Raw genomic sequence first — 229,441 nt, 5'->3', positions numbered from 1 at the left:
GCTGATGATCTCGCTGGTCATCATCTCGCTGTTCGTCGGCGATGCGCTGAATATCGACCTGTCGAAATACATCGCCGCCTTCTTCGTACTGGCGATGGTCAGCCTGCTGGCGAGTTTCAGTTACCTGCTGCGCGAAATCTTCCTTGCCACGCAGACGATGCGCACCGTCGTGCGCCTGCCGAAATAGACTGTCTCTCCGGCAGTTTTCCCCCGATGCGGAGCGTCGCCTGACGCTTCGTGTTGTCAGGCTTTTCCGAGCGGTCTTTCCTTAAAAAAGCGATTTCACGAATGTTAAAAAAACATTAAAATTCGTCGCGCAAGAAATTGCATTTTTAATAATTTTTCAAAGAACAAGGAGAAAGTATGCAGTTTTCAGGTAAGGCGGCAGGCATGCGCAAGGCAAGCGCATTGGTAACGACAAGCGTCATGGCGTTGATGCTGGCGGCATGTGCCCAGCAACCGATGACACAGCAAGCGATGAAGCAGCAACAGGCGGCAGCGTCCTCGACTGTCCATCCGGCAGTGATGACGCAGCCGTTGCAGCAGCAGGTCACGGCGGATCAGGCGCTGCAATTACTGAAGGACGGCAATGCGCGCTATGTGTCCGGACAGGCGCTGCAATCCGATCATCGTGCGCAGATTGCGGCGACCGGCAAGAACGGCCAGTTCCCGTTCGTGCAGATCGTCAGCTGCATCGATTCGCGTTCTTCGCCGACGCAGGTTTTCGATCTGGGCGTGGGCGATGCCTTCAGCTCGCGCGTGGCGGGCAACATCGTCAATGAAGACGTTCTCGGCAGCCTGGAATACGGTGCAAAAGTGGCGGGTGCCAAACTGATCGTCATCCTCGGCCATACCTCATGCGGCGCGGTCAAAGGTGCTTGCGACGATGTGGCGCTGGGCAATCTGACCGGCCTGCTGAAGAAGATCCGTCCTGCCGTCGATGCGACGCCGGACGTGCACGGCAGCGACCGCAGTTCGCACAATCATGCCTTCGTCAATGCCGTATCGGAAAAGAACGTGCACCTGACCGTGCAGAACCTGCTGGATCAGAGTCCTGTGCTGCGTGAAATGGTGGCAAAGAACGAGATCAAGGTCGTCGGCGCGATGCTGGACGTGAAGAACGGCGAAGTGAAGTTCTACTGATGTACCTCCGCGCATCCATGAAAAAAGCCCGCTCGCTGCGGGCTTTTTCGTATGCCGATGCGGCGTATCCGATACGGCTTAATACGTCGGCGGCACGTAGCCGACAGCCTGATCCGCGCCTTCGCCGAAGAAGTGTTTTTCCATCTGTGCGGCCAGATATTTGCGGGCGCGCACGTCGGCCAGGTTCAGGCGGTTTTCGTTGACCAGCATCGTCTGGTGCTTGAGCCAGCCGGCCCAGGCTTCCTTCGAGACGCTTTCGTAGATGCGTTTGCCAAGTTCGCCCGGATACGGCGGGAAATCCAGTCCTTCGGCTTCCTTGTCGAGTTTGACGCAGTGGATCATGCGAGTCATTTTCTGTTTCCTTGAAAAGGCCGGCGCATATTCATATTGCGCGGCTTGTTGAACAAGGCCGCCACGCACATCGATGGCGGCGGCCGGAATTTTTAGAGTTTCTTGATGAAGACCAGCGACTTGCGCTGCCAGTTGTACATATGTTGCCTGTCCTTCGGCAGATCGTCCACGGTTGCCGGCACGAAACCGCGCTTCAGGAACCAGTGCGCGGTGCGCGTCGTCAGTGCAAACAGTTTCTTCATGCCGGCGGCGCGCGCGCGATTCTCGATGTGCTTCAGCAGACGCTCGCCATCGCCCTGCGTTTGCGCATCCTGATTGACGATCAGGCAGGCCATTTCGCCCATGGCGTCGTTCGGGAACGGGTAGAGCGCCGCACAGCCGAAGATCACGCCATCGTGTTCGATGACGGAGAAGTGATGAATCTCGCGCTCGATCAGTTCGCGGCCGCGCTTGACCAGCGTGCCGTCCGCTTCGTACGGTTCGATCAGCTTGATGATGCCGCCGACGTCCTCGATGGTCGCATCGCGCAGGCTTTCGACGTTTTCGAACGTGACCATGGTGCCGACGCCATCGTGCGTGAACAGCTCCAGCAGTGCCGAGCCGTCGGTCGAGAACGGCACGATGTGCGCGCGGCCAACGCCGGCGTTACAGGCCTTGACTGCATGCTGCAGATAGAAGGCGGAATCGGCCGGGATGCAGCTGTAGTCGAGCACGGCATTTGCCTGATGCGACGACAATTCGCGGACTTCAGTGCCGGCGTTGTCGGTGATCATCGGCGTTTCGGTGATGAAGATCAGCTTGTCGGCGCGCAGCGCGGTGGCGGCGGAAACGGCCACATCTTCCATCGTCAGGTTGAAGATTTCACCGGTCGGCGAAAAGCCCAGCGGCGACAGCAGCACCAGGCCGCCGGCGTTCAGGATCGGATGGATGGTTTCGTAGGCGATCTTGCGCGTGACGCCGGTCAGTTCGTGGTCGACGCCGTCGATCACGCCGAGCGGACGCGCGGTGACGAAGTTGCCGGAGATGATGCGGATCGCCGCATGCGCCATCGGCGTGTTCGGCAAGCCCTGGCTGAAGGCGGCCTCGATATCGAGGCGCAGTTCGCCGGCGGCTTCCTTCGCGCATTCGAGCGCGGCCGTATCGGTGATGCGCACGCCATTGTGAAAACGGCCTTCGACGTTACGCAGCCCTAGTTGTTCGGCCACCTGCGGGCGCGAGCCGTGCACCAGCACGATCTTGATGCCAAGCGCATGCAGCAGCGACAGATCGTGTGCCAGCACCGGCAGTGCGCCGGCGGTGACCAATTCGCCCGGAAAGGCGACCACGAAGGTCTTGCCGCGGAAGGCATGGATGTAGGGCGCGACCGAGCGCAGCCACTGGACGAATTGTTCGGCGTTTTCCATCCGCGCATTATAAACAGCCATGCGGAACAAAGGGCGGCCAGGGGCGGCGAAAGCGTGCGCTCTGTATAATTCCGTCCACATGTCCGCATCTGAAAACACCCCGCAAAAACCGTCTTCCGCACGTCATCGTCCCGCCGGCAGCAAACCGTCTCCTGCCGTGCCGCCGGTGCGCAATCCGCTGCCGCCCGTCACGTTTCCCGAAGAGTTGCCGGTTTCCGGCAAGCGCGACGACATCGCCAAGGCGATTCGCGACAGCCAAGTCGTCATCGTCAGCGGCGAGACCGGTTCCGGCAAGACCACGCAGCTGCCGAAAATCTGCCTCGAACTGGGGCGCGGCGAGAAGGGGCTGATCGGCCATACGCAGCCGCGCCGCATTGCCGCTTCCTCGACCGCCAAGCGCATTGCGCAGGAACTCGGCACGCCGCCAGGCGAGCACGTCGGCTTCAAGGTCCGCTTCAACGACACCCTGAGCAAGGGCGCGTGGATCAAGCTGATGACCGATGGCATCCTGCTGGCGGAGACGCAGACCGATCCCTTGCTGCGTCAATACGACACCATCATCATCGACGAGGCGCACGAGCGCAGCCTGAACATCGACTTCCTGCTCGGTTACCTGAAGCAGTTGCTGCCGAAGCGGCCGGACCTGAAAGTCATCATCACGTCGGCGACCATCGATGCCGAGCGCTTTGCGCGCCACTTCACGCAGGGCGACAGGGTGCCGCCGGTGATCGAGGTGTCGGGCCGGCTGTATCCGGTGGAAATCCGCTATCGCCCGGTCGAGCAGGATCGCGTGCCGAATGTGCAGAACAACCCGAACGCGAATCCGAACAAAAGCGCCGATGCCGCCGCTGGCCGCCGTTCCACACAGGCCGCGAAGGAACGCAGCCAGCGCGACCTGATGGACGCCGTGGTCGATGCCGTCGATGAACTGGCGCGCATCGGTTCCGGCGACGTGCTGGTGTTCCTGCCGGGCGAGCGCGAAATTCGCGATGCCGCCGAAGCGCTGCGCAAGCATCATCCGCCGCACGTGGAAATCCTGCCGCTGTTCGCGCGCCTGTCCGCGCAGGAGCAGGAACGCATCTTCAAACCAACCAACGCGCGCCGCATCGTGCTGGCGACCAACGTCGCTGAAACCTCGCTGACGGTGCCCGGCATCCGCTACGTGGTCGATGCCGGCCTCGCGCGCGTCAAGCGCTACAGCTACCGCAACAAGGTCGAGCAACTGCAGATCGAGCCGGTCGCGCAATCGGCCGCCAACCAGCGCGCCGGCCGTTGCGGCCGTGTCGCCGCGGGCGTCTGCATTCGCCTGTACGACGAGCAGGATTATCTGCAGCGGCCGAAATTCACCGATCCGGAAATCCTGCGTTCGTCGCTGGCGTCCGTCATCCTGCGGATGAAGTCGCTGCATTTGACCGATGTGGAAGAGTTTCCCTTCATCGAACCACCGCTGGGCCGCGCGATCGCCGATGGCTACCAGTTGTTGCAGGAACTCGGCGCCGTCGATGACGACAACCGCCTGACCAAGCTCGGCCGTGAACTGGCGCGCCTGCCGCTCGATCCGCGCGTCGGCCGCATGATCCTCGCCGCGCGGCAGAACGCCTGCCTCTCCGAAATGCTGATCATCGCATCGGCATTATCGGTGCAGGACCCGCGCGACCGGCCGATGGAAGCGCAGAACGCAGCCGATACCGCGCACAAGAAGTTCGCCGACGACAAATCCGAATTCCAGAGCTACCTGAAAATCTGGAAGTGGTTCCAGGAGGCGATCGAGCACAAGAAAACGAACCGGCAATTGCAGGAAGAATGCCGCGCCAATTTCCTGTCGCAACTGCGTCTGCGCGAATGGCGCGACGTGCATTCGCAACTGCTGACCATCGTGCGCGAGCAGGGCTGGCGGCTGAACGAACTGCCGGCGACCTACGAACAGCTGCATACGGCGCTGCTGACCGGCCTGCTCGGCAACATCGGCTTCAAGGCCGAGGACGAGCCTCACTATCTGGGGGCACGCGGCATCAAGTTCCACATCTGGCCCGGCTCGTCACTATCGAAAAAGGCAGGCAAGTGGATCATGGCCGCTGAACTGATCGATACGTCGCGGCTGTACGCGCGCTGCATCGCGCAGATCCAGCCCGAATGGCTGGAACGCGTGGCCGGCCATCTGCTGAAAAAATCCTACGGTGAGCCGCGTTGGGAAAAGCGCACGGCACAGGTCTCGGCCTACGAGCGCGCGACGCTGTACGGCCTCGTCGTCTATAGCCAGCGCCGCATCAACTACGGCCTCATCAATCCGACCGAAGCGCGCGAGATTTTCATTCGCGATGCGCTGGTCGGCGGCGATTTCGACACGCGCCTGCCGTTCTTCGCGCACAACCAGAAACTGGTGCGCGAGATCGAAAACCTCGAACACAAGTCGCGCCGCATCGACGTGCTGGTGGACGATCATCTGATTGCCGCCTTCTACGACAAGCAGATTCCGGCCGACGTGGTCAACGGCATCGGCTTCGAGAAATGGGTCAAGGACGCCTCGGCCAACGAACCGAAGCTGCTCTACCTGAACCGCGACGACCTGATGCGCCACGAGGCGGCCGGCGTGACGACCGAACTGTTCCCCAAGGCGATGAACGTCGCGGGCATCGAGATGGGCCTGACCTACCACTTCGAACCTGGCTCGCCGCGCGACGGCGTCACGCTGGCCGTGCCGCTGTACGCGCTGAACCAGGTCTCGGCCGAACGCAGCGAATGGCTGGTGCCCGGCATGCTGAAGGAGAAGGTGCATCTGCTGTTGAAATCGCTGCCGCAGAAGTTGCGCCGCCATTGCGTACCGCTGCCCGATTACGCAGCCGGCTTCTGCGACCGCGTGCAGGACAAGCACACCTTCGGCCGTGGCAGCCTGCTCGATGCCGTGATCGCCGACGTGCGCGAACAGACCACGGTGATGACCAGGACCACCGACTACAAGCTGGAAACGCTGCCCGCGCATCACTTCATGAACTTCAAGGTGACCGACGAGCACGGTAGGCAACTGGACATGGGGCGCAATCTCGGTGCGCTGCGGTCGGAACTTGGCGGGCAGGCGCGCGAGAGTTTCCAGCGTCTGGCTGAGAAAACCGCGCCGACCGTGGCCGAGCCGACGACGGCTTCGACAGGCAAGCCGGCCGCTGCGCCGGCAAAGGGTGGACAGCAGAATGCATCCGCTGCGGCCGAACACCAGAACCTGACCGGCTGGACCTTCGGCGAACTGCCGGAACTGCTGGAAATCCAGCGCGGCAAACAGACGTTGATCGGCTTTCCGGCATTGGTGGATCGCAAGACGCACTGCGACATCGAAGTCTTCGACGACCCGGACGAAGCCGCGCGCACGCACCGCATCGGCCTGCGCCGTCTGTTCGCACTGCAACTGAAGGAACAACTGAAGTTCCTCGACAAGAACATCCCCGGCCTGCAGCAGATGGGCATGCAGTTCATGGCGCTCGGCACGCAGGAAGAACTGCGCGACCAGATCATCGAAAAAGGACTGGAACGCGCCTGCCTGCAGGAACCGCTGCCGAAGAACGCGCAGGAATTCAACACGCGCCGCGACGAAGGCAAGTCCCGCCTTGGCCTGCTGGTCAACGAAATTGCGCGCCTGGCCGGCACCATCCTCGCCGAATACCACGCGCTGCCGAAAAAGCTGCAGACGGTGAAGGCGCACACGCAGGCGTTCAACGACATGCAGTCGCAATTGCAAGGCCTGGTCGGCAAGCGTCTCATTGCCGATACCGATTACACGCAGCTATCGCATTTCCCGCGCTACCTGAAAGCCATCGCCACGCGCATCGACAAGCTGCGTGCCGATCCCACACGCGATGCGAAGGCGATGGCCGAATGGCAGCAGGCCGCGCAGCCGTGGCAGCGTGCGTTGAAGGATAGGTACGGCGATCCGAAGATGACCGAATACCGCTGGATGCTAGAGGAACTGCGCGTGTCGTTGTTTGCGCAGGAATTGCGGACGCCGATGCCGGTGTCGGTCAAGCGGCTGCAGAAGGTATGGGAGTCGATGCAGAGATAGGAAAAGTTGTCGTTTTATCGTGCTTGGTTGGTAGACAGATTAGGTGACAAGTTAATCGGTAACCAAACTTCCGAGTAACGTGAACTCAAGACCGGAATTCACTAGAGAGGTTAAAACAATCGTCTCTACCATTTGTGGCGATATACCTGACAGCCATTCACTAGGTCTTCCCGTCAAACCGCGAATGCGGAAGGGGAGTAACTCTTTTGCGATCAAGGACTCCACTAAATGTGGTTCGGCTACTGCTGCAATGGGAAAGAACCGAACATATTGTTTCCCAAAGGTTTTGAAGTAATTTGCGCGTCGTGAGTTGAGATTAAGTGCTTTTCCGAATTTGCAATTGTCATGGGTTACTTTGATGCAGCGTTCTGCGATTGCCGGACGATCAGCATTGACGGAAATTGGATGCGTGTTTGTTAACGTGACGATGTAAAGACCTGGGCCTCTATGTATGGCTGATGTGCTCATATGTTACGTTGGAGGAAGGGGCGCGGAGTCTGCTTGCCGGCGGAGCGTCCCCTTAACCGAAAGGTTAGAGGTATTGTTCATTTGAACAGCTCTGGTGTCATTGATTTGCTTGGCTCTGACATCTTTGGACGAATAATCTTCTCTGCTTTTTCAAGGGTAGTCATACAAAGCGAAACTTGTGCGCCAATAGCATCTTTATCATCATTGCTTTGTGCTCTTGAAATTAACTCAGAAATTTTCCCCTTGGAAAGGATAAGCTCTTTATCTATTTCTTCCGGGCCTATGACTTCTGCTGCATATAGCGAGAATACAAATGCCATTGACTTGTATTGTGCAGTTCGATCCGTGTTGGATTGAGACACCAAGCCGAAGAATGTAGCGCAGTCTGTAAGATGTGGTCTGAATTCATTCTGACTTAGCTCGGCAAACGCACTTGTTGCAAACAATAATGGTAAAACAATGCAGTAGATGTTACGAAGAACCATCGAATAAGCTCCTAATGCCTGAATTAAGCCGCGCTGCGAAGAGGCGTCGGTTTGAATGGATTGTTAGAGTGCACCCGGCGCATCTTTAAGACGCTCAAACTTGCGCAGCTTTGAGATAAGCACTCTGGCGCCACTATCATCAATGAATTCATCGTAGAGGGTAGTGCTGTCTTTGAAGTGCAGATTTAGGCGGTTCATCACCTTGCCTATAGCTGCAAGCGTGGACTTTACGCGCTCTCGGCTGATGCCATTGAGAGCATGTGCCGCTCGATCGGTGGCATACCCGTGATCTTGATGAGCGATGCGCTTATTTCGGTGCTCTCTTGCGAAAGCCGCCTGTTCCAACGCTGCCTCGCATAGAGTCTCCAGCTCTTGCTTCAGCGCGGGATCCTTAATCAAAGCGGGCAGCGAGTGAATGGTTAAATTCTTCTTGCCGCGGGTCTCCGGCGGGTCAGTCATCCGAGATATGCCAAGCAAAACGCTATCCCATATTTCGTCTTGAGTGATCTTGAAAAATAGCCCAGCCGTGCGGTTTAAGAGCTCCACTGTCCCTTGATTCGTACCGAAGAGCTGCTGGTACTGTTGCCACACCATATGTAGTTCAATTAGCTTGCGATGAAGCGCTGCGAAAGCAGTGCCAAGATCGTCCCCCATCAGCGTTACGTAGTTGGCGTGTACTTCATCCATTGACTGCGTTGATGTCATGTAGTGAGTCCTAACGTTGGAGGTAAGGGGTCGTCTGGAGGCGGCACGCCGGAAGGCGGTCCCGCTTGACCGAAAGGTTATACAAGCGCCTTTTGCTCATGGGCGTCATACACGTGCATTAGCAAATGGCTAGAGAACGTAAAGTTTTCTTTTTGCCCGAGCATTGCAAAACTCCACTTCGAGCCATGGAATAAATTATTGCGTATGCGATACACGATGATTAGAAGTGCAGTGGCAATTTCAGAGAGTTCGACCGCTTCCTCTTTGAGCACAGAGAGCACAAACTCCTGTTTGTCGTTATCTCGAAAACGCAGCCGCTCAAAGTAATAGTTTGGTTGTCCGCCATCTAGATATCGGTCTTTCCAATAGCCTAGTGCGGGAACGAACTCATCTCGGCTTAGTAAGCCTTTTCCGCAAAGCTCATTAACGACATCAAATATTCCGCCAATGCTTGCTTTTGTGCGGAGAACCTCGGCTTCGAACAAAGTCCAAAGCATCACAAAATGAGTCATGGCTTCTTTTTCGCCATCTGAGAGATGGCGATATCCAAGGTTTCTGTCGAGGAGCCAATCGATAGGGTTCATTTTGTATAACGTTGGAGGTAAGGGACGCTCCGCCGGCTTGCCGGCGGAGCGTCCCTCTTGACCGAAAGGTTAGAAAGCATCATTTCTTACGCGCCTTGTCCATTCGAGTACCAGGGGGCCTAAGGGTTAGAAGTTTTTGTCATAGCGTGATTGGCCCAACTGGACAATCAGATGGGCGCGTAGCGTTCCAAGCGCTAACAAGGATTGGACGGCTTCTTTCGAACCACCATTCAATTAAGGCGCGCTCCCTGCCGCCAATTTTTCCTTCTTGTAGAGAGCAATCCGCAATCGAGAAGGTTGCATCTATTCCGCCGCCACTGACATGAAAATGTGGAGGTGGGTGTTCGCGGGAGAAGATTTCGATTCGCAAGCCTTTCACTTGAGCGACAAGCTGACGAATGTAGTAAATCTGGCCATCGGGCGTGACCGAATATCCACCCGACAGAAGATGTTCAAGGGCAGCCGTCGCCTCCTCAAGCGACTGGGTTTCCAGGATCTTTTGCTCAATGGGCGTAAGCATGGGCCAAACTTCTAACGTTGGAGGTAAGGGGCCGGCTGGAGGCGGAACGCCGGAAGACGGTCCCGCTTGACCGAAGGGTTAGGCAGCTTATGCTGATGGCCAAACATTCGAAAAATCCATCTTGACCCTAACTTGATTCTCGAAATCCATGATGCTTCTCGCACACTCAACCTTTCCCCACCAACGGTCGATGGGATAGTGGTTAATTGGATCGCGATAGTGGTATTGGTTGTTTCCAATTCTCTGATCCACATTCACTGGCGCAAGGACGCATGGCAAGCCAAGAGCATAGATAGCACTCTCTGGCAAAGTCATCGATTGGTGCTCGATATCGATCATGAATTGCTGAATGCCATCTGCCACCTTAACAGTAACGCCATACCCATCTGGCAGCTCGTCACCATGCGCTAAGTTGCAGCGAAATTTCTCATAGACGATGTCCTCGAACTTGATGCCGATCTTGCCCTTGTTATTTTTGAATGGAAAAACCGTTTCTTGAAGGTTTAAACCGCCATGCATCAATTCGATAATGTCGAGATGCTCAACAATGAACTTCCTGAATCTCTCTCCCACCTTCTCAATTTCCGGATACATTTTCTTTGCGGTGCCGTCGACCGCAAGGCATGCAAAGAGCATTGCCTTATCCAAGTCTTTGCTATCGCAGGCATCCAAAGAATGCTTGATATGGTCGGCGATCTTCATGGCTGCCTAACTATATTTAGATCGCCGCATCATATGATCGTGACATTGTCTAAGTCAATAAACGAAAAATGCATGTCATTGAAAAATAAGAATATTTGCCATAAACATGGGATTTAGACCGCCTAAATAGTTTGGTAAGGGCAGGGTGATACTTGTATCTGGTTAGACCAGATGAGCGTCTTTGTATGTATGCAGATGGGACGGGTTACCGCGAGTAAGGAAATCGCATCAGAGGTTGGTTCCGGCAGGCTGCTCCCTCGATTTCGCGTAGAATTGCCGGATTTCCTCAACCCTCGACGCAAAGCAGAGACTATGTCCATCAAATCCGACAAATGGATACGCCGCATGGCGGAGCAGCACGGCATGATCGAACCGTTCGAGCCGGGGCAGGTGCGCCAGTCGGACGGGCATAAGATCGTTTCCTATGGCACCTCGTCGTACGGCTACGATATTCGCTGCGCGGACGAATTCAAGATTTTCACCAACATTAATTCGACGATCGTCGATCCGAAGAATTTCGACGAGAAATCGTTCGTCGATTTCAAGGGCGACGTCTGCATCATTCCGCCGAACTCGTTCGCGCTGGCGCGCACCGTCGAATACTTCCGCATTCCGCGCAACGTGCTGACGATCTGCCTTGGCAAATCGACGTATGCGCGCTGCGGCATCATCGTCAACGTGACGCCGTTCGAGCCGGAATGGGAAGGCTATGTGACGCTGGAATTCTCGAACACGACGCCGCTGCCGGCGAAGATTTATGCGGGTGAGGGCTGTGCGCAGGTGCTGTTCTTCGAGAGCGATGAAGTCTGCGAAACCTCGTACAAGGATCGCGGCGGCAAGTACCAGGGCCAGCATGGCGTGACGCTGCCGAAGACCTGATTTCCTTTTCAGATTCCTTTCCGGCCGCGTCAGCCGTCTTCCGGCGCGGCAAACTTTCTCGCTTCGACAATCATCCTCTCTACCGCGCCCGACTGCGGCGCATCGCGATACGCCAGATGCAGCGGCGCGCGCAGGCCGGGCGCCTGTTCCAGCTGCAGATAGACGACGCCTTCCAGTTGCACATGCCGCATCGACGCCGGCACGATGGTGACGCCGAGACCGGCGGCGACCTGGCTCAGCGTCGATAGGTACTTGCGCGCTTCCTGCACCACGCGCGGACTGAAGCCGGCGGCGCGGCAGGCGGCGATCACGGTGTCGTACAGTCCGGGGCCGCTGGGACGGCGGTTCAGGATGAAGTCTTCCTTCGCCAAAGCCGTCAGCGGCAGGCTCTTGCGGCGCCGGCCTTGTCCGCGCAGCAGCGGATGCGTGGCCGGTAGCGCCGCGATCATTTCTTCCACCAGCATCGTTTCCATCTTCAGGCCGGCAGCATTGCCGACCGGTGAGCGGATGAAAGCCACGTCCAGCCGATTTCTCAATAGCGCTTCGACCAGTTCTGCCGTGTTGCTTTCCTCGATTGCCAGCGCGACATCGGGCGAGCTTTGACGGAAGGCGCGAATGACGGCGGGAATCAGCGGATTCAGCGAGGCGGTTTCGGTGAAGCCGATTGCGATGCGCCCGCGCTCGCCGCGCGCGATGCGGCGCACGCTGTCGATCGTCGTGCCGACCTGTTCGAGGATCAGGTGTGCATCGGCCAGCAGGGCATGACCGCTTTCGGTCAGTTCCATTCCGCGCGGCAGGCGGCGGAACAGGGCGACGCCTAACTCTTTTTCTAGCGCGCGAATTTGCTGGCTCAACGGCGGTTGCTGGATGCCGAGGCGCTGCGCGGCTTTGGTCAAATGGCCCTCTTCGGCGACGGCGACGAAGTAGCGCAGCAGGCGCAGGTCAATGGATGACATATTTAAAAAGTATGATTTTATGCTAAATCATATATTAGACAGTATGCCAGTGCGAGCGTAACCTTTACGCATGGAAACGCAACAGCAAATGCGAGATGAATCGCAACAGGAAATAATGCCTGCCACCATCGGGGCCGCATCAGCGGATACGGAACCTGCCATGCCGACGACGATGGAACTGTTCCTCGGCTTTCTCGGACTCGGCATGATGGCCTTCGGCGGTGCGCTGCCGCTGGCGCACCGGATGCTGGTCGAGCGCAGGCGCTGGCTCAGTGAGGAGGAATTCACCGAGATGCTGGGGCTGTGCCAGTTTCTCCCCGGCGGCAACATGATCAATATGTCGGTCGCGGTCGGCATGCGCTTTCGCGGCGTGCGCGGTGGCATCGCCGGACTGCTGGGGTTGATCGCGGTGCCGTCGATGGTGGTGGTGCTGCTCGGTATGCTGTATGAGCGCTATCAGAACGATCCGCTGGTCGCGCATCTGTTTGCCGGCCTCGCGGCGGCGGCGGCCGGGCTGCTGGTAGCGATGGCGATCAAGATCGTGCGTCAGCTTCGGGGCAGCCTGCCGATGCTGATAGTCGCTGCCATCTGCTTTTGTGCAATTGCCTTGCTGCGTCTGCCGTTGCTGTGGACGATGCTGGCGATGACACCGGTCAGCATCTTCATCGTGAAAATCGGTAAGAGGGTGCGCAAATGATCGCGACGCTGATTGCGCTGGCGCTGATCTTTTCGCAGCTGGCGCTGCTGGCCTTCGGCGGCGGCAACACGATCCTGCCGGAGATGCAGCGACAGGTGGTGGAAGTGCATCAGTGGATGACGGCGCGGGAATTCAGTGCATTGTTCGCATTGAGTCAGGCGGCGCCGGGGCCGAACATGATGATCGTGCCGCTGATCGGCTGGCATGTTGCCGGCTGGGCCGGCTTCATCGTGACGTCGGTCGCCAAGTTCGGCCCGTCGTCGATACTGACGATCGTGGCGCTGCATGCATGGACGCGTTTCAAGGACAACCCGTGGCGCCGCATCATCCAGGCCGGACTGGTGCCGGTGACGGCCGGCGTGGTCGCAGCCAGTGCGGCGGTGATCGCACATGCGGCAGATCGCAACGTATTGCTGACGGCGATCACGGTGGTGACTGCGCTATTGGCGTGGCGCACGCGCATTCATCCGTTGTGGCTGCTGCTGGGCGGCGGCCTGGTCTCGCTGGCCGCTGGCGGCTGGATGTAAATCGCTTGTCGGAAAAAGAAAAACAAAAGGCACGGGCGGCCTGCTCGTGCCGGCGGCAAATCAGCGGCGATTCCTGAATGCGGTTTTCAGCGCGGCGACCGGATCGGCACTGCCGTCCAGACCGGCGACCGACGACAGCAGCGTCAGTTTCTTGCCGTCGAAGCGGAAGGCATCGGCCGACAGGAAGCCGCCGCTGCCGGCTGCGCGTACGGTCACGACGATGTCTGGCTTGCTATCTCCATCCACATCGGCGAACAGCAGTTTCTCGATACCGCCGTCGCGCGGGCGCACCAGTCCGGTGACGAAACTGTCGTAGGGAAAGCCCGGCTCGCCTTTCGCATACAGGCGCACGCTGTAGCTGCCGATGCTGCGCGGTTCGAGATCGCCTTCGGCAATGACGACCGTCGCCTGCGTCGACGGGAAGACGGCGTGCCGGACGATGCGTTCGTCGTCGTTCGACGCGGCTTTCGCGGTGGATGCAAAAAGGGTGAGGCAGAGCAGCAATGCCGGCATTCTGTTCATCGATCTGGATCCTTTCCGTGAATGAGTATCTTTGATTACCTCTTCCATGCCATCTTCAGCCGGCAATGCGTGCCCCCTGGCGTGCGAGCAGTGAGCGCAATACGGAGCGATGACAATGTTTTTCATCCTCGCAGTAACAGCCGACCGAAAAATCTGTTTGATGCGATAACGCGGCCAGCAGGGCAATCGCATGCTGGTTTTCCGGGGTTGCCATCTCGATGCGATATTTGTTGAAGAAGGCACGCCAGTCTGCAGCGGTCTTTGCATGATGTGCAAGTTTGACCGCTTCGGGTGAGGGCGAGAGGTTGGGAAACCAGACGTCGTACCAGTTTTGTGCAGCGAATTCGGATTTGGGGACGCCGCGCGGCGGGCGTCGCACGGTGCCGATGCGCAGTCCTTCGTTGCTGCTGCGCGCGCTGCCCAGCCTGACGATGCGTACGGACATGATGCCTCCTCGGTGCCGATGCTTCCGGAAAGTAATCACGGGGCGATGGCCCCGTCGTCAAACCTTACCGCAATTCAATCGAAGGTGGGTGAACTGAGGTCGAATTGCGGATTCCAGACCACTTCCCACAAATGACGATCCGGGTCCTGGAAGTAGCCGGCATAGCCGCCCCAGAAGGTGGCGTGCGCGGGTTTGACGATGGTGGCACCGGCTGCCTGTGCCTGCGTCATCACGGTATCGACTTCATCTTGCGACGCGACATTGTGGCCTATCGTGCAGTCGGTCGGCGAGGAAGGAGAGCGCGTGAGTCCGCTGTCGTGCGCAATGCTGGCACGCGGCCACAGCGCCAGCTTGAGGCCTGCCTGCAGATCGAAGAAGGCGACGGCGCCATGCGGAAATTCTGCGCCGATGATGCCTTGCGTCTGCAGGCCTAGGCCGTCGCGGTAAAACGCAACGGCGCGCTCCAGATCGTCGACGCCGAGGGTGATGACGGTGATGCGTGGCTTCATGGCTGCGCCTTATTGCCTGTTATTACCGGTTTGGGCAAGCGCGAAGTAACCGCGCATTACCACCCTGGAAAACATGGCGTGCTGCCCGACTAATGTGCGGCACGCATGGGAAAAGTGAAGACGAAAATCCCGATCAGTCATCAGTATAGGGGAGAACCAGATTGCCGCCGGCACGCTTGGCCTTGTACAGCGCCTCGTCCGCGCGCTGCATGACTTCGGTGTAGGAGCTGTCGCCGGCAATCAGTTCGCTGAAGCCGCCGCTGATGGTGCCGGCACCTACGATTCCCAGGTCATGCATGTCCTCGGCGATGCGTTGATGCAGGCGTTCGATGATCTGCGATGCATCCTTGCAGTGTGTATGCGGCATCAGGATCACGAACTCGTCCCCGCCAAATCGGGCGGCATGATCCGTGGCGCGTAATTCGGTCTTGCAGAGGGCGGCGATGGCAAGCAAGGCGGCATCGCCCTTGAAATGCCCATGCTTGTCGTTGATGCTCTTGAAGGCGTCGACATCGAACATGAAGAGCGTCGCAGGCGTCTCGTAACGGCGAAAGACATCAAAGTTCGATGCCATCACGTCGAGCATTCTGCGGCGGTTCAGGAGGCCCGTCAGCGGATCCGTCTCGCATTGTGTGCGTAGCTGCGCTTCGAGTTCGTGGCGGCGCGTGACGTTGCTGGCGACCCAAAGGACAGCCTCTTCGCCGTCGACAAGAAAATCGAGTGCCTGCACGCGTCCTTCGAACCAGATCGTATGGTCGGGACCTGCCGATTCCAGTCCGCGGACATCGCTGCCGGCAAGAGCGTATTCCACGATATGCAGGCTTCGGGAAGAAAGGGCTTCGGCAATCTGTGCCGAAAACCAGTTGCTCTTTTCTTCATGCAGTACATCATGCATGTACTTGCCGACCAGGGCACTGCCGTCATGGTAATAACGGGAATCCGAGCCACCATGAATGGCGGCGTAGCGTCCGTTACGCGTCAGAATGAATACAGGATCAGGGAGCGCGGCAAGCAGCGCCATCAATTGCGATTGCGAGAACATTGTGCGTCGGGTTGTCGATTCGGGGTTGTCAGAACGCCCGAAAAACGATCGTGTTGCACACGACATGATCGTTTTTCTGACAAGCTTGCTGCACTGGGATTTTGCCCTAAAACGACTGGGGATATTCCCTTTTTTATTGTTGCGAACTTACTGTTTGACGCAATCGACGAAGTAGCCGCGCTTGCCGTCGACTTCACGCGTCACCAGACCGTGCACGTCGGTTTCGAAGCCGGGGAATTTCTCGTTGAAGTCGCGTGCGAAGCGCAGGTAATCGACGATCGTCTTGTTGAAGCGTTCGCCCGGGATCAGCAGCGGAATACCCGGTGGATACGGCGTCAGCAGGATGGACGTGACGCGGCCTTCCAGATCGTCGATCGCCACGCGTTCGATTTCGCGATGCGCCATCTTCGAGAATGCATCGGACGGTTTCATCGCCGGCTGCATGTCGGACAGGTACATCTCGGTCGTCAGGCGCGCGACGTCGTAGGCCTTGTAGAAATCGTGGATCATGTGGCACAGGTCGCGCAGGCCGACGCGCTCGTAACGCGGATTTGCCTGCGCGAATTCCGGCAGGATGCGCCACATCGGCTGGTTCTTGTCGTAATCGTCCTTGAACTGCTGCAGCGCGGTCAGCAGCGTGTTCCAGCGGCCCTTGGTGATGCCGATGGTGAACATGATGAAGAACGAGTACAGGCCGCACTTCTCGACGATGACGCCGTGCTCGGCCAGGTACTTGGTGACGATGGATGCCGGAATGCCGGTATCGCCGAACTTGCCGTCCAGCGACAGGCCTGGCGTGACGATGGTGGCCTTGATCGGGTCCAGCATGTTGAAGCCCGGCGCCAGATTGCCGAAGCCGTGCCATTCGTCCTCGGCGCGGATCATCCAGTCCTCGCGCGAGCCGATGCCGTTGTCGGAGAAATTGTCCGGACCCCAGACCTTGAACCACCAGTCCTTGTCGCCCCATTCGGCTTCGACCTTGCGCATCGCGCGGCGGAAGTCCAGCGCTTCGAGAATGCTTTCCTCGACCAGTGCGGTACCGCCCGGTGCTTCCATCATCGCGGCAGCGACGTCGCACGAGGCGATGATCGAGTACTGCGGCGAGGTCGACGTGTGCATCAGATAGGCTTCGTTGAAGGTGTCCTGATCCAGCTTCACCTTTTCGGATTCGCGCACCAGGATCTGCGACGCCTGCGACAGGCCGGCCAGCAGCTTGTGCGTCGATTGCGTGGAGAAGATCAGCGATTCCTTCGCGCGCGGGCGATCCTTGCCGATCGCGTGCATGTCCTTGTAGAAGTCATGGAAGGTGGCGTGCGGCAGCCACGCTTCGTCGAAGTGCAGCGTGTCGATCTTGCCGTCCAGCATGTCCTTCAGCACTTCGACGTTGTAGACGACGCCGTCGTAGGTCGATTGCGTGATGGTCAGAATGCGCGGTTTCTTGTTCTTCGCTTCGCGTGCGAACGGGTTGGCTTCGATCTTCTTCTGGATGTTCTCCATCGAGAATTCGGACAGCGGGATCGGGCCGATGATGCCGAGGTGATTACGCGTCGGCATCAGAAATACCGGAATCGCGCCGGTCATGATGATCGAGTGCAGGATGGACTTGTGGCAGTTGCGGTCGACCACGACGATGTCGCCCGGTGCAACCGTCGAATGCCAGACCATCTTGTTCGACGTCGACGTGCCGTTTGTCACGAAGTAGCAATGGTCGGCATTGAAGATGCGCGCGGCATTGCGTTCGGATGCGGCGACCGGGCCGGTGTGGTCCAGCAGTTGGCCGAGTTCTTCCACGGCGTTGCAGACGTCGGCACGCAGCATGTTCTCGCCGAAAAACTGGTGGAACATCTGGCCGATCGGCGATTTCAGGAAAGCCACACCGCCGGAGTGGCCGGGGCAGTGCCACGAATAGGAGCCGTCGTTGGCGTATTCGACCAGCGCGCGGAAGAACGGCGGCGACAGGCTGTCCATGTAGGACTTGGCTTCGCGGATGATGTGGCGCGCGACGAATTCCGGCGTGTCCTCGAACATGTGGATGAAGCCGTGCAGTTCGCGCAGGATGTCGTTCGGGATGTCGCGTGAGGTGCGCGTCTCACCATAAAGGTAGATCGGGATGTCGGCGTTCTTGTGACGGATTTCGCCGACGAAGGCGCGCAGCGATTTCAGCGCGTAGTCGGTGTCTTCATAAGAACCGGTGCCGAATTCCTCGTCGTCGATCGACAGGATGAAGGCCGACGCGCGCGACTGCTGCTGCGCGAACTGCGCCAGATCGCCGTAGCTGGTCACACCCAGCACTTCCATGCCTTCCTTCTCGATCGCGTCGGCCAGCGCGCGGATGCCGAGTCCGGACGTGTTCTCGGAACGGAAATCTTCGTCGATGATGACGATGGGGAAGCGAAATTTCATGAGGTCTCCAGCAGGAAAGGCGCGTGCCGGGCGATGGCCGCCCGAAAGAATGCGAATTTTCGCAGATATGCGGAAATTGTGGGGAGAAACCGGTAGTTTTGCCGCTGCAAATGCCGCCGGTGTTGTATATGACTGAATCGTGACGATTTCGCCCCGATGCCTTGCCCGCCCGCCGTCAGCGGATGCGGTCGTAGCTCACGTAGGAAAAGTCGAAACCGTTGGCATCCGAATGGTGGTTTTCGCGTGCCGTTTCCTTCCACCGCGCCGGATCGATGGCGGGGAAGAAGGCGTCGCAGTCGAAGGTCTTGTCGATGTGGGTGACGATCAGGCGGTCGGCATCGGCCAGCGTATCGGCGAAGATCTGGCCGCCGCCGATGATGAAGGCTGGCGCGTTGCCGACCAGCGTTTTTGCCGCAGCGATTGATGTCACGGCTTCCACGCCGTCATGCTGCCAGTCCTTGTTGCGCGTGATGACGATGTTGCGGCGGTTCGGCAGCGGACGGCCGATCGAGTCGAAGGTCTTGCGGCCCATGATGATCGGATGGCCGGAAGTGGTGCGCTTGAAGTGCGCCAGGTCTTCCGGCAGGTGCCACGGCAGTTGATTGTCGATGCCGATGCCGTTGTTGGCGTCGACGGCGACGACGAGGGTCAGTTGGGACATGCGGGTCTTTCGTTCAGACGGCCATCGGCGCAGTCAGCGGCGCGTGGTGCTGGTAATCCTCCAGCGAGAAATCGGAAGGCTCGATCTGGTCCAGCCATTCCGGTTCGTACTTGCCGGTGACGGCGTAGTCGGGGATGCGGTCCGAGATTTTCAATTGCGGCGCCGGGTACGGCTCGCGCTGCATCTGCTCGTTCAGCATGTCCAGATGGTTCTCGTAGATATGCGCGTCGCCGATAAAGTAGGTGAACCACTTCGGCTTGTAGCCGGTGAGGCGGCCGACCAGGTGCAGCAATGCCGCGCCTTCGGCCAGATTGAACGGTGTGCCGAGTCCGAGATCGTTGCTGCGGATGTACAGGCACAGCGAAATCTCTTTCGTCGTGACATTCGGCAGGAACTGGTACAGCAGATGGCAGGCCGGCAGCGCGATGGCATCCAGGTCTGCACAGTTCCAGCCGTGGAACAGGATGCGGCGGCTTTGCGGATTCTTGATGATGGTATCCAGGCAATCGCGCAATTGGTCGATCGCGCGGTACAGCAGCACCTTGTCGACGCCCTGATCCTTGACGACGCCGACCACGCGGAAGCCGCGTTCCTGCGCATGCACGATCTGCGATTTCTTGTCGGCCTCGATCAGCTTGTAGGCCGGCCATGCGCGCCATTGCACGCCGTACACCGGACCGAGATCGTCTTCTTCCAGACGGTATGGATTGGCCAGCCATTCGACGTTTTCATTGGCGTTCTGGTCCCAGACCTTGCAGCCGAGCGCGCGGAAGTCTGCAGCACTGCGCGATGCGCGCAGAAAACCGACCAGTTCGCCGATGACGGACTTGAACGCGAGGCGCTTGGTCGTGACGGCTGGAAAGCCGTCATTCTGCAGATCGAAGCGCAGCATCGCGCCGGGAATGCTGATGGTGCGAATGCCGGTGCGGTTGTCCTGCCATGTGCCGGTGTCGAGCACCGTGCGCACCAAGTCAAGATACTGTTTCATGCATCGTCCGTTCGAGAGGGCGGGCAGCCGGAAAGCTGCTCGCGGGCATTGAGGAAAACGCTATTTTAACGCGTGGGCAGATGGCATTAGGATCGGCGCTCAGGTCTGGCCGAACTGCAGCGCGGCCAGGCCCGCATACAGTCCGCCCTGTGCCACCAGCGATGCGTGCGTGCCGGTTTCGACGATGCGGCCGTGCTCCATCACGATGATGCGGTCGGCGCGCTGCACGGTCGCCAGGCGATGAGCGATGACCAGTGTCGTGCGACCGACCATCGCTGCTTCCAGCGCACCTTGCACCAGGCGTTCCGATTCGGCGTCGAGTGCACTGGTTGCTTCGTCCAGCAACAGCAGCGGCGGATTCTTCAGCAATGCGCGTGCGATCGCGATGCGCTGGCGCTGTCCGCCGGATAGCCGCACGCCGCGTTCGCCGAGGAAGGACAGATAGCCTTCCGGCAGGCGTTCGATGAATTCGTGCGCCGCGGCCAGCTTCGCAGCGATGACGACTTCCTCGTCGCTGGCATCCGGGCGGCCGTAGCGGATGTTTTCCATCGCATTGGCGGAAAAGATCACCGTATCCTGCGGCACGATGCCGATGGTGTCGCGCAAGTCGTGCAGGTCCAGCTCGCGGATGTCCACGCCGTCCAGCGCGATCGAACCTTGCTGCGGATCGTAGAAGCGCAGCAGCAGCTGGAACAGCGAGGTCTTGCCGGCACCGGACGGGCCGACGATGGCGACCGTTTCGCCGGCCGCGATGGTCAGCGACAGATCCGACAGCGATGGTGTACCGGGGCGCGACGGATAGCAGAAGGTTATGCTGTCGAGGATCAGCGAGGCGCCGTTGGCGCGACGCGGCGGCAGCGGCGTAGCCTGTGCCGGCGGCTCGATAGGGGATTGCGCCGCCAGCAATTCCAGCAGCCTTTCCGCTGCGCCGGCCGCACGTTGCGCATCGCCGCTCACCTCGGACAACGCACCGATCGAACCGGCCACCAGCGCCGAATACAGGATGAACTGACCAAGCTGCCCGCCGCTCATGGTGCCGTCGATCACCGCATGCGCACCCAGCCACAGCACGAACACGATGGCGCCGAATACCAGCAGGATGGCGACCATCGTCAGCAGCGCGCGCGCACGGATGCGGCGCACGGCGGTCAGGAAGGCTTCCTGTACTGACACGCCGAAGCGTTCGGCCTCGATACGCTCGTGCGTGAACGCCTGCACGGTCGGCATCGCGTTCAAAATTTCGCCGGCCAGCGCCGATGCATCGGCTACGCGATCCTGCGAATCGCGCGACAGCGAACGCACGCGGCGGCCGAACCAGACGATGGGCAGCACCACGGCAATCAGCATCAGCAGGATGATGGACGTCAGTTTGACGCTGGTAAAAAACAGCATCATGAGGCCGCCAAGGAACAGCAGGAAGTTGCGCAGTGCCATCGAGATGCTGGTGCCGACCAGCGTCTGGATCAGCGTGGTATCGGTAGTCAGGCGCGACAGCACTTCACCGCTTTGCGTCGTCTCGAAGAATTGCGGGCTTTGCGTGACGACGTGTGCGTAGACTGCATCGCGGATATCCGCCGTCACGCGTTCGCCCAGCCACGACACCATGTAATAGCGGCCCGCAGTCGCCACGCCCAGCACGCAAGCAGTGCCGAACAATGCGATGAAATAGGTGTTGATATGCGCCGTGCTCTGCGCGCCTGCTGCACCGAAGCCGAGATCGATCATCTGGCGAAAGGCATACGGAATCGCCAGCGTCGCCGCGGCGGCAACGACCAGCGCAATGCCGGCCAGTACAAACTGTTTGCGATACGGGATCAGGAAACGCGACAGGCCGCGCAGCGTGGCCAGACTGCTTTTGCGTGGAATACTTGTGGCGGTGGAACTCATGTAATTGATTGATTCTGTACGTAACCTAACGCAAAGCGCGCCGCCTTGCCGCTACCGTATCGGATAGAACGCCGGGGCGCGAAGCAGAGTAGAGTAGCATCAATTATGATTCGATGATTCTGCATCGGCTGTAACTTTCTGCGATTGCCGCGCGTATTAGTCAGACGGCTCTGCTGACGGTAATTGTCAGTAGCGGTCCGCAATAATGCGCAACCATGAATACCGGCCGAGTCCGGTGCCATTCAATACGGGAGAAATCATTGACTCGGTTCATCCAATGCCTGACCACACCTCAACACGATATCCGCGATGAATTGAAAGCGGGACTGAACGCGGAACACGCGCATGTCTCGCCCAAGTATCTGTACGACGCACTCGGCTCCAAGCTGTTCGAGGCGATCTGCGAACTCCCCGAGTACTATCCGACGCGCACCGAAGCCGGCATTTTCGCCGAGCGTGCCGAAGCGATCGCTGCTTCGGTCGGCCGCGGTGCCACGCTGATCGATCTGGGCGCCGGCAATTGCACGAAGGCGGCCAAACTCTTTCCCGCATTGCGGCCGTCGCAATATGCGCCGGTCGACATTTCGGTCGATTTCTTGCGCGATGCGGTGGGTCGTTTGCAGATGCAATTTCCGCAGATCGACATGATTGGCGTCGGCATGGATTTTTCATCCGGCCTGGCGCTGCCGGAGGCTGTCAACGATGACAATCGCCTGTTCTTCTATCCCGGTTCGTCGATCGGCAATTTCATGCCGGACGAAGCATTGGCTTTTCTGCGGCGCGTGCACGCGGCCTGCATGCACGGCGACAAGGCAAATGGCGGCATCCTGATCGGCGTGGATCTCGTCAAGGAAAAAGGCGTGCTCGATCTTGCCTACGACGATGCGCTGGGCGTGACAGCTGCATTCAACCTGAACATATTGCGCCACCTGAATCTGCTGCTCGATGCCGATTTCGAATTGCGCGCATGGCGGCATCGCGGCTTTTTCAATGTCGAACGCAGCCGTGTCGAAATGCATCTGGAATCGGAAATCGACCAGGTCGTTTCCTGGGCCGGCGGCGAACGCCAGTTTGCACGCGGCGAACGCATACATACCGAAAACAGTTATAAATACACACAGGACAATTTCATCGCCATGCTGCGGCAGGCGGGATTCGGCGATGTTGCCGCATGGACCGATCCTGCCGGCTGGTTCCTTGTCTGCCACGCGCGCGCCGCTTGATCGCAACGGCATTTCGGAACAACATTTACCGGAAACGGGTCGAATCCGTTTCCGCTATCGAACAAACTCAGGCAGGGCCGACCTGCCACATCAGGGGCTAACATGAATGCACAAGCCGACCGCCTTCCTCTCAACACGATAGATCCGCTCGCGTGCCGTTTTGCCCAGGTGCGCGCGCATTCGCTGGAACTGGCTGCGCCGTTATCCGAGGAAGATTGCTGTGCGCAATCGATGCCGGACGCCAGCCCGATCAAATGGCATCTGGCGCACACGACATGGTTTTTCGAAACCTTTCTGCTGGAAAGACGCGAACGCAATTTCAAGCCTTTCCATTCCGCTTTCCGCGTTTTATTCAATTCCTATTACAACGGCGTCGGCGATAAGCACGCGCGCCCGAAGCGCGGCCTGCTGACGCGCCCTGCGCTGAAGGAAGTCATTGCCTACCGCCGCAATGTCGATGCACGCATGCAGGCATTGCTGGCCTCGCATGCCGGTACCGACGCGTATGCGGAACTGGCGCAACTGGTGGAACTTGGCTTGCAGCATGAACAGCAGCATCAGGAACTGATGCTGACCGACGTGCTGCATCTGTTCTCCTGCAATCCGCTGTTTCCCGCTTATGCGAACGGAAAGCCTGCGGCACACGCGCCTGTCGAACCGCTGCAATGGCTGAAGTTCGATGCCGGCATTGTCGAGATCGGTCACGAAGGCGATGGTTTCTGCTTCGACAACGAGCTGCCGTGCCATCGCCAGTTCGTCGAACGTTTCCAGCTTGGATTGCGCCTCGTCACGAACGGCGAATATCTGGCTTTCATCGAAGCCGGCGGCTATCGCGATCCGGCGATGTGGCTGTCGGAAGGGTGGGATTGGGTGAACAGGGAAGGACTGGCGTGTCCGATCTACTGGCAGAAAGACGAGGGCGGTTGGAAAACATTCGGCCTGCATGGTTTGCAGACGCTGGATCCGCACGCGCCGGCTGTACATATCTCGTACTTCGAAGCCGATGCCTATGCACGCTGGGCTGGCGCACGCCTGCCGACCGAAGCGGAATGGGAACATGCGGCGCGTAGCAGCAAGGGATTGAAGCAGTTGTTCGGCGTGTGCTGGCAGTGGACGTCCAGCAGTTATGCCGCGTATCCGGGATTCAAAACGGCTGATGGTGCGCTCGGCGAATATAACGGCAAGTTCATGTCGAACCAGTATGTGCTGCGCGGTTCGTCAAGTGCGACGCCGGAAGGGCATGCGCGGATCAGTTATCGGAATTTTTTTCCGGCGACGGCGCGATGGCAGGTGATGGGAATCAGGCTGGCAAAATAAGAATTTATCTTTTATTTCTGAGAAGACCAGAATAAATATGTAAAAAATCTGAGAGCTCGAAGCGAGTACTTCTTTCTATGTCTAGGCGCATCTTTCTCACGGCATCGAATGCATCAATTTTAAACTTTTCCATTTCTGTATTCACTTCATGAATATTCAGTAGATGCCAAGATGTTCTATATATACGCTCGTTTAATGTATTGATTAGTGACGTTAGATTGTCATCCTCGCAAATTAATATTGTTTCACCGATAAGTTGTTGTGATTGCCCATACATCTGATCAAAATTTATGGAAATTTGAAGGGGGACAGAGTCTACTGGGTGTCCGGGATGATGAGCGAAAACGAAGTTCCTCATCTTTACCCACGTGCCAATAATAGAATCGAAGATTTTGATCTTGTTATCTATGGTTCGTTGTTTAAAGCTTACTTTCATCGTGACTGCATGAACTGTAAATCCACCAGCTATACCTAAAAGTAAAGTAAAAAAGAAATTGGTCATTTTTGATTGGTTAATATTTGGAAAACTGAATCCCCAACTTCTGCTGAATACTTTCCCCCAGTCGTGGCCCGATCCCCGGCAGCAATGACCGCAAAGTCTGCGGCATCTCCCGCAACTCTTTCCGTAATTCCTTTACCAGTTCCCATAGTGCGTCATTGCTCGCGCCATCCTTTATCTCATCACGGCAATGCACGACCAGCTTGACGAGATTGTCGGTCAGCGCGTGCAGGCTGTCGTCGTCGGTTTCGCGCAGTAGACCAATCAGTTGGTCGTAGACGGACAGCAGTTCGCGCAGTTCGGGAATGGCGCTTTCTTTTGGTGGAGCAGGCTTGGCGACGCGCTTGAACGGGAGGATGTTGCTGCCTTCGGGAGTTTTGTCGGACATGATGCCGCCTGCGGTTTCGTGGGTTGATTCATGGTAAGTCTGGCTAATGGTCCCGTCAACGCGATTGCACAGGTACTGTCGCCATTCAGGCATAAAAAAAGCCGCTGGATTCCAGCGGCTTTTTTGCATTGCCCGTTCTAATGTATCAGGCAGCTTTCATGTTCGACGCACTGTCGCGGTTGACGGCGCTCAGCACGGCGCGGAACGAGGCGGTGACGATGTTGCTGTCGATGCCCACGCCGAAACGGGTCGGGCCGTTGTTGACGCGCAGTTCGATGTAGCTGGCGGCGTTGGCGTTGGCACCGGAGCCGATCGCGTGCTCGTGGAAGTCCATGAACTTGATGTCCAGGCCGAGCGCATCGACGAAGGCATCGATCGGGCCGTTGCCTTTGCCGCTGACCGTCATCGGCTTGCCGTCTTTTTCCAGTTGCACTTCGATTTCGATGTTGCCGTTCGTATCGACCAGCTTGTGGCTGCGATAGAAGTAGGGCGTCATCGCATCCACGTATTCCTGCTTGAAGATATTGTGGATGTCGCCGGCGACGACTTCGCGGCCGGTTTCGTCGGTGACGCGCTGCACGACGCGGCTGAATTCGATCTGCAGGCGGCGCGGCAAGACGAGGCCGAATTCCTGTTCGAGCAGATAGGCCATGCCGCCCTTGCCGGACTGGCTGTTGACGCGGATGACGGCGTCGTAGCTGCGGCCGAGGTCGGCCGGATCGACTGGAAGATACGGCACTTCCCAGATTGCGTCGGCCTTCTGCTTGGCGAAGCCTTTCTTGATCGCGTCCTGGTGCGAACCGGAGAACGCGGTGAAGACGAGATCGCCGGCATACGGGTGGCGCGGGTGTACCGGAATCTGGTTGCATTCCTCGACGGTTTGGCGGATCACGTCGATGTCGGAGAAATCGAGTCCCGGATCGATGCCTTGCGTGTACAGGTTCAGCGCGAGCGTGACGAGGTCGACGTTGCCGGTGCGTTCGCCGTTGCCGAACAGGCAGCCTTCGACGCGATCGGCACCGGCCATCACGCCGAGTTCGGCGGCGGCGACGGCGCAGCCGCGGTCATTGTGCGGGTGCAGGCTGATGATGATGGAATCGCGGCGCTCGATATTGCGGTGCATCCATTCGACCTGGTCGGCGTAGACGTTCGGCGTGCTGGCTTCGACGGTGCCCGGCAGGTTGACGATCATCTTGCGTTCCGGCGTCGGGCCCCATGCTTCGGAGACGGCGTCGACGACTTCCTTCGCGAAATCCAGCTCGGTCATGCTGAAGGCTTCCGGCGAATACTGATAGACCCATTCGGTTTCCGGATGCGCGTCGGTCAGTTCGCGGATCAGTTTGGTGCCGTTGACGGCCAGCGCCTTCACTTCTTCCTTGCTCATGTTGAACATGATCTTGCGGAACGAAGGCGCGGTCGCGTTGTACATGTGGACGATCGCGCGGCGCGCGCCGACGACGGAATCCACCGTGCGGCGGATCAGGTCTTCACGCGCTTGCGTCAATACTTCGACGGTGACGTCGTCCGGGATGCGTTTTTCTTCGATCAGCTTGCGGCAGAAATCGAAGTCGGTCTGCGATGCGGACGGGAAGGCCACTTCGATTTCCTTGACGCCGATCTTCACCAGCATTTCGAAGAAACGCAGTTTCTTGGCCGAATCCATCGGATCGATCAGCGCCTGGTTGCCGTCGCGCAGGTCGGTGCTCATCCAGATCGGCGGTTTGCTGATGACATTGTTCGGCCACGTGCGGTCCTTGAGGCCGACGACGGGGAAGGCTTGATATTTGGTTGCCGGGTTCTTGAGCATCATGATGAATTTTCCTTTTGATTTCTTTGCTGCGAACGTCCTGTTTTGGTGACGTTCATCGATATTCGGGATTGCATGTCAGGCGTGGCGATGGGGCTGCCTGACTGCCACTTGCGCTAGGTCAGGCAACCGATCGGTAGCAGTAGCAGCGCAAAACGAACGCGGACGCGCGAGATCGCCGTTCCGGCGCTCGGATCGCGGTTGATGCGCATGACTGAAAAGGGCTTGACGGGCATGGCTGGAAAGAATCCGGTAAATCTGTCGGCAAACGGGCCGAAACGAAAACTATACAACAACGGGAGGAAACTGGTGGCTGAGGAGGCTTGGAGCGCGCAGCCGGGGAAACGCCTGATTAACGTAGGCGTAGTAGTCGCAGCGATAGCCCTGCCTGGCGGATGCCGGCGAGCTGGAGTGCGGAGAGGATATATGCGGAAAACATACAGCTAACTTTAGGGAATTGCGCCAGTCTTGTCAAGAAAAACGGCCGGATGATGCAGGCGCCGTGTGGTTTGTCCCACGTATTCGTAAGGATTGCGCAAGGATAGACGGCAGGTGTTGCACTGCTGTCAATCCTTGCGGAAAGCCGGCAAGTCAGGGCGACACCTGTTGCGATTGTGCCGACGGAAAATCGCCGAAGGCCAGCGCGGAGACGACCACATTCATCACCGTATCGCGATAGATGCGCCGACCTGGGTCGGCTCCGGCAGCGCCGGCTGCAACCATCAGTGGCAGCAGGTGATCGGGGTGCGGTTGGACGTCGCGTGCATGCGGTGCCTGTTGCCAGTTCTGCAGCAGGGCATTGCGTTCGATTGCGCCGGCATCGGCCACGTCGGCCAGCCAGTCGTCGAAACGTGCCGACGGTTCGCGAAAGGCAGGCGTGAAGCCGCGCATGTTGTGAAAGCTCATGCCGCTGCCGACGATCAGCACGCCTTCGTCGCGCAGCGCCTGCAATGCCTGGCCGGCACGCAGATGCATCTGCGGATCGAGACCGCGCAGCATCGATAGCTGGACGATTGGAATATCGGCATCCGGATACATGACTTTCAGCGGGATGAAGACGCCATGGTCCCAGCCGCGTTGCGTGTCGGCAGCCGTCGGCAGCCCGACATCGGTCAGCAGTTGCTGCACGCGCGCGGCCAGCGCCGGCGCACCGGGCGCAGGATAGGTCAGCGTGTAGGTTTCGGGCGGAAAGCCGTAGTAGTCATACAGCAACGATGGCTGCGGCTGCGCGTTGACGGTGAACGCCTCTTCTTCCCAGTGGCCGGAGATGATCAGGATGGCGCGTGGCCGCAGCGCTTCTCCTGTGCGGCGCAGGAAGGCGGCCATGCGATCCCACATGTGCGGATCGCCGGGCCAGTCCATGAAGAAGCATGGACCGCCGCCGTGCGGAATGAAAAGCGTGGGCAGGCGTGTGTCGGTCATGATGTGCATCCTCCGGTTTGCTCTATGGCGGTCTTACTGCAAGGGTTGGGGCTGGCCTTCGTTGCCGCTCTGCACGCGCTGCTTGAAGGCGCCGATGAATTCGCGAAATGCCGGCTGCAGCGGGGCGAACAGCGGATCCTTGCGATGCGCCAGCATGACTTCGCCGAACAGCTTCATGCCGAGGGCGAGGGCAGTCGCTTCGTCTGCATCAGCCAGGCCGGCCGCGCGCACGCGTTCGATGATGACGAACAGGTCGTCATGGTTGCCGGCTTCGAAGCTGAGCGGTTCGTGCGCTTCCGGGCCGGCATGCTTGCCGCCCAGGTAGTCGAGTGTGATGCGGTATTGATGTGCGCTCATGGCGATTCCTTATCGTTTCAGTTCATCGAATTTGTCGGCAACGGCAGCCCACTGTGCATGATCCGGCAGCGGCTCTTTGCGCGCGGTCAGCCTTTGCCAGCCAGGCTGCTCGACCAGTTCGCGATTCAGGGCCAGAAAATGTTGCTGCTCCGGCGGCAATTCGCGATCGCCGACGATGGCACCGACCGGGCATTCGGCCACGCACATCGAACAATCTATGCATTCGTCCGGATGGATGGCGATGAAGTTCGGCCCCTCGAAGAAGCAATCCATTGGGCAGACAACCACGCAATCGGTGTATTTGCAGGCGATACAGGGTTCGGTGACGACGAAGGTCATGCGTTTTTGCGTTTCCTTTTACTGTGTATTTGCAGCATAGGCGTCTCCAGTGCATTTATAAATAAGCTATATTGATAAAAATTGTTTCCATATTGTTGATAATGGACATTCTGAACTGTATGCGTGTCTTCGCCGCGGTGGTGGAGACCGAAAGTTTTACGGCAGCCGGTACGCGACTGGATTTGTCGAAGGCTGTCGTCTCGAAATACGTCGGGCATCTCGAGGATCATCTTGGTACGCGCCTCTTGAATCGCACCACGCGCAAGCTGAGCCTGACGGAATCGGGTAGCGCCTATTACGAGCGTTGCGTGCAGATTCTCGCGGACGTGGAAGAGGCCGAGCAGGTGGCAGGGCAGTTGACGGCGATGCCGCGCGGCACGCTGCGCGTGACGATGCCGGTTTCGTTCGGCAGGATTCGCATCGCACCGCTGCTGAACGATTACATGCAGCGTTATCCGGATGTGAAACTGGATGTGACCTTGTCGGATCGTCGCGTCGATCTGGTGGAGGATGGCTACGATCTGGCGATCCGTGTCGGCTATGTGCCGGAATCGGAATTGATTGCCCGCAAGCTGACAACCGAGCGCGTGGTGTTGTGTGCTGCTCCGTCTTATTTGGGGCGACGCGGCACGCCGGCAACGCCGGAAGCGCTACGCGAGCATGCCTGTCTCATTTACAGCTATGCCAGTACCGGCGAAGAATGGGTGCTGGAGGGCGGCGACGGCAAACGGCATGCAGTACGGATCGCTGGCCCGATGCGCGTGAACAATGGCGAGATGTTGCTGGCGGCAGCGCTGGACGGTGCAGGCATCATCCGTGAGCCGCATTTCATCGTCGGCGATGATTTGCATGCTGGAAGGCTGGTGGCATTGCTGCCCGATTTTCGGCCGCCGGAAATCGGGGTCTATGCGCTGTATCCCAGCCGTAAACACTTGTCGGCCAAGGTGCGTACCTTTGTCGATTACCTGGTCGTTCGGATGGCGGAAAAGACAACCGGCGCCTGAATGCGCCGGTTGTCGAGGCTAACCGTCAGCAATTGCCTTTCTTGGCTTGCCCCGGCGGACAGTGGTAGCCGTGCTTGCCCTGTTTCCATTTCCCTTTGCGCAGATACCACTGGCCGTTTTCCTGATACCAGGCGGCCGGTTCGTAGTCATATCCGGAGCGTGCCTGCACCCAGTGGCCTCCCGCCCACACGTGGGCATGGCCGTTCCAGTCCCAGTAACCGGGCGCCCACACATAGCCGCTTCGTGGTGATGGCACAGGTTCGTATCGTGGCGGTGGCGGCGCGGTGCCGATACTGATGCTGACACCAACCTGGGCAGCGGCAGGAAGCGGCAGGACGGCGGTGACGCCGATGGCGGTTGCAGCAGCAAGAGCGAGCAAGGTTTTCATGGGTTGCTTTTGGTCTGAATGAGACATCTGAAATATAGGCTTGCAAGGCGTTCTTTGCCAAGGAGGAAGCATTTCTTTACATCTGTTACCGACGGCTGAAATGAAAAACGGGCCCCGCAGGGCCCGTTTTTAGAGAAACGACGATCAGTATCGATCAACGCTCGTCGTAGGAGCGACGTGGTGCGCCGGTATTGCCATCCGGACGCGGGCCGTTGCGGAAACCGCCGCCACCGCCATTGCCACCGTTGCCGTCCCTGCGACCCTGATAACCATCGCCCTGACGCGGACCACCTTGACCTTGGCGCGGCGCGCCCGGTTTGGAGAACGTGCGCTGGCTGCCGTTGCCTTTGTAGCCGCCGCGGCCGTCGCCCGGTTTCCATCCCGGCTTGTTGCCGGAGCGTGGCGCCGAGGTGCGCTTCGGCTCGAAACCTTCGATGACTTCGACCGGGATCGTCTGCTTGATGAAGCGCTCGATGCGTTTCACATTCATGCCTTCCGCGTGGTTCACCAGCGAGACGGCGATGCCCTTGCGGCCGGCACGGCCGGTACGGCCGATACGGTGCACGTAGTCTTCCGGGAATTTCGGCAGATCGTAGTTGACGACGTGCGTGACGCCCGGCACGTCGATGCCGCGTGCAGCGACGTCGGTGGCGACCAGCACACGGATGTGGCCGCGGCGCAGACCGTTCAGCGTGCGGTTACGCGCACCCTGATGCATGTCGCCATGCAGCGCAGCGGCAGCGAAGCCGGCGATGTTCAGGCGATCGGCGATGGTGTCGGCATCGCGCTTGGTGGCGGTGAAGACCACTGCCTGGTCCAGCGTTTCGTCGCGCAGCAGATGATCGAGCATGCGGTTCTTGTGCGACAGGTCGTCGACGAAGTGCACGCGCTGCTGGATGTTCTCGTGCTTGGTGGCAGAGCTGGCAATCTGGATGATCAGCGCATCTTTCGTGATGCGCTTGGCCATATTGCCGACCATGCCGTCCAGCGTGGCGGAAAACAGCATCGTCTGACGTGTTTCCGGTGTGGCTGCGACAATCTTTTCGATGTCGTCGACAAAGCCCATATCCAGCATGCGGTCGGCTTCGTCGAGAACGAGAAACTCCAGTTCGGAGAAATCGATCTTGCCCGACTCCATGTGATCGATCAGACGGCCTGGCGTTGCAACCAGGATTTCCGGATTGCGCGACAACAGCTGCATCTGTTTCGGATAAGGCATGCCGCCGAGAATGGATACCGCTTTCACGCGGCGCATGTAGGTGCCGTATTTTTCGGTCGCAGTCGTCACCTGCAATGCCAGTTCGCGCGTTGGCGTCAGTACCAGCATTTTCGGTTGTGCAGCCTTGAAGCGCGGACGTTCGCCGCGCGAACGCGCTGCTTGCGCCTGCTGGTTCGGTGTCTTGCCGTTTTGCGGTTGCGTCTCGGTTTGAGCGGCGAACTTGTGCAAGGCCGGCAGCATGAATGCTGCAGTCTTGCCAGAGCCGGTCTGTGAGGACACCATCATGTCGCGGCCTTCGATGCCGGCTGGAACAGCCTGCGCCTGAACTGGCGTCGGCTCGGTATAGCCGGCTTCGGTCAATGCCTTGAGGACGGACGGATGGAGGCCTAGTGATTCAAAAGTCATATCTTCTTTCGTGAAATCAGCGCTGCGAACGTTCGTGACGAGGCCGGCGGTGCAGACCGTCATCATGAAAAATCGCGTACGCAAAAATGCAACGCCAACCAACGAAACAGCGTGAAAAAATCTGGGAGAGATTCCGGCACAAAAGCTTTGCGCCGGGACGGTGTCTGAATTCGACACCTGATAGGCGGGAGGGCTTTATCGTTACTGCTAAACGGTTCGCGATGCTGCAAAATGCGCTGCCTGTCGCAACGCAAGGTTTGCATTCTACACCGGGAGACCGTGCGCTGTCGAGGCGTGTTGCAGATACGACGATTCAATGCATGAAGAGAAACATTCTGCGTTGACGGGGAATACATAACAAAACGGCACCAACAGGTGCCGTTTTTGCCGTATCGGTGATGCTCTGGATCGATTATTCGCCGCCCATGCCCGGCACGACCTGCGAGAAGCCGGCGTCGACATAGGTGATTTCGCCGGTGATACCGCCCGCCAGGTCGGACAGCAGGAAGGCCGATGCGTTGCCGACGTCCTCGATCGTCACGTTGCGGCGCAGCGGCGCATTTTCCTTAACGAAGTTCAGGATCTTGCCGAAGTCCTTGATGCCGGATGCGGCCAGCGTCTTGATCGGGCCGGCGGAGACGCCGTTGACGCGGATGCCTTTCGGGCCCAGCGATTCGGCCATGTAGCGCACGCTGGCTTCCAGCGATGCCTTGGCAAGGCCCATCGTGTTGTAGTTCGGCAGGGCGCGAATCGAGCCGAGATAGCTCAGCGTCAGCAGTGCGGCATTCGAACTCAGCATCGGCAGCGCAGCCTTGGCCATTGCCGGGAAACTGTAAGCGGAAATGTCGTGTGCGATCTTGAAGCCCTCGCGCGACAGGCCGTCGAGGAAGTCGCCGGCAATCACTTCGCGCGGTGCGAAACCGATCGCATGTACGAGGCCATCCAGCTTGTCCCATTTCTTGCCGAGATCGATGAACAGTGCGGCGATCTGCTCGTCGCTGCCGACGTCGCATTCGAAGATCAGTTCGCTGTCGAATTCCTTGGCGAACTCGGTGATGCGATCCTTGAAGCGTTCGCCGACATAGGTGAACGCCAGTTCCGCGCCTTCGCGCTTGCAGGCGGCGGCGATGCCGTATGCGATGGACCGGTTCGACAGCACGCCGGTGATGAGGATTTTTTTACCTTGCAAGAACGCCATGAACGACTCCAGTTTGTCTCGGTTGCGCCGCAGTTGCGGTGGAATGGACAGGATTGTAGGGGCTGGCGCGCGCATCAGCAACCTTTGCCCGGCGGCCACTGGAGCGGGCGTTTCTGTAGAATAGCCGGCGATAACTTCATCGCGGCACCTCGGGCATTCCGAATAATCTGATCGATAGCGGCGCATGGCCCAGACTTTCTTCACTTTTCTGCTGGTCTTCCTGCTCGCCCACGGTGGCGATGCCTTCGCCGCTCCTGCCTTTTCGCTGTACGACACGCCGAAGTATCCGGCTAATTTCACGCATTTCGATTACGTCAATCCCGATGCACCCAAGGGCGGCGATCTGTATCTGGCCAATCCCGACCGGCGCACCAGTTTCGACAAGTTCAATCCCTTTTCGCTGAAAGGTGTGGCGGCGGCAGGCGTATCCAACCTGATGTTCGAGACACTGGCGACCGGCTCGGCCGACGAGGTCGCGACGATGTATGGCCTGCTGGCTGACGACATGACACTGGCGCCCGATCGGCTGTCGATGACCTTTCACCTGAATCCGAAGGCGCGTTTCAACAACGGCGATCCAGTGCTGGCTGCCGACGTCAAATATTCATTCGACACCTTGATGGCGAAGGGCGCGCCGCAATTCAAGGTGATCTACGCGGAGGTGAAGGGTTGCACGGTCGTCGACGAACGCACCGTGCGCTTCGACTTCAAATCGCGCAATCACGAATTGCCGCTGCTGGTCGGCGATGTGCCGGTGTTCTCGCGCAAGTGGGCGCAGGGCACCGATTTTGACAAGATTCAATTGACGCCGCCGATCGCCAGCGGCCCTTACCTGATCGATCGCTACGATACCGGCCGCGCGATTACATACAGGCTCAATCCGGATTACTGGGCCAGGGATCTGCCGGTGCGCCGCGGCATGTTCAATTTCGAACGCATCCACTATCGCTTCTACAAGGACGATCTGGCGCGGCTGGAAGCATTCAAGGCCGGCGAGTTCGATGTCGTCGTCGAATACAGCGCAAAGAACTGGACGCGCAGCTATCAGGGCAAGCCGTTCGAGCAGGGCCGTATCGTCAAGCGCGAATTTGTGCATGAAAACACTGCCGGTATGCAGGGTTTCATCATGAACCTGCGTCGCCCGCAGTTCCAGGACGTGCGGGTGCGCCGCGCACTGGGGCTGGCGCTAGATTTCGAATGGCTGAACCGGCAGCTGTTCTTCAACTCTTACACGCGCATCTATTCCTTCTTCAACAACAGTCCGATGGCGGCGACCGGCCTGCCGTCTGCCGATGAACTGGCGTTGCTGGAGCCGTTGCGCGCCAGGCTCGATCCGGCCGTGTTCGGTCCGGCACCGGTACCGCCGACGACAACGCCGCCGCATTCGCTGCGTTCCAATCTGCTGGAAGCAGTCGAACTGTTCCGGCAGGCCGGGTGGACGTATCGCGACGGCGCGTTGCGCAACGTGAAGGGCGAGCCATTCACGTTCGAAATCCTCGATGACCAGAGCGCGATGTCGCGCATCATCAGCGTCTACGCACGCAATCTGCAGAAGCTCGGCATCCAGGTCACGCAGCGTACTGCCGACTACGCGCTGATCCAGCAGCGGATGGACGATTTCGATTTCGACATGACCAGTCTGCGCTTCCCGGACATCAACAGTCCGGGCAACGAGATGTTCGACATGTTCGGCTCCAAGGCAGCCGACGAAAAAGGATCGAGCAATTACTGGGGGCTGAAGGATCCGGCGGTCGACAGCCTGGTCGCATCTTTGGTGAAGGCGGATACGCGCCGGCAATTGACGGCTGCAGCACGCGCGCTGGATCGCGTGCTGTTGAACAAGGCGATTGTCATTCCGCACTGGTATTCGTCGACGCATCGCATTGCTTACTGGAACCGCTTCGGCATGCCGGAACGGTTACCGCTGTATTACCGTGCCGATCCCTACGTGATCAGTACGTGGTGGCAGAGTGCGCCGCGCTGAGGTAGGGAAGATGAAGGAGACGCGATGAATATCTGGTCCTACATATTGAAGCGCGTGTTGCTGATGCTGCCAACGCTGTTCGGCGTGGTGGCAATCACGTTCGCGGTGATCCAGTTCGTACCGGGCGGGCCGGTCGAGCAGGCACTGACCGAATTGAAGCAAACGAGCATGGCCGGTGAAGCCAGCGGTGGCGGGGCGCAGTACCGCGGCCGGCAGGGTATCGATGCAGAACGTGTGGCCGAAATCAAGGCGTTGTACGGGTTCGACAAGCCGCCCGCAGAACGCTTCTGGCAGATGTTGAAGGGCTTCGCGACCTTCGATCTGGGGCAGAGCTTCTATCATCACATGGATGTCTGGCAACTGGTCGTTTCCAAACTGCCGGTGTCGATCACGATCGGCATGTGGACATTCTTCCTGACGTATTTCATTTCCTTGCCATTGGGGATCGCCAAGGCGGTACGTGAAGGCAGCCGTTTCGATGCGATCACCAGCATGATCGTGCTGATCGGTTATTCGATTCCGGGTTTCATCCTCGGCGTGTTCCTGCTGGTGATATTCGGCGGCGGCAGTTTCGTGCAATGGTTCCCGTTGCGCGGATTGACGTCGGACGATTGGGAACAGCTGTCGCTGGTGGGCAAGGTGCTGGATTACCTGTGGCATATCGCATTACCGGTTACGGCATCGGTTGCCGGTTCGTTCGCGGTGATGACGATGCTGACGAAAAACACTTTCCTCGAAGAGATCCGCAAGCAGTACGTGCTGACCGCGCGTGCGAAGGGATTAAGCGAGCGCACGGTGCTGTACAAGCACGTGTTCCGCAACGCGCTGATTCCGCTGGTGACGGGTTTTCCGGCCGCCTTCATCGGCGCCTTCTTTGCCGGCAGTCTGCTGATCGAGACGCTATTTTCGCTGGACGGGCTCGGCCTGCTGTCGTACGAATCGGTGATCCGCCGCGACTATCCGGTCGTGATGGGCACGCTGTACCTGTTCACGCTGATCGGCCTGGTGGTCAAGCTGATCGGCGATCTCTGTTACGTCTGGGCCGATCCGCGCCTGCAGTTCGAAAGCCTGAATCGATGAGCGACGTTTCTACTTCTGCGGTTCCGGCTTCGATCTCGGCTTCGATTCCGGCCTCGGGCACGGCGATCTCGCCGGGGCAGCGCGTCTGGCTGCGTTTTCGCCGTAGCCGACGCGGCTACTGGAGCCTGATCATTTTCTGCGTGCTGTTTTTCCTCAGCCTGTTCGCCGAACTTGTGTCGAACGACAAGCCACTGGTTGCGCGCTACGACGGCGAGATCGTGTTCCCCGTTTTCCACGATTATTCGGAGAAGAAATTCGGCGGCGATTTCGAAACGCCGGCCGACTATCTCGATCCTTTCATCGAGAAACAGTTCGAGAAGGATGGTAACTGGGCGATCTATCCGCCGAATCGCTATCACTACGACACGCTGAACTATTTCGCCAAATCGCCGAACCCCGCGCCGCCGTCGGCCGAGAACTGGTTGGGCACAGACGATCGAGGCCGCGACGTGGTGGCGCGCCTGCTGTACGGTTTTCGTGTGTCGGTGCTGTTCGGGCTGGCATTGACGGTGACCGGCGTGCTGCTCGGCATCCTGACCGGCGCGATACAAGGCTATTTCGCCGGACGTACCGATCTGTTCTTCCAGCGCTTCATGGAAATCTGGGGCTCGATGCCGGAGCTGTACCTGTTGATCATCTTCGCGTCGATCTTCCAGCCCAGCATCGGCCTGCTGCTGATCCTGCTGTCGCTGTTCGGCTGGATGGGTTTGTCCGATTACGTACGCGCCGATTTCCTGCGCAACCGGAATCTCGAATACGTGCAGGCAGCGCGCGCGCTGGGCCTGTCGAACCGGCAGATCATCTGGCGCCACGTGCTGCCGAACAGTTTGACGCCGGTCGTCACCTTCCTGCCGTTCCGCATGAGCGCGGCCATCCTGTCGCTGACCAGCCTCGATTTCCTGGGCCTCGGTGTGCCGCCGGGTACGGCAAGCCTTGGCGAACTGCTGGCACAGGGCAAGAACAATCTCGATGCATGGTGGATTGCAGTTTCCACGTTTGCCGTGCTGACGGTAATGCTGTTGCTGCTGACGAACATCGGCGATGCCTTGCGCAATGCGCTGGATGTGCGGAGGCGCGCATGAGTCTGCTTGACGTACGCAATCTGACGGTGGCCTTTGACGGCACGCGAGTCGTCGATGATGTGGGCTTTTCGATTGCTGCCGGCGAGAAGTTCGCGCTGGTCGGCGAATCCGGTTCCGGCAAGACGGTGACGGCACTGTCCATTCTGCGTTTGAATCAGGATGCAACTTATGGCGGCAGCATCCTGTTCGAGGACGACGACCTGCTGAAACGCAGCGAGGCGGCGATGCGCGCCGTGCGCGGCAAGGATGTCGCGATGATCTTCCAGGAACCGATGACGGCGCTCAATCCGCTGTTCACGATCGGCAACCAGATCGCCGAAGTGCTGATGCTGCACGAAGGTTTGAGCGCGAAAGCGGCAGCCTTGCGCGCCGTCGAACTGCTGGACAAGACCGGTATTCCGGAACCGCAGCGGCGCGCACTGTCGTACCCGCATCAATTGTCCGGGGGCCAGCGCCAGCGCGCGATGATTGCAATGGCACTGGCTTGCCGGCCCAAGCTGTTGATCGCCGACGAACCGACCACGGCGCTGGACGTGACGATCAAGGTGCAGATCATCGAACTGCTGAATCGATTGCAGCGCGAGGAAAACATGGCCGTGCTGATGATCACGCACGATCTGAATCTGGTGCGCCATTTCGCCGATCGTGTCGGCGTGATGGAAAAAGGGCGGATGGTGGAAGTCGCCCCGACTGCCGAACTGTTCGAGCAACCGCGCGAAGCTTATACGAAGAAACTGCTGGCAAGCCAGCCGCACCGTCTTGTCGACGAGACGTCTTCCGGAACGGTGCCATTGCTGCGAGGCGAACACCTGCGCTGCACCTTCGACATCAAAAAGGGTTGGCTCAAGCGCGAACCCTTCGTTGCCGTCGATGACGTGACGATCACGGTGAAGCGTGGCGAGACGCTAGGCATCGTCGGCGAATCCGGTTCCGGCAAATCGACGCTGGGTCTGGCCTTGCTGCGACTGTCGCAGGCGCGCGTGAACGGTGAAGTCGATTTCGATGGCCGCGATCTTGGCCGATTGTCGAGCCGTGAATTGCGGCCGTTGCGGGCACGCATGCAGATCGTATTCCAGGATCCGTTCGCTTCGCTGTCGCCGCGTCGCACGATCGAGCAGATCGTCGGCGAAGGCCTGGCGCTGCATCAGCCGCAATTGGGGCAGGACGGCGTGCGCCGTGCGGTGGCGGATGTCCTGACGGAAGTCGGCCTGTCACCGGCGATGATGTCGCGTTATCCGCATGAATTTTCCGGCGGCCAGCGTCAGCGTATTGCAATCGCACGCGTGCTGGTGTTGAAGCCGGAAATGGTGCTGCTGGACGAGCCGACGTCGGCATTGGACGTCTCGGTGCAGCAGCAGATTCTGGTGCTGCTGGCCGACCTGCAGCGCAAATACGGCATTGCCTATATATTCATCAGCCACGATCTGGCCGTGATGCGTGCGATGGCGCATCGCGTGATGGTGATGAAGGATGGCAAGGTGGTGGAAAGCGGCGCGGCGATGGAAGTGCTGTCGCATCCGCGCGAAGCCTACACGCAGCGCCTGCTGGCAGCGGCAGTCTATGCCGATGCGGGAAAAAGTATCGCCGCATAAAAGACAGCGAAAAGGCTGAAGGAAAAACTACCTGGCGGTCCGGCAACGCGGCATGCCACATGCGCCGCGCCAGGCGCTTATTTCTTTTACTTGATGGCGATCTTGTCGCTTGCGCGAGCGGAAACCAGTCTTGCCTTGGCATGCGATGTACTGCCGGATTTGGCAGCTGCGGTTCTGATCTTGCCAGCGGATGCATGGCGTGCCGTTTTTGCCTTGCGGCTCTTGGCATTGCGAACTGCGTGCACATACAGTTCCAGTTTTTGCCCAGCCGACAAATGATTGCCGCTCAGGTTGTTCCAGTCGCGAATTTGTGCGACGGAAACCTTGTAACGGCTCGCCAGCGACCACAAGGTATCGCGGCTCTTGACCGTCAACCGGATGCGCTTGCCTTCCGGCACCTCCGGTGCCATGGCCAGCATGGCGTTGTCGGCGACTTCCTGTGTAATGTCCTTCTGCATGTCGGCAGTACGCGGGACGAGAATCGTCGAGCCTGCCTTCAGCACCATTTTCGGCGGAATGTGATTCACCTCGCGGATTACCTGCGGGGTCGTATGAAACTTGGCGGCGATGGTTTCGATACGTTCGCGTGCGTTGGTGATCTTGTGTGCAGTCCACGATGACAGCGCATGCGTCCATTTCGCCAGATTGGTCTTGAACTTTTCGGCGTTACTTTGCGGCAGCAGGATTTCGGTCGTGCTGCTGCCGGTGATGACCGGGCGGTTGAATTGCGGATTCAGCGCCTTGAATTCATCCATCGGGATCTCGGCCAGTTGCGCGGCCAGCTTGACGTCGATGTCGCGCGTCTTGGCGATGCTGACGAAGTAGGGTTCGTTGTCTACCTTCTCCAGCACGATGTTGTAAGCCTCGGGGCTGGCGATGATGTTCTTGACGGCTTGCAGCTTGGGTACGTAGTTGCGTGTTTCTGCCGGCATGTAGGCCGACAGGCTGTTGAAATCGATCGGCTTGCCGGCACGCTCCGCTTTCTTGATGGCACGCTGCACCGAGCCTTCACCCCAGTTGTAGGCTGCCAACGCGAGTTGCCAGTCGCCGAACATGTCGTACAGATTCTGCAGATAGGTCAGCGCGGCATCGGTCGATGCGATGACGCTGCGGCGCTCGTCCTTGAACAGGTTCTGTTTGAGGTTGTAGCTGCGGCCGGTCGACGGAATGAATTGCCACATACCGGCAGCCTTGGCCGACGAATAGGCTTGCGGATTGAAGGCCGATTCGATGAAGGGCAGCAGCGCGAGTTCGGTCGGCATGTTGCGCTTTTCCAGTTCCTCGACGACGTGATACAGATAGAGCGAAGCGCGCTTCGTCGTGCGGGCGATGTAATCCGGGCGGGAGGCGTACCACGTGGTCTGAGTGTTGACCAGCGGGTTGTCGACCAGATCGGGAATCGCGAAACCGTGACGGATGCGCATCCAGATATCGGTGTCGCTGTCGACGGTGAACTGGCTGAGCGGATCGTTGGCGAGCTCCGGGTTGTTCTGCAGGGCGGCATTCTTGGCCCAGTCATAAGGCGGTAGCGACAGATCGCTCGCGTGGGAAATGCCGGAGAACAGGAAGGAAAATGCGGCGATGCAAAGAGTCTTGAACAGTCGGCTGGGTGTGGACGGATGCATGGGGTCTCGCAGAATGACCGACCCATGATTAGCCGGCTGAAAAAATAATCACCGAGTGTAAGGAAAGCTGCTTTCCTGCGTCAAGCGGATTTGTAGAGCTGGCAAGGCTTTGCAGCCGGGAAAGATAGCAAAAGATCAAGGCGGATGCGCAGACGGGGAGGTCGACGGCGCATCGCCAGACGGCTTTACGATATGCCTCTGCGTTGTGTCAGCGGAAATTGTTCTTCCACTCGCGCAACGCAGCGAAGACGGCGACCGGATCGTTGCCGGCCGCACGTCCGGCCGACGCCAGCTGCGTGACGATACCGGCTTCGCGCGTGCGCAGGAAAGGATTGGTCGCCTTTTCCAGCCCGATCGTCGACGGCACGGTCGGCACGTTGTTGTCGCGTTTGTGCTGTTCGTCTTGCAGGCGCATGTCGATGGCGTCATTGCCAGGTTCTGCGGCCTGTGCGAAGCGCAGATTGGACAAAGTGTATTCGTGCGCGCAATAGACTTTCGTATCGTCCGGCAGGGCAGCCAGCTTGTCGAGCGAGGCGAGAAACTGCTTCGGCGTGCCTTCGAACATGCGGCCGCAGCCGCCGGCGAACAGCGTGTCGCCGCAGAACAGCCAGTGCTGCTCCGGCGCGAAGTAGGCGATGTGGCCCAGCGTGTGGCCGGGCACATCGAGCACCGACAGCGTCAGATCGAGTTCTGGAACGCGGACCGTGTCGCCTTCTCCCAGCGATTGCGTGACATTGGCAATGCGGTCGTTGCGCGGCGCGTAGACCGGCACCTTTGCGTGCTGCAACAAGGTGGGGACGCCGCCGACATGGTCAGCGTGATGATGTGTCAGTAGAATAGCAACCAGCGACAGCTTGTGCGCATTCAATGCGGCCAGGATAGGCGCGGCATCGCCCGGATCGACAACTGCGGCATGATTGCCATCGTGGATGATCCACAGATAGTTGTCATTGAACGCAGGGACGGTCAGTACATTCAGCATGGCATGGACAATATTTCGTCTGAAAAATCGATTATATCGCTCGGCGCCTGGCTGCAGAGTCCGGCGGGCAGCTATGTGCGCAACTGGGAACAGGCTTGCCTGGAAAAATTGACTGCCGACATCTTCGGTTTTCATGCGACGCAGATCGGCCTGCCGGAAATCGAAACCTTGCGTGGCAGCCGCATGCCGCATACCTGGTTGACCGATGTGCAACTTCCTGCCGCCGACTACGATAATGCGGCGCGTCCGCTGGTGGCGATCCAGGAATTCGAGGAACTGCCGTACGCATCAGCCAGCATCGATCTGGTCGTGCTGCCGCATGTGCTGGAATTCGTTGCCGAACCGCATCAGGTGTTGCGCGAAGTGGAGCGCGTGCTGATTCCCGAGGGACAGGTCATCATCTGTGGTTTCAATCCGTGGAGCCTGTGGGGCGCGCGCCAGATGCTGGGGCGCGTCAGTGACGATTATTTTCTGCCGCAGGATGGTGATTTCATCGGTTTGCCGCGCATCAAGGATTGGCTGAAGCTGCTGAACATGGAAACGGCGAGCGGCTGCTTCGGCTGTTATGCACCGCCGTGCGAAACGGAGAAATGGCTGAACCGCTTCGCCTTCATGGAAAATGCCGGCGAACGCTGGTGGCCGGTATTGGGCGCCGTCTACGTCGTGCAGGCGATCAAGCGTGTGAAGGGCATGCGCCTGATCGGCCCGGCATGGAAAACGCGCACGGCAAAAGCGCGGCAGGGAGTGCCGGCGACCAACAAGATACATAAACAGGGCGGAAATGGATAAGGTAGAGATTTACACGGATGGCGCATGCAAGGGCAATCCGGGGCCGGGCGGCTGGGGCGCATTGCTGATGTTCGGTCAGCACGAGAAGGAGCTGTTCGGCGGTGAATCGGGCACGACCAACAACCGTATGGAACTGAAAGCCGTGATCGAGGCATTGAACACACTGACGCGGCCGTGCGAAGTGATCGTACATACCGACAGCCAGTACGTGCAGAAGGGCATCAGCGAATGGATACACGGCTGGAAGGCGCGCGGTTGGAAAACGGCAGCGAAGGAGCCGGTCAAGAATGCCGACCTGTGGCAGGAGCTCGATGCCGCGCAGGCACGCCATCAGGTCGAATGGCGGTGGGTGCGCGGTCATAACGGCCACCCGGAAAACGAGCGCGCCGATGTGCTCGCCAATCGCGGTGTGGAAACCGTGGCGGCGAATTGATGCAGCCCTACAGACAGATATTGCAGAAGGAATAACGCATGCGACAAATCGTGCTCGATACCGAAACTACCGGCCTGAACGCGCGTTCGGGCGACCGCATCATCGAGATCGGTTGCGTCGAACTGGTCAATCGCCAGTTGACCGGCAACAACTTCCATCGCTACATCAATCCGGAGCGGGATTCTGAAGAAGGCGCGCTGGCAGTCCACGGCCTGACGACCGACTTCCTCAGCGACAAGCCGAAATTTGCGGAGATCGTCGACGAGCTGCATGCTTATATCCGCGATGCCGAAGTCATCATCCATAACGCGCCGTTCGATCTCGGCTTTCTGGACGAGGAATTCAAGCGGGTCGCGATGGGAAAATTCACCGACCATGTTGCCGGTGTCATCGATACGCTGATGGAAGCCAAGAGCCTGTACCCGGGCAAGCGCAATTCGCTGGATGCATTGTGCGATCGTTACGGCATCTCGAATGCGCATCGTGTGCTGCACGGCGCATTGCTGGATGCCGAACTGCTTGCCGAGGTCTATCTGGGGATGACGCGTGGGCAGAACAGCCTGTCGATGGACCTGGAACCCGAAGTGGCGACGGCCGGTGTGGAGTTGGAAGTGGTGGCGCTGGCCGAGATCATCGTGCATGCCGCCGATGCAGACGAGCTTGCTGCGCATGCATCCTTGCTGGATGGTCTGGACAAGGAAGTAAAAGGGCCATCCGTGTGGCGTGCGGCCGAAGAAGCGCATTGATATGGCGGCGCTTTTGTGCCATAATCCGCCTCTCTCCGGGAGGTTAGCTCAGGGGTAGAGCGATCGCCTCACACGCGATAGGTCACAAGTTCGAAACTTGTACTTCCCACCAGAACATGCAGTTGCAAAAAGCCCGCCGAAAGGCGGGCTTTTTGTTTGTGCGGAGCAATCTGCTGCGCGCGGCCGACGATGCGGCCTGTATCGAATGAGCACGGCGCAACGCGGGCATTGTGTCGCTGCGCCGTGACCATCAGCTGCAGAAATCCAGCGGCAGCCGGCGCGGAAAATGCTGGCCGGCACCGGGCTTGTCGGCGTCGCGCAATGCGCGCCACGTATAGGACAGCGCATTTTCGACGGCATGCATCATGTCTTCTCCCAGTGCCAGACGGCCGGCCAGTGTACTGGCCAATGTGCAGCCCGAACCGTGGTAGCTGCCCGACAGCCGTTCGCAGGTGAAGGTTCGGAAGGAGCCGTTGCGCGAATACAGGCGATTGTGTACTTCATGTTCGTCGCCGTGGCCGCCAGTGATCAGCAGGTGCTGGCAGAACGGCAGGATTTTCTCTGCGCACTGGTCCGGCGTACCTTGCGGCAGTTCGGCCAGGATACGTGCCTCTGGCAGATTCGGCGTGGCGATCGTGGCGATCGGCAGCAGGCGCTCACGCATCGCATAGCCGACATCGTCCTTGCCCAGCGAACCGCCGCCGCCTGCACGTAAAACAGGATCGCAGACGATCGGCACATTCGGCAGGCGCTTCAGGATCTGCACGACAGTATCGACCATTTCCACCGAACCCAGCATGCCGAGCTTGACGCCGGCGATCGTCAGATCCGAGATGACGGCATCGACCTGCGCCAGCACCCATGCGGCATCGAGTACACGAAAATCGGAGACGTCGATCGAGTTCTGCACGGTCAGCGCCGTGACGGTGGGCGCAGCGTGGCAACCCTGTGCCATCAGTGCTTCGATGTCGGCCTGTAGGCCGGCGCCGCCGCTGGGATCATGGCCGGACAGGCAGAGGACGATGGGACGCGTGCTGGAAGTGTTCATCTGACAGGAATCGCTATGCATTGAAACAAACGTGGATACGAGTGCGATGCGTTGCTGCAAAAAGCGGCGCGGCATCGGACGCCGGCTATTATAGCTGCGGCATGCGAGGAAATCGTCTGACGGGGCGGTGCCGGCAGTGTCGACGGAAGAGACGTTCAGGCAAACAGATGCGGTTGGCGCATCAGTTCGCGCATTTCGTCGGCCGGCAGAGGATGGGCAATGAAAAAGCCCTGGATTTCGTCGCAGGTCAGCGTGCGCAGGATCGACAGTTGTTCCGCCGTCTCCACGCCTTCGGCGACGACGCGCATGCCGAGCGCTTTTGCCATCGAGACGATGGCGGTAAAGAAGCGTTCGCCTTCCTTGCCGCAGCCGAGTTGCGATGTGAACGTCCGGTCGACTTTCAACACGTCGGTATCCATGCGCTGCAATTGCGACAATGACGAGTAACCGGTACCGAAGTCGTCGATATGAATGCCGATGCCCATGCCGCTGAGGCCGGCGATTTCGTCGAAGAGGTCGCCGTCGCCACGCATCATTGCGGATTCGGTCAGTTCGATTTCCAGCAGCGACGATGGTAGCGCGTATTTTTCCAGGCCGGCAGCGATGGCGTGTCGCACCTTGTTGTCGGCGAATTGCCGTGCCGAGATGTTGACCGATATCGGCACCACGTCCAGCCCCTGGCTGCGCCAGTCCGTCATCTGCGCACAAACCTTGTCGACCACGATATCGCCGATCTGGCCGATCATGCCGGTTTCCTCGGCCAGCGCGATGAAATCGGCCGGCTGGATCAGGCCGCGTTGCGGATGCTGCCAGCGGATCAGCGCCTCGGCGCCAAGCAGCTTGCCCGATTGCGCGTGCACGCGCGGCTGGTAGTGGATCAGGAACTGGTCGTCGCGAATCGCCCGCATCAGCTCCTGTTCGGTGTCGAGGCGGTTCTGGATGGTTTCGTACAGCATGCAATCGTAGAAACGGAACCGTCCCTTGCCGCCGTTTTTTGCCGCATACATGGCGATGTCGGCATTCTTCAGCAGCGTATCGACGTCGCGGCCGTCGCGCGGAAACATGCTGATGCCGATCGATGCGCAGACACGATGCCTCTGCGGTAGTGCGCCGCGCATCAGCTCGAACGGTTCGCACAGCGTCTGGTTGAGTGCGCAGGCGATGTGTGCGACTTCCTCTTCGGCATGCACGCCTTCCAGCACGACGGTGAACTCGTCACCGCCGATGCGTATCACCTTGTCGGTCGAACGCAGCACGGATTTCAAGCGTGCCGCGACGGCGCATAACAGCTGGTCACCGGCAGAATGGCCGAGCGTGTCGTTGATGATCTTGAAGTCGTCGAGATCGATGAAGAGGATGGCAATCTGCGCGGCGTTGTCGTGCGCTGCAACCAGTGCCTGCGGCAGGTATTGCATCAGCCAGCGGCGGTTGGGCAGGGACGTCAGGCCGTCTTCAGAGGCGCGCCGGGCCAGTTCGCGTTCGTGACGTTTCGATTCGCTGATGTCACGCACGGTGACGGCCAGCCCATTGTCGGAACGCACGAACTTGCGGTTCAGCCATTCGGCAGAAATCGGGCTTTCTTCCGGTACACGATAGTCGTCTTCGTAGAAGCCGGTTTCCATTGCGCCGCGATAGGTATGCATCAGCCGTTCGAAATATTCGCCGGAATAGAAGGTCGAAATGCGTGTGCGGAGAAAGTCGCGTCGGTTCATGCTGAACAGCGACGCCCCTTTTTCGTTGCAGTCTCCGATGCCGAAATCGACGATAAGGCCGCTGCGGTCGCGATATGGCACGAGGATATAGAAGCCTTCGTTACCGCCTTCGGTCGCGAGCCGATAGGTTTCGCGTATCGATTCGGCCTGCCGTTTCCGCCAGCTCAGGCGAATCGATACCCAGCTTGCCGCGATGGCGAACATAAACAGGATGATGCTGACGACAGCGGCAACTTGGTGATAGAGCGCGGCATCGCGTTCGTAGGTCAGCAGCACTTGGGTGCGATCCAGTGCAACTAGCGCGACGAACGGATAGCCGTTCAGTTTTTGTTCGGCGACGATATATCGATGTGCGTTCAATGGACCAGGCTTGTTGTCGGCCGCTCCGCGGGCCTGCCACATCCTTTCGAGGCCATCCTCGCCGAGAAAGGCGAGGACGCCGCCCTTGTCGAGTATCGGATCGCCGGCGAACAGTGAGAAAAACGTGGGTGCAACGCCCATCACCAGTACGCCGCCGAATGAGCCGTCGTGCTTGTCGATGCGGCGCGTGGCCTGGATGATCTCGCGCCCGCTCAGCCGTCCCACGGTACGTGTGCCGAGCAGCAGTTCGCCATCGGGATTGTCGCGATGAATGCGGAAGTATTCGCGGTCGCTGATCGTGAATTGACGCGTGATCGGCATCGAGGCGGTGACCGGCCTGCCGGTTTCGTCATAGATGGAAATCGAGACAAACTGCGGAATGCTCAACAGGCCGTTGTCGGCCATGTCGGCGAAACTGGAGCGGTTGTCGTCATGTTCCCAGCTGTATTTGATTTGTCGCGACAACTGGTCCAGCTGTTCGACGGTTCGGGTGAGGTACTGCGCATAGGTGCGCGAAATCGACGTTGCCTGTCTGTGTGCCTGTTCTTCCAGCGTAGCCTTGTCGTTGTCGAGCTTGGCGGCGATGATGCTCCACAAGATGGCGGTCAGGGCCAGCGCAATCCCCGGATATAGCAGCAGAAAACGCAGGTTGCGCCTGACGAAGCCGCTCCAGCCGTCGCGAAAACGATTTTCGGAAATCTTCACATGCATGGAGCGACCGGGAAAACGGAGGGGTTGACGGAAAGCGGTGCGATGACGATATATCGATCTAACCAGTATTTCCACAAGGCAAGCGAAGCGGGGCAGTGTAGTGATTCATCATGGGATGTGTATCCCATGTACATGGGATGCTGGTGCCCTGCGTCTATCCAATTAACAAATGCGTGCGGCAGAAGGGGGGGATTTGAACGATGCGGCTTAACAACGCCGAACCGGCGCGGCTCTTGGCTGCCATCGTCCTGTATCGTTTAACAAAAAGACGATAGCCTTTTCTTTTTCAAAGAGAAAAATTAACATTCCATCGGCCCGGTTGCGCGGCTAACCGGAGGTAAATAGAAGAACGTTTGGCATCTTGCTGCCATCCAACAGCGCGCGTACCATGAGCACGCAGTTCACTTTTTCTTTGACGGAGGAATCGATGGCAGTCCACTTGATCGAAGCGGTGCGATTCAACGATGCAGGAGACAAGGTGGAAATGGTGCGGTGGGGAAGAGGCCATCGCAAGGGTAACGGTTCGCCGGGCTGGGAAGCGATTACGGTCGAACAGGATGTGAATCTCGTCGTCGATGCGCTGCATTTCGGCGATGAAGTGGCAACTGCCTTCGAAGTCGGCGGTGAAATGGTGCTGGGGCCGCGTGTGCATATTGTCGTGCACCAACATGGCATCGAGGATATCGATACGATCGACCATAACGTGCCGGGACGCTCACTGGCGGATCTGCCACGGTTTTGAGCAGCAAGCGGGGCGGGCTTGCGAGCCCGCTCATATCGAAGGGCAGAATTCAAGACGGAAACTGCAACATGCGCAAAAATCGATATATGTGCGCCGAATACCTTGTGCTGCAATAGTCCTTCAGCACATTCATTTTTTATCTGCTATCTTGCTGCTGAACCTACGGCCCAGCAGCCCAGTCCCGGCCATGCCGCCGGGGCGGACCGAATTGACGTAACCGATTTCTGCCTTGTCCAAGAAGGAGAGCGTTACATGAGATTTCATCCGCGACAGCCTCGTCGTCTTCCCATTTCTGCGCATGCACGCATTGCCGCCTGCGCCTGTTTCGCAGTAGCGCATGCCTTGCACGGCAAGGTCCGCGAACTCCATTTTTTTGCCTGAGTCCAACCGTCGTTGACCAGCCGTACCATCCTGTCGTTGTATCAGGTCATGGTTCGGTGGCACGCCGTTCGCACCTCTTCAGATAGGGAGCAACAATGAACGATCGCAATCTTTCGGCTTCTTCCTCGCTGGCGGAAATCGACGCCGCCCATTCTTCCCAACTCGATGCCGCCGTCCGCATACTCAATCAGTTGCTGGGCAGTTTTCCCGGTGCGACCGTGTTGCAAACCGTTGGCGACGAATTGAACCTGATCGAGGTCGCGACGCCGAAGTTCAAGTTGCTGCTGCGTGATCTGTCGGTATTGCGCAAACTGGTCTTCAATCGCAGCCCGCTGCCGCTGGCCGATGCCTATATCAATGGATTGATCGACGTGCAGGGCGATTTGTATGCGGCATTAGGCCTGAAACAGTATTTCCAGAATTTCGACTTCTCGCTCGGCAAACGCTGGGCGCTGGTGCGCGATGCCTTGCGCCTGCCGTCGAAACCGCGTGAATTTCCTGCAGGCCAGTTCGCCGCAGGCGGATTCCGGCATCGGCATTCGCGCAACAGCGACAAGGAGGCGATTTCCTTCCACTACGATGTCTCGAACGATTTCTACAGATTATGGCTGGATGAGCAGATGGTCTATTCGTGTGCCTATTTCGAGACGCCAGACGATACGCTGGAAAAGGCGCAGTCCGGCAAGCTGGATCTGATCTGCCGCAAATTGCGCCTGAAGCCGGGCGAACGCCTGCTCGACATCGGCTGCGGCTGGGGCGCGATGGTGTGCTGGGCGGCCAAGCACTACGGCGTGACGGCGCATGGCATCACGTTGAGTGAAAGACAGCATGAATATGCGCAGCAGCGCATCCGTCGCGAAGGGCTGGAAGATCTTGTTACGGTGGAGTTGCGCGATTACCGCGATCTGGAAGGCGAAGGTGTCTACGACAAGATATCGAGCATCGGCATGTTCGAACATGTCGGCCTGGCCAATCTGCCGGTCTACAACGCGACGGTGATGCGCGTGCTGAAACCGGGCGGCCTGTTTCTCAACCATGGCATTACGCACGATTGCGAAGGCTGGAAACAAACCGTCGATACTGAATTCATCAATCGCTATGTTTTTCCGGATGGTGAGCTGGATATGGTCAGCAATATCCAGCGGCGTATGGAGCAGACCGGCTTCGAAATTCACGATGTGGAGGCCTTGCGCCCGCATTACGCGATGACGTTGCGGCATTGGGTCAACCGGCTGGAAGCGCATCGCGAAGAAGCCTTGCAGCATGTCGGCGAAGCGGCATACCGTGTCTGGCGACTTTACATGGCCGCTTGTGCGCGTGAATTCGAACTGGGCGGGACGGGTATCTATCAGATACTGTCGTCGAAACGGAACAATGGCATTTCGCCGGTGCCGCTGACGCGCCAGGATATCTACGCCGGCAAGTCAGTCGCATAAGCGGCAGCCGGTGGCAACGGTCAGTAGCAGCCGCCGAAGGCGAAGATGGAAAAATCGACGATATCGTCCGAAACGTCGTCGTAATCAACATCGGGATTTTCCTGCCTGGACAGAACGAGTGCTTCCTCGATCGCTTCGAGTTCGTCGCGTACACGAGGGCTCAATCCTTCTGCGGTAAAGCGCGTCTGAATAGCTTCAAGCCGATGGAGCAGTTCTTCCGGTGTAGCCATGTTTTCCTCGAAACATTGTTGAGTGGGCGAGCGTCTTTCGGTGCGATCCATGTGAATGGACTAATGCATATACATCACGATTGATATTAGACAGTGCCTTATATTCTGCCTAAAAAACCAAAAGAAAAGGCCCCACGTTTTCACGTAGGGCCTTGTATTCTGTGGCTCCCCGACCTGGACTCGAACCAGGGACCTGCGGATTAACAGTCCGTCGCTCTACCGACTGAGCTATCAGGGAACAGAGAACGAAATTATGGCCGATTAATTTCTGGTTGTCAAAGGCTACGCAGCAATTTTTCCGCTTTTCTGCAGAAAAATATTCGCGCAGCCTTCACGCCATTTACAGAACCTTCGCGATCGCCGAAACGACGTAATCGATGTTGCCGCTGTTCAGTGCAGCCACGCAGATGCGGCCGGTATCGACAGCGTAGATCGAATACTCTTCACGCAGGCGATCCACTTGCGCCTTGGTCAGGCCCGAGTACGAGAACATGCCGCGCTGCTGGATCACGAAATCGAAGTCGTGGCCCGGCGCTTGCGCCTTCAGTTTCTCGACGAGTGCCTGGCGCATTTCGCGGATACGGACGCGCATGCCAGCCAGTTCTTCTTCCCACAAGGCGCGCAGTTCCGGGCTGGCCAGCGCGGTGGCGACGACCTGGCCGCCGTGTGTCGGCGGGTTGGAGTAGTTGGTGCGGATCACGCGCTTCAGTTGCGACAGCACGCGTGCAGCTTCTTCGGCGTTGTTGGCAACGATCGACAGTGCGCCGACGCGTTCGCCGTACAGCGAGAACGATTTCGAGAACGAGTTCGAGACGAATACCGGGCCACCGGCTTCGGCGAACTGGCGCACGACCTTGCCGTCGGATTCGATGCCGTCACCGAAGCCTTGGTAGGCCATATCGAGGAACGGGATCAGGCCGCGCGATGTGACGGTGGCGATGACTTCCTTCCATTGCGCATCAGTCAGATCGGCGCCGGTCGGGTTGTGACAGCAGGCGTGCAGCAGGACGATGGAGCCGGCTGGAATCGATTTCAGCGTATCCAGCATGCCAGCGAAGTTCACGCCGTGCGAGCTTTCTTCGTAGTACGGATAGGTGTTGACGACGAAGCCGGCCGATTCAAACAGCGCGCGGTGGTTTTCCCAGCTCGGATCGCTGATCCAGACCTGCGCGTTCGGCGAGAAACGCTTCAGGAAGTCTGCACCCAGTTTCAATGCACCGGTGCCGCCGATGGCTTGCGCAGTCACTGCACGTTTGTCCTTGACAACCGAACTATCGGCACCAAATACGAGGTCTTGCACTGCCTTGTCGTAGGCAACCAGGCCGTCGATCGGCAGGTAGCCGCGCGGCGACAGCTTTTCCATCATCTGCGCTTCGGCCTTGCGTACGCATTCGAGCAGCGGCAGCTTGCCGTTGTCATCGTAGTAGACGCCGACGCCGAGGTTGGCTTTCTTCGGGTTCTTGTCTGCGTTGAAGGCTTCGGTGATGCCGAGGATAGGATCACGGGGTGCCATCTCGATGGCGGTGAGGAGCGAGGCAGGAATAGGTGCGTTCATCGTGATAACATCAAAAGTTGGCTGCAAGGACGTGATTGCAGACGGGTTGTATGAAGCGCAAGGCCACAAGTCTTGCGTGGAGAATGCGACTCATAATTCTACCAAAGGTCAGGTGTCAATGTCTGATTTATCCCAAGTTACCAGTTCTCTCGACGAATCGAAGTTTGTTACTTTTCCGGGCTCTCCCTATCGTCTGTACCAGCCGTTTCCGCCGGCCGGCGACCAGCCGGAGGCGATCAACAAGCTGGTGGAAGGCATCAACGACGGGCTGTTCTACCAAACGCTGCTGGGCGTGACCGGTTCAGGAAAAACTTATACGGTTGCCAACGTCATCGCGCGCCTGGGCCGCCCGGCCATCGTGTTTGCGCCGAACAAGACGCTGGCAGCCCAGTTGTATAGTGAATTCCGCGAGTTCTTTCCGCAGAACGCGGTGGAATATTTTGTCAGCTATTACGACTATTACCAGCCGGAAGCCTATGTTCCGCAACGCGACTTGTTCATCGAGAAAGATTCTTCGATCAACGAACACATCGAGCAGATGCGGCTGTCGTGCACAAAATCGCTGATGGAACGGCGCGATGTGGTCATCGTGGCAACGGTCTCGGCGATCTATGGTATCGGCAATCCGAACGAATACCACCAGATGATCCTGACGCTGCGTGCCAAGGACAAGATCAGCCAGCGCGACGTGATCGCGCGTCTGATCGCAATGCAATACACGCGCAACGAAGTTGATTTCGGTCGCGGCACTTTCCGCGTGCGCGGCGATACGATCGACATTTTCCCGGCGGAGCATGCCGAACTGGCAGTGCGGCTGGAAATGTTCGACGACGAAGTCGAAAGCCTGCAGCTGTTCGATCCACTGACGGGGCGCGTCAAGCAGAAGATACCGCGCTTCACCGTCTATCCAGGTTCGCACTACGTGACGCCGCGTGCGACCGTGCTGCGTGCGATCGAGACGATCAAGGAAGAGTTGCGCAGTCGTCTCGAATTCTTCCGCAAGGAAAGCAAGCTGGTCGAGGAGCAGCGACTGGAGCAGCGCACGCGTTTCGATTTGGAAATGATGCAGGAAATCGGCTTCACCAAGGGCATCGAAAACTATTCGCGTCATTTGAGCGGCGGCAAGCCGGGCGATCCGCCGCCGACGCTGGTTGATTACCTGCCGCAGGATGCGCTGATGTTCATGGACGAATCGCACGTACTGCTTGGTCAGTTGAACGGCATGTACAACGGCGACCGCGCACGCAAGACGAACCTGGTCGATTACGGTTTCCGCCTGCCGTCGGCACTGGACAACCGGCCGCTGCGCTTTGACGAGTTTGAAGGCAAGATGCGGCAGACCGTGTTCGTGTCGGCCACGCCGGCGGACTACGAGAACCAGCATGCCGATCAGGTCGTCGAGCAGGTGGTGCGGCCGACCGGCCTGGTCGATCCGATCATTCACGTGCGGCCGGCTTCGACGCAGGTGGACGACCTGATGTCGGAAATCACCGACCGCGTGAAGAAGAACGAACGCGTGCTGGTGACGACGCTGACCAAGCGCATGGCCGAGCAGTTGACCGAATTCCTCAGCGACAACGGCATCAAGGTGCGTTACCTGCACAGCGATATCGATACGGTCGAGCGCGTCGAGATCATCCGCGATCTGCGCATCGGCACCTTCGACGTGCTGGTCGGCATCAACCTGCTGCGTGAAGGCCTGGACATTCCGGAAGTGTCGCTGGTGGCGATTCTCGATGCGGACAAGGAAGGTTTTCTGCGCTCGGAGCGCAGCCTGATCCAGACCATCGGACGCGCCGCCCGTAACCTGCAGGGCACGGCGATTCTGTACGGCGACCAGATGACCGATTCGATGAAGCGAGCAATTGGGGAGACCGAACGACGCCGCGCCAAGCAGATGGCGTTCAACGAAGAAAACGGGATTACGCCGGCCGGCATCCGCAAGGAAATCCGCGAACTGATCGATGGCGTCTACAGCCCGCACGAAGCGCGTCAGGAGCAACTGGTTGCGCAGGAGACGGCAAAGTACGAGGCGATGAGCGAAAAGCAGGTCAGCAAGGAAATCAAGCGCCTGGAAAAAATGATGATCGAACACGCCAAGAATCTGGAGTTTGAAAAGGCGGCGCAAGTACGCGATCAGCTTGGGATATTGAAGGAACAACTGTTCGGCGCGAACGTTGGCGACCATCTGTCTTCTGCCGCGGGTAAATGACGCGTTGCAGGGAACGCGTATCAGCGGTTTTCCGTTTCCTGCCATTTCCTGATGTTTTGTTTTAAATTTCGCCATCGGCTTGCGTCGTATTTCTGACGTTTTCCGGCTGCCGTCTCAATCCTTATCGGAGTAAATGTGATTCCCCATTCGTTCACATCCCAGATCGCGCTGGCGCATGCCTCGTGGCGGCCGGTCATCGAAGCCGGCTTGCGGGCGATCGATGAAGCCTATCCCGATTATCTGGAGACGCTGGCGGATGGGCATTACCTGCCGAATGGTGGGCGGGTGTTTGCCGCCTTTGCGCAGCCGCTGGATGCGGTGCGTTATGTACTGGTCGGTGAGGGGCCGTATCCGCGACCAGACAGCGCTACTGGCGTTTGTTTCATGGACGGTGCGGTTTCGCAGTTATGGTCGGAGAAGGGCTTGTCCAAGCCGGTCAATCGCGCGACGTCGCTGCGCAATTTCATGAAGATGTTATTGGTGGCGGACGGGCAGTTGATGCTGGAGCAGACAACCGGCGAAGTGTTATCGGAAGTGGCGCACAAGGCGCGTACGTCCGATCATGTGATCCAGACGTTGCCGGAACTACAGGCAAACCTGACGAAGCACGGTTTCCTGTTGCTGAATGCGACACTGGTTTATCGCGCTGACGTGCCGCCATTGAAAGAAGCCAAGGCTTGGCTGCCGTTCCTGCAAACGGTACTGGCCGCGTTGGCCGATCATGCGGTCAAGCATGGAAAAGAGCCGCCAACGCTGGTGTTGTGGGGCAAGATTGCCGTGCAACTCGAGGCGCTGCCGGCCAACAGTCGCTTTCCGAAGAAAACCTCCGAACACCCATACAACCTGAGTTTCATCGGCAACGCGACGATGCAGCATCTGTTCGGATCGATGCACCTGCTACGTAAACAATAACGGATCAGATCAGACTCATCTGCCGCTTATCCTGCGCAGCGGCGATACGTTGATCAAGTTCGGAAAACAGCGAAGCCGGCGCGGCGGCGGGTTTGCGATTGTCGGCCTTGATGTCGCGTGCCAGTAGCCGGTCAATCATCGTTTCGTAGAAGGTTGGCAGTGCATTTGGATCGTCGTGCGCATGGAAATGCTGGCGAATGATCATGCCGTCCCACATGCCGGTCAGGAATAGCGCCGTCTGCGCGGCATCCAGCGATGCATCCAGTTGTCCACGTGCCTGCGCCACGCGCAGGATGTTGGTCAACCCCATTACCCATTCCGCCTCGATCTTGCGCAGCACGGCGCCGATGCGCTTGCTGCGCATGCCTTCCGCATAAACCTCTGTCATCAGGCCGGCATCGCCGCCGGCACGATAGCGCTCGGCGAATACGCGTGTGGTTGTGTGCAGCGCCTGCGGCAATGATTCTGCGTCGCGCATTTGCAACAGGATGGCGCGCGCCTGTCGACGCTCCTCTTCGACCATCGCTTCGATGATGGCTTCCTTGCCGGTGAAGTAGCGATAGACAGCACCAGGACCGAGACCGGTTTCGGTGCAAATCTGCTGCATCGACGTCTGGTGGAAGCCGCTTTTCCGGAAACATTTGGCTGCAGCCTTCAGGACTTCGGCGCGCTTCTTGTCGGCTTTGGGGGTGGGGGATTGCGGAGTGCGGGAAGCCATGCGATGAAAGATAACGAGGTTTCAGTCAATAAACGAAGCCTCAAGTATAAATTGAATGTTCGTTCAACTCGTCATTGAATTGCATTATTTCTTCGAGATTTGCGCCTGATCGATTCCTCTAAAGGTTTTTGCATGTATGCGTTTCTCGATAATGATTATTGGATTGATCGATCATTCAAATTTTTAACGGATCCAAGAGGGATGAGGGTGTGTGCGGGGATTGCCGACTCTGACTCTAATAGTTTCGATAGGGAGTTTTCCGCCTGGCAAGACGTCTGCATGCCATTTTTGTGCTTCGTGACCTTGATCAATGATCCGTTCCATCCGGCCATTTACACTTCGTCTCGAATGACAAGTCCTTGATTTGTAGGTGATAGTGCTTACCTGACAGATTCAGTCAACTTTGTTATACTTGACAAAAATGATCAACAACTCCGGTTTTTGATTGGATTTTTGAGGTCGGGATTCTCATGCGTTTGACTACAAAAGGTCGTTTTGCCGTGACGGCGATGATTGACTTGGCGATGCGCCAGGACAACGGCCCGGTCACGCTTGCCGGCATCAGCCAGCGTCAGGAAATTTCCCTTTCCTATCTGGAACAGCTGTTCGGCAAACTGCGTCGCCACGAAATCGTGGAATCGGTGCGCGGCCCGGGCGGTGGTTACAACCTGGCGCGCCCGGCGGAACAGGTGACAGTGGCCGATATCATCATTGCTGTTGACGAGCCGCTGGATGCGACGCAGTGCGGCGGCAAGGAAAACTGCCACAGTCCCGAACACGAAAACGGACCGCGCTGCATGACGCATGACCTGTGGGCCACGCTGAATGCGAAGATGGTCGATTACCTGGATTCGGTTTCGCTGAAAGATCTGGTCGATCAGCAAAACCAGAAGATTGCGGAACAACAAAGCGTCGTGGTCATGCATCGCAACCACGCTGCGGCTTGATAGACAACCTGGAGTCAACATGAATGCCCCGCTGGACAAAAGCCTGATCGATACCATCAAGGCGCCTCATTTTCCGATCTACATGGATTATTCGGCGACGACGCCGATCGATCCTCGGGTCGCCGACAAGATGATTCCGTACCTGCGCGAGCAGTTCGGCAATCCGGCTTCGCGCAGCCACATGTACGGCTGGGCGGCAGAGAAGGCAGTGGAAGATGCGCGTGCCGAAGTGGCGGCGCTGGTCAATGCCGATCCGCGCGAAATTATCTGGACTTCCGGTGCGACCGAAAGCAACAACCTGGCGCTGAAAGGTGCCGCGCATTTCTACAAGACCAAGGGCAAGCACATCATCACGGTGAAGACCGAGCACAAAGCCGTGCTGGATACCGTGCGCGAACTGGAACGCGAAGGTTTTGAGGCGACCTATCTGCAGCCGCAGGACAACGGCCTGATCACGATCGAGCAACTGACCGAAGCAATTCGTCCGGACACCATCTTGGTTTCCGTGATGCTGGTCAACAATGAAATCGGCGTGATCCAGCCGATCGCCGAAATCGGCGAACTGTGCCGCAGCAAGGGCATCATCTTCCATTCGGACGCTGCGCAGGCGACCGGCAAGGTGAAGATCGATCTGGAAAACACCAAGGTCGACTTGATGAGTTTCTCGGCACACAAGACCTACGGTCCGAAAGGTATTGGCGCGCTGTACGTGCGTCGCAAGCCGCGTGTGCGTATCGAAGCGCAGATGCACGGCGGCGGCCATGAGCGCGGCTTGCGCTCCGGCACGCTGGCGACGCACCAGATCGTCGGCATGGGCGAAGCTTTCCGTATTGCACGAGAGGAAATGGATGACGAGCTGGCACGCATCCGCGGCCTGCGCGATCGTCTGGCAAAAGGCCTGACCGAAATCGAGGAGGTCTATATCAATGGCGATATGGACCACCGTGTACCGCACAACCTGAACGTCAGCTTCAACTACGTCGAAGGCGAATCGCTGATCATGGCGATCAAGGATCTGGCGGTTTCTTCCGGTTCTGCTTGTACTTCGGCCAGTCTGGAACCATCTTATGTATTGCGGGCGCTGGGTCGCAGCGACGAGCTGGCGCACAGCTCGATCCGCTTCACGATCGGCCGTTTCACGACAGAAGACGAAGTGGATTTCACGATCAAGCTGATCAAGGAAAAGGTTGCCAAGCTGCGCGAACTGTCGCCGCTGTGGGACATGTACAAGGACGGGATCGACCTGAATTCGATCCAGTGGGCTGCGCACTGATCGCGGCATAGCAACGGTTTATTCAAGGAGCATCAAATGGCTTACTCGGACAAGGTTCTGGACCACTACGAAAACCCGCGCAATGTCGGCGCTTTCGACAAGGGTGATGAAACCATCGGTACCGGCATGGTCGGCGCGCCGGCTTGCGGCGACGTGATGAAACTGCAGATCAAGGTCGGCGCCGATGGCGTGATCGAAGATGCGAAATTCAAGACTTACGGTTGCGGCTCGGCGATTGCATCGTCGTCGCTGGTGACCGAATGGGTGAAGGGCAAGACGCTGGATCAGGCACTGTCGATCAAGAACACGCAGATCGCGGAAGAGCTGGCGTTGCCGCCGGTGAAGATTCACTGCTCGATCCTGGCGGAAGACGCGATCAAGGCAGCCGTGCAGGACTACAAGTCCCGTCATGGCGGTGCGGACGCAAAAGAAGCGGCTTGAGTTTCGGCGGCGCATGATGGCATGCGCCAGATGCAGTTTGCGAGGCAGGAAACATGGCAATCACATTGACTGAAAAAGCGGCGAAACACGTCAATCGCTATCTGGAACGACGCGGCAAGGGCATCGGCCTGCGCTTCGGCGTGCGCACGACCGGTTGCTCTGGTCTGGCGTACAAGCTGGAATACGTGGACGAAAGCGCCAACGAGGACGCGGTGTTCGAATCGCACGGCGTCAAGGTCTTTGTCGATCCGAAAAGCCTGCCTTACATCGACGGCACCGAACTCGATTTCGCCCGCGAGGGATTGAACGAGGGTTTCAAGTTCCACAATCCCAACGTCAAGGACGAATGCGGTTGCGGCGAAAGCTTCCGTATCTGACGATTTGCCGGCGGCGTTGATGCCGTCTGTGGCGCATGTTTGATGAGCCTGTCGAATTCGCGCAGGCTTTTTTATTTGAAGGCGTTGCCAGTTGCAGAACCATTTCGCGTTATTCCATCTGCCGCAGCAGTTCGATATCGATGCGAAGGCGCTCGATGCTGCCTATCATGAAGTGCAGAATCAGGTCCATCCGGACAAGTTCGCCAGTGCATCGGATGCGGAAAAGCGGGTGGCGATGCAATGGGCCACGCGTGCCAACGAGGCATACAAGACGCTGAAAAATCCGTACAAGCGTGCGGCCTACCTTTGTGAATTGAACGGCGTCGATCTGCAGACCGAATCGAATACGGCGATGCCGGTCGATTTCCTGATGCAGCAGATGGAATGGCGCGAAGCGCTCGACGATGCGCGCGGACAGAAGGACCGTGCCGGACTGGAAACGCTGGAATCCGATCTGCGCGGTGCGCGCAAAGAAACGCTGGCACAGGTCGGCGGATTGCTGGATGCGCAAGATTTCACGCAGGCTGCTGAAAAGGTGCGGCAACTGATGTTTCTGGAAAGGTTTGCCGACGAAGTGGCAAACGCTTTCGAACTGTTGCCGGACTGACCGGCTTGCAAGACCAATGACGCGGATGCCGATGACAGGCTTTCGCATCGGAACGAATTAACGAATATGGCTCTTCTTCAAATCGCCGAACCCGGCATGTCGACTGCGCCGCATCAGCACAGGCTGGCGGTCGGCATCGATCTGGGCACCACCAACTCCCTGGTCGCGACAGTGCGCAACAGCATTCCCGAAGTCCTGAATGACGAGGAAGGGCGATCGCTGCTGCCTTCCGTCGTCCGCTATCTGTCGAACGGCCATGCGCACATCGGCTACAAGGCGCAGGCCGAGCAGAATGCCGATCCGAAGAACACGATCGCCTCGGTCAAGCGCTTCATGGGGCGCGGGCTGAAGGACATCGCCTATGCGGAGAACCTGCCTTACGATTTCATCGATTTGCCCGGCATGGTACAACTGAAGACGGCTGCCGGTATCAAGAGCCCGGTCGAAGTATCGGCCGAAATTTTGGCGACGTTGCGACAACGTGCGGAAGATGCGCTCGGCGACGATCTGGTCGGCGCCGTCATCACGGTGCCGGCGTATTTCGACGATGCGCAGCGTCAGGCCACCAAGGATGCGGCCAAGCTGGCCGGCTTGAACGTATTGCGCCTGCTGAACGAACCGACGGCTGCGGCGATCGCCTACGGTCTCGATAACGGTTCGGAAGGCATTTACGCCGTCTACGATCTGGGCGGCGGCACCTTCGACATCTCCATCCTGAAACTGACCAAGGGCGTATTCGAAGTGCTGGCGACCGGCGGCGATTCCGCACTGGGCGGCGACGATTTCGATCATCGTCTGTTCTGCTGGATCATCAATCAGGCCAAGCTGGATCCGCTGAACGACGAAGACACCAGCCTGTTGATGACAAAGGCGCGCGAAGCGAAGGAATTGCTGTCGTCGAAGGCGGAAACGCATATCGATGCGGTACTGAGCACCGGCGAGGAAGTACACGTGACAGTACGCGCCGAGGAATTCGTCGAGATGACGCAGCATCTGGTCGCCAAGACGATCACGCCGAGCCGCAAGGCACTGCGCGATGCCGAACTTACCGTCGATGATGTCGATGGCGTCGTGCTGGTGGGCGGTGCCACGCGCATGCCACATGTGCGCAAGGCGGTCGGCGAATTCTTCCAGTCCACACCGCTGGCCAACATCGATCCGGACAAGGTCGTCGCACTCGGTGCAGCGGTGCAGGCGAATCTGCTGGCTGGTAACCGCGCCGCTGGCGACGACTGGCTGCTGCTGGACGTGATCCCGCTGTCGCTCGGCATCGAAACGATGGGCGGGCTGGTCGAAAAAGTCATCCCGCGCAATTCGACGATTCCCTGTGCACGTGCGCAGGAATTCACGACCTTCAAGGATGGCCAGACTGCGATGGCGATTCATGTTGTGCAGGGTGAACGCGAGCTGGTCAGCGATTGCCGTTCGCTGGCGAAATTCGAACTGCGCGGCATTCCGCCGATGGCGGCTGGTGCGGCACGCATTCGCGTGACGTATCAGGTCGATGCCGACGGTCTGCTGTCGGTATCCGCGCGCGAACTGCGTTCCGGCGTCGAGGCATCGATCGAGGTCAAGCCGTCGTACGGACTGGCCGACGATCAGGTAGCGCAGATGCTGCAGGATTCGTTCAAATCCGCGGAAGTGGATATGGCCGCCCGTGCCTTGCGTGAAGAGCAGGTCGAGGCACAACGCATTATCCTGGCGACCGAATCGGCGCTGGAAGCAGACGGCGGCTTGCTGTCCGATGACGAGCGTGCAGGTATCGATGCGATGCTGGCGGATGTGCGTGCGAAGGCGCAAGGCAGCGATCATCAGGCCATCAAGGCAGCAATCGAAGCGCTGGCACACGGTACCGAGGACTTTGCCGCGCGCCGCATGGACCGCAGCGTACGCGCAGCCTTGTCCGGCCGCAAGCTGGAAGAAATCTGACGCAACACAAAACACCGGTCTGGCCGGAAAAGAAATCAATCTCGAGGTGACAAGTGCCCCAAATCGTTGTTCTTCCCCATCACGCCTTATGCCCTGACGGCGCGGTTATCGAGGCGCCTGCCGGCAAATCGATCTGTGACGTCCTGCTGGAAAACGATATCGATATCGAGCACGCGTGCGAAAAGTCCTGCGCCTGCACGACCTGTCATGTCGTCGTGCGCGAGGGTTTCGGTTCATTGAACGAAGCCGAGGAAAAGGAAGAGGATTTGCTGGACAAGGCGTGGGGATTGGAAGCCAACTCGCGCTTGTCCTGCCAGGCCATCGTGGCCGATGAGGATCTGGTCGTCGAAATTCCGCGCTACACGATCAATCACGCCAGCGAAAATCACTGAGGATCGTCATCATGAAATGGACCGACACCATCCGCATTGCGGAAGAACTGAATGATAAATTTCCGGACATCGATCCGCTGACCGTACGTTTCACCGATCTGCATCGTTGGGTGTGCGAACTGGAGGATTTCGACGACGATCCTGAGCGTTCGGGCGAGAAGATACTGGAAGCGATCCAGATGGCGTGGATCGAGGAAGCTCAGTAATCGCCAAAGCGCGATTCGACAGATAAAAAAAGCGGCCCGTGAGGCCGCTTTTTTCATACATCGATTCGGGATCAGACAGCGCGCAGGTAGCCGTCGACAACGCGTACGCGATCGCCTTCATGCCACGGCGGCGGATTGTTGTACGGGAAGTTGCGAATCTTGCCGTCTTCCATGCGTACGCGTACTTCGTAAGTCGTACGGGTGCGCGTGCGTTTCTCGATTTCGTTGCCGGCATAGCCGCCGCCTACTGCACCGGCCACGGTCGCCAGCGTGCGGCCGCTGCCGCCACCGATCTGGTTGCCCAGCAGGCCGCCGACGACAGCACCGCCCACTACGCCAACGCCGCTGGGTTGCGCTGCGCTTTGTACACTACGAACGGCTTCCACGCGGCCGCAGCTGTGGCAGGCGGGAGGAGCCGGCGGTGCCGATGCTGTGCGTGTCGGGGCGCTTTCGCGTACCGGAGCCTGGGATTTCTTGTCGGTGTTCGTATCCGTCTTCGTATCGACGGTCGCGACTTCTTCCTGCGGACTATTCTTGCTGTCCGAATTCGGTAGCAGGCCGGTCATTGCGGCCACACCGACCAGACTGAAAAGCAGGACGCCGACTGCAGCAGCGGCGACCAGCGGATGAATGCGATGCGATGTGCTTTGCGTTTCCATGGTTTCCTCCAGAGTGCACACATGTTCTTGTGTGAATGCAGTATTGCCGGGCCACTACCAAATGAAAAGCGTGATCTTGTGTCAGATGTAAGACGATGTAACTTGGATCATGATAATCCCGTGGAGTTGCCAAAAACAAAAAAGGACTGCAGTTTGCAGTCCTTTTTTAATGAGAATTTCCTTGAGGAAATCAATCTTCGCGGCGCAGATGCGGGAACAGGATGACGTCGCGGATATTCGGCGAATCGGTGATCAGCATCATCAGACGATCGATACCGATGCCGCAGCCGCCGGTCGGTGGCATGCCGTATTCGAGGGCACGGATGTAGTCGGCGTCGAAGTACATCGCTTCTTCGTCGCCGGCATCTTTTGCCGCCACCTGCGCCTGGAAGCGCGCGGCCTGGTCTTCCGCATCGTTCAGCTCGGAGAAGCCGTTGGCGATTTCACGGCCGGTGATGAACAGTTCGAAGCGTTCGGTGATGCCGGGCACCGTGTCGGAAGCGCGCGCCAGCGGCGACACTTCGACCGGATAGTCGACGATATAGGTCGGCTCCCACAGCTGCGCTTCGGCGGTTTCCTCGAACAATGCCAATTGCAGCGCGCCAAGGCCGGCATGGGCGTGCGGCTTGACGCCGAATTTCTTCAGTTCTTCCTTCAGGAAGGCGGCATCGTTCAGTTGCTCGCTCGTGTACTGCGGTGCGAACTTGTTGATGGCGCCGACGATCGTCAGGCGATGGAAGGGCTTGGACAGATCCAGCTCACGGCCCTGATAGGTCAGCACTGCTGTGCCGTGCGCGTCGATTGCCGCCTGACGGATCACCGCTTCGGTGAAGTCCATCAGCCACTTGTAATCGACGTAGGCCGCGTAGAACTCCATCATCGTGAATTCAGGATTGTGACGCGGCGACACACCTTCGTTGCGGAAGTTGCGGTTGACTTCGAACACGCGATCGAAGCCGCCGACGACCAGCCGCTTCAAATACAGTTCCGGTGCAATGCGCATGAACATCTGCATGTCCAGCGCGTTGTGGTGCGTAATGAAAGGCTTGGCTGCCGCGCCGCCCGGAATCGGGTGCAGCATCGGCGTTTCCACTTCCATGAATTCGTGTTCGGCCATGAACTTGCGGATCGAGTTCATGGCGGCGGTGCGCGCCTTGAACGTGCGGCGCGTTTCCTCGCTGGTGATCAGGTCCACGTAGCGCTGGCGGTACTTGGTTTCCTGATCGGCCAGGCCGTGAAACTTGTCCGGCAGCGGACGCAGCGATTTGGTCAGCAGGCGCAGTTCGGAGACCTTGACCGTCAGTTCGTCGGTCTTGGTCTTGAACAGCGTACCGGTGACGCCGAGAATGTCGCCCAGATCGTAACCGTGCAATGCAGTCATCGCTTCTTCGCCGGTGTTGTCCAGCGTCACGTAGATCTGGATGCGGCCATCGGCGCGCGGGCCGGAGGCATCCTGCAGCGTGGCAAATACGGCTTTCTTGCCGGCTTCGCGGCGCAGCATCATGCGGCCGGCGACGATGACGGTGACCGGATTCGTTTCGAGTTCTTCGCGCGATTTACCGCCGTACTGCGCATGCAGGTCGGCTGCCTTGTGTTGCGGGCGGAAATCGTTAGGGAAGGCGATGCCTTGCGTGCGCAGCGCGGCGAGCTTGGCACGGCGTTCGGCGATGATCTTGTTGTCGTCAAGCTGCGGCGCGGCGTTGTCGTTGGGCGTGTTCATGAAAGGCAAAGTCAGTGAGTGAAATCAAAAATGGGTTCGCGTAATGGACTTGCGTAAGTGGCTAAGCGATCACACGCCCTGTTTCAGCGAAGCGGCGATGAAATCGTCCAGGTCGCCGTCGAGCACGGCCTTGGTGTTGCCGGTCTCGAAATTGGTACGCAAGTCCTTGATGCGTGACTGGTCGAGCACGTAGGAGCGGATCTGGTGACCCCAGCCGACATCGGTCTTGGAGTCTTCCAGCTTCTGCTGCTCGCTCATGCGTTTGCGCAATTCCAGTTCGAACAGTTTCGCTTTCAGCATGTCCCAGGCTTCAGCCTTGTTGCGGTGCTGCGAACGATCGTTCTGGCACTGTACGACGATGCCGGTCGGGGCGTGCGTCAGACGAACGGCGGAATCGGTCTTGTTGATGTGCTGGCCGCCGGCGCCGGAGGCGCGGTAGGTGTCGATGCGCACGTCGGCCGGATTGATTTCGATATCGATCGAATCATCGACTTCCGGATAGACGAACAGACTGGAGAACGACGTGTGACGGCCGTTGGCCGAGTCGAACGGCGACTTGCGCACGAGGCGGTGCACGCCGGTTTCGGTACGCAGAAAGCCGTAGGCATAATCACCCTCGACCTTGATGGTGGCAGTCTTGATGCCGGCAACCTCACCGTCGGACTGCTCCATGATTTCGGCCTTGAAGCCTTTGCGCTCGCAATAGCGCAGATACTGGCGCAGCAACATCGATGCCCAATCCTGCGCTTCGGTACCGCCGGCACCGGCCTGGATGTCGATGAAGCAGTTGTTGCCGTCCATCGGGTTGCTGAACATGCGACGGAATTCCATGCCTTCCACCAGCTTCAGCAGCTCTTGTGCATCAGCTTCGATGGAGACGATGGTGTCGTCGTCCTTTTCTTCACGCGCCATCGCGAACAGGTCGCGCGCATCGGCGAGTTCGCTGTCGATCTTCATCAGCGTGTGGACGATCGCTTCCAGCGATTTCTTTTCCTTGCCCAGGTCCTGGGCGCGTTTAGGGTCGTTCCAGACCTCGGGGTCTTCGAGTTCGCCGTTGACCTGTTCGAGTTTCTCCGACTTCACATCGAAGTCAAAGATACCTCCGAAGTTCGGCCGCGCGCGTCGTCAGATCGTCGAGCAGCGATTGCAGGGAATTTAAGCGTTCGGCTTCCATGATATTTTCTTTTGCGATCAAACCAGACATTATATCCGAGCTGAGCGGTGCTTTTAAGCGCGATACCGCCGATCACCCACTCGAAGGAGGGGATTTCCGCATGACGGTTTTCCGATAATTCTTGTCAAGGGAGAAATAAAACATGAAGCAGCCGCATTGCGCCGGCCTGTGGTTATGCCTATTCCTGTGTGTATTGGCGGGCTGCTCGACGATGAACGACGCGCCGACGACGCGCGGCGAAGTGCAAGGAACATCGGCCAGTGGGAACGAGATGGGCCAATCCGATCTGAATCGGGTAGCCACGCTCGGCATGCGCGACAACCTGCACAGTTTGTACCTGTTGATGGACAAGCTGTATCGGCGCAATCCGGCCGAGTGGAAGAAGACTGCTGCCAGCCGTGAGGAGAGCATCAGGCGCGTGCGCGATGCAATTGAATTGCGACAGTCATGGCCAGCTTTACAGGGCCAGCACGATATCAGAGCGATGTCGCTGGCGCTGGCGCCGGATTTTAGCGGCGACCGCGTGGCAGCCTTCATCTACAGCAGTGCGGACATGATCATCACCGCGCACGGCGGCAAGACGGAATTCTTTCTGACCGACGGCATCGATGCGCAGCATATCTACAACGCTGCGCGCAATATCGAGATCGCCGTCTGGATGTTGTCGAACCGGCGTAATGCCAATGGCGGCGTGCTGCTGCTGTCCGACGAGATCGGTGCAAACGGGCGCAACCTGAGTTTCGAGCGTGAATTCGGCAAGATTGTCGGTCGCCTCGATCTGCTGGCCGAGTTCACCACCGAGAAATACCGGCGTGCCGGCATCAACTATGTGCAGAACATTCTCGGCGCATCCTTCCTGCAATTCCTGCCGGTGCGCTGACAGGGCGCGAGGATTACAGCGCTTCGGCGTGTTCGATCAGCAGTTGCACGCGCGTGACGCCGTTGAATTCGTTGGCGTCCAGCCGGTAGGCAATGCGTGCGCGTTCCGGCAGCGAGTCGGCGTGGCCGAACCAGATCGCATCGTAGCGGCCGCCGTCCTTTTCCACCGTCAGCTTCAGGTGGCGCTCCTTCAGGATGCGCTGGTTGACGATGCGGAATTCGTCGCAGAACAGCGGCGGTGCAAAACCTTGTCCCCACACCTGTGACTCCAGCAGCTCGATGAACTGCGTCGTGAAATAGGCGGATTCCAGCGGGCCGTCGGTTTCGATCACGCGTTCCAGCTGATGGCGTTCAAGCAGCGATTTGCCGACTGCCTCGAAGGCATCCGTAAATGCGCCGAGCGCGGTGGCACGTATCGTCAGGCCGGCCGCCATCGCGTGTCCGCCGAACTTGTCGATCAGGCTAGGCGCGTGCTTGGACACCAGATCCAGAGCGTCGCGCAGATGGAAGCCGGTGATCGAGCGGCCCGAACCCTTGATCCAGCCGTCGCCAGCATCGGCGAAGGTGATCGTGGGGCGATAGAACTTGTCCTTCAGCCGCGATGCAACGATGCCGATCACACCCTGGTGCCAGCTCGGATCGAAGACGCTGATTGTCGTCCTGTCCTGCGGGTTGTAGGTATCGAGCAGCATCAATGCCGTGTCCTGCATGTCGGCCTCGATCGTGCGGCGTTCACGATTGATTTCGTCGAGCTGCTGCGCGATCGCCCAGGCGCGGCCTTCGTCATCGGTCGTCAGGCATTCGATGCCGAGCGACATGTCGGACAGCCGGCCCGCCGCGTTCAGCCGCGGACCCAGCGCAAAGCCGAGATCGAACGGCGACGCGCGGCGCGCTTCGCGGCCGGCAGCACGGAACAATGCGGCAACGCCGGCATGCATGCGGCCGCTGCGCATGCGCTTCAATCCCTGCGCGACCAGGATGCGGTTGTTGGCATCCAGCTTGACGACGTCGGCCACAGTGCCGAGTGCAACCAGATCGAGCAACGCATCCAGCTTGGGCTGCGTCTGCGCGTCGAATACGCCGCGTCGGCGCAGTTCGGCACGCAATGCCAGCAACACGTAGAACATCACGCCGACGCCGGCCAGGTTCTTGCTCGGAAAGCCGCAATCGGGCTGGTTCGGATTGACGATGACTTTGGCTGCCGGCAGACGATCGCCCGGCAGATGGTGATCGGTGACGACGACGTCGATGCCGCGCCGGTTGGCTTCGTCCACGCCGTCGATGCTGGCAATGCCGTTATCGACGGTGACGATCACGTCCGGCGATTTTTCGCGGACGGCGAGTGCGACGATTTCCGGCGTCAGCCCGTAACCGTATTCGAAGCGGTTCGGCACGATGTAATCGACGACGGCGCCCATCGCGCGCAGACCGCGCAGGCCGACGGCGCAGGCGGTGGCGCCGTCGCAGTCATAATCGGCGACGATGACCAGCTTTTTCTGCGCTGCGATCGCATCGGCCAGGTAGGCGGCGGCAGCATCGATATGCAACAGGCCCGGCGGTGGCAGCAGCGCGGTCAGCTCACTGGCAAGTTCCTTTGTATCAAGCAAGCCGCGCGCCACATACAAGCGTGCCATCACCGGATGGATGCCGCTCTGGTGCAGGCGTTCGGCATCCCGGTACGAATAGCTGCGGGTGGCGATGCGGGTCATGCGGACAGGCGGGAAAGGGAGGGCGCACGCCAGAATTTGCACAGTGCGGACTTGCTGATGCGATAACTGGCCGTCGCCGTTCCGTGGCTGAACGTCATCGACAAGCGTGTGATGCGGCCGGCGCGGACGGCTTCCAGCAATGGGGCAAACCATCGTTCGTCTGCTGCCTGGAAGCGGACCAGCCATTCTGCCCAGTCGCCGGTCAGAGCCGGCGCGAGCAGGTCGTCCAGAAACAGTAATGGATATTGTCCCTGCGAACTGCACACTGCTTCCACCGAGTCGATGTGCACTGCGCCGGCTGCTGCCGCAAACGGCGCATGCGGATCGCCTGACGTGTATGCAGTATCGAACTTTGCACTGTCGTTCTGCGCATTCGCCGCCGCACCGCCCCACAACCAGATCGTGTTGACCGGTTTCGACCCGCGCATTTCGCGCGCTTCGTTGACCGGATGCGCATGCCAGTGCATCTGTACTTCGTTTTGCAGCCGGCGCCAGTCGCGCGCCTGTGCGCCATGCGGCATCCAGATATCGATGTTATGACCGCAGGCGGCATCCGGTGTCGAGGTCTGCAACGCATGCCAGTCGTCGGCGCGTAACAGCCAGGTAGTGGCGTCGACGTGATGCAATGTCTTGCCGGCTTCCGCGAACAACGGCGCGGCGCTGTCGAACAGCGTGCGCGCTTCCTGTTCCGACAGTGCCAGTTGCCGCAGATCGGTCAGCACCAGATGGTCGCGAGCGATGTGGAAATTGGCTGGCTGCAGCAGAAACCAGAAGCCGTCCGGCGCATCGATGCCGGCCGCGCGCAGCATGCCGGCGGCCAGCGGTGGACTGGAGTTGTCCTGCGCGGCGGGCAGGCCAAGGTGTTGCGCCAGCCAGCGTTCATGAGGCAGGGCGCGCGAGAATTCATCGTTCGACGAGGCGGCGGCAGGTTTCGCACGCGCCAGCAGCAGCGCCAGCGATGGCGCTTTCAATTCGCGCAGCAGATCGCGCGCCAGTTCCTGCGGTGGCAATGCAAAAGGGAAAAGAAGGTCGAGTTGCGTCATGCCCGCGATTGTAGGTCAAATCGCGGCTTGCCTTTTGCTGAGATTGCGTCGCCCAGTGCGGCACGGGAACGGAACCGTATCGGTTGCAGTCAATGTGCTGCAGCCTCTTGCCATCCCTTGCAATGATTCGGTAGCGATTTGGCAATGTGTGGCAAACTGCGTGCTGCATTCAGGAGCCTTCTTTGAGCATCGTAAAAAATCTGTCTTTCGAGTGGCTGGTCGGCGTGCGCTATACGCGTGCGGGCAAACGAAGCGGCCGCAACAGTTTCATTTCCTTCATTTCGCTGATCTCGATGGCGGGCATTGCGCTTGGCGTGGCGGCGCTGATCGTGGTGCTGTCGGTGATGAACGGTTTCCAGAAGGAGGTGCGCGACCGCATGCTGTCGGTGCTGGCGCATATCGAAATCTTCGATCCGACCGGCGCCATGCCGGACTGGCAAAAAACCGCACGCGAAGCCTTCGCCGACAAGGAAGTGGTCGGCGCTGCGCCCTATGTCGATGCGCAGGCGATGATGACGCGCGACGAAACGCTGCGTGGCGTGGCGGTGCGCGGTGTGTTGCCGGCGGAAGAGCCGAAGGTGTCCGACGTCGCTTCCGAGACGAAGCAGGGCAGTTTCAACGCTCTGCGTCCGGGCGAATTCAATATCGTGCTCGGCACCGAGCTGGCGCGCAGCATGGGGGTGCATCTGGGCGACAAGGTGACGATGATTGCGCCGCAGGGGCAGGTGACGCCGGCCGGTGTCATTCCGAGGCTGAAGCAGTTCACCGTGGTCGGTATCTTCGATTCCGGCCATTTCGAATTCGATTCGACGCTGGCTTTCATCCATCTGGATGACGCGATGAAAATGTTCCAGCTTGGCGCGCCGTCCGGCTTGCGCTTGAAACTGACGGACATGCAGCGTGCGCCGGAGGTGGCCTATGACCTGTCGCGGATGTTGAGCGGCGATCTGCTGATTCGCGACTGGTCCCGCCAGAATCGCAACTGGTTTGCCGCCGTGCAGACCGAGAAAAAAATGATGTTCATCATCCTGACATTGATCATTGCGGTGGCGGCATTCAATCTCGTCTCGACCTTGGTGATGACGGTGACCGACAAGCAGGCCGACATTGCGATCCTGCGTACGTTGGGCGCTTCGCCGCGCTCGATCATGAAAATCTTCATGATCCAGGGCGCCTTGGTCGGCCTGTTTGGGACGGCGTTGGGTGTCGGCGGCGGCGTGCTGATCGCCTCCAATATCGACGTCATCGTGCCATTCATCGAGCATCTGTTCCATGTGCAGTTCCTGCCGAAGGATGTCTATCTGATCAGCGAACTGCCATCGGATTTGCGCTGGCCGGACGTCTATACGATCGGCGGCGTTGCTGTTGTGCTGTCTTTCCTTGCAACGCTGTATCCGAGCTGGGCGGCCGCGCGCGTTAAACCTGCGGAGGCGCTGCGTTATGAATAATGAAAACAACGTTGAAAACAGCAACGGGCACAGCGGGGTCGTCCTGTCCTGCCGCAATCTGGCAAAGACTTTCACGCAAGGGAAATACGCGGTCGACGTGTTGAAGGGCGTCGATATCGATATCGCGCGTGGCGAACGCGTGGCGATTGTCGGTGCATCGGGCTCCGGCAAATCCACGCTATTGCACTTGCTGGGCGGGCTGGATACGCCATCGACCGGTTCGGTCACGCTGAAAGGGCGCGATTTTGCGAGTCTCGACGAAAAGGCGCGCGGCGATTTGCGTAACCAGTCGCTTGGTTTCGTCTATCAGTTCCATCATCTGCTGCCGGAATTCACGGCCGTCGACAACGTCGCGATGCCGTTGATGATTCGCCGTGTGCCGCGCGACGAAGCGCAGCAGACGGCGAAGGCGATGCTGGAACGCGTCGGCCTCGGCCATCGCACCAGCCATCGTCCGGGCGAATTGTCCGGCGGCGAACGACAGCGTACGGCGCTGGCGCGTGCACTGGTCACGCAGCCGGCCTGCGTGCTGGCCGACGAGCCGACCGGCAATCTGGATCGGCCGACTGCGCAGAAGACGTTCGACCTGATGCTGGAACTGTCGCATACGCTGGGTACCGCGTTTGTTATCGTCACGCACGATGAGGAACTGGCCGCGCATTGCGATCGCATCCTGCGGCTGTCCGAAACCGGACTGCATTCGGCCGGCGAATGAATCGGACGGAAGCGAGGACGATGAACATACCGCCGTTTTCGTCTGCCATTTTCTGCCTGCAGCCATGTGGATAGATACGCACTGTCATCTTGATGCCTCGGAATTCGGCGCTACAGCCGATGCGTTCGATGATGTCGCGGTAGCTGCGCGCGAAAATGGCGTCGGCATGATCGTCGTTCCCGCCGTCGCGCGCGACAATTTTTCCATCGTCGCCGAACTGGCACATCGCCACATCAACTGCACCTACGCGCTGGGCATTCATCCGATTTTCGTGCCGCAGGCAGATGAAGATGATCTGCAACGGTTGAGAGAGGGGGTCGCGGCGACCATCGACGATCCGCGTCTGGTCGCAATTGGCGAGATCGGTCTCGATTTCTTCGTGCCGATATTGACGACGCCGGAAATGCGTGAGCGCCAGGAATTCTTTTATTCGGAGCAACTGAAGATCGCGCGCGATTTCGACCTTCCCGTTTTGCTGCATGTGCGTAAATCGCAGGATCAGATTCTGAAATATCTGCGCCGTATTACCGTACCGGGTGGCATCGCGCACGCATTCAACGGCAGTTTTCAGCAGGCGAACACCTTTATCGATCTCGGTTTCCGTCTCGGTTTCGGCGGCGCGATGACTTTCACGCGTGCATTGCAAATCAGGCGACTGGCCGCCGAATTGCCGCTGGATGCGCTGGTGCTGGAAACCGATGCTCCCGATATCTCGCCGGCATGGCTGCATCCGCAGCGCAACAGTCCGGAACAGTTGCCGCGCATCGGACAAGTGCTGGCCGAATTGCGTGGCATGCCGGTTGCCGATGTGGCCGAGGCAACATCACGCAATGCCTGCGCGGCAATGCCGCGGTTGAAAGCGCTGCTTTAAATCGCGATGCGCAGCGCGATCATCGGCTTCGTCGTCGGTGCGGGCTGGTTGCAGACGCAGGCGACGCTGCCGTCGTGGCCGGTACTTCTTCTGTTGTGCGCGTTCGGAGCGTTGGCGATCGGCGTTGCCCGTATCGTCACGCAAGCGAGAGTACGTGTTCCTTTGTTGATCGCGGCCGGCTTGTCGCTCGGTTTCGCATGGGCGGCGCTGTTTGCGCATCATTACCTGTCGCAGGAATTGTCGCGCGAATGGGAAGGACGCGATGTCACGCTTGTCGGAACGATCGATAGTCTTCCCGACCATTTCACACGTGGTCTGCGTTTCCGATTCGCCGTCGAAAAAGTATTGCCAGTCGATGGCGAGACGCCAGCCATACCCTCGCACATCGCGTTGTCGTGGTACTCCTCCTTTGATGACGAAACGGTTCAGCAGAGCGTCGCCGTACAGCCGGGCGAACGCTGGCGCCTGACGGTGCGCCTGCGCCGTCCGCATGGCAATGCGAATCCCCACGGTTTCGATTACGAGCAATGGCTGCTGGAACAGAACGTGCGCGCGACCGGTTACGTGCGGGCAGGGCCGCAGGGCGAGCATGCCAATGCACGGCTGGATGCATTCGTGCCGGGATTTCGCGCCGTCGTCGAGCGCAGCCGCGGCTGGCTGCGTGAGCGTGTACAGCACACTCTGGAAGGCAAGCCGTATGCCGGCGTGATCGTCGCGCTCGTGGTCGGTGATCAGCGCGCGGTGGATCAGGAAAGCTGGAACGTCTTCAACCGTACCGGCATCGGCCATCTGATTTCGATTTCCGGCCTGCACATCACGATGATCGCGGCGATGTTTGCCGGCATCGTTTTCTTCTTGTGGCGGCGTTCGTTCTTTACCGGCATGCAGTTGCCGTTGCGCCTGCCGGCGCAGAAGGCGGCAGCCTTGGCGGGGGTATCGGCGGCTGTCATCTATGTGCTGCTGGCCGGCGCGGGCGTTCCGGCGCAGCGCACCTTGTGTGTAATTTATCTGACCAAAAATTGTGTTGCGTATTGAGGAGGAATATATTTCATCTATGTTTTTTATATTGGCAACATTTTCTGTGGCGATGCGATAAGGCTACACTATTAAACTAATCCCATATTTATGGGGTTAGTTTCCATAATGCAAACAAGTACATTAGCAGTTTCTCAGCCTCAAGTTTGGTCGTTACGAATTAAAGCGTTTTGGGACTTTGTCTCCCATATTGCCCATAGCTGCGCAGGTATGCGTTGAAGTAATCATGCTCCGGCGAATTGGCGGTATGAAATATTCACGGAGTATCTGATGAAATTGACAAATCTACGTTTGTCGGGCTTTCGCTCGTTTGGTCTATCGCCAGTCACTGTTGGCTTGGACGGTTTGACATTCCTTCTTGGTCCCAATGGTGCAGGAAAGACTGCCGTGTTACAGGCACTGGCTCGCATGTTCAGTTTGGACCCCAACCTTCGCAGGATCAAGTCTTCAGACTTCCACATCCCTTCCGACGAAGTCGCTGGAGCCCCCCCTGAAAGCCGAGAGCTCTGGCTTGAGGCTGATTTCCAGTTCCCCGAGTTGGAGACAGATGATGCCGAGGATGACGAACTGCCAGCTGTTCCGGGCAACTTTGCGCATATGCAGCTTGTTGCGAAGGATGGCCCTGCTCGTATGCGATTCAGGTTAAAAGCCACCATCGATCTCGACGGCGATATCGAGGAAACTTTTACCTGCGTCATTCGAGAAGATGAAGAAGGTGTGCCTGTTGAAGAGAGTCGCGTCTCTAAGCAAGATCGAAATTCGATTCAGGTTCACTATATTCCAGCGCGTCGCAATCCAGCCGACCACATTTCCTATTCAGCGAACGCATTGCTCGGCCGAGCCCTGCGAGCTGCAGATTGGACTGCAGAGCGTGATGATATTCGCGACCTTACAGGCCAAATCGAGGGTTCCTTGAAGAGTAATGGCGCCATCGAGAGTATCGGCGAGTCGCTGGCCAAGAAATGGGCTGCATTACACAAGGGCGCTTATTATGCGAGCCCTTCCGTTTCGTTCGCCGCAAGCGAAATCGAAAACCTGCTCAAGCATCTGAGCGTCGGGTTCTCGCCAGGCCATGGCGAATCGCTTGTAGATTTTTCCCGGCTCAGTGATGGGCAGCAATCACTGCTCTACATATCACTCGTGCTAGCCATGCATGATATCGGCAGCGAGGTTTTGAGCGGTAATCTGGACGCATTTAACATCGACAAACTGAGACCGGCGATATTCACTTTGATTGCCGTTGAAGAACCTGAGAACAGCCTTTCGCCTCACTACCTTGGACGTGTCATTAAGGCCATGACCGCGTTTTCGGAAGATGATAGTGCTCAGGCGCTAATAGCAACGCACTCGCCCTCCCTATTGCGACGGGTGCCTCCTGAATCGATTCGGTATTTCCGCCTCAACGATGACCGAACCACCAGCGTGCGTCTTATCGTATTGCCGGAAGGAGAAGTTGCGCACAAGTATGTGCGTGAGGGCATACAGGCCTTCCCGGAACTGTATTTTTCCCGCCTAGTTGTTCTTGGTGAAGGCGATAGTGAAGAGATTGTTCTTCCACGGTTGATGGCCGCGCGAGGTATCCTGACCGATGATGCATCTGTTTCGGTGGTCCCGCTTGGTGGTCGGCATGTCAATCATTTTTGGCGCTTGCTGAACGCTTTAGATATTCCATATGTGACCCTCCTGGATCTTGACGTGGCGCGCCATCAAGGCGGCTGGGGGCGTATCCGGTATGCTGCAAAAAACCTTCTTGCCTATGCGAACATCGAGCCGAACGATCTGACGAACGAGGATATTGATAGTATTCCTGTGTGGAATTCAGACCACGGGATCATGGTGAATGATGAAGGATGGATTGAACGCTTGGAAAAACTGGGCGTATTCTTCTCGACGCCTCTTGATCTCGATTTCATGATGCTGATGGCGTACCCGGATGCGTACAAGGTTGAAGACGATCAGCTTGTGGAGCCTGACGAGGCAATGCTTAAAGCAGTCCTTGGCAAGAATCACGACATAGTTGGAGGTCAGTACAAAGACGGTCAACTTGAATACTTTGACTCATACCACAGTAGGTTTAAGATTGGCAGCAAGCCGACTTGGCACATTCGCGCAATAGCTGAGCTCGACGACGATGAATTGCTAGAGACTCTACCTCAGGTTCTCGATCGAATGTTTGATTCCATTGAGGGCAAGTTGGAGGATCTTCCGGAATGATTCGCCCGGAACAATGGTTCCCATCTGATGTTCCGTCACTTGAGCCGAATGCGTTGGCAGCAGCGAAGGAGACGGGGCGGAATCTCGCACTAACAGCCGGTCCCGGGGCGGGTAAGACCGAGATGCTGGCTCAGCGGGCGGACTTCTTGCTGCGAACGGGAGCTTGTCGCTATCCGCGTCGCATCCTTGCCATTGCTTTCAAAGTCGATGCAAGCCAGAACTTGAAAGCACGGGTTAAAAAGCGATGTGGTGACGAGTTAGCTTCACGGCTCGACAGTCATACATTTCACGCTTTTGCAATGCGTCTCATTGACAGGTTCCGCCCGGCGCTGACTGGACAGAATGCGCTTGATCCTGATTTCACAGTGGGTTCTAATCGAATCCATCGAAGGGTAATCACATACGATGATATGGTTCCACTCGCCGTGGAGATCGTCGAGAAGAACCGCATTGCACGTAATGCCATCCGCCAAACCTACAGTCACGTCTTTCTCGATGAGTTCCAAGATTGCACAACTGTGCAGTACAGACTTATTAAGGCCTGCTTTGAGGATACCGGTATTTTTCTGACGGCCGTTGGAGACACCAAGCAACGCATCATGGGATGGGCCGGAGCGCTAGAAGGCATTTTCAATACCTATGCTGAGGACTTTGGGGCACTTCCACTTAATCTCTACCAAAACTTTCGCTCAAAACCTAGATTACGGCGGATGCAGAACGCGATGGTTCGTGTCATGGATCCTGCGGGGGCTGTGAATGATGCTGCGATCCCAGGGAACGAGGGCGAGATTGCAGTCTGGCGATTCGATGATGACGATTTGGAAGCCATTGATGTAGCGGCCAAGATTCGCGAGTGGATTGAGGATGAATGCTTGAACCCTTCTGAGATCGCAATCTTAGTTAGAAACCAGCAGAGCCTGTACTGCCAAAAACTATGCGCAGCACTAACGGCTCAGGCTGTGCCTTATCGTGAAGACGATGCAAACCAAAATTTGGCAGCAGAACCTATTGCCTGTCTCATCATCGATTTCCTGCTGGTTGTCACGGGCGAGCGCCAGCCGGCACCTTACCGCCGCCTTCTTGACCTAGTTGTCTTTGGCCGTGGTCTCGATGACGAACGTGAGTATCAAGCGCGCGCGAAGTGGAACCGATTCTTGGCGAATACACGGAGCGAGATTAAAGATGGTGAACTAGATATTGCTGATAGAGACGATCTCGCCGACATTACTCAAGCGCTTATCGAGGAAATAGGTCGTGACGCTGTCGTTGCTATGTCCTTTGAATATGTTCAGCCGCAACGACTTAAGGAACTGATCTCACAGACACTGGCTCGTGTGCACCAGTTGCTGGCGTTTGGCGAAGAGCCGGTCTCAGCGCTGGCTTCGTTTTCCGGGGATAGTGCAGTGCGGATCATGTCGATTCACAAGAGCAAAGGATTGGAGTTTGACACGGTAATCGTTCTAGGCGTTGAAGCACAAGCTTTTTTTGGGAAAAATCAGGAGGAAGAGCGGTCGACATTCTTTGTTGCAATTTCGCGAGCTAAGCGTCGCTTGTTTCTGACAGTGGCCGAGCAAAGAGAACGGCCTGATAAAGCGAAGAGATGGCATGTCGATCGGACTGAACACGCTGAATTTCTTAGTTATGCAGAAAACGCAATTTGACGTCTTAATCGAACCTAAGCACGAGGTTCTAACGACCCTTGGCGAAGCCTGACAAATTACAGTACTCGTAAAGTAGTGACAGTTTCCGAAGATCGGACACGAACTTTGGAGTCTCTTTCGGCCATAACCTTTGGAGTAAATCGTGCAACGCAATGAATTCACAAACAATCTAGTTTTACGTCACTTTGATAGAGCTCGGGAGATCACAAACAATACGATGTTCATGTTCGCTATTGACGCCCCAGATAATGATAAAGACAGATCTATTCCAGACTCTTTGAGACAAGCAATGCATTGGCCCGAGCATGTGAAATCGGTTTACGACTATAAAACGATGTTCCCAGGCGTATATGAAAGACTCTTTCAGTTCTGCGTAATATCCCTTTGCTCCGACATAGAGATCTTTTTCAAAGAACTGTTTGATGTCTACGGGTATAGCCATCAGGGACGATCCTTCGGGTTCTTTCAGCGAGTAGAGGATGTTTTTTCGGCACTAAAGGCTGAGGGAGTAGAACTGGCGCCGGTGGCCAGTTCAATCCAAACGGTTCAACTCGCGTTTCAAGTCAGGCACATTGGAGTTCACAATATGGGTATGGTTGACGAAAGCTTTCATAGGAAGACCGGACAAGGGAAAGTTGGTAATCCCTTTTATATCGATCAAACCATCTATCGTTCAATGTTTGACGCATATGTAGCAATCCTTGAGTATTTGGACGGAGTACTGCCAATATACGTGCCAGACCAAATATCTCGCTAGTTTCAGATATTAGAGTTTCAACATACGCCCATTTCTTGATCAAGAAGTGAGGCGCTAACGCGTGGTGAATCATGCCGTGGTGGCTGAATCACATCGCATATATTGGTTTATTTCCCTATCGATACAGCACTATGCAGAACATTCCTATTACTGACACAGTCGTTCATGCATTTGCCCAATTGGTAGACGACTCGGGTAACAGCGGAAGCTATCGAGAGCCATCGCATTCGGATATAGAATTTCAAGTTAATGCGTCAGGACTCACGACCTTCGATCCCAAACAACAGGGGCAGCTGATCGGAAAGGCCAAACGGGTCAGGGCTGTGCTGTACGAGGCGATGACAGCCAATCCCATGGCTGCCTCTCAGTTCGCCATGGGCCTCTTGGGAAAGATTCGTGCGTGTGGTGGCTTCCGCGACGGTTCACCAAATTTCGTTGGCTCCGAGGCAATTGCGAACGCTAGGTCGGCCTGCGACAGCGTCGGCTTTGCCCTTGCCGATGACGGAACGCTTGCTCCGAAAGTGCTCACAGCTCTCCGTGGCCCAGAGCTGACTGATGCACTATTGGGCTATGCGCGGCGTGCTCAACGAGGCGCCGAGGATGCGGCTCTTGTGGCTGGAACCGGCAAGGACCTGCTTGAGGCCACTGCTGCCCACGTGCTCATGACGATACGAGGTAGCTATCCCACTGGTGCCAATTTTCAGACCTTATTAGGCATGGCCTTTATTGCACTGGATCTTGCAGTTCCGGAAATACCTGAAGTTCAGGGAGAGTCGCCTGTTCGCGGAATGGAACGGGGGTTGTTTACTACTGCGCTTGGTATTAACCGCGTCCGAAACAAGCAGGGCTCTGGTCACGGTCGCCCATGGCTGCCGACGCTCACAGATGCTGAGGCTAAGGCAGCAATTGAATCTGTTGGCACGGTCGCTAGCTATTTGCTAGCAAAGTTGGCAATACACGGAAGGTAGCTTCTACCTCTACCATTGGCCATGACTGACCTGCTTCCCGTTTTAGTCCAAGCCACTGCGACAACACGATTGCAGTTGAAGCAATGGTTCGCTCGCTATCCAGCCGGCATGCCATGGTCAGTGGTCTCGGACTATTGCATTGGCGACGTCAACAAGGGTAACGACGTCTTCAGCTTTGTAATCATCGCCCCGCACGACAAGGCTGAAAACATCTGCGAGTACATAGCTGGTGCGGCACCCAAGGATCTGAAGAACACAAGCAAGGTTCCGCTGGGCCTAGTCCAGTACTTGACCTGCAAGATACCTGTGACGTTTAGTATTTCGTTCGTCATGAGGCGGGATGCAGCATTGCTACGCGATTATTTGAGCGTAGAAGGTATGAGATCGCTGGTTACCGGAGCTATATCCTTCATGAATGACCGTCTTTCTCTCTATCAGGATGTCCATGACATTCATTATCATCAGAGTGCCATCAAGCGGCTAAGGGACTTCGAACGAGATTTGGGCCATAAGGGCGTGAATGCAAAGTTAGCTAGGCAGATTCATCTAGTCGCCGCAATGGTGGCGACCCTCTGCAACATGCTAAATCAGGCTGTGAGCGCCAAGGCAATCCGTTGGATTTCTGACCGAGATGCACTCTTTGAGCGCCATGATGCCGTAGTGTCCGACCTGGCATATGTGTACTACCTGACCCAGGCAATCGAGTTCGCTACACCTGAGCAACGGAAGGCTCAAAATCTTGGAATATCTCTGGCCACCCTTGGCTTTGAGATTCCTGAGAAGAGCGGTAAGCACCGCTTTGACGAACTGGTCAGACTCCCGGATTACCTCGCCGGTACTTTGGCTGACTTGGACAGCGAGACTATGGTTGTATCCAAGAAGAAGTTCGACGTCGTGCTGAACAACGTCTTCGTCAACTCCAAAAATAATTGGCTGGTACAGCTGCTGTCAACGGGCGAACGTATCACGGCGCGCTCGGTGCTATTCCGCGGCTGGTGACTAGCAGCAGCTTAATTTTTTTCAAGCAGCGCACCGATCTATGTATGAATTCTACGATGTCGACTTTTTGTAGTCGCGCGGGTTACACTTTGATTGCTATAAAAATAACTAGTCATAGGGGGCGCTTCGATGAGTTACCGCAATAAGACATATATCGCGTTCGATGGCGATAACGACATGCATTACTACCGTTTGATGACTGCATGGAAGGCCAACGACGGATTTTCTTTAAACTTCCATAATGCCCATGATTTGAATACGGCACGGGATTCAAGCCAAGAGGAAAGTATTAAACGGCAACTTCGTGAGCGCTTCGCAAACTCAAAAATGCTAATTGTCTTGATTGGCGAGAACACCCGCTACTTGACGAAGTTCGTGAAGTGGGAGCTTGAGGTTGCGTTGAAATTAGGGCTGCCCATTGTTGGCGTAAATCTAAACGGAAGTCGAAAAATTGACGATAAATGTCCGCCGACGATCAAGAACGAGCTCGTGATTTATGTGCCCTTTAAGCACAACATCATTGAATTTGCATTAGATAACTGGCCGTTGGAATTTTCGCGTCTTCGTAATGAAGGAAAGAGTGGAGACTACTTTTACAACCAACATATTTACACGAGGCTGGGCTTGTGAAGTACTTCTTCGAATCGATAGGAACGCGAGCATATTGGCGTTACGCTCTTTTTTCTGCCGAGGCTATTGGCAAGTTTTTGGGCGTAGTAGGCGTCCTTTACCTTTGTGTCGATTTGGCAGATGCTTTCAACATCTATAAGAAAGATCGATATAGCTACTATGGGTTAATCATTTTAGTTTTTTTGGCGCTGGTCTATGTTTTGTCTACTCGTAGACCACTGTCGCGCGTCACCTATAAGATCCCGCAAAAGGATTTCTCAGTCGAAGTTCTTATCGGCGATCTTTTCAAAATCTCGGGTGAGGTAGTTATTAGCACGAGCTCAACTTTCGATACCGATATGGCCTCGGGGCTGATTGCTGTAAGCAGTTTGCAAGGTCAGTTAGCCACAAATTACTTCAATGGCCAGACTACGGAGATAGATCGACAGATAGACCTTTCGCTGAATAAGGAAAGTTTTATTGTTAACGAAAAACGCCCTGGAAAAAAGAAGGAGTACCCGATCGGTACAGTGGCACGTGTGAGTTCGCATAGCAAGAATTTTTACCTCGTGGCTATGTCGCACATGGATGAAAATGGGAACGCACAATCCGATCTAAAGATGGTCGATCACGCGCTCGAAAAGCTTTGGGTGAACTTGGCCTCTAAAGCCGAAGTCGGCGATATTGTGATGCCGCTGATAGGAACTGGTCGAGGCAGAGTTGCATATCCTCGGAAAAAAATGATTGAACGCATTGCTCAGTCTTTTACAGATGCTTGCAGTGAACGCGCATTTTCAAACAAGTTAATAATCGTTGTGCGTCCAGAAGATGCCTCTAAATTTTCACTCAACTTGTTTCAAGTAAGAGATTATCTTGGACAAAGTCTTCACACTTAGCTGAGTACTCCAAAGTTACCAGCAAATTGCATTTCAACCTTGCCGTTGATACGCATCAATCAATGTCCGCTAGCGGCCAAAAGCGGACGCCCGGCATCTTGTATTCGACATGGGAAATCTGTTGGTAGATATGCACGGCTTGCTGACTTGGCTAAGAAAGCAGCGCTCCCGGATTTTATAACCTTACGTCAATGTCTGACCGAACTTTATAACCTTTGGCATCAAGTAAGGAACTGGGGCCTATACACCGAAACTGATTGAACCCTTTGACGTGCTCTAGGTTGTAAGGAAGAGGAATGGTAGGGGTGGCGGGAATCGAACCCGCGTTCAACGCCTTATCTGGACGCCGCTTTGACGGGTTTATAAGGCCCGCGCCTTGACCAACATAAGCTACACCCCCGCGAAATCAGAATTGATCCGCGGTCGATATTCGAAAGGGAGGCTTATTCAGAAAATACATAAGCGCATATTATTTGGTTTTTTACGCGAATACAAGTTCGTCAGGGTACGGGTGAATATTCTCAAAAAGTCATAAATCAATTAATTCTACTGATAACTGCTAACTTTTCTTGTTTTGGGATTTTACTAAATACAGTTTTTCACTTTCTTGAGTTATCTGCTTTTTTAAATCGGAAATTAATTTTTCCTGTCGAGATGAAGTTTCTTGTAAAGCACTAATTTGTGTGGACAGTAAATAATTTTGTCGTGCAAGAGCTATCACTTCTTCTTGGGCATTTGCAGCAAGCTGCATGTACTCTTTTATTTTTAGAGAGTTTTCTTTCAGGCTGGAATTTGTGCTTTCCAAAAGTTTGCCAGATTGTTCATTCTTTAATCTGGTAAGTTCGGTAAGTATGGTCTTATGAAATCGATATATCGTGACTCTATCGACTTGTGCTTCTTCCGCCAGTAAAGATACAGATATTTTTCTTTTACTTTCTACTATAAGTGGATTGCCCGTTGAGAGGCGTTGAAGGGCGTTTTCAAGCTTAAGGCGCGTTACTTCGCGTGATTTTTGTTTGAACTCCTGAAGAGCGGGTTGGATTATTTTTTTATTTCGCATGATTTAGCAGTATTTTTTGTCCAACCTACTAAGTACTTTTTCAGCATGAATAATAATTTCATGAGCTCGCGCCGAACCAACTGCGCCAATATCAGCCAAAGCTAGCGCTTCATACTGTTGATCTCGAATTCCTTCCCATACAGGACGATGTTCTTGGCCGATAATTCCATATTTGCAGTCAACGCACAATTGCGCTTCGAATATACAAAGTCCTCCACATCCATTTCCTTTCGCGCTGCCTAAACACCAAGAGTGGCCGGTTCCACTTAAAGATATTGAGTCCGCATACTGCTTAATTAATTCTTCTTTATTTGTTGCGGTGCGAATCGTTGATCGCCAACCCTCTAGCCAATGACCTCCATTTGCAAGCGGTGTATCGGACGTGAGGTAGTTTTTCACAACCTCCGTCTGTCGAACCTGTTTCTCAGCTAAAACCATTTCAAATAGTTCAATGTCGGCCTCGAATTCATCCGTTCCCCCATCCGCATAAAAAGTAGTCATATCGAGGCTGTAATGGCCGAAATGATCGCGCAGAGTCAAAAGATCCCCAAGCTCTGATTTTGCTATGGATCTTGCATATGTGCGTCGGAATTGATGGCTATGTGAGTATTCGCACGAAAGTAACCACATAGCCGCGTTAGAAAGTAACCAGCGATTCGCATTTCAAAGTAGCCATCTGCCGCGTCGGTAGTGCACCACTTGATTTTTGATTATTCAGCAGCATGAATTTGCATTGATGATTGTCCGAGTGGATGAGCGCTTTCAATGTCAGCTATCGCCCAAAGCAGGCAATCGTTGTTTGAATAAATAGTTCTTGCACTCATCCATGTTTACGGTAGAGTTAACTACATATTGGTAGCTAATTCTACATAATGAACTGGATTCTACTCATTCTCACTCTCCCTACGGAGAACGCCACCGCACGTATGCGGGCATGGCGCACCCTTAAAAACTCTGGCGCGGCTGTCTTAAGGGATGGCGTCTACCTCATGCCCGAGGGCGATGGCGGCAAAGTTTTGCTAGCTGATATAGCCGAAGACATCGAGAAAAGCGGTGGCACAACCTATCTGCTCAGCACGCATGCTGACCGTGACGTTTTTGCTGGGATGTTCGACCGTTCCGCGGAATTTGCAGAACTTGCGGATGCGATTTCACAAGCGAGGGCTGGGCTAACCGACGATACGGCCGCAGATACGCTGAAACAATCACGCAAGTTACGCAAGTCGTTCGAACAGTTATGCACGATTGACTTCTTTGCGGATGAGGCGCAGCGGCAAACAAGCGCAGCCTTGCTCGAACTGGAGAACGCCGTCATTCGTACGCTGTCTCCCGACGAGCCGCATGCCATATCAGGCGACATCGCAAAGTTATTGGTCAAGGATTACCAAAAGCGGGTCTGGGCAACGCGTGCGCGTCCTTGGATGGACCGATTAGCATCCGCTTGGTTAATCCGTCGATATATCGACCCTAAAGCCAAAATTCTTTGGCTTCAGTCTCCGTCTGATTGTCCACCTGATGCCCTGGGCTTCGACTTCGACGGTGCGACGTTCTCGCATGTCGGTGCGAAAGTGACATTCGAAACATTGCTCACAAGCTTTGGGCTGGAGTCTCCGACGCTGAATCGCTTGGGAAGTATTGTTCATTTCATCGATGCGGGTGGCATTCAACCACCAGAAGCAGCTGGTATTGAGCGTGTTCTCGTCGGCATCCGCGCCACCGTCCACGACGACGACCAATTACTCATGATTGCATCCGGCATTTTCGATGCACTCGTCACAACGTTTGAGCAGGAGATTTCAGGATGAGTACCAGCACGAATGCTATCGATTCGAATGAAATTGGTGGCGAGTCAGAGGCACCATCACAGGTGACCTTTATTCAAGCTTTGAAACTGTGGTTCAAACTCGGCTTCCTTGGTTTTGGCGGACCAGCGGCGCAAATATCGTTGATGCATCGAGAACTTGTTGAGCAGCGTCGCTGGATAAGCGAAAGGCGCTTCTTGCATGCGTTGAATTACTGCATGCTTCTACCCGGGCCGGAAGCGCAGCAGCTGGCCACCTATATGGGCTGGCTCATGCATAAAACAAAGGGAGGCGTTGCAGCTGGCGTCCTCTTTGTATTACCGGGACTTATGTTTCTGATTACGCTGTCTTGGCTGTATATCGCGTACGGACATGTGCCACTGATTGCAGGTCTCTTCTACGGCATCAAGCCCGCGATTACTGCGGTGGTGGTACATGCCGTGCATCGCATTGGCTCAAGAGCATTGAAGAACAGTTGGATGTGGGCGATTGCAGGCGCTTCCTTTGTCGCCATCTTTGCACTGAATGTGCCGTTTCCTGTCATCGTTCTGACAGCTGCAGTGATTGGCTACCTAGGCGGCCGTTATGTCCCTGAAAAATTCACCGTGGGTGGTGGGCATGGTGCTGCGAAGAAATCGTATGGCCCAGCGCTGATTGATGACAATACGCCACCACCGGAACATGCGAGGTTTCGCTGGTCCGGTCTGCTAAAAATCGTTGCCGTCGGCGCTGTCCTTTGGGTCGTACCAATGGCATTCCTGACGCTGCAGTTTGGATGGTCCCATCTGCTTACGCAGATGGGATGGTTCTTTACCAAAGCAGCGTTGCTGACGTTTGGTGGTGCATATGCCGTGCTTCCTTACATCTATCAGGGTGCGATTGGTCATTACAACTGGCTGACACCGACGCAGATGATTGATGGTTTGGCTTTGGGTGAGGCGAATCCCGGGCCGCTCATCATGGTTGTCGCCTTTGTGGGATTTGTCGGTGCATATGTGCAATCTGTATTCGGTGCCGACTTGAAGTTCGTTGCAGGTGTGACGGCAGCAGTTCTGGTGACCTGGTTTACCTTCCTGCCCTCATTCATCTTCATTCTTGCGGGCGGCCCTTTAGTCGAGTCGACTCACGGCAATCTCAAGTTCACAGCACCGTTGACGGGCATCACTGCAGCTGTAGTCGGCGTCATCCTCAATCTTGCGGTGTTCTTTGCCTACCATGTTCTGTGGCCTCAAGGATTCAAAGGTTCGTTCGACTGGATTGCGGCAATGATGGCTGTCATCGCTGCTATCGCGTTAGTACGCTACAAACGTAATGTGATTCAGGTTATTGGTGTGAGTGCGCTAGTCGGACTCTTATTGAAGACAGTACTCCCTTGATGGCGATGCGGCCATCGTTTAGGGGCCGCATCGATACATTTCTCGCTTATGGCCGACAGCTGACATTGACAAATACAGCACCAACGTAGTGATGCTGTTGGTATCAAACTTTATGCTAATACTCAGCAGTTTCGGAATTCCTTACTGAGAGCCATTCAGAATACGCTTTGGTCGGCGCTCCGATATCTAGATCCGGTCCAATCAATGGCTGAAAGAATTCTCCTATCTGCACTGAACTGAGTATCTGAATTAAGTAGTGATTCTTTGATTTTCTATCTTTTACGTGAGAATTCTTTTCTCTCAGATGTTCTGCTAACTCATACAAGACGCGGGACATGGCCGGATAGTTAGATTTCTCAGCATATATTCGGTTGCCGTTGTACCTCGCTAGACAGAAAACACGCTCTGCATATAGATCAAACATCAACGCTCCTATGCAGCGTTCGTTAAGGTCATTGCCTATCATTAGCAGTACACGGAAGATACTTTTCGCACACTCCCATACCTGCTCAAAGTCTTGGCGCTCATGATTCATACGCAGCAGAATTGTCAGAGCAGTCAGACTGTCCAGACTTGCACGTCGCTCAAACGAGCCAAGGTAATGTCGATCACCTCGCAAGCGAATTACATTATTTGCTTCAATTACTATCGTTGGAATATCACCGCTCAGTTCACGAATCCATTTGTGTTCTTTTCCATGTATGGGACCGGAACAACGTAATACCGACCAGAGAACATGATTGAGCTCCCAGCTTGAGCCATCCACCAATCGATCCGCATGCTCTACAAGATCCGGTCTTGGTACATGTTTGCCTTCCGAATATTCGAGGTAGCGATTGTTACGGATGCTATTAACGCCAGTTCCTGTTTTCCCAGGTTGCAAAAATCGTTGGATTTCACGGGGGATATAAATGTCCAGATGGTCCCCAATACATCTAAACCAATTAATGGTGCGGATCTTGTCTACTGCATCATCACGCCTTTTTGATCGCTGAAGTGGCATTTACAAATCGAGAAAGTATTAGGAAAGGACGAAATATAAAGAGCATAACCAATATATTCAATGACTTACAAACTCTCACGGTTAACAAAAAGAGTGAAATTAAGAGTCAACATAGAGGTTTCCACTTAAAACCTTCATTGCTAAGCTTGCTATCTTCCTAGCAACCGCGTGACTGAGAGTGACCGTCAACACCATGACCCAACTAATGTTTGATGAACCACTGGCCGTGTTGCTGGAAAGAGAGTTAATGCACCGCCATGGGCCGATGATCTCTAACGACGATTTGCGTCAGGTCTTGTGTTACCCATCTAAAGAAGCATTCCGGCAAGCTATTGTGCGCAAGACAGTACCGATACCAATTTTCGATATTGAGAATCGAAAGGGCAAATTTGCGCTGGTGAAGGATGTTGCTATCTGGCTGGCCGAGCAACGAGAACGTGCCGTCAGCAATATGGTTATGCCACCTTCTTCAAAGGCAGTTACTGAGGGAGAAAAACCATGACCTAATCTACCTAAAGCGAAGGTAGAAACAACAAAGGCCTGTGAGCGTCAACTCACAGGCCTCTTGTACAGCGTTTGGAAATGCATAATCCGCGCTCAGTATCTCCCTTCCAAAATCCTCTGTCAACACTTTGAAATTTCGAAGTGCCTAGCCACGTCTGTGTGGTGCTCATGAACATCGCTGTTTCCGACAGCGATGCATATAACCATGGTCAACAGGAGAGTCGACATGCGAAAAATTCGCGATGTCCTTGAGTGCATTTTTACAAAAGAGTTATCCCATCGAGCTACGGCAAAGCTGCTTAGAGTCAATCGCAGAACAGTAACTAACTATCTGGAAAGATTCAAAAAATCAAAGTTGCCTTGGCCACTGCCAGCTCATATGGACAATGAAAAGTTGGAAAACACATTGTTCCTGAATGCTGCACTGCCAAATTCCAGCGACAAAAAACCAATCATCGACTTCCCAAAAGTCCATACCGAGTTGCAGAAAAAAGGGGCGACGCTGGCCATCCTGCATCAGGAGTGGCAAGAGACGGTCCCGCCTCATAACCACATCAGCTATTCACAGTACTGCCGTCTGTACAACCTCTTTAAGAAGACGTTGCAGGTATCGATGCGGCAAACAGCGGTCTTTGGAGAGGTAGCCTTTGTCGACTACTCTGGAAAGACCTTGTGTGTGACCGACCCAGACACCGGCGAACTGAAGAAGGTACAGATATTCGTCGGTGTATTAGGCGGATCAAAATACACGTTTTGCGAAGCAACTTGGAGCCAAACATCTAAAGACTGGATTGCGTCCCACACAAGAATGTTTGAGTTTTTCGGCGGCGTGCCACGCATTATCGTGCCGGACAATCTGAAAGCGGCCGTAATTAAAGCGGACAGGTTTGATCCAACGATTAACGAATCTTACAGCGCGATGTGCCGTTACTACGGGACACATCCATTTCCTGCTCGTCCACGAGAGCCTAAGGACAAATCAAAAGCAGAGGCCGCTGTGTTGTTGACACAGCGCTGGATCTTGTTTTCCCTACGTAGCCGAAAATTCTTTTCACTCGCAGAGATGAACCGAGAAATCGGCATTCTCTTGGAAAAATTGAATATTCGGCCATTTCAAAATCTACCTGGATCGCGGTTTAGCACATGGCTTGAATTGGAGCGGCCAACACTTATGCCATTGCCTACTCAACGGTATGAGTTTGCCGAGTGGGGCAAGGTCCGTGCAGGACAGGACTATCACGTGTGCGTCGATCGGCACTTTTACAGTGTTCCCTATCATCTGAAGGGAATGGAGTTCGAGTACTGCTTATCTGGACACTCATTGGATTTACTTTACAGAGGAAACTGTTTAGTCACGCATGTACGCAGCTTCGCTGCCGAACAGACGACCACCCTGAATGAGCATAGGCACCCCACACACCTGGCCCTTTTGCAATGGTCCGAATCCGAAGCACTTGCATGGGCAACAGACGTTGGCCCGAACACGGCCGTATTACTGCAGGCTCAGTTAGCCAAGATCCGAGGGTACTTGCTCGGATATCGGATTACCCAAGCAATGAAAAATCTTTTTAAAAGCTATGGGAAAACTCGCCTAGAAGAGGCTTGTTCGTATGCCGTAAAAAACAATATTACCGGCACACAGGAACTACGAAACATCCTTTCGAGGAATATCGATCGCCTACTGGCACAGGACGTTCCAGAAGAAAGTAAAGACACGCCGCATCAAAACATCAGAGGTGCCAACTATTACAGCGATTTTCTACAAATTACAGATAAGGAAATGAAATCATGATCAACAATACTATTGAGCAGCTCAATACACTTAAATTATTCGGTATGGCGGCAGAGTTTGAGCGCCAGATTGGAAATCCAACAATGCATGACATGCCATTTGAACAGCGTGTCCGCAACATGGTGGATCATGAAACGACTGTACGGGAAAACAAACGCCTGCAGATACTCTTAAAAAAGGCAAAACTCCCTCTGAGCACTTCAATCGAAGATATCGATTATCGATCGCCACGTGGATTAGACAAGGCATTGATGCTCTCGCTATCCACTTTGGATTGGGTGCGGAAGCAGCACAATTTGGTAATCACAGGGCCAACCGGTACGGGTAAGACTTGGTTAGCGTGTGCGCTGGCCAACTATGCATGCCGGCTGGGATTGTCTAGCCAATTCTATCGCGTTCCCATATTGATGGAATCACTGCTTTCTGCAAGAGCGTCAGGATCTTTCAGTTTGCGACTTGAGCAGCTCAATAAGATTGATTTGCTGATACTAGATGACTGGGGGATTGAACCTTTATCGAAAAGAGCCCAGAACGATTTGCTGGAGCTGGTCGATAAACGTTTGGGTAAGAGGTCAATGATCATTACCAGCCAATTCCCCATAAGTCATTGGCATGATGAGCTGGATAATAAAACGGTCGCGGATGCAATCATGGATCGGATTGCTCACAGCTCTTATCTCCTTGAGCTAAGCGGAGAATCTCTCAGAAGGAACAAAAGCGTGAACACGAAGAAAACGAGATCTTCAAAGTAGTATCGCAAGCATACTCGCCTGCCAGTTCGTCCTGAGTGAGGGTGAACTGGCGATCTGGTATGAGATGGCTTATATCGATACTTGATTAACGCGCTTACTTAGTTCGTCAGCACTCTCTTTGCGCTCGCTGTAACGGTCAACTAGGTAATCGGCAACATCTCGCGTCATTAAAGTGAATTTGAACAGTTCTTCCATCACATCAACGATACGATCGTAGTAAGCGGATGGCTTCATCCGGCCAGCATCGTCAAACTCCAGAAACGCTTTAGCCACAGAAGATTGATTCGGGATCGTGATCATGCGCATCCAGCGCCCCAAGATTCGCATTTGATTGACGGCATTGAAGGACTGAGATCCGCCAGAGACCTGCATGACGGCAAGTGTCTTTCCTTGAGTTGGCCTCACGGCTCCGATTGAAAGTGGAATCCAGTCGATCTGCGCTTTGAGAATGCTGGTCATGGCACCGTGGCGTTCGGGAGAGCACCAGACCATGCCTTCGGCCCACTGTGCTAGGTCCCGTAGCTCCTGTACCTTGGGGTGTGAATCGGTTTCGCTATCCGGTTGCGGCAAGCCTCTCGGATCAAAAATTCTGACCTCCCCACCCATCGCTTCGAGAAGCCTGGCTGCTTCCATCGTCACCAAGCGGCTAAACGAACGCTCGCGAACTGAGCCGTACAACAGCAGAAACCGAGGCCGATGACTTGCTCTCGGTTGCACCAAAAAATCGGCTTCCTGTGGTGGCCTAAAAAGCTCTTTCGAGATATTCGGGAGCCCATCAATCGAATGCGAAACGCGTTGTCCTTGATCGTTAATGACAAGTTCACCCTCTTCCTTGATGAACGCTTTGGCTGGGGATGGAGGCAAGATGTCCAGCACTAACTCCGACGGTCGGCATAACCGTGTGCCAATCGGCGTAATGACGAACGGACGATTGATCAAAATCGGATGCGCCATCATTGCATCCAGTAATGCGTCGTCGTCGATCGCTAGGTTATCTAGGCCCAGCTCTGCATAGGGCGTACCTTTTTGGCGCAACGCATCTCGAACAGACAGTCCCGCTTTCTTGATCATTGAGCGTAGTTCGTCCCGCGCAGGGGGGCTATTCAAGTACTCAATGACCTCAGGTTCGATACCGACATGTCGGATGAGTGCCAACGTATTTCTTGATGTTCCGCAATCTGGGTTGTGAAATATCTTCACGTGCATATTTTTAACGTTTCTAATGTGGAATTCTAGATAAGGGCAGCTTTAGATACTGAGTCTTATGGCCAAGGCACAGAGCGTGATGAAAAGTACTGGTAACGTCAGCACTGCACCGACACGGAAATAGTAGCCCCAGGTAATCTTGATGCCTTTATTTGAAAGCACATGCAACCACAGCAAGGTTGCCAAGCTCCCTATTGGCGTAATCTTGGGCCCTAAGTCACTACCAATGACATTCGCATAGATCATTGCGTCACGTACAACGCCTTCGGCATTGCTAGCATCAATTGAAAGCGCGCCGATGAGTACAGTCGGCATGTTATTCATGATCGAAGACAGTATCGCAGTCACGAAGCCTGTTCCCAGCGCCGCACCCCATACGCCGTAGTGCGCAAATTCATTCAGCAGATTCGAGAGATAGTCCGTCAGGCCTGCATTGCGCAAACCATAAACGACCAGATACATTCCTAAAGAGAAGAAAACGATCTGCCACGGTGCATCCCGAACGACAGCGCGTGTCGAGATCACCTGTCCTTTCCCAGCTACCAGCAAGAGAATCAGCGCGCCGACTCCGGCAACGACGCTGATTGGTACACCGATCGCATCCTCAAGCCAGAAAAAACCAATTAGTAAAAGACCTAACACCCACCAACCGGCTGCGAATGTCGAATGATCTTGAATGGCACTGTTAGGCTCTTTGACATCGCTAACAACATAGCTGGCAGGAATATCGCGTTTGAAATACCAAAACAGCACAAGCAAAGTCGAGCCGACCGAGACGACATTCACCGGCACCATGACCGCCGCATACTGTGCAAATCCAATGCCGAAATAATCTGCAGAAACGATGTTCACTAAATTAGATACAACAAGGGGCAAGCTTGCCGTATCAGCAATGAAACCCGCTGCCATCACAAATGCCAGCGTGGCACGTCCTGAGAATTTCAAGGCAACTAGCATGGCAATGACGATGGGCGTCAATATCAGAGCTGCACCATCGTTCGCAAACAAAGCCGCGACAACCGCACCAAGTAAGACCAGCAATACAAACAGCTTGCGACCATTGCCGCGGCCCCATCGGGCTACGTGCAAGGCTGCCCATTCAAAGAATCCCGCTTTGTCGAGTAGAAGGCTAATGATGATGATGGCAATGAAAGTGGCCGTTGCGTTCCAGACGATATCCCATACGACTGGAATATCAGAAAGTTGAATTGCCCCAAACGCCAGCGCTGCCAATGCACCACCCATTGCGCTCCAGCCAATGCCGAGCCCTTTGGGTTGCCATATTACGAGGGTAAGCGTGATGAAGAAAATCAGTAAAGCGGTAAGCACGGAAACGTCCTTGGTGACTGAGAAGTAGAAGAAAAATGGGGCGATGTGCGCCCCGTTTTATTACGACTGTTTCGAGCCGATAGCATCCATCTCGTGCTTGATAGCTGTTTTTTCGAGCTGGTGAATCGGCAGATTGTTAAGCAGATTGATACGGGAAACGATCTGCTTCGCAACCTTGGAGAACACCGCACGCTTTTCTTCATCGGTACCGACAGCCGCCGCTGGATCTTCAAAGCCCCAGTGAGCAGAGACTGGATGTCCAGGCCAGATCGGACAGACTTCGCCAGCAGCGTTGTCGCAGACAGTAATAATGAAATCCATCTGCGGCGCACCAGCAGCCGCAAATTCATCCCAGCTTTTGCTGCGCAGGTTCGTAATCGGGTAGCCGGTGTCTGCGATCTGTTCGATCGCAAACGGATTGACTGTGCCTCCTGGATGACTTCCGGCACTGAAGCCACGGAAGCGTCCTTTACTGATCGAGGTCAGAAAAGCTTCGGCCATGATGCTGCGGGCTGAGTTGCCTGTGCAGAGAAACAGCACGTTGTATGTCTTTGCGGCGTCTGTATTGCTCATAAAAGTATCCTCGATTTAAATTAGTTTGGAGCTCAAGACTGACTTGCTGACTCAGCCGTACAAGCCGAACCAGGCGTGCATACATTGCCTCCACAGCAGTTCTCTGTAAGGAATCCGATCACGCCATTCATAGTCTGAAAATTTGCCGAATAAATTACAAATCTGCCTTCATTTCGGGAGACGATGAGTCCAGCATGCGTCAGTTCTTTGAGGTGGAACGACATGGATGAAGGCGGTATTGATAAGTGATCGCCGATCTTGGTAGCGGCCATGCCTTCCGGCCCGCATTGCACCAGGACACGAAAAATCCCAAGACGTGATTCCTGAGCTAGGGCAGACAGCGCTGCAATGACCTGCGAATCTTTCATCAAACTATCCTTCATTTCAATAATTCCACATTTCAATAATAATTGAATTATATGACAAATTCATGACCGTGTTTTATTTCGAGAATGGCGCACGGTACGCGTGCCGGTTCGCTTGAGCATCATAAAGTGCATGATGCTCAGGTAATTGAGACGCTTTGAAGAAATCGTAAAGCATCAGCTCGACAATTTCGTTACTCACTAGTTTGTAGTGACACCATGGCGGTACGCGGTAATCTAGTACGTCACAAAACAAATCCCAATCAGTCTGGTAATCCACGCAGATATACACATCCTCTTTGTCTCTACGGACGATCTCTAGCCATTTGATGATCTCTAAATGAACATTAGGACGCGAGTAGTAAGAATGTGGAATCTTGCGCAACAGCGGTACAACTGCTTCACGAACAAATGCAGAGCATGCATGATCAGAGTACGGCACTTCGGCATAGAAATCCTCACCATACTCGGATGCCATACCTAAGCTAATAAGCTGAGGGTCGAGAAAATCTGTGAATTCTGTGTCGATAAATACATTCATAAGCTCTAGCGAGATGCGGTTAGTTACTGATCACGTCCTCTAATATAGTCATGATCTGGGACAACCATTGAGCCAATAACGCCTTCTATTCGTTCTGTTAGGCCTTTCTCATGTTGAGTAATTGAAAGAGTAAGCATTTGAATTGCAGACCTAGCAATTCTTAACGCTTTTAACATCTCCTTTCTAAACTCCTCTAATCGGTGACGCTCAATTTCAGGAGCTTTCCTACTATTGTCTGGATCACCAAGGTCATGAAGAACAACAAACCGATGAGTACCCGCATTCCTTAGATTTTTTTGGGAACGCAATATACCCGTAGAGTTATCGTAATCTTCTGCGAGCTCAACAAGACCATACAGTGCAGTAACTCCCCCCAAGATTGTTTTTCTGATTGGTTCGGATAGTGGCCTTATCCCGTTAACGTCTGGTTTTCCACGCCATAAATTCCCAAAAGTGACGTCTCTTGGATTTTCTCCAAACTCGAAGTAATGGTTGGCCGTCACAGCAACCTTATCGAGAAGATCGAGGGATGTGCGATGAGCCAATATAAGGGCAGATGAATCTGGGCCATAGTTAGCATAATCAAGGGTGTCAGAAAATCGCCCCGTTGTTGGCCATACACCTTCTTGTGTGGCACACCACGCTAAATCTCGTGCAAGAATGAAATCACTCTTCAATGAGTTAAACATCGCAAATATCGGAGGCGGAGCTCCCCCTGAATTTTTCTGTCTCTCTAGAATTCCAGGGAGCATGAGCCAATCCATTTTTCCGAGAGATGGATCAACAAGCTCAACACTCGGAGCAAGAGTCAACCTTTCACGCTCAACCCAATAAACAAAATCATCTTCGTGTGCTACACGTGGTGGTGGATTTTCAAATCTTCCAGCAAATTCTGAAATCTCTTTAGCAAATTGTACCCCCGCATATTGGACGACCTGATCGTAATGCTGTGTGGCTACCTTTGCCATCATCGCAGCTTCTGTAAGCGTTACTTCTGAACAGTTGCCTTGTTTATATAGCCATAGCAATTCACGTGCTATGCCAATTGCCGCAACACCATTGCTTGGATCCATTTCCAGTGCGACTAAGCGAGCGTCATGTGCCTCGCCCAGTCGATAGCTAGCACTAAACTGATTAGCTAAATTGGTCCATGCCTGTGACTGCAAAGATCTATCAGCAGATTCATTGTTGGCGACTTTCCATAAGCATCGTCTTGCTTCAGCGCGATCCGCTCTAGTCAGTTCTTGATGAATCAACCAGTCTTGTTGCGGGGGATGTCCGACGCTTGCGATAAGGGCATTAGCAAGGTTATACGTGACATCATCAGTTGGAAAATATTTATGGAGTTCTCGATACAAGGAAAGCCCCTCCAAGATGGCACTCATATCTTTAGCCAATACTCCTCCATCGACTAAGACAGCAGCAGATAACCCCATCAAATTGATGCCTTCAAGCTCATCTGGAAGATTCAGATTAATAGCCCGTGCTTGCCTAACTGCCTCACTAGGATCTTGATCTAGCAAAGCGTTAAGCTGGCTTGATGTTCGTTTAAAGCGCTCCGCGCTTGTGGGCATATACTTTCCTTTTATATGGCGGCCAAAGCGATATGACTTTATGAATAATAATCACAAGCTGCAGTGGAAGTGACGGTCAACGATCGTAGACTGAACAGACCTACAGGTTTTTTAACATAGGGGACAAGAAGATCATGAAAAACAAGAAAAAAATGATTATCACGCTGCCTGAGTATCAACGCATTTTTAGAGTAATTCATTCCGTACACCAAAGCGTCGATGCCCGAGAAGTAGCCTCCTGTCTTTTTTATAACACTATAGGAGCATTACTAATCGAAAAATGTTTCGGTATTGAAGCCGCTCCTAGAATGGGAGCGGGCATTATTCGCATCGGATCTTCATCAGAGCCCGTTCTAAGCTTTGCCGAATTAAATGAGGATGGCGAACTCCAGAGTTCAACGAAAGCTTTTCATTGCTGGGTTGAGACTGAAAGTCATGTAATTGATTTTACTGCTCCCCTATACGAATGGTATTTCGCAAAGCTCGGCATGAAAACCAAGATGCCCCATAAGATGTTTCAGAAACAAAAATCAGACATGTCTGCCTCACATCACCACCTTGAGAATGCAGGCGTCTTTTATCTTTTGCCAAATCTAGAATTGACCGCATACTTTCTACAAAACAGTATACGTACTCAGGCTATGGATGATCTTGCACAGATATGTATGCAATGGTTTACTCGCCCACCTAAATCAATAAAAAACTCTTTTACGATGATGACTGAGACAGGGAAAATCATTCCAATCCAACTGCGCCCTGTTGCGCTCTCGGGTACTTGGTAATAGCCGAAAATCCAATTCGTAGTGAACGCCCGTCGTCGGAGCTGTTGAGCTCTGAAAGATTCCACATCTATTTTCCTCTGCGCCATAAAACATGATGCAGCTTCCCTAGCAGGACAGGCCATTAATTCTGCGATTTGGTGCAGAAGCAATGCAAACAGGCGGCTACTTTGTGATGCGCATTAGTGGTTACTTTGGCTTGCGTATGCATGGCTAACTTCATGCGAATACTCAGCTATGTAAAGGATAAGGTAAGCCATCTTTATTTCGGATTCCTTGAGAAACACAGAAATTTCGTAGATCCTTGAACATTGATGCTCCCGTCAGTACGGAAATGGGAGCGCCAACGCGATATGAACGTGCTAAAAATAATTTATCTTTTTGTCGTTGTACTACGTCTAGTCGTTTTAGTAATGCCGCTTTATTTTTTTCAAACTGGCTACCTAACTTCTCATTAATTTTCACTTCTTCTAGCGCCAATGTTGAACGCATTCCCGCGCTGAGGGTTTTTAATACATCCACTGCTTCAACTACAATAGGTGGAACTTGCCAAGCTTTAGGACGCTTGCCTGTTTTATAAATGGTGCCATGCATGTAGATCACGTCAAAAGTATTGTCTCGGCTTCTTTTTTTGACAATGCAATTTGCACCAAGCGACATCATTTCCGAATCTCGAATCCCGGAAAACATACAAATTACGATGTAACAAGCTGTTCTTAGCCTAATTACCTCAGTTTTTAGAGCATTGGATGTTTTAAATCCTGCATTGCGAGCTGCAATAGTTCTGGCTTTTGATTCGGCTACTTTTAGTGTTTTATTTGTGGGTGTTCTATCGCTGGATGCCTTAACTGAGCTTACTTTTTCGCCAGCTAATTTCGTGCTATTGAAGCCAGCCAAAATTTTTCTTGATTTCACTTGTACATATTCAATCGCAGCGTTAGCGATTTGAGGAACAATTTCATCCGGGATGAAGTTAGTTCGCGGCTTTCGTTTATCACCTTTGAGACTTAACCCTGCCAGAGAAACTGCAGTTTCATGTTTCCATGGATTTTCCTGTAATGCGTCATGTATTTTGTCTCGTTGATGAAAAAGAGATTCATACATAATCAAACGCTTAGCAACAGTAGAGTCGGCTGCTAGTTCATGCCCATCTATTTTCAATCTCATGACTTGTAAGACCTCATTCGAGCGTCCCGCCAAGTCAGCGAATTGATCTATTCCATTCTTTACCATCCATCTCAGTAGCGGAATCAGGCTTTCCTTCTTTCCGATGAGGGTGTTCATATGAGCCCTGGAGCGCCCTTCAACAGGTTCGGAGAATAAAGACCATATAAACTCTTTCGAGCTATGAAGAAGATTCTTATGCTGCTCGTCAGTTAGCTTGCTTCCATCATGAAGGTTAATGCGCCAATCCAGATGCTTGGAGCCGCGTGCTCGATTTTCTTGCGGGATATAAGGATAGAAGTCCCATACCTCATCTTTGAAACGACTAACTACTATCGTTTTTCCATCCGGTTGAGTGGCAAGAGATACAGGCATGTTTAATTTCTCTTCCATCGAAAATTCTTTTGCAGGACGAAGATCTAATTGATTTTTAATCATGCTATGGAATCCTTCCAGGTTGGATGCGGTGTTTCTCGAGCTTTTTCGCGAGCAGCCTCAATTTTTTCTGGAGGAAATTGTGATGCTATGGCCGTATCAATGCGGCGAATAATTGGACCATATGTCTTAAGCCAGTGAGTGGGATGAATCTTGGAACGTTCAGAAAGTAGGCGGTAGTAAAAACTATAAAGTCGCCACAAATCATCTTCAAAAACGCACATATTTGGACATTTAAAACAGGCCAGGTATTTATTGCAAACTGACTCGTTTTCTCGAAATGGATTGCTGCATCTCGCAATTCCGGTGTTGTATCCAGAGCCAAGCAAATTAGTGATGTTGGCCAATGGAATCTTGCCATCAGCGGCTAAAAAAACTTTTCCTTCTAATTCAAACTTAATGAAACTACTGACCATGCCATCCAGTGCAAATGCATGGTTACGTTCGGAGCCAAAAGGTTTGCTTGCATAATGACGGGCTGTAGTTTGAACATGTGCGTGTCCAAGTGCTTTTTGAACCTTTCTTATATCGCCAGTGCGCTGATAAAGTTCGGTTGCCATTGTCGGGCGAAGGCGCGAGATACTGATCAGAAATCGTTCTCCTCGATCGTTTTTAAGATCATGTCGTATGGAAAATTTTCGGATAGCGTTACTTGCATCAATTTTTTTCATTCTCGAAATATGGCCGATCTTTGAACCTTGCGATACGACTTTAAGCATTACAAAATTGCGATCTCTTTCGTCTGCTGCTTTCATTAATGGCTCGGTGTACTTCGACAAAAATCTAAAATGATCCGCTACATTGGATGGTATCGAAGTAAGAATTGAATCTGATTCTCTCTCATCAGCTTTTCGTATTGACGTTGCATGAGACTTATAGCCACGGCGTTTATATGTAACTAGAAACTCACGATCAGGAAGAGCATGCTCCTGAATACTATCTCGTTGAAGTTCCAATAAAGAGGTGAGGTTGCGACCGGTTGCGGCAGCTAATACGAGCAAATACACGCAAAGAACTTGATTTCCTGTCAGTTCTTTTCCTTGTCTTTCGTGAATTGTTTTTAGATCTTTGTTTAAAGCGCTGAGTATGATTTTTTGTTCGCTTTGTGAATATGGCTGGCGGTGAGATACTTGCCGCCCTGAATTGGGATAAGGATTGCGAGGAAATGATAGATCCCGATTTACTGATTCTGGATCTCGTTTTTGACAATATATGAAAATAGATTTTATAGCGATAAAAATCGCAAGCTTACTGGGAGTGGAAAATGCCTCACCTCTGTTGACGCCACTGGTTGCATTTTGCAAATCCATCCAAGTCAAAAATCGATTTATAAGTTTTCTGTCAACTTGTTTCAACTGGGTGATGAACTCTCCCTCGGCAGCTAGATAATCTAAGAATTTCCAGAATCTTCGTATACCAACGTTCTCATAGGATTTCAGCGTGTAATTTTGCAAGCTGTGACGCATACTCCAAATTGTGTTTCGTAATTGTTCCGCAATTTCTTCACGCCCGCGATCCCTATACAAATTGAAGTCAAATTTTATTGGGCCATGATTTTGGCAATCAATAATGAATTCCCATCCTGGCGGGAGATCGACGATTTTCCCATCGTCCGTAAAGATATCGGTTGAGCGATCAATTTTCTTTCGTCTAAGTACCATTCCGCAATGCCTCGCAAATATCGAATTGATATCCATCCACTGCATCATGTTCAATTAAATCTGTCGCATGAATGTATTTTTCTGTGGTTTGTATAGAACTGTGTCCCATTCGATCTTTGACCCAAAGCAAAGCTAAACTTTGATCTCTATTTCGGCTCATTCGAAGTAACTCGTACGTACCGAATGTATGACGGAGCATATGTGGGTGACATTTAATTCCACACCTATCACTTAGTTTCTTGAATGCGCTAGTTATTCCGTCGCTTGAAATTTCTTCTCCGGTGCTTGATAGGAAAAATTTCTCCGATTCGTACCCATATTTCCGTTTGAATTTCTTTGCTAATTTTGATCGTACAAAAATTAAGTAATCATTTAATGCAACGGCAAGATCGTAAGGAATCATCACAACCCTCTCTTTTTCACCCTTGGTAGGACTTAGCTTTCCACCAATCTCCATGGGTAATTGTTTTTTGGGGTCATGACCAGCAGGGTTAGGTACTGCGACATAGTTCAATTCAGCTGTCTCTTCACGACGCATTCCGGTTAACAGCATTAGATAACCCATAAGCCTAAGTCGACGTGGGGTTAGCTGATCACAAAACTGGATAGCTTTTTGAATCGGTAGAAATTTAGGGATGGGTGAGTAAGTTTGCATTGTCAGTTCATTCGCAAGATATCTACCGTGATTAACTTCGAGGTGTGCGAAAAAACCTGGTGATTTTTTTACGGAAATTTCTTCATTAGAAAATGGCAAAGATTGAATGAGGTTTTCTCTGAATGCCCATTTGTAAAAAGAAAAAGTGCCTCGCAGTCGTTGATTAATTGAACTGCGCTTGCAGCCTCTGGCTAACATTGAATTTCGCCAGGCAGCGATATGACCAGGGACTATTTCATCCCATTTCAAATTATTCGCCTCCAGAAATCCAAAGAATTCGTACAGCAACATTCCATATGTACGCCAAGTTTTAACTGACCTTGTTCGGCCACGTTCAATAGCGATATATCTTAAATATGCATTCGGGACATCCACTAATTCCATTTGCTCATTACAGAGGAAGGGAATATGAGGGTGCGAACTCCCTTGGTAATGAAACTCATGGTCAGTAAAGAAGAGGCGCATCAAGTAATTCCTGGCTTCGAAACGATATTTGGTTTGAGTCAGCCAACATACTAAATGTCTACATCCATACGCAACAGTTAATTGGTTGGATATCATGCTGACGGTGGTGGCGCTGGCGTTGTGGTTCGGCCGCATTGCCAGCGTGTCGCACGTGCTGTGCCTGGCATTGTTTGCCGTGGTGCTGCTGGACCCATGGGCAGTGCTGGGCGCGGGTTTCTGGTTGTCGTTCGGGGCGGTGGCGGTGATTCTGTATGCCAGTGTCGGCCGTGCATCGGCAGCGGGAGTTTCGTCGCGTCCTGGCTGGCGCGTAGCGCTGGATACGGCGGTGCTGACGCAGTATGCGGTGACGATCGGATTGATTCCGTTGACGATGCTGTTGTTCGGCCAGGTGTCGCTGGTCAGTCCGATCGCCAATGCGATTGCCATTCCACTCGTCAGCTTCTTCGTAACGCCGCTGGCGCTGGTCGGCAGCGTGCTGCCGGCACCCTTGTCGGATTGGTGCCTGCTGGCGGCGCATTTTCTGGTCGAATGGCTGGCATACGGTCTGACGTGGTTGTCCGGCTGGTCGTTTGCGGTGTGGACGGCGCCGTTGCCGACGTGGTGGATGTTTGCGCTGGCCATGCTTGGCACGCTGTGGATGCTGGCACCACGCGGCTGGCCGGCGCGTTATCTGGGTCTGCTGACGTGGTTGCCGTTGCTGCTGAACGCGCCGACGCATCCGCGTGCCGGCGAGATGTGGGTGACTGCCTTCGATGTCGGGCAAGGCATGGCGCTGCTGGTCGAAACGCAAAACCATCGATTGCTGTACGACACGGGGCCGGCCTATTCTCCGGAGAGCGATGGCGGCAATCGTGTCGTTGTGCCGTATCTGCGCGCACGCGGGATCGCATCGCTGGACGGTATCGTGGTTTCGCACAGTGATACCGATCACGCGGGCGGTGCGCTGTCCATTCTGGAAAACGTCAAGGCCGGCTGGCTGACATCGTCGCTGTCGTTGGAGCACCCCATCGTCGCTGCGGCGCGTGAACATCGACGATGCGAAGCCGGAGCGGCGTGGCAATGGGATGGCGTGCAATTCGAGATGTTGCACCCTGCGGCGGAGGTGTACGACAATCCGTCGGGCAAGCCGAATGCGCGCAGCTGCACGTTGAGAATCATGGCCGGCGGACGTGCCATTCTGCTCGCCGGCGATATCGAGGCAGCGCAGGAAGCTGAATTGCTGGCCGATGATGCCGATCGTCTGCGTGCGGATGTGCTGCTTGCGCCGCATCACGGCAGCGGTACGTCGTCGACGCCGGCCTTCCTGCGTGCCGTCGACCCGAAGATTGCGCTGTTCCAGGTCGGCTATCGCAACCGTTATCGCCATCCGAAGCAGGAGGTGTTCGATCGTTATGGCGAATTTGGCATCACGCGGCTGCGCAGCGACACATCGGGTGCCGTCACGTTGCGCTTCGGTTCGTCGCTGGATGTGGCCGAGTATCGGAAGGAGCGGCCGCGATATTGGTATGGCCGTTAATCCGGGAGGATAGAGGCGAACACGCTATTTTTAATCGCGCCCGGCGTTCAAGAAGCGTGTGCCTTGCGGTATAATTTGAATTTCCCGCACGTGCCGTTCGGCACCAATTGCAATGACCAAGTTTGTATTCGTCACTGGCGGCGTGGTTTCATCCCTGGGTAAGGGGATTGCCGCCGCTTCCCTCGCTGCGATCCTCGAATCGCGCGGCCTCAAAGTCACCCTGCTCAAGCTCGATCCCTACATCAACGTCGATCCCGGCACGATGAGCCCGTTCCAGCACGGCGAAGTGTTCGTCACCGACGACGGCGCAGAAACCGATCTGGATCTTGGCCACTACGAGCGTTTCGTCACCGCCAAGATGCGCAAGGTGAACAACTTCACCACCGGCCAGATTTATGAATCCGTGATTCGCAAGGAGCGTCGCGGTGAGTATCTGGGCAAGACTGTGCAGGTGATTCCGCACATCACGAACGAAATTCAGGATTACATCCATCGCGGCGCCGAAGGCTTCGATGTTGCTCTGGTGGAAATCGGCGGCACCGTCGGCGATATCGAATCGCTGCCGTTCCTCGAAGCCGCGCGTCAGCTGAGCCTGCGCGCCGGCCGCAATGCGACCGCTTTCGTGCATCTGACGCTGGTGCCGTTCATCGCTTCCGCCGGCGAACTGAAAACCAAGCCGACGCAGCACAGCGTGCAGAAGCTGCGCGAAATCGGTATCTCGCCGGATGCCTTGCTGTGCCGCGCCGACCGCCGCATTCCGGACGACGAGCGCGCGAAGATTTCGCTGTTCTCCAATGTGCAGGAAGAAGCCGTCATCTCGGTGTGGGACGTCGATACCATCTACAAGATTCCGCAGATGCTGCTGGATCAGGGACTGGACCGCATCGTCTGCGACAAGCTCGGCCTGACGCCGCAACCAGCCGATCTGTCGATCTGGAGCAAGCTGGTCCACACGCTGGAAAATCCGAAGCACACCGTTACCATCGGCATGGTCGGCAAGTATGTCGATCTGACCGAATCGTACAAGTCGCTGACGGAAGCGCTGCGTCACGCCGGCATTCACACGGAAAGCCGCGTCAATATCGAGTATCTGGATTCCGAGGAAATCGAAGCCGGTGGCCCGCAATGCCTGGCGAAGTACGATGCGATCCTGGTGCCGGGCGGCTTCGGCAAGCGCGGCGTGGAAGGCAAGATCGCTTCCGCCCGTTTCGCGCGCGAAAACAAGATTCCTTACCTTGGCATCTGCCTCGGCATGCAGGTTGCGCTGATCGAATATGCGCGTCACATGGCCGGCCTCTCCAAGGCCAATTCCACCGAATTCGATCCTGATACCGAACAGCCGGTCGTGGCGCTGATCAACGAATGGCAGAATCACGACGGCAAGGTCGAGCGCCGCGATGCCAATTCCGATCTGGGCGGCACGATGCGCCTGGGTGCGCAGACCTGCGCAGTCAAGGCAGGGACGCTGGCTGCCGAAATCTACGGCGATACGGTGACCGAGCGTCATCGTCATCGCTACGAAGCGAACAACCATTACCTCGGCCGCGTCGAAGAAGCCGGTCTGGTCGTTTCCGCCCGCACGCCGACCGAATCGCTGTGCGAAATCATGGAACTGCCGCGTAGCGGCGATAATTCCCATCCATGGTATGTCGGTGTGCAGTACCACCCGGAATTCAAGTCAACGCCGCGCGATGGACATCCGTTGTTCATCTCGTTCATCAAGGCTGCGCTGGCGCATAAACAAGAGCAGGCGGAAAAAGTCGCATAAGGAAAAGTCCGCGCATGTGCGTGCATTCACATGTGCATGAAGCGGAACCAAACGGAACGTTACGAACAAGAATTTGCTAGGAGAAATGGATGAGTGCAATCGTTGACATCATTGGCCGTGAAGTAATCGACTCCCGCGGCAATCCGACCGTCGAATGTGACGTGCTGCTGGAATCCGGCGTCATGGGCCGTGCGGCCGTGCCGTCCGGCGCATCGACCGGTTCGCGCGAGGCGATCGAGCTGCGCGATGGCGACAAGAGCCGCTACATGGGCAAGGGTGTACTGAAGGCCTGCGAGAACATCAACACCGAAATCTCGGAAGCGATCATGGGCCTGGATGCCAACGAACAGGCATTCCTGGACCGTACGCTGATCGACCTCGACGGTACCGAAAACAAGGCCCGCCTGGGCGCGAATGCAACGCTGGCCGTCTCGATGGCGGTGGCAAAAGCTGCAGCCGAAGAATCCGGTCTGCCGTTGTACCGCTACTTCGGCGGTTCGGGCGCGATGCAGATGCCGGTGCCGATGATGAACGTCATCAACGGCGGCGCGCATGCGAACAACACGCTGGACCTGCAGGAATTCATGATCATCCCGGTCGGCGCACCGAGCTTCCGCGAAGCGATCCGCTACGGCGCCGAAGTGTTCCACACGCTGAAGAAGATCATCAACGACAAGGGCCTGTCGACCGCGGTCGGCGACGAAGGTGGTTTCGCGCCATCCGTCGAGAACCACGAAGCTGCGATCAAGCTGATCCTGCAGGCGATCGAGCAGGCTGGCTACGAGCCGGGCACGCAGATCGCGCTGGGTCTGGATTGTGCGGCCAGCGAGTTCTACAAGAACGGCAAGTACGAGCTGCATGGCGAAGGCCTGACGCTGTCGTCTGGTGACTTCACCAATCTGCTGGCGACCTGGTGCGACAAGTACCCGATCATCTCGATCGAAGACGGCATGGCCGAAAACGACTGGGAAGGCTGGGCCACGCTGACCAAGGCGCTGGGCAAGAAGGTGCAGCTGGTCGGTGACGATCTGTTCGTGACCAACACCAAGATCCTGCGCGAAGGCATCCAGAAGGACATCGCCAACTCGATCCTGATCAAGATCAACCAGATCGGCACGCTGACCGAAACCTTCGCCGCGATCGAGATGGCCAAGCGCGCCGGTTACACCGCCGTGATCTCGCATCGTTCGGGAGAAACCGAGGATTCGACCATTGCCGATATCGCCGTCGGCACCAACGCGCTGCAGATCAAGACCGGTTCGATGTCGCGTTCGGATCGCATGGCGAAGTACAACCAGTTGCTGCGTATCGAGGAAGACCTGGGCGACATCGCCAGCTACCCCGGCCGCAACGCGTTCTACAACCTGAAGTAATCGTGATGCCGGCCATGCAATGCATGGCCGGTTTTGTATCGGCAGCGTCCCATGCGCCTCATCATCATCTGTCTCGCAGCCCTGGTCGTTCTCATCCAGTTCCCGTTGTGGCTGGGTAAGGGGGGCTGGTTGCGTGTCTGGGATTTAGACCAGCAGGTCGTTGCTGCACAGAAGAAGAACGATGAACTGAAGGCGCGCAATGCGAAGCTGAATTCCGAAGTGCAGGATCTGAAGCAGGGAACCGGCGCGGTGGAAGAGCGGGCGCGCTACGAACTGGGCATGGTCAAGGAAAACGAGGTGTTCGTTCAGGTCATCGATCCTAACCAGAAGATGCCATTCGTTGCCAGCCCGCCGGAGGAAAAGCCGGCGCAAGCTCAGGGGCAATAAAAAACGCGCCGTCAGGCGCGTTTTTTATTGCAGTCACCGGCGGCTTCTCAATGCTTGACCGGATTCGCGGCTGCCAGCGGTTCGGGCGAGCCGCCTACGAATAATTGCGCACAGTCGACACTATCGAATTCGTAATGCTGGCCACAGAAGTCGCAATCGACTTCGAGTTTGCCGAGATCCTGCAGGGCGGCATCGATTTCTTCCTGTCCCAGCATTTTCAGCATGGTGCCGACCTTCTCGCGCGTGCACGAACACAGAAACTGTGGATGGCGCGGATCGAAAACGCGGATCGTCTCCTCCCAGAACAGGCGACGCATCAACGTTTCGACGTCGGTAGTCAGCAATTCCTCACGGCGCAGCGTGGAAGCCAGCATCACCGTCCGCTCCCAGGTGGAGAGGTCGTCGCCCGGTGCGCCGATGCCGCCTTCGCGCGGCAGCTTCTGCAGCAACAGGCCGCGTGCGACGTTGTCATCGGCGGCGAGCCACAGCTTGGTATCGAGCTGTTCCGAACGCAACATGTAGTTTTCGATGACGACTGCCACCGATTCGCCATCCAGCGGCACGATGCCCTGGTACGCCTGCTGGCCGGGCAGTTTTTCTTTCGGATCCAGCGTGATGACGAAGCGGCCTTCGCCATTTGCGTTGACCAGTTGCTCCAATGTGGCGGCGTCGGGAATCACGGCGTTCTCCGCCAGCTTGGCGGTGGCGCGCATGTTCAGCTCGGAATCGCATTCGACCACCAGCAGGCGCAGCGGGCCATCACCATGAATCTGCATGACGATGACACCGTTGAATTTCAGGTTGGCCGACAGCAGTGCGGCGGCGGCAAGCATGTCGCCCAGCACCATCTTGACGGCCTTCGGATAGTCGCGGCGCGCCAGTACGTGGCGCCATGTTTCGGAGACGTCCACCAGTTCGCCGCGTACCGAGGCGTTTTCGAACAGGAACTTCTGCAAGGTATCGGTCATGTTCAACCTATTCTTTTCAATGATTGTCGGAACTGGCGCGCGCGTTCGGAATAGCCGTCCGCGATGCGGCGCAGTCTGGCGATGTCGTCGTCGGTCAGCGTGCGCACGACGCGTGCAGGCGCACCGACGATCAGCGAGTTGTCCGGAAATTCCTTGCCTTCGGTAACCAGCGCGCCGGCGCCGACCAGGCAGTTCCTGCCGATCTTCGCGCCGTTCAGCACGATGGCCTGGATGCCGATCAGTGAGCCTTCGCCGATCGTGCAGCCGTGGATCATCGCCTGATGACCGATGCTGACGTGGTCGGCCATCGTCAACGGAAAGCCGGGATCGGCGTGCAGCACAGCACCTTCCTGCAGATTGCAGTTGCGTCCGATCGTGATGTCTTCGTTATCGCCGCGAACGGTTACCTGGAACCACAGGCTGGAATCTTCGCCGATCTTCACGCGGCCGACGACGGTGGCGGATTCGGTCAGATAGGCGGACGAGGCGATTTCGGGAGCGTGCTCGCCTAATTGGTAGATGGGCATGATTTCAGTACAATGAGCGGTTGCCGTGTGCCGGTCATGCCAGTCTTCCATCCGGAAAGATGGGGGCGATTCATGAAACGGAAAGAGGTTTCCGCACTGGCCCGCGCACTGGCCGAAACAACGGCGCTTACAGCAAGACAAAGGCGTTATTTTACGTCACCTGCACCCACTCTCCCAGATGCGTTCTTCGGTTTCTTCTTTTGCATCCAATGAAAGCGCCGCCGAGTTGCGTCTGGCCGCGTTGCGTCTGACGGAAGAAGTCGATCCTGCGAGCAAGGCGCGCAATACGATTGCGCTTGCCGCAACCTGGCAGCAAGGTCGGCTGGCACTGGATTCTCAGGCGATGCTGCAGCCGTCACTGCCGATTCCGGGTCGTCCTGAAAAGCCCGAATTGATCTCGCCGAAGTTCGTGAAACAACGCTCGATGCACACGGAAGAGGGCCGGGCAGCGACCATTCATGCGCTCGCGCATATCGAATTCAATGCGATCAATCTGGCACTCGATGCGATCTGGCGTTTCGCCGGCATGCCGGACGACTACTATGCCGACTGGCTGAAGGTGGCGGGCGAGGAAGCGCTGCATTTTTCCCTGCTGTCCGATCATCTGCAAAAGCTGGGCTGGCGCTACGGCGATTTCCCCGCGCACAACAGCCTGTGGGAAATGGCCGAAAAAACTTCTGAAGATGTGCTGGCACGCATGGCACTGGTGCCGCGTACGCTGGAAGCGCGCGGGCTGGATGCGTCGCCGCCGATGCGCGCCAAGCTGGCGCAGGCTGGCGACCATGCGGCGGCAGCCATCCTCGACATCATCCTGCGCGACGAGATCGGCCACGTCGCCATCGGCAACCGCTGGTACAACATGCTGTGCGCGCAGCGCGATCTCGATCCGGTGGCCCTATATCCTCAGCTGGCGCAGCAATACAAGGCGCCGGTTCTGCGTGGCCCGTTCAATCTGCCGGCACGACGTGACGCCGGATTCAGCGATGCAGAGTTGCATGCATTGTCTGCCGGGGCGTTAGCGGCAGCCGATCGCGATCAATGAACCCTAGTTATTGCGCCGGTTACATCCTGCGGTTACATCCTGTTACCCGGCTGCAAGAACTTGTCAAAAATTTCACAGTCAGAAGCTGAACTGATGCAAGTTTGCATGTCACCGTCTGCATCAGTTCGTATAACTTGAAAAGGGGCCTCATCATGCAATCCATGAAAAAAATGTTTGTTTCGCTATTTGCCGTCACTTTTCTGGTAGCCGGTCTGGCTGCCTGCGAAAAGAAGGGGCCAGCCGAAACCGCTGGCGAAAAAATCGATCAAGCGACCGAGAACGCAGGGAAGAAAATGGAAGAGGTCGGAAACAACATCCAGAAATCTGCCGAAGACGCCCAGAAATAAATCTTCTGCCTGCAACGCGCATCGATAGGAAAGCCGTCGATGCGCGTTCTTTTTTGCGCAACATCCACTCGTCACAGGGAATGCATGCATGACAGGTAAAATGGCAATCTTGCTGTTTTCGCCATGTACTGCGCGGCAGTGTTCACTTCCCATCGCATGAAGCCTTCCCGTTCAGAATTTATCCCGGTTCGCAATTTGCAGTATCACATCAGGCATTGGGGCAATGACGATGCGCCGGCATTGTTCATGCTGCATGGCTGGATGGATGTATCGGCGTCGTTCCAGTTTCTGGTCGATGCCTTGCAGCGCGACTGGCATGTGATTGCACCGGACTGGCGCGGTTTCGGTCTGACCGATTATGCCGAATCCGGTTACTGGCATCCCGATTATCTGGCCGACCTGGAAGCGATTCTGGATCGCTATGCGCCGGCGCAAGCCGTCAATCTGCTCGGCCACAGCCTGGGTGCGAATGTCGCCGGCATCTACGCCGGCGTACGCCCGCGGCGCATTACCAAACTGATATTGCTGGAAGGCTTCGGCCGGCCGGCCATGACTCCAGAAGAGGCGCCGCAGCGCTATGCGACCTGGCTGGATGAATTGTGCAGCGTGCCGCTGCTGCGGCCATATCGATCGCAGGAAGCGGTCGCCGCACGTTTGCAGAAAAACAATCCGCGGTTGACGAAGGAGCGTGCGATGTTTCTGGCTGAGCACTGGGCATCGCCGGACGAGCGCGGTAACTGGGTTCTGCGCGCCGATGCACGGCACAAGCTGACGAACCCGGTGCTGTATCGGATCGAGGAAGTGCTGGCCTGCTGGCGCGCGATCACGGCACCGGTGCTGTGGGTGGAAGCGGAGTGCAGTGAATTGCTGCCGCGTTTCGGCACGCCGGACCAGATACGCACCGAACTGGACCGACGCATTGCACAACTGGCGAATGCCGCCATATTGAAAGTGCCGGACGCGGGGCACATGGTCCAGCATGATCAGCCGGAAATTCTGGCGCGTGCCATCGACGCGTTTCTGGCTTGAGTTTTGGCTTGAGGTTTCTGGTCTGAATCTTGCCATTTTGCTTTCATCGATAGCGGGGGCGGTTGCATCCGCATTGTTTCGGTACCGGCGTAGGCGAATTTATTTTCTGTACGGCATGAACATTCCGCCCCGCGTACAATCGAATCCATAAAGACACAGACAGATTCATGTGCGGCAGACAACCGCAAACATCACGCAGCAGCAGGCAAACCGATATGCGCAATTTCGATCTTCACAGTCATTCCAATGTTTCCGACGGCACACTGACGCCGACCGCGCTTGCCGAGCGCGCCAAAACCAACGGCGTCGATGTGTGGGCGATGACAGACCACGATGAAGTAGGCGGTATCGCGGAAGCGCGTGCGGCGGCACAGGCGCTGAAACTGCCTTATGTGCCCGGCGTGGAGATTTCGATCACCTGGTCAGGACAGACGGTGCATATCGTTGGACTGCAGATCGATGAAACCAATCCGACATTGCTCGAAGGCCTGGCCTCAATTCGCGGCGGGCGCGAATACCGTGCACGCGAGATGGCGGCGCGACTGGAAGCGGTCGGTATTCCGGGCGCATTCGAAGGCGCGTTGAAATTCGTCGGCAATCCCGATCTGATTTCACGCACGCACTTTGCCCGCTACCTGCTCGAATCGGGCGTCTGCACCGATCTGCAGCAGGCGTTTTCCCAATATCTGGGCGATGGCAAGCCCGGCTATGTGGAACATCGCTGGGCAACGCTGCAGAATTCTGTCGAATGGATACGTGCGGCTGGCGGTATCGCGGTGATCGCACATCCGGGACGCTACAAGTTCAGCGATACGGCATTCGGTGCGTTGTTCAGTGAGTTCAAGGATCTGGGCGGTACCGCGATCGAAGTGACGACCGGCAGCCATACGCCGGATCAATACGACGAATATGCGAAGGTCGCGAAAGCTTACGGTTTTCTCGCCTCGCGCGGTTCCGATTTCCACGGCCCCGGCGAATCGCGTGTCGACATCGGTGCCTTGCCGGCGCTGCCGTCCGGCGTGCAGCCAGTCTGGCATGACTGGGGCATTTGATTTCCCGAGCGTTGACACGGCGCGGGATTCCGGTATCTTGCGCTCTTGAAATTTTGTGCATAAACGCTATTTATCTATCGCCCTTGACCCCCTTACTGGAGGCTTTTGAATGAAACGGATTTTCCTGTTCGTCGCGACGAACATTGCAGTCATCGCGGTGATGTCTATCGTGTTGTCGCTGCTTGGCGTCGACCGCTATATGACGCAGTCCGGCCTGAACCTGCCGATGCTGCTGGTGTTCTCGCTGGTGGTCGGTTTCACCGGTTCCATCATTTCACTGTTGATCAGCAAGCCGATGGCCAAGTGGTCGACCGGTGCGCGCGTGATCGATGCACCGTCGAGCAGCACGGAATTGTGGCTGGTCGACACGGTGCGCAAGCTGGCTGATCGCGCCGGCATCGCCATGCCGGAAGTGGCTGTCTACGAAGGCGAGCCGAACGCGTTTGCCACTGGCGCGTTCAAGAATTCCGCGCTGGTCGCCGTATCTACCGGCCTGCTGCAGAGCATGAATCGCGAAGAAGTCGAGGCCGTGCTGGCGCACGAGGTCGCGCACGTTGCCAACGGCGATATGGTGACGATGACGTTGGTGCAGGGTGTGGTGAATACTTTCGTCGTGTTCTTGTCGCGCGTGGTCGGTTATTTCGTCGATCGTGCGATTTCACGCGACAACAATAATAGTGGCCACGGCATCGGCTACATGGTGACGGTGCTGGTCTGCCAGATTGTGTTCGGTATCGCGGCTTCCGTCATCGTCGCCTGGTTCTCGCGCCATCGCGAATTTCGTGCCGATGCAGGCGCGGCCAAGCTGATGGGTTCGCCGCAGCCGATGATGAATGCGCTGGCACGTCTGGGTGGTGTCACACCGGCGCCGTTGCCGGAGAATCTGGCATCGTTCGGCATCACCGATCGTCCGGGTTTCATGGCGCTGTTTTCCAGCCATCCGCCGATCCAGGATCGTATCGAGGCATTGCGTAACGCACGTTGATTATTGTTTGAACAAGTAATTGGGCGGCGGCGATCGTCAGGTCGCCGCCGCCTTCTTTTTCTCTCGTATATTTTTGCCGTATTGCCATGAGCCAGTTTTTTCAGATTCATCCGGACAACCCGCAACCGCGTCTGATCGCACAGGCGGCGCAGATCGTGCGTGGTGGCGGCATCGTCGCGTTGCCGACCGATTCCTGTTACGCACTGGTTTGCCATCTGGACGACAAGGATGCCGTCACGCGCCTGCGCCGCATCCGCAATGTCGATGAAAAACACCATCTGACGCTGCTGTGCCGCGACCTCAGCGAAATCGCCCAGTATGCGAAGGTGGACAACCAGCAATACCGGATGCTGAAGGCCGCCACGCCTGGGCCGTATACCTTCATCCTCGAGGCGACGAAGGAAGTGCCGCGCCGTCTCAGCCATCCGTCACGCAAGACGATCGGCCTGCGCGTGCCGGAAAACCGTATCGCGCATGCATTGCTGGAAGAGCTGGCGCAGCCGTTGCTGGGTACGACGCTGATCCTGCCGGACGACGATGAACCGCTGACCGACCCGGAAGATGTGCGCGATCGTCTCACCAAGCAGATCGATCTGGTCGTCGACGGCGGCGCCTGCAGTTTGCAGCCGACCACCGTCATCGACCTGACTGATGCGGAACCGGTTCTGCGTCGCCAGGGGCGGGGCGACGCGTCGCTGTTCGGTCTTTGAGCGATTTCATTCGCACTTTCTCGTCCGCCGTGGTGCGGGGCAGGTAGTCTCCCTCTGATAGAATTCCGCTGATGAACGACTTGATCCAAACCTTTTCCGTCTATGCATTGCCGATCGTTTTTGCGATCACCTTGCATGAAGCGGCGCACGCCTACGCTGCCAAGTACTTCGGCGACACCACTGCTTATGCGCAAGGGCGCATGAGCATGAATCCGATCAAGCACATCGATCCGATCGGCACGCTGCTGATTCCGATTGCGTTGTATTTCGCGGGCAGTCCCTTTCTGTTCGGTTACGCGAAGCCGGTGCCGGTCAATTTCGGCAATCTGCGCAATCCGAAGAAGCAGATGGCGTTCGTTGCGCTGGCAGGCCCGATGGCCAATATGGCGATGGCGTTCGGTTGGCTGGTGCTGGCCATCATGTTGCGTGCATTCGGCATGAACGAGGAATTCCTCATGCGCATGGCGCAAGCCGGCGTGCTGACCAATCTGGTGATCTTCGCCTTCAATCTGTTTCCGATTCCGCCGCTGGACGGCGGCCGCATCATGACCAGCCTGCTGCCGCATCGCTATGCGTACAAATTCGCGCAGCTCGAACCCTACGGTTTCTTCATCGTGCTGGCGCTGGTCTTTCTGCACGTGCTGCACTACTGGATGACGCCGGTGATGGCGTTGGCCGGCATCGTGCTGCAACTGCTTGTTTCTCCGCTGACTTTTCTACTTCACTGACTTATGTCTACTGATCGCGTTGTTTCCGGCATGCGCCCGACGGGCGCCATGCATCTCGGCCACTATCACGGTGCGCTGAAGAACTGGGTCAGACTGCAATCCGAGGAGCCGTGCCTGTTCTTCGTGGCCGACTGGCACGCGCTGACCACGCACTACGACGATCCGAGCATCATCGAAACCAGTACCTGGGAAATGTTGATCGACTGGCTGGCGGCCGGCATCGATCCGTCCAAGGCCAGCCTGTTCATCCAGTCGCAGGTGCCCGAGCATGCCGAACTGCATCTGCTGCTGTCGATGGTGACGCCGCTGGGCTGGCTGGAGCGTGTGCCGACCTACAAGGACCAGCAGGAAAAACTGGCCGACCGCGATCTGGCGACATACGGTTTTCTCGGTTATCCGCTGCTGCAGGCGGCCGACGTGCTGATCTATCGTGCGACGCAGGTGCCGGTCGGCGCCGACCAGATTCCGCACATCGAGATGATGCGTGAGATCGCCCGCCGCTTCAATTCCATCTACGGCAAGGAAAAAGGTTTCGAGCAGAAGGTCGCCGACGCGCTGAAAAAGCTGAGCAAGCAACAGGCGAAACAGTATGGCGAATTGCGCGCCGCCTATCAGGAGCAGGGCGACGCCACGGCGCTGGAGCAGGTGAAAGCCTTGCTCGACGGTGCGCAAAGCATCAGCGCCATCGATCGCGAACGCCTGCTCGGCAACGTCAGCGGCGCACGCCGCCAGATTCTGACCGAGCCGCAAGTGCTGTTGACGGAAGCATCGCGCATGCCCGGGCTGGACGGCCAGAAAATGTCGAAGAGCTATGGCAACTCGATCACGCTGCGCGAAGACAAGGAAACGCTGACGAAGAAAATCCGCACGATGCCGACCGATCCGGCGCGTGTGCGCCGCACCGATCCGGGCGATCCGGAAAAATGTCCGGTCTGGCAATTCCATCTCGTCTATTCGGATGAGGCGACCAGGGAATGGGTGGTGAAGGGCTGCAAGTCGGCCGGCATCGGCTGCATCGAATGCAAGCAGCCGGTCATCGACAGTGTGCTGAAGGAGCAGGAGCCGATGCGCGAGCGTGCACAGAAATACGTCGACGATCCGTTGCTGGTGCGTGCCATCGTTGCCGATGGCCGCGACAAGGCGCGTGCGCTGGCGCAGGAAACGATGCGTGAAGTGCGCGATGCAATGGGCTTGACTTACCGCTGATGAGCGATCCAGGCAAGAAACCTGATTTGCACGAGGCGACCGGTAAACCTTCGCCGTGGGTGGCGCGTTTTGTTTCACTGATTCCCGAAGGCGAAACGCTGGACCTGGCTTGCGGTGGTGGCCGGCACAGCCGGCTGCTGGCGGCATCCGGTCATTCGGTGCTGGCGGTCGATCGCAAGGTCGAGATGCTGGCGCTGACCGCCGGCGACGGCATTCGCACGCTGGAAGTCGATCTGGAAACCGGTGATCTCGCACAATCGTGGCCGTTTGCGGCGAACCGTTTTGCCGGCATCGTCGTGACAAATTATCTGCATCGTCCGTTGTGGCAGTCGATGATAGCCAGCCTGCAGGACGGCGGCGTGCTGATCTACGAAACTTTTGCCCAAGGAAATGGACAATTCGGCAAGCCGTCGAATCCGGATTTCCTGCTGGCGAACGGTGAACTGCTGGACGTGACGCGCCAGTATGGCCTGCGTGTCGTCGCCTACGAGGACGGCTATGTGGCCGAGCCGCGGCCGGCGATGCTGCAGCGAATCTGTGCTGTCAAACCGGGTTCGGCGGCAAAGGCGCAGGATTTTGCACTGATTTGACGCTTATATTGGGCCACTGCCGCGCTATTCCGGCGGCGATCCGCTACAATCAAATATTCTCTTTTTTTCGCTCACATTTATCATGATTCAGGGCAGCATTGTCGCAATCGTTACTCCCATGCACGAAGACGGTTCACTCGATTTGCCGGGTCTTCGCAAGCTGATCGACTGGCATATCGCCGAAGGCACGGACGGCATCGTCATTGTCGGCACTACCGGCGAATCGCCGACCGTCTCGGTCGAGGAACATAGCGAACTGATCCGCATCGCGGTCGAACATACGGCAAAGCGCATCCCTGTCATCGCCGGCACCGGCGGCAACTCCACTTCCGAAGCGATCGAACTGACCGAATATGCGAAGAAGGTCGGTGCCGACGCCTCGCTGCAGGTCGTGCCGTACTACAACCGCCCGACGCAGGAAGGCATGTACCAGCATTTCAAGAAGATCGTCGAGGCGGTCGATCTGCCGGCGATCCTGTACAACGTGCCGGGCCGTACGGTAGCCGACATGTCCAACGATACCATCCTGCGTCTGGCACAGGTGCCAGGCGTGATCGGCGTCAAGGATGCGACTGGCAACATTGCACGAGGCACTGACTTGATGCGTCTGGCGCCGAAGAATTTTGCCGTCTATTCGGGCGATGATCCAACCGCGATGGCGCTGATGTTCTGCGGTGCCAAGGGTAATATTTCGGTGACGGCCAACATTGCGCCGCGCGCGATGCATGAATTGTGCGATGCCGCGATCAACGGCCGTGTCGCCGAAGCGATCGCCATCAACAACAAGGTGTTCCCGTTGCACAGCAAACTGTTCATCGAACCGAATCCGGTGCCGCTGAAATGGGCGATGGCGGAAATCGGCCTGATTCCTTCCGGTATGCGTCTGCCGATTGTGCCGCTGGCCAAGGAATATCACGATGTCGTGCGGGCGGCGATGCGCGAATCGGGTGTATTACAATAAGCGTTGACCGGCGCCTTGAGCGCCGGTTGCATTTCACCTTTTATCTCGGAAGATTTCGTCAATGGCTCCACGCAGTTTCGCACACCGCGGATTGATTTCGCTGTTCATGCTTGCCGGTCTGGCCGGATGCAGTTCCATCAATTCGGCACTCGAACCAGGGCACATCGATTACAAGAGCGAGGCCAAGAAGACTCCGACGCTCGAAGTCCCGCCGGATTTGACGCAATTGCAGCACGACAATCGCTATGCACTGCCGGATGCGGCGCGCGGCACGGCGACGGCTTCCCAGTACACCAAGCAGGCGGAAGCGCACGATGAACGCAAGGTCGAAACCGTGGCGCCGAACAAGATAGCGGACATCCACATCGAGCGCGACGGTTCGCAGCGCTGGCTGGTCGTCGGCCAGGCTCCGGAAGCGCTGTGGCCGCGCATCAAGGATTTCTGGCAGGAGAACGGCTTCCTGATCGATGTCGATTCGCCGCAGACCGGCATCATGGAAACCGACTGGGCGGAAAACCGCGCCAAAATTCCTCAGGACTTCCTGCGCAAGACCATCGGCCAGATCTTCGATTCGCTGTATTCGACCGGTGAGCGTGACAAGTTCCGTACGCGTCTGGAACGCCGCGCCGATGGTGTGACGGAAATCTATATCAGCCATCGTGGTGCCGAAGAGGAATTGACCGGCTCCGACAAGGAGACAACGGTGTGGACGCCGCGTGCCGCCGATCCGGGCCTGGAAGCGGAATTCCTGTCGCGCATGATGACCTATCTCGGCGTCGAGGAAACGCGAGCGCGTGAAGCGGTGGCCGGTGGTGCCGTCCAGCAGGCACCGCGCTCGCGACTGCTGAAGAGCGTGCAGGGCAGCTACGTGCAGGTGGATGAAGGGTTTGACCGTGCGTGGCGTCGTGTTGGCCTGGCGCTGGATCGCGTCGGCTTCACCGTCGAGGATCGTGATCGCTCGCAGGGCTTGTATTACGTTCGTTACGTAGACCAGAACGAGGATGCCCAGACCACGCAGAAGAAAGGCTTCTTCGGCAATCTGTTCTCGTTCGGTTCCAAGGATGACAAGGACAAGAAGGCCGTGCGTTACCGTATTGCCGTCAAGGGCTCCGGTGATGCCAGCCAGATCACCGTGCTGGACAACAATGGCAAGGCGGAAGCTTCAAAGACTGGCGAACGCATTCTGACCTTGTTGAACGACCAGCTCAAATAACATCGCAACGATGTCTGTTGCTGCCGAGGTGCGCGCATGAAATTCGCCAGCCTCGGCAGCGGCAGTGAAGGCAACTCCCTCCTCATTTCCACTCAATCCGGCACGACACGCACCATTGTCATGCTGGATTGCGGCTTTGCCATGCGCGAGACCGAGCGCCGCCTTGCGCGGCTGCAGCTGATGCCGGATGACATTTCCGGCATTATCGTCACACATGAACATCAGGACCATATCGGCGGCGTGTTCAAGCTGGCGCGTCGTTATCGCATCCCGGTCTGGCTGACTTTCGGCACTTATCAGGCAGTACAAAGCCATTGCGATGGCGTGTCGCTACATTTCTGTCGAGATACGGAACGTTTTGCCATCGGCGATGTGGAATTGTTGCCCTATACGGTGCCGCATGATGCGCGTGAGCCGGTGCAATACATTGCGCATGACGGCAACCGCAAGCTTGGCGTATTGACCGATGCCGGCCATGCGACTGATCACATGATGGCGGCGTTGGGCGGCTGCAATGCATTGATGCTGGAATGCAATCACGATCGACAGATGCTGAAGGATTCGCGTTACCCCGAATCGCTGAAGCGTCGCATCGGCGGCGATTATGGTCATTTGTCGAACGAGGCTGCAGCCGAAATTCTTGCCGAAGTGGATCGTGCGCAACTGACGCGCGTGGTGGGAGCGCATCTGAGTTTGAAGAACAATACGCCGGAACTGGCGTTGGCGGCATTGATGCCGATTGTGCAGGATGCCGTTGCACTGACGACGGCTTGCCAGGAGCAAGGATTCGACTGGATGGATTGCTGACGGAGTGGTTTTTTGCCGTGCGTGGAAAACCGAAGCAATAAAAAAGCCGACCTGCTGGTCGGCTTTTTTATTCAGACAGGCTGAATTATTTTGCAGGAGCTTCTGCAGGAGCTGCAGGTGCTTCAGCTGCCGGAGCAGCTTCGGTAGCGGCCGGAGCTGCAGGTGCTTCTGCTGCTGGTGCAGCTGCCGGAGCTTCAGCGGCCGGAGCGGCTGCAGGAGCTTCAGTAGCTGCCGGTGCTGCCGGTGCTTCTTCTTTTTTGCTGCAAGCGGTCAGGGCGATAGCCAACAGGGATGCGATCAGCAGGGATTTGGTCATGATTTATCTTTCAAATAACGATGTGGTTGATTGTGATATGGCGATCAATAATTACCGGTCATTATCGCGCGTAGGTGCCTGTTTGTTGTTTCGACCATTGTTGCGGTGCGACGCAACGCAAGCGTCCTAGCCACAAATTATAGCGCTTCTTTTTGCCTATGACACAACGGTTTTACACTTTGTTAAGGTCGATGTACGAATGATACAAAAAGGGTCAGGAGGACTATTCGACCGCTGATTTTGCGCCATCGTTCCGCGTACGCACAAGAAAAGAGAGCGGCCGGATCACGTTGATTTCAAATGCAACCAGCCGTCCTTGTACCAGGTATGCAAGCCTTCCAGCAATTCTTCGGATGCCGACTTGAGCGCCTGTCCGTCGAGCATCCTCTCATTGGCCAGAGCAGCAAGAATTTCCTTGTCGAAACCGGCTGTTTCAAAGGACGTTCCATTGAGGAAAATGTAATTGTTGCGATGCAACATTTGCGTCTTGCGGGACAACCGGACCCCTGTTTTTTTAGCAAGCTGGGCAAAACGCGCCTTTGTCAGTTGAACATCGGGTGCATCGAAATAGACGTGCGCCTTGGGATCGGACAGATACTCTCCGATGAAGAGCGCAATCTCATCCTGCGTAAAACGGATCTTGTTCAGTTCGGCGGTAATGCGTGACAGCATGCCTTTGCTGATTTCGGCACTATGCCTGGCCGGTTTCAGGTCGGGATCGGCATAGCGGCCAGGAAGGTCGATGTTGTCGATCAGCGATTCCAGAAAGGCTTGCCCCAGTTCCTGATAGGAAGGGGCGCGAAAGCCGATCGAATAGGTCATGCATTCGTCCATCGCCGTTCCCTCATGCGCATACTGGGGCGGCAGGTAGAGCATGTCGCCGGGCGCGAGTACGAATTCCTCTTCCGGTTCGAAATGCTTGAGGATTTTCAGCGGCACGCCTTGCTGCAGTGTCAGATCGGTTTGCGCGCCGATGCGCCAGCGTCTGTGGCCTTGTGCCTGCAGCAAGAACACATCGTAGGAATCGAAGTGCGCGCCGACACCGCCGGTTTGCGTGGCATAGCTGATCATCAGGTCGTCCAGGCGCGTGTCGGGAACGAAGCTGAACTGGCGCATCAAGGCGTCGACTCCATCGTCGTGCAGGTTGACGCCTTGCACCAGCAGCGTCCAGTTTTTTTGTGTCAGCGGAGGAACCTCGCCGAACGGGCCGCTGTCCATTTTCCAGCGGCGTTTTTCGCGTGTGATCAGTCGCGATTCCACATCGTCCTGCGCGGCCAGATCGAACAGTTGATCGCGCGACAGCAAGGGCTTGAAATCGGGAATGGCCTGGCGGATCAGCAAGGGCTTCTTGTGCCAGTAATCGCGCAGGAATTCGGCGGCGGTCAAGCCGCCCAGCAGGGGCAGTTTTTTCATCGCGCCATTATAGGGCAGGCACTTGTTCTACAGAATGTGAAAGGACGCGAAAGGGCACGAAAATGGCTCGGAGTATAATGCCCGCATTCAATGAAAGGACCATCATGCAGATAGCCAAGAACACGGTCGTGACCGTGGAATACAAACTGTCGGACGCCCAGGGTGAATTGATCGAGGAAAGCCGTGAGCCGATGACGTATCTGCATGGCGGATACGACAACACGCTGCCGAAGATCGAGGAAGCGCTGGAAGGCAAGGCAGTGGGCTTTGAAGACACGATTCAGGTCGAACCGCATGATGCCTTCGGCGACTACGATCCGGAGCTGGTGAAGATCGAACCGCGCAATCGCCTGCCGACGCCGCTGGAAGTCGGCATGCAGTTCGAAGGTTCGCCGGAAACGCCGGACGACGACGAGATGCCGGTGATCTTCACCGTGACGGATATCGCGGACGACAAGGTGGTGCTCGATGGTAATCATCCACTGGCCGGCATGGCGCTGCGTTTCACGCTGAAGGTGACGGGCGTGCGCGAAGCGACGGAAGAGGAAATTGCACATGGCCACGTGCATGGTCCACACGGCCATCATCATGGTGACGACGATGACGATACGGCGGGCGACCAGTTCCGCAGCCATCCGATTCATTGAGATCGTTTCGCCCATAAAAAAGGATGCTTCGGCATCCTTTTTTGTTTTGCGCAGAAAGTATGCGTCAAGGTGCCGAAGCAGCATTGCGTCCTGTGCCGGATGCCGTCATCGGCTAATGGCGGCGAACAGCTGCGGTAGCGCAGGATTTACCGCAACCTTGGTCCATGGTGCGGCAGCGTACAGCGTGCCGATGTTGTCGTGCCAGAGAATGTCTTTCGCGGGTTTCGCGTTCCGTTCGGCATGCACGATCAGGATGCGGCCATGGAAGGCCGTGGCCGATTTCAGAATGTGATGGCGGATCTCGGCATAGCCGGCGCGTTTGCCGCCGAAGAAAATGCCCGAATCATGTTCCGTATGCGCTGCCATCGGATTGCCGTCGCAAAAGAGCACGATGCCGTTCAGTCCGCTGGCCTTGGCGGTGATGAAGAGTCGCTTGAGCCAGTCGTTGTTGGCGACTTGACGATCTTCGTATTCGCTGTTGCGGCCGGCGGCGTTCTGGAAATTGTTATTGTTGGATGGCAGGTTGATTGTCGCAAACAGCACGTTGCCGATGCGCCAGTGCATGTTTTCCGCATACATGCGGAACGTCGGAATCGTGGATTGCCGGATCAACGGAATCTGGCTTTGCCCGAACGAAAATTCGCCGACGAAGAACAGCTCGCGTAAACGACGAAGGCGTTCGATGGCAATCGAATGTTTCATCGCATTTGCGCAATCTGCCCAGTCGCCGGAAGTAAGCGAGACGATCAGACCATTTTTCGCACTTTCGTATAGCGCATGCCTGTCGTTGTACACGGCATCGGAACACGACTCGTCATCGGCCTTGATGCCGTTGGCAACAACGAAGGCGAGGTTGTCGCTATCGGTTTCGTCGATCGCTTTGTGCAACAGCTCGGTTGTCGTGGCCCCATGCGCGGGCCGGGCGATGACGCCGAAGCTGAAAGTTTCGCTTGCAAGCGCCAGCAGTGGACATAGCAGCGCAAGACAGAGCAGCGAACGAAGGATGGAAGATTTCATGCCGGACTTGTCTGCTTCGCTTGAATGCGCCTCGATGGTGTTTTAACGGCCCGATCTGCCCGATTGTTTGCTCAGTTCCTTCAGCCGGTACAGAGCATCGAGCGCCTCGCGCGGCGACAGCGCATCGGGGTCGATGTCTTCGAGGGCTTCGTCCATTATCGAGAGTTGTGGCACGACGATTTCCGGTTCGCTTGTCGCGTTATCGCGTTCTGTGAACAGGTCGAATTGCGGCGTTTGCTGAACCGAATGTGCTTCCAGCGAGGCCAGATGCCGGCGCGCAGCGCGGATCACTACTTGAGGCACGCCGGCCAGCTGCGCTACCTGCAGACCGTAGCTCTGCGATGCCGGACCGGTCTGTACTGCATGCAGGAAAACGATGCGATCCTTGTGCTCGACGGCGGACAGATGGACGTTCGCGGCGGTCTGGTGCGCTTCCGGTAGTTGCGTCAGTTCGAAATAGTGGGTGGCGAACAGCGTGAAGCTGCGCGTGGTTTCGATCAGGTGGCGTGCGATCGCCCAGGCCAGCGCGAGGCCATCGAAAGTCGACGTGCCGCGGCCGACTTCGTCCATCAGCACCAGCGAATGCTCCGTCGCACCGTTCAGGATGGCGGCGGATTCCGTCATCTCGACCATGAAGGTGGAGCGGCCGCCAGCCAGATCGTCGGCCGCGCCGATACGCGTGAAGATGCGATCGATCGGGCCGATGACGGCGCTGGCGGCTGGCACGAAGCTGCCGACATAGGCCAGCAGCGTGATCAGCGCGACTTGCCGCATATAGGTTGATTTACCGCCCATGTTGGGGCCGGTGATCAGCAGCAGGCGGCGTTCGTCGTTCAGCACGCAATCGTTGGCGATGAAACGCTCGATGTGATTCTCGACGACCGGATGACGGCCTTGCGCGATTGCGATGGCCGGTTCGGCTACCAACTGCGGCGCGCACCAGTTGTTGCGCAAGGCATGGTCGGCGAGCGACACCAGCGTGTCCAGTTGCGCCAGCGCATGCGCAATGCTTTGCAGTACCGGAATGTGCAACAGAAGTTGTTGCAGCAACTGGTCGTACAGGAATTTCTCGCGCGTTAGCGCACGTTCCTGCGCCGATAGCGCCTTGTCCTCGAACGCCTTCAGTTCCGGCGTGATGTAGCGCTCGGCATTCTTCAGCGTCTGGCGGCGGCGATAGTCGTCCGGCACCTTGTCGGTCTGGCCGTGCGTGACTTCGATGTAGAAGCCGTGCACTTTGTTGTATTCGACGCGCAGGTTGGCGATGCCGGTGCGTTCGCGCTCGCGTGTTTCCAGGTCGATCAGGAACTGGCCGGCGTTTTCGGACAGTCCGCGCAGTTCGTCCAGTTCCGCATCGTAGCCGCGTGCTATGACACCGCCATCGCGCACCATTGCGGCCGGCTCCATCGCGATTGCGCGCTCCAGCAGATCCAGGCATTCGCCCGGCGTCGCCAGCGCGTCGTGAATCGATTTCAGCAGCGGCGCATCGGCATCCTTGTTGCACATCGAGACGTAGGTGCGCAGCGACGGCAGCTGCTGCAAACCATTGCGCATACCGGCGAGATCGCGCGGGCGGGCGCTCATCAGTGCGATGCGCGTCGTGATGCGTTCGATGTCCGGCACCGACGCCAGCGTCGACGAGATGCCGCCGGTGGCATCGGCACGCATCAGCGCATTGATGGCGGTATGGCGGCCGACGGCGATGCGCTGGTCGCGCGGTGCGTGATGCAGCCAGTGGCGCAGCAGGCGTGAGCCCATCGCGGTGCGGCAATGGTCGAGCAGCGAGAACAGCGTGGGCGCGTTGTCCTGGTTGCGCAACGACTCGGTCAGTTCCAGATTGCGTCTCGTGGCGGCATCGAGGCCGATGAATTCGTTCTCGGATTCGACTGTCAGCGTGCGTACATGCTGCAGTCCCTGGCTCTGCGTCGATTGCGCGTAGCGCAGCAGAGCACCGGCGGCGCCGATTGCCGGATCGAGCCGGTCGGCGCCGAAGCCGCTCAGCGTGGCGACCTGCAATTGTTCGAGCAATGCCTTGCCGCCGTGTTCGCTGTCGAAGTGCCAGTCCGGCACCAGCGTGTTGCGGGCCTGTGCATATTCTTCGAATGCCTGATCGATGCCGCCCGGCAGCAGGATTTCGGCCGGTGCGATGCGTTCCAGTTCCTGTTTGAGACGCGTTTCGACCTGTTGTGCCTCGACAGTGAATTCCATGAGTTTCAGCGCGCCGCTTGCCATCGACAGCCAGGCAAGACCGATCGTCACGTTTTTGCGTTGTGTGCTGCTGTTCAGTGCCAGGAGCGGACGTTCGGCTTTTTCCGGCAGCAGATCGGAATCGGTCAATGTGCCTGGCGTGATGACGCGCACGACCTTGCGTTCGACAGGTCCTTTGCTGGTAGCCGGATCGCCGATCTGTTCGCAGATGGCAATCGATTCGCCGAGCTTGACCAGTTTCGCCAGATATTGTTCGACCGCGTGGAAGGGCACGCCGGCCATCTTGATCGGATTGCCGTTGGACGAACCGCGTTGCGTCAGCGTGATGCCGAGCAGGCGCGACGCTTTTTCGGCATCGTCGAAAAACAGTTCGTAGAAATCGCCCATCCGGTAGAACACCAGCGTGGTCGGATGATCGCTCTTGATGCGCAGATACTGCTGCATCATCGGCGTGTGTTTTTCGTGCGACGGAGAAGATCTGTTTTCGTTTGCCGGCAATGACATGGTCGGTTCTGATTCGTCAACAGCACGCGAGTCGCCGGAGGGGGAACACCGGGCGATGCGTAAGGATAAAGACGTCATTGTATGCGACGCCACCATCTTTGTAGACCGGCATCGCAGGCCGGTGCTTGCGGCATTTTGCCGCAAGCGTTGGGATGATTGCGCTCTAGCGGCCGCGGCCTGCGCTGCGCTGCGGCTGGTTGCCGTTGCGATTGGAGGAAGAAGTCCCCGAGCGGTTGCCAGGACGTGGCGTGCCGTTGGCCGGCTTGGCTGCTGCTTGCGATTGGCGCGAGCCGCCGCCCTGGCGACCGGGTTGTTGAGGCTGGCGGCCGCCGTGGCCCTGGCTGCGCAGCTGGATCGGCTGCGGCTTGGCATTCGGATCGGGCTCGAAGCCGACGATGATTTCTGCCGGCAGCTTGCGCTTGATCAGTTTTTCGATGTCCTTCAGCATCACGTGTTCGTCGACGCAGACCAGCGAAACGGCTTCGCCGGTTGCGCCGGCACGGCCGGTGCGGCCGATGCGGTGCACATAGTCTTCCGGCACGTTCGGCAGATCGTAGTTGACGACGTGCGGCAACTGGTCGATGTCGATGCCGCGCGCGGCGATGTCGGTGGCGACCAGCACCTGCAGCTTGCCGTCCTTGAATTCGGCCAGTGCCTTGGTGCGTGCGGTCTGGCTTTTGTTGCCGTGGATCGCCATGCCGGAAATGCCGTCCTTGCCGAGCTGCTCGACCAGGCGGTTGGCACCGTGCTTGGTGCGCGTGAAGACCAGTACCTGCGACCAGCTGCGGCTCTTGATCAGGTGCGCGAGCAGCGGATGCTTGCGGTCGCGATCGACCGGGTGAATCTTCTGTTCGATGATCTCGACGGTGGAATTCAGCCGGGCGACTTCGATCGTCGCCGGATTGTTCAGCAGGCCGTTCGCCAGCGCCTTGATTTCGTCGGAAAAGGTGGCGGAAAACAGCAGGTTTTGTCGCTTGGGCGGCAGCGCGGCCAGCACCTTGCGGATGTCGCGAATGAAACCCATGTCGAGCATGCGGTCGGCTTCGTCCAGCACCAGGATTTCAATGTTGTCCAGATTGACCGTGCCTTGCTGCATGTGATCGAGCAGGCGGCCCGGCGTGGCAACGAGAATATCGACGCCTTGCTGCAGCAGCTTGATCTGCGGATTGATGCCGACGCCGCCGAAGATGACGGCCGACGACAGATTGGTGTACTTGCCGTAGGCGCGTACGCTTTCCTCGACCTGCGCGGCAAGTTCGCGTGTCGGCGTCAGCACCAGTGCGCGGATGGCGCGTGGCGACGTGCGTGTCTTGTGCGGCGTGCCGCTGCTTGCGAGACGATGCAGTACGGGCAGCGTGAAGCCGGCCGTCTTGCCGGTACCGGTCTGGGCGCCGGCCAGCAGATCGCCGCCGGTCAGCACGGCCGGAATCGCCTGCGTCTGGATGGGAGTGGGAGCGTTGTAACCCTGTTCGGTCACGGCACGAACAATGCCTTCGGCCAGGCCGAGGTCGGAAAATGACATATGAAACTCGATGAAAAAAGTGATCGGCCTGTCGCCGTGGAGCGCCAGTCGCAGGCAAACGGATTCGGTGTTGGGAGTGTCGTTATGGACGGCGGCAGGAGACTGGTGCGATGCCGCGTGGCTGCAGTATAGCAGCGCTGTTCTCGCAGCGCCGCAATTTGCCGTGTTTATTTGTACGGAGCGAGCAGGGCGACCATCTGCGCGAAGATCTTCGGCGAGCCGGCGATGATGTCGCCCTTGTACAGATAGTCGGATTCGCCGGTGAAGTCGCCCATGATGCCGCCCGCCTCGGTGACTAGCAGCGAGCCTGCGGCGATGTCCCACGGCTTCAGACCCTTTTCGAAAAAGCCGTCGAAGCGACCGGCTGCCACGTAAGCCAGATCCAGTGCGGCCGAGCCGGGACGGCGCAGGCCGGCCGAATTCTTGATGATGGCCTTGAACATTTCGATGTATTCGTCGAGACGACGCATGTCGCGGAACGGGAAGCCGGTGCCGAGCAATGCTTCGGACAGCTTGTCGCGCTTGGAGACGCGGATGCGTTTCTCGTTCAGGAAAGCGCCGCCACCCTTGCTGGCGGTGAAGAGGTCGTTGCGCGTCGGATCGTAGACGACGGCCTGTGTGATCTGGCCTTTCTGTTGCAGCGCGATCGAGACGCAGTACTGCGGAAAGCCGTGGATGAAGTTGGTGGTGCCGTCGAGCGGATCGATGATCCAGACGTTTTCGGATTCGTCGTGCAGGTTGGCCGATGCGCCGGATTCCTCGGCGAGTACGGCATGATCGGGATAGGCACTCAACAGAATCTCGACGATCGCCTGTTCGGCGGCGCGGTCGACTTCGGTGACGAAGTCGTTGTGCCCCTTGTCGGTGACCTTGACGCGATCCAGGTCGAACGAAGCGCGGTTGATGACGGCGGCGCCGCGACGCGCGGCCTTGACCGCCGTATTAAGCATGGGGTGCATAGGGATTCCGTTAAAATGGCGGCGCTTCGCCTGTGCGAACGCGCTACCCGATTCGAATTAATGAGCGATGCGGCAAATGGAGCTGGGCGAGTGGCGAGAAATCGCATGAAACCGTCGCTTCCGGCCGGATTGCCGCGCAATGCCGCTATTTTAAATGAACCAGCCGCAAACCGACACGCCTCTTTTCAAACGCCTGCGCTTCGTGCTGGTGGAAACCAGCCATCCGGGCAATATCGGTGCTGCCGCGCGCGCGATGAAGACGATGGGATTTGCCGAGATGGTGCTGGTCAATCCGCGCGACGCGGCGTTTGCACAGAACGAGGAGGCGATCGCGTTTGCCAGCGGTGCGCTGGACGTGCTGAAAGGCGCGCGCGTCGTTTCATCGATCGATGAAGCCTTGCAGGGTGTGTATTTTGCCGCGGCGCTGTCGGCGCGCCTGCGCGAATATTCGCCGCCCATCCTGTCGCCCCGTACGGCATCGGCAACGATGTCGGCCATCGATGCGCCGGTGGCGCTGGTGTTCGGCAACGAGCGCTACGGCCTGCCGAACGAAATCGTCGAGAAGTGCAATGCGCTGATCAACATTCCCGCCAATCCTGAATACGCTTCGCTGAATCTGGCGCAGGCGGTGCAGTTGCTGGCATACGAATGCCGCATGGCTGCATCGGGAGAAAATCTGACGGAGGCCGGCATCGGTTTTCAGGGCGAGCCGGCCAGTGCGGAGCAGGTCGAGGGCATGTTTGCGCATCTGGAGCAGGCCCTGGTCCAGATCGATTTCCTCGATCCGCAGAACCCGAAGAAGCTGATGCCGCGCCTGAAGCGCCTGTTTGCGCGCACGCAGCTGGAAACCGAAGAAGTCAACATCCTGCGCGGCATTGCGCGCCAGATCATCGAAAGGCGACGCCGGCTGGATTGAGGCTGGCGTGGTAACCAGCTTCGAAGAAGCAAGGCTTTAGCAAACTATTGGTAGCCCGGCTCAGTGCCAGGAACGCACCAGACCGACCGCCAGACCTTCCAGCGCAAAATCCTCGCCGCCACTCACGCGAATGACCTTGAAGTCGGGGTTTTCCGGCAGCAGTTCGATGGCCGAGCCGGTCTTGCGGTAACGCTTGACCGTCACGTCGTCGCCGATGCGTGCCACCACGATCTGGCCGTTGCGTGCCTGATCGGTCTTTTTCACTGCCAGCAAGTCGCCATCCAGAATGCCGACATCGCGCATCGACATGCCGCGCACTTTCAGCAGGTAGTCTGGCTTGACCGGGAACATCGACGGATCGACGTTGTAAGTCTGTTCAACATGTTCCTGCGCCAGGATAGGGGAGCCGGCGGCAACGCGGCCGACCAGGGGCAGGCTCAGTTGCATCAATGCAGGGTGCGGCAATGCCATCTGTGTCGACGCCTCGCGTTCGTTCGATCCGCTGTCACGCAAGCGGATGCCGCGTGACGTGCCAGGCGAGATTTCGATTGCGCCCTTGCGGGCCAGCGCCTGCAGGTGTTCCTCTGCTGCGTTGACAGAACGGAAACCCAGTTCGGCGGCAATTTCCGCACGCGTGGGCGGGAAGCCGGTGTTTTCGATCGCATCGCGGATCAGATTGAGGATTTGTTCCTGGCGGGCGGTAAGCTTGATCATGGTGGCCTGTGCTGTGAATGCAGACAGTATGGGATTTTATACAGTATTTGCATCAATGCAAGCGCCATGCGTCATCGCATCTTGCCGGATGTGGTCAAAGCGGCAGCCGGCGTGGCCCTAAATGCTTGAATGGATTGAATTTTCGACGAATCCGCGGTATAGTTTCGGGCTTTTCCTCTTCCCACACTCGTCTGACGCCGGGGTGGGCGTTTAATCAAGTCCATAAGGAGCTTACATGCGTCATTATGAAATCGTATTCATCGTGCATCCCGATCAAAGCGAGCAAGTGCCTGCGATGATCGAGCGCTACAAAGGTATCGTCACCGCACGCGGCGGCGTTATCCACCGCGTGGAAGACTGGGGCCGTCGTCAAATGGCCTACATGATCCAGAAACTGGCGAAAGCACACTACGTCTGCCTGAACATCGAATGTGACAGCGAAACGCTGGCTGAAATCGAAACCGGCTTCAAATTCAACGATGCCGTTCTGCGTCATCTGACCGTGAAAATGAAGAAGGCCGAAACCGCGCCATCGCCGATGATGAAGGCCGTGCAGAAGGAAGATGCTGCCAAGAGCCATCGCAACGAGGCGCCTGCTGCCTGAGTCCATTGACGTACAGGAGTGTGAATCAGGTCTTTGAACCAGTTTCGTGAACCAGCTTCAGTTCGTTGCTACCATCGCCGAGCGCGAAATTCTGCGCTACACGCCGGCAGGCGTACCGATAGTGGAAGCAAGATTGCTGCACAGTTCGCAGCAGGTCGAAGCAGGAATCCCCAGATTGGTCGAGTTCGAGATTGCCGCGATTGCCGCGGGCGAGATTTCGGGCAGGTTCAATCAGGCCGAACTGGGCGGGACATTCAGATTCACAGGTTTTCTGGCACGCAAGGGACGCAACGGCAAAAGCCTTGTTTTCCATCTCACAGATTTCGAAAAACACATTTAGATACAGGAGCCAAAAATGGCATTCGGTAAAAAATTCGACAAGAACAAACTGAAAGAAAAACGCAAACAGCAGAACCCGCTGTTCAAACGCAAGAAGTTCTGCCGCTTCACCGCTGCAGGCGTCGAGCAGGTCGATTACAAAGACATCGACACGTTGAAGGATTTCGTCCAGGAAAACGGCAAGATCATGCCGGCACGCCTGACCGGTACCAAGGCGATCTACCAGCGCCAAGTGGATACGGCGATCAAGCGCGCACGTTTCCTCGCGCTGCTGCCGTACACCGATCTGCACAACGCCTAATCAACGACTGAATCAGGAGAAAAAACATGCAAGTCATTCTGTTGGAAAAAGTCGTTAATCTCGGCAACCTCGGCGAAGTCGTCAAAGTGAAAGACGGCTACGCACGTAACTTCCTGATCCCGCAACGCAAGGCACGTCGTGCAACGGCTGCTGCGCTGGCTGAATTCGAAGTCAAGCGCGCCGAGCTGGAAAAAGTCGCTGCGGAAAAACTGGCTGCTGCGCAAGGTCAAGGCGAAAAACTGTCTGGCCAAGCAATTCAGATTGGTCAGAAAGCTGGCGTCGATGGCCGCCTGTTCGGTTCCGTCACCAACCACGACATCGCCGAAGCGCTGGGTAAACAAGGTTTCGCTGTCGAAAAGGCACAGATCCGCATGCCGCAAGGCCCGCTGAAGATGACCGGCGAGCACCCGGTTTCGGTGGCTCTGCACACCGACGTTGTCGTCGATATCACGATTTCCGTGGTCGGCGAGCAGGCCTAAAAGCAGTACTGCATTCGATGCAACAAAAAGCCGGGTTTTCCCGGCTTTTTTCTTGTCCGCTTCCTCTAAGCATCGTTCACCAGCAGGTATAATGCGCGCCATGAATACGCCAGCCGATCCGCAGCTCGACTCCCTTCGTGTTCCGCCGCACTCCATCGAATCGGAACAATCTGTTCTGGGCGGCCTGCTGCTGGACAACGCGGCATGGGACCGTATCGCGGACTTCGTCAGTCAGGAAGACTTCTACCGCTACGATCACCGCATCATCTTCCAGCACATCGCCAAGCTGATCAACGGTTCGCGTCCGGCTGATGTCATCACCGTCTTTGAAGCGCTGACCAATAGCGGCAAGGCCGAGGAGGTCGGTGGTGTTGCCTACCTGAACGCGCTGGCACAGAACACGCCGTCGGCGGCCAATATCCGGCGCTATGCCGAGATCGTGCGCGACCGCGCAGTGCTGCGCAAGCTGATCACCGTTTCCGACGAAATTTCCGGTGCTGCCTTCAATCCGCAGGGCAAGGAAGTCAAGCAGATGCTGGACGAGGCCGAATCCAAGATTTTCTCGATCGCGGAAGAGGGCGCGCGCGGCGCGCAAGGTTTCCAGGAAATCCAGCCGCTGTTGACGCAGGTCGTCGAACGCATCGACGAACTGTACAACCGCGACAGCACCAGCGACATCACCGGCGTACCGACCGGCTTTGCCGATCTCGACCGCATGACGTCCGGCCTGCAGCCGGGCGACCTGGTCATCGTCGCCGGCCGTCCGTCGATGGGTAAGACGGCATTTTCGGTCAACATCGGCGAGAACGTCGCGATCGAGAGCGGCCTGCCGGTTGCCGTGTTCTCGATGGAAATGGGCGGCACGCAGCTGGCGATGCGTATGCTGGGTTCGGTCGGTCGTCTCGATCAGCATCGCCTGCGTACCGGCCGTCTGGTCGATGAAGACTGGCCGCGCCTGACGCACGCGATCCAGAAGATGAACGATGCGCAATTGTTCATCGATGAAACGCCGGCACTGAACTCGATGGAGTTGCGTGCGCGTGCGCGCCGCCTTTCGCGTCAATGCGGCAAGCTCGGCCTGATCATCATCGATTACCTGCAGTTGATGGCGGCAAACTCGGCAGGCGAAAACCGCGCGACCGAAATTTCCGAGATCTCGCGTAACCTGAAGGGCCTGGCGAAAGAGTTGAATTGCCCGGTGATTGCGTTGTCGCAGCTGAACCGTTCGCTGGAGCAACGTCCGAACAAACGTCCTGTGATGTCCGATCTGCGCGAATCCGGTGCTATCGAACAGGATGCCGACGTGATCCTGTTCATCTACCGCGATGAGGTCTACAACCCCGATTCGCCCGACAAGGGCACGGCCGAAATCATCATCGGCAAACAGCGTAACGGTCCGATTGGCGCGGTGCGCCTGACCTTTCTCGGCCAGTACACGAAATTCGATAACTATACCGGTTCGGCTTCGGTATATCAGGGCGACTGACATGATCCGCTGCGCCATGACTTTCTCGATTCACCGCCAGGTCAGGGCGGTTTCCTATCCGGTTTCCCTATTCTAATTTTCAAAGAGAATAATCATGTTTGGACGACTCCTGCCGAAAGACGGCAAATTCTTCGATCTCTTCAACGAGCATGCCGAATACTGCGTCAAGGGTGCGAAGGAAATGGTTGCGCTGATGACCAATTTCGACGATCTCGAAATCCGCGTGCATGCGATCGAGAGCATCGAAAAACAGGCCGACAAGGTGACGCACGCAACGCTGGATGCACTGCACAAGACCTTCATCACACCGCTGGATCGTGACGATATCCACCAGTTGATCTCGCGCATGGACGATATCCTCGATCTGCTCGAGGATGCGGCACAGACCATTTCCCTGTACGACATCAAGGCCATCACGCCGGAAGCCAAGCGTCTGGCCGAACTGTGCCAGGCCTGTATCGAGAAGGTGGCGGCAGCCGTCAAGCTGCTCGACAACATGGATAATTCGCGCGAAATCCTCGGCATCTGCCAGGAAATCGATCGCCTGGAGTCCGATGCCGATCACGTGATGCGTGCCGCCATGTCCAAGCTGTTCCGCGAGGAACCGGACGTGCGCAATCTCATCAAGCTGAAGGCGATCTATGAACTGCTGGAAACGGTGACGGACCGCTGCGAAGACGTTTCCAACATCATCGAAGGCATCATCGTCGAAAACGCATGACACGACGCACAGGCGTTTCCTTCGGTCGGGTCGTACGGCCTGATCAGATGCATTGAACCAAGACTAGATACCCATGCAAACTCTTCACATGAGCCTTACCGTGCTCGCATTCCTGATCGTGCTGGCACTGGTGTTCGATTTCATGAACGGATTTCATGATGCGGCGAATGCCATTGCAACCGTCGTGTCGACCGGCGTGCTGAAGCCACAGACGGCCGTAGCGATGGCGGCAGCCTTCAATTTCATCGCGATCGGCGTTTTTCATCTGAAGGTGGCATCGATGATCGGCAAGGGCACCATCGATCCGCACGTCATCGATCATTACGTGGTATTCGGCGCACTGGTCGGCGCCATCATGTGGAACGTCGTCACCTGGTATTTCGGATTGCCGTCCTCTTCCTCGCATGCGCTGATCGGCGGTCTGGTCGGTGCGGCCGTCGCCAAGGCGGGCACCGATGCGCTGGTCGCGTCCGGCCTGATCAAGATCATCCTGTTCATCGTGCTGTCGCCGCTGCTCGGCTTCATTTTCGGAGCATTGATGATGGTGATCGTGTCGTGGCTGTTCGTGCGATCGTCGCAGCGTACGGTCGATCGCCTTTTTCGCCGCCTGCAGTTAATCTCTGCGGCCATGTACAGCCTGGGTCATGGCGGCAACGATGCGCAGAAGACGATGGGCATCATCTGGATGCTGCTGATTGCTGCCGGCGTATCGGCTCCCGCAGATCCATTGCCGATGTGGGTGGTGATCAGTTGCTATAGCGCCATCAGTCTCGGCACGCTGTTCGGCGGCTGGCGCATCGTCAAGACGATGGGACAGAAAATTACCAAGCTGAAACCGGTTGGCGGCTTTTGCGCGGAAACCGGCGGTGCCTTTACGCTGTTCCTGGCGACGGCGCTGGGTGTGCCGGTTTCGACTACGCATACGATCACGGGCGCCATCGTCGGTGTCGGGGCATCGCGCAAGATGTCGGCTGTGCGCTGGGGCGTGGCAGGCAATATCGTCTGGGCATGGATTTTCACGATTCCCGCTTCGGCTTTTGCTGCGGCAATCGCCTGGTGGTTCGGCACGATGATTCTTTGATCCACCCCGCAATAAAAAAGCCTGCCAGTGAAATGGCAGGCTTTTTTGTTTGTGGCGTACTGCGATTACAGCACGTCGCTTGCGTGATCCGCCAGGCGCGAGCGTTCGCCGCGCGCCAGCGTCACGTGGCCGCTGTGCGTCCAGCCCTTGAAGCGGTCGACCACGTAGGTCAGGCCGCTGGAGCCTTCGGTCAGGTACGGCGTATCGATCTGCGCGATGTTGCCGAGGCAGACGATCTTGGTACCGGGGCCGGCACGCGTGACCAGCGTCTTCATCTGCTTCGGCGTCAGGTTCTGCGCCTCGTCGATGATCAGGTACTTGTTGACGAAGGTGCGGCCGCGCATGAAGTTCAGCGATTTGATCTTGATGCGCGAACGGATCAGATCCTGCGTCGCGGCACGTCCCCATTCGCCGGCATCGGTGTCGGCCTTGTTCAGCACTTCGAGGTTGTCGTCGAAGGCGCCCATCCACGGCGACATCTTTTCTTCCTCGGTACCCGGCAGGAAGCCGATGTCTTCGCCGACCGGTACCGTCACGCGGGTGACGATGATTTCGCTGTAGAGCTTGGTTTCCAGCACCTGCGCCAGACCCGATGCGAGTGCCAGTAGCGTCTTGCCGGTGCCGGCCTGGCCGAGCAGCGTGACGAAATCGCATTCCGGATCCATCAACAGGTTCAGCGCGAAGTTCTGTTCACGGTTGCGCGCCGTCACGCCCCACACGCTGTTCTTGGTGTGCGTGTAGTCGCGCAGCGTCTGGATCACGGCGGTCTTGCCGTTGATCTGGCGCACCTGTCCGTAGAAGGACGCTTCGCCGTTCTGCGGCTCCATGAAGACGAACTGGTTGACCAGCATCTGCGGCACCAGCGGGCCGGTCAGACGGTAGAAGGTATAGCCGGTACCGTGCTTGTTTTCCTGCCACGATTCCATGCCCTTGCCGTGCTTGGTCCAGAAATCGTCCGGCAGCTGCAGGATGCCGGAATAGAGCAGGTCGGTATCTTCGAGGACGTGGTCGTTGAAGTATTCCTCCGCCGGCAGGCCCATCGCGCGCGCCTTGATGCGCATGTTGATGTCCTTGGAGACCAGCACGATGGCGCGGCCGGGGTACTGGTCTTCCAGTGCGCGGACCACGCCGAGGATCTGGTTGTCGGCCTTGCCGATCGGCAGGCCGTCGGGAAGCGAGACATTCTGCAATTTGGTCTGGAAGAACAGGCGTCCGCGCGCATCCTTGTTGCCGAGCTTGGAGAGCGGAATGCCTTCGTCGATTTCGTTTTCTTCAATACCGCTGACCAGTGCGTCCAGCGAGCGCGAGACCTGGCGTGCGCTACGTGCCACTTCGGACATGCCCTTCTTGTGGTTGTCCAGTTCTTCCAGCGTGACCATCGGCAGATAGACGTCGTGCTCCTCGAAACGGAACAACGAAGTCGGATCGTGCATCAACACATTGGTATCGAGCACGAACAATTTCGTCATGCCGCCGACCTTGGCGATCGGACGGCGATTCGTCTTCGATGCGGGAGCTGCCGCTTGCGAAGAAACGGCGCGTGGTTTTTCGACAGGAATCTTGTCGATCTTGGCACGTGGTGAAGCAGGAGGCGTATCGGTCTTGCGTGCAACGGGTTCGATCAGGGTCAGCGGTTTGACGATCTTTTCCTTGTCAGCCTTTGGATAGTCTTGTGGAGACAGCAATGCAGCCGGCTTGGTCGGAATTTTTGGTAGGGGCATCAGGACCTCGATCTGGAAAGTATGGGAAACAGCGTACAGACGACTACAGCCAAAGAACGATGGAAGAGAGTTGAGGGAAGGTAGAAAACGGCGGCCGCACGCAGCAACAGCGTGCGTTGCGGATCGAAAAGCAAAAAAGCCGTTTGGGAAGGCGCAAGGCCTAATCCGCAAACGGCTCTTTCAGAAAAATATTCTTTTGAATTCAATGGGTTCTGTCACCCTAGGCAAGGGCCTTCACGAAATCCAGCACTTCGTCGATGTGTCCAGGCACTTTGACTCCACGCCATTCTTTCACCAATTTGCCGGATCCGTCAATGATAAAAGTGGAGCGTTCGACACCGCGCACTTTCTTGCCATACATGTTTTTCATCTTCATGACATCGAACATGATGCAAACCGTTTCGTCAGGATCTGAAATCAGTTCGAACGGCAGGCCGAGCTTGCTTTTGAAGCCATCGTGCGAACGCAGGCTGTCGCGGCTCACACCAATGATCTCTGCATCGGCAGCGCGAAACTGTTCGTACAGATCGCGGAACTGCATGCCTTCCGTCGTGCAGCCGGGCGTATTGTCCTTGGGATAGAAATACAGGACGATCTTTTTGCCTTTGTAATCAGACAGTTGGAAATCGCGGCCACCTGTCATCGGTGCGGAGAACTCGGGCACCATCATGTCGAGGGCCGAAGGGCGTTCCGCCGGGGCGCTTTGTTGATCCATGTGTTCGCTTTCTTTCGTGAAGGATGATCGATCAGCAATGGACATGAGGGCAACTTTCCATTCTTCAAGATATTCCATCGGAAATTGATGAAATCTTCATCAATGATTGTTGCGCATCCATTGTCATGTCAATTCGACATCAGCGAAATGGACCGGCGATACTGTCATTGGTTCGGTGCGGCACGGCGGTGCGGATCTTTCAGTTCTCGAAGATCAATGCAAGAGCGACCTTGCGGCCTTCACCCATCAGGATGTTGTAGGTGCGGCAGGCAGCCTGGTTGTCCATGCATTCGACACCGATGCGGCGGGATGTCAGCGGAGTCGTCAGACGCGGATGGGCAAAGCGTTGCTGCGCACCGGTGCCGAGGATGACGACGTCCGGCGAAGCGGCGCCGATCTGTTCGAAGTGTTCGACCTGCAAGGCCTCGAATGAAGAAACGGGCCATGCAGCCGGCGGCGTTTCCGGCATCACCGTCAGGCTGTGGCTGAAACGGCTCATGTTGATTTCGACACCGCTCTCGTCGTAGGCGGTCACGGTCTGGTATTGCTGGGTAGGCGTGTTGTGGAGCTTCATGACAATGGCCGGAATCCGGCAGGGAAAGTCGAGATTGCCTATTGTAACGGTTCGGCTGCCGTCGCATGAGCGCAGGCAATGCCTTGCAGGAACGACCATATGCGGCTGCGAACTGGCGGTATCGATTGATAAAATCGCTTCCTTTCGGCAAAATGGCTCTCTTTCGCGGCGCAACATCCGGCAGTCGTTCTATGACTGCATGCGATCTCCCCCGCCGCACGTCCTTCCATCGGAGCGCCCGCCGCTTCCGCAGAAACCACAAGGAACAATTGCTGTGCGACCGATTCAAAAATCGAAAAAACTGGCCGACGTCTGCTACGACATTCGCGGCCCCGTGCTGGAAAAGGCACGGCAGATGGAGGAAGACGGTCACAAGATCATCAAGCTGAATATCGGCAACCTGGCAACCTTCGGTTTCGATGCGCCCGACGAGATCGTGCAGGACATGATCCGCAATATGTCTAACGCGTCCGGCTACACGGATTCGAAAGGCCTGTTCGCGCCGCGCAAGGCGATCATGCACTATTCGCAGGAAAAGAAGATCGAGGGCGTGACCATCGACGACATCTACCTGGGTAATGGCGCTTCCGAACTGATCGTCATGAGCATGAATGCGCTGCTCAACAGTTACGATGAAGTGCTGGTGCCATCGCCCGACTATCCGCTGTGGACGGCAGCTGTCAGCTTGTCCGGCGGAATGCCCGTGCATTACGTCTGCGACGAGCAGGCCGGCTGGCTGCCGGATATCGACGACATCAAGCGCAAGATCAACGCGAACACGAAGGCCATCGTCGTCATCAATCCGAACAATCCGACCGGCGCGCTGTATCCGGTCGAACTGCTGGAGCAGATCGTCGAGCTTGCGCGCCAGCACCAGTTGATCGTGTTCGCCGATGAAATCTACGACAAGGTGCTGTACGACGGCGAAAAACATGTGTCGATCGCATCGCTGGCCGACGACGTGTTGTTCATCACATTCAACGGCCTGTCGAAGAACTATCGTTCCTGCGGCTATCGCGCCGGCTGGATGATCGTCTCCGGCGAGAAACGCCATGCGAAGGATTACATCGAAGGCTTGAACATGCTGGCTTCGATGCGCCTGTGTGCGAATGCGCCAGGGCAATATGCGATCCAGACCGCCTTGGGCGGCTACCAGAGCATCAACGACCTTGTCGGTCCCGGCGGACGCCTGCTGAAGCAGCGCGATCTGGCGCACAAGCTGTTGACCGAGATTCCCGGCGTCACCTGCGTCAAGCCGAAATCAGCGCTCTACATGTTCCCGCGCCTCGATCCAGCCATGTACCCGATCGCCGACGACCAGGAATTTGCCTATCAATTGCTGGCCGAGGAGAGCGTGCTGATCGTGCAGGGCACCGGTTTCAACTGCCCGACCACTGACCATTTCAGGGTAGTATTCCTGCCCAATTCCGACGATCTGGAAGTGGCGATCGGCCGCATTGCACATTTCCTCGACGGCTATCGCAAAAGGGCCGGTTGACGGCGGATGCCGGCGTAGCGCCGGCATCATCCCGTGCTGTCATCGAAAGCATCAAGCAGCATTATCAACAGCATCAAATTACGCAGACATTCAATGAAATCCATCAAAGTAGGCTTGCTAGGAATCGGCACCGTCGGTGCGGGCACATTCAACGTCCTGAAACGCAATCAGGAAGAGATTGCGCGTCGTGCCGGCCGCAGTATCGAGATCGTGATGGTGGCCGACCTGGATGTCGCGCGCGCGAAGGAAGTCACCGGCGGCACATGCGAGGTGGTCAGCGACGGCAACCTGGTGGTTGCCAATCCGGATGTTGACGTCGTCATCGAACTGATCGGCGGCTATGGCGTGGCGAAGGATCTGGTGCTGAAAGCGATCGCCAACGGCAAGCACATCGTGACGGCGAACAAGGCATTGCTGGCTGCGCACGGCGACGAGATTTTCAAGGCGGCGCAGGAAAAAAGCGTAATGGTCGCGTACGAAGCGGCGGTGGCCGGCGGTATTCCGATCATCAAGGCGCTGCGCGAAGGCTTGACGGCGAACCGTATCGAATGGATTGCCGGCATCATCAACGGCACCACCAACTTCATCCTGTCCGAGATGCGCGACAAGGGTCTCGATTTCGACACGGTGCTGAAAGAAGCGCAACGTCTCGGTTACGCAGAAGCCGACCCGACCTTCGATATCGAAGGCGTCGATGCCGCGCACAAGGCGACGCTGATGTCGGCCATCGCATTCGGCATTCCGGTGCAGTTCGACAAGGCGCACATCGAAGGCATCACGAAGCTGGAAGCGGTCGATATCCGCTACGCGGAGCAGCTCGGCTACCGCATCAAGCTGCTGGGCATCGCCAAGCGCACGCCCAAGGGCATCGAATTGCGCGTGCATCCGACGCTGATTCCATCCAAGCGCCTGATCGCCAACGTCGAGGGCCCGATGAATGCGGTGCTGGTGCAGGGCGATGCCGTCGGCGCCACGCTGTACTACGGCAAGGGCGCCGGTTCCGAGCCGACTGCCTCGGCCGTGATCGCCGATCTGGTCGACATCGCGCGCCTGGCCGAGGCCGCGCCGGAACACCGCGTGCCGTATCTGGCCTTCCAGCCGAATGCGATGACCGATACGCCGATTCTGCCGATCTCGGAAGTCACGTCCAGTTACTACCTGCGCATGCATGTGGCGGACAAGCTCGGTGTGCTGGCCGATGTGACGAGCATCCTGGCCGAATCGTCGATCTCGATCGATGCGATGCTGCAGAAGGAACCGTCGTTGGGTGAAACGCAGACCGACATCATCATCCTGACGCATCAGACGCAGGAGAAGAACGTCGAGGTGGCAATCGGCAAGATCGAGCAATTGCCGACGGTGCTTGGCAAGGTGACGAAGCTGCGGCTCGAACATCTGAGCTGACTCAAAGGAAACAAGGGAAAAAGGCGCTGCGGCGCCTTTTTCTTTGCCGGCAACAGGAAGAGGTAGAAAGGAGCAGGGAGATATTGCCGCAATGACATGGTGGCCCGGCGTTGTCATCGTTTCCGCCCAAGAGAAGCCGGAGAGAAGCGACGCCAGCAGTTATAATGTCGGCTTGCTTTCGCTCTCCAACACATCTTCCGACATGCAATACATTTCCACCCGCGGTGAAGCCGCTGCCCAGTCTTTTTCCCAGATTCTGCTCGGTGGTCTCGCCCCGGACGGCGGACTCTATCTGCCGGCCGACTATCCGCAAGTGACGGGCGCCGAACTGGATGCCTGGCGCACGCTTTCCTACGCGGACCTCGCCTACGAAGTGCTGAAGAAATTCGCGACGGATATTCCTGACGCCGATCTGCACGCGCTGGCGCACAAGACTTACACCGCCGACATTTACCGCAACGCGCGCCACGGCGAAGATGCGTCGCGCATCACGCCGCTGCGCCTGGTCGAGGAAAACAGTGGTGCGAAGATCATGCTGCAGGCGCTGTCGAACGGTCCGACGCTTGCCTTCAAGGACATGGCGATGCAGCTGCTCGGCAATCTGTTCGAATACGCGCTGGCGAAGCAGCATGCGGAACTGAACATCTTCGGTGCGACGTCGGGTGATACCGGCAGCGCAGCCGAATACGCAATGCGCGGCAAGAAGGGCATCCGCGTCTTCATGCTGTCGCCGCACAAGAAGATGAGCGCGTTCCAGACTGCGCAGATGTTCAGCCTGCAGGACCCGAACATCTTCAACATCGCCGTCGAAGGCGTGTTCGACGATTGCCAGGACATGGTGAAAGCCGTCTCCAACGATCTGGCGTTCAAGGAAAAGCAGAAGATCGGCACCGTCAATTCGATCAACTGGGCGCGCGTGGTGGCGCAGGTCATCTACTACTTCCGCGGCTACCTGACCGCGACGACCAGCAACGACCAGAAGGTATCGTTCACCGTCCCGTCCGGCAATTTCGGCAACGTCTGCGCCGGCCACATCGCGCGCATGATGGGCCTGCCGATCGACAAGCTGGTGGTCGCGACTAACGAAAACGACGTGCTCGACGAATTCTTCCGTACCGGTGTCTACCGGACGCGCAAGTCTGCCGAGACCTATCACACCAGCAGCCCGAGCATGGACATCAGCAAGGCGTCCAACTTCGAGCGTTTCGTCTACGACCTGCTGGGCCGCGATGGCGACCGTGTGCGGGCGCTGTTCCGCAAGGTGGAAACGCACGGCGGTTTCGACCTGTCCGGCAAGCCGGGCAGCGATGGTGACGAGTTCAAGCGCGTTGTGGAATTCGGCTTCGTGTCCGGCAAATCCACGCATGACGATCGCATCGCGACGATTCGCGATCTGCAGGAAAAACACGGCCTGATGATCGACACGCACACCGCCGACGGTGTGAAGGTCGCACGCGAAAATCTGACGCCGGGTACGACGATGATCGTGCTGGAAACCGCGTTGCCGGCGAAATTCAATGAAACCATTCGCGAAGCACTGGGCCGCGATGCCGAACGTCCGGCCGGATTCGAAAATATCGAAAGCCTGCCGCAGCGATTCGACGTGATGCCGGCTGACGTCGAAAAGATGAAGGCTTATATTTCGGCGCGCACCGGACTATAAATCGTCTCAAGCCGCCTGCATGAAGGCGTAGCCGCGGCCGTTGCTGTCATACTGCGGCGGCCGGCGCTTCCGGCTACAATCTGCCCATCAAGACCAGCCTGATCCGACATGAACCAACCCAAGCCGATGTTGAGCGTGGCCGAGGCGCTCGACTTTCTTCTCGCAGGTGCCATCGCCGTTACGGAGACCGAGACGTTGCCGACGCTGGAAGCCAACGGCCGCGTGCTTGCACTTGCCCAGCAGTCGCAACTCGATGTGCCGCCGATGGACAATACTTCTATGGACGGTTACGCGGTGCGCGCCGCCGATTGCGTCAGCGGCAGCGCGGTGCTGGAAGTCGCGCAACGTATTCCTGCCGGCCATGTCGGCCAGCCGTTGAAGGCCGGTACGGCCGCCCGCATCTTTACCGGCGCGATGGTGCCGCAAGGTGCGGATGCGGTCGTCATGCAGGAAGTCTGTGTAGCGGACAAGGATGGCGAACGCGATATCGTCACGATCAATCATGCGCCGGCATCCGGCGAATGGATACGCCGTGCCGGCGAAGACATTCGCGCCGGCAGCACGATCCTGGAAGCGGGCACGCGATTGCGTGCGCAGGAGCTGGGGCTGGCCGCCTCGGTCGGGCTGGCGAAGCTGCCGGTCGTACGCAAGCTGCGCGTGGCCGTGTTCTTCACCGGCGACGAACTGGCGATGCCGGGCGACGAATTGAAGCCGGGTGCGATCTACAACTCGAACAAGTTCACGCTGCGCGGCCTGTTGCAGAACCTGCATTGCGACATCACCGATTTCGGCATCGTGCCGGATACGCTGGCTGCCACGCGCGAGACGCTGCGCCGTGCGGCCGAAGAGCATGACCTGATCATCACTTCCGGCGGCGTTTCGGTCGGCGAGGAAGATCACATCAAGCCGGCGCTGGAAGCGGAAGGCCGCGTCAACATGTGGCAGATCGCCGTCAAGCCAGGCAAGCCGCTGGCGTTCGGGGAGGTCAACCGTTCGTCGCAATCCGGGGAACAATCCGGCCGGGCCTTCTTCCTCGGGCTGCCGGGCAATCCGGTGTCGAGTTTCGTGACCTTCCTGCTGTTCGTGCGGCCGTTCATCCTGCGCCTGCAGGGCGTGCAGAACGTGGCGCCGAAGGCAGTGACGCTGCGCGCCGATTTTGCGTTGCCCAAGGGCGACCGCCGCAACGAATTCCTGCGCGCGCGTATCAATGCGCAAGGCGGGCTGGATCTGTTCCCCAACCAGAGTTCCGGCGTGCTGACCTCCACCGTCTGGGGCGATGGTCTGATCGACAATCCGCCGAACAATCCGATTGCGCCGGGCGATCTGGTGCGCTTCCTGCCGTTCGGCGATTTGATGTATTGAGGCGAAAGCAATGAATATCGAACTCCGTTTTTTTGCCAGCGTGCGCGAAGCGCTGGGTGTGTCGCAGGAAACCGTGGCATTGCCGGCCGGCGTGGCGACCGTGGGTGATGTACGCGCCTTCCTGCGCGAGCGCGGCGGGAAATGGGCCGAAGTGCTGGCAGACGGCCGTGCGCTGCGCATGGCTTATGATCAGCAGATGACCGATGCCGCAACGCCGATCCGCGATGGCGGCGAAGTGGCGTTCTTTCCGCCGGTTACCGGCGGTTGATGAATACACGAGATTTGATGCAGGCAGGCAACATGACGGTACGTGTTCAAACCGAGGATTTCGATGTCAGCAGCGAAGTGGCGGCCATGCGCGCGCACAGCCCGCGCATCGGTGCGGTCGTCACGTTTATCGGTACGGTCCGCGACATGAACGACGGTTCCAGCGTGGCCGAGATGGAGCTGGAGCACTATCCGGGCATGACCGAGAAGGCGCTGCAGGCCATCGTCGAGCAGGCAAAATCGCGCTGGAACATCGACGACGCGCTGGTCATCCATCGTGTCGGCCCGCTGCTGCCGAGAGACCAGATCGTTCTGGTGGCCGTCACGTCCGCGCATCGCGGCGAAGCCTTCGACGCCTGCGAATTCATCATCGACTACCTGAAGACCGAAGCGCCGTTCTGGAAGAAGGAGCAGACGCCACAGGGCGCGCGCTGGGTCGATGCGCGTGTCATCGACGACGAGGCGCTGGAGAAATGGCACGTGTCTGACAATAAAACTGGCAATAAGGCCGGCGAAGGAAGCGGGAGATGATGGCCTGGGCCGCGGTCGGCGTCGGCGCCGCGTTCGGTGCATGGCTGCGCTGGGGGCTGACGCTGTGGCTCAATACGCTGCATTCCAAGGTCTTCTTCGGCACGCTGATCGCCAACCTGGCCGGCGGTTACCTGATCGGCCTGGCTGTCGGTTTCTTTGCCGCCCATCCCGGGCTGTCGGCGGAATGGCGGCTGTTTGCCGTCACCGGGTTTCTTGGCGGCCTGACCACGTTTTCCACCTTTTCCGCTGAATCCTTCCTGCTGCTGCAGCGTGGCGATTATCTATGGGCCTTGGCTCACGTCTCGTTGCATCTGTTCGGCTCCGTGCTCTTCTGCATGGCCGGGTTTGCTTCCTACCGCGTCTTTTCGGCCTAAACTGTAGCCGGCTGCCGGAAAGCCGCCGGAGAAGTCATTTCAGCGGCGTACCCATGCTTGAAATGCGGGTTTCCCGGCCCAATCTTTCGTTGCATCAGAAAATCTTCTTTCGGGAGAGTATGCAATGCGTCTCGACAAACTCACGACCAAACTGCAGGAAGCGCTGGCGGATGCGCAGAGCCAGGCGGTCGGCAATGACAATCAATACATCGAACCTGTTCACGTGCTCAGCGCACTGCTGAGCCAGGACGACAGCAGCACTCGCTCACTATTGCAGCGTGCCGGTGCCAACATCGGCGGCATGGTGACGGCCTTGCGCAGCGCGCTGGAGCGCCTGCCCAAGGTGTCGGGCACCGGCGGTGCAGTGCAGATCGGCCGCGATTTGGCATCGCTGCTGAATCTGGCCGACAAGGAATCGCAGCAGCACGGCGATCAGTTCATCGCCACCGAAATGGTGCTGCTGGCGCTGACCGAGGATAAATCCGAAGCCGGCCGCATCGCGCGCGAAAATGGTTTGACGCGCAAGGCGCTGGTGGCCGCGATCAAGGCTGTGCGCGGCAACAGCAAGGTCGATTCCGCCGAGGGCGAAGGCCAGCGCGAGGCGCTGAAGAAATTCACGCTCGACCTGACCGAGCGCGCCCGCATCGGCAAGCTCGATCCGGTGATCGGCCGCGACGACGAAATCCGCCGCGCGATCCAGGTGCTGCAGCGCCGCTCGAAGAACAACCCTGTGCTGATCGGCGAGCCGGGCGTCGGCAAGACCGCCATCGTCGAAGGCCTGGCGCAGCGCATCGTCAACGGCGAAGTGCCGGAAAGCCTGAAGAACAAGCGCGTGCTGTCGCTGGACATGGCGTCGCTGCTGGCTGGCGCCAAGTATCGCGGCGAATTCGAGGAACGTCTGAAAGCCGTGCTGACCGAGCTGGCCGAGGACGAAGGTCAGTCCATCGTCTTCATCGACGAGATGCACACGCTGGTCGGCGCCGGCAAGGCGGAAGGCGCGATGGATGCCGGGAATATGCTGAAGCCCGCGCTGGCGCGCGGCGAGCTGCATTGCGTCGGTGCGACCACGCTGGATGAATATCGCAAGTACATCGAGAAGGATGCCGCGCTGGAGCGCCGCTTCCAGAAAATCCTCGTCGATGAGCCGAGCGTGGAAGCGACCATCGCCATCCTGCGCGGCCTGCAGGAAAAATACGAGGTGCACCACGGTGTTGAGATCACCGACCCGGCCATCGTCGCCGCGGCGGAACTGTCACACCGCTACATCACCGACCGTTTCCTGCCGGACAAGGCGATCGACCTGATCGACGAGGCCGCGTCCAAGATCAAGATCGAGATCGATTCCAAGCCGGAAGTAATGGATCGCCTGGATCGTCGCGTGATCCAGTTGAAGATCGAGCGCGAAGCGGTGAAGAAGGAAACCGACGAAGCGTCGCAGAAACGGCTGCAACTGATTGAGGATGAAATCGAGCGCCTCGGCCGCGAATATGCGGATCTGGAAGAAATCTGGAAGGCCGAGAAATCCGCCGCGCAGGGCAGCCAGCACATCAAGGAAGAGATCGAGAAGGTACGCTTGCAGATGGAAGAAGCCACGCGCAAGAGTGACTGGCAGCGCGTGTCCGAACTGCAGTACAAGACGTTGCCGGAACTGGAAGCTAAATTGAAGAATGCAGTTTCCAGCGAAAACACGTCGGAGAAGCGACAACTGGTGCGTACGCAGGTCGGTGCTGAAGAGATCGCCGAAGTCGTCTCGCGCGCCACCGGCATTCCGGTCTCGCGCATGATGCAGGGTGAGCGCGACAAGCTGTTGCGGATGGAAGAAGAATTGCACAAGCGCGTGATCGGTCAGCATGAGGCGATCGTCGCCGTATCGGATGCGATTCGCCGTTCGCGCGCGGGTCTTGGCGATCCGAACCGGCCGTACGGCTCGTTCATGTTCCTCGGCCCGACCGGCGTCGGCAAGACCGAGCTGTGCAAGGCATTGGCATCTTTCATGTTCGATACCGAGGATTCGCTGATCCGCATCGACATGAGCGAGTTCATGGAGAAGCATTCGGTTGCGCGCCTGATCGGCGCGCCGCCGGGCTACGTCGGCTATGAAGAGGGCGGCTATCTGACCGAAGCCGTGCGCCGCAAGCCGTACAGCGTGATCCTGCTCGACGAGATCGAGAAGGCGCATCCGGACGTGTTCAACGTGTTGTTGCAGGTTCTGGACGACGGCCGCATGACAGATGGCCAGGGCCGCACGGTGGACTTCAAGAACACGGTGATCGTGATGACGTCCAACCTCGGTTCGCACAAGATCCAGTCGATGGAAGGCAGCGATCCATCGCTGGTGAAGATGGCAGTGATGGCCGAAGTGCAGGGCCACTTCCGGCCGGAATTCATCAATCGCATCGACGAGATCGTCGTGTTCCACGCGCTTGACGAGAAGAACATCGGCGCGATCGCGAAGATCCAGCTGCACGTCATCGAACAGCGTCTGGCACGCATGGACATGACACTGCAGGTGTCGGAAGCTGCGTTGCAGAAAGTGGCTGAGGCCGGTTTCGATCCGGTGTACGGTGCACGGCCGCTGAAGCGTGCGATCCAGCAGCAGATCGAGAATCCGTTGTCGAAGGCGATTCTCGAAGGGCGGTTCGGTCCGAAGGACGTGATAGAAGTTGGTGTGGAAAACGGCGAGCTGTCGTTTTCGAAGGCTGCCTGATCGTTACAGGCCAGTTTCACCGGCAAGCATTGCCGACGTTATCGGCAACAGGCAAAAGCCTCCGCTCCTGCAAGGGTGTGGGGGCTTTTTCATGTGCGGTCGGACTGCGGGATCAGGATGACGGCGTCACGATGCCAGCGTCATCAAGGCAGTGTTGCCGCCTGCCGCTGCCGTGTTGGTGCAGACGGCTTGTTCGCCGGCCAGCCGCCACAATGGAATGTCTTCTTCCGCTGTCGTCAGCAATACCGGTGCGATGAAGCCGTCGACGGCAACGCATGCCGGCAGTCTGTGTACGCAAGCCTCATCGATGAGTATGAGATTCGCATCATGGCAATCACGATAATGCGGCACGATACGCATGGCAGCCTGTATGGCTTTGGGCAGATCCGAAGGTAGCAGCGCCGCTGCAGCGGTATCGATGACGGCGCGATTGCCGGAAGCGAGTGTGGCGGCGAGCTGGTTCAACAGTGCGGCCATATCGTTGGCGATGCAGCAAACCGTGCCGCGTGCGATGAAATCCAGCCTGTTCGATTCACCGGTGGGGCCGGGCAGGGGCAAGCTGCGGCCATACAGGCTCGCTGCATCGTAGCAGTCGCAGCGCGACGTGAAGTCGCGGTCCTGTCCATCGCGGATATGCCATTGCCGCATGGCTTGCCATGCGATGCGTTCCACGGTCTCGGAAGAGGCCGCTGTCGTTGGCGATGGCAGCGCAGATGACAAGCGCGGCAGACTGCCGCGTTGCAGGCGTGGCAGATACAGCGGCCCGCCTGCCTTCGGCCCCGTGCCGGATAATCCCGTGCCGCCGAATGGCTGCGAACCGACGACCGCGCCGATCATGTTGCGGTTGACGTAGACGTTGCCCGTGCGCGCGTGTTCGGTGATGAAGCGCGCCGTTTCATCCAGCCGTGTATGGATGCCCAGTGTCAGCCCGTAGCCGGTGGCGTTCAATTCATCAATCATTTGAGGTAACGCCTCGCGGCGGTAGCGCAGCACGTGCAGTACGGGGCCGAATACTTCGTGTGGGATGTCCGCGATACGATCGATATGGATGATGGTGGGCGCGACGAAGGTGCCGGCTTCTGCGTTTGCCGGCAAGGGCAGTTGCGCAAGCAGCCGGCCGGCATCGCGTGCGTGCGCGATGTATTCGTGCAGGCGATGCTGCGCTTCGGCATCGATGACGGGGCCGATGTCGGTATCGAGCGCATCTGGCCGGCCGATGCGCAGTTCGTGCATGGCGCCGATCAGCATCGCCAGCGTGCGATCGGCAATCTCTTCCTGCAGGCACAGCATGCGCAATGCCGAGCAGCGCTGGCCGGCGCTGTCGAACGCGGAGGCGAGTGCGTCGCGCACCACCTGTTCGCACAGTGCCGACGAATCGACGATCATCGCGTTTTGTCCGCCGGTTTCGGCGATCAGCGCGAGCTCGCGCTTTTCTTGTGCCATGCGTTTTACCAGCGTGCGGTGGATGGCACGTGCGGCATCGGTCGAGCCGGTGAAGAGCACGCCATCCACGCGCGGATCGGCGACCAGGTGTGCGCCTGTGGTTTCGCCTTTTCCCGGCACGAAATGCAGCGCATCGCATGGCACGCCGGCTTCGTGCAGCAATTGCACGACACGGCCGGCGATCAGCGGTGTCTGTTCGGCCGGCTTTGCCAGCACCGTGTTGCCGGCGGCTAGCGTGGCGGCAATCTGCCCGGTGAAGATGGACAGCGGAAAATTCCACGGGCTGATGCAGGCTACCGTCCCTAACGGCAGAGTATTGCCGTCATTGTCATTGATGTTGTTGATGGCACCGGCGTAATAGCGCAGGAAATCGACGGCTTCGCGCCATTCGCCGATGGCGTTCGGCAGCGTGCGACCGGCTTCGCGTATCAGCAGCGCCAGTAATTCGGCGCGATGATGCTCGAACAGGTCGGCAGCATCCAGCAGTATCTGCCGACGCATCGTTGATGGTGTGGTGTGCCAGGTGCTGCTTGTTGCCGATGCCAGCATGGCATCGAGCGCACGGTCGTCGGTGTCGCAAACGGTGCCGACGATGTCTGCATGATCGGCGGGATTGCGTATGAAGACAGGAGCCAGTGTGGCAAGGGTCGCAGGTGCCGCTTGCCATTGCATGGCAGCGAAAGGATGCAAGGTATCGGCCAATGCTGCTAGATCGCCATCGTCGGCGATATCGATGCCGGGCGCGTTGCGGCGCGGCGCGTACAGGTCGACCGGCAGCGGGATCCTCGGATGCGGTGTACCTGCCAGGCTTGCGGCAGTTTCGGCCGGATCGGCCAGCAACTGCTGCTCCGTGATGTCGGCATCGACTAGCTGATTGACGAACGACGAGTTGGCACCGTTTTCCAGCAGCCGCCGAACCAGATAGGGCAGCAGCGTTTCATGCGAACCGACCGGCGCATAGATGCGGCACGGCACGTCGAGGCCTTCACCGGCAATCTGGTCGTATAGCGCTTCGCCCATGCCGTGCAGGCACTGGAATTCGTAGCGTGTTACGCCGAGCGCCCTGGCCTTTGCATGGACGGCAGCCAGCGTCAATGCGTTGTGCGTGGCGAATTGCGGATAGACGGCGTCGGCCGCTTCCAGCAACCTTTGTGCACAGACGAGGTAGCTGAGATCGGTATAGGCCTTGTGCGTGTAGACCGGATAGCCAGGCAAGCCGTCGATCTGGGCACGCTTGATCTCGGTATCCCAATACGCCCCTTTGACGAGTCGGATCATCAGCCGGCGGTTGTTGCGACGCGCCATGTCGATCAGATGATCGATGACGAAAGGCGCGCGTTTCTGGTAAGCCTGTACGACGAAGCCGAGGCCATCGAAGCCCGCAAGATCCATGTCGCAGGCGAGAGCATCGAGCAGATCCAGCGACAGTTCGAGCCGATCGGCTTCTTCTGCATCGATGTTGATGCCGATGCCATAGTCCTTTGCCAGTAGCAGCAATGCTTTCAGCCGCGGCAGCAGCTCATGCATGACGCGTTCGCGCTGCGCGTGTGCATAGCGCGGATGCAGCGCCGACAGTTTGACCGAAATGCCGGGAGCGGTTTCGATGTTATGCGCATGGTGATCGTTGCGTCTGATGTTGCGGCCGATCGCATGCAGCGCATCCTGATAGGAACGGAGATACGTGTCTGCGTCGGCTGCAGTGAGCGCGGCTTCGCCCAGCATGTCGTACGAATGCCGGTAGCCGCGTTCTTCGCGCCGTTGCGCGCGGTGCAGCGCTTCGCCGATATCGCGGCCGGCGACAAAGCGTTCGCCGAGCAGGCGCATCGCATGGTCCATGGCTTTGCGTATCAGCGGTGCGCCGCCGCGCGCGAGTGCATGCGTCAGCGTGGTTTCCAGCGACGGCGTTTGTACTGCGTCGAGCCAGCGACCGGTCAGCAGCAGGCTCCATGCAGCGGCATCGACGAGCAGGGATGGGGAATGGCCGACGTGTGTGCGCCAGTCGCCATGTGCGATCTTGTCGGCGATCAGCCGGTCGGCAGTGGCACGGTCGGGTATGCGCAGCAGCGCTTCAGCCAGGCACATCAATGCCACGCCTTCGGCCGACGACAGAGAGAATTCGTGCATCAGCGCATCGATGCCGGATGATCCGCCGGGCTTCGCGCGCAGTGGTGCGATCAGCCGGCGCGCCAGTTCCTGCGCCTGTCGTCGCTCGTCGTTGCCCGCTTGCCATTGCGCCAGCAGCGTATGAACCGCAGTGCGTTCGTCGCGCCGGATTGCTGCGGCAATCGCTGTGCGCGTCGGTGAAACGGCAACGGGCAATGTGGTGGCGAAAACGGGAAATGCGGCAAATGCAGCGGGCGCAGGCATGGGCGTGGCAGGTGCGTCTGACATGCGGTCTCCGTGCGGCAATCGTCAAGGATGTTTACAGCAATTCCACACTATCCAGATTCAGATAACAACTCTCGCGCGTCATTTCGACGAAATCGCCGAGGTAGGGCTTGGCTGAAATGTCCGGCGCGCTGGCGGCGTACAGGCGACCGGTGAGTCCGTTCTTGGTGATGCGTCGCGCGGTCACGTAATTGCGGTTCAGATAGGGTTGCACGGCCCATAGCGGCAGTGCGGCGATGCCGCGCCGGCTGGCGACCAGTTGCAGCATGGCGACCGTCAGTTCCGTGGTGCGGCGTTCCGGTTGCACGCCGGCCGGCTTCAGCACCTGCCGTACGACGTCCAGCATGTCATCCGGCACCGGATAGGTGATCAGCGTGTCGCCGGCAAAATCCCTGGCCGTCAGATATTCCTTTTTCGCCAGCGGATGATCGTGCGCCAGCAGCGCGACGATCTCGAAGCGGAACAGTGGGTGGTAATCGACGGCCTCGTCGGGATCGATGTCGGAAACGATGGCGACATCGGCGCGATGTTCGTACAGCAAGCCGACCGGATCGGCCTGGAAGCCCGATACGATGTCCAGCTCGACTTCCGGCCAGCGGCCGCGGAACACGTCCATGGAAGGCATCAGCCAGTCGAAGCAGGTGTGGCATTCGACGGCGATGCGCAACTGGCCGGCCGTACCCTGCGCCAGCCGCACGAGATCGCGTTCGCTTTCCGCTACCTGCGGCAGCACGGCATCGGCCAGCTTCAGCAATCGTTCACCGGCAGGCGTGAAGCGCACCGGCACCGACTTGCGTTCGAACAGCGGCGTGCCGTGGTGATCTTCCAGCTGCTTGATCTGATGCGACAGCGCGGACTGCGTGACATTGAGCAACGTCGCCGCGCGCAACAGGTTGCCGGCTTCGCGCAGCGCGACCAGCGTTTTCAGGTGGCGTAGTTCCAGGATGGATTGCATTATGAATTTAATTCAAGATGAATCTGAATATTTATCGTTTGAATCATAGACCTGCGGCAGGCACCATGGCAAGCCTTGAAATCGATCTGGAGTTTTCGGCATGGCAAAGGCACACATCCTGGGTTTTCCGCGCATCGGCGCGCAGCGCGAACTGAAGTTTGCGGTGGAATCGTTCTGGCGCGGCGAGCTCGACGAAGCCGCCTTGCGCCAGACCGGCAAGACGCTGCGCGAGCGGCATTGGGCGCTGCAGGCGAAAGCCGGGCTGGATTTCGTTTCGGTCGGCGATTTCGCCTGGTACGACCAGGTGCTCAGTACGCTGGCGTTGCTGGGTGCGGTGCCGACGCGCTTCGGTTTCGATCTGAAGAAGCTGACACTGGCCGATTACTTCACGCTGGCGCGCGGCAATCCCGATCATTTCGCGATGGAGATGACGAAATGGTTCGATACCAACTATCACTATCTGGTGCCGGAATGGACGGATGACGTGCGTTTCGACGGCGGCATCGACTGGCTGTTCGAGGAAAACGCCGAAGCCGTGGCGCTAGGCCATCAGACCAAGGTCACGCTGGTCGGGCCGTTGACGCTGCTGTATCTGGGCAAGATCAAATCCGGTTTCGCGAACAAACTGGAACTGTTGCCGCGCGTGATCGCCGGTTATGAAAATCTGCTGGCACGCCTGAAGCAGGCCGGCGTGCAGTGGGTGCAGATCGACGAACCCATTCTCGCGCTCGAACTGGATGCGGCATGGGTGAATGTCTTCGCACCGACTTATGAACGCCTGTCGCGCAACGCGCCGTCGCTGCTGCTGGCGACCTATTTCGATCATGTGCGCCGCCACGCGGATCTGTTGCGCACGCTGCCGGTGGCGGGCATCCACCTGGATCTGGTGCGCGGCGCTGGACAACTGGACGATTTTGTCAACGACTGGCCTGCCGATCGCGTGCTGTCCGCAGGCAGTATCGACGGGCGCAATATCTGGCGCGCCGACCTGGATGGCGTGCTGACCGCGTTGCAGCCGTTGCAGCAGAAGCTGGGCGATAGCCTGTGGATCGCTTCCAGTTGCTCGCTGCTGCATGTGCCGGTCGATCTGGCGCACGAAAACAAGCTGGATGCGGAAACGAAGGAATGGCTGGCTTTCGCCGCGCAAAAGGTCGAGGAAATCGCTGCGCTGAAACAGGCATTGAACGGCAATCGCGCAGCGGTGGCGACGCAGTTCGCCGCGTCCGCGCAGGCTGCGGCTTCGCGCAAGGCTTCGCCGCGCATCCATAATTCGCTGGTACAGAAGCGCCTGCAGGAAATCGCATCGGTGACGGCCACGCGCGCCACCGTGTTTGCCGAGCGCATCGTCAAGCAGCAGGCGCGCTTCCAGTTGCCGGCCTTCCCGACGACCAATATCGGCTCCTTCCCGCAGACGGTAGACATTCGTCAGGCGCGTGCGCAGTACAAGCGCGGCGAGATCGGCCATCTGGAATACCTGAACCGCATGCGCGACGAGATTCGCCATGTCGTGCGGCAGCAGGAAGAAGTCGGCCTCGACGTGCTGGTGCACGGCGAAGCGGAACGCAACGACATGGTCGAGTACTTCGGCGAACAATTGTGGGGCTATGCCTTCACCGCCAACGGCTGGGTGCAGAGCTACGGTTCGCGCTGTGTGAAGCCGCCAGTCATCTACGGCGACGTCTATCGTCCGGAAGCGATGACGGTCGGCTGGAGCGAATTTGCACAAAGCCTGACCAGCAAGCCGATGAAAGGCATGCTGACCGGCCCGGTGACGATGCTGCAATGGTCGTTCGTGCGCGACGACCAGCCGCGCGAAACGACGGCGCTGCAGATCGCCCTGGCCCTGCGCGACGAAGTGGTGGACTTGGAGAAGGCCGGCATCGGCATGATCCAGATCGACGAACCGGCCTTCCGCGAAGGCTTGCCGCTGAAAGCCGCCGACTGGCCGCATTATCTGGACTGGGCGGTACGCGCCTTCCGCATCACCGCGTCCGGCGTGCGCGACGATACACAGATCCACACGCACATGTGCTATTCGGAGTTCAACGATATCCTGCCGTGGATCGCCGCGATGGATGCGGACGTCATCACCATCGAGACGTCGCGTTCGGACATGGAGTTGCTGGACGGTTTCGGCGAGTTCGATTATCCGAACGATATCGGCCCCGGTGTCTACGATATCCATTCGCCGCGTGTGCCCAGGGTCGAGGAGATGCAGCGCCTGTTGCGCAAGGCACGCGGCGTGATTCCAGATGCGCGCCTGTGGGTCAACCCGGATTGCGGGCTGAAAACGCGCGGCTGGCCGGAAACGATCGCCGCGTTGCAGAACATGGTGCTGGCGGCCCGTACATTGCGTGAGGAAATTGCGGCGACGCAATAAGCGGATACATTGCGCCGAAAAAGCGGAAACCGCCTGTGCGGCTTCCGCTTTTTTCTTTTCGCATGTTTCTTTTTGTCTGCGGTGGAGTTGTTAGAATGATGCCTTGTCGATGCGGCAGCGTTTGCCGCATCTTTCTTCTTTCTTCTACGCGATTTTTCCTATGCTGAGTTACCGCCATGCCTTTCATGCAGGCAATCATGCCGACGTACTCAAGCATGCCGTCCTGATCCAGTTGCTGAAATACCTGAATCAGAAGGAAACGCCATACATGGTGATCGACACGCATGCAGGTGCCGGCGTCTATGCGCTCGATGGCGATTACGCGGCCAAGAATGCGGAATTCGAAACCGGCATCGGCAAACTGTGGGAACGCAAGGATTTGCCGTCGGCGCTGGCCGATTACGTGCAGCTCGTCAAAGCGCTGAACCCGAGTGGCAAGATGCGCTATTACCCCGGTTCGCCGTATTGTGCGGACAGCTTGCTGCGTGAGCAGGACAGGCTGCGCCTGTTCGAATTGCATCCATCCGACAGCAAGGTTCTTGCCGACAATTTCCGCAAGCTGGAAGCGCATGCTGCAGAGCAGGGCAAGCGGTCGACAACGCGCGGCAAGCGCGTGATGATCGCACGGGATAACGGATTTGCCGCAATGAAGGGATTGCTGCCGCCGCCATCGCGCCGCGGGCTGGTGCTGATCGATCCGCCGTATGAGGACAAGACGGATTACCGCAGCGTTGCGGACGCCGTTGCCGACGGCCTCAAGCGTTTCGCCACCGGTGTCTATGCGATCTGGTATCCGGTGCTCAATCGTATGGAAATGCGGCAGATGCCGGAGCGTCTGAAGAAGCTGCCCTCCAATGGCTGGTTGAACGTCACGCTGTCGATTTCGTCGCCGTCGCCCGACGGTTTCGGCCTGCGCAGCAGCGGCATGTTCATTCACAATCCGCCGTGGACGCTGGAGCCGATGCTGCGTGAACTGATGCCTTATCTCGTCTCGGTGTTGGGGGAAGATGCCGGTGCCGGCTTCACGCTGGAAAGCGGACAGGGCGCGCCGGTATCGCGACGCGTTGCCAATGATGCATGATTCGTGCGCACGTCTTAAAAACTTGCCTTTTGGAAATCGCGACGGAATAATGGAGCGACATAAACGATGTGCAGGGCCGCTCCTTCATCGAAGAGAAGGCAGGCGCTGAAAAAAGAAGAAACAGGAACGTGAACCGGTCGATCGCACGTTCCGCTGGAATGAGACAACCACCTGATGATCACCACCGGAATCGATCAGCATTGCGCTGACAATCTCCCTCGTGCGAAGGAATTCTTTCTCGCACGCCAGCCCATATTGAACAGCAAGGAAAACCTGGTGGCCTACGAGCTGCTGTTCCGCCATGCGATGGCGGGGCCGGCGAACGTGGTCGACGATCTTTCCGCCACCGCTTCCGTCATTGCACACGCATCCGAACTAGGCATTGTCAATGTGATCGGCGGAGCGCTGGGTTTCTTCAATGTCGATGCGGCGGTGTTGATGTGCGACTTCGTGAATTTCCTGCCGAACGACAAGGTCGTGCTGGAGATTCTCGAAACGGTCGAGGCGACTCCCGAGCTGGTCGCACGCGTATCGGAACTGGCGGCGCAAGGATATACCTTTGCGCTGGACGACGTGACTTGCTGCAGCGAGGCACTGCAGCAGTTGCTGCCGCTGGTGAAGATCATCAAGATCGACATCACCGGCATGGACGAACAGAAACTGACGACGCTCGCCTTGCATTTCAAGAGTGCGGGTAAATTGCTGCTGGCAGAGAAGGTCGAAACCATCGAGCAGTTCCGCATCTGCATGGATCTCGGTTTCCATTATTTCCAGGGCTACTACTTTGCGCGCCCGGTCATCCTGTCCGGCAAGAAGCTGGCGCCATCGCAAGTGATCATCATGGAGCTGATGGCCATGATCGTTGCCGATGCCGAGAATACGGAAATCGAATCGGGCATCAAGAAGGATGCGTCGCTGGTGCTGACGCTGCTGCGGCTGGCGAATTCGCCGGGTGCCGGCATGCTGCAGCGTATCGATTCATTGAGCCAGGCACTGGCGGTGCTGGGACGCCGTCAGTTGCAGCGTTGGCTGCAGATCATGCTGTATGCCGACAGCGAGCGCGGTCATCTCACTTCGCCGCTGCTGCAGCTGGCTTCCACGCGCGGCAAATTGCTGGAACTGATCACTGAAAAGCTGCATCCAGGCGAGCGGACGATGGCCGATATCGCTTTCACTGTCGGCATCATGTCGTTGATGGATACGTTGTTCGGCCAGTCGATGAAGGAAATCCTCGAGCAGGTGTCGGTCGTCGACGATGTAGGCGATGCCTTGCTTTACCGCAAGGGTTTCTACGGCGATCTGCTCAAGCTCGCCGAGTACATCGAGCGCATCGAACAGACCGGTGCACTGCTGATCCCGACGTTGCGCAAGCTTGGTCTGTCGATCGAGGATCTGTACGAATTGCAGTTGAACGCCTTCGAATGGAGCAATCACCTTTCGGCTGCCTGATGCACCGTGCCGCGCTGCCGCGCGTAGAATGGCGTGCATGAATCAACAGGTAAAAAACGATCAGGACGACGACGAGGATTTCGGTGCGCCGCCGATTCCCGCCGGCTCGAAAAACTACATGACGCCGCAGGGCCACCAGCGGATGAAGAACGAGCTGCTGCATCTGATCGATGTCGAGCGCCCCGAGGTCGTGCAAATTGTTTCCTGGGCGGCATCCAATGGCGATCGTTCGGAAAACGGCGATTACATCTACGGCAAGCGCCGATTGCGCCAGATCGACGGCCGCATCCGATTTCTCACCAAACGGCTGGACATGGCCGAAGTCGTCGATCCTTCCGCACATCACGGCAGCGACCAGATTTTCTTTGGCGCGACGGTACGCTATGAAACGCAGTCCGGCGAAGCGTTCACGGTGACGATTACGGGTATCGATGAAATCGATCCGCTGAACGGCAAGATCAGCTGGATTTCGCCGGTTGCCCGCGCGTTGACGAAGGCGCGCGAAGGCGATGCGGTGATGTTGAAGACGCCGGGAGGACTGGAGGAGCTGGTCGTGCTGGAAGTACGTTATCCGGCACCGATGGTTTGAAGAAAAATCGGAAGAAAGCGGTTGCGGATCAGTTGCTCTTTTCGCGCAACAGGCGGGTGACACCGGAAATGCGCCGCAGGTTGCGCATCAGTCGTGCCAGATGGACGCGGTCCTGTACCTGGACGGTGAAATGCAGGCGCGTCATCGAATGGTCCTTGTCGTCATCCATGCCGACCTGCACGATATTGGCGTCGGTTTCGCCGATTTCAGCCGCCACGCGCGCCAGGATGCCTTTTTCGTTGTGTGCGACCAGCGTGATCTTGCAGTCGAAGCGGCGGTCGATGTCGGAACCCCACGTTACTTCAATCCAGCGCTCCGGTTCTTTCGAACGCTGCCTTCTGGCGACGTCGCAATCCATCGTGTGGATCACCAGTCCCTGATCACGTTTCATCTGGCCGACGATGGCATCGCCCGGGATCGGCATGCAACAGGTGGCCAGTTGTACGGAAATGCCTTCGCTGCCGTAGATGATGACGGGATCGATCTTCTTCGGCACGACTTCGCCGCTGGCATCGATGGTCGGATGCGTGACCGATGCATCGATTTCCGACAGGCTCAGGATGTGGCGCGCGACCAGTGCCGCCATCCGCTTGCCGACGCCGATGTCGGCGTACAGATCATCCATCGACTTGGCGCTCGATTCGTTGAGCAGGCGTTCGACGAGCTGGTCGGGCAGGGTAGGGTTCAGGTCGAGCGCCTGTAATGACTGTGACAACAGCCGGCGTCCGAGTTCGATCGATTCGGACAGGTTGATCGTGCGCAGATGATGGCGGATCGCCGAGCGTGCCTTGCCGGTACGCACGAAGCTGAGCCAGTTCGGATTCGGCCGCGAAGTCGGTGCAGTGATGATTTCGACGATGTCGCCGTTGCGCAGCTCGGTGCGCAACGGTACCTGTTCCATGTTGATCTTGACGGCGATGGTCTGATCGCCGATGTCGGTATGAATGGTGTAGGCGAAATCGAGTGCGGTGGCACCGCGTGGCAGTGCGATGATCTTCGATTTCGGTGTGAACACGTAGACCGAGTCGGGGAACAGGTCGACCTTCACGTGCTCCAGGAATTCGGCCGAATCGCCGGTCTGTTTCTGGATATCCAAGAGTGACTGCAGCCATGCATGCGTGCGCTGCTGCAGGTCGGACAGCGTGTTTTCGTCGTCTTCCTTGTACAGCCAGTGCGCGGCCACGCCGGACTCGGCGACGCGGTGCATTTCCTGCGTGCGAATCTGGAATTCGACCGGCGTGCCGTACGGACCGATCAGCGTCGTGTGCAGCGACTGGTAACCGTTCAGCTTCGGAATCGCGATGTAATCCTTGAACTTGCCCGGCATCGGCTTGAACAGAGCGTGCAATGTGCCGAGCGCTACATAACAGTTGGCGAAGCTGTCGACGACGATGCGAAAGCCGTAGACGTCCAGCACCTGCGAAAACGACAGGTGCTTGCTCTGCATCTTGCGGTAGATGCCGTACAGCGTTTTTTCACGGCCGTAGACCTGTACCGGAATGCCGGTCGCTTCCAGCGTGCCGTTGACCGATTCCATGATCTTGCTGACGACTTCGCGGCGATTGCCGCGTGCCGCCTTCACGGCTTTTGCCAGTGTCCGGTAGCGCAGTGGGTACAGATGCGAGAAAGCCAGATCCTGCAACTCGCGGTAGATATTGTTCAGGCCGAGGCGATGTGCGATCGGCACGTAGACTTCCATCGTCTCACGCGCGATGCGGCGTTTCTTCTCCGCCGACATCGAGCCGAGCGTGCGCATGTTGTGCAGGCGGTCTGCCAGCTTGACGAGGATGACGCGCACGTCGCGCGCCATCGCCAGCAGCATCTTGCGGAAGTTTTCCGCCTGCGCCTCGATCTGGCTCTGGAATTCGATCTTGTCCAGCTTGGAAAGGCCATCGACCAGCGTCGCGACCGGCGCACCGAAGCGCTCGATCAGTTCGTCCTTCTTGACGTCCTGATCCTCCATCACGTCGTGCAGCAGCGCCGCCATGATCGCTTGTGCATCCAGCTTCCAGTCGGCGCAGATTTCGGCGACGGCGATCGGATGCGAAATGTACGGTTCGCCGGAAATGCGCATCTGGCCGAGATGCGCTTCGTCGGAGAAGCGATAGGCTTCCTTGACCTTCTTTAGTTCGGTCGGATCGAGATATTCGGCGAGCTTGTTGGTCAGGTGCGTGACCGAGGCGACACTGGCTGCGGCAGCCGTGTGGCCGTTTTGCGGAGAGGGGGGCGAGCGGTCGGAAACCGCTCGGTTGGGAGCGATGGGTAGTGTCGAATCTGCTGGTGTCAGGTTCATGCCGTTACCGGCCGCATCGCGGTGAAAGTCTGGATATGAATCAGCTTGGGACTTTTTTCAGCATTTCAATCCCGACTTGGCCGGAGGCGATTTCGCGCAACGCGACGACGGTCGGTTTGTCTTTCGCATCGACCTTCGGCGTATGGCCTTGCAGCAATTGGCGGGCGCGGTAGGTGGCCGACAGCGTCAGTTGAAAACGATTCGGGATTTGCTTGAGGCAATCTTCGATGGTGATACGGGCCATGAGGTACTCCTGCGATCAGCTTAAATTGGGATGAATGCCCAGTTGGGCGAACAGAGATGCGTTCCGTGCCGACTGTTGCGCAAAGCGGCAACGTGTGGCTTTGACAATCGCGCTCAACTCGGACAATGCGACTGTAAACTCTTGATTGATAATAACATATTCGAACTCGGACGCGTGCGCGATTTCGCCGCCGGCGGCGAGAATCCGGCGCGTGATGACGTGCGATTCGTCCTGCCCGCGCTTCTTCAGCCGTTCCTCTAGCGCCGCGATCGACGGCGGCAGGATGAAGATGCCGACCGCATGCGGAAACTGCTTCTTGACCTGCTGCGCGCCTTGCCAGTCGATTTCCAGCAGCACATCGGTGCCAGCCGCCATCTGGTCGGCGATCTGCAGCATGGAAGTGCCGTAGTAATTGCCGAACACTTCCGCCCATTCCAGAAATTCGCCAGCTTCGCGGCGTGCCTGGAAATCATCGACCGACGTGAAGAAGTATTCGCGGCCATTCTGCTCGCCCGGGCGCGGTGGGCGGGTCGTGAAGGAAATCGACAGCTTGATCGCCGGTTCCTGCTGCAGCAGGGCGTTGACGAGGCTGGACTTGCCGGCGCCCGAAGGAGCGACGACAAGAAACAGGCTGCCAGAAGAGGTGGATTGGTCGGACATCTGCATTCCTGAACGATGGAAGGTAAGGATTGGTTGACTGCTGGTTAACTGCGGATTACTGACTATGGATGCAACAACGGAATGGATGGCGGTACCGGTCGCCGATCGTCATTCGAGATTCTGCACCTGTTCGCGCATTTGTTCGATCAGCAGCTTCATGGCCATCGATGCATCGGCCAGTTCTTTCATGGCGGCCTTGGAGCCCAGCGTATTGGCTTCGCGGTTCAGCTCCTGCATCATGAAATCCAGGCGTTTGCCGACCTGGCCGCCTTTTTTCAGGATGGCGCGGGTTTCATCCAGATGCGCCGCCAGCCGCGACAGTTCTTCGGCGACGTCGATGCGAATGCCGTACAGCGTGACTTCCTGGCGGATGCGGTCCAGCGCTTCCTCGCGCGAGATGGTCGGTTGCGCGGCGCCGTCGCCGGTCTTGGCGGCAAGGCCCAGCGCTTCCTGCATGCGCTCGGTCGCCTTCTGCTGGAATTGCGCGAGAACCTGCGGAATCAGCGGCGTGATGCGCCGCACGATGGCTTCCATGTCGTCCACGCGCGACAGCAGCATGGCTTGCAAGGCATTGCCTTCACGTATACGACTGTCGACAAAGGCGTGCATGGTCGTTTGCATCGCGGTTGCGGCTTCTTCCTGCAGTGTGTCCTGGCCCATTTCCGCATCTTCGATGATGCCGGGCCAGCGCAGCATTTCGCCGATCGACAGCGGTGCCGCATCGACGAAACGCTGCCGCAGTTCTGCTTGCAGGTTTGCCAACGCATCCAGCGCCGCGCCGTTCAGCGCCTGGGTGCCGCCGGCTGCGGCCTTGCGGCCGAAACTGACGCGGCATTCGACCTTGCCGCGCGTGAGGCGCGCCATGATCGCTTCGCGCAGCATGGGTTCCAGCGCACGCAGGTCGTCGTTGATACGGAACTGCAGATCGAGAAAGCGCGAATTGACGCTCTTGAGTTCGATCGTCAGGGTGCCGTTGCCGATTTCATGCGTGGTGACGGCATAGCCGGTCATGCTGCTGATTGTCAAAATGCGATCCTCGTATCTCTTTACAAAGCAGCGATTTATCAACACAATCCGGGAACGAAAGCCGTTCAGCATGCCGCCAGAGCCTGCCGCGGTATGGAAAAACAGGCAAGATATTGCCCTCCCGTTTTGCCGATCGTGCGCATCGGCGCGATCAGAGACTTAGGACGACATGGCTGCGCAAAACAACGCTCCGTTGCCGGATGGACTGGAAATCGCCGGATATCGCATTGTAAAGAAGATTGCGTCTGGCGGGTTCAGTATTGTCTATCTGGCATACGATGAAGACGGCAATGCGGTCGCGGTCAAGGAGTACCTGCCAAGCTCGCTCGCATTGCGTCAGCCGGGCGAACTGGTGCCGGCGATCTCGCCGGAAAACCTGCCGACCTTCCGCATCGGATTGAAATGCTTTTTCGAGGAAGGCCGCGCGCTGGCGAAGATTTCGCATCCGAACGTCGTCAGCGTCACCAACTTCTTCCGCGCCAACGAGACCGTCTACATGGTCATGGGCTACGAGTCGGGCCGCTCGTTGCAGGATCACATCCTGCGCCGCCGCGACAAGGGCGAGAAACCGCTGGTGTCCGAACGCTTCATCCGCAAGATGTTCAGTCACGTGATGAACGGGCTGCGCGAAGTGCACACGAACAAATTGCTGCATCTGGACCTGAAGCCGGCGAATATCTATCTGCGTGTCGACGGCACGCCGATCCTGCTGGATTTCGGTGCTGCGCGGCAGACGCTGAAGGCCGACATGCCGAAGCTGTATCCGATGTACACGCCGGGCTTTGCTGCGCCGGAACTGTATGTGAAGAACGGTAATCTCGGCCCGTGGACCGACATCTACAGCATCGGCGCCTCGATGTTCGCCTGCATGGTCGGCGCGCCGCCGCAGCCAGCCGACCAGCGCAAAGTGAACGACAAGATGGATGGCCATTTCAGCAAGCTGGAAGGCGTCTATTCATCCGACCTGATCAAGGTGATCCGCTGGAGCCTGATGCTGGATCCGCTGGAGCGTCCGCAAAGCGTGTTTGCGCTGCAGAAAGCCTTGCGCGAACCGTTGCAGGAACAGCAGGAAGATGCGCGCCTGCAGCAGGTCACGCGCAAACTGAAAAACCTGTTCAGCGGAATCGGTCGCAAGCCGGGCAACGTGGCGACGACGATCCAGGAACACACGCGCTGATGTTTTCATCCACTCATTCCATCTAGCCTATGCGATTCTCTGTCTACCAGGAAAGCCTCATTGGCGGTCGCAAGAACAACCAGGACCGCATGGGTTACAGCTTCACGCGTGATGCGTTGCTGTTGCTGGTGGCGGACGGCATGGGCGGCCACATCATGGGCGAGATGGCAGCGCAGATCGCGATGCAAACGATCGCCGCACTGTTCCAGGAAAACGCGACGCCCTACGTGAAGAAACCGGAGCGCTTCCTCGAAGACAGTTTCTTTGCCGCGCACCGCGAAATCCATCGCTATCGCGCCATCAACAACTTGCCGGAAACGCCGCGCACCACCATCGTCGCCTGCCTGATCCAGCACAACAACGCGATGTGGGCACACTGCGGCGATTCGCGCCTGTACTGGATGCGCAACGGCCAGATTCTGGCGCGCACGCGCGACCATTCGCGCATCGAAACGCTGATTGCGCAAGGCAAGGTCGATCCGTCCGAACGTGATACGCATCCCGAGCGCAACAAGCTGTTCAACTGCCTGGGCGCGCCCAACATGCCGATCGTCGAAATCTCGCGCCGCGCCAGCCTGCAGGCCGGCGACATCATGCTGTTGTGCTCGGACGGCCTGTGGTCGGTGCTGCCGGATCACGAACTGGCGCAGCGCCTGCACCAGAACACCATCGTGCGCGCGGTGCCGGAGTTGCTGCAGACCGCGACCAGCATCGCTGGCAAGACCGGCGACAACGCCACCGCGCTGGCGATGATGTGGGAAAGCGGCGAAAGCCTGCAGGGCAACAGCACGATCACCACGCACACGCTGCCGATCGGCAGCGTGACGACGACCATTCAGGCACCGCGTCATCTCGACCCGGAGCCGGTCGATACCTACAACGATTCCGAGATCGAAAAAGCGATCGACGAAATCCGCAAGGCCATCGACAAATCCTCCCGTATCACTTCCAGGAATTAATTTCACATGTTGTCTGTCATCCGTCCCAGCGGCCGTGCCGCCGATGCGCTGCGCGCCATCAAGATCACCCGCAACTACACCAAGCATGCAGAAGGTTCCGTTCTCATCGAATGCGGTGACACCAAGGTCATTTGCACCGCCAGCATCGAAGATCGCGTGCCGGGTTTTCTGAAGGGTAAAGGGCAGGGGTGGCTGACGGCCGAATACGGCATGCTGCCGCGCTCCACACATACGCGCATGGATCGCGAAGCGGCGCGCGGCAAGCAGTCCGGCCGCACGCAGGAAATCCAGCGCCTGATCGGCCGCTCACTGCGCGCGGCCTTCGATCTGCAGGCGTTCGGCGAGCGTACCTTGCATCTGGATTGCGATGTCATCCAGGCCGACGGCGGCACGCGTACCGCATCCATCACCGGCACAATGGTTGCGGCCTACGATGCGTTCGACAAGCTGTGCAAGCAGAACCTGATTCCGGCGATTCCCCTGAAGCATTTCGTCGCCGCGATTTCCGTCGGCGTCTACCGCGGACAGCCTGTGCTGGATCTGGACTATGTCGAAGATTCGGATTGCGATACCGACATGAACATCGTGATGACCGAAGCAGGGCACTTCATCGAGGTGCAGGGTACGGCGGAAGGCGAGGCATTCGACCGCGCCACGATGAACAAGCTGCTCGATCTGGCACAGGATGGCATCCGCGATCTGATCGTGATGCAGAAGCAGGTATTGGAAATTTCGGCCTGATCTGTCCTTTGCGTAGCGGCGGCGGCCGTTCATCGGTCGCCTGTCGCCTTGCATCATCCGTGCGGTGCGCGAAGATCGCGACAACACGGTAAACTTCCGCCTTTGCATTTCGACCATCCGGACGGCGCAAACCGCCCGGCATCACCATGTCCCAACCTCTCGTTCTCGCCTCCAACAACGCCGGCAAGCTGAAGGAATTCGGCGCGCTGCTGGCGCCGCTCGGTTTCACGCTGCACACGCAATCGGAATTCAACGTGCCGGAAGCGGAAGAGCCGCATCCGACCTTCGTCGAAAATGCGATCGCCAAGGCGCGCCATGCAGCTCGCCTGACCGGGTTGCCGGCGCTGGCCGACGATTCCGGCGTTTGCGTCAACGCGCTGGGCGGTGCGCCCGGCGTGCATTCGGCACGCTACGCGGGCGAACCCAAATCCGACCAGCGCAACAACGACAAGCTGATCGAGGCGCTCGCCGCGCAGGCCGACAAGTCCGCCTACTACTATTGCGTGCTGGTGTTCGTGCGCCACGCTGATGATCCGCAGCCGGTCATTGCCGACGGCCGCTGGAACGGTGAAATGATTGCAACGCCGCGCGGGCAGGGCGGCTTCGGCTACGATCCGTATTTCCTGATTCCGTCGCTGCAGAAGACGGCAGCCGAACTGACGGCGGAAGAAAAGAATCGCCTGTCCCATCGCGGCCAGGCCTTGCGTGCGTTGATCGAGAAACTGAAATGATTCCGATCAAGCCGGCCGGTTCGAAGTCGTTCGATGCGCTCGATCATGCCGAGCCGGCGCGCGTCGCGATGGCTTACCTGAAACCGGGCGCGCTGAATCTGACGGCATTGCCGCCGCTGTCGCTGTACGTGCATTTCCCGTGGTGCGTGAAGAAGTGCCCGTATTGCGATTTCAATTCGCACGAGGCGGTCGGCGGCTTTCCTGAAGAGGATTATCTGGCTGCGTTGCGCGCCGATCTGGAAATGGCGCTGCCGCTGATCTGGGGCCGCAAGTTGCACACGATCTTCATCGGCGGCGGCACGCCCACCCTGCTGTCTGCTGCCGGGCTGGATCGTCTGATGTCCGATATCCGTACACTGATGCCTTTCGATCCGGGCATCGAGGTGACGATGGAGGCGAACCCCGGCACTTTCGAGGTGGAGAAGTTCAAGTCCTATCGCGGCAGCGGCATCAACCGGCTGTCGATAGGCATCCAGAGTTTCGATGCGCGCCACCTGCAGGCGCTGGGCCGCATCCACGACGGCGACGAGGCACGCCGCGCGGTCGAGATCGCGCAGGCGAATTTCGACAATTTCAATCTCGATCTGATGTATGCACTGCCGTCGCAGACACTGGCAGAGGCGCAGCGCGATGTGCAGACCGCGATCGCCTGCGCGCCGCCGCATCTGTCGCTGTATCACCTGACGCTGGAGCCAAACACTTATTTCGCCAAGTATCCGCCGCCGGTTCCCGACGACGATGCCAGCGCCGACATGCAGGAGATGGTCGAGGATGAAACGCAGGCCGCCGGTTACCGACACTACGAAGTGTCGGCCTATGCAAAGCCGAACCGGCAGGCGCGCCACAACATGAACTACTGGCAGTTCGGCGATTACCTCGGCATCGGCGCAGGCGCGCACAGCAAATTGTCTTTTCCGCATCGCGTGATGCGCCAGGCACGCTACAGGCAGCCGAAGGAATACATGGAACGGATGCGCCAAGGCAATCCGGTGCAGGAAGAGCGGGAAATCACGCGCGGCGAACTAGGTTTCGAATTCATGCTGAACGCAATGCGCCTGATCGACGGTATCGAGGTCAATCTGTTCATGGAACGCACCGGCATGCCGCTGAACGTCATCGAGCGTGCGCTCAATGAGGCGGAGTCCAAAGGATTGCTATATCGCGATCACATGATTCTCAAGCCTACCGAACTGGGGCGCCGTTTCCTGAATGATTTGCAGGGATTGTTTCTGTCAGAAGGATAAAAATTTCGGAAGTGCCGATACTGCAGGTGCAGTGGCACTTCCGCTATGAAGGTTTGGAGTCACACCGTTTTTAACAGTGTGCTTTCACCGGGCAGCCGATCTTGAACGCACAGTACATATCGATGACGCAGATGCGTCACGTCTGCTACCACCGATACGACGTCGTCAACGTCACTACGCGGCCATCGCCATATGAGCAAGATCCCCATTCCGAACACTGGCTGAAGTATTCCTTGTCGGTCAGGTTGATCGCATTGAGTGCGGCGCGCCAATGGCGGTTTTCCCAGGCCAGCATGGCATCGAACAATGTGACCGATGGTGTGCGCGGTACGTCCAGGCCTTCGCTGGATTCGTCGACGAAGCCGCTGGCGTAGCGCGTGCCCATGCCGGCGCTGAATCCGCTCAGACCGCCCAGCGAGAAGCGGTAGGTACCCCACAATGCGGCCTGGCGTTTGGGAACGCCGGCAAGTTGCTTATCGACGTTGACGTAGGTGAGGCTGGTGTTGATATCCAGCTGCGGCGTGATGGAGCCGACCCATTCCAGTTCCAATCCCGTGTTCTTGGTCTTGCCGCGCTGCGAGACTTCCGTCGTGGAAATTTCTACCGTGCGATTCACTTCCCGCAGGTCGAATACGGCGGCGGATGCACGCCAGTCTTTTGCCGGTGGCTGGTATTTGATGCCGGCTTCCCATTGCTTGCCGCGTAGCGGGCGCAGCTGCTGGCCCGAATCGGTATTGGCCTGAGGGAGGAAGGATTCCGCATAGCTGATGTATGGCAGCAGGCCTGGCACGATCTCGTACATCAAGCCGGCGCGCATGGTGTCGGCACGGTCGTTACGGTCTTCGGCTCCATCTTCCCAGTTCTTGGATTCGTCGTGCCGCCATCCGGCCAGCAGAATCCACTGATTCCATCGCATTTCATCCTGGATGTAGAGTCCCAGTTGCCTGACGCCGTTGGTTGCGTTCGGTTCACGTGCCGGCGGTTGATAGTTTCCTTGGTAGACGGGGTTGTAGACATCGAGGGGTGTCAGACCGCTGTAGTCTTCGGCACTGGAGCCGGAGCTGCGATAGCGCAGGAAATCGAGTCCGACCAGCAATTGATGCGCTATCTCTCCGGTCGAGAACTTGCCAAGCAGGTTCTGGTCGGCAACAACCGTGCTTGTGTGCGTCTTCCAGAAGTAGGCGGCGCGATTCATCAGGCGTCGGTTCGTATCCGCATAATCGACCACATCGAACGCGGCGTAGTCGGTCTTGTTATCCGTCCAGCGCGTACTTTGCCGGAATGTCCACTGGTCGTTCAGCGCATGACGGAACGACCAGCCCACCTGCAGGCTGTCGGCATCGAAGTGATCCAAACCGGGTTCGCCCACATAGGTGTGTCGCGAAATTCTTCCGTTCGGGTTGGGCAGGATCGTGCCTTCCCAGGGCAGGGTGCTGCCGGAATCGCCGCCGGCCCGGTCTTCCTGCCATTTCAGCCTGAAGGTCAGTTCGGTGCCGGCATCGGGCGCCCAGGTCAGCGATGGCGCCAGAACCCGGCGGTCGTCCTTGCCGTAATCGACCTGCGTGTCGCTTTCCCGTGCAAGCGCCACCAGCCGGTACATCCATGTGCCGTCTGCCGTCAGTGGCCCCGTCAGGTCGGCCTGCAACTGGCGCCGGTCGCGGTTGCCGATCTGTACACCGACTTCGCGTTGCGTCTCTGCCTGGGGCGCCTTGCTGACGTTGTTGACCAGCCCGGCCGTGCCGCCCTGACCGTACAGCATGGATGCGGGGCCGCGCAGTACTTCCATGCGTTCCATCAGGTAGGGTTCCACGCGCGGCGTGCTGGTCCAGAAATTCACGCGGTCTTTCAGGCCATCCAGAAAGATGTCCTCGATTTCCACACCGCGCGTCTGGGCTGCATCCATGCGCGAGCTGGTGCCGTAGATCGACGTGCGCACACCCGCGGTGTAGTTGAGCGCCTGGTCCAGCGAACTGGCGCCGGTGTCGCGTATCTGTTCGGCCGATACCACCGAGATCGATTGCGGTGTCTCGACGATGCTGGTGTCGGTCTTGGTGGCGGTGGCGCTGCGCCGTGCCATGTAGCCGTCCACCGGGCCGGTGGCGGTTTCGACCTGTCCCGTGACGGTGACGGTCGGCAGCGTGGCAGCTGCATCCGACGTGCGTTTTTCGTGCAGCGTATAGCCGCCGCGATCAGTCTGTACCAGTTCCAGCCCCGTTCCGGCCAGCGCCCGGCGCATTGCTTCCAATGCGTCATAGCGGCCATGCACGGGAGCGGATTGATGATTGGCAATCAGCGCCGCGTCGGCCGTCATCACGATACCGGCTTCGCGCGCGATGCGGTTGAGCGTGGCGCCGAGCGGTGCGGCGGGAAGATCGTAGTTGCGTGCCGTGGCCGCCTGCGCGAAAACGGCGGGTGCCGGAGCGGCGAGGGAAAGCAGCAGCGCGGCAGTCAGCGGCCGTAGCGAAAAGCGATGAATGGAAGACAAGGCAAAGCTCCTGAAAAGGCGATGATTCGCGAAAGGAAAGGTTTTCCCTTGTTTGCCGAGCGAGAAATGAAAAGTGAGAGGGGGCTGCAGAAATTTTTCCTGCAGATTTAATTTCTTGCAGCTTGCGCAGCTTGTTGCGGCGGACGCGGCTGGATGCGTGCCCACCAGTGTGTGGCGGAAACGATCTCCACCGGTGCTGCGGCCGTCAGTGCCAGCAGAGCCTGATCCGTATCGTCAAGCGGCAAGGTGCCGGTGATGCGCAATTGGGCGACGCGCGGATCCACTGATAAATAGCCGAGACGATGACGCGCCAGTTCGGCTGCGACCTCGCCCAGCGGCCGGTTTTCGACCACCAGCATGCCGTCCTTCCACGCATCGGCATCTGCCGGTGCCTGTTCCGGTTCGCTGACCTTGCCGTCCCGCACGACGACGGTTTCACCTTCACGCACGATGCGCTCGCCATCGCAATGCGCTTGCGGTTCGGCGGCACAGGTAGCGGGGCGGGCGACGACGGCGGAATACGTGACGGTCAGCCGCGTTCCTTCGCCGCGATCGACATCGCGCACGATGAAGCGTGTGCCGAGCGCGCGCAGGCTGGTATCCGGCGTCAGCACGATGAAGGGGCGCGTCTCGTTCGGATCGTCATGGCTGGTTTCGACTTCGATCTCGCCTTCATGCAGCACGATGGCGCGACGGTGCGTATCGAATGCCAGATCGATGGCGCTGCGCGTGTTCATTCGCACGATCGTTTGGTCCGGCAGGACGATGGTGCGTCGTTCGCCAGTGCCGGTTCGATAATCGGCCAGCAACTGATCGACCGGTTGATAGCGGTTTACTGCGCACAGGCCCAGTACGGTGAGCAGAAGCGCCAGCGCCGTGCCGGCAATGCGCGTCTTGCGGCCGGAAGAACGCTTGAGCAATGCCTGGCGAACGCTCTTGCCCGATGCCGGCTGAAAGGCGGCATCGATTTCCTTCAGCTGTTGCCAGACGCGGGCATGGGATGGATGTGCATCCAGCCATCGTTGCAAGCCTTGCCTGTCCTGTTCCGTTGCTTCGCCGGAATGCATGCACAGCTGCCATTCGATGGCCTGTTGCAATGTCACGCGGGATACGGGCGCATCGTTTTCCGGCATGTCGGTGGTCAGCGTAGCCTGCATCATTCGGGAGCGCCGAAACGGGCGATGTAGGCCTTGTGCGCGGCGTTGGCGAGATATTGCCGCACTCGCGGTACGGAAACCTGCAGTTCTGCCGCGATCTCGGCATGCATCATGCCGTCGAGGCGGCTGAGCAGCCATGCCTGGCGTGTCTTCGCGGTCATCTGCTGCAGCAGATGATCGGCCAGCTGCAGCATCTGCAGTGCCTCCAGCTGTTGTTCGGGCGAGGGCTGCAGCGCTTCCGGCAAGGCAGCCAGATCCGCCAGATACGCGCGTTCCAGTTCGCTGCGCCGAAAGAAGTCGATGACAAGGCCGCGCGCGATCGTCGTCAGATAGGCGCGTGGTTCGCGCAGATCGGAAAGAGGGCGTTTCTGCTGGGAGCCGAGAATGCGCAGGAAGGTATCCTGCGCCAGATCGTCCGCGTGATGCGCACATCCCAGTTTTTTGCGCAGCCAGCCGCACAGCCAACCGTGATGGTCGGCATACAGGGTATGCATCTGTTTGGGCGGGAGCGAGTCTGCAGCGGGCATGGCGACTAGCTGGTTGTTTATGAATGAGAATTATTATCAATAATAGCGGGGGAGACGCCGGGATGCAATTTCTCTGCGGTGTTGCGCCTGATATCGGCGTGGTTGCGTTGTAAAGACCATGAAGATTGGCCTTGAGCGTGCGTGTCGCGATCGATTTGTCGTGAGGCAGGCTGTTTCTCGCGTTTGTCCGGGTGTTTGTGTCCGAACGATAGGGTTTCCGCATTCGGCAATGACAGGGGAGTTGGGTATAATGCGACCTCCGCAAATCGATGTGTCCCGGTCAGGTGGAATATCGATACCAAAATGGAAGTGTGGCCGAGTGGTTTAAGGCACTGGTCTTGAAAACCAGCGAGGGGTTATACCCTCCGTGAGTTCGAATCTCACCGCTTCCGCCAACTCCCTTTCTCATTTCCGATCAGCGCACCTATCTTGCAGAACCAAGACGAAAACAGCCGTTCTGATCCGGTAAAGCAGTTGCAATCGCTGGAATATGCCATCAGGCGATCGATGATCGTTCGTGAAGACATGGACGAGTCGGCTGAACAGGTTCATATCGACGAGGCGGGGTGTCTGGGCATCACCGTGCCGGATATGCCGACGAAGGGCGAGCTTCTTTCCGTCGTGCAGACGGCGTTGAGAATGGCGCGAGCCGCGCAAAAATCCTGATTGCCGTTTCTTCGTCATGTCGGATGAATCGCGGAAACGTCCGACATGCGACGGTCCGTTTATCCGACTTGAATTTTGCCGGTATTGCATTAACCTCAGACGGACACATGTCACGAGGAGATCGCATCATGCAAATCAATGCCTACGGCGATAAATTGCAGAGGGGAAATTTTGTCGCAACCGATGCAATGGATGTCGGTGATGTTTCCGATCGCTACGATCATGCCGAATGCCAGATCGTTCATGCAGTCTACGAACGGGGAAACGAATTTGCTGCCGAGAAGAACGAGCCGGTTTTCGATAATCGCGTCGGGTACCCCGACGTGAAATCGACTGACGGTGGTTTCAGGGCGGGCATGTTTGGCAGCGGCAGCAATCAACGTAGCGGCCTGAATGACCCGTCGCCAACGCCTCCGCAGGAAGTGCAGGAAATGTTGCAGCAGGCAGAGCAGGAAAGTGCGCGACTGGATTCTCCATCGCGAACCAATGATTCAACGATCGCGCCGGACATGCCAAAGCAGGATATTCTCAAGGGATTCCATGGCGGCTGATTTCTGAACATCTCTCAAATAAAAACGGCTGACGCAGTGATGCGTCAGCCGTTTTTCATGGAAATGATCAGAACTGTTCCCACTCGTCTCCTGCTGGAACCATATTTCTTTCCAGTTTCGGGGGCTTGGGTGCAGGAGTGGTGCGCTTGATCGTCGGGTTAGGGGCGGAAGCCACCGCTGAAATGGCTTTGACGGGGGCAGACGAAGGGGCGGCCAGTTGCCGTGACGCGGCCATACCATTCAGCTTGAAGACGCCAACCGTGCGTTCCAGTTTGCCGGCCTGATCGTTGAGCGAACCGGCTGCAGCGGCAGCCTGTTCCACCAGCGCCGCGTTCTGCTGCGTCACCTGATCCATCTGCGTGATAGCGGCGTTGACCTGTTCGATGCCTGTGCTCTGTTCGTTGCTGGCAGCGGAAATTTCCGACACGATGTCCGTCACCCGTTTCACGCTGGCGACAACCTCGTCCATCGTGGTACCGGCCTGCTCGACCAGCCGACTGCCGATTTCGACCTTGCCTGTCGAATCGTCGATCAGCGTCTTGATTTCCTTTGCCGCTGCGGCGGAGCGTTGTGCAAGATTGCGTACTTCGGCTGCCACCACGGCGAAGCCGCGGCCTTGTTCGCCTGCACGCGCCGCTTCAACGGCGGCATTCAGCGCGAGGATGTTGGTCTGGAAAGCGATGCCATCGATGACGCCGATGATGTCGGTGATCTTCCGTGCGGAGTCGTTGATGGCGCTCATCGTATCGACGACCTGCCCGACGACTTCGCCGCCCTTGATGGCGACTTCCGAGGCGGAAAGGGAAAGCGTGTTGGCCTGGCGGGCATTTTCCGCATTCTGCTTGACGGTGGAAGTGAGCTCTTCCATCGATGACGCAGTCTCTTCCAATGAGCTGGCCTGCTGTTCGGTGCGCGACGATAGGTCGAGGTTGCCGCTGGCGATTTCGTTGGAGGCGGTGGCGATCGCATCCGTGCCGTGGCGGACTTCGCTCACGATGCCGATCAGGCTGTCGTTCATCGCCCGCAGCGCCTGCAGCAATTGTCCGGTTTCGTCCTTGGCACTGGCTTCGATATGGCTGGTCAGGTCGCCGCTGGCGACAGTCTGTGCAACATGGACGGCCTGATTCAGCGGTCGCGTGATGGCGCGTGTGATGAAGATGCCCAGCACGATGCTAAGCAGTATCGCAATGCCGGCGACGATGAGTACGATGGTGATGGATTGGGCAGTCGTGCTATCGGATTCCTGGGTCTTGGATTCGACGACGTTCTGCACGGACTTGATGACGGTTTCCATGTCCGCCACGATCTGGCGGCGCAGCGGACTGCATTCGTTGACGAGGAAGAGGCCGTAATCTGCCATATTGCCGGCTTCACGGTATTTGCGCGGACGATTCAGTTCGTTTGCCATCGCCACCAATCCCTTGCTGACTTTGTCGAAATCGGGATTGCCGCGGAATAGCGGCGCCATCTTGTCGAGCGCGTCGAGATAGATGGCTTTCTGCTGGTCGACGATGTCGAGTTCCTTGCGCGCATCCGTCTCGTTGGTAAAGACATAGGCATTGCGTGCCGACATGCCGGTTTGGCCCAGTGCTTCACGCGCGACGTACAGCTGTTCGAGTTGCTGGGTGCGGATGCGATCCTGTTCGCCGATGAGGTTATGGATCTGGTTTATTCGCATCAATGAAAACAGGGCGATGAACAGCGTCAGTAAAACGGTGATGCCAAACCCGAATCCAAGCTTCGTTCCTACTTTCATATTGGCGAACATTTTTCCCCTCCTTTTGGTCATTGGCGATACAGCAGATGTTATCGATGCAATTTCCAGCCGCATGGCGCGGCGGTCTCTATGGGAATGACGGCATCCGCAGGAATAAATGGATGTCGCGATTGCCACAAGGACGAAAAAAATTCTCCATGGAAATATGACAGATTTTTGCTGACGGGAATACGATGGGAAGGGATTCGCAACAATTTTTTACGATCCTGCAACTACCGTAAATATGGGATGGACAATTGTTGTCGAATCGAACTTTTTTCTTGTCGGCCAACTCGTAAAAATGCAGACAGTTGCACGGGCAACGAAATAAAGCTGCAATGGAAGCAGCCGGCGATCGTCGCCGTCATCCAATTGAGGAGGGAGAGCAATGAGCCATACCGATCTCGAACAGCATCATGGTTATTCCGTCCACGGCACCGGTGAGAAGCACGATACCGGCAAATGGGGCGGCAGCTTTCATATCGCCCAGCATGGAAAGCCGACGATCAGCGTCAGCGTGGTGGGCACCGAATTCGATTCGGCTGAGGCGGCAGCGAGCCATGCGCTGCAGCAGGGAAAGCGCTATATCGACCATGAGTTGGCGGAAGCGCGACGATGACAGCCGTTGCGGAATTCGCCGGCTATGCGGTTTCCGGCGAAGCCCGGATAATTCGCAGCGGCGCGTACGGCGGCATCATTCATGTCCATGCAACGCCGGCGGGACGCAGTTGCGATCCGCCGGTCGCCATCATCGTGCCGGGCCAATGGAAAACGCTTGAAGAAGCAGGGCAGGCAGCGCTTGACTATGCGTCGGTCATGGCCGATGACGGTGCGATGGCTGCCGCGGTCGCATTGCGGGAAACGGTACGCATATAGCGGAGATATGGAGCAAGGCTGCCATCTGCGTTTTGCTGCAAACTTGATTTTCCTGAAATGGAGTATATTATATCCATAAAAGGAGTGATCAATGACTGCCGCCTACGCCTATCCAAAAAGCCGCTTCGAGCCTGCCGCACCGGTCGACCTGACTGCAAAGTCGGAGCGCGAACGCCTGTCCGGCTCGGCCCTGAAGGCGTTTTTCCGGTTGGCGGCGGCCTGGGAGCTGCGCGACGAAGAAGCGCGCGAATTGCTGGGCGGCTTGTCCAGCAGCGCCTTCTACGAGTGGAAGAAGAATCCGCAGCGCGTGCTGGAAGTCGACCGCATCACGCGGATTTCTTACCTGATTGGCATTTATAAAGCCCTGCATATCCTGCACGGCGACAAGCTGGCTGACGAGTGGGTCGGCCTGCCGAACCGCAATGTCATCTTCGCCGGCCGTACGCCGTTGGCCTACATGCAGGCTGGTGGCCTGCTGGCGATGCAGACCGTGCGCAAGCTGCTGGACGCGCGTCGCGGAGGGCTTTGATGGCTGCTCCGCCGCTGGTGCATCTGCGGCAATTCGATACCTGCAGGCTGATTCCGTCGCGCTTCGTGGACAAGGAAGATTCGGTCCTCGTTCCGCTGGCGGAGGACGATGCGCATCTGGCCGACATCTTCGCGCTGGACAACGCGACCAACGAGCGCTTGATCGCCGAACATGGTTACAGCACCGGCATCGGCGTCGACGAACTGGTATTTGGCGTACCGAACTTCCGCATGATCAACGCGGCCTTCACCTATGCGCGTCCGGAGGGCAGCCGTTTCAACAACGACGAGCGCGGCGCATGGTATTGCGCGTTCGATATCGAGACGGCATTGGCCGAGATCGTTTTTCACAAGACTGTCGAATATGCGGAGATCGACCGCTTCGACGATAGCGTGCGCTATCAGGTGCTGCTGGCGGATTTCAATGCGGAGTTCCACGATCTGCGGGATGCGCCGCGCTATGCGAAATGCCTGTCGCCGGACAGCTACGTCGCGTCGCAACGCCTGGCGGCGCAGTTGCTGGAGGCAGGATCGCTGGGCATTGTCTATCCCAGCGTACGGCACGATGGCGGTACCAATCTGGCCTGCTTTCGCCCTGCATTGGTCGGCAATGTGCGGCGCGGCATTTCCTACGAGCTGACTTGGGCGGGAACGCCACAACCGAAAGTCAGGGCGCTCAAGCGCTGAATTTTCGCTGAATCTCGCGGCGAAATCATCCCAGATGACGAATCTTGTGCAGATAGGCGTATAGCTGGCGGCGTTGCGCCGTATCGAGGCGAATGCATTCGCCGTCGACGGCAATCGTCAGCTCGCCGTCGGAAAACAGGCCGGCAATCATGGCAGTGGCGGTGGCGCGCATCGATGCCGCTTCTCGTGGCGTTTCCAGCGGCAGCACATTGGATGAGATCAATGTCAGCGCAGCGAAATCGCCGGATTGTGACATGCGATTCGCTGCCGGTTTCGTCGATGTCTTCGGCAACGCATCCGCCATATCCGGCAGTGCGAAATGCAGCCGTCCTTTTTCATCCCATAACTTGACGATCGCAGCCTGCGCCAGTGGCCGATGCAGCAATGCATGCACGGCATCGCTGGCGCATCCCATGGCGTTGCCCAATTGGTGCGTGGTCTTGGGGCCGCTTTGCAATGACGTGATTGCCAGCGCGACTTTGCTGCCTGGGCGCGGAACATAGATGGCGGTCGATTTTTTCATGCGGCGTTCTCCCGTGGTGGAAACATCGACGACGACTGCATGGCGATCCGCGTTGTGCGGGTGCTGTATTGAAACTATATGAGAACGGATGGATATGTCAATACGCAAATGGATAAAATGTGCGATGCGGAATGAATTGGGCAGAGCGGTTGGCTGAACGACCCGATTGGCGGAAAGCGTCAGGAGAGAAGATGCATGGACGTCACCCATGCGGAAGTAGCCGTCAGTACGGCGCAAAGCAAAAACTAGCTTTTCTTTCGCGACGATCTGCCGGACTCGGCGGGAGCCGGCTCGGCGATGGCATCGATGATCTTGACCACCTGATTCAATTTGTACTCGGGCATTTGCTGCATCAACTGGATGGCATGCTCGATACGCTTGTCCAGGTAGGAAGAGATCACGGCGGGTGTGGAGTGCGGAGTGGAAATCTCTTCGCCTTCATTGAGCCAGATGAAAGAAACCTTGCAGGCACGCGCCAGTTTTTTGACGGTTTCCGTTTCAGGCCCCTTGGCGCCCGTGCCCTTGAGTATGCGGCTGATCGTCGCCTGCGGTACGCCCGAGATGCGCGACAATTCGCTCTGCGACTTGATTCTGGCAGCTTTCATTGCCTGGTCGAGGCGGTCTCCGATACTCATGCGGCGACTATACATACGCGCATAAGAGCGATCAAAGTTCGATTCGTTTGCGAATCATGCAAATATTCATTCGTGTATCGAAGCGAAATTGGCCGAACGCAGGCGCATCGGCAACAGGCTTGTACGATGACGTACGCTACGCATGTAGACAATGCGGGATAGTGCGGATTACTGCATCAATCCAGTCGTGCTTGCGAAAAGGAAATGCAAGAAGAGGTGTCGTTGGCGCGGGCACGAAAAGGGATGCGCCATTGATGCCGCAGATGAGGCTGGATCAGCTGTCGGGCTTCATTGCCTTCATTACACCATCGCGTTTCAGGATATCGCCCCATGATTCGATGCGGTAAATATCGCCGAATTTATGAATCACCATGCCGAACTGCTCGCGCAATCTGTCGATCTCGATATCGACGATGCTCTTGTCGATGCCCGTCAGATCGTCGATCGCTGTGGCAGTCGGGCGCTCCAGCAGATCGATGGCGCCGGCCAGGACGAACAGGCGGCGCGCGTCGTCATGCGGATATTGCGGGATGCCGAAATGGTTGGTGTGGAAAGTCATCCGGATTCTCCTGCGATGCAGTCCGGCATTGCGCCAGCTCATCGTCGATTCAGTCTACATGCTTTCGATTGACTGGCAAACGATGGGGAAATTCCTTCTTGCCGGTCACGGCTGCATGGAAGCCGAAGGCGGGTTTGCAGCGCGCCGCGTACATTCACGTACTCCACGTACAATAGCCCGGCCGGAATTGCGCTGCGGGAACGAAGCGCAGACGGCGCCAAATCATTTCCGTTCCGCGTTTGCCGCGGAATGTTTTGCAAGGTGATCCATCCATGCTCGCTCAATCCTTCCGCATGACCCGGCGCGACTGGCGTGCCGGCGAACTGCGTTTCCTTCTGGTGGCACTGATCGTTGCGGTCGCGGCGTTATCGTCCGTCGGTTTCTTTGTCGACCGAATGCGGGCCGGGCTGGCCCGCGACGCGCACCAGCTGCTTGGTGCCGATGTAGTTATTCGCAGCGACGAGCCGGTTTCAGCCGCCTTGCGCGACGATGTACGCCGCCGTGGTCTGCAGTTGGCAGAGACGACGGTTTTTCCGAGCATGGCAATTGCGGGCGAGGGCGAACAAAGCATGTCGCGCCTGGCATCGGTCAAGGCGGTCAGCGCAGGCTATCCGCTACGCGGCAAGGTCAAGATTGCAGATCGCGCTGCGGATGAGGGTGTTGCTGCCACCGATATTCCTGCGGCTGGCACGGTATGGGTGGATCACGCCATTCTCGACAGTCTGAACGTGCAAATCGGCAGCCCGCTGAAGCTGGGCGACAAGACGTTCACGATTGCAAAGGTGATTGCATTCGAACCCGATCGCGGTGCCGGCTTCATGAACTTTGCGCCGCGCGTGATGCTGGGGCAGCGCGATCTCGCCGCGACCAATCTGGTCCAGTTCGGCTCGCGCGTAACCTATCGATTGCTGGTGGCTGGTAGCGACGACGCTGTCACCGATTTCCGGAATGCGGTGGAGCAGCGTATCGACAAGGAAAACATTCGCGGCATGCGCGTGGAATCGCTGGATTCCGGCCAGCCGCAGATGCGCGCGACGCTGCAGCGCGCCGAGGAATTTCTGTCGCTGGTCGGCCTGTTGTCGGCGATGCTGGCGGCGGTGGCGATTGCAATGGCGGCGCGACGCTTCATGCTGCGTCATGTGAATGCCTGCGCGATGCTGCGTTGCCTCGGCATGACGCAGAACCAGGTGACGGCGCTGTATCTGGTCGAATTCCTGATCGTCGGTCTGGTCGGCAGCGTGATCGGTGTGGCGATCGGCTTCGGTGCGCACTTCGTGCTGATCGAATGGCTGGGCAATCTGGTGGCGAAGAACTTGCCGTCGGCTTCCTTCGTACCCGCTTTGCAGGCGGTGGCAACCGGCATGCTGTTGCTGATCGGCTTCGCGATCCCGCCCATCCTGCAATTGCGCAACGTGCCGCACAACCGCGTGATCCGACGCGAACAGCACATGCCGCAACCGATCACGGTGGCGACTTATATATTGGGCCTGGCAACCTTCATCGCGCTGCTGCTGTGGCAGGCGGGGAACGTCAAGCTCGGCATGCTGACGGCAGCCGGTTTCCTCGGTGGGCTGGGCGGCTTTGCATTGATCGGCTGGCTGGCGCTGAAATCGCTGCAGTCGCTGCGCGGTGCCGCCAGTCATCCGAACTGGCGCTTTGCATTGACGGCACTGCAGCGCCGTCCCGGTGCCACCGTCGTGCAGATCGTCGCGCTTGCATTGGGATTGATGGCCTTGCTGCTGCTGACGGTGATTCGCAGCGATCTGGTCGAAGCATGGCGACAGGCAACGCCACCGGATGCACCGAACCGTTTCGTGATCAATATCCAGCCGGACCAGAAGGCACAGATTGAGCAACGTCTGGCGCAAGCCGATATCCGTGACGTGCAGCTGTATCCGATGATCCGCGGCCGCCTGCTGGCGATCAACGATGTGGCGATTACCGGCGAATCGTTCATCGAGGATCGCGCTAAGCGATTGGTCGACCGCGAATTCAACCTGTCGACGATGGCGAATATCCCGGAAGGCAACGAGATCGTCGCCGGCAGTTGGTACGACGACAGTCGTCCGGCAGCTTCGGTCGAGGAGGGGCTGGCGAAGACGCTGAACCTGAAGGTGGGCGACAAGCTGAAATTCGAGATCGCCGGTGAAACGGTCGAGGTGCCGATCACCAGCCTGCGCAAGCTCGAATGGGGTTCGATGCGGGTGAACTTCTTCGTCATCATCAATCCGGCGACGATGCGCGACATGCCGCAGACATGGATCACCGCGTTTCGCCTGCCGCCATCCCGGAGCGAACTGGATAACCAGCTCACCCGCGATTTCCCGAACCTGACGGTGGTCGACATCGGCAGCATGGTGGCGCAGATCCAGCAAGTGATCGATCAGGTCGTGATGGCGGTGGAATTCCTGTTCCTGTTCACGCTGGCCTCCGGCATGCTGGTGCTGTATGCGGCGCTGGCCGGTTCGCAGGACGAACGCAAGCGCGAGGCAGGACTGCTGCGTGCCTTGGGCGCCACGCGCACGCAGCTGTCGCGTTCGCAATGGATAGAGTTTGCGCTGGTCGGCGGATTGGCCGGTTTGCTGGCGGCTGCCGGCGCGACGACCGTCGGCTGGAGTCTTGCCCATTTCGTCTTCGATTTCGAATGGGTGTTCAGCCCCGTGGTCTGGCTGTCCGGCCTGCTGATCGGCGCTGCCTGTGCCTTCATCGGCGGCTGGCTGGGATTGCGCAACGTGCTGACGCATCCGCCGCTGCAGACGTTGCGCGAAGCGTAACGTCGTACCCGGTCAGAATGCGTAGCCCAAGCTGAAGATCAGCGCAGTGTCGGTCTTCTTCGCATCGGGGGCCGGTTCGTTGTCGTAATCCAGATTGAACTGGGTACTCAGATTGATGCCGTTGGCGACGGGAATGCGGATGCCCATGCGGTTGCGCACCAGCACGTCGCCAGTATCCTGCAGATTGGTATCGACGTTGAAGTTGTTGAAATAGACCAGCCGCTGGTTGAAGAATTTCTGTTCGTACTTGAAGCCCACGCCCAGTGTGGGGAAGGAATCATCCGGCGCGGTGTAATAGTCTTCCCGGATGTAGTTCAGGCCGACTTCGCCGGACAGCTTGAGCAGATCGTTATCGTAGAACTGGTGACCGTAACCGGCACCGGCTCCGCTTCGCAGCTTGAGATCGGCCAGCTTGTCCTGTTCGGCTTTCAGATTCACGAACATGTAATTGCGCGGATCGAGAAACATGTCGTACTGACCCAGCAGTCGTCGATTCGATGTGGTGGTGCCCTCGGTCGAGCTCGCTTCGTTGAGTTCCCAGTTCAACGTATAGCGATCTTCCGGGTTGCGTGCGATGAATTCGCCGCTGGTATGCAACTGGTCATCATGTGAATTGCCGCGATTGAAGGCGCCGCCGAGATCGAACTTGCCTGAGTAGCGCGTGCCGTTGCTGAACGGTGGATTGATCGCCGCGACATCCTGTCGCGTGAGCGTTTTCGGTTGACCGAGCGGGGTATTGTCGACCGCGACGGTGCCGTCCGGTTCCAGCACGGCGCGACCCTTGACTAGCGTGCCGTCCTGCAATTGCAGGCGAGTGCCGTCGTCGGATTCCATGCGATTGACATTGCCCCACGGGATTTTCACTTCGCCGAAGACGTCCGACTTGACTGTCAGTACGCCATCGCTCATTTGCTTCAGTTCGCCGGTGACGCGATCTCCGTTGTTCAGCGTGATGACTGCCGCGGAGGCGGGAAGGGCGGCGAGACAGGTGAAAAGGGAAAGGACGAGTGGACGGGCGGGCAATCTGCCCCGCTTGCCGTAAGACATGGGGAACTCCTTGAGGATGACGAATGATGACCACGGGGTAGAGCCGCGCCTCGCCGTCGAGTTCCCGGCGGTTGGCGACGGGAACTCCCATGAAAGGTGACGGGCGGCGGCATCGCAGCAGAAAAATACGGATGGCCGATGCGTTATTATTGCGGGCTATGGCTACAGAAGACAAATTTGCAGAAGGACAATCCACCAACGAGCCGGCAGAACAAAAGCCGACATTGTACGAGCTGATCGGTGGCGAACAGGATCTGCGCGCGTTGGTCGACCGGTTTTACGACCTGATGGACCTGGAGCCGCAATTCGCCGGCATACGTGCGTTGCATCCGCCGACGCTGGATGGTTCGCGCGACAAGCTGTTCTGGTTTCTTTCAGGCTGGACCGGCGGCCCCAACCTGTTCATCGAACGCTTCGGCCATCCGCGTCTGCGCGCGCGCCATCTGCCGTATGCGATCGGCATCAGCGAACGCGATCAGTGGCTGCAATGCATGGACATGGCGATGGAAGACGCCAGCATCGTACCGGCGCTACAGGAGTATCTGCGCAAGGCATTCGCCGAAACTGCAGACTGGATGCGCAATACGCACGGGTAATGTCCGGGGTTTCCACAGTTCTCGTGGCTCTCACGGTTTCTGATACGCAAAGCTGACCGCAATTGCCCGCACAAGCGGCTGCGCATGGCACCATCCGGCTGAAGGCCGATTGCTCTTTTCGATTTTGCTTCCCGACGGAAGAATTCATGACACAGACGCATTTTTTCATTCTGCTGTTCGCTGCGCTCATCGTCGTTGTGCTGCAGCTTGTCCTTCTGTTGCGCAAACGCGGCAACGATGGCTCACAGCTGATGCAGATCCAGCAGGAACTGCAGCGTAGCCAGCAGCAGGCTGGCGAGCGCATCGAGCGCGAGCTGCGCGAACAGCTGCAATCGACCTCTCTGGCGACACGGCAGGAACTGGGAGGCAATTTCACGCAATTCCAGCAGGCGTTGTCAACGCAACTGACCAGCGTGGCAACGCTGCAGAACAGCCAGATCGACGGTTTTGCGCAGCAATTGGCGAAACTGAACGAAGCCAATGCCCAGCAACTGGAAGCGATGCGGCAAGCCATCGCGCAGCAGGCGCAGACAGGACGCGAAGAACAGGCTGCCGCATTGAAACGCTTCGGCGATACGCTGAATCAGTCGCTGGCTGCGCTGACCGAATCGAATGCGCAGCGCATGATCGAAGTGCGGGCGACGCTGGAAGCGAAAATCAAGGATCTGCAGACTGACAACGGCACGCGCCTGGAAGAGATGCGCAAGACCGTCGACGAGAAACTGCATGCGACACTGGAGCAGCGCCTGGGCGAATCGTTCAAGCTGGTTTCCGATCGGCTGGAGAAGGTGCATCAGGGCCTGGGTGAAATGCAGCAACTCGCGATCGGTGTCGGCGACCTGAAGCGCGTGCTGACGAATGTGAAAACGCGCGGCACCTGGGGTGAAGTGCAGCTGGAAATGCTGCTGGAGCAATTGCTGACGCCGGATCAGTACGCGAAGAACGTCGAGACGATTCCGCGTAGCGGCGCACGCGTCGAGTTTGCCGTCAAGCTGCCGGGCAAGGACGATGCGAACCATCCGGTCTGGATGCCGATCGATGCCAAGTTCCCGAAGGAGCAGTACGAACGTCTGGCCGATGCGGCAGAACATGCCGACATGGATGGTGTGACTGCTGCCGGACGCGAACTGGAAACGGTGATTCGCAACGAGGCGAAGAAGATCGCCGAGAAATATCTGTCGCCACCGTTGACGACCGATTTCGCGATCCTGTTCCTGCCGACCGAAGGCCTGTATGCCGAAGTGATGCGTCGCCCCGGTCTGGCGGATGAGCTGCAGCGCAACTGTCGCGTCAGCATCGCCGGGCCTTCCACGTTGTCGGCGTTGCTGAACAGCCTGCAGATGGGTTTTCGCACGCTGGCGCTGGAAAAACGTTCATCGGAAGTGTGGCAAGTGCTGGGTGCGGTCAAGACCGAATTCGGCAAGTTCGGCGACGTGTTGGCCGCGACCAAGACCACGCTGGAACGCGCGGCGAAGAATATCGAACAGGCCGAAACGCGCACGCGCCAGATGTCGCGCAAGCTCAAGTCCGTCGAAGCGCTGCCGAGCGACGCAGCACAGCAATTGCTGGGCGGCGAATCGCTGGATGCCTCGCTTGATACCTCGGACGATGCATGACGGCCGGTGCGCCGGCAGCAATTCTTCAACCGTGATACATTCACGTCTCTGCCGAACGGACTGATGTCCGAACGGTAGTGCGTTCTCGGGGCGGGGTGTAATTCCCCACCGGCGGTGATGACAGCAATGTCCAGCCCGCGAGCGTTCGATGCGATTCCGGTTTGCTTCCCTGCGAACCATTGCGTCGAAGTCAGCAGATCCGGTGTGATTCCGGAGCCGACGGTACAGTCCGGATGATAGAGAACGGAATGCTGCATTTCGCACCGACGTCTTCGGACGCGTGCGCGTTGTCATTCCTGCTTGATCTTCACCATGCCCTGTAATTTTTTCTGTAAACAGGAGCCATCCATGCAATCACCCATCAACATTCAATCGGGCGGACGTCGTATTGCCTTCGTTCAATCCAGTTGGCACAAGGACATCGTCGACCAGTGCCGCATCGCCTTCGTCGAGGAAATGGCACAGCGTGGCCACGCTGCCGAAAGCATTGATTTCTTTGAAGTCGCCGGTGCGTTCGAGATTCCGTTGCATGCCAAGCTGTTGGCGAAAAGCGGCCGTTATGCGGCCGTTGTCGCTGCCGGACTCGTCGTGGATGGCGGTGTCTATCGCCATGAATTCGTCGCGCAGGCCGTCATCAGCGGTCTGATGCAGGTGCAACTGGAAACGGAAGTACCGGTCATTTCTGCCGTACTGACGCCGCATCACTTCCATTCGCACCAGGAACATCATGGCTTCTTCCATGAACATTTTCTGGTGAAGGGAAAAGAAGCCGCACATGCCTGTTCCGATACCATTCGCTGCGTGCAGCAACTGGCGACGACACAGGACCGCATTGCCGCCTGAATCGTCGACGGCATGAAAAAAGGGAGCCCGCGGGCTCCCTTTTTTCTCGGGCGCTTCGTGTGAAGCGCTGACGATTATCGCTTGGTTTCCATCTGGACCAGCGGCTCGTTCGATGCCGGCGGCAACGGTTTGCGTTCACGCGGCACACGTGGTGCGGCGACGAACTTGGCAGCTTCTTCCTGTGCTGCGCGCAGTTTGATCGGATCGGTCGATGCCAGTTCCAGGCCTGCAGCGCGCAGGACGGAATCCAGAGTATCCGTGGATGCGGGAGCGACTGCTGTATCTGTCGAAGCCGCCGATGCTGTTGTCGGCGTTTCGCTGATGGTTTCGGCAGCAAATAGTGTTTGCTGATGAGCCAGTTCTGCGGCTGCAACCGGCGCGTCGATGATTTGTTTATCGGCTTCTGCAGCAGTTTCCTGCGCAATCGTGACGATCTCGGGGTGGACAGCCGTCGTATCGGCAACTGTCTCAACAGCTGCTTCGGCCGGTACCGTGACGCCTGCAGATTCCTGCTGCTGAGACACGGCCACAGCAGCTTCGACAGCAACCGGTGTCGGTTCGACAATCGCTTCGTTGACGACGGCCGCTGCCATAGCGTGCGCATTGACATGCGGCTTTGTTGCCGGGGCTTCAGCCGCTTCGTCCAGCAGAGTCGTTTCCTGCAGGGCGGTCACGGAATTCTCGCCGTCTTCATTCTCGGCATTTTCCGTGTTCTCCACATTCTCGCGATCGCGGCGATTACGGTTGCGGCCGCCGCGACGACGACGACGACGCGGTTGGTCTTCACCCGCAGCTTCCAGCGGATTGCCGTTGACGTCGAGGATCGGCGATTCTGCCGAGGCAATTGCACCATCGGTCGCTTCGCTTGCAGGCAAAACTGGGCGTTGTTGCAGGAGAGGCTGTTCGGCCTCGACCGCAGCAGCGACAGGCGCAGCAGCTTCCTTGCGTTCTTCGCGCGGCGGACGCGGTGTCCGTTCGCGACGATTTTCATTGCCTTCGCGTTGTTCACGTGCTTCGCGCGGTTCCCGCGGCGGACGTGGAGCGCGCGGCTGTTGCTGCTGCTGAGTGTCTGCTGCCGGCGCTGGTGCCTTGCCGGATTCTTCGCGCTCTTCGCCGCGTTCGCGTCCTCCGCGACCGCCACGACGGTTGCGGTTGCGACCGCCACGTTCGCCGCGTTCAGCACGGTTGCGCTGGTTTTTGTCTTCGGCAGCGGCAGGCTTTGCAACCGGAGCAGGTTGTGCCGGCGTGCCCATGAACAGGTCGATCAGCTTCTGGAAGAAACCTTTGCCTTGTACTGGTGCAACTGCGGCCGTTGCAGACTTGGCGGCTGCAGCTTCCTTGCGCTCGACAATCGGGGCAGGCTGATCTGGCGTGATGCCTTTGACGACAGCTTCCTGACGTGGCTTGACTTCTTCCTTCTGGCGCTTGCCGTAGCTGATGTCGGTTTCGGCTTGTTCGGCCATCGCGTAGCTGGCTTGCGTATCTTCCAGGCGAGGATCGTCGTGCTTGATGCGTTCCAGCTTGTAATGCGGTGTTTCCAGATGCTTGTTCGGGATCAGGATGACGGCAACGCGATGACGCGTTTCGATCTTCAGGATCTCGCCGCGCTTCTCGTTCAGCAGGAAAGCGGCGACATCGACCGGCGCCTGTACGTGGATGGCGGCGGAGTTTTCCTTCATTGCCTCTTCCTGGATGATGCGCAGGACTTGCAATGCGGACGATTCGGTATCGCGGATGTGACCGGTGCCGTTGCAGCGCGGGCAGGTCACGTGGCTGCCGTCGGACAGCGACGGACGCAGGCGCTGACGCGACAGTTCCATCAGGCCGAAGCGCGAAATCTTGCCCATCTGAACGCGTGCACGGTCGAAATGCAGCGCGTCTTTCAGGCGTGTTTCGACTTCGCGCTGGTTCTTCGAATTCTCCATGTCGATGAAGTCGATGACGATCAGGCCGCCGAGATCGCGCAGGCGCAACTGGCGGGCGACTTCTTCGGCTGCTTCGCAGTTGGTGTTGAAGGCGGTCGTTTCGATATCGGTGCCGCGGGTGGCGCGCGCCGAGTTGACGTCGATCGAGACCAGCGCTTCGGTGTGATCGATCACGATGGCGCCGCCGGACGGCAGCGGCACGGTGCGCGCGTAGGCGGTTTCGATCTGGTGTTCGATCTGGAAGCGCGAGAATAGCGGAACGTCGTCGCGGTAGCGCTTGACGCGATGCACCATGTCCGGCATCACATGGCTCATGAACTGCTGCGCCTGTTCGTAGATGTCGTCGGTGTCGATCAGGATTTCGCCGATGTCCGGCTGGAAATAGTCGCGGATGGCGCGGATGACCAGCGACGATTCCTGATAGATCAGGAATGCGCCCGGGGCCGATTTGCCGGCGCCTTCGATCGCGCGCCACAGTTGCATCAGGTAGTTCAAATCCCATTGCAGTTCATCGACATTGCGGCCGATGCCTGCGGTGCGGGCGATGACGGACATGCCTTGCGGGATGTCCAGCTTGTCCATGGTTTCGCGCAGTTCCTGGCGATCTTCGCCCTCGACACGGCGCGACACGCCGCCGCCGCGCGGGTTGTTCGGCATGAGGACCAGGTAGCGGCCGGCCAGCGAGACGAACGAGGTCAGGGCAGCGCCCTTGTTGCCGCGCTCTTCCTTTTCGACCTGGATCATCAGTTCCTGGCCTTCGCGCAGCGCTTCCTTGATGGTGGCGTTGCGAACGTCCACGCCTTCCTTGAAGTAGGTGCGGGCGACTTCCTTGAACGGCAGGAAACCGTGACGGTCTTCGCCGTAGCTGACGAAACAGGCTTCCAGCGAGGGTTCGATGCGGGTGATGACACCCTTGTAGATATTGGACTTGCGTTGTTCGCGTCCGGTTGTTTCGATGTCGATGTCGATGAGTTTTTGCCCATCGACAATGGCAACACGCAGTTCTTCCTGCTGTGTCGCGTTGAAAAGCATACGCTTCATTTTTTGTGCTCCGCGGCCCGTAAGCCATACGTGCCGTTGCTGGTGCTGGACGTCAGCGATGGTGGTGCTTCCGGCCTGCGGAAATCGATAGCCTCTCGCTATCGTTTCCGCAGCAACTGCGGACAAGCACGTTCTTCATCGTTGACGGCGCATGTGCCATGCAACAGCGATAAGTACAGGGGTGTATGCGGGACGGGAGGGCTGGGGGAGGGAAATTGCCTTGATGTGTGAGACTCAGCGCGATGCGCTGTCGTCACAACGGGGCGCGGATGCGGAGAAGCGGTTGCCGGATGCGCACCCGATCGACATCGGGCGCTTCGAACGAATCGAGCGCAACGACGGCGTTTGGTGGGCAAATGGTTCTGACCATACTAAGTAAGGGCAATCGGCAAAACGGTTCTGCTGCATCAACCAGCAAGCTTCCGGTATTCGGCGAGCTTGCCGGACTTTTATCCTAACAATCCAGACATCCTGACCAACACTCTTGCGCGTTATCCGATTGCAACAACGGTGCAACCCTGATTCGCACAAGCGCGGTGCATACACATCTTTTCCATCAAATTTGCGAAATTGGCGAGGCCGATGGAGAGGCCCCTGTGTAGAATGTGTTTTTTATTCTTACACTGCAATGGCTTGGTAGCCATTGCGAACTGATTATATATTCAAAATGAAGGACTTAGCGAGATTTTCCGGGAAAGGGCCTGAAAAGCCCGCGCCCACCCGGTCCGCACAGGTCGCTTCCTCGTCTTTTGCACAGGTTCAACTGCTGACGATTTCCGAGGAGGAAGCCGGTCAGCGTATCGACAATTTCCTGCTTCGCATCTGCAAGGGCGTGCCGAAAAGCCATATTTATCGTGTGCTGCGTTCGGGCGAGGTGCGTGTCAACAAAGGTCGCATTGATCAAACCTATCGACTGACCGAAGGCGATATTGTTCGCGTGCCACCGGTTCGCGTGGCGGAAAAGACAACAACCGGTGTTCCCGGTGCCGAATTCCATATCCTGTTTGAAGACGCGCATCTGCTGGTCATCGACAAGCCGGCTGGCGTGGCCGTGCATGGCGGTTCTGGCGTCAGCTATGGTGTGATCGAGCAACTGCGAGCGGCACGGCCGGATGCCAAATTCCTGGAGTTGGTTCATCGCCTGGATCGTGAAACATCCGGCGTTTTGCTGCTCGCAAAGAAACGTTCGGCATTAATAAATTTGCATGAACAGATTCGCGGCGGCGAACCAGACAAGCGTTACTGGACGCTGGTGCATGGAGACTGGAAGAACAATCGCCAGCACGTCAAGTTGCCATTGCATAAATATTCGACGCCGGACGGCGAGCGCCGTGTGCGCGTGCAGGCGGACGGCATGCCTTCGCACACGGTCTTCAATCTGGTACGGAAGTACGAAGAGTTTGCCTTGCTGGAAGCGGAACTGAAGACAGGCCGTACGCACCAGATCCGTGTGCACTTGGCGTCCAGTGGTTTTCCGATCGCGGGCGACGACAAGTACGGCGACTTCGCACTCAATCGCGCGTTGCAGAAAACCGAAGGCGAACGTCCGGCCTTGAAGCGCATGTTTCTGCATGCACACCAAATCACTTTTATTCATCCTGAAACGGGCAAGCAAATGACGCTGGAGGCACCGATGCCGCCGGAATGCGCACGTTTCCTAAAGGGCCTCAGAGAGACGTCGGGTGCATGACTGAACAAGGAGCAGGCGGTATCGGCCGCTGGTGACATGGCAAGAAAGCAATTTGATTTCATCGTTTTCGACTGGGACGGTACGTTGATGGACAGCACGGCGACCATCGTCCATTGCATCCAGGCCGCCGCGCGCGATCTGGGTCTGCCGGTTCCCGACGAAAGGGCGGCAGCACACGTGATCGGGCTGAGCCTGCAGAGCGCAATGGAGGTGGCGATTCCTGACGTCGATCCCAAATACTATCCGCGTATTGTCGAGCGTTACCGTTACCACTACCTGGCGCAGGATGGCGGGTTGACGCTGTTCGATGGTGTGCACGAGATGCTGGAAGATTTATCGAATCAGGGATATTTCCTCGGCGTGGCAACCGGCAAGAGCCGCGTCGGCCTGAACCGCGCATTGAAGGTTGCGGGTCTGGAAGCGCGTTTCGATGCGACGCGCTGCGCCGACGAAACCTTTTCCAAGCCGCATCCGGCAATGCTGGAAGAACTGACGCGCGAATTGGGGCAGGACATGCAGCGTACGGTGATGATCGGCGACACCACGCACGATCTGCTGCTGGCGCGTAATGCCGGTGCAGCGGGCATTGCGGTGCATTACGGTGCGCATACGCCGGCCGATCTGCAGGCGCTGCAGCCGTTGTTTGCCGCCAATTCCGTGACGGAACTGCATGCCTGGCTGAATGAGCAAGCCTGAAGGCGATGTCATGGCGATGGAACAGATCGGCGTGGTGCAGGTGTATTTGTAATGGTTGCGATCCGCGATGTATTCACATTGCGGAAAAGGATAATCGGGTATTCTGGCAGCCCGACGAATATGCCAGACCCGCATGTGTATGCACAGCGGAAACCCATCGAGTGAGATCATGAGCAACGACAACGATCAAGGCAGCCAGCCACCCGCCTGGCAGGCATCGGCCGCGCAGAAAAAGGACGGCTGGGAAAGGGAAGTGCTGGAGAAACTGGCATTTGCCACATTGAAAGAGCAGCGCGCACGCCGTCGCTGGAGCATCTTCTTCAAGCTGGCGACGCTGGCAGTGATCGGCTTCGGTCTGTGGCTGGTGCTGGGATCGTCTGTTTCGGAAATGGAAAACGTCGGGCCGCATACGGCATTGATCAAGCTCGACGGCACGATCGAGGCCAAGGGGGCCGTCGACGCCGAGGCCGTGGTCTCCGCATTGAACAAGGCGTATGAAGATCCGGGCACGGTCGGCGTCATCATGCAGATCAATAGCCCCGGCGGCAGTCCGGTGCAGGCCGGCATCATCAACGACGAGATGACGCGTCTGCGTGCCAAATATCCGAAGAAGCCGTTGTATGTGGTTGTCACCGATATCTGCGCGTCGGGCGGCTATTACATTGCGGCTGCGGCTGATCGCATTTACGTGAACAAGGCGAGCATCGTCGGTTCGATCGGTGTGTTGATGGACGGCTTCGGTTTCACCGGCGCCATGGAAAAGCTTGGTGTCGAACGCCGCTTGCTGACGGCGGGCGAAAACAAGGGTTTCCTCGATCCGTTCAGCCCGCAATCCGAAAAACAAAAACTGTATGCGCAGAACATGCTGGATGAAATTCATCAGCAATTCATCGACGTTGTGCGCAAGGGACGCGGCGCGCGCCTGAAAGAAATGCCGGAGACTTTCTCCGGTCTTGTCTGGAGCGGCGCGAAATCGGTGGACCTGGGACTGGCGGACGGTTTCGGCACGGTGGAAAGCGTGGCGCGCGAACAGTTGAAATCGACCAATGTCGTTGATTACACGCAACGGGAAGGCTTGTCGGATCGTGTACTGCGGAAATTCGGTGCAGCTGCCGGTGCTTCTGCAGTGAAGGCATTCACAGAGCAATGGATGCCGAATCTCCGTTGATGATCTCGTGCAAGACGTCGTCGAAAAAAATCGGCGACGTCTGTGAAAATCGTCTTGCAGTTTCGAAGTGATTGACTATATTGAGAGCGCGTTATCCACATCACACGATGTGAATGCAACAACGTCGGCAATCAGTGGATTGCAATCGCTCGCATTTCTACGATAACGCACGGGTCTCATGGCCCATCCCGATGCCTTCTAGGAAGGCAGGCAAAGCGGCGATGAAACATCGCCGCTTTGCATCATCTTTGCGGCGCGCCTTGAACGGCGCGCCGTTTTCATTTTCTTTTCTTTACTCGGCGAGCAAAAGGAAGACCGTCGGCTTCTTGTGGAAATCCGGCATGCCGCCAGTTGCCAACTGCTTCTTCCATTGCGCAGCGGATTGCGTGCGTATCGTTTCCGATGGCAATGTCAGATCGGTTGCGATGCTGATCAGCGTATCGGGACGGCAGGCATCGATCAATGCTTCCAACATGCCGGCGTTGCGGTACGGCGTCTCGATGAAGAATTGCGTCTGTTTTTCGGTTCGCGAGCGTTCTTCCAATTGGCGAATGCGTTTCGTGCGTGCGGTGGCATCGATCGGCAGGTAGCCGTTGAAGGCAAAGTTCTGTCCGCTCAGGCCGCTGGCCATCACGGCCAGCAGCAGTGATGACGGTCCAACCAGCGGCTGTACGCGAATGCCGCGCGCGTGCGCGAGCCGTACCAGATTGGCGCCGGGATCGGCAACGGCGGGTACGCCGGCTTCCGAAATCAGGCCGGCATCCTGTCCCGCCAGCAGCGGTTCGAGCAAGGCGGGCAGGACGGCTGCCTGTGTGTTGACGTCGAGTTCGGCAATGCGAATTTCCTGCAGCGGCTTTGCCAGAGGAATTTGTGCGTTGACCAGCTTCAGGAAAGCGCGCGTGGTCTTGGCATTCTCGGCGATGAAATAGTCGAGTTGCGCCGTGATGCGTTGAACTTGGGCAGGAATGATGTGCGCTAGCGGATCGACGGCTTCGGCCTGCTGGCCCAGCGTATTGGGAATGAGATAGAGCGTGCCCGGCATAGCTATTTTATGTGTTGAAAAATTCCACGCCGGCGCGGCGCAGCATGGTGGTCAGGGCAATCAGCGGCAGGCCGGTCAGTGCAGTCGGGTCGCTGCTGTCTATGCGTTCGATCAGTGCGATGCCCAGGCCTTCGTTCTTGGCGCTGCCGGCACAATCGTAGGGTTGCTCGATGCGCAGGTAGGCGTCGAGCTCGTGATCGGGCAGGTTGCGGAAGGTGACGCTGGTGCGGACGTTTTCCAGTTGGTGTTGCGGCGATGCGATACCGTCGCGGCCGTCGAACAGGCACAGCGCTGTATGAAAGACAACAGTGCGACCGCGCATTTTTTGTAATTGTTGCAATGCCTTGTCATGCGTGCCGGGCTTGCCGATTTGTTCACTATCCAGCGTGGCGACCTGATCGGAGCCGATGACCAGCGCATCCGGTACTCTGTTCGCGATCGTTGCGGCTTTCTCTTTTGCCAATCGTAGGGCAGTAGCCTCCGGAGATTCCCTCGGTTGTGGCGTTTCGTCGATATCCGGCGTCATGACGTCGAACGGAATGCGCAGGCGGGACAGCAATTCGCGGCGGTAAACCGAGCTGGAACCGAGGATCAGACGTGGCTGGCGGAGGGGCGAAGGCATTTTTGACGTTTATTTGAATGAGCGCTCAACAAAGACGCGCTAACGCTTTGACGAATAAGGAAAAAGCCTGTTATTATCGCAGGTTTTCTGGATTCGGCCAGCAGCCATGACCGCTTTTGCCATCGACGTTTTCGAATTCTGCCGGCTTGGTGAGCGGCGCGAGGGCGAGGTTTCTGTTGCCGATCTGCCTCGATTGGTAGCCGAATGCATCGATGCAAATGCGTCGCTGCATTGGACGCTGCAGGGCGGGACGAACAGTTTCGGCCATCCTCAATTGACGATGACGGTCGCCGGCAAGGTGCGATTGGTCTGCCAACGTTGCATGACGGCACTGGAGCACGAAATCGCGTCGGAGCAGGTGCTGGTGCTGGCCAGGGATGAGGAACAGGCGGACGAGATCGAGGAGTTGCTGGACGATGAGTCGATCGATGTGATCGTCGGCGCGAAGTCGATGAATATCCTTGATCTGGTGGAAGACGAGGCCTTGTTGTCATTGCCGCTGTCGTCCAGGCATGAGGTCTGCCCGGATGGCGCAATGCAGGACGCTGCAGGTAACGTGCGCAAGCCATCGCCTTTCGACGTTCTGAAGGGCCTGAAGCAGTAAGCAATATCGCAGGGAAGAATTTCAGCAACAGAAATGGTTGTTTTGCGCAGTGACGCAAAACGGATGTGTTAGAATTTTCAAACTTAAGGTTTAGGAGTAGTTATCATGGCTGTCCAACAGAATAAAAAGTCCCCGTCGAAGCGCGGCATGCACCGTTCGCACGACTTCCTGGTTGCTCCGCAACTGAGCACCGAGCAGACCACCGGTGAAACGCATCTGCGTCACCACATCAGCCCGAACGGCTTCTACCGTGGTCGTAAAGTCCTGAAGACCAAAAACGACGAATAATCCATTCCCGTTCAGGCGAAGAAAGCGGCGCGTTGAGTCATGACTTTGCGCCGTTTTTTCATATGCACACCAAGCGCGTCGCGTCATTTTGAATCAAGCCGAACCTGCCGCATAATGTGGCCGGACCGAGGCACTGAATCAAGCCAATGACAATCAAAATATCCATAGACTGCATGGGCGGAGATCACGGCCCGGCGGTTACCATTCCTGCAGCCATTTCCTTCGTCGAAAGCGAGCCGGAAGCGGAGCTTATCCTCGTCGGCCAGGAAGCGGTGCTTCTGGCGGAGTTGAAGAAACGCAAGGCTGCAGAGCATCCGCGCCTTTCCGTCGTCCATGCGGCAGACATCGTCGAGATGGATGACACGCTGGAAACGGCACTGCGCCGCAAGCGTGATTCTTCGATGCGCGTCGCGATCAACCTGATCAAGGAAGGTCAGGCACATGCCTGCGTTTCCGCCGGCAATACCGGCGCGCTGATGGCGATTTCCCGCTACGTGCTCAAGACCATCCCCGGCGTCGATCGCCCGGCGATCTGCAGCATTCTCCCCAATCAGAAGGACGGCCCGACCTACATGCTGGATCTGGGTGCCAACGTCGATTGCGAACCGCAGCATCTGCATCAGTTCGCGTTGATGGGTTCGGCGCTGGTGTCGGCAATGGAAGGCAAAGATCGGCCGACGGTCGGCCTGCTGAATGTCGGCGAGGAAGATATCAAGGGTAATGACGTCGTCAAGCAGACGGCGGTGCTGCTGCGCGCCGATCACGAAAAGGGCACGCTGAACTTCTACGGCAACGTCGAAGGCGACGATATCTTCAAGGGTACGACCGACATCGTCGTCTGCGACGGTTTCGTCGGCAACGTCACGCTGAAGACATCGGAAGGTCTGGGCCGTTTCGTCAAGAGCGTGCTGACCACCGAATTCAAGCGCACGCCGCTCAACATGCTGGGCGCGCTGATCGCGCGTGCTGCGCTGAAAGCCATCTCGCAACGTTTGAATCCATCGCGCTACAACGGCGGCAGCCTGCTGGGCCTGCGTGGGCTGGTATTCAAAAGCCACGGCGGTGCCGATGCATATGGATATCAATGGGCAATCCGGCGCGCTTTCGATGCCGCGAACAACGATCTGCTGTCGCGCATTTCGACGAAGATCGCCGACTTGATGCCGCAATCTTCTTCCGCCGACGTCCCGACCAATACAGAAAAAAACACGGAACAGAAAACCGCATGAGTCTCTACAGCAAAATCATCGGCACGGGGAGTTATCTGCCACCCCGTCGCGTCACGAATCAGGCATTGGCCGAAGAACTGGCTGCCAAAGGTGTTGAAACCTCGGACGAATGGATCGTCTCGCGTAGCGGAATTTCTGCACGTCATTACGCCGATCCCGACATGCAGTCGAGCGATCTGGCGGTCGAAGCCGCGAAGCGTGCACTCGACATGGCGAAACTGGCGCCGAACGATATCGACCTGATCATCCTGGCGACGTCGACGCCGGATTTCTTCGGCGGTTTTCCGAGCACGGCCTGTGTCGTGCAGCGCAAGCTGGGCATCACCAACGAATGCGCCGCGGTTGACGTGCAGGCGGTCTGCAGCGGTTTTGTTTACGCAGTCTCGACTGCCGACAATTTCATCAAGGCCGGCTCCCACAAGAACGTGCTGGTGATCGGTGCCGAAGTGTTTTCGCGCATCATCGATTTCAACGATCGCACGACCTGCGTACTGTTCGGCGACGGTGCCGGCGCGGTGGTGATGACGGCGTCGAACGAGCCGGGCGTGCTGGCGACCCGCCTGCATGCGAACGGCAATTATGGCGACATCCTGTGCGGCCCGGGCCGCATCAGCAACGGTGCGATCGAAGGCAACGCGTTCATGTACATGGATGGCCAGGCCGTCTTCAAACTGGCAGTCGGCCTGCTCGACAAAGTGGCCAACGAGGCACTGCAACAGGCGAAGATGGATGCGTCCGAAATCGACTGGATCGTGCCGCATCAGGCCAACATCCGCATCATGCAGGGCACGGCGAAGAAGCTGGGCCTCGGCATGGACAAGATGATCGTCACCGTCGACCAGCACGGCAATACGTCGGCTGCATCGATTCCGCTGGCGTTGGATACTGGCGTGCGCGACGGCCGTATCAAGCCGGGCCAGAACGTCATGATGGAAGGCGTCGGCGGCGGGTTCACGTGGGGCGCGGTTCTGGCGCGCATGTAATTGATTGATTTCCGGAAGCAGATAAGAACATGAGCAAATTCGCATTCGTTTTCCCCGGGCAAGGCTCGCAAGCCATCGGCATGCTGAACGGTTTTGCCGACAACGCGGTCGTGCAGCAGACGCTGGCCGAAGCATCCGATGCATTGCAATTCGATCTGGCGAAACTGATCGCCGAAGGCCCGAAGGAAGATCTCGACCTGACCACCAACACGCAGCCTGTCATGCTGACGGCAGCGGTGGCGATGTATCGCGCGTGGATCGCGGCAGGCGGCAAGGTGCCGGCGGTGGTGGCTGGTCACAGCCTGGGCGAATATTCGGCGCTGGTTGCGGCTGGCGTGATTCCGTTCAAGGATGCGGTGCCGCTGGTGCGTTTCCGTGCCAAGGCGATGCAGGAAGCCGTACCGGTCGGTCAGGGCGGCATGGCGGCAATTCTGGGACTGTCCGATGCCGACGTGTTGGCAGCCTGCCAGGAAGCGGCGCAGGGCGAAGTGGTCGAGGCAGTCAATTTCAACGCGCCGGCGCAAGTCGTGATCGCCGGCCACAAGGCAGCGATCGAGCGTGCCTGCGAAGCGGCCAAGGCCAAGGGCGCCAAGCGCGCATTGCCGCTGCCGGTCTCCGCGCCTTTCCATTCGTCGCTGCTGAAGCCGGCGTCGGACCGCTTGCGCGAATATCTGGCGCCGCTGGCGTTCAATGCGCCGCAGATTCCGCTGATCAACAACGTCGATGTCGCCATCGTCAATGACGTGGACGGCATCAAGGATGCGCTGGTACGTCAGGCGGCCAATCCGGTACGCTGGGTCGAAACGGTGCAGAAGATGGCGGCGGACGGCGTGACCGATCTCGTCGAATGTGGTCCGGGCAAGGTGCTGGCCGGCTTGACCAAGCGAATCAACGGCGATGTCGTCGGACATGCGATTGTGGATCAGGCATCCTTGGATGCCGTTTTGGAGCTTTTGAAATGACGAATACTCAACTGGCAGGCCAGGTTGCACTGGTAACCGGCGCATCGCGCGGTATCGGACGCGCGATTGCGCAGGAACTGGCAAAGCAGGGCGCAAAAGTCGTCGGCACGGCAACGTCGGAAGCCGGCGCTGCGGTGATCTCCGAATATCTGGGCGAAGGCGGCAAGGGCATCGTGCTTGATGTCAACGATGCGACGCGCTCCGTCGAACTGATCGACGAAATCCAGAAGGAGTTCGGCGCCGTCACGATTCTCGTCAACAATGCAGGCATCACACAGGATCAACTGGCGATGCGCATGAAGGATGAAGAGTGGGACAACGTGATCGCGACCAACCTGACGGCGGTCGGCCGTTTGTCGCGCGCCGTGCTGCGCGGCATGATGAAGGCGCGCAACGGACGTATCATCAACATCACGTCGGTGGTCGGCTCCTCCGGCAATCCGGGCCAGATGAATTACGCCGCGGCAAAGGCCGGTGTGGCCGGCATGACGCGCGCATTGGCGCGTGAAATCGGCAGCCGTAACATTACCGTGAACTGCGTCGCTCCGGGCTTCATCGATACGGATATGACGAAAGTACTCGGCGAAGAGCAAACCACGGCGCTTAAACAGCAGATTCCGCTTGGCCGCCTCGGCCAGCCGGAAGACATTGCTGCTGCCGTGGGCTTCCTCGCCTCACCGCAGGCCGGCTATATTACTGGCACGACGCTGCACGTCAATGGCGGCATGTATATGTAAGTTAGGCACTTTTAGCTGCAGAATCGACTTTCTCGATGACAAAAGCCAAAAGTAATTTATCGGTGCGCAAACCTGCTAAAATGCGCGCACTTTCTGTAACCACTCATTGGAGTTAAACATGTCGGATATCGAACAACGCGTTAAGAAAATCGTCGCTGAACAACTGGGCGTCGCAGAAGCAGACATCAAAACCGAATCGTCGTTTGTCGATGATCTGGGTGCAGACTCGCTCGATACCGTTGAGCTCGTGATGGCGCTCGAAGACGAATTCGAAATGGAAATCCCTGACGAGCAAGCTGAAAAAATCACCACAGTGCAGCAGGCAATCGACTACGCCAAAGCGAACGTCAAAGCGTAAGCTTGTCTTGAATTTGAACGACTCCAGGAGAATTGCTTGAGCCGCTCTAGTAAACGTCGTGTCGTCGTAACTGGTCTTGGTTGTGTTTCACCCGTCGGCAACAATGTTGCGGATACATGGAAAGCCATCACGGCAGGCCAATCCGGCATCGCCACCATCACCAAATTCGATGCGACCCCCTTCAGCACGCATTTTGCTGGGGAAGTGAAGAACTTCAATATCGAGGATTACATTCCCGGTAAGGAAGCGCGCCACATGGATACCTTCATCCATTACGGCGTGGCAGCTGGCATGCAGGCGATGCAGGACAGCGGCCTGCAGGTGACGGACGAAAATGCCGAACGTATCGGCGTCATCGTCGGTTCCGGTATCGGCGGCTTGCCGATGATCGAAGATACGCATGCCGAACTGACCAATCGCGGCCCGCGCCGCATCAGTCCGTTCTTCGTGCCGGCATCGATCATCAACATGATTTCCGGCCATCTGTCGATTCATTACGGCCTGAAAGGCCCCAATATTTCCGTCGTGACGGCTTGTACTACCGGCTTGCACGCAATCGGTACAGCTGCGCGCATGATCGAATACGGCGATGCGGATGTGATGATTGCAGGCGGCGCAGAATCCACAATCTCTCCGCTGGGTCTGGGCGGTTTTGCGGCGGCGCGTGCGCTGTCCTCCCGCAATGATGATCCGGCAACGGCATCACGTCCGTGGGACAAGGACCGTGACGGTTTCGTCCTCGGCGAAGGTGCCGGCGTGATGGTGCTCGAAGAGTACGAAGCGGCGAAGGCGCGTGGTGCGAAGATTTATGCGGAGCTGGTCGGCTTTGGCATGAGCGCGGATGCGTATCACATTACCGCACCGAACATGGACGGCCCGCGCCGCAGCATGGTCAATGCATTGAAGAATGCGGAAATTTCCGCAGACCAGGTGCAATACCTCAATGCGCATGGCACGTCGACGCCGCTTGGCGACAAGAATGAATCCGATGCAGTGAAAGCGGCCTTTGGCGCACATGCGAAGAAGCTGACCGTCAATTCGACGAAGTCGATGACCGGTCACTTGCTTGGCGGTGCCGGCGGGCTCGAATCGGTGTTCACCGTTCTGGCCGTGCATCATCAGATTTCGCCTCCGACGATCAACATCTTCAACCAGGATCCCGAGTGCGATCTTGACTACTGCGCCAACGCGGCGCGCGAGATGCCGATCCAGTACGCGATGAAGAATAACTTCGGATTCGGCGGTACAAACGGTACGCTGATCTTCGGCAAGGTCTGATCGAAATCCGATTGCTCGCAAGGGCAATCGGATTTTTCACTTTATCCCCATGTCGATCGCGGTCAGCACCGTGGTGCAACCCTCCAGACTATTGTCTTTGATGACAATGGTCATGTGTATTGCAACGCTGTGTGCGGGCACGATTGCCGGCCTGGGTCTCGTGGGCGATTCATCGCCGGTCCTTCGGATCGTTGCCGCAGGAATTTGTCTGCTGGCGGCCATCCAGGCCTTTCGCAGCGAGAGAAAACGCAAGTCCTATGCAATTCATGTCTCGGGAACAGGGCAGATACGCTTGTCCGTCGGCGATACGCAAGCCGATTCAGTCAGGCTGCTGCCGGCGTCCGTGTTGTGGCCAGTTTTGTTAATCTTGCATTTGCAGAATGCCAAGCAGCATACGGAAATGGTGATCGTGCTGCCGGATTCTGTGTCCTCGGATGGGTTTCGCCGACTGCTGGTGGCATGTCGCTGGATTGCGATGCGTGGACCGGATAGCGAGCGCCGTGAGGGAATTGCGCAGGATATTTGAACTAATCGTGTTTCGCCCAGTCAACAGCACGAGCGCGTGCGTGTTGCGACATAACAAGGGAACGGGGATTTGACGACAGAACGCGATATTGATCAGCAACTCGTCGAGCGAGTGCAACGCGGCGACAAAAAGGCTTTCGAGCTGTTGGTGATCAAGTACCAACGAAAACTGATGCGGCTGGTGTCGCGGCTCGTACGCGACCAGGCGGAGGCCGAGGATGTCGTGCAGGAGGCGTTCATCAAGGCCTATCGTGCGTTGCCTCAGTTTCGCGGCGATTCCGCGTTCTATACGTGGCTGTACCGGATCGGAATCAACACGGCGAAAAACTACCTGGTGACGCAGGGGCGCAGGGCGCCGACATCGACCGAGGCCGATGTCGAGGAAGCCGAAACTTTTGACGATGGCGACCACCTAAGAGATATCAACACGCCAGAGTCGCTGTTGGCAACCAAGCAAATCGCCCAGACGCTGAACGTTGCGATGGACGAACTGCCGGAAGAGTTGCGAATGGCGATAACCCTGCGCGAAATCGAAGGGTTGAGCTACGACGAAATCGCCGAGTCGATGGGGTGTCCGATCGGCACGGTGCGCAGCCGGATTTTCCGTGCGCGCGAAGCGATTTCGGAAAAATTAAGGCCGTTGCTGGACACGGCAATCGATAAGCGTTGGTAAAAACGGAAAGAAGCGTTTTTTTGCTAAATACAGGGGTAGCCTTAATTTTTTCGGGGTTGTGATGAATACGACGAATATGACGCGGGAACAGATTTCTGCCTTTGCCGATGGCGAGTTGCCTAACGGGCATCTCGACGTCGTTCTGGCCGCCTTGCGCCAGGACGAGGGCCGCGATGCGTGGAATCTCTACCATCAGGCGGGTGACGCGCTGCGTTCCGATGAATTGAACGTGCGCTTGAGCGCCGATTTCAATGCACGCATGTTTGCCCGTCTGGAAGACGAGCCGACCATCATGGTGCCGGCCAACAAGCGTGTGGCTGTGGCAAAGGATGCATCGCCGCTGCGGCGTTTTGCGATGCCGGGCATGGCTGCCGCTGCTGTCGCTGTGGCAGCCTTCCTGACCGTGCCGCAGATGATGACGCAGAATCAGCATGCAGCACCGACGCTGGCATCGGCTCCTGCTCCTGTGGTGGCATCCGCCGCACCGGAAACGGTGACTGTCGCCAGCCAGGAAGGCGAAGTGCTGCGCGATCCGCGCATCGACGAATACCTGCTGGCGCATCAGCGTTTTTCTCCTTCTGTGTACAGCACTGCGCAATACGCCCGTTCGGCCACATTTGCTGTTGATTCGGAAAAGTAACTGATATGCGGCAGACATTGGGATTTTTCAGATTCGTCGTACTTTGCTCAAGCTTCATTGCGTTTGCATCCCATGCACAAGGCACCGAGCCGAACGTCAATTTGCATGACACGCAGACCTGGCTGAAGAAGATTCAGTCGTCTGCGCAGAAGCTGAATTACTCGGGTACCTTTGTTTATCAGCAGGGCAATCAGGTGCGCACGTCGCGCATCACGCATATCCTGAACGGCAAAAACGAACTGGAAAAACTGGAAATCCTCGACGGCAAGCCGCGCGAATACATACGCAACAACGAAGAGATCGCCTGCTACGTTCCGGAGATCAAATCCATCCGCGTAGAGAAGCGCGTCAACAAGGACGTTTTCCCTGCCATCCTCGGTGCCAATCCGGATGATCTGGCGCAGCATTACGAGATGAAGAAGGGCGAGACGGGACGCGTCGCCGGCCACGATTGCCAGGCGATCGTGTTGGAGCCGAAAGACAATCTGCGTTACGGCTACAAACTGTGGGCCGAGAAGAACACTGGTTTGCTGCTGAAGGCGCAGACGCTGAACGACAAGGGTAATGTGGTTGAACAGATTGCCTTCACGCAGATCGTGATCGGCCATGTGGATCCGAACCAGGCTAAGCCCAGTTTCAAGGATACGCACGGCTGGCGCGTCGAGAATGCCGTGATGCAGGATGCCGATCTGTCGGCATGGTCCGTCAAGGGCGTGCCGCCGGGCTTCAGGAAAGTGCGCGAAATGAAACGACTGATTACGGATACGACAGGCGACAATACCGCGCCGACGCAGCGCGAGGTGTCGCAGATTGTTTATTCCGACGGTCTGGCCGCAATTTCCGTCTTCATTGAAGCGGGTTCGCAAAGCCGTACCGAAGGTTCGATGCAGCAGGGCGCAATGAATATCGTCGGCAAGCGTCAGGGCGATTACTGGCTGACGGTCGTCGGCGAGGTGCCGGCTGCGGCAATCCGTCAGGTTGCCAATTCCATCGAACTCAAATCCCGCTGATATCCCTCCGATACCCCGGCTGATTCATCTGCTGATTTTTTCTCACCCCGTCTTTGCTTTGGCAAGTAAGTGTATGAAAACAATCCCTGTTCAGAAAAAACTTTCCACGGTGCTGGCTGGAATCGCCGGCGCTTTCTTCATATCCGCTACTGCGACTGCAGCGCCGCCGGCGGCTTCTGCACCGGCGGTGGTGGCGCCAACGGTCGCGGCCTTGCCGGACTTTGCCGCTCTGGTCGAAAAGACCGGTAATGCCGTCGTCAACATTCGCACGACCGAACGAGCAAAGATCAGTCAGAGCGGCGATATCACGCAGGACGAGGAAATGCAGGAATTCTTCCGTCGTTTCTTCGGTGTGCCGATTCCGCCGACGCAGCCGTCACCGCGTGGTCGCAAGCAGACGCCTGCACCGGAAGCAGAAGAGGAAGTGCCGCGTGGCGTGGGCTCCGGTTTCATCATCTCGCCTGATGGTTATGTGATGACGAACGCACACGTCGTCGATGGCGCGGACGAGGTGTATGTAACGCTGACCGACAAGCGCGAATTCAAGGCCAAGATCATCGGTGCCGACAAACGCACCGACGTTGCCATCGTGAAGATCGACGGCAGTAATCTGCCGCGTCTAACGATGGGCGATTCGGACAAGATCCGTGTCGGCGAATGGGTGATCGCGATCGGCTCGCCGTTCGGGCTCGACAATACGGTGACAGCCGGCATCGTTTCCGCCAAGGCACGCGATACCGGCGAATACCTGCCGCTGATCCAGACCGACGTGGCAGTCAATCCAGGCAACTCGGGCGGGCCGCTGATCAATATGCGTGGCGAAGTGATCGGCATCAATTCGCAGATCTACAGCCGTTCCGGTGGCTACATGGGTATTTCGTTCGCGGTACCGATCGACGAAGCAATGCGCGTGGCCGATCAGCTGCGTGCTACCGGCAAAGTGACGCGCGGCCGTATCGGCGTACAGATCGGCGAAGTGACGAAAGATGTGGCCGAATCGCTGGGCTTGAAGCACACGGAGGGTTCGATGGTTCAGCGTGTCGAGCCAGGCAGCCCTGCGGAAAAGGGCGGCGTCGAAGTGGGTGACGTGATCCTGAAGTACAACGGCGCGACCATCGAGCGCTCTAGCGACCTGCCGCGACTAGTGGGCGGCACCAAGCCGGGCACCAAGGCGACATTGACCGTCTGGCGCAAGGGAGCAACACGGGATTTGACGCTGACTATCGGCGAACTGGAAGCGGATGAGGCCGGTGCAGCACCGCAGAAGAAACAGAAAGCACCGCAAAAGCCCAATGCATTAGGCCTGTCGATTTCTGATCTGAGCGCGGCCCAGTTGGAAGCGCTGAAGATCGATGGCGGCGTGCTGATCGAAGCGTCGGAAGGTGCGGCTTCTCGTTCGGGACTGCGCGCCGGCGATATCGTGCTGCGCGTGAACAATACCGATATCAAGAATGTCAGTCAGTTCAATGCGGTGGTTGCCAAGCTGGAGCCGAAGAAAACCGTGTTGTTGCTGGTGCGTCGCGGCGACTCCTCGCAATTCGTGACGGTCAAGCCTGCGCAACAATGATGCAGGTACTAACCGAGAAAGGCTGCTTGCCGCAAGGCGGCAGCCTTTTTTGCATCTGCTTTCACGTTTGTGCTTCGCCGACGGGGATGGTGCCGTCGTGATTCGCTTCATGCTGTATTCGCGCACCTATTGCCACTTGTGCGACGACATGCTGGCGGCTCTATCGGCATTGTCGATGGAGCAGGCGCATACGATCGAGGTCATCGATGTGGATGCCGACGAAGCATTAGTCGCGCGCTATGACGAGCTGGTACCGGTGCTGACCGCCAGTCGGGATAACGGACCGGCGCGACAGCTTTGCCACTATTTTCTGGATGAAGCGGCGGTGCGCGCTTTTCTGGCGAATGATTGAAACAGTTCGCCGGCATGGTCCCGATCGTTGTTGCAATGGAAACATTCGGATGGCGAATTACCGGCTTTCCCCTCTGAAATCCGGTAGAATGCCGGGGCCGTCATCCTCTGTAACAAGGCGCTCGCCGCCGGGGGCAACCCCGCACGGAGCGCTTTTTTTGTAATTGTCATCCGGTTAATGAACAACATCCGCAATTTTTCCATCATCGCCCACATCGACCATGGCAAATCGACGCTTGCCGATCGCATCATCCAACTGTGCGGTGGCCTGTCGGATCGTGAGATGGAGGCGCAGGTTCTCGACTCGATGGACATCGAGCGCGAGCGTGGCATCACCATCAAGGCGCAGACCGCCGCGCTGACCTACAAGGCGAAGGACGGCCAGGTCTACAACCTGAACCTGATCGATACGCCGGGCCACGTCGACTTCAGCTACGAAGTCAGCCGTTCGCTGTCGGCCTGCGAAGGCGCGCTGCTGGTGGTCGATGCATCGCAAGGCGTCGAGGCGCAGACGGTGGCCAACTGCTATACCGCCCTCGATCTGGGCGTGGAAGTCGTACCGGTCCTGAACAAGATCGACCTGCCGTCGGCCGATCCGGAACGTGCCAGCGGCGAGATCGAGGAAGTGATCGGCATCGATGCCAGTGATGCCGTGCATTGCTCGGCCAAGACCGGCCTGGGCGTGGCAGATGTGCTGGAGTCGCTGATTGCAAAAGTGCCGCCGCCGCAAGGCGATCCCGGTGCGCCGCTGCAGGCGCTGATCGTCGATTCCTGGTTCGACAACTACGTCGGTGTCGTGATGCTGGTGCGCGTGAAGAACGGCACCTTGCGCCCGAAGGACAAGATTCGCCTGATGGCGACCGAATCGATGCATCTGGTGGAAAGCGTCGGCGTGTTCACACCGAAATCGGTGGCGCGCGAATCGCTGACTGCCGGCCAGGTCGGTTTCATCATCGCCGGCATCAAGGAATTGAAGGCTGCCAAGGTCGGCGATACCGTCACGCTGGCCAGCCAGCCGGCGCCGGCGCCGCTGCCCGGCTTCAAGGAAGTGCAGCCGCAGGTGTTTGCCGGCCTGTTTCCGGTCGAAGCGAACCAGTACGACGCGCTGCGCGACTCGCTGGAAAAACTCAAGCTGAACGATGCGGCGCTGATGTACGAACCGGAGGTCTCGCAGGCGCTCGGTTTCGGCTTCCGCTGCGGCTTCCTTGGCCTGCTGCACATGGAAATCGTGCAGGAACGCCTCGAACGCGAGTTCGACATGGACCTGATCACCACTGCGCCTACGGTCATTTACGAGGTGGTGATGCGCGACGGTTCGATCCTCATGGTCGATAATCCGTCGAAGATGCCGGATCCGTCCAAGATCGAGGAAATCCGCGAGCCGATCGTCACCGTCAATCTGTACATGCCGCAGGAGTATGTCGGCTCCGTCATTACCTTGTGCACGCAGAAGCGCGGTATCCAGATGGACATGAACTACCACGGCAAGCAGGTCAAGCTGGTCTACGAAATGCCGATGGCGGAGATCGTGCTGGATTTCTTTGACAAGTTGAAGTCCACCTCGCGCGGTTATGCGTCGATGGATTACGAGTTCAAGGAATATCGTGCCTCCGACGTCGTCAAGGTCGATATGCTGATCAACAGCGAGAAGGTCGATGCGCTGGCGATCATCGTGCACCGCGCCAACAGCCAGTACCGCGGGCGTGCAGTGGCGGCCAAGATGCGCGAGCTGATCCCGCGCCAGATGTTCGACGTGGCGATCCAGGCGGCGATCGGCTCCAACATCATCTCGCGCGAGAACGTCAAGGCGATGCGCAAGAACGTGCTGGCAAAGTGCTACGGCGGCGATATCACCCGTAAGCGCAAGCTGCTGGAAAAACAGAAGGCCGGCAAGAAACGCATGAAACAGGTTGGTTCGGTGGAGATTCCGCAGGAAGCCTTCCTTGCCATCCTACAAGTGGAAGAAAAATGACCTTGCAAGACATCCTCGGCAATTTCTCTCTGATCCTGTTCGTCCTGACGGTCGTCACCGGCATCATCTGGTTCCTCGACAAGCTCTATCTGGCGAAAAAGCGCCGCGCGCGTGCCGATGCGGTGCTGGCGGAATTCGATGCACGCCAGGCGAAGCTGGCCGGCGACGGCATCAAGGCGGACAACGGTGGCCGCGCCGCGCTGCAGGCCAGTCTGACGCGCCAGCCGACCTGGATCGAATATTCGGGCAGTTTCTTTCCGGTGATCCTGTTGGTGTTTGTGCTGCGCTCCTTCCTGTACGAACCGTTCAAGATTCCGTCGACGTCGATGCTGCCGACGCTGGAAGTCGGCGACCTGATTCTGGTCAACAAATACATCTACGGTATCCGCCTGCCGATCATCAACAAGAAGGTCATCGAGATTGGCAATCCGCAGCGTGGCGACGTGATGGTCTTCAAGTACCCGGAAAATCCGTCGCTGGACTACATCAAGCGCGTGGTCGGCGTTCCGGGCGATACCGTCGTTTACCGCGACAAGCATCTGATCGTCAACGGCAAGCCGGTCAGCTACAAGCCGCTGTCGGATTACCTGGACGAGGAAAGCCTCAACTACTTCAAGCATTACACCGAAAACCTGAACGGCGTGAACCACGGCATCCTGATCAATCCGCGTGCGCCGTCCTATGTGCCGAATCCGCACGACTTCCCGAATCGCGAGCTGTGCAACTACGATGCCGACGGATTCACCTGCAAGGTCCCCGCTGGACAATATTTCATGATGGGTGATAATCGGGATAACAGTCTGGACAGCCGCTACTGGGGCTTTGTGCCGGATGGAAATATTGTCGGAAAGGCATTTTTCATCTGGATGAACCTGGGCAGCATCGGCCGTATCGGCAGCTTTCAATAATTACGATCAGGGAGCATAGTCATGGTGGCATTGTCGTCTCACGTCCGTCGCAACCAGCAGGGGCTGTCCCTGACCGGATTGATCGTGTTGCTGGCGATCGTGGGATTCATTGCCGTGATGGCGATGAAGGTGGTGCCGACATTTACCGAATACATGTCGATCAAGAAGGCGATCGCCAGCATCAAGGCGGAGGGTGGCTCGGTTCCCGAAATGCGCGCCGCCTTCAACCGCCAGGCGGAAGTCGGCTATATCGATGCGATCGACGGCAAGGATCTGACGATCGTCAAGAACGGCGACGATGCGGAAATCAGCTTTGGGTACCAGAAGGTGATTCCGCTTGTCGGGCCGGTCAGCCTGCTGATTGACTACGCCGGTTCCACCACGGACCGGTAGCCGACAACTGCCGTGCCATGGGCCGGCGAAGAAAGTTCGAAGCGATAGAAAATGGATGTGACGTTATTGCAAACCCGGCTAGGCCACACGTTCAAGGATGCAGCCCTGCTGCAGCAGGCACTGACGCATCGCAGCCATAGCGGCGTGCATAACGAGCGCCTGGAATTCCTCGGCGACTCCATCCTGAATTGCGTCGTGGCATCGCTGCTGTTCGACCGCTACACGAAAATCGACGAAGGCGACCTGTCGCGACTGCGCGCCAATCTCGTCAAGCAGCAGTCCCTGTATGAAATCGCACAGCGCCTGGAGTTGTCGCACTTCCTGCGACTGGGCGAAGGGGAGCTGAAATCCGGCGGCTTCCGTCGTCCATCGATCCTGGCCGATACGCTGGAAGCGCTGTTCGGCGCGATCTTTCTGGATGCAGGATTCGATGCGGCGCGCGACGTCATCCGCGCTCTGTACATTCCGATTCTCGATACCGTCGATCCGAAAACACTGGGCAAGGATGCCAAGACGCTGCTGCAGGAATTCCTGCAGGGCAAGAAGATTCCGCTGCCGCAATACAACGTCGTCGCCACGCATGGTGCTGCGCACAATCAGGAATTCGAGATCGAATGCCTGGTCCCCAAGCTGGATATTCAGGTCTTCGGCACTGGCGGCAGCCGCCGCGCCGGCGAGCAGGCCGCTGCCAAGCTGGCGCTGGAAGCCGTGCACGCGGCACTGGCGAAATCGCCTGCCGGCAGCCGTAAAACCCGGCCGCGTACTGCGCAACTGAAGCTGGCGGGTATTGCGACTGTGCAACCAGATGCGCCGCAGGACGATATTGCCAAGCCGGCCAAAACCAAGGCGGAACAAAAGACAAGCAAACCGGAAGCCAAGGCTCCGGTGGAAGACGGCAGTCAGAAAAGCCTGATCGCCGAACCGGAAGCAAAGGACAAGTCCGATGCTTCCTCAACCGTTTCTCATTCCAAAACTGCATGACCGAATCCGCAGCGCAATCTTCCGCAGTACCGTCTTCATTCCGGTGCGGCTACATCGCCATCGTCGGCCGTCCCAATGTCGGCAAATCCACGCTGATGAACGAGTTGATCGGCGCCAAGGTCAGCATCACGTCGCGCAAGGCGCAAACCACACGCCATCGCATCACCGGTATCCAGACCACGGACGATGCGCAGTTCGTCTACGTCGATACGCCCGGTTTCCAGACGCGTCATTCGAATGCACTGAATCGCACGCTGAATCGTACCGTCACGACCACGCTGACCGCGGCAGACGTGATTCTGTATGTGGTCGAGGCGGGCACATTCGGCCCGGCCGATCAGCAGGTTATCGATCTGTTGCCGGCCAAGGTGCCGTGCATCCTCGTGCTCAACAAGTCGGATCGCGTCAAGGACAAGGCCGAGCTGATGCCGTTTGCGCAGCAGGTCGCTGCGAAGCGCGATTTCGCTGCCGTGGTGCCAGTCTCGGCCAAGCAACGCTTCCAGCTCGGTATCCTGCAGGATGAAATCCGCAAGTACCTGCCGGAAAATCCGCCAGTCTTCGGCGAAGACGACATCACCGACCGCAGCGAAAAATTCCTCGCGGCGGAAATCGTGCGCGAGAAAGTGTTCCGCTTCGTCGGCGAGGAATTGCCGTACACCAGCACCGTCGTCATCGAACAATTCTTGCAGGAAGGCAATCTGCGTCGTGTTTTCGCAGCCATTCTCGTCGAGCGCGATATGCACAAGGCGATGGTGATCGGTGCGCGCGGCGCCAAGCTGAAGGAAATCTCCACGCAGGCGCGGCTCGACATGGAGCGTCTGTTCGGCGGCCCGGTGTATCTGGAAATCTGGGTCAAGGTCAAATCGGGCTGGGCCGACAACGAAGCCGGTCTGCGCGCCTACGGCTACGAATAAATTCCGCCATGGCCGGACTCGCCGCCGTCAAATCTCCAACCCAAGACATGCCGCACGATGGCCCGGCCATCGCGCCCGCGGCTGAAGCCAAATCGGCTGCAGAAAAGAAAACGGCGAAAACTTCCGTACGCCGCGCACGTCCGCCCGAAAAGGAAATGCGCATCGCCGACCAGCCCGGCTTCGTGCTGCACAGCTATCCCTACAAAGAAACCAGCCTGATCGTCGACGTCTTCTCGCGCGATCATGGCCGTGTCGCGCTGGTGGCAAAAGGCGCCAAGCGGCCGCATTCGAAGTTGCGCGGTGCGTTGCAGACTTTCCAGCCGCTGTCGGTGTCGTGGAGCGGCAGAGCCGAAGTGCGTACGTTGATTGGTGCCGAATGGGTAGGTGGCCTGCTGCCGCTGGAGAAATCCGCGCTGCTGTGCGGCTTCTACCTGAACGAATTGCTGGTCAAATTGCTGGCGCGCGACGATCCGCATCCGGCGCTGTTCGATCATTACGTCAGTGCCTTGAACCAGTTGGCGCACGATGAGCCGGCGACTGTCGTGTTGCGCAAGTTCGAACGCCTGCTATTGAAGGAATGTGGCGTGGCGGCCGACTGGACGCGCTGCACGGCGAGTGGTGAAACGGTCGATCCCGCGCAAATGTATGTGGTTGATCCGGAACGCGGGCCGCGCCCGGCATATGCTGCCGATACCTGGCCGCGCGTGTCCGGCAAGACGCTGCTGGATATGGAAAATGAAGACTATACGGATGCCGCCACGCAGACGCAGGGCAAGTTTCTGATGCGCTTCCTGCTTGCCCATCATCTGCATGGCGCCACCTTGAACACGCGGCAGATCCTGATCGATCTGCTACAGCTTTGACAGGACATCGCAACGATGAGTTTTCTGCAACCGAATAACCCCATCCTCGAACTCGGCATCAATATCGATCACGTCGCCACGTTGCGCAATGCGCGCGGCACCGTCTATCCCGATCCGCTGCAGGCAGCCTTGCTGGCCGAGGATGCCGGCGCCGATGCGATCACGCTGCACCTGCGCGAAGACCGACGGCACATCAAGGATGCGGACGTCGAAAAAATCCGGCCGCAATTGCGCACGCGCATGAACCTGGAATCGGCAGTAACGCAGGAGATGATCGACTTTGCCTGCCGTATCAAGCCGCAGGATGTCTGCCTGGTACCGGAACGGCGCGAGGAGGTGACGACCGAAGGCGGGCTGGACGTGGTCCGCTATTTCTCGCAGGTGAGCGCCGCAGTGAAGCAGCTGCAGGCCGAGGGCATACGCGTCAGCCTGTTCATCGATGCCGATACGGATCAGATTCAGGCTGCAGCCGAAGCCGGCGCACCGGTCATCGAACTGCACACGGGCCGCTACGCCGATGCGCATGCCGAACTGGAAGCGCGCGGCGAATTGCAGCGCATCGAAGCCGGCGTGCGCGAAGGCGTATTGCGCGGACTAAAGGTCAATGCCGGTCATGGCTTGCACTATACGAACGTGCAGGCAATCGCTGCGATTCCGGATATTGCCGAATTGAACATCGGCCATGCGATCGTCGCGCACGCGGTTTTCGCCGGCTGGCAGAATGCTGTGCGCGAGATGAAGGCCATCATGATCGCATCGCGACTGGAAGGGCAGAAGCGGTGATCTACGGCATCGGCACCGACATCATCCAGATTGATCGCATCCAGGCCGCGCTGGACCGTTACGGCGACCGTTTTGCCGAACGCATCCTCGGCGTCGAAGAACTACAGAAATACCATCGCCGCAAGGCAAAGGTGGAAGCGCGCGGCTTGCGATTTCTGGCGACACGCTTTGCTGCCAAGGAAGCATTCTCAAAAGCGATCGGCCTTGGCATCCACATGCCGATGACGTGGCGTGCGATGCAGACGTTGAACGCACCGAGCGGCAAGCCCATCGTCGTCACCAGCGGCGCACTCGAACAATACATGCAGGATAACGGACTGACGGCGCAGGTCTCGATCACCGACGAGACCGAATACGCCGTTGCCTTTGTGATCGTGGAGAAAGAATGAACACAGCAGTAATGAATGCGGCAGTAAAGCGTGCGCAGCTCGGCCCCGTCATGCTCGACGTGGTCGGCACTGAGCTGAACGACGACGACATCCGGCGCATCCGCCATCCGCTGACCGGCGGCGTGATCCTGTTCGCGCGCAACTATCGCGACCGTGCACAACTGACGGCATTGACCGCAGCGATTCATGACGTACGTCCCGGCCTGCCGATCGCCGTCGATCATGAAGGTGGACGCGTGCAGCGCTTCAAGACGGACGGCTTCACACACCTGCCGGCAATGCGCAAGCTGGGCGAGTTGTGGGATCGCGACGTGCTGGCCGCGACGAAGGCGGCGACCGACGTCGGCTACGTGCTGGCGGCCGAACTCCGTGCTTGCGGCGTCGACCTGTCGTTCACGCCGGTGCTCGATCTGGATTACGGCGAATCGGGCGTGATTGGCGACCGTGCCTTTCATCGTGATGCGCGTGTCGTCGCCTTGCTGGCGAAGAGCCTGAATCATGGCCTTGCGCTGGCCGGCATGCTGAACTGCGGCAAGCATTTTCCTGGCCACGGTTTCGTGAAGGCCGATTCGCATCTGGAAATCCCGGTTGACGAACGCGAGCTGAAAGATATTCTTGCCGAAGATGCCGCGCCTTACGGCTGGCTGGGTCTCGGCCTCGCAGGCGTGATGCCGGCGCACGTGATCTATCCGAAGGTCGATAAACATCCAGCAGGCTTCTCACGTAAGTGGCTGACAATGCTGCGCCGCGATTTCGGCTTCGACGGCATCATCTTCAGCGACGATCTCAGCATGGAAGGCGCGAGTGTCGCGGGCAGTGTGGTTGAAGGGGCGAACGCGGCACTGGATGCCGGCTGCGACATGGTGCTGATCTGCAATTCGCCGGACAAGGCCGATCGTCTGCTGGCGGAACTGAAGCCGGGCAAGGACTGGGCGAGCTCGCGTTCGGCAGCGCGCATTGCGGCACTGATGCCGCAATCGCCGTCGCTGGAATGGGATGTATTGCAACGTGAGCCGCGCTATCAGGCAGCGCGCAAGACTGCGCTGGCGCTGGCATCTTCTGCGCGCGGCTAGCAGCGAAACGATAGAAAAGATAAAGGAACGACGGAGACGCATGACGGTGACGTCCGACATCGAAGCGCCAGACCCGCGTGAGATACTGCTGCAGACGGTGGCGAAGCTGCCGAATCTGCCCGGCGTCTATCGCTATTACGATGCGGAAGGCAATCTGCTGTACGTCGGCAAGGCGCGCGAACTGAAGAAGCGCGTTTCCAGCTACTTCCAGAAGAACATTGCCAGCCCGCGCACGGCTCTGATGGTCGAGCGCATCGCGCGGCTGGAAACCACGGTCACGCGCAGCGAGGCCGAAGCGCTGCTGCTGGAAAACAACCTGATCAAGACGCAGCAGCCGCGCTACAACATCCTGTTCCGCGACGACAAGTCGTATCCCTACCTGAAGATCACCGGCGACGCGTTTCCGCGCATGGCGTATTACCGCGGCGCAGTCGACAAGAAGAACCAGTACTTCGGCCCGTTTCCCAGCGGCTGGGCGGTCAAGGAATCGATGCAGATTCTGCAGAAGGTGTTCCTGCTGCGCACCTGCGAGGATTCGGTGTACGCCAACCGTACGCGTCCCTGCCTGCTGCACCAGATCCATCGCTGCAGCGCGCCGTGTGTCGACTTCGTCTCGCAGGAGGATTACGCAGCCGACGTGGAAAACGCCGCGCGTTTCCTGCGCGGCCGGCAGAGCGAAGTGCTGGAAGCGCTGCAGGCAAAGATGCTGGCCTATGCGGAAGAACTGAAGTTCGAGCAGGCCGCCGCCGTGCGCAACCAGATCACGGCATTGTCGCGTGTGCTGCATCAGCAGAGCATGGAAACCGTCGGCGATGCCGACATCGACATCATCGCCGTCGTCGTGCACGGCGGCCGTGCTTGCGTGAATCTGGCGATGGTGCGCGGCGGGCGGCATCTGGGCGATCGCGCCTATTTCCCGACGCATGTGGATAGTGTGCCAACCGGCGCCGAGGAGTCGTTGACGTCGGAAGTGATGAAGGCTTTCCTCGCGCAGCATTACATCGACAAGTTCATCCCGTCCACGCTGATTCTGAATGTTGAAGTCGATGCGCCGGAACTGATGCTGGCCTTGATGGAGCAATGCGGCCATCGCATCAACCTGATTTTCCAGCCGCAGGCATCGCGCCGGCAATGGTTGGAAATGGCGCAGAAGGGCGCCGAAATTGCATTGGCGCGTTTGCTGTCCGAACAGGGATCGCAGCAGACGCGCACGCGCTTGCTGGTAGAGGCGCTCGGCATCGAAATCGAAGAACTTGATGCCTTCCGTGTCGAATGCTTCGACATCAGCCACACGCAGGGCGAAGCGACACAGGCATCGTGCGTGGTGTTCCATCATCACGTGATGCAGAACGGCGAATATCGCCGCTACAACATCAACGACATCACGCCCGGCGACGATTACGCGGCGATGCGGCAGGTGTTGACACGCCGTTATGAAAAAGTTGCCAACGGCGACGGCGTGATGCCGGACGTGGTGCTGATCGACGGCGGTAAAGGCCAGGTCGAGATCGCGCGCCAGGTCTTCGTCGAACTGGGGCTGGATATCAGCCTGATCGTCGGCGTGGCGAAAGGCGAGGGGCGCAAGGTCGGACTGGAAACGCTGGTGTTCGTTGACGGTCGCACGCCGCAGGAACTCGGCAAGGAATCCGGCGCGCTGATGCTGATCGCGCAAATCCGCGACGAAGCGCACCGCTTTGCAATTACCGGTATGCGGGCCAAGCGCGCCAAGGCAAGACAGACCTCGCGGCTGGAAGAAATCGAGGGTGTAGGCGCCAAGCGGCGGCAGAAACTGCTGGCGCGCTTCGGTGGATTGCGCGGCGTGATGGATGCCAGCGTCGAGGAGCTGGCGTCGGTCGAAGGCATTTCTCGTCAATTGGCTGAAGACATTTACAGACAATTGCATTAGATTACGGGTGCGCGATCGCGGATCGTGCCTGTCCATCAAACTGAAGTCCGATATGCCCGTCAATATTCCTATTCTTCTTACCTGGCTGCGTGTGGCGCTGATTCCGCTGATGGTCGGCGTGCTGTACCTGCCCGATTCGTGGCTGGGGCCGTTCGACAAGAGCTTGGCATCCACGCTGATCTTCATCGTCGCGGCATTGACGGACTGGATAGACGGTTTCCTCGCACGGCGCTGGAACCAGACCTCGGCCTTCGGCGCCTTCCTCGATCCGGTGGCTGACAAGCTGATGGTGGCCGGCGCCTTGCTGGTGCTGATCGAATTCGGCCGCGTCAATGCGGTGATCGCCTTCATCATCATCGGCCGCGAGATCACGATTTCGGCGCTGCGCGAATGGATGGCGCAGATCGGTGCATCGAAATCGGTGGCTGTCAGCTCGCTGGGCAAGATCAAGACGATGGCGCAGATGACCGCGATTCCGATGCTGCTTTATTACGACAATTTCTTCGGCCTCGATACGCGTATCTGGGGCCAGTGGCTGCTGCTGATCGCCGCCGTGCTGACGGTGTGGTCGATGTTTTACTACCTGCGAAAAGCTTGGCCATTAATCAAGGAAAGCGGTGGAAATTTGCTTTGACGCCATGCAAGATTACTTGACATGGAAAGGCATTTCTATATAATGCACACCTGTCGATGCGGGAGTAGCTCAGTTGGTAGAGCGATACCTTGCCAAGGTATAGGTCGAGAGTTCGAGACTCTTCTCCCGCTCCAAGATTTCTTGGAAGGAAGCTGTAAAGCTTCCTTTTTTTGATAGATGGATGCGCAGTAATCCCATCGACGTAGCAGTAAGTATGCGGGAGTAGCTCAGTTGGTAGAGCGATACCTTGCCAAGGTATAGGTCGAGAGTTCGAGACTCTTCTCCCGCTCCAGATTTTCCAAAAAAGGAAGCTGATGAAGCTTCCTTTTTTATTCGCAGACAGTAAAAGTTTAGCGATCGGTTGTCCGCAGCAGCATGTTTCAATTGCGGTACAATACGGCCGCCATGGCGGGGTAGCAAAGTGGTTATGCAGCGGCCTGCAAAGCCGTAGACGCCGGTTCAATTCCGACCCCCGCCTCCAGTTTCTCAAAAGCGCCGATGGCGCTTTTATTTTTTCTGCTGCTGTCGCGTGCTGTCTTAGAATGGCGGCATGCCCGGATGGTGAAATAGGTAGACACAAGAGACTTAAAATCTCTCGCCGGAGACGGCGTACCGGTTCGATTCCGGTTCCGGGCACCACTTCTCTGTTCTCATTCTTTTTTCCCGTTTTCTCCTGATTCTTTTCGCGATTGTGCAAATTGTGGGTGCTCCGCTTTTGTTTTAGCGGGCATTCCGTTCGCGCGCGATGACGGCCGGCAGCGTTTCCAGACGATTGCCTGCGAGGGCGATGGCATGGCTTTCGGCGAAGAGCGTTGCGTCAGTTGCCGGTACCGTATTACTTGGTATTTTCACCGCCAGGCGTGTACGGCATTCGCATGCGAGCTGTACCGTATCGCGCCGATGTATCTGGTTGCCAGGGCGTATTGCGGGATCAGCCCGAACATCCGGCTGATTCTGCTCAGTAAAAAATACACGTCGCAGCAAATTGGGACGCTGCTGATGCAGAAGAAGCGCGAATGCGATCAGAATCTGCAGGTGCTGAGAGCGGGGTGCCAGATGTTTGAACGGGTGCGCCGACTGGCACGCCTCCAGGAAAAAGACAATCCGGATCAGCGTCTGGCGTACTGCGTTGCGCCGAACAGAATCTCCTTCGATTTGGCATCTGCGATCGGCTGGCGTTCGCTGACCAGCATGCTGGTGCCTTTCTTCACCGCCGGGCGTTCGGCGATCTCGTGGAACCAGCGTTCGAGATGCGGATAGTCGGACAGCGTGACACCTTGCTTTTCCCACGAGCGCAGCCAGGGGAAGGTGGCGATGTCGGCGATCGTATAGGTGTCGCCAGCGAGATAGGCGCTTTCCGCCAGACGGCGATCGATGACGCCGTACAGGCGCTTCGCTTCATTCGTATAGCGATTGACTGCGTAGTCGATCTGTTCCGGCGCGTACAGGCGGAAGTGATGCGCCTGGCCCAGCATCGGGCCGACGCCGCCCATCTGGAACATCAGCCACTGCAGCGTCGTGAATTTCTCGCGGTCGGTTTCGCCGAGGAATTTGTTCACCTTGCTCGCCAGGTAAATCAGGATGGCGCCGGATTCGAACAGCGACATCGGCTTGCCATCCGGTCCGTCGCTGTCGACGATGGCGGGAATTTTATTGTTCGGCGAGATCTTCAAAAATTCCGGCTTGAACTGATCGCCGGCGCTGATATTGATGTGATGCAGCCGGTAGGGCAGGCCGCATTCTTCCAGCATGATGTGGATCTTGTGGCCGTTGGGCGTGGCGGTGGAATAGGCGTCGATCATTTTTTCTCCTGTGTCTGCCGATGCGGCAAGCGATACGTGCGTGAGCACGCGAATGAACAGGATTATGCAGAAATGCGGTTATCTTTGCTTTACGCAGGAATTTTTCATACGAGCGAAACCCTGCGGCGCCATGCAGCGGTCTGCAAGGTGGGGATTTACGCGGTATTAATAGTTGGTGTTACTTGCGACGTGATGTGCGCTTGTCGAGAAAGGATTGTATGCCTTCCTGCGCATCGCGATGATTGAGGCAATCGACGAAGTGCTGTTTCTCCGCTTCGAAATGGCGCGACAAGGTATTGTCCCTGGCTTCGCGTGTCAGCAGCTTGATGCGCTCGACTGCATGAGGTGACAGTTCCGCCAGCTTGTCGGCCCAGTCCAGCGCGGCATCCAGTACGCTGCCGTCCGGCACCAGCCGGTTGACGACACCGAGCGATTGCAGGCGCGCAGCCTGTACCGGTTCGCCTTCGATCAGCATCTCGGTCGCCAGCTGGCGCGGTAGCGACTGCATCAGGAACCACGATGCGCCGCCGTCCGGCGTCAGACCGACCTTCACGTATGACATAGCGAATTTCGCCGTATTGCCGGCCACGATCAGATCGCAGGCCAGCGCCAGCGAAAAGCCGGCACCGGCGGCACCGCCTTCGACGGCGGCGATCACCGGTTTCGGGCAATCGCGTATCGCTTCGATCCAGCCGCGCAGGCCGTCGACTGCATCCATCTGTTCGCCCGATCCTGCAGCGCGCAGATCGAGCAGCTTGTGCAGATCGCCACCTGCACAGAAAAACCGATCGGCACCGTTCAGAACGACGGCGCGTATCGAGTCGTCGCGTTCGGCCGTGGACAGCACTTCGACCGCGGCGGCAAACATGTCGGGGTGGATCGCATTGCGTGTTCCCGGATGGGAGATCGTGAGGATCAATGTCGCGTTGTTGCGCGAGGCTTGGATTTCGGCGGACATGGCGCTCTGGCAAGGATGGAATTGCCACAGAATATACAGGAAGCACAGGCTGTCGTCGGCAACTGCCATGTGTGGGCTGTACGAAACAATCTGCAAACAATTGTCAGATGCGGGACCTTTCCTTTGACGTACGCCGAATTCTTCCTTCAAAATACGGCGCCGAATGGGCTCTGTTGTAGTGGTTCCGGTTCAGCCCTGTCCGGCATGCATTCGCACATTTTCCCCAAGAGGCATCTATGGCACGCCCCGAAAAGGTTCGGCTAGGCGAAATCCTGGTCCAGCAAAAACTACTTTCAGAAGATCAGCTGGCCTTTTCGCTGGAAGAACAGAAGCGCACAGGCCGCAAGCTGGGCCGCGTGTTCGTGGAAAACGGTCTCGTCAGCGAGGAGCAGATTTCGCATGCCATCGCGCGCCAGCTGGACATCCCCTACATCAACATCAAGTTCTACAACCTGCATGCGGATACCGTGCGCATGGTGCCGGAAACCGTGGCGCGCCGCTTCCGTGCCATCGTGCTGGAAGACCGCGGCAACACACTGCTGATCGGCATGGCCGATCCGACCGACCTGTTCGCTTACGATGAAATCGCACGCACGATCAAGCGCGACATCGAACTGGCCGTTGTTACCGAGAGCGAACTGCTGCATGCGATCGACCGCATCTATCGCCGCACCGAAGAAATCACCGATTTCGCACGCGAGCTGGAACAGGATCTGGGCGACAACCACGTCGATTTCGGTGCGCAGACACTGGCGCCAGGGCTGGAGGAAGCGCCGGTCGTCAAGCTATTGCAATCGGTGTTCGACGATGCAACGCAAGTACGTGCTTCGGATATCCACATCGAACCGCAAGAGAGCCGCCTGCAAATCCGTTTCCGCATCGACGGCGTGCTGCACCTGCAGACCGAAGCCGATATCAAGATCGCCGCGCCGCTCGCGTTGCGCCTGAAGCTGATGTCCGATCTGGACATTTCGGAAAAGCGCCTGCCGCAGGATGGACGTTTCGTGATCCGCGTCAGGAATCACCAGATCGACGTGCGTATTTCCACGATGCCGACGCAATACGGCGAATCGGTCGTGATGCGTCTGCTGAACCAGGGCGGCAGCATGCTGATGCTGGATTCGATCGGCATGCCGGCCGAGATGGTCAAGCGCTTGCGTCGCATCATTCATCGCCCGAACGGGCTGGTGCTGGTGACCGGCCCGACCGGTAGCGGCAAGACGACGACGCTCTACGGCGCACTGGCCGAACTCAATACTGCCGAACGCAAGCTGATCACGGTGGAAGATCCGGTCGAATACCGTTTGCCGGGTATCAACCAGGTGCAGATCAACGAAAAAATCGATCTCAGTTTCTCGCGCGTGCTGCGTTCGGCCTTGCGTCAGGATCCTGATGTGGTGCTGGTCGGCGAGATGCGCGATCAGGAAACGGCGCAGATCGGCATGCGTGCCGCGTTGACCGGCCACCTCGTGCTGTCCACGCTGCACACCAACGATGCCGTCAGCACGCCGATTCGTCTGCTCGACATGGGCGTGCCGTATTACATGGTCGCGTCGTCGTTGCAGGCAGTGCTGGCGCAGCGTCTGGTGCGTGTGATCTGCGAAAGCTGCATCACGGATTACGAACCGCTGCCGGCAGAGAAGGAATGGCTGCAGACAGAGCTGGGCGATGCAGTCGCATCGCATCGCTACAAGCACGGGCGCGGCTGCACGCATTGCAACGGTACGGGCTATCGCGGCCGGACCGGTGTTTATGAAATGCTGGAAATGACATCCGCGGTGGCGCATGCCGCCAACAGCGAAGACCACACCGATTTCATTCGTGTCGCACGCGAACAGCTGGCGGGGCAGACGTTGCGGCATCATGCCGTATCGCTCGTTACCAGCGGGAAAACCACCATCAGTGAAGCCATGCGCATCACGAATCAGTTTGAAGACTGATCCGACTTTCGCTTAACGACAATGCCCGTTTCGACGGGCATTTTTATTTTCAAATTTTTGTGTGAAATTTTTTGCTGCGTTCATTTCGGATGAACGAGTAAAGCACGCATCGAAAATAGTGCGATTGTTTTAGGTCATTGCTTCGTCACAAAACCTGCCCACAATTTCTTCCGCAACGAATTAATTTCCGTACGGAAATGAATTAGCACGAATAAATTTCCATGTGGAAATAAGTGATGCGAGACACCAACACTTTTACGTTAATTATTGTTAAATGCCCTCTGGCAACACCGGTTTCTCCCTTACCCTCGCGCATGGAGAAATTTTAGGAATCGATGTGCCGTTTTTTGCGTACAAGGCGCGCAACGCGCGTGGCGAATTGCTGCAGGGTGTTCTGGAAGGGCCGGACAGTGGCGTCATTGCCGATCAACTGTTCAGCACCGGTATCACGCCGGTGGAAATCGTCCCTACCAAAAAACCTGCAGGCGGCAATGCCGATTCCTGGTGGGGGAGACTGTTCGAGCCGAAGGTGCGTCCTATCGACGTGCAATTGTTCAGCCGCCAGATGTACACCTTGCTGAAGGCAGGCGTGCCCATCATGCGCGGTCTGGCGGGATTGCAGGAATCGGCCATCAGCAAATCGTTTGCGCGTGTCGTCAAGGATTTGCGCGAATCGCTTGATGCCGGACGCGAACTGTCCACGGCAATGCGCCGCCATCCCAAAGTCTTCTCATCGTTTTACGTAAGCATGGTGCGCGTCGGCGAAATGACCGGGCGGCTGGAAGAAGTCTTTCTGCGCCTGTTCGATTACATGGAATTCGACCGCGACATGCGTCAACGCGTGAAGAGCGCCTTGCGTTATCCGAGCTTCGTCGTGGCGGCGCTGGTCGTGGCCATGGTCATCATCAACATTTTCGTGATTCCGGCATTCGCCAAGGTCTATGCCGGATTCAAGACCGAACTGCCGTTCATGACCAAGCTGTTGATCGGCACCTCGAATTTCACCGTACAGTACTGGCCGGTGATGCTGTCGATCGTGATCGGAGCGGGCGTCGTCTTCAAGTTGTATACGGATACGCCGCATGGCAAGTATCAGTGGGACAGATTCAAGCTGCGTATGCCCATCGCCGGAAAGATCATGCTGAAGGGAACACTGGCGCGGTTCGCGCGCAGTTTTGCGTTATCGAGCAAGAGCGGCGTGCCCATCGTGCAGGGCTTGAACGTCGTCGCGCAAACGGTCGACAACAGTTACATCGCCACCCGCATCGAACAGATGCGCGACGGCGTGGAGCGTGGCGAGAGCATTTTGCGCACGGCAGTCACCACAGGCGTCTTCACGCCGGTGGTCACGCAGATGATCGCCATCGGCGAAGAGACCGGTGAACTGGACAGCCTGATGGATGAGATCGCCGCGATGTACGAGCGCGAAGTGGATTACGAATTGAAGACCTTGTCGGCGCAAATCGAGCCGATCCTGATCATCGGCCTCGGCATCCTGGTGCTGATTCTGGCGCTTGGCGTGTTCCTGCCGATGTGGGATCTCGGCCGGGCGGCGTTGCACGGGTGAAGCAGAGCATGTCGATACGGCGGGGCAGACCTGCCGCAGCATCGAGCGGCTTCACGCTGCTGGAGCTGGTGATCGTGGTCTGCATCGTCAGTGTGCTGGCAATCGTGCTGCTCGATCGGTTGCGAGTCTACCAGCGCATGGCAGAGAAGACGGCTGTGGAGCAGATGGTGGGAACGCTGCAGAGCGCGTTGAATTTGCGGTTTGCATCGTTGATTACGCAAGACCGATTGAAGGATACACCGATCCTGGCTGATCAAAATCCGATTGATTGGCTGGTGAAGAAGCCGGCTAACTATGCCGGGGAGTTTTTCGGCACGCCGGACGATGTAACGGCTGGCCAGTGGTATTTCGATCTGAAGGATCGCGAACTGGTTTATCTCGTCTCGAATCGTGGCGAAGTTGAGCGGGAAAAGAAGGAAACGCCGCATTTGCGGTTCAAGACAGAGTTGGTAAAGGGTAATGAGGATTTTCCAGGCAAGGGCGGATCGATCGCTGGAAAAACTGTAGAGGGTGTAGTCGTTACACAGATCGTTCCGTATGGATGGGAATAACAGTTCAATTGTTTTTATTAAGGGAGCTTTAAATGAAAGTGCAATCTTTTTCGAAAAAACAGGCCGGCTTCACGTTGATCGAATTGGTCGTTGTGATTGTGATTCTTGGCATTCTTGCTGTTACTGCGATTCCGCGTTTTACCGATATGACAAAGGATGCACGTATTGCCGCAATTAATGGTGTTTTTGGCGCAGTTCAGTCTTCTGCAGCTATTGCGCATGCTCAAGCTTTGGTGAAAGGCCAGACTGACGCTACTGGCACTATCACAATGGAAGGTCAGACAATTAATCTGGCTTATGGCTATCCAACGACGGCTGATATTTCTAAAACGCTTAGTTCGACCCAAGGATTTGATACAGCGACGACAGCGGGAACTATTTCTTTGCTAAATGGCACAACTCTTATTGCCAACTGCAATGTGGCTTATGTTCAGACTGCGGCAGCGAATACTCCTCCAACTATCACCAAAACGGATAGCGGTTGCTAATTGCGACAAGTAATCAAAACCCGTACTGGTAACAGGTACGGGTTTTGATTTGATTTCCGGAAATCCGTGCATAAATCGAGGCGAATGACAGGATTCACACTGGTCGAACTGATCATGGTTCTGATTCTGGTGGGAATTCTGTTGTTATTTGTCATTCCGCGATTCTTTGATCGTGGGACTTTTGACGCGCGTGCTATTGGTGATGAAGTACAGTCAATGGTGCGTTACGCACAGAAGCTTGCCGTAGCGCGTAATGGCAAGATTTACATCTGTACGACGCCGAATGGCATATCGCTGGGAGCGGATGACTCCTGTGCTCAATCGGTTTTACTACCCTCCAGTAAATCGGCGACCTTGTCGCGTAGCGATCTACTTATCAGTCCAGCCAAAATATTTTATTTTGATGGATTGGGAAAACCGTTCAACAAAGGCGATACGGAATCCTCCACCTTTGTAAAAACGCGCTTCGATTTAACGACAGGCGGCACGACGCAAAGTTTTTTTGTCGAGCAGGAAACAGGCTATGTGCATCAATAGCCGTGCATTTTCTTCCCGACAAACCTCTTCCGGTTTCACACTGGTGGAACTGGTTATTTTTATCGTCATCGTCAGCGTTGCCGTTGCAGGCATTCTGTTGGTGATGAACTTCACGACAGCCAATAGCGCGGATCCGCAGATACGTAAGCAAGCCTTGTCGATTGCGGAAGCCTTGATGGAAGAAGTTTCGCTGGCGCCATTCACCAATTGTGATGGGGCAGGGCCTTCCTGTGTAGAGAGCAATGGCGGAGTCGATGGAGGGGGCAGTGAGAGCAATCTCAATCGACTTCAGATCAATTCCGGCAATTTCGTTGCAATCAATGATATCAACGGCAATCCGATCACTACACTCGACGGCTATAGAGCGAAAGTAACTATTCAAAATGCCGCATTGGGCTCTATTAGTGCCAATGATGCATTGCATATCACCGTGACAGTAACGAACAGTTCGGAGTCGATTCAGCTGGATGGCTATCGCGCCCGCTACATGCCGGAGACCGTGGAGTGAAAGCAACCGATCGCGATTACTTCGTATCGGTTTCACAGCGTGGCTTCACGTTGGTGGAAATGATCGTTGTTATCGTGATCACGGGCATCGTTGCTGCCGCAGTGGCAGTTTTTATTCGTGCGCCGGTGCAGGGGTATGTCGATCTTGTCGCGCGCGCGGAACTGGCGGACGAGGCCGATACGGCAGTGCGGCGTATTTCGCGCGAAGTGCGCCGCGCATTGCCAAACAGCGTGAGACTCACATCTGCTGGCGGGAACAATTATCTGGAGTTCCTGCTGACCAGTACTGGCGGGCGTTATCTGACAGATTCGGACGATATAGCGTTTGAAGGAAATGTACTCAGCTTTACGACAAACGATACAAGTTTCAGAGTGGTCGATGGCTTTTCTGAAGAAAGAATCCCCTATGGTTCAAACGGAGAAAGTTGGGTCGTCATTTACAACCTGGGGCCAGGGCAGGAGCCGGCCAATGCATATTGCAGTGGCGATACCTGTAACAATCGGGCACTAGTGAGTGCTGTCGATACGGCAAGCAAAACAATTACGATGGCATCCAACCCATTTGCTGCGCCGGGTACGCTTCGTTCGCCGGGTAACCGTTTTCAGGTTGTGACGACGCCAGTTACGTATGAATGCAATCCATCGGCACATACGTTGACCCGTTATTCGGGATACACGATCGGTACGACACAACCGGCTCCGCCAACAGGCGGAACAGCAGCGTTGTTGGCAAGCGGTGTGACAAGCTGCAATTTTTCCTACGACAACAGTGCCATTAATACGAGCCAGGCTTTGCTCGGCATTACGCTCGCAATGGCTCGTCCTGGAACCAATAGCGGCACGATCACCTTGTTTCATCAGGTGCATGTGGATAACACGCCATGATGAAAAGAACGCACATATATAGAACGATGCACGCTGTCCGCATGCGCGGATTCAGCCTCGTCAGCGCGATCTTCCTGCTGATCGTTCTGGCTGCATTGGGCGTGGCGATGGTGACGATCTCGACGACGCAGCATCAGAGTTCCAGCCTAGATATCGAAGGTGTGCGGGCGTATCAAGCGGCAAAAGCGGGAATTGAATGGGGTGTTTATCAAAAGCTGCCACCACGCAATAGTTGCGCAACTTTGTCCACGGTTACCATTCCCCGCTTTACTGTCATCGTCAGTTGTGATCAAGGTGAAGCAGGCACGGCGGTTATCAAGGCTGTTGCCTGCAATTTTCCTGTTAACAACTCTTGCGATCAGCCGTCGAATAATCCTGACTACGTAAAACGGATTCTGGAGGTGAGGTTGTGAGCACCCCCATTTTCGTGTTGATGCGTAGGGTACTATTTATGCTGCTGATGGCAGGTGGTATGGCGCTATCAAATACAGCTTGGGCAAATCTGACAGTCAATTTTGCTCAATTCAATAATGCATCGTCGGCCACGGTTGTCGGTGGAGAAGACTTTGATGTTTCTTTGTCGGTTTCATCCTCCAGCAACAACGATAGGTGGCGAAGCACGACGATCAGGCTGTTCAACGGCAGTTCTTCCTATTCTTCTTGCGTCAATACACCGAATTTTGATAACGGTAACGGGTGGACGACATTTTCTTACACGGCACCCAATACGCCCGGAACTTATAGCGTGACGTTGACTGCGCACAGAAGCAGTAATTGCTCAAGTGACAGCAGAGACGATGATCGCACTTTCAATAATGCGTTGACAGTCGTTGGCCCTCCTACGGTCGTTTCGATCAATCGTACGAATGTCAGTCCGACATCGGCACCGAATGTACAGTGGACCGTTATCTTCAGTACCAACGTAACGGGTGTTGATGCATCAGATTTCGTTCTCGTTAATGGTGGTTTGACCGGCAATGTCGCGATTACCAGTGTAGGCGGAAGCGGTACGACTTACACGGTGACAGCCAGTACTGGGGATGACTTTGCCAATGGAACATTGGGATTGAACCTGGTTGATAACGATTCGATTCGAAACAGTTCCTCGTCCAGCAGTCGCCTTGGCGGAACAGGTGCCGGTAACGGCAATTTCACCGGACAGGTTTACAACATTAGCAAGCAGCCGCGCGTGGTTTCGATTGTGCGTGCAGGTATCAATCCGACCAGCGCATCCAGTGTGGATTGGAGGGTGACTTTCAGTAAGAAGGTAACCGGAGTATCGCCATCGAATTTTTCTTTAACGCGTAGTGGCTTAAGCGGCACGGCAAATGTAACGGCTGCTGTGGATGAAGGAGATGGCATCACTTGGTTGATAACGGCAACGACCGGAACCGTGACCGGTACGACTGGAACAATCCGTTTGAACATGCAGTCTGGTTCAGGCGTCACGGACCAGACCGGAAATCAGTTGACTGGATTGCCCGTTCAAGGTGAAACCTACACGATCGACCCCAACGCGGCGACGGAATGCTACATCGACGATTTCGACCGTCCGAACGGTGCGCCGGGAGCAAACTGGTCCGTCGGCCACGAGAGCGGGAGCTTCGGTGATCCACGTATCATCAGTGGCCGCTTGCGCCTGACGGATAACTCGACCCAGGCTTCGACTTACGCGACGTTGCAGCGAATCTTCCCCGGTGCGGGCAACAAGATCGTCGTGGAGTTCAACCACTATGCCTATGGCGGCAATGGTGCAGACGGTATTGCAATGGTGTTGTCGGATGCTTCCAAGCCGCCCATCGCTGGCGCGTTTGGCGGATCGCTGGGGTATGCGCCCAAGCGGACGTCTGCCGGAGGCGATACGACGCATGCCGGTTTTTCCGGCGGCTGGTTGGGTGTGGCGCTGGACGAGTTCGGCAATTTTTCGAATCCGACCGAGGGACGCTCCGGCGGCCCAGGACAACGGGCGGATGCGGTTACGATCCGTGGTTCAGGTTCGGATTTCGATGGATACGAATATCTGAGAACCACCGGTTCATTAGGAACCGGCATCGACACGACTTCTTCGAACCCCGGCCCGGGATACCGTTATCGCATCACGGTGGATCATAGCGATAGCGTGCATGCCTACACGAAAGTGGAGCGAGATACCAGCGGCAGCGGCAGCAATTACACGACGCTGATTTCGTCTTTCGATGCCAAGGCACAGCAGGGGCAGGCTGCAGTGCCCACGAACTGGAGTTTGTCGTTCACTGGCTCTACTGGCGGTAACAGCAACGTCCATGAATTCACGCATCTGCAAGTGTGTTCCGTGACGCTGGAGCGTCTGCATCACATCGAGATCGATCATCCGACGACTTCATGCGGTGCTGCACCGGTGACGGTCAAGGCTTGCGCCAATTCGGATTGCTCCAGCCTGTATGTAGGCAAGGTGACGGTCAATCTTGCCAATGTCACATCCAACGGCACATCGAGCTGGTCGTCCGGCAATCTGCTGACTTTCTTCAACGGCCAGACGCAAGTAACCCTGAGCCAGGGCAGTCCGGTCAATGCAACGGTCAATATCGGCGGTAGCACTGCTTCGTCGCCGCCAGCGACCAATGGTACGGTCTGCATGGACGGCAACGGCAATGCGACGAATTGCGTCGTGCATTTTTCATCGGCCTGTTCATTCGATGTGGTGGAGCCGGGCAAGGCACCGGGTTCGCCGATCTATACGAAACTCGTCGGCCAGCCGTTCAGTCTGGATTTGCGGCCGAGCGATGCGAGCGGGAATCCCGCGCCGTATAACGGCAATGTGACGGTGAGTCTCATCGATCAGGATGTGTCCGGCGGAGGGCAATGCAACAACACGGCTGCCGGCATCACGCCGGAGTCGGCATCGATTGCGTTCAATAACGAATCGGCCAAGACGGTGAATTTCACGGTCAACAAGGCGCAAAAGAACGTACGCGTGCGTGTGATTGCCGGTTCGGGAGGAAGCGCCTTGCCGAGCTGTTCGCGTGATAATTTTGCGATACGACCGCAATCCTTCCAGTTGACTACACCCACAATCGCGGACTGCACAGGGCCTACCGCGTGCAGCTCTTCTTATCCGGCTGGGGAGTCTTTCAATGTCGACGCTACGCCAACACCAGTGCCGACAGGTTATGCAGGCACGCCGGTTTTTGATGAAACCAAGGTGCGCGATCACACCGGTGCCAATTTGCAGTCGTCGGATATGTTGGCAGGAACCTTTGGGGCGGCCGCTGCCAATGGCGTTGCATCGGGAACCTTCAAATACGACGATGTTGGAAGTATTGCTTTCCTCACGGGGGCAGTAACCGATGCGGTATTTACGAATGTGGATCAGGTGACGGGAACGGCCGGGAACGTCGTACACGACAACGAAGGAGATTGCATTCCCGGTTCTGCAACGAATAAGAAAACCAACGGGAAATACGGCTGCTTGGTCGGTAACGATGAAACCGCACCGAAAGGCAGATTCAGGCCGCATCACTATGCTGTAGAAGCATCGCTTACTGCCGCTTGCACACCTGGCTCGCCAGGGCAATCGTTCACTTACATGGGGCAGCCTATGCAGGTGGCATTGTCTGCGAAGGCACTGAGTCGTAATGATGTTGTGTTGTCCCGTTACACGCCGGTTGCATCAGGCACGCAATTTCCGCAGTTGGCGACTCTCGCAATATCCGGAGTAGATACGGATGGTATCGACAGGATCGTGCGTTTTGCTCCTGCATTGCCGCCCCGTGTCTGGACGGAAGGGCAATACAGCGGAAGCGGCACATATCAATTTTCCAGGGAAAGCACACCTGACGGTTCATACGAGAATTTCAGATGGAGTGTGAGCATCACGGATCCGGATGGCGTCAGGATTACTCAGCATAACAGTACGACAGTCGATGCTACGCAGGTCTTTTCCCTGCCGACCATCATCCGATTCGGCCGTCTGAAATTGCTGAATGCGAACGGGGCGCCGCAAAACACGCTGTCGATACCGATGCGGGTGGAGTACTGGGACAAGACCAAAGGCTTCATCACCAATACGGATGACAGTTGCACGACGCTTCTGCCGGCTAACTTCAAGACGACTCCTGGCGCCACATTGAACATTTCCAACATTTCAAAAGGTGTTGGTTCTATTGCACTGAACAAGCCGACAACACCAGGTAAAACCAGCATCGATATATGTACGGATCTGGCCGGTGACACCACGCCAGGGACGATTTGTGCCGCCACGACATCCGCAGGCATGCCGTGGCTTCAGGGAGCATGGGGCGGCCCGAATTACGATGACGATCCGACAGCAAGAGCAACCTTCGGCGTCTTCAAAAGCGGTCCGATTATTTACCTTCGTGAGCTTTATTAGTTAACCAAAATTCACAATGCGTTGTTAATTGATTTTGTCTCCCGCATCGTCGGGCAAATTGATTGACATCAATAATTTAATCACCTAATTTCACGCAGTTCTCGACAAAGATGCCGGTATGAGTTGGTTCCAAAAGAAAAGGAAAACAGCAGGGAGGCTGGTTGTTTCGATACAGGCGGATGGTATTTGCATCGCCAGTATCGGCAATGCATCTGCGGAACAGCCGACCGTTGAAATCATCGCAACGTATGCTCTGAAGGGCGGGCAATCGGTAGCGGATTTGCTGGCGAAAATCGCCAAGGAACTGCGCGCCGAATACGATTGCATAAACTTGCTTTGCGGCAACGAATATCAACTGCTGTCTGTCGAAGCGCCGAACGTTCCTGCCGATGAATTGAAGACGGCAATCCGCTGGCGCTTGAAGGACATGTTGGATTTCCATATCGACGATGCCACCATCGATGTGCTGGATGTGCCGCGCGACAGAAATGCAGGCAATCGCAATCATTCGATGTATGCAGTGGCGGCGCGCAATCAGTTGATCGAACAGCGTCAAACATTGTTCAGCGATGCACGCGTATCTCTGCGTGTCATCGATATTCCCGAAATGGCCCAGCGCAATATCGCCAAGCTGATCGAGCCGGAAGGCCGCGGCATTGCCATGCTGTCGTTCGATGCGCAGGGCGGGTTGCTGACGATGACGTGCGATGGCGAACTGTATCTGTCGCGTCGCATCGATATCCCGTTTGCGCAATTGGGGCAGGACAGCGAAGAGGAGCGCAATGCCTGCTACGGTCGCGTAACGCTGGAACTGCAGCGTTCGCTCGATCACTTTGATCGCCAGTATCACACCGTCACGCTGGCCAAGCTGGTACTGGCGCCGTTGAGCGGTGCGGCGGCAGGTTTGTCGACCTACTTGTCCGAGAATTTGTATATCCCTGTCGAGACGCTCGATCTGGCAAGCGTGCTCGATATGGACGAGGTGCCGGAATTGAAATCGGTAGAGATGCAGCAGCGCTATTTCATGGTGCTGGGTGCGGCACTGCGTCGTGAAGAGGCGGTGCTATGAGCCAGCAGATCAATCTGTTCAATCCGATTTTCCTGAAACAGGAAAAGCATTTTTCCGCGCTGACGATGGTGCAGGGGCTGGGCATCATCCTGATCGGCGCATTGCTGCTGACTGCTTATTCCGCTTTCCAGGTATCCAAACTGGAAAAGGAACAGACGGCGACGGCCAGCCGATTGCAGCAGGCACAGAACCAGCTTGCGCGGGTGACGACTGCCTATGCGGTCAAGGGCAAGGATGCGGAACTGGATGCACGCTTGCTGCGCAAGCAGGCCGAGGTGCAATCGTTGCAGCAGGTGGCGGACTTGCTGGAAAAGGGTGAGTTCGGCAACACCGTCGGTTATGCCGATTACATGACGGCGTTTGCTCGGCAGATCGGCAACGGCATCTGGCTGACGGGCTTCACGATACAGGGTACGAGCGATATCGCGATTCGCGGCAATACCTTGCGCCCAGAGCTTGTGCCAGCCTATCTGTCGCGCCTGAAGACGGAGCCGGTGATGCAGGGTGCTTCCTTCTCGACGCTGGAAATGCAATTGCCGAAACCCGATAACAAGACAGCGGCATCGGACGAAAAACAGAAAGCGGCTTCCTATATCGAATTCAGCCTGCATTCGTCCGGCATCAAGGCGGCATCGGAAGGAGGCCGGCAATGAAACAGTCCTGGCAGAAACTGGCGCTCAGGATCGATGCGCTGACGTTGCGCGAGCGGGCGATCATCTTCGCGGTCGCGGTGCTGATCCTTGTCACGCTGATCAATGCGGTGCTGCTCGATCCGCAATATGCGAAGCAGGCGAAGCTGTCGCAACAGATCCGCCAGCAGCAGGCACAGATTGCTGATATCCAGAACCAGATCCAGCAGCGCGTCAAATTGCAGGAGAACGATCCGAACCAGGAAGCGCGCACGCAACTGGAGGCATTGACGCAGCGCGCGCAAGGCATGCGCGATTCGTTGGGCAGCCTGCAACAGGAACTGGTTTCGCCGGACAAGATCGCCGATCTGCTGGAAAGCATGCTGCGCAAGAACGACAAGCTGCAGCTCGTTTCGCTTAAATCGCTGCCTGTTACGCGGCTGAATGAATCGGTCGCGGAAATTCAGGCGCGGCAGCAAAAGAGCGGCCAGCAGCCTGCACAGACCGCCAGCGCTGGCGACGATGTCGATGCAGTCTACAAGCACACGGTGGAGCTGACGGTGCAGGGCGGTTATCTCGACATGCTGGCCTATGTGAAAGCGCTGGAAAAAATGCCGTGGCGCGTCTTCTGGGAAAACGCACAGTTGAAGACTGATGGCGATCGGCAGGCGACGCTGACGTTGACGCTCTTTACATTGAGTCTGGACAAGAAATGGCTGAATCTGTGATGCGGCATTGGCGTGTATGCGCAGTGGCAGCAGGTCTGATCGGCTTGCTGGGAGCGACGGCGGCGCAGGCGCAGTTGCGCGATCCGACACGCCCGCCTGAGCAATGGATGCAGGGCGGCGATGCCGAACCGGCCGGCGGACCGGTGCTGCAGTCGGTATTGCTGTCGCCCAAACGCAAGATCGCCGTCATCAGCGGGCAAACCGTGGCGCTCGGCGAGCGTTACGGCGAGGCGACGCTGGTCCGGCTTACAGAGAGCGAGGCTGTCCTGCGGACGGGCAGTGAATCGCAGACGTTGAAACTTTTCCCCAGCATTGGAAAACGGCCGGCATCCGATTCAAGGAATCGGCATCCCGACAAATCGGAAATGAGAAGGTAGCAAGCGTG

General features: G+C 57.4%; 222 protein-coding genes, 8 tRNA genes, 1 pseudogene and 1 riboswitch (2 of these 232 only partly in view). Of the genes and pseudogenes, 146 read left to right on the top strand and 85 right to left on the bottom strand.

The features are described from left to right. On the top strand, positions 1-187 hold the final stretch of the coding sequence (locus IEV40_RS02485) for a DUF2721 domain-containing protein (RefSeq protein WP_188419370.1). 260 nt of this gene lie to the left of the window's left edge; 187 of the gene's 447 nt are visible here — the last part of the coding sequence; its start codon lies off the left edge, out of view; its stop codon occupies positions 185-187. A 176-nt stretch (positions 188-363) separates the two neighbouring features. Beyond that, entirely contained in the window at positions 364-1,143 is a 780-nt protein-coding gene (locus IEV40_RS02480) for a carbonic anhydrase family protein (protein WP_229723923.1), read from the top strand. Positions 1,144-1,221: 78 nt separating this feature from the next. Here IEV40_RS02480 and IEV40_RS02475 read toward each other — a convergent pair whose 3' ends face one another. Together IEV40_RS02475 and argA are read right to left on the bottom strand one after the other, a co-directional pair. After that, on the bottom strand, positions 1,222-1,494 hold the full coding sequence (locus IEV40_RS02475; protein ID WP_188419369.1) for an oxidative damage protection protein: 273 nt from the start codon (positions 1,492-1,494) through the stop codon (positions 1,222-1,224). A gap of 92 nt (positions 1,495-1,586) precedes the next feature. After that, positions 1,587-2,918, bottom strand: coding sequence for an amino-acid N-acetyltransferase (gene argA, locus IEV40_RS02470; protein WP_229723922.1), 1,332 nt, complete (start codon positions 2,916-2,918; stop codon positions 1,587-1,589). Positions 2,919-2,976: 58 nt separating this feature from the next. On the opposite strand from argA, the gene hrpA reads away from it, so the two are divergent. Beyond that, the gene (gene hrpA / locus IEV40_RS02465; protein WP_188419367.1) at positions 2,977-6,945 is read left to right on the top strand and encodes an ATP-dependent RNA helicase HrpA; all 3,969 of its coding nucleotides are present in this window, start codon (positions 2,977-2,979) and stop codon (positions 6,943-6,945) included. Between the two features lie 51 nt (positions 6,946-6,996). Here the strand turns inward: hrpA and IEV40_RS02460 are convergent, their stop codons facing one another. The 6 genes from IEV40_RS02460 to IEV40_RS02435 form a co-directional block, all read right to left on the bottom strand. Next, a complete protein-coding gene (locus IEV40_RS02460; protein WP_188419366.1) occupies positions 6,997-7,413 on the bottom strand; it encodes a hypothetical protein in 417 nt (138 codons plus the stop codon). 77 nt (positions 7,414-7,490) lie between these two features. Then, positions 7,491-7,898 (bottom strand): hypothetical protein, encoded by a 408-nt coding sequence (locus IEV40_RS02455; protein WP_188419365.1) that lies wholly within the window; start codon positions 7,896-7,898, stop codon positions 7,491-7,493. Between the two features lie 63 nt (positions 7,899-7,961). Continuing rightward, entirely contained in the window at positions 7,962-8,603 is a 642-nt protein-coding gene (locus IEV40_RS02450; protein ID WP_188419364.1) for an AbiU2 domain-containing protein, read from the bottom strand. A gap of 77 nt (positions 8,604-8,680) precedes the next feature. Then, on the bottom strand, positions 8,681-9,187 hold the full coding sequence (locus tag IEV40_RS02445; protein ID WP_188420032.1) for a hypothetical protein: 507 nt from the start codon (positions 9,185-9,187) through the stop codon (positions 8,681-8,683). Between the two features lie 139 nt (positions 9,188-9,326). Beyond that, positions 9,327-9,707: a DUF4160 domain-containing protein gene (locus tag IEV40_RS02440; RefSeq protein WP_188419363.1), complete on the bottom strand. Its 381-nt coding sequence runs from the start codon at positions 9,705-9,707 to the stop codon at positions 9,327-9,329. Positions 9,708-9,794: 87 nt separating this feature from the next. Then, positions 9,795-10,409, bottom strand: coding sequence for an Rv1289 family protein (locus IEV40_RS02435; RefSeq protein ID WP_188419362.1), 615 nt, complete (start codon positions 10,407-10,409; stop codon positions 9,795-9,797). A 312-nt stretch (positions 10,410-10,721) separates the two neighbouring features. Between IEV40_RS02435 and dcd the strand changes: the two genes are divergently transcribed. Next, the gene (gene dcd, locus IEV40_RS02430; protein ID WP_188419361.1) at positions 10,722-11,288 is read left to right on the top strand and encodes a dCTP deaminase; all 567 of its coding nucleotides are present in this window, start codon (positions 10,722-10,724) and stop codon (positions 11,286-11,288) included. Between the two features lie 29 nt (positions 11,289-11,317). On the opposite strand, the gene IEV40_RS02425 is transcribed toward dcd, so the two are convergent. Further along, entirely contained in the window at positions 11,318-12,244 is a 927-nt protein-coding gene (locus IEV40_RS02425) for a LysR family transcriptional regulator (RefSeq protein ID WP_188419360.1), read from the bottom strand. 115 nt (positions 12,245-12,359) lie between these two features. On the opposite strand from IEV40_RS02425, the gene IEV40_RS02420 reads away from it, so the two are divergent. Beyond that, positions 12,360-12,941 (top strand): chromate transporter, encoded by a 582-nt coding sequence (locus IEV40_RS02420; RefSeq protein ID WP_188419359.1) that lies wholly within the window; start codon positions 12,360-12,362, stop codon positions 12,939-12,941. Next, complete coding sequence (locus tag IEV40_RS02415; protein ID WP_188419358.1) at positions 12,938-13,468, top strand: chromate transporter; 531 nt, start codon at positions 12,938-12,940, stop codon at positions 13,466-13,468. The genes IEV40_RS02420 and IEV40_RS02415 overlap by 4 nt, the downstream gene beginning before the upstream one ends. Before the next feature lie 60 nt (positions 13,469-13,528). Here the strand turns inward: IEV40_RS02415 and IEV40_RS02410 are convergent, their stop codons facing one another. The 8 genes from IEV40_RS02410 to IEV40_RS02375 form a co-directional block, all read right to left on the bottom strand. Further along, a complete protein-coding gene (locus IEV40_RS02410) occupies positions 13,529-13,990 on the bottom strand; it encodes a PliI family lysozyme inhibitor of I-type lysozyme (protein WP_188419357.1) in 462 nt (153 codons plus the stop codon). A 55-nt stretch (positions 13,991-14,045) separates the two neighbouring features. Then, complete coding sequence (locus IEV40_RS02405; RefSeq protein WP_188419356.1) at positions 14,046-14,435, bottom strand: DUF488 domain-containing protein; 390 nt, start codon at positions 14,433-14,435, stop codon at positions 14,046-14,048. 74 nt (positions 14,436-14,509) lie between these two features. Next, positions 14,510-14,944, bottom strand: coding sequence for a VOC family protein (locus tag IEV40_RS02400; RefSeq protein WP_188419355.1), 435 nt, complete (start codon positions 14,942-14,944; stop codon positions 14,510-14,512). A 133-nt stretch (positions 14,945-15,077) separates the two neighbouring features. Beyond that, positions 15,078-15,986: a GGDEF domain-containing protein gene (locus IEV40_RS02395; protein WP_188419354.1), complete on the bottom strand. Its 909-nt coding sequence runs from the start codon at positions 15,984-15,986 to the stop codon at positions 15,078-15,080. 147 nt (positions 15,987-16,133) lie between these two features. After that, entirely contained in the window at positions 16,134-18,389 is a 2,256-nt protein-coding gene (locus IEV40_RS02390) for an arginine/lysine/ornithine decarboxylase (RefSeq protein WP_188419353.1), read from the bottom strand. A 175-nt stretch (positions 18,390-18,564) separates the two neighbouring features. Then, a complete protein-coding gene (locus IEV40_RS02385; RefSeq protein WP_188419352.1) occupies positions 18,565-19,050 on the bottom strand; it encodes a dihydrofolate reductase in 486 nt (161 codons plus the stop codon). 13 nt (positions 19,051-19,063) lie between these two features. Next, a complete protein-coding gene (locus IEV40_RS02380) occupies positions 19,064-20,038 on the bottom strand; it encodes a thymidylate synthase (protein WP_188419351.1) in 975 nt (324 codons plus the stop codon). 99 nt (positions 20,039-20,137) lie between these two features. Then, complete coding sequence (locus IEV40_RS02375) at positions 20,138-21,925, bottom strand: ABC transporter transmembrane domain-containing protein (protein WP_188419350.1); 1,788 nt, start codon at positions 21,923-21,925, stop codon at positions 20,138-20,140. A gap of 260 nt (positions 21,926-22,185) precedes the next feature. Here IEV40_RS02375 and egtD point away from each other — a divergent pair, with 260 nt between their 5' ends. Both egtD and egtB read left to right on the top strand, forming a co-directional pair. Further along, complete coding sequence (gene egtD, locus IEV40_RS02370) at positions 22,186-23,148, top strand: L-histidine N(alpha)-methyltransferase (protein WP_229723920.1); 963 nt, start codon at positions 22,186-22,188, stop codon at positions 23,146-23,148. 102 nt (positions 23,149-23,250) lie between these two features. Continuing rightward, positions 23,251-24,465, top strand: a complete 1,215-nt coding sequence (egtB, locus tag IEV40_RS02365) for an ergothioneine biosynthesis protein EgtB (protein ID WP_188419348.1) — start codon at positions 23,251-23,253, stop codon at positions 24,463-24,465. Between the two features lie 4 nt (positions 24,466-24,469). Here egtB and IEV40_RS02360 read toward each other — a convergent pair whose 3' ends face one another. The 6 genes from IEV40_RS02360 to fdxA all read right to left on the bottom strand — a co-directional run bounded on the left by IEV40_RS02360 (position 24,470) and on the right by fdxA (position 29,277). Further along, positions 24,470-24,967: a hypothetical protein gene (locus IEV40_RS02360; RefSeq protein WP_188419347.1), complete on the bottom strand. Its 498-nt coding sequence runs from the start codon at positions 24,965-24,967 to the stop codon at positions 24,470-24,472. Positions 24,968-24,977: 10 nt separating this feature from the next. Continuing rightward, complete coding sequence (locus IEV40_RS02355) at positions 24,978-25,352, bottom strand: hypothetical protein (protein ID WP_188419346.1); 375 nt, start codon at positions 25,350-25,352, stop codon at positions 24,978-24,980. Positions 25,353-25,497: 145 nt separating this feature from the next. Continuing rightward, on the bottom strand, positions 25,498-27,162 hold the full coding sequence (gene leuA, locus IEV40_RS02350; protein ID WP_188419345.1) for a 2-isopropylmalate synthase: 1,665 nt from the start codon (positions 27,160-27,162) through the stop codon (positions 25,498-25,500). A gap of 588 nt (positions 27,163-27,750) precedes the next feature. After that, positions 27,751-28,581: a DODA-type extradiol aromatic ring-opening family dioxygenase gene (locus IEV40_RS02345; protein WP_188419344.1), complete on the bottom strand. Its 831-nt coding sequence runs from the start codon at positions 28,579-28,581 to the stop codon at positions 27,751-27,753. 33 nt (positions 28,582-28,614) lie between these two features. Then, the gene (locus IEV40_RS02340; RefSeq protein ID WP_188419343.1) at positions 28,615-28,938 is read right to left on the bottom strand and encodes a DUF3861 domain-containing protein; all 324 of its coding nucleotides are present in this window, start codon (positions 28,936-28,938) and stop codon (positions 28,615-28,617) included. A 9-nt stretch (positions 28,939-28,947) separates the two neighbouring features. Then, positions 28,948-29,277 (bottom strand): ferredoxin FdxA, encoded by a 330-nt coding sequence (fdxA, locus tag IEV40_RS02335; protein ID WP_188419342.1) that lies wholly within the window; start codon positions 29,275-29,277, stop codon positions 28,948-28,950. Positions 29,278-29,396: 119 nt separating this feature from the next. Here fdxA and IEV40_RS02330 point away from each other — a divergent pair, with 119 nt between their 5' ends. Then, positions 29,397-30,281: a LysR family transcriptional regulator gene (locus IEV40_RS02330; RefSeq protein WP_229723919.1), complete on the top strand. Its 885-nt coding sequence runs from the start codon at positions 29,397-29,399 to the stop codon at positions 30,279-30,281. Positions 30,282-30,306: 25 nt separating this feature from the next. On the opposite strand, the gene IEV40_RS02325 is transcribed toward IEV40_RS02330, so the two are convergent. From IEV40_RS02325 to fabI, 3 genes are all read right to left on the bottom strand, one after another. Then, complete coding sequence (locus IEV40_RS02325; protein ID WP_188419340.1) at positions 30,307-30,669, bottom strand: YXWGXW repeat-containing protein; 363 nt, start codon at positions 30,667-30,669, stop codon at positions 30,307-30,309. A 154-nt stretch (positions 30,670-30,823) separates the two neighbouring features. Further along, the gene (locus tag IEV40_RS02320; protein ID WP_188419339.1) at positions 30,824-32,293 is read right to left on the bottom strand and encodes a DEAD/DEAH box helicase; all 1,470 of its coding nucleotides are present in this window, start codon (positions 32,291-32,293) and stop codon (positions 30,824-30,826) included. 412 nt (positions 32,294-32,705) lie between these two features. Further along, positions 32,706-33,491 carry an enoyl-ACP reductase FabI gene (gene fabI, locus IEV40_RS02315; protein WP_188419338.1) on the bottom strand — a complete coding sequence of 262 codons (786 nt, stop codon included), beginning with the start codon at positions 33,489-33,491 and terminating at the stop codon, positions 32,706-32,708. Positions 33,492-33,675: 184 nt separating this feature from the next. On the opposite strand from fabI, the gene IEV40_RS02310 reads away from it, so the two are divergent. The 4 genes from IEV40_RS02310 to IEV40_RS02295 are packed head-to-tail and all read left to right on the top strand — an operon-like array spanning position 33,676 to position 39,229. Further along, positions 33,676-35,475 (top strand): extracellular solute-binding protein, encoded by a 1,800-nt coding sequence (locus IEV40_RS02310; RefSeq protein ID WP_188419337.1) that lies wholly within the window; start codon positions 33,676-33,678, stop codon positions 35,473-35,475. 24 nt (positions 35,476-35,499) lie between these two features. Continuing rightward, the gene (locus IEV40_RS02305) at positions 35,500-36,555 is read left to right on the top strand and encodes a microcin C ABC transporter permease YejB (protein WP_188419336.1); all 1,056 of its coding nucleotides are present in this window, start codon (positions 35,500-35,502) and stop codon (positions 36,553-36,555) included. Next, a complete protein-coding gene (locus IEV40_RS02300; RefSeq protein ID WP_188419335.1) occupies positions 36,552-37,637 on the top strand; it encodes an ABC transporter permease in 1,086 nt (361 codons plus the stop codon). The genes IEV40_RS02305 and IEV40_RS02300 overlap by 4 nt, the downstream gene beginning before the upstream one ends. Beyond that, positions 37,634-39,229, top strand: coding sequence for an ABC transporter ATP-binding protein (locus IEV40_RS02295; RefSeq protein WP_188419334.1), 1,596 nt, complete (start codon positions 37,634-37,636; stop codon positions 39,227-39,229). Before IEV40_RS02300 ends, IEV40_RS02295 begins: the two co-directional genes overlap by 4 nt. A gap of 86 nt (positions 39,230-39,315) precedes the next feature. Here IEV40_RS02295 and IEV40_RS02290 read toward each other — a convergent pair whose 3' ends face one another. Next, positions 39,316-40,854, bottom strand: coding sequence for a lytic transglycosylase (locus IEV40_RS02290; protein WP_188419333.1), 1,539 nt, complete (start codon positions 40,852-40,854; stop codon positions 39,316-39,318). Positions 40,855-41,062: 208 nt separating this feature from the next. Continuing rightward, positions 41,063-41,836, bottom strand: coding sequence for a hydroxyacylglutathione hydrolase (gloB, locus tag IEV40_RS02285; protein WP_188419332.1), 774 nt, complete (start codon positions 41,834-41,836; stop codon positions 41,063-41,065). A gap of 3 nt (positions 41,837-41,839) precedes the next feature. Here gloB and IEV40_RS02280 point away from each other — a divergent pair, with 3 nt between their 5' ends. From IEV40_RS02280 to IEV40_RS02265, 4 genes are all read left to right on the top strand, one after another. Then, positions 41,840-42,625: a class I SAM-dependent methyltransferase gene (locus IEV40_RS02280; protein WP_188419331.1), complete on the top strand. Its 786-nt coding sequence runs from the start codon at positions 41,840-41,842 to the stop codon at positions 42,623-42,625. Next, on the top strand, positions 42,618-43,058 hold the full coding sequence (gene rnhA / locus IEV40_RS02275) for a ribonuclease HI (RefSeq protein WP_188419330.1): 441 nt from the start codon (positions 42,618-42,620) through the stop codon (positions 43,056-43,058). Before IEV40_RS02280 ends, rnhA begins: the two co-directional genes overlap by 8 nt. 38 nt (positions 43,059-43,096) lie before the next feature. Further along, positions 43,097-43,804 (top strand): DNA polymerase III subunit epsilon, encoded by a 708-nt coding sequence (gene dnaQ, locus IEV40_RS02270; protein ID WP_188419329.1) that lies wholly within the window; start codon positions 43,097-43,099, stop codon positions 43,802-43,804. 37 nt (positions 43,805-43,841) lie between these two features. Further along, positions 43,842-43,916: transfer RNA gene (locus IEV40_RS02265), tRNA-Val, on the top strand. 138 nt (positions 43,917-44,054) lie between these two features. Here IEV40_RS02265 and IEV40_RS02260 read toward each other — a convergent pair. Continuing rightward, the gene (locus IEV40_RS02260) at positions 44,055-44,852 is read right to left on the bottom strand and encodes a hydroxymethylpyrimidine/phosphomethylpyrimidine kinase (protein WP_188419328.1); all 798 of its coding nucleotides are present in this window, start codon (positions 44,850-44,852) and stop codon (positions 44,055-44,057) included. 155 nt (positions 44,853-45,007) lie between these two features. Continuing rightward, entirely contained in the window at positions 45,008-47,635 is a 2,628-nt protein-coding gene (locus IEV40_RS02255; RefSeq protein ID WP_188419327.1) for a bifunctional diguanylate cyclase/phosphodiesterase, read from the bottom strand. 427 nt (positions 47,636-48,062) lie between these two features. Between IEV40_RS02255 and IEV40_RS02250 the strand changes: the two genes are divergently transcribed. Next, positions 48,063-48,377 (top strand): hypothetical protein, encoded by a 315-nt coding sequence (locus tag IEV40_RS02250; protein WP_188419326.1) that lies wholly within the window; start codon positions 48,063-48,065, stop codon positions 48,375-48,377. Positions 48,378-48,506: 129 nt separating this feature from the next. Here IEV40_RS02250 and IEV40_RS02245 read toward each other — a convergent pair whose 3' ends face one another. After that, entirely contained in the window at positions 48,507-48,746 is a 240-nt protein-coding gene (locus IEV40_RS02245) for a hypothetical protein (RefSeq protein WP_188419325.1), read from the bottom strand. A 107-nt stretch (positions 48,747-48,853) separates the two neighbouring features. On the opposite strand from IEV40_RS02245, the gene IEV40_RS02240 reads away from it, so the two are divergent. Beyond that, the gene (locus IEV40_RS02240; protein ID WP_188419324.1) at positions 48,854-50,194 is read left to right on the top strand and encodes a class I SAM-dependent methyltransferase; all 1,341 of its coding nucleotides are present in this window, start codon (positions 48,854-48,856) and stop codon (positions 50,192-50,194) included. 20 nt (positions 50,195-50,214) lie between these two features. Here IEV40_RS02240 and IEV40_RS02235 read toward each other — a convergent pair whose 3' ends face one another. The 3 genes from IEV40_RS02235 to IEV40_RS02225 form a co-directional block, all read right to left on the bottom strand. Further along, positions 50,215-50,424: a hypothetical protein gene (locus tag IEV40_RS02235; protein WP_188419323.1), complete on the bottom strand. Its 210-nt coding sequence runs from the start codon at positions 50,422-50,424 to the stop codon at positions 50,215-50,217. A gap of 162 nt (positions 50,425-50,586) precedes the next feature. After that, positions 50,587-50,662: transfer RNA gene (locus tag IEV40_RS02230), tRNA-Asn, on the bottom strand. 102 nt (positions 50,663-50,764) lie between these two features. Next, entirely contained in the window at positions 50,765-51,979 is a 1,215-nt protein-coding gene (locus IEV40_RS02225) for an amino acid aminotransferase (RefSeq protein ID WP_188419322.1), read from the bottom strand. Positions 51,980-52,097: 118 nt separating this feature from the next. Here IEV40_RS02225 and uvrB point away from each other — a divergent pair, with 118 nt between their 5' ends. Together uvrB and IEV40_RS02215 are read left to right on the top strand one after the other, a co-directional pair. Continuing rightward, positions 52,098-54,191 carry an excinuclease ABC subunit UvrB gene (gene uvrB / locus IEV40_RS02220; protein WP_188419321.1) on the top strand — a complete coding sequence of 698 codons (2,094 nt, stop codon included), beginning with the start codon at positions 52,098-52,100 and terminating at the stop codon, positions 54,189-54,191. Between the two features lie 135 nt (positions 54,192-54,326). Continuing rightward, positions 54,327-55,103: a uracil-DNA glycosylase family protein gene (locus IEV40_RS02215; protein ID WP_229723917.1), complete on the top strand. Its 777-nt coding sequence runs from the start codon at positions 54,327-54,329 to the stop codon at positions 55,101-55,103. A 4-nt stretch (positions 55,104-55,107) separates the two neighbouring features. Here IEV40_RS02215 and IEV40_RS02210 read toward each other — a convergent pair whose 3' ends face one another. Then, entirely contained in the window at positions 55,108-55,821 is a 714-nt protein-coding gene (locus tag IEV40_RS02210; RefSeq protein ID WP_188419320.1) for a TetR/AcrR family transcriptional regulator, read from the bottom strand. Between the two features lie 470 nt (positions 55,822-56,291). On the opposite strand from IEV40_RS02210, the gene iscR reads away from it, so the two are divergent. The 8 genes from iscR (at position 56,292) to iscX (ending at position 61,993) form a co-directional block, all read left to right on the top strand. Beyond that, a complete protein-coding gene (gene iscR / locus IEV40_RS02205; RefSeq protein ID WP_188419319.1) occupies positions 56,292-56,768 on the top strand; it encodes a Fe-S cluster assembly transcriptional regulator IscR in 477 nt (158 codons plus the stop codon). Positions 56,769-56,787: 19 nt separating this feature from the next. After that, on the top strand, positions 56,788-58,041 hold the full coding sequence (locus IEV40_RS02200; protein WP_188419318.1) for an IscS subfamily cysteine desulfurase: 1,254 nt from the start codon (positions 56,788-56,790) through the stop codon (positions 58,039-58,041). 36 nt (positions 58,042-58,077) lie between these two features. Continuing rightward, positions 58,078-58,482 carry a Fe-S cluster assembly scaffold IscU gene (gene iscU / locus IEV40_RS02195; RefSeq protein WP_188419317.1) on the top strand — a complete coding sequence of 135 codons (405 nt, stop codon included), beginning with the start codon at positions 58,078-58,080 and terminating at the stop codon, positions 58,480-58,482. A gap of 53 nt (positions 58,483-58,535) precedes the next feature. After that, complete coding sequence (gene iscA / locus IEV40_RS02190) at positions 58,536-58,859, top strand: iron-sulfur cluster assembly protein IscA (protein ID WP_188419316.1); 324 nt, start codon at positions 58,536-58,538, stop codon at positions 58,857-58,859. A 91-nt stretch (positions 58,860-58,950) separates the two neighbouring features. After that, a complete protein-coding gene (gene hscB, locus IEV40_RS02185; RefSeq protein ID WP_188419315.1) occupies positions 58,951-59,466 on the top strand; it encodes a Fe-S protein assembly co-chaperone HscB in 516 nt (171 codons plus the stop codon). Positions 59,467-59,532: 66 nt separating this feature from the next. Continuing rightward, on the top strand, positions 59,533-61,395 hold the full coding sequence (hscA, locus tag IEV40_RS02180; RefSeq protein ID WP_188419314.1) for a Fe-S protein assembly chaperone HscA: 1,863 nt from the start codon (positions 59,533-59,535) through the stop codon (positions 61,393-61,395). 53 nt (positions 61,396-61,448) lie between these two features. Next, the gene (gene fdx, locus IEV40_RS02175) at positions 61,449-61,787 is read left to right on the top strand and encodes an ISC system 2Fe-2S type ferredoxin (protein ID WP_188419313.1); all 339 of its coding nucleotides are present in this window, start codon (positions 61,449-61,451) and stop codon (positions 61,785-61,787) included. A gap of 11 nt (positions 61,788-61,798) precedes the next feature. Next, a complete protein-coding gene (iscX, locus tag IEV40_RS02170; protein ID WP_188419312.1) occupies positions 61,799-61,993 on the top strand; it encodes a Fe-S cluster assembly protein IscX in 195 nt (64 codons plus the stop codon). 71 nt (positions 61,994-62,064) lie between these two features. Here the strand turns inward: iscX and IEV40_RS02165 are convergent, their stop codons facing one another. The 3 genes from IEV40_RS02165 to prfB all read right to left on the bottom strand — a co-directional run bounded on the left by IEV40_RS02165 (position 62,065) and on the right by prfB (position 65,546). Next, on the bottom strand, positions 62,065-62,652 hold the full coding sequence (locus IEV40_RS02165) for a glycine zipper 2TM domain-containing protein (protein ID WP_188419311.1): 588 nt from the start codon (positions 62,650-62,652) through the stop codon (positions 62,065-62,067). 190 nt (positions 62,653-62,842) lie between these two features. Continuing rightward, a complete protein-coding gene (lysS, locus tag IEV40_RS02160) occupies positions 62,843-64,372 on the bottom strand; it encodes a lysine--tRNA ligase (protein ID WP_188419310.1) in 1,530 nt (509 codons plus the stop codon). Between the two features lie 69 nt (positions 64,373-64,441). After that, a protein-coding gene (prfB, locus tag IEV40_RS02155; RefSeq protein WP_188419309.1) for a peptide chain release factor 2 occupies positions 64,442-65,546 on the bottom strand; the annotation gives its coding sequence in 2 pieces (ribosomal slippage) (positions 64,442-65,464 and positions 65,466-65,546; 1,104 coding nt in all). Positions 65,547-65,688: 142 nt separating this feature from the next. Here prfB and IEV40_RS02150 point away from each other — a divergent pair. After that, a complete protein-coding gene (locus IEV40_RS02150) occupies positions 65,689-66,426 on the top strand; it encodes a hypothetical protein (RefSeq protein ID WP_188419308.1) in 738 nt (245 codons plus the stop codon). Positions 66,427-66,439: 13 nt separating this feature from the next. On the opposite strand, the gene recJ is transcribed toward IEV40_RS02150, so the two are convergent. Together recJ and IEV40_RS02140 are read right to left on the bottom strand one after the other, a co-directional pair. Continuing rightward, positions 66,440-68,134, bottom strand: coding sequence for a single-stranded-DNA-specific exonuclease RecJ (gene recJ, locus IEV40_RS02145; RefSeq protein ID WP_188419307.1), 1,695 nt, complete (start codon positions 68,132-68,134; stop codon positions 66,440-66,442). Continuing rightward, positions 68,131-69,177 (bottom strand): hypothetical protein, encoded by a 1,047-nt coding sequence (locus IEV40_RS02140; protein WP_188419306.1) that lies wholly within the window; start codon positions 69,175-69,177, stop codon positions 68,131-68,133. The genes recJ and IEV40_RS02140 overlap by 4 nt, the downstream gene beginning before the upstream one ends. A gap of 182 nt (positions 69,178-69,359) precedes the next feature. Here IEV40_RS02140 and IEV40_RS02135 point away from each other — a divergent pair, with 182 nt between their 5' ends. The 11 genes from IEV40_RS02135 (at position 69,360) to IEV40_RS02085 (ending at position 81,350) form a co-directional block, all read left to right on the top strand. Then, on the top strand, positions 69,360-70,625 hold the full coding sequence (locus tag IEV40_RS02135; RefSeq protein ID WP_188419305.1) for a lipoprotein-releasing ABC transporter permease subunit: 1,266 nt from the start codon (positions 69,360-69,362) through the stop codon (positions 70,623-70,625). Next, entirely contained in the window at positions 70,618-71,340 is a 723-nt protein-coding gene (gene lolD / locus IEV40_RS02130) for a lipoprotein-releasing ABC transporter ATP-binding protein LolD (RefSeq protein ID WP_188419304.1), read from the top strand. Before IEV40_RS02135 ends, lolD begins: the two co-directional genes overlap by 8 nt. Positions 71,341-71,404: 64 nt before the next feature. Then, a complete protein-coding gene (locus IEV40_RS02125) occupies positions 71,405-72,211 on the top strand; it encodes a TatD family hydrolase (RefSeq protein WP_188419303.1) in 807 nt (268 codons plus the stop codon). A 6-nt stretch (positions 72,212-72,217) separates the two neighbouring features. After that, positions 72,218-73,246, top strand: a complete 1,029-nt coding sequence (locus tag IEV40_RS02120; protein WP_188419302.1) for a ComEC/Rec2 family competence protein — start codon at positions 72,218-72,220, stop codon at positions 73,244-73,246. A gap of 270 nt (positions 73,247-73,516) precedes the next feature. Then, positions 73,517-75,460: an ATP-dependent nuclease gene (locus tag IEV40_RS02115; protein WP_188419301.1), complete on the top strand. Its 1,944-nt coding sequence runs from the start codon at positions 73,517-73,519 to the stop codon at positions 75,458-75,460. Beyond that, positions 75,457-77,121, top strand: coding sequence for a UvrD-helicase domain-containing protein (locus IEV40_RS02110; protein ID WP_188419300.1), 1,665 nt, complete (start codon positions 75,457-75,459; stop codon positions 77,119-77,121). The genes IEV40_RS02115 and IEV40_RS02110 overlap by 4 nt, the downstream gene beginning before the upstream one ends. Before the next feature lie 142 nt (positions 77,122-77,263). Further along, on the top strand, positions 77,264-77,878 hold the full coding sequence (locus IEV40_RS02105; protein ID WP_188419299.1) for a hypothetical protein: 615 nt from the start codon (positions 77,264-77,266) through the stop codon (positions 77,876-77,878). A gap of 71 nt (positions 77,879-77,949) precedes the next feature. Beyond that, positions 77,950-78,846, top strand: coding sequence for an abortive infection family protein (locus tag IEV40_RS02100; RefSeq protein WP_229723916.1), 897 nt, complete (start codon positions 77,950-77,952; stop codon positions 78,844-78,846). 21 nt (positions 78,847-78,867) lie between these two features. Continuing rightward, complete coding sequence (locus tag IEV40_RS02095; RefSeq protein ID WP_188419298.1) at positions 78,868-79,845, top strand: hypothetical protein; 978 nt, start codon at positions 78,868-78,870, stop codon at positions 79,843-79,845. A 129-nt stretch (positions 79,846-79,974) separates the two neighbouring features. Continuing rightward, on the top strand, positions 79,975-80,475 hold the full coding sequence (locus IEV40_RS02090; protein ID WP_188419297.1) for a TIR domain-containing protein: 501 nt from the start codon (positions 79,975-79,977) through the stop codon (positions 80,473-80,475). After that, complete coding sequence (locus IEV40_RS02085; protein ID WP_188419296.1) at positions 80,472-81,350, top strand: macro domain-containing protein; 879 nt, start codon at positions 80,472-80,474, stop codon at positions 81,348-81,350. Before IEV40_RS02090 ends, IEV40_RS02085 begins: the two co-directional genes overlap by 4 nt. A 297-nt stretch (positions 81,351-81,647) precedes the next feature. On the opposite strand, the gene IEV40_RS02080 is transcribed toward IEV40_RS02085, so the two are convergent. The 3 genes from IEV40_RS02080 to IEV40_RS02070 all read right to left on the bottom strand — a co-directional run bounded on the left by IEV40_RS02080 (position 81,648) and on the right by IEV40_RS02070 (position 82,911). After that, a tRNA-Ile gene (locus IEV40_RS02080) sits at positions 81,648-81,750 on the bottom strand. 159 nt (positions 81,751-81,909) lie between these two features. Continuing rightward, positions 81,910-82,410: a TetR family transcriptional regulator gene (locus tag IEV40_RS02075; protein ID WP_188419295.1), complete on the bottom strand. Its 501-nt coding sequence runs from the start codon at positions 82,408-82,410 to the stop codon at positions 81,910-81,912. A gap of 3 nt (positions 82,411-82,413) precedes the next feature. Continuing rightward, positions 82,414-82,911: a hypothetical protein gene (locus IEV40_RS02070; RefSeq protein ID WP_188419294.1), complete on the bottom strand. Its 498-nt coding sequence runs from the start codon at positions 82,909-82,911 to the stop codon at positions 82,414-82,416. A gap of 371 nt (positions 82,912-83,282) precedes the next feature. On the opposite strand from IEV40_RS02070, the gene IEV40_RS02065 reads away from it, so the two are divergent. Next, a complete protein-coding gene (locus IEV40_RS02065; RefSeq protein WP_188419293.1) occupies positions 83,283-84,215 on the top strand; it encodes a chromate resistance protein ChrB domain-containing protein in 933 nt (310 codons plus the stop codon). Next, positions 84,212-85,588, top strand: coding sequence for a chromate efflux transporter (gene chrA, locus IEV40_RS02060; protein WP_188419292.1), 1,377 nt, complete (start codon positions 84,212-84,214; stop codon positions 85,586-85,588). Before IEV40_RS02065 ends, chrA begins: the two co-directional genes overlap by 4 nt. 115 nt (positions 85,589-85,703) lie before the next feature. Here the strand turns inward: chrA and IEV40_RS02055 are convergent, their stop codons facing one another. Further along, positions 85,704-86,591: a hypothetical protein gene (locus IEV40_RS02055; protein ID WP_188419291.1), complete on the bottom strand. Its 888-nt coding sequence runs from the start codon at positions 86,589-86,591 to the stop codon at positions 85,704-85,706. Positions 86,592-86,769: 178 nt separating this feature from the next. Between IEV40_RS02055 and IEV40_RS02050 the strand changes: the two genes are divergently transcribed. The 3 genes from IEV40_RS02050 to istB all read left to right on the top strand — a co-directional run bounded on the left by IEV40_RS02050 (position 86,770) and on the right by istB (position 89,639). Beyond that, entirely contained in the window at positions 86,770-87,093 is a 324-nt protein-coding gene (locus IEV40_RS02050; protein ID WP_229723915.1) for a pyocin activator PrtN family protein, read from the top strand. Between the two features lie 228 nt (positions 87,094-87,321). Further along, the gene (istA, locus tag IEV40_RS02045) at positions 87,322-88,887 is read left to right on the top strand and encodes an IS21 family transposase (protein WP_188419290.1); all 1,566 of its coding nucleotides are present in this window, start codon (positions 87,322-87,324) and stop codon (positions 88,885-88,887) included. Beyond that, complete coding sequence (gene istB / locus IEV40_RS02040) at positions 88,884-89,639, top strand: IS21-like element helper ATPase IstB (protein ID WP_229723914.1); 756 nt, start codon at positions 88,884-88,886, stop codon at positions 89,637-89,639. The genes istA and istB overlap by 4 nt, the downstream gene beginning before the upstream one ends. A 69-nt stretch (positions 89,640-89,708) precedes the next feature. Here istB and arsH read toward each other — a convergent pair whose 3' ends face one another. The 7 genes and pseudogenes from arsH to IEV40_RS02010 form a co-directional block, all read right to left on the bottom strand. Then, entirely contained in the window at positions 89,709-90,419 is a 711-nt protein-coding gene (gene arsH / locus IEV40_RS14610) for an arsenical resistance protein ArsH (protein ID WP_371870029.1), read from the bottom strand. A gap of 93 nt (positions 90,420-90,512) precedes the next feature. Continuing rightward, positions 90,513-90,845 (bottom strand): annotated as a pseudogene (arsC, locus tag IEV40_RS14605) (arsenate reductase (glutaredoxin)); the annotation flags it as partial. Between the two features lie 42 nt (positions 90,846-90,887). Then, on the bottom strand, positions 90,888-92,174 hold the full coding sequence (locus IEV40_RS02030; RefSeq protein WP_188419288.1) for an arsenic transporter: 1,287 nt from the start codon (positions 92,172-92,174) through the stop codon (positions 90,888-90,890). A gap of 60 nt (positions 92,175-92,234) precedes the next feature. Continuing rightward, the gene (locus tag IEV40_RS02025; RefSeq protein ID WP_188419287.1) at positions 92,235-92,747 is read right to left on the bottom strand and encodes an arsenate reductase ArsC; all 513 of its coding nucleotides are present in this window, start codon (positions 92,745-92,747) and stop codon (positions 92,235-92,237) included. 32 nt (positions 92,748-92,779) lie between these two features. Further along, positions 92,780-93,115 (bottom strand): ArsR/SmtB family transcription factor, encoded by a 336-nt coding sequence (locus IEV40_RS02020; protein WP_188419286.1) that lies wholly within the window; start codon positions 93,113-93,115, stop codon positions 92,780-92,782. Between the two features lie 73 nt (positions 93,116-93,188). Further along, complete coding sequence (locus IEV40_RS02015) at positions 93,189-93,653, bottom strand: 3'-5' exoribonuclease (protein WP_188419285.1); 465 nt, start codon at positions 93,651-93,653, stop codon at positions 93,189-93,191. Between the two features lie 23 nt (positions 93,654-93,676). Continuing rightward, complete coding sequence (locus IEV40_RS02010) at positions 93,677-95,227, bottom strand: LA2681 family HEPN domain-containing protein (protein ID WP_188419284.1); 1,551 nt, start codon at positions 95,225-95,227, stop codon at positions 93,677-93,679. 134 nt (positions 95,228-95,361) lie between these two features. Here IEV40_RS02010 and IEV40_RS02005 point away from each other — a divergent pair, with 134 nt between their 5' ends. After that, a complete protein-coding gene (locus IEV40_RS02005; protein WP_188419283.1) occupies positions 95,362-96,009 on the top strand; it encodes a DUF2026 family protein in 648 nt (215 codons plus the stop codon). A gap of 228 nt (positions 96,010-96,237) precedes the next feature. Here IEV40_RS02005 and IEV40_RS02000 read toward each other — a convergent pair whose 3' ends face one another. The 3 genes from IEV40_RS02000 to IEV40_RS01990 are packed head-to-tail and all read right to left on the bottom strand — an operon-like array spanning position 96,238 to position 100,305. Continuing rightward, positions 96,238-97,608: a hypothetical protein gene (locus IEV40_RS02000; protein ID WP_188419282.1), complete on the bottom strand. Its 1,371-nt coding sequence runs from the start codon at positions 97,606-97,608 to the stop codon at positions 96,238-96,240. After that, positions 97,605-99,302, bottom strand: coding sequence for a tyrosine-type recombinase/integrase (locus IEV40_RS01995; RefSeq protein ID WP_229723913.1), 1,698 nt, complete (start codon positions 99,300-99,302; stop codon positions 97,605-97,607). Before IEV40_RS01995 ends, IEV40_RS02000 begins: the two co-directional genes overlap by 4 nt. Next, the gene (locus IEV40_RS01990) at positions 99,256-100,305 is read right to left on the bottom strand and encodes a tyrosine-type recombinase/integrase (RefSeq protein ID WP_229723912.1); all 1,050 of its coding nucleotides are present in this window, start codon (positions 100,303-100,305) and stop codon (positions 99,256-99,258) included. The genes IEV40_RS01995 and IEV40_RS01990 overlap by 47 nt, the downstream gene beginning before the upstream one ends. 175 nt (positions 100,306-100,480) lie before the next feature. On the opposite strand from IEV40_RS01990, the gene IEV40_RS01985 reads away from it, so the two are divergent. The 4 genes from IEV40_RS01985 (at position 100,481) to ftsB (ending at position 105,430) form a co-directional block, all read left to right on the top strand. Beyond that, on the top strand, positions 100,481-101,902 hold the full coding sequence (locus IEV40_RS01985; RefSeq protein ID WP_188419971.1) for a DNA internalization-related competence protein ComEC/Rec2: 1,422 nt from the start codon (positions 100,481-100,483) through the stop codon (positions 101,900-101,902). Between the two features lie 112 nt (positions 101,903-102,014). Continuing rightward, the gene (gene pyrG / locus IEV40_RS01980; protein ID WP_188419280.1) at positions 102,015-103,670 is read left to right on the top strand and encodes a CTP synthase; all 1,656 of its coding nucleotides are present in this window, start codon (positions 102,015-102,017) and stop codon (positions 103,668-103,670) included. A gap of 89 nt (positions 103,671-103,759) precedes the next feature. Then, a complete protein-coding gene (eno, locus tag IEV40_RS01975; RefSeq protein ID WP_188419279.1) occupies positions 103,760-105,043 on the top strand; it encodes a phosphopyruvate hydratase in 1,284 nt (427 codons plus the stop codon). A 51-nt stretch (positions 105,044-105,094) separates the two neighbouring features. Then, positions 105,095-105,430, top strand: a complete 336-nt coding sequence (gene ftsB, locus IEV40_RS01970; protein ID WP_188419278.1) for a cell division protein FtsB — start codon at positions 105,095-105,097, stop codon at positions 105,428-105,430. Positions 105,431-105,477: 47 nt separating this feature from the next. Here the strand turns inward: ftsB and hslO are convergent, their stop codons facing one another. Together hslO and IEV40_RS01960 are read right to left on the bottom strand one after the other, a co-directional pair. Next, positions 105,478-106,398, bottom strand: a complete 921-nt coding sequence (gene hslO, locus IEV40_RS01965; protein ID WP_188419277.1) for an Hsp33 family molecular chaperone HslO — start codon at positions 106,396-106,398, stop codon at positions 105,478-105,480. Between the two features lie 2 nt (positions 106,399-106,400). Then, complete coding sequence (locus IEV40_RS01960; protein ID WP_188419276.1) at positions 106,401-106,925, bottom strand: gamma carbonic anhydrase family protein; 525 nt, start codon at positions 106,923-106,925, stop codon at positions 106,401-106,403. Between the two features lie 178 nt (positions 106,926-107,103). Between IEV40_RS01960 and IEV40_RS01955 the strand changes: the two genes are divergently transcribed. From IEV40_RS01955 to IEV40_RS01900, 12 genes are all read left to right on the top strand, one after another. After that, positions 107,104-107,967, top strand: coding sequence for a ferritin-like domain-containing protein (locus IEV40_RS01955; protein ID WP_188419275.1), 864 nt, complete (start codon positions 107,104-107,106; stop codon positions 107,965-107,967). A 152-nt stretch (positions 107,968-108,119) separates the two neighbouring features. After that, entirely contained in the window at positions 108,120-108,314 is a 195-nt protein-coding gene (locus IEV40_RS01950; protein WP_229723911.1) for a hypothetical protein, read from the top strand. A 156-nt stretch (positions 108,315-108,470) separates the two neighbouring features. Next, positions 108,471-109,343 (top strand): alpha/beta fold hydrolase, encoded by an 873-nt coding sequence (locus IEV40_RS01945; protein WP_188419969.1) that lies wholly within the window; start codon positions 108,471-108,473, stop codon positions 109,341-109,343. Positions 109,344-109,558: 215 nt separating this feature from the next. Continuing rightward, positions 109,559-110,395, top strand: coding sequence for a 3',5'-nucleoside bisphosphate phosphatase (locus IEV40_RS01940; protein WP_188419274.1), 837 nt, complete (start codon positions 109,559-109,561; stop codon positions 110,393-110,395). A gap of 109 nt (positions 110,396-110,504) precedes the next feature. Next, positions 110,505-111,380, top strand: coding sequence for a protease HtpX (gene htpX / locus IEV40_RS01935; protein ID WP_188419273.1), 876 nt, complete (start codon positions 110,505-110,507; stop codon positions 111,378-111,380). Positions 111,381-111,466: 86 nt separating this feature from the next. Continuing rightward, positions 111,467-112,090 (top strand): L-threonylcarbamoyladenylate synthase, encoded by a 624-nt coding sequence (locus tag IEV40_RS01930; protein ID WP_188419272.1) that lies wholly within the window; start codon positions 111,467-111,469, stop codon positions 112,088-112,090. 71 nt (positions 112,091-112,161) lie between these two features. After that, a complete protein-coding gene (locus IEV40_RS01925) occupies positions 112,162-112,818 on the top strand; it encodes a site-2 protease family protein (RefSeq protein ID WP_188419271.1) in 657 nt (218 codons plus the stop codon). A 3-nt stretch (positions 112,819-112,821) separates the two neighbouring features. Further along, positions 112,822-114,024, top strand: a complete 1,203-nt coding sequence (locus IEV40_RS01920) for a tryptophan--tRNA ligase (protein ID WP_188419270.1) — start codon at positions 112,822-112,824, stop codon at positions 114,022-114,024. Further along, positions 114,024-114,614 carry a class I SAM-dependent methyltransferase gene (locus IEV40_RS01915; protein WP_188419269.1) on the top strand — a complete coding sequence of 197 codons (591 nt, stop codon included), beginning with the start codon at positions 114,024-114,026 and terminating at the stop codon, positions 114,612-114,614. Before IEV40_RS01920 ends, IEV40_RS01915 begins: the two co-directional genes overlap by 1 nt. An 82-nt stretch (positions 114,615-114,696) precedes the next feature. Then, a complete protein-coding gene (gene dapA, locus IEV40_RS01910) occupies positions 114,697-115,575 on the top strand; it encodes a 4-hydroxy-tetrahydrodipicolinate synthase (RefSeq protein WP_188419268.1) in 879 nt (292 codons plus the stop codon). Between the two features lie 61 nt (positions 115,576-115,636). Continuing rightward, positions 115,637-116,788 carry an NlpB/DapX family lipoprotein gene (gene bamC, locus IEV40_RS01905; protein ID WP_188419267.1) on the top strand — a complete coding sequence of 384 codons (1,152 nt, stop codon included), beginning with the start codon at positions 115,637-115,639 and terminating at the stop codon, positions 116,786-116,788. Positions 116,789-116,824: 36 nt separating this feature from the next. Beyond that, on the top strand, positions 116,825-117,595 hold the full coding sequence (locus IEV40_RS01900) for an MBL fold metallo-hydrolase (RefSeq protein ID WP_188419266.1): 771 nt from the start codon (positions 116,825-116,827) through the stop codon (positions 117,593-117,595). 85 nt (positions 117,596-117,680) lie between these two features. Here the strand turns inward: IEV40_RS01900 and IEV40_RS01895 are convergent, their stop codons facing one another. Together IEV40_RS01895 and IEV40_RS01890 are read right to left on the bottom strand one after the other, a co-directional pair. Then, entirely contained in the window at positions 117,681-117,911 is a 231-nt protein-coding gene (locus IEV40_RS01895; RefSeq protein WP_188419265.1) for a hypothetical protein, read from the bottom strand. Positions 117,912-118,196: 285 nt separating this feature from the next. Further along, positions 118,197-119,324, bottom strand: a complete 1,128-nt coding sequence (locus IEV40_RS01890) for a cupin domain-containing protein (RefSeq protein WP_188419264.1) — start codon at positions 119,322-119,324, stop codon at positions 118,197-118,199. Positions 119,325-119,428: 104 nt separating this feature from the next. Here IEV40_RS01890 and IEV40_RS01885 point away from each other — a divergent pair, with 104 nt between their 5' ends. After that, on the top strand, positions 119,429-119,971 hold the full coding sequence (locus IEV40_RS01885) for an FKBP-type peptidyl-prolyl cis-trans isomerase (RefSeq protein ID WP_188419263.1): 543 nt from the start codon (positions 119,429-119,431) through the stop codon (positions 119,969-119,971). 105 nt (positions 119,972-120,076) lie between these two features. Here IEV40_RS01885 and IEV40_RS01880 read toward each other — a convergent pair whose 3' ends face one another. From IEV40_RS01880 to IEV40_RS01865, 4 genes are all read right to left on the bottom strand, one after another. Next, positions 120,077-120,988 carry a hypothetical protein gene (locus tag IEV40_RS01880; protein WP_188419262.1) on the bottom strand — a complete coding sequence of 304 codons (912 nt, stop codon included), beginning with the start codon at positions 120,986-120,988 and terminating at the stop codon, positions 120,077-120,079. A gap of 42 nt (positions 120,989-121,030) precedes the next feature. Continuing rightward, the gene (gene mutS / locus IEV40_RS01875; protein ID WP_229723910.1) at positions 121,031-123,697 is read right to left on the bottom strand and encodes a DNA mismatch repair protein MutS; all 2,667 of its coding nucleotides are present in this window, start codon (positions 123,695-123,697) and stop codon (positions 121,031-121,033) included. A gap of 163 nt (positions 123,698-123,860) precedes the next feature. Next, a complete protein-coding gene (locus IEV40_RS01870; RefSeq protein ID WP_188419261.1) occupies positions 123,861-125,219 on the bottom strand; it encodes a DEAD/DEAH box helicase in 1,359 nt (452 codons plus the stop codon). Positions 125,220-125,386: 167 nt separating this feature from the next. Next, positions 125,387-126,178 (bottom strand): inositol monophosphatase family protein, encoded by a 792-nt coding sequence (locus tag IEV40_RS01865; protein WP_229723909.1) that lies wholly within the window; start codon positions 126,176-126,178, stop codon positions 125,387-125,389. A 154-nt stretch (positions 126,179-126,332) separates the two neighbouring features. On the opposite strand from IEV40_RS01865, the gene IEV40_RS01860 reads away from it, so the two are divergent. Next, positions 126,333-127,094 carry an RNA methyltransferase gene (locus IEV40_RS01860; RefSeq protein WP_188419260.1) on the top strand — a complete coding sequence of 254 codons (762 nt, stop codon included), beginning with the start codon at positions 126,333-126,335 and terminating at the stop codon, positions 127,092-127,094. 60 nt (positions 127,095-127,154) lie between these two features. Here IEV40_RS01860 and lexA read toward each other — a convergent pair whose 3' ends face one another. Next, positions 127,155-127,808 carry a transcriptional repressor LexA gene (gene lexA / locus IEV40_RS01855; RefSeq protein ID WP_188419259.1) on the bottom strand — a complete coding sequence of 218 codons (654 nt, stop codon included), beginning with the start codon at positions 127,806-127,808 and terminating at the stop codon, positions 127,155-127,157. 235 nt (positions 127,809-128,043) lie between these two features. Between lexA and rpsF the strand changes: the two genes are divergently transcribed. From rpsF to IEV40_RS01820, 7 genes are all read left to right on the top strand, one after another. Then, positions 128,044-128,412 (top strand): 30S ribosomal protein S6, encoded by a 369-nt coding sequence (gene rpsF, locus IEV40_RS01850; RefSeq protein WP_188419258.1) that lies wholly within the window; start codon positions 128,044-128,046, stop codon positions 128,410-128,412. Positions 128,413-128,458: 46 nt separating this feature from the next. Next, complete coding sequence (gene priB / locus IEV40_RS01845) at positions 128,459-128,752, top strand: primosomal replication protein N (protein WP_188419257.1); 294 nt, start codon at positions 128,459-128,461, stop codon at positions 128,750-128,752. Between the two features lie 15 nt (positions 128,753-128,767). Then, the gene (gene rpsR, locus IEV40_RS01840) at positions 128,768-129,052 is read left to right on the top strand and encodes a 30S ribosomal protein S18 (protein WP_188419256.1); all 285 of its coding nucleotides are present in this window, start codon (positions 128,768-128,770) and stop codon (positions 129,050-129,052) included. A 26-nt stretch (positions 129,053-129,078) separates the two neighbouring features. Beyond that, complete coding sequence (rplI, locus tag IEV40_RS01835) at positions 129,079-129,531, top strand: 50S ribosomal protein L9 (protein ID WP_188419255.1); 453 nt, start codon at positions 129,079-129,081, stop codon at positions 129,529-129,531. A 100-nt stretch (positions 129,532-129,631) separates the two neighbouring features. After that, positions 129,632-131,017 carry a replicative DNA helicase gene (locus IEV40_RS01830; protein WP_188419254.1) on the top strand — a complete coding sequence of 462 codons (1,386 nt, stop codon included), beginning with the start codon at positions 129,632-129,634 and terminating at the stop codon, positions 131,015-131,017. Positions 131,018-131,111: 94 nt separating this feature from the next. Beyond that, on the top strand, positions 131,112-131,738 hold the full coding sequence (locus IEV40_RS01825) for a DUF47 domain-containing protein (RefSeq protein ID WP_188419253.1): 627 nt from the start codon (positions 131,112-131,114) through the stop codon (positions 131,736-131,738). Positions 131,739-131,811: 73 nt separating this feature from the next. Continuing rightward, positions 131,812-132,819, top strand: coding sequence for an inorganic phosphate transporter (locus tag IEV40_RS01820; protein WP_188419252.1), 1,008 nt, complete (start codon positions 131,812-131,814; stop codon positions 132,817-132,819). A 65-nt stretch (positions 132,820-132,884) separates the two neighbouring features. On the opposite strand, the gene IEV40_RS01815 is transcribed toward IEV40_RS01820, so the two are convergent. The 3 genes from IEV40_RS01815 to IEV40_RS01805 all read right to left on the bottom strand — a co-directional run bounded on the left by IEV40_RS01815 (position 132,885) and on the right by IEV40_RS01805 (position 135,829). Then, the gene (locus tag IEV40_RS01815; protein ID WP_188419251.1) at positions 132,885-134,540 is read right to left on the bottom strand and encodes a PhoH family protein; all 1,656 of its coding nucleotides are present in this window, start codon (positions 134,538-134,540) and stop codon (positions 132,885-132,887) included. Positions 134,541-134,760: 220 nt separating this feature from the next. Continuing rightward, the gene (locus IEV40_RS01810; protein ID WP_188419966.1) at positions 134,761-135,255 is read right to left on the bottom strand and encodes a peroxiredoxin; all 495 of its coding nucleotides are present in this window, start codon (positions 135,253-135,255) and stop codon (positions 134,761-134,763) included. 199 nt (positions 135,256-135,454) lie between these two features. Beyond that, positions 135,455-135,829 (bottom strand): Mth938-like domain-containing protein, encoded by a 375-nt coding sequence (locus IEV40_RS01805; RefSeq protein WP_188419250.1) that lies wholly within the window; start codon positions 135,827-135,829, stop codon positions 135,455-135,457. Between the two features lie 274 nt (positions 135,830-136,103). Here IEV40_RS01805 and IEV40_RS01800 point away from each other — a divergent pair, with 274 nt between their 5' ends. The 8 genes from IEV40_RS01800 to clpB all read left to right on the top strand — a co-directional run bounded on the left by IEV40_RS01800 (position 136,104) and on the right by clpB (position 145,635). Continuing rightward, a complete protein-coding gene (locus IEV40_RS01800) occupies positions 136,104-137,327 on the top strand; it encodes a pyridoxal phosphate-dependent aminotransferase (protein WP_188419249.1) in 1,224 nt (407 codons plus the stop codon). 93 nt (positions 137,328-137,420) lie between these two features. Continuing rightward, the gene (locus IEV40_RS01795) at positions 137,421-138,731 is read left to right on the top strand and encodes a homoserine dehydrogenase (protein ID WP_188419248.1); all 1,311 of its coding nucleotides are present in this window, start codon (positions 137,421-137,423) and stop codon (positions 138,729-138,731) included. A gap of 202 nt (positions 138,732-138,933) precedes the next feature. Continuing rightward, entirely contained in the window at positions 138,934-140,394 is a 1,461-nt protein-coding gene (gene thrC, locus IEV40_RS01790) for a threonine synthase (RefSeq protein WP_188419965.1), read from the top strand. A gap of 108 nt (positions 140,395-140,502) precedes the next feature. Further along, complete coding sequence (locus IEV40_RS01785; protein ID WP_188419247.1) at positions 140,503-141,756, top strand: molybdopterin molybdotransferase MoeA; 1,254 nt, start codon at positions 140,503-140,505, stop codon at positions 141,754-141,756. A 10-nt stretch (positions 141,757-141,766) separates the two neighbouring features. Beyond that, positions 141,767-142,024, top strand: a complete 258-nt coding sequence (gene moaD / locus IEV40_RS01780) for a molybdopterin converting factor subunit 1 (protein ID WP_188419246.1) — start codon at positions 141,767-141,769, stop codon at positions 142,022-142,024. 32 nt (positions 142,025-142,056) lie between these two features. Next, the gene (gene moaE, locus IEV40_RS01775) at positions 142,057-142,554 is read left to right on the top strand and encodes a molybdopterin synthase catalytic subunit MoaE (protein WP_188419964.1); all 498 of its coding nucleotides are present in this window, start codon (positions 142,057-142,059) and stop codon (positions 142,552-142,554) included. Further along, on the top strand, positions 142,554-142,928 hold the full coding sequence (gene crcB, locus IEV40_RS01770; protein WP_188419963.1) for a fluoride efflux transporter CrcB: 375 nt from the start codon (positions 142,554-142,556) through the stop codon (positions 142,926-142,928). The genes moaE and crcB overlap by 1 nt, the downstream gene beginning before the upstream one ends. Positions 142,929-143,052: 124 nt before the next feature. Beyond that, positions 143,053-145,635 carry an ATP-dependent chaperone ClpB gene (gene clpB / locus IEV40_RS01765; RefSeq protein ID WP_188419245.1) on the top strand — a complete coding sequence of 861 codons (2,583 nt, stop codon included), beginning with the start codon at positions 143,053-143,055 and terminating at the stop codon, positions 145,633-145,635. 126 nt (positions 145,636-145,761) lie between these two features. Here the strand turns inward: clpB and putA are convergent, their stop codons facing one another. Then, positions 145,762-149,469: a bifunctional proline dehydrogenase/L-glutamate gamma-semialdehyde dehydrogenase PutA gene (gene putA, locus IEV40_RS01760; RefSeq protein WP_229723908.1), complete on the bottom strand. Its 3,708-nt coding sequence runs from the start codon at positions 149,467-149,469 to the stop codon at positions 145,762-145,764. A 31-nt stretch (positions 149,470-149,500) separates the two neighbouring features. Beyond that, entirely contained in the window at positions 149,501-150,424 is a 924-nt protein-coding gene (locus IEV40_RS01755) for a LysR family transcriptional regulator (RefSeq protein WP_308632366.1), read from the bottom strand. A 97-nt stretch (positions 150,425-150,521) separates the two neighbouring features. Between IEV40_RS01755 and metE the strand changes: the two genes are divergently transcribed. The 4 genes from metE to greB all read left to right on the top strand — a co-directional run bounded on the left by metE (position 150,522) and on the right by greB (position 155,920). After that, positions 150,522-152,801 (top strand): 5-methyltetrahydropteroyltriglutamate--homocysteine S-methyltransferase, encoded by a 2,280-nt coding sequence (gene metE / locus IEV40_RS01750; protein WP_188419243.1) that lies wholly within the window; start codon positions 150,522-150,524, stop codon positions 152,799-152,801. Between the two features lie 160 nt (positions 152,802-152,961). Continuing rightward, the gene (locus IEV40_RS01745; RefSeq protein WP_188419242.1) at positions 152,962-153,882 is read left to right on the top strand and encodes a 23S rRNA (adenine(2030)-N(6))-methyltransferase RlmJ; all 921 of its coding nucleotides are present in this window, start codon (positions 152,962-152,964) and stop codon (positions 153,880-153,882) included. Positions 153,883-154,056: 174 nt separating this feature from the next. Continuing rightward, positions 154,057-155,331 carry an EAL and HDOD domain-containing protein gene (locus IEV40_RS01740; protein WP_188419241.1) on the top strand — a complete coding sequence of 425 codons (1,275 nt, stop codon included), beginning with the start codon at positions 154,057-154,059 and terminating at the stop codon, positions 155,329-155,331. A 28-nt stretch (positions 155,332-155,359) separates the two neighbouring features. Continuing rightward, entirely contained in the window at positions 155,360-155,920 is a 561-nt protein-coding gene (gene greB, locus IEV40_RS01735) for a transcription elongation factor GreB (RefSeq protein ID WP_371870022.1), read from the top strand. A 28-nt stretch (positions 155,921-155,948) separates the two neighbouring features. Here greB and IEV40_RS01730 read toward each other — a convergent pair whose 3' ends face one another. From IEV40_RS01730 to IEV40_RS01715, 4 genes are all read right to left on the bottom strand, one after another. After that, a complete protein-coding gene (locus IEV40_RS01730; protein WP_188419239.1) occupies positions 155,949-158,213 on the bottom strand; it encodes a RelA/SpoT family protein in 2,265 nt (754 codons plus the stop codon). Between the two features lie 40 nt (positions 158,214-158,253). Beyond that, positions 158,254-158,457, bottom strand: coding sequence for a DNA-directed RNA polymerase subunit omega (gene rpoZ, locus IEV40_RS01725; RefSeq protein WP_188419238.1), 204 nt, complete (start codon positions 158,455-158,457; stop codon positions 158,254-158,256). A gap of 15 nt (positions 158,458-158,472) precedes the next feature. Beyond that, the gene (gene gmk / locus IEV40_RS01720) at positions 158,473-159,117 is read right to left on the bottom strand and encodes a guanylate kinase (RefSeq protein ID WP_188419237.1); all 645 of its coding nucleotides are present in this window, start codon (positions 159,115-159,117) and stop codon (positions 158,473-158,475) included. Between the two features lie 108 nt (positions 159,118-159,225). After that, a complete protein-coding gene (locus tag IEV40_RS01715; RefSeq protein ID WP_229723907.1) occupies positions 159,226-160,143 on the bottom strand; it encodes a YicC/YloC family endoribonuclease in 918 nt (305 codons plus the stop codon). A 169-nt stretch (positions 160,144-160,312) separates the two neighbouring features. On the opposite strand from IEV40_RS01715, the gene IEV40_RS01710 reads away from it, so the two are divergent. From IEV40_RS01710 to hemW, 5 genes are all read left to right on the top strand, one after another. Then, positions 160,313-161,320, top strand: coding sequence for a serine/threonine protein kinase (locus IEV40_RS01710; protein WP_188419236.1), 1,008 nt, complete (start codon positions 160,313-160,315; stop codon positions 161,318-161,320). Positions 161,321-161,349: 29 nt separating this feature from the next. Then, positions 161,350-162,279, top strand: a complete 930-nt coding sequence (locus IEV40_RS01705) for a PP2C family protein-serine/threonine phosphatase (protein ID WP_188419235.1) — start codon at positions 161,350-161,352, stop codon at positions 162,277-162,279. 6 nt (positions 162,280-162,285) lie between these two features. After that, positions 162,286-163,020 carry a ribonuclease PH gene (gene rph, locus IEV40_RS01700; RefSeq protein WP_308632359.1) on the top strand — a complete coding sequence of 245 codons (735 nt, stop codon included), beginning with the start codon at positions 162,286-162,288 and terminating at the stop codon, positions 163,018-163,020. A gap of 146 nt (positions 163,021-163,166) precedes the next feature. Beyond that, positions 163,167-163,751: an RdgB/HAM1 family non-canonical purine NTP pyrophosphatase gene (rdgB, locus tag IEV40_RS01695; RefSeq protein ID WP_188419234.1), complete on the top strand. Its 585-nt coding sequence runs from the start codon at positions 163,167-163,169 to the stop codon at positions 163,749-163,751. Beyond that, positions 163,748-164,995, top strand: coding sequence for a radical SAM family heme chaperone HemW (gene hemW, locus IEV40_RS01690; protein ID WP_188419233.1), 1,248 nt, complete (start codon positions 163,748-163,750; stop codon positions 164,993-164,995). The genes rdgB and hemW overlap by 4 nt, the downstream gene beginning before the upstream one ends. A 145-nt stretch (positions 164,996-165,140) precedes the next feature. Here hemW and IEV40_RS01685 read toward each other — a convergent pair whose 3' ends face one another. From IEV40_RS01685 to IEV40_RS01675, 3 genes are all read right to left on the bottom strand, one after another. Further along, on the bottom strand, positions 165,141-167,480 hold the full coding sequence (locus IEV40_RS01685; protein WP_229723906.1) for a TonB-dependent siderophore receptor: 2,340 nt from the start codon (positions 167,478-167,480) through the stop codon (positions 165,141-165,143). Between the two features lie 107 nt (positions 167,481-167,587). Then, entirely contained in the window at positions 167,588-168,640 is a 1,053-nt protein-coding gene (locus tag IEV40_RS01680) for a FecR domain-containing protein (RefSeq protein ID WP_229723905.1), read from the bottom strand. Then, positions 168,637-169,164: a sigma-70 family RNA polymerase sigma factor gene (locus IEV40_RS01675; protein WP_188419232.1), complete on the bottom strand. Its 528-nt coding sequence runs from the start codon at positions 169,162-169,164 to the stop codon at positions 168,637-168,639. Before IEV40_RS01675 ends, IEV40_RS01680 begins: the two co-directional genes overlap by 4 nt. Before the next feature lie 305 nt (positions 169,165-169,469). Between IEV40_RS01675 and IEV40_RS01670 the strand changes: the two genes are divergently transcribed. The 3 genes from IEV40_RS01670 (at position 169,470) to IEV40_RS01660 (ending at position 170,381) form a co-directional block, all read left to right on the top strand. Beyond that, positions 169,470-169,559, top strand: a tRNA-Ser gene (locus IEV40_RS01670). 34 nt (positions 169,560-169,593) lie between these two features. After that, positions 169,594-169,830, top strand: coding sequence for a hypothetical protein (locus IEV40_RS01665; protein ID WP_229723904.1), 237 nt, complete (start codon positions 169,594-169,596; stop codon positions 169,828-169,830). Between the two features lie 128 nt (positions 169,831-169,958). Further along, positions 169,959-170,381, top strand: a complete 423-nt coding sequence (locus IEV40_RS01660) for a hypothetical protein (RefSeq protein ID WP_188419231.1) — start codon at positions 169,959-169,961, stop codon at positions 170,379-170,381. 67 nt (positions 170,382-170,448) lie between these two features. Here IEV40_RS01660 and IEV40_RS01655 read toward each other — a convergent pair whose 3' ends face one another. After that, complete coding sequence (locus IEV40_RS01655) at positions 170,449-172,149, bottom strand: methyl-accepting chemotaxis protein (protein ID WP_188419230.1); 1,701 nt, start codon at positions 172,147-172,149, stop codon at positions 170,449-170,451. A 376-nt stretch (positions 172,150-172,525) separates the two neighbouring features. Between IEV40_RS01655 and IEV40_RS01650 the strand changes: the two genes are divergently transcribed. The 4 genes from IEV40_RS01650 (at position 172,526) to IEV40_RS01635 (ending at position 174,228) form a co-directional block, all read left to right on the top strand. Further along, entirely contained in the window at positions 172,526-172,756 is a 231-nt protein-coding gene (locus tag IEV40_RS01650; protein WP_188419229.1) for a DUF6566 family protein, read from the top strand. Beyond that, on the top strand, positions 172,753-173,013 hold the full coding sequence (locus IEV40_RS01645) for a hypothetical protein (protein WP_188419228.1): 261 nt from the start codon (positions 172,753-172,755) through the stop codon (positions 173,011-173,013). Before IEV40_RS01650 ends, IEV40_RS01645 begins: the two co-directional genes overlap by 4 nt. Positions 173,014-173,104: 91 nt before the next feature. After that, positions 173,105-173,542: an antitoxin Xre-like helix-turn-helix domain-containing protein gene (locus tag IEV40_RS01640; protein ID WP_188419227.1), complete on the top strand. Its 438-nt coding sequence runs from the start codon at positions 173,105-173,107 to the stop codon at positions 173,540-173,542. Continuing rightward, complete coding sequence (locus tag IEV40_RS01635) at positions 173,542-174,228, top strand: RES family NAD+ phosphorylase (protein WP_188419226.1); 687 nt, start codon at positions 173,542-173,544, stop codon at positions 174,226-174,228. The genes IEV40_RS01640 and IEV40_RS01635 overlap by 1 nt, the downstream gene beginning before the upstream one ends. A 25-nt stretch (positions 174,229-174,253) precedes the next feature. Here the strand turns inward: IEV40_RS01635 and IEV40_RS01630 are convergent, their stop codons facing one another. The 3 genes from IEV40_RS01630 to IEV40_RS01620 all read right to left on the bottom strand — a co-directional run bounded on the left by IEV40_RS01630 (position 174,254) and on the right by IEV40_RS01620 (position 175,945). After that, the gene (locus tag IEV40_RS01630) at positions 174,254-174,751 is read right to left on the bottom strand and encodes a hypothetical protein (RefSeq protein WP_188419225.1); all 498 of its coding nucleotides are present in this window, start codon (positions 174,749-174,751) and stop codon (positions 174,254-174,256) included. A gap of 245 nt (positions 174,752-174,996) precedes the next feature. Next, complete coding sequence (locus IEV40_RS01625; RefSeq protein WP_268234572.1) at positions 174,997-175,386, bottom strand: helix-turn-helix domain-containing protein; 390 nt, start codon at positions 175,384-175,386, stop codon at positions 174,997-174,999. A gap of 274 nt (positions 175,387-175,660) precedes the next feature. Continuing rightward, positions 175,661-175,945 (bottom strand): hypothetical protein, encoded by a 285-nt coding sequence (locus IEV40_RS01620; protein WP_188419223.1) that lies wholly within the window; start codon positions 175,943-175,945, stop codon positions 175,661-175,663. 272 nt (positions 175,946-176,217) lie between these two features. Between IEV40_RS01620 and IEV40_RS01615 the strand changes: the two genes are divergently transcribed. After that, a complete protein-coding gene (locus IEV40_RS01615; protein ID WP_188419222.1) occupies positions 176,218-178,719 on the top strand; it encodes an ABC transporter permease in 2,502 nt (833 codons plus the stop codon). A 12-nt stretch (positions 178,720-178,731) separates the two neighbouring features. On the opposite strand, the gene IEV40_RS01610 is transcribed toward IEV40_RS01615, so the two are convergent. Continuing rightward, a complete protein-coding gene (locus IEV40_RS01610; RefSeq protein WP_188419221.1) occupies positions 178,732-179,766 on the bottom strand; it encodes a DUF481 domain-containing protein in 1,035 nt (344 codons plus the stop codon). Positions 179,767-179,924: 158 nt separating this feature from the next. Here IEV40_RS01610 and IEV40_RS01605 point away from each other — a divergent pair, with 158 nt between their 5' ends. The 3 genes from IEV40_RS01605 to IEV40_RS01595 all read left to right on the top strand — a co-directional run bounded on the left by IEV40_RS01605 (position 179,925) and on the right by IEV40_RS01595 (position 182,821). Further along, positions 179,925-180,362, top strand: coding sequence for a group II truncated hemoglobin (locus IEV40_RS01605; protein WP_188419220.1), 438 nt, complete (start codon positions 179,925-179,927; stop codon positions 180,360-180,362). A 146-nt stretch (positions 180,363-180,508) separates the two neighbouring features. Further along, a complete protein-coding gene (locus tag IEV40_RS01600; protein ID WP_188419219.1) occupies positions 180,509-181,978 on the top strand; it encodes a DNA recombination protein RmuC in 1,470 nt (489 codons plus the stop codon). A 77-nt stretch (positions 181,979-182,055) separates the two neighbouring features. Beyond that, positions 182,056-182,227: riboswitch (FMN riboswitch) on the top strand. 99 nt (positions 182,228-182,326) lie between these two features. Further along, positions 182,327-182,821, top strand: a complete 495-nt coding sequence (locus IEV40_RS01595) for a 6,7-dimethyl-8-ribityllumazine synthase (protein WP_188419218.1) — start codon at positions 182,327-182,329, stop codon at positions 182,819-182,821. Positions 182,822-182,895: 74 nt separating this feature from the next. Here IEV40_RS01595 and IEV40_RS01590 read toward each other — a convergent pair whose 3' ends face one another. Next, a complete protein-coding gene (locus IEV40_RS01590; RefSeq protein ID WP_188419217.1) occupies positions 182,896-185,787 on the bottom strand; it encodes an Rne/Rng family ribonuclease in 2,892 nt (963 codons plus the stop codon). 667 nt (positions 185,788-186,454) lie between these two features. On the opposite strand from IEV40_RS01590, the gene rluC reads away from it, so the two are divergent. The 3 genes from rluC (at position 186,455) to IEV40_RS01575 (ending at position 189,341) form a co-directional block, all read left to right on the top strand. After that, complete coding sequence (gene rluC / locus IEV40_RS01585; RefSeq protein WP_188419216.1) at positions 186,455-187,477, top strand: 23S rRNA pseudouridine(955/2504/2580) synthase RluC; 1,023 nt, start codon at positions 186,455-186,457, stop codon at positions 187,475-187,477. 36 nt (positions 187,478-187,513) lie between these two features. After that, positions 187,514-188,173, top strand: a complete 660-nt coding sequence (locus IEV40_RS01580; RefSeq protein WP_188419215.1) for an HAD-IIIA family hydrolase — start codon at positions 187,514-187,516, stop codon at positions 188,171-188,173. Between the two features lie 169 nt (positions 188,174-188,342). Beyond that, the gene (locus IEV40_RS01575; protein ID WP_188419214.1) at positions 188,343-189,341 is read left to right on the top strand and encodes a S49 family peptidase; all 999 of its coding nucleotides are present in this window, start codon (positions 188,343-188,345) and stop codon (positions 189,339-189,341) included. A gap of 292 nt (positions 189,342-189,633) precedes the next feature. Here IEV40_RS01575 and IEV40_RS01570 read toward each other — a convergent pair whose 3' ends face one another. Both IEV40_RS01570 and IEV40_RS01565 read right to left on the bottom strand, forming a co-directional pair. After that, entirely contained in the window at positions 189,634-190,383 is a 750-nt protein-coding gene (locus tag IEV40_RS01570; protein ID WP_188419213.1) for an SAM-dependent methyltransferase, read from the bottom strand. Positions 190,384-190,390: 7 nt separating this feature from the next. Beyond that, positions 190,391-191,005 (bottom strand): Maf-like protein, encoded by a 615-nt coding sequence (locus IEV40_RS01565; protein ID WP_188419212.1) that lies wholly within the window; start codon positions 191,003-191,005, stop codon positions 190,391-190,393. Between the two features lie 106 nt (positions 191,006-191,111). Between IEV40_RS01565 and IEV40_RS01560 the strand changes: the two genes are divergently transcribed. From IEV40_RS01560 to IEV40_RS01420, 29 genes are all read left to right on the top strand, one after another. Next, on the top strand, positions 191,112-191,609 hold the full coding sequence (locus IEV40_RS01560; protein WP_188419211.1) for a YceD family protein: 498 nt from the start codon (positions 191,112-191,114) through the stop codon (positions 191,607-191,609). Between the two features lie 105 nt (positions 191,610-191,714). Continuing rightward, the gene (gene rpmF, locus IEV40_RS01555) at positions 191,715-191,897 is read left to right on the top strand and encodes a 50S ribosomal protein L32 (protein ID WP_188419210.1); all 183 of its coding nucleotides are present in this window, start codon (positions 191,715-191,717) and stop codon (positions 191,895-191,897) included. Between the two features lie 146 nt (positions 191,898-192,043). Next, a complete protein-coding gene (gene plsX / locus IEV40_RS01550) occupies positions 192,044-193,126 on the top strand; it encodes a phosphate acyltransferase PlsX (RefSeq protein WP_188419209.1) in 1,083 nt (360 codons plus the stop codon). Then, positions 193,123-194,109, top strand: a complete 987-nt coding sequence (locus IEV40_RS01545; protein ID WP_188419208.1) for a beta-ketoacyl-ACP synthase III — start codon at positions 193,123-193,125, stop codon at positions 194,107-194,109. Before plsX ends, IEV40_RS01545 begins: the two co-directional genes overlap by 4 nt. Before the next feature lie 29 nt (positions 194,110-194,138). Beyond that, a complete protein-coding gene (gene fabD, locus IEV40_RS01540) occupies positions 194,139-195,071 on the top strand; it encodes an ACP S-malonyltransferase (RefSeq protein ID WP_188419207.1) in 933 nt (310 codons plus the stop codon). Further along, positions 195,068-195,808 carry a 3-oxoacyl-ACP reductase FabG gene (gene fabG, locus IEV40_RS01535; protein WP_188419206.1) on the top strand — a complete coding sequence of 247 codons (741 nt, stop codon included), beginning with the start codon at positions 195,068-195,070 and terminating at the stop codon, positions 195,806-195,808. The genes fabD and fabG overlap by 4 nt, the downstream gene beginning before the upstream one ends. Before the next feature lie 118 nt (positions 195,809-195,926). After that, positions 195,927-196,166 (top strand): acyl carrier protein, encoded by a 240-nt coding sequence (acpP, locus tag IEV40_RS01530; RefSeq protein WP_188419205.1) that lies wholly within the window; start codon positions 195,927-195,929, stop codon positions 196,164-196,166. Positions 196,167-196,202: 36 nt separating this feature from the next. Continuing rightward, complete coding sequence (gene fabF, locus IEV40_RS01525; RefSeq protein WP_188419204.1) at positions 196,203-197,444, top strand: beta-ketoacyl-ACP synthase II; 1,242 nt, start codon at positions 196,203-196,205, stop codon at positions 197,442-197,444. 49 nt (positions 197,445-197,493) lie between these two features. After that, positions 197,494-197,970: a protein YgfX gene (locus tag IEV40_RS01520; RefSeq protein ID WP_188419203.1), complete on the top strand. Its 477-nt coding sequence runs from the start codon at positions 197,494-197,496 to the stop codon at positions 197,968-197,970. A 69-nt stretch (positions 197,971-198,039) separates the two neighbouring features. After that, positions 198,040-198,642, top strand: a complete 603-nt coding sequence (rpoE, locus tag IEV40_RS01515) for an RNA polymerase sigma factor RpoE (protein WP_188419202.1) — start codon at positions 198,040-198,042, stop codon at positions 198,640-198,642. 61 nt (positions 198,643-198,703) lie between these two features. Continuing rightward, positions 198,704-199,282, top strand: a complete 579-nt coding sequence (locus tag IEV40_RS01510; RefSeq protein ID WP_188419201.1) for a sigma-E factor negative regulatory protein — start codon at positions 198,704-198,706, stop codon at positions 199,280-199,282. A 5-nt stretch (positions 199,283-199,287) separates the two neighbouring features. After that, positions 199,288-200,292 (top strand): MucB/RseB C-terminal domain-containing protein, encoded by a 1,005-nt coding sequence (locus tag IEV40_RS01505; protein WP_188419200.1) that lies wholly within the window; start codon positions 199,288-199,290, stop codon positions 200,290-200,292. Positions 200,293-200,365: 73 nt separating this feature from the next. Further along, entirely contained in the window at positions 200,366-201,859 is a 1,494-nt protein-coding gene (locus IEV40_RS01500) for a DegQ family serine endoprotease (RefSeq protein ID WP_188419199.1), read from the top strand. Positions 201,860-201,956: 97 nt separating this feature from the next. After that, entirely contained in the window at positions 201,957-202,211 is a 255-nt protein-coding gene (locus tag IEV40_RS01495; protein ID WP_229723903.1) for a glutaredoxin family protein, read from the top strand. 177 nt (positions 202,212-202,388) lie between these two features. Then, on the top strand, positions 202,389-204,182 hold the full coding sequence (gene lepA, locus IEV40_RS01490) for a translation elongation factor 4 (protein ID WP_188419198.1): 1,794 nt from the start codon (positions 202,389-202,391) through the stop codon (positions 204,180-204,182). Next, positions 204,179-205,090 carry a signal peptidase I gene (gene lepB, locus IEV40_RS01485; protein ID WP_188419197.1) on the top strand — a complete coding sequence of 304 codons (912 nt, stop codon included), beginning with the start codon at positions 204,179-204,181 and terminating at the stop codon, positions 205,088-205,090. The genes lepA and lepB overlap by 4 nt, the downstream gene beginning before the upstream one ends. Positions 205,091-205,111: 21 nt before the next feature. Next, positions 205,112-205,483 carry a DUF4845 domain-containing protein gene (locus IEV40_RS01480; RefSeq protein ID WP_188419196.1) on the top strand — a complete coding sequence of 124 codons (372 nt, stop codon included), beginning with the start codon at positions 205,112-205,114 and terminating at the stop codon, positions 205,481-205,483. Positions 205,484-205,534: 51 nt separating this feature from the next. After that, on the top strand, positions 205,535-206,464 hold the full coding sequence (gene rnc, locus IEV40_RS01475; protein WP_188419195.1) for a ribonuclease III: 930 nt from the start codon (positions 205,535-205,537) through the stop codon (positions 206,462-206,464). Then, entirely contained in the window at positions 206,461-207,378 is a 918-nt protein-coding gene (gene era / locus IEV40_RS01470) for a GTPase Era (RefSeq protein ID WP_188419194.1), read from the top strand. Before rnc ends, era begins: the two co-directional genes overlap by 4 nt. Before the next feature lie 8 nt (positions 207,379-207,386). After that, entirely contained in the window at positions 207,387-208,241 is an 855-nt protein-coding gene (recO, locus tag IEV40_RS01465) for a DNA repair protein RecO (protein ID WP_188419193.1), read from the top strand. A gap of 15 nt (positions 208,242-208,256) precedes the next feature. Beyond that, entirely contained in the window at positions 208,257-209,024 is a 768-nt protein-coding gene (gene pdxJ / locus IEV40_RS01460; protein WP_188419192.1) for a pyridoxine 5'-phosphate synthase, read from the top strand. Further along, positions 209,021-209,413 carry a holo-ACP synthase gene (acpS, locus tag IEV40_RS01455; RefSeq protein ID WP_188419191.1) on the top strand — a complete coding sequence of 131 codons (393 nt, stop codon included), beginning with the start codon at positions 209,021-209,023 and terminating at the stop codon, positions 209,411-209,413. The genes pdxJ and acpS overlap by 4 nt, the downstream gene beginning before the upstream one ends. An 11-nt stretch (positions 209,414-209,424) precedes the next feature. Next, positions 209,425-210,486, top strand: coding sequence for a beta-N-acetylhexosaminidase (nagZ, locus tag IEV40_RS01450; RefSeq protein WP_188419955.1), 1,062 nt, complete (start codon positions 209,425-209,427; stop codon positions 210,484-210,486). 40 nt (positions 210,487-210,526) lie between these two features. Next, on the top strand, positions 210,527-212,392 hold the full coding sequence (gene uvrC / locus IEV40_RS01445; protein WP_188419190.1) for an excinuclease ABC subunit UvrC: 1,866 nt from the start codon (positions 210,527-210,529) through the stop codon (positions 212,390-212,392). A 52-nt stretch (positions 212,393-212,444) separates the two neighbouring features. Beyond that, positions 212,445-213,026: a CDP-diacylglycerol--glycerol-3-phosphate 3-phosphatidyltransferase gene (gene pgsA / locus IEV40_RS01440; RefSeq protein ID WP_188419189.1), complete on the top strand. Its 582-nt coding sequence runs from the start codon at positions 212,445-212,447 to the stop codon at positions 213,024-213,026. A gap of 58 nt (positions 213,027-213,084) precedes the next feature. Next, positions 213,085-213,160: transfer RNA gene (locus IEV40_RS01435), tRNA-Gly, on the top strand. An 82-nt stretch (positions 213,161-213,242) separates the two neighbouring features. Next, positions 213,243-213,318: transfer RNA gene (locus IEV40_RS01430), tRNA-Gly, on the top strand. A 115-nt stretch (positions 213,319-213,433) separates the two neighbouring features. Continuing rightward, positions 213,434-213,507, top strand: a tRNA-Cys gene (locus IEV40_RS01425). 71 nt (positions 213,508-213,578) lie between these two features. Next, positions 213,579-213,665 (top strand) — tRNA-Leu (locus IEV40_RS01420). A 470-nt stretch (positions 213,666-214,135) separates the two neighbouring features. On the opposite strand, the gene IEV40_RS01415 is transcribed toward IEV40_RS01420, so the two are convergent. Together IEV40_RS01415 and IEV40_RS01410 are read right to left on the bottom strand one after the other, a co-directional pair. Next, positions 214,136-214,828, bottom strand: coding sequence for a glutathione binding-like protein (locus IEV40_RS01415; protein ID WP_188419188.1), 693 nt, complete (start codon positions 214,826-214,828; stop codon positions 214,136-214,138). A 178-nt stretch (positions 214,829-215,006) separates the two neighbouring features. Further along, complete coding sequence (locus tag IEV40_RS01410) at positions 215,007-215,786, bottom strand: oxepin-CoA hydrolase, alternative type (protein WP_188419187.1); 780 nt, start codon at positions 215,784-215,786, stop codon at positions 215,007-215,009. Between the two features lie 236 nt (positions 215,787-216,022). Here IEV40_RS01410 and IEV40_RS01405 point away from each other — a divergent pair, with 236 nt between their 5' ends. The 14 genes from IEV40_RS01405 to mshL all read left to right on the top strand — a co-directional run. Then, the gene (locus tag IEV40_RS01405; RefSeq protein WP_188419186.1) at positions 216,023-217,726 is read left to right on the top strand and encodes a GspE/PulE family protein; all 1,704 of its coding nucleotides are present in this window, start codon (positions 216,023-216,025) and stop codon (positions 217,724-217,726) included. Positions 217,727-218,063: 337 nt separating this feature from the next. Next, positions 218,064-219,293, top strand: a complete 1,230-nt coding sequence (locus tag IEV40_RS01400) for a type II secretion system F family protein (protein ID WP_188419185.1) — start codon at positions 218,064-218,066, stop codon at positions 219,291-219,293. Then, positions 219,290-219,844: a type II secretion system protein gene (locus IEV40_RS01395; RefSeq protein WP_188419184.1), complete on the top strand. Its 555-nt coding sequence runs from the start codon at positions 219,290-219,292 to the stop codon at positions 219,842-219,844. Before IEV40_RS01400 ends, IEV40_RS01395 begins: the two co-directional genes overlap by 4 nt. Before the next feature lie 32 nt (positions 219,845-219,876). Continuing rightward, positions 219,877-220,332, top strand: a complete 456-nt coding sequence (locus IEV40_RS14715; RefSeq protein WP_188419183.1) for a type II secretion system protein — start codon at positions 219,877-219,879, stop codon at positions 220,330-220,332. Between the two features lie 84 nt (positions 220,333-220,416). Further along, positions 220,417-220,869, top strand: coding sequence for a pilus assembly FimT family protein (locus IEV40_RS01385; RefSeq protein WP_188419182.1), 453 nt, complete (start codon positions 220,417-220,419; stop codon positions 220,867-220,869). Continuing rightward, the gene (locus IEV40_RS01380; RefSeq protein WP_188419181.1) at positions 220,856-221,377 is read left to right on the top strand and encodes a type IV pilus modification PilV family protein; all 522 of its coding nucleotides are present in this window, start codon (positions 220,856-220,858) and stop codon (positions 221,375-221,377) included. Before IEV40_RS01385 ends, IEV40_RS01380 begins: the two co-directional genes overlap by 14 nt. Beyond that, on the top strand, positions 221,374-222,261 hold the full coding sequence (locus tag IEV40_RS01375) for a prepilin-type N-terminal cleavage/methylation domain-containing protein (protein ID WP_188419180.1): 888 nt from the start codon (positions 221,374-221,376) through the stop codon (positions 222,259-222,261). The genes IEV40_RS01380 and IEV40_RS01375 overlap by 4 nt, the downstream gene beginning before the upstream one ends. A gap of 41 nt (positions 222,262-222,302) precedes the next feature. Then, positions 222,303-222,674, top strand: coding sequence for a pilus assembly PilX family protein (locus tag IEV40_RS01370; protein WP_229723902.1), 372 nt, complete (start codon positions 222,303-222,305; stop codon positions 222,672-222,674). 38 nt (positions 222,675-222,712) lie between these two features. Then, the gene (locus tag IEV40_RS01365) at positions 222,713-226,630 is read left to right on the top strand and encodes a DUF8613 domain-containing protein (RefSeq protein WP_188419179.1); all 3,918 of its coding nucleotides are present in this window, start codon (positions 222,713-222,715) and stop codon (positions 226,628-226,630) included. A gap of 118 nt (positions 226,631-226,748) precedes the next feature. Continuing rightward, a complete protein-coding gene (locus IEV40_RS01360) occupies positions 226,749-227,699 on the top strand; it encodes a type IV pilus biogenesis protein PilM (protein WP_188419178.1) in 951 nt (316 codons plus the stop codon). Beyond that, positions 227,696-228,352: a PilN domain-containing protein gene (locus IEV40_RS01355; RefSeq protein ID WP_188419177.1), complete on the top strand. Its 657-nt coding sequence runs from the start codon at positions 227,696-227,698 to the stop codon at positions 228,350-228,352. The genes IEV40_RS01360 and IEV40_RS01355 overlap by 4 nt, the downstream gene beginning before the upstream one ends. Beyond that, the gene (locus tag IEV40_RS01350; RefSeq protein WP_188419176.1) at positions 228,349-229,056 is read left to right on the top strand and encodes a type II secretion system protein GspM; all 708 of its coding nucleotides are present in this window, start codon (positions 228,349-228,351) and stop codon (positions 229,054-229,056) included. The genes IEV40_RS01355 and IEV40_RS01350 overlap by 4 nt, the downstream gene beginning before the upstream one ends. After that, on the top strand, positions 229,041-229,433 hold the full coding sequence (locus IEV40_RS01345) for an MSHA biogenesis protein MshK (RefSeq protein WP_188419175.1): 393 nt from the start codon (positions 229,041-229,043) through the stop codon (positions 229,431-229,433). Before IEV40_RS01350 ends, IEV40_RS01345 begins: the two co-directional genes overlap by 16 nt. A 5-nt stretch (positions 229,434-229,438) precedes the next feature. Then, a protein-coding gene (gene mshL / locus IEV40_RS01340) for a pilus (MSHA type) biogenesis protein MshL (protein WP_188419174.1) crosses the window boundary here: on the top strand, positions 229,439-229,441 show its beginning. 1,704 nt of this gene lie beyond the right edge of the window; the window shows 3 of its 1,707 coding nt (coding positions 1-3); its start codon is at positions 229,439-229,441; its stop codon lies beyond the right edge, outside the window.

It is taken from the genome of Oxalicibacterium solurbis (assembly GCF_014635845.1).
Taxonomy (GTDB): domain Bacteria; phylum Pseudomonadota; class Gammaproteobacteria; order Burkholderiales; family Burkholderiaceae_D; genus Oxalicibacterium; species Oxalicibacterium solurbis.
This window is presented reverse-complemented; position numbering and strand designations above follow the sequence as displayed.

Bases quoted from the DNA above. Each gene is read 5' to 3' on its own strand.
- IEV40_RS02480 (WP_229723923.1), top strand. From the start codon at position 364: ATGCAGTTTTCAGGTAAGGCGGCAGGCATGCGCAAGGCAAGCGCATTG.
- IEV40_RS02475 (WP_188419369.1), bottom strand. From the start codon at position 1,494: ATGACTCGCATGATCCACTGCGTCAAACTCGACAAGGAAGCCGAAGGA.
- argA (WP_229723922.1), bottom strand. From the start codon at position 2,918: ATGGCTGTTTATAATGCGCGGATGGAAAACGCCGAACAATTCGTCCAG.
- hrpA (WP_188419367.1), top strand. From the start codon at position 2,977: ATGTCCGCATCTGAAAACACCCCGCAAAAACCGTCTTCCGCACGTCAT.
- IEV40_RS02460 (WP_188419366.1), bottom strand. From the start codon at position 7,413: ATGAGCACATCAGCCATACATAGAGGCCCAGGTCTTTACATCGTCACG.
- IEV40_RS02455 (WP_188419365.1), bottom strand. From the start codon at position 7,898: ATGGTTCTTCGTAACATCTACTGCATTGTTTTACCATTATTGTTTGCA.
- IEV40_RS02450 (WP_188419364.1), bottom strand. From the start codon at position 8,603: ATGACATCAACGCAGTCAATGGATGAAGTACACGCCAACTACGTAACG.
- IEV40_RS02445 (WP_188420032.1), bottom strand. From the start codon at position 9,187: ATGAACCCTATCGATTGGCTCCTCGACAGAAACCTTGGATATCGCCAT.
- IEV40_RS02440 (WP_188419363.1), bottom strand. From the start codon at position 9,707: ATGCTTACGCCCATTGAGCAAAAGATCCTGGAAACCCAGTCGCTTGAG.
- IEV40_RS02435 (WP_188419362.1), bottom strand. From the start codon at position 10,409: ATGAAGATCGCCGACCATATCAAGCATTCTTTGGATGCCTGCGATAGC.
- dcd (WP_188419361.1), top strand. From the start codon at position 10,722: ATGTCCATCAAATCCGACAAATGGATACGCCGCATGGCGGAGCAGCAC.
- IEV40_RS02425 (WP_188419360.1), bottom strand. From the start codon at position 12,244: ATGTCATCCATTGACCTGCGCCTGCTGCGCTACTTCGTCGCCGTCGCC.
- IEV40_RS02420 (WP_188419359.1), top strand. From the start codon at position 12,360: ATGCCTGCCACCATCGGGGCCGCATCAGCGGATACGGAACCTGCCATG.
- IEV40_RS02415 (WP_188419358.1), top strand. From the start codon at position 12,938: ATGATCGCGACGCTGATTGCGCTGGCGCTGATCTTTTCGCAGCTGGCG.
- IEV40_RS02410 (WP_188419357.1), bottom strand. From the start codon at position 13,990: ATGAACAGAATGCCGGCATTGCTGCTCTGCCTCACCCTTTTTGCATCC.
- IEV40_RS02405 (WP_188419356.1), bottom strand. From the start codon at position 14,435: ATGTCCGTACGCATCGTCAGGCTGGGCAGCGCGCGCAGCAGCAACGAA.
- IEV40_RS02400 (WP_188419355.1), bottom strand. From the start codon at position 14,944: ATGAAGCCACGCATCACCGTCATCACCCTCGGCGTCGACGATCTGGAG.
- IEV40_RS02395 (WP_188419354.1), bottom strand. From the start codon at position 15,986: ATGTTCTCGCAATCGCAATTGATGGCGCTGCTTGCCGCGCTCCCTGAT.
- IEV40_RS02390 (WP_188419353.1), bottom strand. From the start codon at position 18,389: ATGAAATTTCGCTTCCCCATCGTCATCATCGACGAAGATTTCCGTTCC.
- IEV40_RS02385 (WP_188419352.1), bottom strand. From the start codon at position 19,050: ATGTCCCAACTGACCCTCGTCGTCGCCGTCGACGCCAACAACGGCATC.
- IEV40_RS02380 (WP_188419351.1), bottom strand. From the start codon at position 20,038: ATGAAACAGTATCTTGACTTGGTGCGCACGGTGCTCGACACCGGCACA.
- IEV40_RS02375 (WP_188419350.1), bottom strand. From the start codon at position 21,925: ATGAGTTCCACCGCCACAAGTATTCCACGCAAAAGCAGTCTGGCCACG.
- egtB (WP_188419348.1), top strand. From the start codon at position 23,251: ATGAATGCACAAGCCGACCGCCTTCCTCTCAACACGATAGATCCGCTC.
- IEV40_RS02360 (WP_188419347.1), bottom strand. From the start codon at position 24,967: ATGACCAATTTCTTTTTTACTTTACTTTTAGGTATAGCTGGTGGATTT.
- IEV40_RS02355 (WP_188419346.1), bottom strand. From the start codon at position 25,352: ATGTCCGACAAAACTCCCGAAGGCAGCAACATCCTCCCGTTCAAGCGC.
- leuA (WP_188419345.1), bottom strand. From the start codon at position 27,162: ATGATGCTCAAGAACCCGGCAACCAAATATCAAGCCTTCCCCGTCGTC.
- IEV40_RS02345 (WP_188419344.1), bottom strand. From the start codon at position 28,581: ATGACCGACACACGCCTGCCCACGCTTTTCATTCCGCACGGCGGCGGT.
- IEV40_RS02340 (WP_188419343.1), bottom strand. From the start codon at position 28,938: ATGAGCGCACATCAATACCGCATCACACTCGACTACCTGGGCGGCAAG.
- fdxA (WP_188419342.1), bottom strand. From the start codon at position 29,277: ATGACCTTCGTCGTCACCGAACCCTGTATCGCCTGCAAATACACCGAT.
- IEV40_RS02330 (WP_229723919.1), top strand. From the start codon at position 29,397: ATGCGTGTCTTCGCCGCGGTGGTGGAGACCGAAAGTTTTACGGCAGCC.
- IEV40_RS02325 (WP_188419340.1), bottom strand. From the start codon at position 30,669: ATGAAAACCTTGCTCGCTCTTGCTGCTGCAACCGCCATCGGCGTCACC.
- IEV40_RS02320 (WP_188419339.1), bottom strand. From the start codon at position 32,293: ATGACTTTTGAATCACTAGGCCTCCATCCGTCCGTCCTCAAGGCATTG.
- fabI (WP_188419338.1), bottom strand. From the start codon at position 33,491: ATGGCGTTCTTGCAAGGTAAAAAAATCCTCATCACCGGCGTGCTGTCG.
- IEV40_RS02310 (WP_188419337.1), top strand. From the start codon at position 33,676: ATGGCCCAGACTTTCTTCACTTTTCTGCTGGTCTTCCTGCTCGCCCAC.
- IEV40_RS02305 (WP_188419336.1), top strand. From the start codon at position 35,500: ATGAATATCTGGTCCTACATATTGAAGCGCGTGTTGCTGATGCTGCCA.
- IEV40_RS02300 (WP_188419335.1), top strand. From the start codon at position 36,552: ATGAGCGACGTTTCTACTTCTGCGGTTCCGGCTTCGATCTCGGCTTCG.
- IEV40_RS02295 (WP_188419334.1), top strand. From the start codon at position 37,634: ATGAGTCTGCTTGACGTACGCAATCTGACGGTGGCCTTTGACGGCACG.
- IEV40_RS02290 (WP_188419333.1), bottom strand. From the start codon at position 40,854: ATGCATCCGTCCACACCCAGCCGACTGTTCAAGACTCTTTGCATCGCC.
- gloB (WP_188419332.1), bottom strand. From the start codon at position 41,836: ATGCTGAATGTACTGACCGTCCCTGCGTTCAATGACAACTATCTGTGG.
- IEV40_RS02280 (WP_188419331.1), top strand. From the start codon at position 41,840: ATGGACAATATTTCGTCTGAAAAATCGATTATATCGCTCGGCGCCTGG.
- rnhA (WP_188419330.1), top strand. From the start codon at position 42,618: ATGGATAAGGTAGAGATTTACACGGATGGCGCATGCAAGGGCAATCCG.
- dnaQ (WP_188419329.1), top strand. From the start codon at position 43,097: ATGCGACAAATCGTGCTCGATACCGAAACTACCGGCCTGAACGCGCGT.
- IEV40_RS02260 (WP_188419328.1), bottom strand. From the start codon at position 44,852: ATGAACACTTCCAGCACGCGTCCCATCGTCCTCTGCCTGTCCGGCCAT.
- IEV40_RS02255 (WP_188419327.1), bottom strand. From the start codon at position 47,635: ATGCATGTGAAGATTTCCGAAAATCGTTTTCGCGACGGCTGGAGCGGC.
- IEV40_RS02250 (WP_188419326.1), top strand. From the start codon at position 48,063: ATGGCAGTCCACTTGATCGAAGCGGTGCGATTCAACGATGCAGGAGAC.
- IEV40_RS02245 (WP_188419325.1), bottom strand. From the start codon at position 48,746: ATGGAGTTCGCGGACCTTGCCGTGCAAGGCATGCGCTACTGCGAAACA.
- IEV40_RS02240 (WP_188419324.1), top strand. From the start codon at position 48,854: ATGAACGATCGCAATCTTTCGGCTTCTTCCTCGCTGGCGGAAATCGAC.
- IEV40_RS02235 (WP_188419323.1), bottom strand. From the start codon at position 50,424: ATGGCTACACCGGAAGAACTGCTCCATCGGCTTGAAGCTATTCAGACG.
- IEV40_RS02225 (WP_188419322.1), bottom strand. From the start codon at position 51,979: ATGAACGCACCTATTCCTGCCTCGCTCCTCACCGCCATCGAGATGGCA.
- uvrB (WP_188419321.1), top strand. From the start codon at position 52,098: ATGTCTGATTTATCCCAAGTTACCAGTTCTCTCGACGAATCGAAGTTT.
- IEV40_RS02210 (WP_188419320.1), bottom strand. From the start codon at position 55,821: ATGGCTTCCCGCACTCCGCAATCCCCCACCCCCAAAGCCGACAAGAAG.
- iscR (WP_188419319.1), top strand. From the start codon at position 56,292: ATGCGTTTGACTACAAAAGGTCGTTTTGCCGTGACGGCGATGATTGAC.
- IEV40_RS02200 (WP_188419318.1), top strand. From the start codon at position 56,788: ATGAATGCCCCGCTGGACAAAAGCCTGATCGATACCATCAAGGCGCCT.
- iscU (WP_188419317.1), top strand. From the start codon at position 58,078: ATGGCTTACTCGGACAAGGTTCTGGACCACTACGAAAACCCGCGCAAT.
- iscA (WP_188419316.1), top strand. From the start codon at position 58,536: ATGGCAATCACATTGACTGAAAAAGCGGCGAAACACGTCAATCGCTAT.
- hscA (WP_188419314.1), top strand. From the start codon at position 59,533: ATGGCTCTTCTTCAAATCGCCGAACCCGGCATGTCGACTGCGCCGCAT.
- iscX (WP_188419312.1), top strand. From the start codon at position 61,799: ATGAAATGGACCGACACCATCCGCATTGCGGAAGAACTGAATGATAAA.
- IEV40_RS02165 (WP_188419311.1), bottom strand. From the start codon at position 62,652: ATGGAAACGCAAAGCACATCGCATCGCATTCATCCGCTGGTCGCCGCT.
- lysS (WP_188419310.1), bottom strand. From the start codon at position 64,372: ATGAACACGCCCAACGACAACGCCGCGCCGCAGCTTGACGACAACAAG.
- IEV40_RS02150 (WP_188419308.1), top strand. From the start codon at position 65,689: ATGAAGCAGCCGCATTGCGCCGGCCTGTGGTTATGCCTATTCCTGTGT.
- recJ (WP_188419307.1), bottom strand. From the start codon at position 68,134: ATGACCCGCATCGCCACCCGCAGCTATTCGTACCGGGATGCCGAACGC.
- IEV40_RS02140 (WP_188419306.1), bottom strand. From the start codon at position 69,177: ATGACGCAACTCGACCTTCTTTTCCCTTTTGCATTGCCACCGCAGGAA.
- lolD (WP_188419304.1), top strand. From the start codon at position 70,618: ATGAATAATGAAAACAACGTTGAAAACAGCAACGGGCACAGCGGGGTC.
- IEV40_RS02125 (WP_188419303.1), top strand. From the start codon at position 71,405: ATGTGGATAGATACGCACTGTCATCTTGATGCCTCGGAATTCGGCGCT.
- IEV40_RS02120 (WP_188419302.1), top strand. From the start codon at position 72,218: ATGCGCAGCGCGATCATCGGCTTCGTCGTCGGTGCGGGCTGGTTGCAG.
- IEV40_RS02115 (WP_188419301.1), top strand. From the start codon at position 73,517: ATGAAATTGACAAATCTACGTTTGTCGGGCTTTCGCTCGTTTGGTCTA.
- IEV40_RS02110 (WP_188419300.1), top strand. From the start codon at position 75,457: ATGATTCGCCCGGAACAATGGTTCCCATCTGATGTTCCGTCACTTGAG.
- IEV40_RS02100 (WP_229723916.1), top strand. From the start codon at position 77,950: ATGCCGTGGTGGCTGAATCACATCGCATATATTGGTTTATTTCCCTAT.
- IEV40_RS02095 (WP_188419298.1), top strand. From the start codon at position 78,868: ATGACTGACCTGCTTCCCGTTTTAGTCCAAGCCACTGCGACAACACGA.
- IEV40_RS02090 (WP_188419297.1), top strand. From the start codon at position 79,975: ATGAGTTACCGCAATAAGACATATATCGCGTTCGATGGCGATAACGAC.
- IEV40_RS02075 (WP_188419295.1), bottom strand. From the start codon at position 82,410: ATGCGAAATAAAAAAATAATCCAACCCGCTCTTCAGGAGTTCAAACAA.
- IEV40_RS02070 (WP_188419294.1), bottom strand. From the start codon at position 82,911: ATGACTACTTTTTATGCGGATGGGGGAACGGATGAATTCGAGGCCGAC.
- IEV40_RS02065 (WP_188419293.1), top strand. From the start codon at position 83,283: ATGAACTGGATTCTACTCATTCTCACTCTCCCTACGGAGAACGCCACC.
- chrA (WP_188419292.1), top strand. From the start codon at position 84,212: ATGAGTACCAGCACGAATGCTATCGATTCGAATGAAATTGGTGGCGAG.
- IEV40_RS02055 (WP_188419291.1), bottom strand. From the start codon at position 86,591: ATGCCACTTCAGCGATCAAAAAGGCGTGATGATGCAGTAGACAAGATC.
- istA (WP_188419290.1), top strand. From the start codon at position 87,322: ATGCGAAAAATTCGCGATGTCCTTGAGTGCATTTTTACAAAAGAGTTA.
- istB (WP_229723914.1), top strand. From the start codon at position 88,884: ATGATCAACAATACTATTGAGCAGCTCAATACACTTAAATTATTCGGT.
- IEV40_RS02025 (WP_188419287.1), bottom strand. From the start codon at position 92,747: ATGAGCAATACAGACGCCGCAAAGACATACAACGTGCTGTTTCTCTGC.
- IEV40_RS02020 (WP_188419286.1), bottom strand. From the start codon at position 93,115: ATGAAAGATTCGCAGGTCATTGCAGCGCTGTCTGCCCTAGCTCAGGAA.
- IEV40_RS02015 (WP_188419285.1), bottom strand. From the start codon at position 93,653: ATGAATGTATTTATCGACACAGAATTCACAGATTTTCTCGACCCTCAG.
- IEV40_RS02010 (WP_188419284.1), bottom strand. From the start codon at position 95,227: ATGCCCACAAGCGCGGAGCGCTTTAAACGAACATCAAGCCAGCTTAAC.
- IEV40_RS02005 (WP_188419283.1), top strand. From the start codon at position 95,362: ATGAAAAACAAGAAAAAAATGATTATCACGCTGCCTGAGTATCAACGC.
- IEV40_RS02000 (WP_188419282.1), bottom strand. From the start codon at position 97,608: ATGATTAAAAATCAATTAGATCTTCGTCCTGCAAAAGAATTTTCGATG.
- IEV40_RS01995 (WP_229723913.1), bottom strand. From the start codon at position 99,302: ATGGATATCAATTCGATATTTGCGAGGCATTGCGGAATGGTACTTAGA.
- IEV40_RS01990 (WP_229723912.1), bottom strand. From the start codon at position 100,305: ATGGAATTAGTGGATGTCCCGAATGCATATTTAAGATATATCGCTATT.
- IEV40_RS01985 (WP_188419971.1), top strand. From the start codon at position 100,481: ATGCTGACGGTGGTGGCGCTGGCGTTGTGGTTCGGCCGCATTGCCAGC.
- pyrG (WP_188419280.1), top strand. From the start codon at position 102,015: ATGACCAAGTTTGTATTCGTCACTGGCGGCGTGGTTTCATCCCTGGGT.
- eno (WP_188419279.1), top strand. From the start codon at position 103,760: ATGAGTGCAATCGTTGACATCATTGGCCGTGAAGTAATCGACTCCCGC.
- ftsB (WP_188419278.1), top strand. From the start codon at position 105,095: ATGCGCCTCATCATCATCTGTCTCGCAGCCCTGGTCGTTCTCATCCAG.
- hslO (WP_188419277.1), bottom strand. From the start codon at position 106,398: ATGACCGATACCTTGCAGAAGTTCCTGTTCGAAAACGCCTCGGTACGC.
- IEV40_RS01960 (WP_188419276.1), bottom strand. From the start codon at position 106,925: ATGCCCATCTACCAATTAGGCGAGCACGCTCCCGAAATCGCCTCGTCC.
- IEV40_RS01955 (WP_188419275.1), top strand. From the start codon at position 107,104: ATGCGTTCTTCGGTTTCTTCTTTTGCATCCAATGAAAGCGCCGCCGAG.
- IEV40_RS01950 (WP_229723911.1), top strand. From the start codon at position 108,120: ATGCAATCCATGAAAAAAATGTTTGTTTCGCTATTTGCCGTCACTTTT.
- IEV40_RS01945 (WP_188419969.1), top strand. From the start codon at position 108,471: ATGAAGCCTTCCCGTTCAGAATTTATCCCGGTTCGCAATTTGCAGTAT.
- IEV40_RS01940 (WP_188419274.1), top strand. From the start codon at position 109,559: ATGCGCAATTTCGATCTTCACAGTCATTCCAATGTTTCCGACGGCACA.
- htpX (WP_188419273.1), top strand. From the start codon at position 110,505: ATGAAACGGATTTTCCTGTTCGTCGCGACGAACATTGCAGTCATCGCG.
- IEV40_RS01930 (WP_188419272.1), top strand. From the start codon at position 111,467: ATGAGCCAGTTTTTTCAGATTCATCCGGACAACCCGCAACCGCGTCTG.
- IEV40_RS01925 (WP_188419271.1), top strand. From the start codon at position 112,162: ATGAACGACTTGATCCAAACCTTTTCCGTCTATGCATTGCCGATCGTT.
- IEV40_RS01920 (WP_188419270.1), top strand. From the start codon at position 112,822: ATGTCTACTGATCGCGTTGTTTCCGGCATGCGCCCGACGGGCGCCATG.
- IEV40_RS01915 (WP_188419269.1), top strand. From the start codon at position 114,024: ATGAGCGATCCAGGCAAGAAACCTGATTTGCACGAGGCGACCGGTAAA.
- dapA (WP_188419268.1), top strand. From the start codon at position 114,697: ATGATTCAGGGCAGCATTGTCGCAATCGTTACTCCCATGCACGAAGAC.
- bamC (WP_188419267.1), top strand. From the start codon at position 115,637: ATGGCTCCACGCAGTTTCGCACACCGCGGATTGATTTCGCTGTTCATG.
- IEV40_RS01900 (WP_188419266.1), top strand. From the start codon at position 116,825: ATGAAATTCGCCAGCCTCGGCAGCGGCAGTGAAGGCAACTCCCTCCTC.
- IEV40_RS01895 (WP_188419265.1), bottom strand. From the start codon at position 117,911: ATGACCAAATCCCTGCTGATCGCATCCCTGTTGGCTATCGCCCTGACC.
- IEV40_RS01890 (WP_188419264.1), bottom strand. From the start codon at position 119,324: ATGAAAAAACTGCCCCTGCTGGGCGGCTTGACCGCCGCCGAATTCCTG.
- IEV40_RS01885 (WP_188419263.1), top strand. From the start codon at position 119,429: ATGCAGATAGCCAAGAACACGGTCGTGACCGTGGAATACAAACTGTCG.
- IEV40_RS01880 (WP_188419262.1), bottom strand. From the start codon at position 120,988: ATGAAATCTTCCATCCTTCGTTCGCTGCTCTGTCTTGCGCTGCTATGT.
- mutS (WP_229723910.1), bottom strand. From the start codon at position 123,697: ATGTCATTGCCGGCAAACGAAAACAGATCTTCTCCGTCGCACGAAAAA.
- IEV40_RS01870 (WP_188419261.1), bottom strand. From the start codon at position 125,219: ATGTCATTTTCCGACCTCGGCCTGGCCGAAGGCATTGTTCGTGCCGTG.
- IEV40_RS01865 (WP_229723909.1), bottom strand. From the start codon at position 126,178: ATGCACCCCATGCTTAATACGGCGGTCAAGGCCGCGCGTCGCGGCGCC.
- IEV40_RS01860 (WP_188419260.1), top strand. From the start codon at position 126,333: ATGAACCAGCCGCAAACCGACACGCCTCTTTTCAAACGCCTGCGCTTC.
- lexA (WP_188419259.1), bottom strand. From the start codon at position 127,808: ATGATCAAGCTTACCGCCCGCCAGGAACAAATCCTCAATCTGATCCGC.
- rpsF (WP_188419258.1), top strand. From the start codon at position 128,044: ATGCGTCATTATGAAATCGTATTCATCGTGCATCCCGATCAAAGCGAG.
- rpsR (WP_188419256.1), top strand. From the start codon at position 128,768: ATGGCATTCGGTAAAAAATTCGACAAGAACAAACTGAAAGAAAAACGC.
- rplI (WP_188419255.1), top strand. From the start codon at position 129,079: ATGCAAGTCATTCTGTTGGAAAAAGTCGTTAATCTCGGCAACCTCGGC.
- IEV40_RS01830 (WP_188419254.1), top strand. From the start codon at position 129,632: ATGAATACGCCAGCCGATCCGCAGCTCGACTCCCTTCGTGTTCCGCCG.
- IEV40_RS01825 (WP_188419253.1), top strand. From the start codon at position 131,112: ATGTTTGGACGACTCCTGCCGAAAGACGGCAAATTCTTCGATCTCTTC.
- IEV40_RS01820 (WP_188419252.1), top strand. From the start codon at position 131,812: ATGCAAACTCTTCACATGAGCCTTACCGTGCTCGCATTCCTGATCGTG.
- IEV40_RS01815 (WP_188419251.1), bottom strand. From the start codon at position 134,540: ATGCCCCTACCAAAAATTCCGACCAAGCCGGCTGCATTGCTGTCTCCA.
- IEV40_RS01810 (WP_188419966.1), bottom strand. From the start codon at position 135,255: ATGGATCAACAAAGCGCCCCGGCGGAACGCCCTTCGGCCCTCGACATG.
- IEV40_RS01805 (WP_188419250.1), bottom strand. From the start codon at position 135,829: ATGAAGCTCCACAACACGCCTACCCAGCAATACCAGACCGTGACCGCC.
- IEV40_RS01795 (WP_188419248.1), top strand. From the start codon at position 137,421: ATGAAATCCATCAAAGTAGGCTTGCTAGGAATCGGCACCGTCGGTGCG.
- thrC (WP_188419965.1), top strand. From the start codon at position 138,934: ATGCAATACATTTCCACCCGCGGTGAAGCCGCTGCCCAGTCTTTTTCC.
- IEV40_RS01785 (WP_188419247.1), top strand. From the start codon at position 140,503: ATGAACCAACCCAAGCCGATGTTGAGCGTGGCCGAGGCGCTCGACTTT.
- moaD (WP_188419246.1), top strand. From the start codon at position 141,767: ATGAATATCGAACTCCGTTTTTTTGCCAGCGTGCGCGAAGCGCTGGGT.
- moaE (WP_188419964.1), top strand. From the start codon at position 142,057: ATGACGGTACGTGTTCAAACCGAGGATTTCGATGTCAGCAGCGAAGTG.
- crcB (WP_188419963.1), top strand. From the start codon at position 142,554: ATGGCCTGGGCCGCGGTCGGCGTCGGCGCCGCGTTCGGTGCATGGCTG.
- clpB (WP_188419245.1), top strand. From the start codon at position 143,053: ATGCGTCTCGACAAACTCACGACCAAACTGCAGGAAGCGCTGGCGGAT.
- putA (WP_229723908.1), bottom strand. From the start codon at position 149,469: ATGTCAGACGCACCTGCCACGCCCATGCCTGCGCCCGCTGCATTTGCC.
- metE (WP_188419243.1), top strand. From the start codon at position 150,522: ATGGCAAAGGCACACATCCTGGGTTTTCCGCGCATCGGCGCGCAGCGC.
- IEV40_RS01745 (WP_188419242.1), top strand. From the start codon at position 152,962: ATGCTGAGTTACCGCCATGCCTTTCATGCAGGCAATCATGCCGACGTA.
- IEV40_RS01740 (WP_188419241.1), top strand. From the start codon at position 154,057: ATGATCACCACCGGAATCGATCAGCATTGCGCTGACAATCTCCCTCGT.
- greB (WP_371870022.1), top strand. From the start codon at position 155,360: ATGGCGTGCATGAATCAACAGGTAAAAAACGATCAGGACGACGACGAG.
- IEV40_RS01730 (WP_188419239.1), bottom strand. From the start codon at position 158,213: ATGAACCTGACACCAGCAGATTCGACACTACCCATCGCTCCCAACCGA.
- rpoZ (WP_188419238.1), bottom strand. From the start codon at position 158,457: ATGGCCCGTATCACCATCGAAGATTGCCTCAAGCAAATCCCGAATCGT.
- gmk (WP_188419237.1), bottom strand. From the start codon at position 159,117: ATGTCCGACCAATCCACCTCTTCTGGCAGCCTGTTTCTTGTCGTCGCT.
- IEV40_RS01710 (WP_188419236.1), top strand. From the start codon at position 160,313: ATGGCTGCGCAAAACAACGCTCCGTTGCCGGATGGACTGGAAATCGCC.
- IEV40_RS01705 (WP_188419235.1), top strand. From the start codon at position 161,350: ATGCGATTCTCTGTCTACCAGGAAAGCCTCATTGGCGGTCGCAAGAAC.
- rph (WP_308632359.1), top strand. From the start codon at position 162,286: ATGTTGTCTGTCATCCGTCCCAGCGGCCGTGCCGCCGATGCGCTGCGC.
- rdgB (WP_188419234.1), top strand. From the start codon at position 163,167: ATGTCCCAACCTCTCGTTCTCGCCTCCAACAACGCCGGCAAGCTGAAG.
- hemW (WP_188419233.1), top strand. From the start codon at position 163,748: ATGATTCCGATCAAGCCGGCCGGTTCGAAGTCGTTCGATGCGCTCGAT.
- IEV40_RS01680 (WP_229723905.1), bottom strand. From the start codon at position 168,640: ATGATGCAGGCTACGCTGACCACCGACATGCCGGAAAACGATGCGCCC.
- IEV40_RS01675 (WP_188419232.1), bottom strand. From the start codon at position 169,164: ATGCCCGCTGCAGACTCGCTCCCGCCCAAACAGATGCATACCCTGTAT.
- IEV40_RS01660 (WP_188419231.1), top strand. From the start codon at position 169,959: ATGCAAATCAATGCCTACGGCGATAAATTGCAGAGGGGAAATTTTGTC.
- IEV40_RS01655 (WP_188419230.1), bottom strand. From the start codon at position 172,149: ATGTTCGCCAATATGAAAGTAGGAACGAAGCTTGGATTCGGGTTTGGC.
- IEV40_RS01650 (WP_188419229.1), top strand. From the start codon at position 172,526: ATGAGCCATACCGATCTCGAACAGCATCATGGTTATTCCGTCCACGGC.
- IEV40_RS01645 (WP_188419228.1), top strand. From the start codon at position 172,753: ATGACAGCCGTTGCGGAATTCGCCGGCTATGCGGTTTCCGGCGAAGCC.
- IEV40_RS01640 (WP_188419227.1), top strand. From the start codon at position 173,105: ATGACTGCCGCCTACGCCTATCCAAAAAGCCGCTTCGAGCCTGCCGCA.
- IEV40_RS01635 (WP_188419226.1), top strand. From the start codon at position 173,542: ATGGCTGCTCCGCCGCTGGTGCATCTGCGGCAATTCGATACCTGCAGG.
- IEV40_RS01630 (WP_188419225.1), bottom strand. From the start codon at position 174,751: ATGAAAAAATCGACCGCCATCTATGTTCCGCGCCCAGGCAGCAAAGTC.
- IEV40_RS01625 (WP_268234572.1), bottom strand. From the start codon at position 175,386: ATGAGTATCGGAGACCGCCTCGACCAGGCAATGAAAGCTGCCAGAATC.
- IEV40_RS01620 (WP_188419223.1), bottom strand. From the start codon at position 175,945: ATGACTTTCCACACCAACCATTTCGGCATCCCGCAATATCCGCATGAC.
- IEV40_RS01615 (WP_188419222.1), top strand. From the start codon at position 176,218: ATGCTCGCTCAATCCTTCCGCATGACCCGGCGCGACTGGCGTGCCGGC.
- IEV40_RS01610 (WP_188419221.1), bottom strand. From the start codon at position 179,766: ATGTCTTACGGCAAGCGGGGCAGATTGCCCGCCCGTCCACTCGTCCTT.
- IEV40_RS01605 (WP_188419220.1), top strand. From the start codon at position 179,925: ATGGCTACAGAAGACAAATTTGCAGAAGGACAATCCACCAACGAGCCG.
- IEV40_RS01600 (WP_188419219.1), top strand. From the start codon at position 180,509: ATGACACAGACGCATTTTTTCATTCTGCTGTTCGCTGCGCTCATCGTC.
- IEV40_RS01595 (WP_188419218.1), top strand. From the start codon at position 182,327: ATGCAATCACCCATCAACATTCAATCGGGCGGACGTCGTATTGCCTTC.
- IEV40_RS01590 (WP_188419217.1), bottom strand. From the start codon at position 185,787: ATGAAGCGTATGCTTTTCAACGCGACACAGCAGGAAGAACTGCGTGTT.
- rluC (WP_188419216.1), top strand. From the start codon at position 186,455: ATGAAGGACTTAGCGAGATTTTCCGGGAAAGGGCCTGAAAAGCCCGCG.
- IEV40_RS01580 (WP_188419215.1), top strand. From the start codon at position 187,514: ATGGCAAGAAAGCAATTTGATTTCATCGTTTTCGACTGGGACGGTACG.
- IEV40_RS01575 (WP_188419214.1), top strand. From the start codon at position 188,343: ATGAGCAACGACAACGATCAAGGCAGCCAGCCACCCGCCTGGCAGGCA.
- IEV40_RS01570 (WP_188419213.1), bottom strand. From the start codon at position 190,383: ATGCCGGGCACGCTCTATCTCATTCCCAATACGCTGGGCCAGCAGGCC.
- IEV40_RS01565 (WP_188419212.1), bottom strand. From the start codon at position 191,005: ATGCCTTCGCCCCTCCGCCAGCCACGTCTGATCCTCGGTTCCAGCTCG.
- IEV40_RS01560 (WP_188419211.1), top strand. From the start codon at position 191,112: ATGACCGCTTTTGCCATCGACGTTTTCGAATTCTGCCGGCTTGGTGAG.
- rpmF (WP_188419210.1), top strand. From the start codon at position 191,715: ATGGCTGTCCAACAGAATAAAAAGTCCCCGTCGAAGCGCGGCATGCAC.
- plsX (WP_188419209.1), top strand. From the start codon at position 192,044: ATGACAATCAAAATATCCATAGACTGCATGGGCGGAGATCACGGCCCG.
- IEV40_RS01545 (WP_188419208.1), top strand. From the start codon at position 193,123: ATGAGTCTCTACAGCAAAATCATCGGCACGGGGAGTTATCTGCCACCC.
- fabD (WP_188419207.1), top strand. From the start codon at position 194,139: ATGAGCAAATTCGCATTCGTTTTCCCCGGGCAAGGCTCGCAAGCCATC.
- fabG (WP_188419206.1), top strand. From the start codon at position 195,068: ATGACGAATACTCAACTGGCAGGCCAGGTTGCACTGGTAACCGGCGCA.
- acpP (WP_188419205.1), top strand. From the start codon at position 195,927: ATGTCGGATATCGAACAACGCGTTAAGAAAATCGTCGCTGAACAACTG.
- IEV40_RS01520 (WP_188419203.1), top strand. From the start codon at position 197,494: ATGTCGATCGCGGTCAGCACCGTGGTGCAACCCTCCAGACTATTGTCT.
- IEV40_RS01510 (WP_188419201.1), top strand. From the start codon at position 198,704: ATGAATACGACGAATATGACGCGGGAACAGATTTCTGCCTTTGCCGAT.
- IEV40_RS01505 (WP_188419200.1), top strand. From the start codon at position 199,288: ATGCGGCAGACATTGGGATTTTTCAGATTCGTCGTACTTTGCTCAAGC.
- IEV40_RS01500 (WP_188419199.1), top strand. From the start codon at position 200,366: ATGAAAACAATCCCTGTTCAGAAAAAACTTTCCACGGTGCTGGCTGGA.
- lepA (WP_188419198.1), top strand. From the start codon at position 202,389: ATGAACAACATCCGCAATTTTTCCATCATCGCCCACATCGACCATGGC.
- lepB (WP_188419197.1), top strand. From the start codon at position 204,179: ATGACCTTGCAAGACATCCTCGGCAATTTCTCTCTGATCCTGTTCGTC.
- IEV40_RS01480 (WP_188419196.1), top strand. From the start codon at position 205,112: ATGGTGGCATTGTCGTCTCACGTCCGTCGCAACCAGCAGGGGCTGTCC.
- rnc (WP_188419195.1), top strand. From the start codon at position 205,535: ATGGATGTGACGTTATTGCAAACCCGGCTAGGCCACACGTTCAAGGAT.
- era (WP_188419194.1), top strand. From the start codon at position 206,461: ATGACCGAATCCGCAGCGCAATCTTCCGCAGTACCGTCTTCATTCCGG.
- recO (WP_188419193.1), top strand. From the start codon at position 207,387: ATGGCCGGACTCGCCGCCGTCAAATCTCCAACCCAAGACATGCCGCAC.
- pdxJ (WP_188419192.1), top strand. From the start codon at position 208,257: ATGAGTTTTCTGCAACCGAATAACCCCATCCTCGAACTCGGCATCAAT.
- nagZ (WP_188419955.1), top strand. From the start codon at position 209,425: ATGAATGCGGCAGTAAAGCGTGCGCAGCTCGGCCCCGTCATGCTCGAC.
- uvrC (WP_188419190.1), top strand. From the start codon at position 210,527: ATGACGGTGACGTCCGACATCGAAGCGCCAGACCCGCGTGAGATACTG.
- pgsA (WP_188419189.1), top strand. From the start codon at position 212,445: ATGCCCGTCAATATTCCTATTCTTCTTACCTGGCTGCGTGTGGCGCTG.
- IEV40_RS01415 (WP_188419188.1), bottom strand. From the start codon at position 214,828: ATGATCGACGCCTATTCCACCGCCACGCCCAACGGCCACAAGATCCAC.
- IEV40_RS01410 (WP_188419187.1), bottom strand. From the start codon at position 215,786: ATGTCCGCCGAAATCCAAGCCTCGCGCAACAACGCGACATTGATCCTC.
- IEV40_RS01405 (WP_188419186.1), top strand. From the start codon at position 216,023: ATGGCACGCCCCGAAAAGGTTCGGCTAGGCGAAATCCTGGTCCAGCAA.
- IEV40_RS14715 (WP_188419183.1), top strand. From the start codon at position 219,877: ATGAAAGTGCAATCTTTTTCGAAAAAACAGGCCGGCTTCACGTTGATC.
- IEV40_RS01385 (WP_188419182.1), top strand. From the start codon at position 220,417: ATGACAGGATTCACACTGGTCGAACTGATCATGGTTCTGATTCTGGTG.
- IEV40_RS01380 (WP_188419181.1), top strand. From the start codon at position 220,856: ATGTGCATCAATAGCCGTGCATTTTCTTCCCGACAAACCTCTTCCGGT.
- IEV40_RS01370 (WP_229723902.1), top strand. From the start codon at position 222,303: ATGCGCGGATTCAGCCTCGTCAGCGCGATCTTCCTGCTGATCGTTCTG.
- IEV40_RS01365 (WP_188419179.1), top strand. From the start codon at position 222,713: ATGCTGCTGATGGCAGGTGGTATGGCGCTATCAAATACAGCTTGGGCA.
- IEV40_RS01360 (WP_188419178.1), top strand. From the start codon at position 226,749: ATGAGTTGGTTCCAAAAGAAAAGGAAAACAGCAGGGAGGCTGGTTGTT.
- IEV40_RS01355 (WP_188419177.1), top strand. From the start codon at position 227,696: ATGAGCCAGCAGATCAATCTGTTCAATCCGATTTTCCTGAAACAGGAA.
- IEV40_RS01350 (WP_188419176.1), top strand. From the start codon at position 228,349: ATGAAACAGTCCTGGCAGAAACTGGCGCTCAGGATCGATGCGCTGACG.
- IEV40_RS01345 (WP_188419175.1), top strand. From the start codon at position 229,041: ATGGCTGAATCTGTGATGCGGCATTGGCGTGTATGCGCAGTGGCAGCA.